The following is a 227,186-nucleotide window of genomic DNA, read 5'->3' on the forward strand; positions in this document are numbered from 1 at the left end:
TCGGCCGGCCATCGACCACCCACCGGCCGGTCCCGAACCGGGCACGGACCGCCCGGCCCGGGCGTTACCGTGGTGAACCGGACGCAGTGTCGACCGCGACGCAGGAGGGGGCTTTCCGATGGGGCGTGCACGGCGCGCGCGCAAGATCGCGCAGGCGGCCGCCTACGGCGGCGGCGTGGGTGTCGCCGGTCTGGGGGCCCTCGGCGCCCTCGGCTACGGCGTGCTGCGGGTCGAGGCCAGGATGGCGCGGCGGATCGTCGGCCAGCCCTTCGAGGGCGCCCCCGCCGACAGCGGCACCTACGGCTCCGGGTCCGGCGCCCCCCTGCGGTTCGTCGTGCTCGGCGACTCGACCGGCGTCGGGATGGGCGCGGACCATGCGCACCAGACGATCGGGGCGACCATCGCGAACGGCATCGCCGCCTTCAGCGGGCGGCCGGTCGAGCTGACCAACGTCGCCGTGATCGGGGCCGAGTCGCCCGGCCTCGACGAGCAGGTCGAGCGCGCCCTGTCCGCGGTGCCCGAGCCCGACGTCGCCGTCGTCATGATCGGCGCCAACGACGTCACCCACCGCATCAACACGACCGTGGCCGTGCGGCACCTGGAGATGACGGTCCGCTCCCTGCGCGAGGCCGGCGCCGAGGTCGTCGTGGGCACCTGTCCCGACCTCGGGGCGATCGAGCCGGTCCCCCAGCCCCTGCGGCTGCTCGCGCGCCGCTGGTCGCGCGACCTCGCCGCCGCCCAGACCGTGGCCGTCGTCGAGGCCGGCGGGCGCGCCGTGTCGATCGGCGACCTGCTGAGCGAGGCCTTCTCGGCGGAGCCGCACGTGATGTTCAGCCAGGACCGCTTCCACCCCAGCCCCGCCGGCTACGCCCGGGTCGCCGCGGCCCTGCTGCCCACCGTCAGTGCCGCCCTCGACCTCTTCGGCGAGCGCAGCACCCCGGCCGAGCCCAACCTGGGGCGCGGGGAGAGCGTCGGCCCGCTCGCCGTCGCCGCGACCAGGGCCGTCACCCAGCCGGGCACCGAGGTCGCCCCGGCGGAGGTCGGCGGCCAGGCCCGCGGCGCCCACGGCCGCTGGGCCGTGCTGCTCCACCGCATCCGCCCGACCGTGCCGGTCGCCGCCTCCCCGGCCGTCGCGACACCGGCGGCAGGTCCGACGGACCTCTCCACAGACGCTGTGGGCACCGGCCCGAGCACCGACCCGGCGCACCTCGGGACGGAGGGGACGGCATACGCCCCCGTCGACGAGCGGCAGCCGCAGGACCCCGCCGAGGACGCCGTCCTGCGCTGACGCCGCACCCGTTCCCGCGACGGCCACGGCACGGCCACGGCCACGGCCACGGCCACGGCCACGGCCACGGCACGACGAAGGGCCGCCCGCACGTGCGGGCGGCCCTTCGGAAGTGACGGAGGTCAGCCGATCTTCATGATCTGGCCGGCGTCAGGGGCCTTGATGCCGAGGTCCTCGTTCCACTTGGAGAAGTCGAGCTGGCCGGGGCTGTCGGACGAGCCGGTGAAGCGCACGACCTCGGACTTGTCCTTGGAGACGTACAGCGCCCCCTCCTTCTTGCCCTTCTTGTCGGTCAGCACCCAGCAGTCGACGCCGTTGACGTTCTCGGTGGCGACGTCGGACGACAGCTGCTGCGGGGTGACCGCACCGAAGGCCTTCTCGAGGAAGCTCTTCAGGCTGAGGCTCTCGGTCATCGACGAGGCCGAGGCCGGGGCCTTGATGAACTTGTCGCCGGCCTTCTGCACCGAGGCGGGAGCGCCCTGCTTCTTCCAGAAGGTCGCGTCGCCCTGGATGAAGACGCCGTCGGCGACCGAGATGACGCGAGCCTTGCCGTCGCCCTCCATCTCGATGGCGATGTCGGCGGTCTTGCCGTCGCTCGTGCCCTTGAAGTCGATCTTGATGGCCTTGCCGTTCTGCTCGACCTGCCCGACGAAGGCACCCGAGGTCGCGGCGAGGGCGTTCGACTTGGCCTTGTCGAGGATGTCGGCCGCCTGCGACGAGCCGCTCGTCGCAGCCGTCGTCGAGCTCGTCGTGGCAGCCGGCGTCGACGTGGCCGCGGCGGAGCTGGTGGCGGCGGCAGGCGTCTCGGACTTCGAGCACGCGGCTGCGCCGAGGCTGATCGCGATCGCGCCGGACACGGCGACGACGCGAGTCGTGAAGGTCTTCATGGTGGGCAAGCCCCCTGGTCGTCGGAGGGTCCGGAGTGAGTGCCCGGACCGGGTCGGTGCCATCGGCGCCGACGATCCACCCTAGCCGTCGCGCCGGCCGCCCTTCCGGTCGTACCCGGTCCGCGGGCGACCCCCTCGGTCGCGGGCGATCCGCCACGTTCCGCCGCGCACCGAGACGCACGTCATGGCCGACCGCCCTGTCCAACGGGTGCGAGGACGTCCTACCATCGTGGGAACTGAGCAAGCGCTTAGTCGCCCGTCGCACCGCAGCGCGGGCCGTCGATGCTGCACCAGGAGATCCCCCGTGACCGAAGCCGTCATCGTCTCGACCGCCCGCTCGCCGTTCGGCCGCGCCTTCAAGGGCTCGCTCAAGGAGGTCCGTCCCGACGACCTCGCCGCCACGGTCATCCAGGCCGCGCTCGACAAGGTGCCCGCCCTCGACAAGCGCCTCGTCGAGGACCTCTACCTCGGCTGCGCCGAGCCCTCCGGCCGCCACGGCTCCAACATGGCCAAGGTCGTCGCCACGCTCCTCGACATCGACGCGACCCCTGCCGCGACGATCAACCGCTTCTGCGCCTCCTCGGCCCAGACGACGCGCATGGCCTTCCACGCGATCAAGGCCGGCGAGGGCGACATCTTCATCTCCGCCGGCGTCGAGTGCGTCTCGCAGTACACCGACTGGGCCGGTGCCGGTGGCGCCAAGGAGGACCAGCAGAACGGCCGCTTCGCCGACGCCCAGGCCCGCACCAAGCGCATCGCCGAGTCCAACGAGACGTGGACCGACCCGCGCCAGGACGGCCTGCTCCCCGACATCTACATCTCGATGGGCCAGACGGCCGAGAACGTCGCGACGGCCTACGGCATCTCCCGCGAGCGCCAGGACGAGTGGGGCGTCACGAGCCAGAACCGCGCCGAGGCCGCCCTCGGCCGGGGCTTCTTCGACTGGGAGATCACGCCGGTCACGACCCCCGACGGCACCGTGGTGAGCAAGGACGACGGTCCCCGCGCCGGCGTCACGCTCGAGGCCGTCCAGGGCCTGAACCCGGTCTTCCGCGAGCAGGGCACGGTCACCGCCGGCAACTGCTGCCCGCTCAACGACGGCGCCGCGGCCCTCGTCATCATGAGCGACACCAAGGCCAAGGAGCTCGGCCTCGAGCCCCTCGCCCGCGTCGTCTCGACCGCCGCGACCGGCCTCTCGCCCGAGATCATGGGCCTCGGCCCGGTCGAGGCGACCAACCTCGCGCTCAAGCGCGCCGGCCTGTCGATCGGCGACATCGACCTCTACGAGATCAACGAGGCCTTCGCCGCCCAGGTGATCGGCTCGGCCGACCAGATCGGCATGGACTACGACAAGCTCAACGTCAACGGCGGCGCCATCGCCATCGGGCACCCCTTCGGTGCCACCGGCGCCCGCATCACCGGCACGCTGATCAACGCGCTGCGTGAGCGCGACCAGCAGTTCGGCCTCGAGACGATGTGCGTCGGCGGCGGCCAGGGCATGGCCGTCATCTTCGAGCGCCTCAGCTGAACGATCGGACCCGCTCCGACCACGGCGAGTGGGCACCTTCCCCCCGGGCAGGTGCCCACTCGGCGTTCCGGCAGAAGGTGCGGGTCAGAGCAGCCTGCGTATGCCGGCCAGTGCCTCCGCGACCACCCCGGGGTCGGCGTCCGGCTCGGTCACGAACAGGTCGTGCACCATCACCGCCAGCTGGTCCATGACGACGGCCGGGCCGAGGTCGGGCACCTGCCGGGACTCGAGCCCCCGCGCCCCGGCCACGCGGTCGGCGAGCGACTGCACGAGGACCCGGACGGACGGCATACGAGAAAGCGCGTGGTCGAGCGGCAGCTGGTGCCACCGCTCGACCACGCGCCGGAGCTCGTCTGACACCTCGTGCGGGGTCGGCGAACCCGCGCGCGAAGGCGTCACGAGGGCGTCAGTCGCGCAGACGCGCGAAGAGACGGACGAACTCGATGTAGAGCCAGACGATCGAGACGATCAGGCCGTGCGCGAGCAGCCACGAGTACTTCTTCGGCGCACCCACCCGGACCGCGTTGTCGATCGTGTCGAAGTCGATGGCCAGGGAGTACGACGCGAGGCCGACACCGAGGACCGACAGGATGATGCCGAGGCCGCCGCTGCCGCCGAAGCCCCAGCCGCTGATGACGCCCGTCATGAGCAGGACGACCTGCAGCAGCGAGAAGAGGCCGTAGCCGACGATGGCGAAGAAGAACATGCGGCGGGTCTTGTCGTTGACCTTGACGAAGCCGGTCGCGTAGCCGACGTACATCGCCACGAAGACGCAGAGGGTGGCGAGGACCGCCATCTGCACGACCCCGTCGTACTTCGGGATCGAGGCGATGAACTGGCTGAAGGCGCCGAGGAAGGCGCCCTGCAGCACGGCGTAGACCATGAGCAGCGGCACCGAGACCTTCTTCATGAAGGCGATGACGAAGCCGAGGATCAGCGTGCCGAACATGCCACCGAGCCAGAACGGCAGCGTCATGTCGGTGTTGGCGGCCGTCCAGAACCACGAGACGCCGGCGACGGCGACCGTGACGACGAACAGCGTGAGGCTCTTGATGACGACGTCGTCGACCGTGACGCGGCCGGTGTCGACCGGGCCGGCGCTCTCGCGCGCGTACATCTCATTGAGCTGCTGTGCCGTCATCGCGTCCCGGGTCGCGTAGCCGGACGTGGCAGCCTGCGTGCCCTGCTGCGCCGGCTGCTGCGGACTGCCCTGGGGCGAGCCGAAGCCGGCGTAGCGCTCCTTCTCGATCTGCTTGTTGAGCCGGTCGAAGACCGGGTTTCCACCTGCCATGTGAGTGCGCTCCTAAAAGCACTGGGTGCCACGACCCGCGAATGGGCGTGACGACTGTCCCCAAGAGTAAGCGAACGCACCCCACCGAAAGGTTCCCTCACGCAGGATCGACACGCGTCCGACCGGCCGGCACACGCTCGGCCGGGCGCGGCGGGATCGACCCGGCGTGACGGCATACTGGGGACCCCGCCCCCGTGGCCCAATCGGCAGAGGCAGGCGACTTAAAATCGCCAACGGTGAGGGTTCGAGTCCCTCCGGGGGTACGTCACAGGCGCCAGCAGTACGGGCACGGTTCGGTAACGCCCTGCTCACGCCTTGGCGCGGCGAGGCAGGCACTCCCGCGCTCCGCCTAGAATGGCGGACGAGATCGTGGTCCAGGGGCTGCCTACGCGCTCCCTCCTGGACCTGCGCGCCATCTGGCGCCGACCCCTCACCAGATGAAGGAGCAGCGGGTGCTGGAGCATCGTGTCGCCGACGCGACGACGGCGACCGCGCGCACGCCCCTCCTCGCCTCCTGGACGCTCGACACCCGCCTCGCGGCCTTCGGTGAGCGCCTGGCCGACGCCCTGCAGCGCACGTGGGCCGACCCCATGGTCCGCCGCGGCACCCTGGGCACGACCCTCGTCGCCGCCGGCTCGATCAGCCCGGCATTCCTGCCCGCCGACACCTTCGAGCTGCCGGCCTCGCCCCTCATCGAGCGCTTCGGACTCGAGTGGCTCGGTTCGGGCGCCGGACGGGTCCTCACGACGATCCTGCTCGCCGTCGGCATGGCCCTGCTCGTCGACGCCTGGCTGCGCATGCGCCCGGTGCACGGCCGCAAGGCGCCGTCCCTCGCGTGGCTGCTGTGGAGCCTGCCGATCATGCTCGCGCCGCCGCTCTTCAGCCGCGACGCCTACAGCTACGCCGCGCAGGGCCAGATCGTGCTGCGCAACATGGACCCGTATGCCGTCGGCCCCTTCTGGGTGCCCGGACCGTTCGCCGACCAGGTCGACCCCATGTGGATCGACACGCCGGCGCCCTACGGTCCGCTCGCGCTGCAGGTCCAGCACCTCGTCGTCAGCGTCTTCCCCGAGAACGCCTACCTCTCGGCCCTCGCCATGCGCGTGCCGGCGCTCCTCGCGGTCGGTCTGCTCGCCTACGCCCTCCCCCGTCTCGCCGAGCGCTACGGCGTCAGCGGACGGCACGCGCTCTGGCTCGGCGTCCTCAACCCGCTCGTCATCATGCACTTCGTCGGTGGGGCCCACGGCGACGCCGTCATGGTCGCCCTCGTGGCCTTCGCGCTGCTTCTGGCCAGCCGCGGGCAGCTCGTCACCGCGGCGATGACCATCGCTGCCGCCGCGGCCTACAAGCAGACTGCCGTGCTGGCGCTCATCGGCGTCGTCGGCATGGCGTTGCAGGCGCAGTCCGACCTCGCACCCGGGGCTCCGGCCCGGCTGCGCGCGATGGTCCGCCACGGCCTCGTCTACGGCGGCGTCACCGCCGCGACGTTCACCGCCATCACGGCCGTGTCGGGGCTCGGCTGGGGCTGGATCCCGAACCTCTCCGTGCCCGTCTCGCTGCGCTCGATGCTCTCGCCGCCCACCTTCGTCGGCAGCGTCGTCGAGTGGCTGCTGAGACTCGCCGGCATGCCCGAGAGCGTCACGTCGGCTCCCGTCCCGATCGCCCAGAGCATCGGCCTGCTCGCCGGTCTCGCCGCCATCGCCTGGATCACCTGGCGCGTGGCGCCGCGCAACCCCGTGCTCGCCACCGCGGGCGCGCTGCTCGCGCTGTGCGCCTCGGGCCCCGTCATCCACCCGTGGTACCTCCTGTGGGGCGGGCTGCTCCTCGCCGCGGTGCGCCTGTCGGCCAAGCACGTGCGCGCCGTCGTCTTCGTGACGCTCTTCTTCGTCACCTACGGCGTCGTCGACGCGACGGTCTCCAACGGCACCTGGGCGCTCGGCGTCTCGGCCGCCCTGTGGATGGTCGCCCGGTGGCGCGCCAACCGTCGACGCGCGCACGAGCAGTCCGACGAGCCCGTGCTCGCCGCTGCTCTCCCCCAGCGCTGACCCCTCCCCGGACCCCTTCGATGGGCTCCGTCAGCTGCGGCGTGCGGCGCTGAGCGCGATCCCGTCGAGGATGTCGTGCTCGGAGGTGATGACCTCGGTGACGCCCGCACGGTCCACGACCCGCTCGACGACCCGACGCCACACGAGTGCGCCCGCACCGATGACGTCGACGCGCCCCGGGTGCATGTAGGGAAGCTCGGCGCGCTGCACCCGTGGCATCGCGAGCAGCTCGTCGCAGGCGACGACCATGTCGGCGGGGGCCGAGCGGGCCAGGTGCACGCGATCAGGGTCGTATGCCGGCAGGCGCAGCAGGTGCGCCGTGATCGTCGTGACGCTGCCGGCCAGTCCGACGAGCGTCGCGACGCCCTCGAGGGGCACGACGGACTCGGCGACGTCCAGCGCCGCGTCGATGTCGCGGGTCGCCGCCCCGATCTCGTCGTCGGTCGCCGGGTCGCTGACGAGGTGCCGCTCGGTCATGCGCACGCAGCCGATGTCGACCGACCGGGCGGCCTCGACGTGGTCGGTGCCACGCACGAGCTCGGTCGAGCCGCCGCCGAGGTCGACGACGAGGAAGGGACCGGAGACTCCCTGCGCCGCAAGGCCGCCCGTCGCCCCGGCGAACGACAGTGCCGCCTCCTCGTCACCGGAGACGACCTCGGGCGAGACCTCGGAGCCGAAGTGCTCGGCGAAGGCCGCCCGCACACCCTCGATGAAGTCGGCGGCGTTGCGCGCGTCGCGCGAGGCGGACGTGGCGACGAAACGCACGCGGGAGGCGCCCAGCTCACGGCACGCGGCGGCATACTCCCGCGTGACGGCCAGGGTGCGCTCCATCGACTCGGGCGCGATGACGCCCGTGCGGTCGACGCCGTGGCCCAGCCGGACGATCTCCATGCGGCGCAGGACGTCGGTGAGAGCCCCGGTGCCGGGGTCGACGTCGGCGACGAGGAGGCGGATCGAGTTGGTGCCGCAGTCGACCGCGCCGACGCGCAGGGTCTGCCCCCCGCTGCCGGTGGTGTCGCTCGTCGTGTTGCTCAGCGTGTCGCTCATCGCTCGTCTCCGTCCTCGGCGCCCCCGGCTGCCACATCCTCGGCGGCGTCCTCCGCGGCGTGGAGGGCCGCGCACGACGTGGGCTGCCACCAGTCGCCCAGCATCGCCAGGGCCTCGTCGCCGAGCGGGTTGACCCCCGGCCCGGCAGCGAGCGAGTGCCCGACGAGGACGTGCAGGCACTTGACGCGCGTCGGCATGCCGCCCGCCGAGACCCCCTCGATCTCGGGGACCTCGCCCAGCTCGGCGCGCTGCGCGAGGTAGTGCTCGTGCGCCTTCGCGTAGGCGGCGGCGAGCTGCTCGTCGCGACCGAGCCGCTCGGTCATCTCCTTCATGACGCCGGCCGTCTCGAGAGTGCTCACGGCGCCGGTGAGGCGCGGGCACGTGGCGTAGTAGGTCGTCGGGAAGGGCGTGCCGTCCGGCAGGCGGGGCTCGGTGCGCAGCACGTCGGGCTCGCCGCACGGGCACCGGTGCGCCACGGCGGCCACGCCACGCGGACGTCGGCCGAGCTGGCGCTCGACGGCGTCGAGGTCGGCCGGGTCGACGGGCGGCTGGGACGGGCGGTCGGGGTTGCTCACGCGGTGCTCACTTCTCGGTCTGGCGGGACGGACCGTGGTCACTTGGTGCGCGTGACCCCGGCCGTGGGTCGGTCGGCGATCTGGACCGACTGCCACACCTTGCCGTACCAGGGCGACGCGGCGTTGGCCAGGGGTGCGGCCACGACGGGGCGCGGCGTCGCCGGGGTGCTCGCGCGGTCGGCGGCGGGGTCGATGACGGTGTAGGCACGGTCGCCGACGCGGACGAACTTCAGCCGCTCGCGGGCCTGGACCTCGATGTAGGCGGGGTCCTTCCACAGGGCGGCCTGCCGCTCGAGCTGCTGCACGCTCTGCTGCTGGTCGGCGACCTTCTCCTGCATGGCTGCCGTGTCGCCGCGCTGCTGCACGAGCGAGCGCAGCGTCGGCACGATGGTGACGGCGAGCATGACGATGATGCCGAGCAGGATCGCGCCGCGGACCCATGCCGTCGAGGCCGACGGCGGCGCGGCCTGGGGCGTGCGCGGCCGGGCTGCGAGGGCAGGGCGCTCCTTGCCGGCCCCGGGACGGCTCGTGCGGGCGGCGCCGGGGCGAGACTGCCCCGGACGGGTCGCCGACGAGCGGCCTGCTCCGGCACGGCCGCTCGTCCGGGCCGACGACGGACGCCCGGCGGAGACCGAGGAGGCCGCGGCCGGGCCGCTCGACGCGGAACCGGCCCGCGGCGCCGGCTTGCTGCCCGGCTTGGCTCCGGGCTTGGGACCGGGCTTGGAACCCGTCTTCGGGCTCGGCCGCGAGACCGGCTTGGCGCCCGACGAGGACCCCGACGCCGACGTGGATCCCGAACCCGACCCGGACGCCGGGCGCGGGGTCTGGCGGCCGGCACCCGGCCGCGCGCCGCCACCCGGGCGGCCCGTCGAGGACGGGCGGCCCGGGCGGGACGGCGTGCGGTCGGCCACGAGGTCAGCCCTCGGCGCCGAAGCGGCTCGCGTCGAAGCGCGGGAAGGCGCCGGAGCCGGCGTAGACGGCGGCGTCGTCGAGCTCCTCCTCGATGCGCAGCAGCTGGTTGTACTTCGCGACGCGCTCGGACCGCGCCGGGGCGCCGGTCTTGATCTGGCCGCAGTTGGTGGCGACGGCGAGGTCGGCGATCGTGACGTCCTCGGTCTCGCCGGAGCGGTGGCTCATCATGCAGCGGTAGCCGTTGGTCTGCGCCAGGGTGACCGCGTCGAGCGTCTCGGTGAGCGTGCCGATCTGGTTGACCTTGACGAGCAGCGCGTTGGCGGTGCCGGTGGAGATGCCGCGGCCGAGGCGCTCGGGGTTGGTGACGAAGAGGTCGTCACCGACGATCTGCACCTTGTCGCCGAGCAGCTCGGTCATGGACTTCCAGCCGTCCCAGTCCTCCTCGTTGAGGGGGTCCTCGATGGAGACGAGCGGGTAGGCCTCGACGAGCTCGGCGTAGTAGGCGACCATCTCGTCGGCCGACTTGCTTGCGCCCTCGAAGGCGTAGGAGCCGTCCTCGAAGAACTCGGACGCCGCGACGTCGAGCGCGAGGGCGATGTCGCGGCCGGGCTCGTAGTCGGCGGCCTTGATCGCCTCGAGGATGAGGTCGAGGGCGGCGCGGTTGGACTCGAGGTTCGGGGCGAAGCCGCCCTCGTCGCCGAGGCCGGTGGCCAGGCCGCGCTCGCTCAGGACCTTCTTGAGGGCGTGGTAGACCTCGGCACCCCAGCGCACGGCCTCGCGGAAGGTCGGCGCGCCCACGGGGGCGATCATGAACTCCTGGATGTCGACGTTGGAGTCGGCGTGCGACCCACCGTTGAGGATGTTCATCATCGGGACCGGGAGCACGTGGGCGTTGGGTCCGCCGACGTAGCGGAAGAGCGGGAGCCCGGCCGACTCGGCCGCGGCGTGCGCGACGGCGAGCGAGACGCCGAGGATGGCGTTGGCGCCGAGGTTCTCCTTGTTGGCCGAGCCGTCGAGCGCCATCATCTCGGCGTCGATGAGCCGCTGCTCGCTCGCGTCGAAGCCGACGAGGCGCGGGTTGATCTCCTCGATGACCGCGTCGACGGCCTGCTCGACACCCTTGCCGAGGTAACGCCCCTTGTCGCCGTCCCGACGCTCGGAGGCCTCGAAGGCTCCGGTCGAGGCGCCGGACGGGACGGCCGCCCGGGCGAACGTGCCGTCGTCGAGGCGGATCTCGACCTCGACGGTGGGGTTGCCGCGCGAGTCCAGGATCTCGCGGGCGCCAATCTCCTCAATGCTGGCCACTTGGCTCTCCTGTGCTGGTGCTGCTCATGGTGTGAACGGGTCCGTGGGACGCGCTCGTGGATGCTCCCGTGACTGCTCCGTGCACGCTCGGGGCGGTCGATCCGCGTTGATGCCGACCCGCGAGCACACCGAGCACAGGTGCTGGGAACGAGCGTAGCCGGTGGGCCGCGCACCCCGGCGGAGCGACCCGGCATACGGGCACGTGGAAAGCCAACTGGCACAGACCGGTACGTACCGGACAGCGGGACAAAAGGCCCCCATCCGGTCCAAAGTTTTTTACTCCTTCCTTACCAAAGCCTGACCGGTTCCGGGCATACTCACAACTAGCCATCCGGGGGGGGTGGAGCTGGTCGTAATAGGGCACCAGTGGGTGCCGGGGGTGGGGTATCAACATGGGTCAACCCATGCGTGAGTCGGGGGTTGTTCTTCTGGATGTGAGCGCGCGTCCCGTGACGCAGCCGCTCAGCGAGAGGGGTCGGGGGCAGCGGCTGCTGCAGCTGGGCATCGCAGGTGGGGACCTCGTGCTCATCACTGCAGCGACCGCCCTGGCGGCCGTGGGACGCACGAGTCTCGACGTGTTCGACGTCGCCAACGACGTCAACCAGGTCGCCCAGTCCGTGGGGCTGTGGATCGTGGCTGCGTGGATGGTCGCCAACCTGGCGCTCGGCACGTACACGAGCAGCCACCTGGGCGCGGGCACCATCGAGTACGCCCGTGTGCTCAGCGCCGCCGGCCTGACGGCCGGCGCCATCGGCATCCTCAGCTACCTGACGAAGTTCAACCTCTCGCGAGGGTTCTTCGTGCTGATCTTCGCCATCGGCGTGCCGATCGTGCTGCTGTGGCGCTGGTACGCCCGGCGGCTCGTGCACCGGGCGCACGCCCACGGGCACTTGCTGACCCGGGTGCTCATCTCCGGCTCGGCGTCCCACGTCGACGACGTGGCCGCGGTGCTCGAGCGCGAGTCGTGGCTCGGCTACCGCATCGTCGGCGCGCTGACGCCGTCGTCGCAGCCGACCCCGTCGACCCTGCGCGGCGTGCCGGTCGTCGGCACCACCTCGCAGACCGCCGAGTCCGTCCTCGCCGAGAAGGCCGACATGGTCGTCTTCACCGAGGGGGCCTTCCCCTCGGCGGTCGACTTCCGGCGCATCGCGTGGGACCTCGAGGGCCACCACGTGCAGATGGCCGTCGTGCCGAGCCTCAGCGACATCAGCTCGGGCCGGATGGCGATGCGGCCGGTCGGTGGCCTGCCGCTCGTGCACGTCGAACAGCCCCAGAGCCTCGGCGCCTCGCGCGGCCTCAAGCGGGCCTTCGACTTCATCGGGGCCACGCTCCTGCTGCTGCTCGCCACCCCCGTCATGCTCGTCTTCGCGATCGCCACGAAGCTGCAGGACGGCGGCCCGGTCCTCTTCCGCCAGACCCGCGTGGGCCGCGACGGCGAGCTCTTCGAGTGCCTCAAGTTCCGCAGCATGGTCGTCGACGCCGAGGCGAGGCTCTCGGGCATCACGCACCTGAACCAGAACGCCGACGGGGTGCTCTTCAAGGCGCAGAAGGACCCTCGCATCACGGCGGTCGGCGGCTTCATGCGCCGCTTCTCCATCGACGAGCTGCCCCAGCTGATCAACGTCGTCAACGGCGACATGAGCCTCGTGGGTCCGCGTCCGGCGCTGCCCGCGGAGGTGCGCCGCTACGTGCCCGACGTCCAGCGCCGCCTGCACGTGCGTCCCGGCATGACCGGCCTGTGGCAGGTCTCCGGCCGCAGCGACCTCTCCTGGGAGGACACGGTCCGGCTCGACCTCTACTACGTCGACAACTGGTCGATCGTGCAGGACCTGTCGATCATGGCCAAGACGATCCACGCGGTCTTCCGCTCGCGCGGGGCCTACTGACCCGGTCCCCCTGGGGCGCCGGGCGCCCCGATGGCGTATGCCGTCCGGCGCGCTCAGTCGCCGGAGCGCGCTCCCCCGCTCGCCTCGCTGGCGGCCTCGAGTCGGCGCAGGGTGTCACGGAGGGCCGCTTCGGCGTCGACGCCGTCGGCGCGCGCGCGGCGCACGAGGTCGAGCAGCTGCGCGCCGAGGTCACCGGCGGCGACGGCCTCGTCGACGAGGTCGTCGCGGCCCGAGCGGTGCAGGCGCGAGACGTACTTCTCGGCGCGGGCCAGACCCGGGAGGGAGACCGGCACGCCTTCGAGCGGGTGGGTCCGGTGCTGCTTCTCCGTGGCCTTGATCGACTCCCAGTTGGCCTCGACGGCGTCGGCGGTATCTGCCTCGACGTCGGAGAAGACGTGGGGGTGGCGACGGACGAGCTTGTCGACGAGGCCGCCGGCGACGTCGTCGATGCCGAACGGCTCGGTGGGGTGCTCCTGCGCGACGCGGGACTGGAAGGCGATCTGGAGCAGCAGGTCGCCCAGCTCCTCCTGCATGTGCGCCGGGTCGCCGCTCTCGATGGCCTCGATGGCCTCGTGGGCCTCCTCGAGCAGGTAGGGCACGAGGGAGGCGTGCGTCTGCTCGGCGTCCCACGGGCAGCCGCCGGGCGAGCGGAGCCGGTCCATGACGGCGACGACGTCGAGCAGCCGGGCGCCCGGCACGTCGTAGGAGCCGATGAGCAGCTCCACGTCGGGTGGCTCGGGCAGGCGGCTGACCTCGACCGCGACCGCGTCGCTGAGCCCGGGGTCGCCGTCGGAGGAGCCGACCCACACGATGTCGCCCACGGCCGACGCGGTGACGAGGTCACGCGCGAGATCCGCGGGGTGGCCGTCCTCGCGGGGCAGCACCTCGATGCCGGCCTCCACCAGGGCGGCGACCTGCGGCTCGTCGGGTCGGCCCCACACGGCATGCGCCCCCTCGAGGCTGCTCCACGCCTCGCGGGTCAGCAGGCCGGGGGCGATGCGGGGGGTCGTGACGAGCAGGACGACGCGGGCGGTCACGACGGCGACGGCGGCAGGACTACTGCGCGGGCGTCGGCGTGGCGGCCGGCGCAGGGTTGGCCCCCGGCTTGACCCAGTTGGGGGTCTGCTGGCCGAGCGTGAAGTAGACCGGGCCCTGGTCGGACGGCACGACCGAGCCGTACTTCGGGTTGACGGAGATGTCGGCCTTCTTGAGGTCGGCGCGGTAGGCGGCGACGTCGGCGGGCGTCATCTTCTGGGACTGGATGAGGGCGACCGCCTCGACGAACTCCTTCGTCGTGTCGGTGGCGCCGGGGATGGAGGAGATGACCGAGGCGTAGGTCTCGTCGGGCTTCCAGCTGCCGGAGGAGGCCACGGCGTCCTTGAGCAGCGGCGCCGCGACGAGCGCCGTGACGACGATGTTCTCGGCGAAGTCGAGCTTGGCGGCCTTGAGCTGGTCGAACGTCTCACGGACGTCGGACTCGTGGATGACCTTGCCGTTGACGACGGCGGCAGCCTGCTGGCGCGTCTCGAAACCGCACCCGCCCAGCAGCGACACGGCACCGAGCGCGACGACGCCGACGACGGCCGCGCGCTTCGCGGGATGAGCAGACCAAGCCTTCACGAAATTCCTCCTCTGGCGGATGCGTCTGACATCCTACGGTGCTCCCGCCGCAGACCTGGCCGCGCCCGACGATGCGGACGCCGAGGCCGACGCAGAGACCGCCGCGGCGGCGATGTCGTCGAGCAGGACGGCCTGGATCAGCTGCCTCGCCCACGTGAGCACCTCGACGTCGCGCAGCGGCTTGCCACCGACCCGCGCCGTCATCGGGACGGGAACGAGGATCGTGCCGAGCGCCTCCTTGACGAGCGTGCCCGGGTAGAGGCGCATGAGGCGCAGCTGCTGGCTCTCACGCAGCTCCTTGACCGGGCCGAACCGCACGACCTTGCCCTGGACGCCGATGTCGCCGATGCGGGCGGCGCGGGCGACGACGCGCAGGCGGGCGACCTCGAGGAGGTTCTCGACCGGCTTGGGCGGGGCGCCGTAGCGGTCGCGCAGCTCGGCCTCGATCTCGTCGACGGCCTCGAAGGTCTCGACGGTCGCGAGCTTCTTGTAGGCCTCGAGGCGCAGCCGCTCCCCCGGCACGTAGTCGTGCGGCAGGTGGGCGTCGACGGGCAGCTCGATCTTGATCTCGGCCGGCAGGTCGACGGCGTCGCCGCGGAAGTCGGCCACGGCCTCGCCGATGAGCCGGACGTAGAGGTCGAAGCCGACGCCCTGGATGTGGCCGGACTGCTCGCCGCCGAGCAGGTTGCCGGCGCCGCGGATCTCGAGGTCCTTCATGGCGACGGCCATGCCCGACCCGAGGTCGGTGTTGCTCGCGATGGTGCGCAGGCGGTCGTGCGCCGTCTCGGTCATCGGCTTCTCCGGCGGGTAGAGGAAGTAGGCGTAGGCCCGCTCGCGCCCGCGGCCCACTCGTCCGCGCAGCTGGTGCAGCTGGCTGAGGCCGAGCACGTCGGAGCGCTCGACGATGAGGGTGTTGGCGTTGGAGATGTCGAGGCCGGTCTCGACGATGGTCGTGCAGACGAGCACGTCGAAGCGCTTCTCCCAGAAGTCCTCGACGACCTGCTCGAGCTTGTGCTCGCCCATCTGGCCGTGGGCCGTGGCGATGCGCGCCTCGGGCACGAGCTCGCGCAGGCGGGCCGCGGCCTTCTCGATGCTGCTCACCTTGTTGTGCACGAAGAAGACCTGGCCCTCGCGCAGCAGCTCGCGCCGCACGGCGGCCGTGATCTGCTTCTCGTCGTAGGCGCCGACGAAGGTGAGGACCGGGTGACGCTCCTCGGGCGGCGTTGCGAGAGTGGACATCTCGCGGATGCCGGTGACGGCCATCTCGAGCGTGCGCGGGATCGGCGTGGCCGACATCGACAGCACGTCGACGGCGGTGCGCATCGTCTTGAGCAGCTCCTTGTGCTCGACGCCGAAGCGCTGCTCCTCGTCGATGATGACGAGGCCGAGGTCCTTGAACTTCACGTCCTTGGCGAGCAGGCGGTGCGTGCCGATGACGAGGTCGATGGTGCCGTCGGCCATGCCGGCCATGACCTCCTTGGCGTCCTTGTCGCTCTGGAAGCGCGACAGCGACGCCACCCTGACCGGGAACTGGGCGTAGCGGTCGGAGAAGGTCTGCTGGTGCTGGCTCACGAGCAGCGTCGTCGGGACGAGGACGGCCACCTGCTTGCCGTCCTGGATGGCCTTGAAGGCCGCCCGCACCGCGATCTCGGTCTTGCCGTAGCCGACGTCACCGCAGATGAGGCGGTCCATCGGGACCTGCTTCTCCATGTCGGCCTTGACCTCGTCGATGCTGACGAGCTGGTCGGGGGTCTCGACGAAGGAGAAGGCGTCCTCGAGCTCGCGCTGCCACGGGGTGTCGGGGGCGAAGGCGTGGCCCTTGGTCGCCTGCCGGGCGCTGTAGAGCCGGATGAGGTCGGCCGCGATCTGCTTGACGTAGCGCTTGGCCCGTGACTTGGTCTTGGTCCAGTCGGAGCCGCCCATCTTGTTGAGGGTGGGCTCCTCGCCGCCGACGTACTTGGTGACCTGGTCGAGCTGGTCGGTGGGGACGAAGAGGCGGTCACCCGGCTGGCCGCGCTTGCTCGGGGCGTACTCGATGACGAGGTACTCGCGCGTCGCGCCGGCCACGGTGCGCTGCATCATCTCGACGAAGCGGCCCACGCCGTGCTGCTCGTGGACGACGTGGTCGCCGGGGCGCAGCTGGAGTGGGTCGACCTGGTTGCGGCGGCGTGACGGCATACGACGCATGTCCTTGGTGGACGTGCCGCTCCCGGGCTGGCCGGTGAGGTCGGTCTCGGTCAGCACCTCGACGCGCGAGCCCTCGTGGACGAAGCCGCGCCCGAGCGGGGCGGTCGTGACGTGGACGGCGCCGGGCTCGAGCGAGTCGTCACGAGAGGTGTCGAGCGGGCGCACGGCGACCTCGTGCTCGCCGAGCACCTCGGAGACGCGCTTGGCGAGGCCCGGACCCTCGGTGACGACGGCGACGGCCCAGCCGTCGCGGACCCGGTCGCGCAGGTGCTCGACGGCGCGGGCGGTGTCGCCGCGGAAGGCCTCGGGGTCGGTGGTGCGCACCGCGATGCGCTGGTCGACGTCGTCGTCCTCGATGACGAGGTCCGCGTCGGCCACGAAGGGCGTGAGCGTCCACCAGGGGCGCCCGCTGCTCTCGGCGAGGGCGCGCACGTCGGCGAGGGACCAGTAGGACGCGCTGCCGAGCAGGGACTGCAGGTCGACGGGCACGTGGTTGCCGGCGGCGGCGTTGGCCCAGCTGGCCTCGAGGAACTCCTCGCTGGTCGCGACGAGGTCGTGGGCGCGGCGGCGGACCCGCTCGGGGTCGGCGAGCAGCACGATCGAGCGCTGCGGCAGCACGTCGAGGACCGACTCCATGCCGTCGACGAGCGCCGGGGCGAGGGACTCCATGCCCTCGACCGCGATCCCCTCGGCCACCTTGGAGAGCATCTCGGACACGCCGGGGAGCTGGTCGGCCAGCGCCCGGGCCCGGGCGCGCACGTCGTCGGTGAGCAGCAGCTCGCGGCACGGCGGTGCCCACAGGCCGTGCTCGGCGATCTCGAGGGAGCGCTGGTCGGCCACCTTGAACCAGCGCACCTCCTCGACGGTGTCGCCCCAGAACTCGATGCGGACCGGGTGCTCCTCGGTCGGCGGGAAGACGTCGAGGATGCCGCCGCGCACGGCGAACTCGCCGCGGCGCTCGACGAGGTCGGTGCGGGTGTAGGCGGCGGCGACGAGCGCGTCGACGACGTCCTCGAGGGGCCGCTCGTCGCCGGCACGCAGCGCGACGGGCACGAGCTCGCCGAGGCCCTTGGTCAGCGGCTGCAGGATGGCGCGCACGGGTGCCACGACCACCGAGAGGGGGCCGTATGCCGGGTCGCCCGGGTCGGGGTGCGCCACCCGTCGCAGCACGGCGAGTCGACGACCGACCGTGTCGCTGCGGGGCGAGAGCCGCTCGTGCGGCAGCGTCTCCCACGACGGGAAGACCGCGATGCGCTCCGCGGGCAGGAACAGCGCGAGCGCGCCGGCGAGGTCCTCGGCCTCACGCGTCGTCGCGGTGACGACGACGAGGGGGGCGGGGTCGGACGCGGCGGCGGAGGCCTCGGCCTGCTGGGCGAGGGCGGCCACGAGGAACGGGCGGGTGCCGTCGCTGGCGGAGACGTCGACGAGGCGGGCTCGTCCGACCTGGTCGAGGACGTGACGGACATCGGGCAGCGCCCGGAAGGCAGACAGGAGTGGGTGCGGCATCAGTCGACCAGTCTAGGTCGGAGGGAGGACAGCCCGGGACGCGGAGTCCCCGGGCGCCGACGGGGCGTCAACGGGGCGTCTGCAGGGCGTCAGCGTGGCGCGTGGAAGCGCTGCTGGGCGTCGAGAAGTCCGACCTCGATGAGTGCCTCCACGGCGTCGGCGCCCTCGTCGAGGAGGAACGGCAGCACGTCGGTGCGCTCGGCCTTGGAGAAGTCCCTGAGCACGAAGTCGGCCGGGTCCTGGCGGCCGGGCGGGCGCCCGATGCCGAGGCGGACGCGGAGGTAGTCACGGGTTCCGATGGAGCGCGAGACGGAGCGCAGCCCGTTGTGGCCACCCTCGCCGCCGCCCTGCTTGAGCCGGACGAGGCCGGCATCGATGTCGAGCTCGTCGTGGAGCACGACGACCCGCTCGGGCGGCACGTCGTAGTACTTGGCGAGCCCGGCGACGGCCGAGCCCGACTCGTTCATGAAGAGCGACGGCACGGCAAGCACGACCTGGGGGCCGCCGACGCGCAGGCGGACCTCGGCCGCCCTGGCGCGAGCAGCCTTGTGCGCCTTGAGCGTCGCGCGTCCGCCGACGGCGCGACCGGCGAGCTCCTCGACGGTCATCGCCCCGACGTTGTGCCGGTTGCCGGCATAGCCGGGTCCGGGGTTGCCGAGCCCGACGACGAGCCAGGTGTCCATTCGGGTCCCTCGATCGGTGGTCGGTGGCCGTGGTCAGGCCGTGGTCGGGCCGTGGTCAGGCCGTGGTGCGGGCACGGGCCCCGCCGAGCCGGAGCTCGGACGGGACCCGTGGACGCTGGTCGTGCAGGTCGCGGCGCGTCGAGCGTCGCGAGGTGGGCGGGAGGCTCAGGCCTCGTCGCCCTCGGCCTTGGCCTCGTCGCCCTCGGCGCTCTCGCCCTCGGCGGCCTCGGCGGCCTCGTCGTCGGACTCCTCGCGCTCGATGCCGGCCTCGGCCTCGGCCTCGGCGAGCTCGGCCTCGAGGGCCTCGGCGGAGATGGCCTGCGTCACGTTGACGACGAGCGCCTCCGCGTCGGTGACGAGCGTCGCGCCCTCGGGCAGCTCGACGGCGCCGGCGAGGATCTGCGTGCCGGCCTCGAGGCCCTCGACGGAGACGACGACGTTCTCGGGGATGCTCGTGGCCGGCGCCTCGACCTGCAGCGAGTTGTGGTCGAGCGTGACGACGGTCTCGGGAGCGGCCTCGCCCTCGAGGTGCACGGCGACGTCGACAGTGACCTTCTCGCCCTTGCGGACGACGACGAGGTCGACGTGGTCGATGACCGGCTTGATGGCGTCGCGCTGGACGTCCTTGGCGAGGGCGAGCTGCTCCTTGCCGTCGATGACGATGGTGAGCAGGGCGTTGGCCTGCTTGAGGGCCATCATCGTGTCGTGGCCGGGGAGCGAGATGTGCACGGGGTCGGTGCCGTGGCCGTACATGACGGCGGGGATGTTGCCGGCGCGGCGGATCTTGCGGGCAGCGCCCTTGCCGAAGTCGGTGCGCTTCTCGGCGACGAGCTTGGTGTTGTCGGACACGGGAGTCTCCTGGGTATCTGGGATGAGGCGGTCTCAAGGTGGTCGGCCTCGACGCGGGACGACGCGCGGTGATCGGCAGTGACGGAGCAGGTCGGTCATGTGGTCCGCACGCAGAGGCGAACCCGACCATGGAGCTCCACGTCAGGCCACCGCGTCGATCACGGACCTCGTCACGCCCTGCCGTGGCAGCCGTGCACCGTCCCTCGCCGAGGCAACTGCTCGATCTTACGCGACGCCGGCCCCGGGCACGAAATCCCGTCCGGGAGCGGCCGCCGGCCGGGACCGCCGACCTCGAGCGGTCAGCCCGGTGACGCGCCTCGCGTCAGCACGAAGGCGTCGGCGGCCGAGCCGTCGGCGCTGCGGACGAGCGAGACGTGCAGGTCGTGGGTGGTCGCGCGCAGGTCGAGGTAGCCGTAGGCGGCCGGCTCGGTGCCGGAGCCGGCGGTGGACGCGAAGTAGCCGGCCTCGGGGTCCGTCGTCGAGATCGGCCGCAGGACTGCGCCTCCCGTGCCGGCGGTGACGAAGACGGTGCCGGCGCCCGCCGCCGGCGAGTCGCTCCGGTCGACCACGCAGCCGGCTCGGAAGGACCCGGTCGCGACGCGGGTGCACTGCGCCCCCTCCCCCAGCTGGGCGGTGCGCTGGTAGAGGTGCTCGTGCCCCGACAGCACGAGGTCGACCCGTTTCGAGACGAGCAGGTGGAGCAGGTCGGGTCCGATGTCGCACGCGTACTGGCCGAGCGAGAGGCACGGCTTGTGCATGCCGACGACGACCCAGGGGATCTTGGCGGCCCGGGCGCCGTCGATGGCGCGCTCGGTCCAGGCGTAGTGCTCGGACCCCGCGGCGTAGTCCCAGACACCGTCGGGGAAGGTCAGGGCCGGGGAGATCATGAGGACGCGCACCACCGGAGCCCGCTGCGGCAGGTCGACGTAGTACTCGCGCCCGTAGGTCCCGACGAGACCGGGCAGCCGGTTGGGCAGGCAGGAGGCGAACGCGTCGATCGAGCCGTTCTCGCCGTCGCTCTCGTGGTTGCCCGACACGAGCTCGAACGGCAGGCCGGGGCGCACGCGCGCCGCGACGAAGTCGCACCAGGCCCGCTCGCCTCCCGCTGCGCCGTAGGAGAGGTCACCGAGGGCGAGGTGAGCGTCCTGGCCGGCGCGTCCCAGCGCACTGAGGACGCCCGCGGCCCTGACGGGGTCCGCGCCGTAGTCGCCGGCGGCTGTCAGGTGGACCGAGCCCGGAGCCTTCGTGGGCAGCGTCAGCGACGGGGTCGACGACCCGGGGGGCGAGGTCGAACCGGACGACGAGGTGGGCCCGGACGAAGAGGTCGACGACGCGGGCGACGGCCCTGTGCCGACGCCGGGCGCGACGCAACCGGCCAGGAGGAGGGCGGCCAGGGCCGGGGCCACGCCGATGCGCCGGCTCATGGTGGCAGCCTAGGCGCGACTCAGGGGAGGGCGCAGGGCTGCGTGAGCGGCGGGTCCTCCCCGGAGGCACTCGCACCGCGCGCCTCGTCGGCGCGCACGGCCACCAGGCCGGCGACGATGAGCAGCCCGCCGAGCAGCTGCACGGTCGTTGGGAGCTCCGCGAGCACGAGCCAGGCGAAGAGCACGGCGAAGAGCACCTCGGTCAGCGCGACGAACGAGGCCACCTTGGCCCCGAGCATGCGCACGGCGGCGATCCCGGTGACATAGGCGAAGGCGGCGGCCACCAGGGCGATCACGAGCACCGGCACCCACCAGTCGACGACGACGCCCCCGAGCGGCACCCGCGCCGCACCCCGGCTCATGTCGAGCAGCCCGACGAGGCCCGCGAGCCCGAGCGACAGGGCACCGACGGCGAGACCTCCGCCGGCGAGGGCGAGCGGCGGCACGTCGTCGTCGACGTGGTCGGCGAGCAGGAAGTAGAGCACGAGGCAGACAGCGGCGCCGAGCCCCCAGAGGACACCGACGGGGCTGACGCTCGCGCCACCACCGAGCACGTCGAGGACGAGCAGCAGGCCCGCCACGGCCAGCGTCACCCCGGCGACGGTGAGGCGGCGAGGCGTCTGCCGGTGGCGCAGCCAGAGCCAGCCGACGATGAGCACCGGCGCGAGGTACTCGAGCAGCAGGGCCACCCCGACCGACAGGTGGGTGACGGCGTTGAAGTAGGCGAGCTGGCAGCCCGCGACCCCGGTCAGGCCGTAGCCGACGACCACCCAGGCGTTGCGGCGCAGAGCCGCCCAGCGCCCGCGCAGCGACCACAGGGCCGGGACGAGGAGGACGACGGCGGCGAGGGTGATGCGCATCGTCACGACGGCTCCGGGTGACCAGCCGCCGACGAGCAGGGACTTGCCGAAGGCCCCCGACGTGGCGAAGGCGGCGGCCGAGACGAGGGCCACTCCGAGCCCGACGAGCGGGTGGCGGACCGGCCGCGCTGCCTGCGAGGGACCGGGGACCCCCGCAAGTGCTGCGACCCCGTCGGCTACGGCTGCCGCGGGCGTCCCGACCTGCATCTGCTCCGCCATGTCCGCCCTCGCTGCCCGACGCCGGCTGCCTCGGGACCGAGAGCCGGATGTCATTACCGAAATTGATTACACTCATGACAGTAGCGACCGCCAACGTCAGGAGTCAACATGCTTTTCACCCATGACACGGACCTGGCACTGGCCGCTGCCGCCGCGCTCGTCAACACGATGCCCGGCTCGGTGCCCGGCGACGACGCGCCCGACCGCCTGACGACCGTCGGCGAGCTGGACGCCCTCTACCGGGAGCAGGGGTGGACCGGCCGCTTCGACGGCGACGACGCCGAGCTCGAGGCCGTGCGCGCCCTCCGCCCCCGGCTGCGGGACTTCTGGGAGCACGACGAGGCGGGTGTGGTGGCGCTCGTCAACGAGCTGCTGGCCGAGGCCCGCGCCGTCCCCCAGCTCGTCGACCACGACGACGTCGGCTGGCACGTCCACGCCACCCCCGCCGACGCCCCGCTCGCGCGGCGGATGGCCGTCGAGGCGGCCATCGCCGTCATCGACGTCGTGCGTGCCGGTGAGCTCGCCCGGCTGCGCGTGTGCGAGGCGGCCGACTGCGACGACGTCGTCGTCGACCTCTCGCGCAACCGCTCGCGCCGGTTCTGCGAGGGCGGCTGCGCCGCGCGCGCCCACACCGCCGCCTACCGCGCCCGCCGCTCCGAGCGCGTCTGAGCCCCCCACCACGCACCGAGGGCGTATGCCGTCAGGAAGGGTCCTGACGGCATACGCCCTCGTTCGTGTGGTGGCCGTTCAGGCCTTGCCGTCGAAGAGGCTCGTCACGGAGCCGTCCTCGAAGACCTCGCGGATCGCCATCGAGACGAGCGGCGCGATCGAGAGGACCTCGAGCTTGTCGAAGCGGCGGTCGTCGGGGATCGGGAGGGTGTTGGTGACGATGACCTCCTCGACCTTGCAGGCCTTGAGGCGGTCGACGGCCGGCCCGGAGAGGATCGCGTGCGTGGCGGCGATGATGACGCCGGCGGCGCCCTGGTCCATGAGGGCGTCGGCGGCCTTGGTGATGGTGCCCGCCGTGTCGATCATGTCGTCGACGAGCACGCAGGTGCGGCCCTTGATCTCGCCGACCACGCGGTTGGCGACGACCTCGTTGGGCCGGTTGATGTCACGGGTCTTGTGGATGAAGGCCAGCGGGGCGCCGCCCAGGCGAGAGCTCCAGTCCTCGGCGACCTTGATGCGGCCCGCGTCGGGCGAGACGACGGCGAGGTCGAGGTGGCCGTACTTCCTGCCGACGTAGTCGGCGAGGATCGGCATCGCCATGAGGTGGTCGACGGGGCCGTCGAAGAAGCCCTGGATCTGCGCGGTGTGCAGGTCGATCGCCATGAGCCGGTTGGCGCCGGCCGTCTTGAACAGGTCGGCCATGAGGCGGGCCGAGATCGGCTCGCGGCCGCGGTGCTTCTTGTCCTGGCGGGCGTAGCCGTAGAAGGGCAGCACGACGGTGATGCGCTTGGCCGAGGCGCGCTTCAGCGCGTCGATCATGATGAGCTGCTCCATGATCCACTCGTTGATCGGAGCGGTGTGGCTCTGGATGACGAAGGCGTCCGAGCCGCGCACCGACTCCTCGTAGCGCACGTAGATCTCGCCGTTGGCGAAGTCGTAGGCCGACGTCGGCACGAGCTCGGTGCCCAGCGCCGCCGCGACCTCCTGGGCGAGCTGCGGGTGCGCCCGGCCCGAGAAGACCATGAGGTGCTTCTCGGTCGTCTTGTTGATGCCGCTCATCGTCGGGCGTCCTTCGTCTCGGTGGTCGGCTGGCCCTGCGTGGTGTCGTTCGCCGTGGTGCCGCTGGCGGCCTGCGCGGCGCGAGCCGCGTCGTCGGTCCGCGTGCCCGCTCGGCGACGGGCGACCCAGCCGTCGACGTTGCGCTGCTGGGCGCGCGTCACGGCGAGCTGCCCGGGGCCGACGTCGCTGACGACCGCCGAGCCCGCGGCGACGTAGGCGCCGTCGGCGATGGTGCGCGGGGCGACGATGACCGAGTTGCTGCCGACGAAGCTGTGCGCCCCGACGTTGGTGCGGCCCTTGGTGACGCCGTCGTAGTTGGCGAAGATCGTGCCGGCGCCGATGTTGGCGCCCTCGCCGATGGTCGCGTCGCCGCAGTAGGTCAGGTGCGGCACCTTGGCGCCCGCACCGATGTCGGCGTTCTTCGTCTCGACGAAGCCGCCGATCTTGCCCTCGGCCCCGAGCCGCGTGCCGGGACGCAGGTAGGAGAACGGCCCGACGGAGGCGCCGGGTCCGATCTCGGCCAGCTCAGCCTGGGTGCGCACGACGCTGGCGCCGTCGCCGACCTCGACGTCGGTCAGGGTCGTGTCGGGGCCGATGACGCAGTCGCGGCCGATGGTGCTCGCCCCGAGGATCTGCGTGCCCGGGCGCACGACGGTGTCCGGGCCGATGGTCACGTCGGCGTCGAGCCACGTCGTGGCCGGGTCGATGACGATCGCGCCGTCGCGCATGGCCTGCTCGACGGTGCGGCGGTTGAGCTCGGCCCCGAGCCGGGCCAGCTGCACCTTGTCGTTGACGCCCTCGGTCTGCCACAGGTCGGCGACGAGGTGGGCGCGCACGACCAGTCCGCGGTCACGGGCGATCGCGATGACGTCGGTGAGGTACTTCTCGCCCTGGGCGTTGTCGGTGCCCACCTCGGCGAGCGCCTCGCGCAGGACCGCCGCGTCGAACGCGTACAGGCCGCTGTTGACCTCGCGGATGGCGCGCTGCTGCTCGTCGGCGTCCTTCTGCTCCACGATGGCCACGACGGAGCCCTCGGCGTCGCGCAGCACGCGGCCGTAGCCGGTGGGGTCCTCGAGCGTGGCCGTGATGACGGTGACGGCGCTGCCCGACGCGTGGTGCGCCGCGACGAGGCCCTCGAGCGTCTCGCTCGTCAGCAGCGGCACGTCGCCGTAGGTGACCACGACGGTCCCCGACAGGTCGCCCGGGAGGGCCTCGAGGGCGCACTCGACCGCCCGGCCGGTGCCCTTGACGTCGTCCTGGTCGGCGACGACCACGTCGGGGTCGACCTGGTGCACGTGCTCGGCGACGCGGTCGCGCTCGTGGCGCACGACGACGGCGAGGTGCTGCGGGCTCGTGCCCCGGGCCGCCCGGATCGCGTGGGCCACGAGACTGCGGCCCCCGATCGTGTGGAGGACCTTGGGGGTCGTGGACTTCATGCGTGTGCCCTCACCGGCGGCGAGGACGATCACGGCGGTCGGCCGTAGATCGCTCACAGGGCGCAGCTCCTTTGTGGACGGGGTGCACTCGGGCGCGGACGACCCCGGCCCGCGTGGGCACCGGGGCGTGCCTCGGCCATGCTACTCGCGGGGCGGGTGACCACCACGCCGGCCACGGGCCCGCCGTGACCCCACTCACACCCGTCCTCGTCACCCGGTGCCGCCACCGACTGCGTATGCCGTGGGGCGGGGACCACCCGGCCCTGCACTAACCTGTGGTCGTCCCGGCCCGCCGGGACCTTCCCCGGTTGGTCTGTCGGCAGGGCCCGCCTGACTTTGAATCAGGACAAGCGACGCAGGTTCGACTCCTGCCCGGGGAGCCGTCGCAGCAGGGCTGCCCCCGGCGCCGCGGGACGGTGCGGCGGCCGACCGCGCGGGCATGGACCAGACTGTGCAGGTGACCGCCGACCGAGCCGACCGAGCCGACCGTTCCCGCCCGCGCGCCCGGATGACGGGCCCGGAGCGCCGCGAACAGCTCATCGCCGTCGGCCGCAAGCTCTTCGCCGACAAGGGGTTCGAGGCCACGACGGTCGAGGAGGTGGCCGCCAAGGCCAACGTCTCCAAGCCCGTCGTCTACGAGCACTTCGGCGGCAAGGAGGGCCTCTACGCCGTCGTCGTCGACCGCGAGATCCAAGCCCTCATGGGTGGCATCAGCGCAGCCCTGGAGGAGCCGGAGGGCGCCCGCGTCCTGCTCGAGCGGGCCACGCTCGCGCTGCTCGACTACATCGAGAACGACCCGTCGGGCTTCCGCATCCTCGTGCGCGACTCCCCGCCCGGGCAGTCGACGGGGTCGTTCGCCAGCGTGCTCGGCGACGTCGCCGTCCAGGTCGAGCACCTGCTCGCGGCCGAGTTCAAGCAGCGCGGCCTCGACCCGAAGTCCGCGCCGATCCACGCGCAGATGCTCGTCGGGATGGTGGCGCTGACCGGGCAGTGGTGGCTCGACCGGCGCAAGTTCAAGAAGGACCAGGTGGCGGCGCACCTGGTCAACCTGGCGTGGAACGGCCTGTCGGGCCTCGATCGCGCCCCGCGGCTCGTCACCCTCCCCCACCGCTGACCCGACGTCGAGCGAGCGCCCCACCCCACGGCATACCTCGAGCGGCCCCGCAGTCACACCGGCCCCGACCGCTCACGTGACGGGTGGGACGAAGCGGCCACTCGAGTGGTCAGGTGGGAAGGGTGGTCAGGTGGGGCGGATGGTCTCGGTCCAGCTGTGGCCGGAGGCGTCGGTGAGGCGCACGACCAGTGACAGGACGCCGCCCGTCCCGGACTGGTCGAGCAGCACCTGACCGCGAGTGCCTGAGCAGCGCACCGCCCAGGCCCCCGCCTGCGCGCACGACCAGCTGGAGTTGCGCACGGTCAGCGCTCCCGATCCCGACGCGTTGCTCACGCGCAGCGTCAACGACCCGGCCGACTGGCTGCGGACGGTCAGGGAGATCCGTGCCGGGTCCCCCTTGGACACGAGTCGCGCCGAGACGGTCGGCGCGGTCCCACCCGGCTGCGGTGGCGCCGGGGTCGGCGTCGGAGCCGGGGGCGTCGTGGGGGTGGGGGTCGCCGAGGTCGGTGGCGTGGACGGGACACCCCCGGCCGGTACCGGCGCCGGGTGTGAGCCGGTGGGCGGCGTGGGGCTCGAAGAGCCGCCGCCGGCAGTGACGCCGCTCGGCGTCGTGTCGCGGGCGGGCGCCGACCCGGTCACCGCGGGGGCCGACCCGGTGACCGCGGGAGCCGGACCCGCCGTCGGCGTCCCGGTGAGCGCGGCCGCCGACGGCACGGCCGAGGCGCTGACCGTCGAGCCGGGGCTCGCGGTGGGGACCGGCGTCGAGGCCCGGCCCGTGGACCCGTTCGTCTGGTTCGCGTTCGACCGGTTCGCGCCCGACGCCCCGGGCGAGGTCACGGATGCCGACGGCACCGGCGCGGCCGAGGGCGCGGCGAGCGAGGAGGTCGGCAGCGCCAGTGCACCGGCCACCCCGGCCGTCACCGCGAGACCCGCGACCAGGGCGGTTACCTGGCTCGCGACCTGCGCCACCGCGCCGGCACCGGAGGCACCCGACGCCGGTGCGCCCGACGCACCCGACGCACCAGAGGCCGTCGACGGCGGGCTCGAGGTCGCCGCTGCTCCCCCCGACAGTCCGAAGAGCGCCACCACGCTGACGAAGCCGGACGTGCCGAGCCCCGCGGCGAGCACGAGGGGCACGAGCATCGCCGGGAACCCGTCGTGGAGCAGGCGCAGGTCGTCGGCGATGGCCGCCGCGTGCGCGCAGCCGGCCACGTGCGCCTCGGCCCGCTCGGTCTGTCGCTTGGGCAGCCGGCCGCGCACGAGGGCGCCGAGGTGGCTGACCGTCCAGCGGCACTCGTCGCTGTCGGCTCCGACGAGGCCGCGCTCGGCCCGCGCGTCGAGGTAGAGCGCACGGAGCGACTCCCGGGCGCGCATGGCCCGGACGCTGACCGCGTTGGCGGTCATCCCGAGGGCCGGGGCGACGGCCCGCGGCGCGGCGCCCTCGACCGTCGTGTGCCACAGCACGCGCTGGTCCCGTTCCGAAAGGCCCGCGAAGGCCCGGCGCACGAGCGCGACCCCCTCCTCGTCGGCGGCGATGAACGCGAGGTGGTCCTCGTGCGGCTCGGCGAGCTCCTCGAGGTCGTCGGCCTCGGCCGGCACGACGCGGAGGTCGCGGCGCCCCTGGTCGATGGCGACGGTGCGCACGGCCGAGAGGAAGTAGGCGCGGAAGTTCTCGTCGGGCCCGCGACCGTCACGGATCAGGCCGAGCACGCGGGAGGCGGCCTCCGCGACGATGTCCTCGGGTGCCGAGCGGCCCCGGTGACGTCCGGCGACGGCATACGCAGCAGGCAGGTGGCGACGCCACAGCTCGCCGAACGCCTCGGCGGACCCCTCCCGCGTGCGCAGGAGCAGGTACGAGTCAGGGGCCGAGGCCCATGCCTCGCTCGACCACAAGGTGGCGTCTGCCGACAACCCTTCGCCCTTCCACTGACCCCGGTGCGGGCCAGTCTGCCAAGCGGCGGGGCGGGCGTCGAGTCGGAGCGCCGGACGACCACGATCAGGACGCACCGGACGCGGCACGGTCGGTCCCGGAGGGGGTGGGCAGGTTTCGTCCTTCCGAATGATCCCCTCCACGAAACCACGCGGAAGGACGAAACCTGACGGCACCACCGAAGACAGACCCCGAAGGGGTCACTCCCTCCCCTGACCAAGCGGGAGACCCCTGCGGTGCCGTCATCTGTATGACGTGCCTGGACCCATTTCATGACACGGTTTTCGGAAATGGGGCGAAATGCCGGAAATTGACGGAGATTTTTTCCTGACCGGACCCTGCTGGCGTCAACCAGACCCGGCCCTTACCGCGCCCTGACGCGCTCCTGACCGGCCTGTCGGTGGCGTCGGCCATGATGTGGCCATGATGTGGGCATGACGAGGCGCTGGCTGTTCGCCGACCAGCTCGGCCCGCACTTCGACGTGGGCCGCGACGGCGTGCTGCTCGTCGAGAGCCGCCGCGCCCTCACGCGTCGCCCCTTCCACCGCCAGAAGCTGCACCTCGTCCTGTCGGCGCTGCGCCACCGCGCCGCCGAGCTCGGCGACTCGGCCGTGCTCCTGCGCACCGACACCTACACCGGGGCGTTGCACGAGCTGGGCGAGCCCGTGCGGGTGCACGAGCCGACGTCGTATGCCGCCGACCGCCTCGTGCGCCGGCTGCACGCAACCGGGATGGTCGAGTCCGTCGACCCGACACCGGGCTACAGCCTGGCCCGCAGCGAGTTCGCCGCCTGGGCGGGCAACCGGCGCCAGCTCCGCATGGAGGACTTCTACCGGTTCCAGCGCCAGCGGCTCGACCTGCTCGTCGAGGGCGAGCGGCCCGTCGGCGGTCGCTGGTCCTTCGACGAGGACAACCGCGAGCCCCCACCCAAGGGCGTCGAGCGCCTCGACGTGCCGCCGCCCTACCGTCCGCGCGAGGACGACATCGACGCCGAGGTGCGCGACGACCTCGACCGGTGGACCCGCGAGGGCCTGGTCTCCCCCGTCGGCGCCGACGGACCGCGAGTCTTCGCCGTGACGCGCCGCGAGGCGCTGGCCGCGCTGGAGCGGTTCGTGACGCACCGGCTCGGCGTCTTCGGTCCGCACGAGGACGCGATGCTGCGGGGCGACTGGACGATGGCGCACAGCCTGCTGTCGGTGCCGCTCAACCTCGGGCTGCTCGACCCCGTCGAGGTCGTCGACCGGGCCGCGCAGGCCTACCGCGACGGCGACGCGCCGCTCGCCTCGGTCGAGGGCTTCGTGCGCCAGGTCATCGGCTGGCGAGAGTACGTCTGGCACCTCTACTGGCACTTCGGACCCACCTACCGGCGGCGCAACTCCCTGCAGGCCCGCACGCCGCTGCCGCCGTGGTTCGACCGGCTCGACGCCGACGAGGTCGACGCCGCCTGCCTGCAGGACGCGCTGGCCGGCGTGCGCGACCGGGGCTGGGTGCACCACATCCCGCGCCTCATGGTGCTCGGCAACTGGGCCGCGCAGCGCGGCTACGACCCGGATGACCTGACCGAGTGGTTCCAGACCAGATTCGTCGACGGCTACGACTGGGTCATGCCGGCCAACGTCGTCGGGATGAGCCAGCACGCCGACGGCGGGGCGATGGCGACCAAGCCCTACGTCTCGGGCGGCGCCTACATCAACCGGATGAGCGACTACTGCGGGGGCTGTCGCTACGACCCGAAGAAGCGCGTCGGTGACGACGCGTGCCCGTTCACCGCCGGCTACTGGGCCTTCCTCGACCGCAACGCCGAACGCCTCGAGGGCAACCACCGGATGGCCCGGCCGTTGCAGCAGCGCCACCGGCTCGCCGACCTCGAGCAGGTCGTCGCCCAGGAGCGCCACCGCGGCGACAGCCCGCCCTGAGGCGACTCGTCACCGAGGGGTGCGCGCGACGGCGAAGGTGCGCGTGAAGGGGAAGAGCACGCCGAACGACCTGCGGGGGTATGCCGTGTCGAGCTCGCGCTCGTAGTCGGCGACGAAGCCCTCCCGCTCGTGGGGGTCGAGCACGCCGAGCACCGGGCGCAGACCCGTGCCGCGGACCCACTCGAGCACCGGGTGCGGGCCGTCCGCCGGGGCGGCGAGCACGTGCTGGTAGGTCGTCTGCCACACGTCGACCTCGGGCGTGAGGTCGAGCAGGAGCGCGGCATACGTCTCCGGACGGGCGACGGCGCGGGCCCGGTCGAGGCCCGGTTGCAGGTCGGCCGCGCGCGGGTGCCGGGCCGCGACCTCGCGCATCAGTCGGTGGGAGGGGGCGTCGAAGTTCGAGGGGACCTGCATGGCGAACGTGCCACCGGGCGCGAGGCTCTCGACCCAGGAGGGGATGAGTCGCAGGTGCCCGGGCACCCACTGGAGGGTGGCGTTCGTGACGAGCACGTCGATCGAGGAGCCGCACTCGGTGGGGTCCCAGTCCTCCGCGCTCGCCTCGACCCACTCGACCCGGCCGGCGGGGTCCTGCGCTCGGGCCCGCTCGAGCATCTCGGGCGAGCTGTCGACACCGATGACCCGCGCCCCGGGCCAGCGCTCGGCGAGACCGAGGGTCAGCTCACCGGGCCCGCAGCCCAGGTCGACGACGAGCCGGGGGTCTGTCGCGTCGATGCGGGCCACGAGGTCGGCGAAGGGACGGCCGCGGTGCCCGGAGAAGACGGCATACTGCCGCGGGTCCCACGCCGCATCGCTGGCACGGGCTCCGGCGCCGGGGCTCGCAGCGGGACCGGCGGAGGCGGCCGCCTCGTCAGCCTCGTCGGCAGCGGGCAGCTCGGGCGTGCGTGTCATGGCGTCCTCGGTTTCTTTCGATGTCAAGACTCTTGATGGCCACTACAGTTGGGTCATGAGCGCCGACCACAGGCCCGCCGACGACGTCGACGAGATCGTCGCGGCCTGGCGCCGGGAGCGCCCCGACCTCGACGTCTCGCCGCTGGAGGTGCTCTCGCGGGTCTCGCGGCTGGCACGCCGGCTCGACCTGGCGCGCGGCTCGGCCTTCTCCGAGCACCTGCTCGACGGCTGGGCCTTCGACGTCCTGTCGGCTCTGCGCCGGGCGGGCGAGCCGTACGAGCTCTCGCCGGGCCAGCTCGTGCAGCAGACGCTCGTCACGTCGGGCACGATGACCAACCGCGTCGACCGCCTCGAGCGGAGCGGCTTCGTCGGGCGGCGCCCCGACCCGGGCGACCGGCGGGGCGTGCTCGTGCGCCTCACCCCGGCCGGGCGTGACGTCGTCGACTCGGCGATGGCCGACCTCATCGAGCAGGAGAAGTCGCTCCTGTCGGAGCTGTCCGCCGCCGACCGCGCCCAGCTCGCCGGCCTGCTGCGCCGGATGCTCGCCCCGCTCGAGACGCGCGAGACCCGCGAGACCCCGCGCGGCGGCGCCCCAGCCTGACGTGCGACCACGCTCACCGTTGCGCCTGCTTGAACTCCAACCGGTTGCCGACGGGGTCGGCGGTGTGGAAGCGGCGCAGTCCCGGGATGTTGTCGTCCCACGTGACGGGCGAGCCGGCCGCCAAGAGCACCTGCGCCAGCGACTCGACGTCAGCGACGGCGATCCCGGGGTGGGCCTTGCGGGCCGGGACGAAGCCGTCCTCGATGCCGACGTGGACCTCGGCCGAGCCGGCCCGGAACCAGGCACCGCCGCGGGCCCGCAGCCGCTCCGGCTTGGTCACCTCGGTCATGCCGAGCACACCGACGTAGAAGCCGCGCATGGCGTCCTCACAGCCGGAGGGGCCGGACACCTGGACGTGGTGCAGGAACATCTCCATGCCCCGAAAGTATCTTGATATCAAGATACTTTCAAGACCTCCCGGCCTCGGGCGGTCCGGCGTCAGCCGACGATCTCGGCCGCCTCGAGCCACTCGAGCTCGAGCTCCTCGCGCTCGGTGACGACGGCCTGCAGCTTCGCGTTGAGGTCGGCGAGCGCCGCGGGGTCGGTGGCCTTCTCGGCCATGTCGCCGTGCAGGCGCTCCTCACGGTCCTGCAGGCGCGAGAGCTGCTTCTCGACGCGGGCCATCACCTTGCGCGCCTCGCGCACCTCCGCCGGGCTCGCCGCCGTCGCCCCACCCGCAGGCATGCCGTCCGGCCGGGTCGACGTGGCCGCCGAACCGGCAGCCTGCCCCGGTCCCGAGGAGGCCCGGGCAGCCTGGCCCGCGATGTCGGCGGCGCGCAGCCGGAGGTACTCCTCCACGCCGCCCGGCAGCTCGCGCACCTTGCCGTCACCGAGCAGGGCGAGCTGCTTGTCGGCCACGCGTTCGAGCAGGTAGCGGTCGTGGGAGACGACGACGAGCGTGCCGGCCCAGCCGTCGAGGACGTCCTCGAGCGAGGTCAGGGTCTCGATGTCGAGGTCGTTGGTCGGCTCGTCGAGGATGAGGACGTTGGGCTCGGTGAGCAGCAGGCGGGTGAGCTGGAGCCGTCGTCGCTCGCCACCGCTGAGGTCACCGACGCGCGACTGCTGCCGACCGCCCGGGAAGCCGAGGCGCGTGGCAAGCTGGCTCGCGCTGATCTCCTTGTCGCCGAGCATCGTCCACTGCTTGACGTCCTCGATGGCCTCGATCACGCGCCACTGCTCGAAGCGCTCGAGCTCGCGCACCTCCTGGGTCAGGTGGGCGATGGCGACCGTCTTGCCGATCTTGCGCCGGCCTCCGTCGAGCGGGATCTCCCCGGTCAGGGCACGCACGAGGGTCGACTTGCCGGCGCCGTTGACGCCGACGATGCCGACGCGCTCGCCCGGGGCGAGGCGCCAGGTCACGTGGTCGAGCAGGCGGCGCTCGTGCGGCGGCTCGCCCACGGACACGGTGGCGTCCTCGAGGTCCAGCACGTCCTTGCCGAGGCGTCGGCTTGCGAACGACGCGAGCTCCACGCTGTTGCGCGGTGCCGGCTCGTCGGCGATGAGGGCGTTGGCCGCGTCGATGCGGAACTTCGGCTTGCTCGTGCGGGCGGGCGCGCCGCGCCGCAGCCAGGCGAGCTCCTTGCGCATGAGGTTGGAGCGGCGGTCGGCGACGACCCCGGCGAGGCGGTCGCGCTCGGCCTTCGCGAGGACGTAGGCGGCATACCCTCCCTCGAAGGCGCTGACCTTGCCGCTCTCGACCTCCCAGGTGTTCGTCGCGTAGGCGTCGAGGAACCAGCGGTCGTGGGTGATGGCGACGGTGGCGTTGCCGGGGCGCGGGCGCTTCGTGGCGAGGTGGTCGGCGAGCCAGGCGACGCCCTCGACGTCGAGGTGGTTGGTGGGCTCGTCGAGCAGCAGCAGCTCGGGGTCCGAGACGAGCAGGCGCGCGAGGGCGAGCCGACGTCGCTCCCCACCGGACTTGGGCCCGACGCGGCTGTCGAGACCGCCGACGTTCTCGGCGCCGATGCCGCCGAGCAGCCCGGTCAGGACGTCGCGGATGCGCGGGTCGCCGGCCCAGACGTGCTCGGCCAGGTCACCGAGCACGGCCTCGCGGATCGTCCACTCGGGGTCGAGCGCGTCCTCCTGGCTCAGCATGCCGATGCGGATGCCGTCGGCGCCGCCCTGCTTGGTGATCCGGCCGGAGTCGGGCTCCTGCAGGCCCGCCATGACGCGCAGCAGGGTCGACTTGCCGCCGCCGTTGACACCGACGACGCCGATGCGGTCACCGGTGAGGACACCGAGGCTGACGTCGTCGAGGACGTGGGAGGTGCCGAAGACGAGCGAGACGCGCTCGAGGGAGATCAGGTTTGCCATCGGTGTCTGACCCTATGCGCTCCGGCGCCCCACACCGAACGCGGCGTTCGCTCCGGCGCCACACACCGAACGCGGCGTTCGGTGTCGAACTCCGTGCTCCAGCGCAGCGTTCGCGATCGAACGCGGCGTTCAGTGGGAGAAGTGGTCAGTCGCCGCGGGGGGAGGTGACGACGTGCGCGCCGTGGACCGGGCCCTTGGCGCGGCGCAGGTCACGGCACAGGTCGGAGGCCGCGAGCGAGACCGACAGGTCGAGGCTGGCCTCGTGGCTCTCGGTGAGGAAGGCGACCGTGGGTCCCGACCCCGACACGATGCCGCCGAGCGCCCCGAACTCGACGCCCGCGTCGCGCAGCTCGCGCAGCTGCGGCCGCAGCGAGAAGGCGGCCGACTCGAGGTCGTTGTGCAACGCCGCACCGAGCGCCACCGGGTCGCCCGAACGCAGCGCCGCCATGAGCTCGGGGCTGACCTGGGGCTCAGGCACGTCGACCCCGTCACGCTCGCGCAGGCGGTCGCACTCGGCATACACGGCAGGAGTCGACAGGCCGGTGTCGCTGATGGCGAAGACCCAGTGGAAGGTGCCGCGGGCGAGGACCGGGGCGAGCTGCTCGCCGCGGCCCGAGCCCATCGCGTTGCCGCCGGCGAGGATGAAGGGGACGTCGCTGCCCAGGGTGGCGGCGAGCTCCGCGAGCTCGTCGCGGTCGAGGCCCAGACCCCACAGCTGGTCGCACGCCACGAGCGCCGCAGCGGCATCGGCGGACCCGCCGGCCATGCCGCCGGCGACGGGGATGTCCTTGTCGATACGGATCGACAGGCGCTCGTCGACGGACCACCGGTCGGCGACGAGCCGCGCGGCGCGGACGGCGAGGTTGTCGCCGTCGGTCGGGATGCGGTCGGCGTACGCGCCTGCCGCGACGACCTGCCAGTCGTCCCAGCGCGCGACCGACACCTCGTCGTGCAGCGACACCGCCTGGTAGACGGTCGCGAGCGCGTGGAAGCCGTCAGGCCGGCGAGGCCCGACGCGTAGGTCGAGATTGACCTTGGCCGGGACCCGCACGGTCACCGCGCCGGGCAGAGTCGGAGCGACAGTCATGCGCCCACCCTAGGCGCCGGTCGCTCCGTGTCAGGACGTATGGCCCCGACGGCGCGCGCGGGGCTGCGGCGCACCGACGCCCTCGGGGCGCGCCTCGGCGATCCGGGCGAAGGTCGTGATGTCGAGCTGCTCGCCACGGGTGCGCGGGTCGACCCCCGCGGCGACGAGCGCCTGCTCGGCGGCGTCGGCGGACCCGGCCCACGAGGCGAGCGCGCCGCGCAGCGCCTTGCGGCGCTGGAGGAACGCCGCGTCGATGCAGCGGAACACCTCCTCGCGGCTCGCCGTGGTGGTGGGGGGCTTGCGCCGTCGGAAGGACACGAGGCCCGAGTCGACGTTGGGCGCCGGCCAGAAGACGTTGCGACCGACGCGGCCGGCGAGCTCGACGTCGGCGTACCACGCCGCCTTGAGGCTGGGCACGCCGTAGATCTTGCTGCCCGGCTTGGCGGCGAGGCGTTCGGCGACCTCGAGCTGCACCATGACGAGCACCCGCTCGAGGGTCGGGAAGTGCTGGAGGAAGGAGAGCACCACGGGCACCGAGATGTTGTACGGCAGGTTGGCGACGAGCGCCGTGGGGTCCGGGCCCGGCAGCTTGGTGACGGTGAGGGCGTCGGCCGCCACGAGGCGCAGCTTGTCGACGTTCTCCGGCTGGAGGGAGCGGACGGTCTCCTCGAGCGCCCCCGCGAGCCGCGGGTCCACCTCGACGGCCGTGACGTGCTTGACGACCGGGAGCAGCGCGAGCGTCAGGGAGCCGAGTCCGGGACCGACCTCGACGACGACGTCGTCGGGACCGACCCCGGCGACGCGGACGATCTTGCGCACCGTGTTGGCGTCGACGACGAAGTTCTGGCCCCACTGCTTCGTCGGTCGCACCTCGAGCCGCTCGGCGAGCTCGCGCACCTGCGTCGCCCCGAGGAGCGCGGCGTCCGCGACGTGCGGGGCGGCGTCCTTCTTCGTCATGCGCCCACCCTATGGCGCCGTGGACGAGGGCGTATGCCGCCCGGCCGGCCCGCGCGCCCACCATCCCGTCTCCCAACTCGAGTGGCCCCGCCGTCCCATCCTCCGAACTCGAGTGGACCGCCGCCCCACATCTTGCGGCGGCCTGCACCAGCCAGCCGTGGGACGACGGGGCCACTCGACGCAGGTGGGGCCACGGCATACGCGGAGATGCAGACGGCGAGAGGCCCCCGACCGGATCGGTCGGAGGCCTCTCGCGCTCACCTGCGCCTGGGGTCAGGTCAGGCCTTGCACTGCCACTGCGACGTGCCGTTGTCGGCGTAGACGCGGTTGGCGACGGTGATCTGCTGCTCGCGCGAGGCGAGGTCGGCACGCGACGCGAAGTCGCCGCCACCGTAGGCGAGCCACGTGGAGGTCAGGAACTGCAGACCGCCGTAGTAGCCGTTGCCGGTGTTGATGTGCCAGTTGCCGGTCGACTCGCACTGGGCGATGGAGTCCCACATGGCGGCGCGGGCCAGGTTGAGGCCGGCACCGGACGTCGAGCGCGTCGAGGTCGTGCTCGAGGTGCTCGGCGCGGCGGCCGCGGGGCGCGCCTTGGTGCCGACGAGCAGGACCCGGTTGACGGGGGCCTTGGTGACCGTGGAGGAGATCTCCTTGGTGGAGACGACCTTGCCGTCGACGACCATGGTGCGGACCGTCACGGTGCGCTCGCCGGCGACACCGGCTCGCGAGACCTTGGTCTGGTCGGAGTAGAGCGAGCCCGTCTTCTGCTGGGTCGTGCCGAAGGCGATCGCCTGCGTGACGGTCTTGTCCTTGCTCTGCACGCGCTGGACGGCGACCTTGAGGCCGGACGTCAGGGGCGTCGTGACCGGCGGGTTGACCTTGTCGTCCTTGCCGACGCGGACGCCGAGCTGGGTCAGCGCCTCGCCGACGCTCGCGGCGGCGATGGTCTTCGTCGTCGTCTTGCCGTCGACGGTGACCGTCACGGCCTTGGGGGTGACGATGGTCAGGGCGAGGCCCTGGCGACCGATCGTCTGCGAACGGGAGACGGACAGGCGGGCGCCGTCGCCGCGGAGGCCGAGGGCGAGCAGCGCCCCGTCGACCGTGGTCTCGGTGGTGCGCAGCTGGCGCGTCTTGCCGTCGACCGTGAGGGTGAGCATCCGGGCGTACTTGACGATGATCGTCTGCCCGTCGCTGATCGAGGAGTCCGCGGCCGGCACGACCACGTCACCGGGCTTGACGGTGATGCCCTGGCTGTCGAGGACGTCGGCGACGGTGCTGCCGAAGACGTGCGCGGTGCTCGCCGTGCCGTCGACCGAGAGGTTGACGGACTTGTCGAGCTGGGCTGCGCCGACTGCGCCACCGGTGAGGACGACGGCCGCACCAGCGGCGGCCAGGATCTTGGCGTTGCGAGAAATCAAAACACTCCGAACGTCGAACTATCCGGATGCGACGCGCTCTCGATCCATCCTCCTCACGGCGTCGGGAGGAGGTCGATGCGGGGTGGCAACCGGCCAACAGTCGTCCACAGTGACCGATCGACGACGGCAAGGTCAAATTTCGGTAACGGGGCGACGTCCCGCTGGACGCCGCATTCGAGGTGCGCTAGGCGGTTTGTCCGACGCGCTCGGACCCCCACGGGCCGTAGACGCGCTCGCTGTTCTCCGACACGGCCCGGCACAGGGTCGGCACGTCGAGGTTGAGCACGGCGGCCATGGCCCGGACCGTCACCGGGACGAGGAACGAGGCGTTGGTGGCGCCCCGGTGCGGGACCGGCGCGAGGTAGGGCGCGTCGGTCTCGACGAGGATGCGGTCGAGCGGGATCGCGGTCAGCGCGTCGCGCAGGTCGCGGGCGTTCTTGAAGGTCACGGTGCCGGCGAAGCTGAGGTAGTAGCCGCGCTCGGCGCACTCCCTCGCCATCGCCAGGTCGCCCGAGAAGCAGTGCAGGACGGTGTGCTCCGGCGCTCCCTCCTCCTCGAGGATGCGCAGCACGTCGGCGTGGGCGTCGCGGTCGTGGATCTGGAGGGCCTTGCCGAGCCGCTTGGCGAGGTCGATGTGCCAGCGGAAGCCGTCCTGCTGGACCGGGACGCCCTCGGGACCGGTGCGGAAGTAGTCGAGGCCCGTCTCGCCGATGACGCGGATGCGCTCGTGGGTCGCGCAGCGCTCGACCTCGGCGTATGCCGTGTCCAGCTGGCCCGCGGCCGCGAGCCGTGGAACCTCGTTGGGGTGCAAGGCGATTCCCCCGACGAGCTCGTCGTGGGCCTCGATGGCCTCCATCGTGAACCGGATGCCGTCGAGGTCGCAGCCCACCTGCACGAGCCGCGTCACCCCGACGGCGCGCGCCGCCTTGATCGCGTCGGCGACGTCGAACGGCTCGTCGCCCTCACGGGTGATGTCGAGGTGGACGTGGTTGTCGACGACGTCGATGGGCAGGGGGTCCGGCCGGTGCTCCGGCAGTCCCCGCTGACCCGACGCGTGGGGGCTCATGCGGTCGGCGCCTCGTCGCGGCCTGCGGGGTCGACGCCGGCCACGTCGCCGGCCTCGGGGGCGCGCTTCGGCTTGGCCATCTTCGGCGCGGCGAGCGGGTCGGTGTGGTGCCTCGTGCCGCCCGGGACCGAGTCGCCGAGACGGGACCGCTCGTCCTCGATGACCTGCTCGGGATCGAGCTTGACGAAGACCCCGGACGGCTTGGCGATCGGGGTGCCCACGACGACGGGGCGCGACTCCCACCGCGGCGTCGCGGAGTACTCCCCGGTGATCACCGGGTAGCTGCGGGTGTCGTCGTCGAGGTCGCGCACGACCTCGAGGCGGGGCATCGGCATGAACTCTCCGACCCCCCCGAGGACGGCGTGGACGCGGTTCGCCGCGTGCGGCAGGAACGGCGAGATGAGCGTATTGATATCTGAGACGGCCTGGGCAAGCGTGTGCAGCACGGTGGAGAGCCGCTCGCGCTGGTCGTCACCCTTGAGCTTGAAGGGTTCCGTCCTCGACACGTAGGCGTTGGCCTCGCCCACGACGCGCATCACCTCGGCGAGTGCCGCCTTCTGGCGGTGTCGCTCCAACGACGCGCCGACGGTCGCGAACGCACCCCGCACGGTGGCCAGCAGCTCCTCGTCGACGGGCTCGACGGCATACGGCTGCGGGATCTCGCCGAAGCTCTTGGCGATCATCGCGGCGGTGCGGTTGACGAGGTTGCCCCAGCCGGCGACGAGCTCGCTGTTGTTGCGCTGGACGAACTCGGCCCAGCTGAAGTCAGCGTCCTGGTTCTCAGGTCCGGCCGCGCAGATGAAGTAGCGGATCGGGTCGGGGCCGTAGCGCGCGACGATGTCCTGGACGTAGATGACGTGCTTGCGGCTCGTCGAGAACTGCTTGCCCTCGAGCGTCATGAACTCGCTCGCGACGACCTCGGTGGGCAGGTTGAGGGTGCCGTACTCCCCCGGCTCACCGCCCTTGTCACCCTTGCCGGCGTAGCCCAGCAGCTCCGCCGGCCAGATCTGGCTGTGGAAGGTGATGTTGTCCTTCCCCTGGAAGTAGTAGGACACGGCCGACGGGTCGTTCCACCACTCGCGCCACCGCTCGGGCTCCCCGACGCGTCGCGCCCACTCGATCGAGGCCGAGAGGTAGCCGATGACGGCGTCGAACCAGACGTAGAGGCGCTTGCTCGGGTTGTCCTCCCAGCCCTCGAGAGGGATCGGGATGCCCCAGTCGATGTCGCGCGTCATGGCTCGCGGGCGCACGTCCTTGAGGAGGTTCTTGGAGAACTTGATGACGTTGGGGCGCCACGTGCCCGAGGCCTCGCGCCCGTCGAGCCACTCGCCGAGAGCCCCCGCGAGCGCCGGCAGGTCGAGGAAGAAGTGCTGGGTCTCGATGAACTCGGGCGTCTCGCCGTTGATCTTGCTACGCGGGTTGATCAGCTCGTCGGCGTCGAGCTGGTTGCCGCAGTTGTCGCACTGGTCGCCGCGCGCCTCGGGGAAGGCGCAGATGGGGCACGTGCCCTCGATGTAGCGGTCCGGCAGCGTGCGACCGGTGGAGGGGCTGATCGCGCCGCGCGTCGTCTGCTCGACCATGTAGCCGTTGGCGTGGACCTGGCGGAACATCTCCTGCACGACGGCGTAGTGGTTGCGCGTCGTCGTGCGGGTGAAGAGGTCGTAGGACAGGCCGAGGTCGGTGAGGTCCTGGGCGATGACCGCGTTGTACTTGTCGACGAGCTGCTGCGGCGTCAGGCCCTCCTCCTCGGCGAGGACGAGGATCGGCGTGCCGTGCTCGTCGGTGCCGGAGACCATGAGCACGTCGTGCCCCGCCATCCGCATGTACCTGCTGAAGACGTCGGAGGGCACGCCGAACCCGGCCACGTGGCCGATGTGGCGCGGGCCGTTGGTGTACGGCCAGGCGACGGCAGACAGGACATTGCTCATGGCGTGAATCCTAGGCGGGCGGCGACGGCCGCCGCGCACGCGTTCCCGTCCCCCGGCACGCGCTCGCGCCCACGGCCGTCACGAACGGGTGGCACGGCATACGCCCGCTGGAGGCCCCGAGGGGAGTAGGACAGGGGGATGACAGGTCATGTTGCACACGCGCAGGTCACGGTCGACGCCACGCCGCAGCAGGCGTGGCACGCCCTCACCGACCCGGACGCCGTCCGGCAGTGGATGGCGGGCACGAACGTCAGCACCGACTGGGAGGTCGGCAGCCCGATCACGTGGGAGGGCGAGATGAACGGCAAGCCCTACCAGGACAAGGGAGAGGTGCTCGAGGCCGACGCTCCCCGTCGCCTCTCGGTCACGCACTACAGCCCCCTCATGGGTCAGGAGGACCGGCCCGAGAACTACCACACCGTCACCTACACGCTCGGCGCCGACGGTGACTCGGGACCCACGACCGTGACCCTCGAGCAGGACGGCAACGACTCGCAGGAGCAGGCCGACCAGTTCGGCACGAGCTGGCAGTCGATGCTCGACGCCTTCAAGACGACGGTCGAGTCGAGCTGACCGACGACACGGGATCCGTTGCACCACAACATGATCGGCGCCGACCCCGACAGGGTCGACGCCGATCGCGACCTGGTGGACGCCCTCAGCCCAGGCGTGCCTCGAGCGTGATCGGGACGGCCTTGAGGGCCTGGCTCACGGGGCAGTTCTCCTTGGCGTCCTCGGCAGCGGCCTGGAAGTCCTCGGCCGACATGCCCGGGACCTCACCGACGACGCTGAGCGCGATCGCCGTGATGCCGGTGCCCGGGACGAAGGTGACGTTCGCCGTCGTGTCGAGCGTCGTGGGGGGCGTGCCGGCCTGGGCGAGGCCGTTGGACAGCGCCATCGAGTAGCACGAGGAGTGCGCCGCGGCGATGAGCTCCTCGGGGCTGGTCTTGCCGTTCGAGGACTCCGCGCGCGAGGGCCAGTTGACGTCGTAGGTGCCGATGCCCGAGCTCTCCAGGCTGACCTGTCCGGAGCCCTCGAAGAGCGAGCCCTCCCAGTGCGTGCTGGCGGTGCGGGTGGTTGCCATGCCGTGCTCCTTCGCTGTGCTGTCGACGCGGCCGGACGGGTCGCCGGCCTTCGGGAAGAGAACTGTGCAAGCCTCGCCTGCTGTTCCCCTCACGGCAAGCGGCTCGCCTGTCGAGACGGTCGCGCGGCCCGGCTCACCGCGCGGCGAGCGCGGCGTCGTAGAGCGCCTTCTTCGACAGGCCGGTCCGCGACGCGACGTCGGCGGCGACGTCCTTGAGCCGCTCCCCCGTGTCGACCCGCTGACGTATGCCGGCAACGGCCTCCTCGAGGGACGGCACCACCCGCTCGGCACCGGCCACGACGACCGTGATCTCGCCCTTGACGCCGTCGGCGGCCCACAGGGCGAGCTCGGCCAGCGTGCCGCGGCGGACCTCCTCGTAGGTCTTGGTCAGCTCTCGGCAGACGGCGGCCCGGCGGTCGGGGCCGAAGGCGTCGCGCATCGCGGCGAGCGTCTCGGCCAGCCGGTGCGGTGCCTCGAAGAAGACGATGGTCCGGCGCTCGTCGGCGACCTCGGCCAGCACCTTGGCCCGCTCCCCCGGCTTGCGCGGGAGGAAGCCGTCGAAGCAGAACCGGTCGACGGGCAGGCCCGAGACGGCGAGCGCCATGAGGACCGCGCTCGGCCCGGGGACGCACGTCACGCGTACGCCCGCCTCGACAGCGGCCGCGACCAGGCGGTAGCCCGGGTCGGAGACGGACGGCATACCGGCATCGGTGACGACGACGACGCGCTCGCCGGCGACGAGGCGGGCGACGAGGTCCGGGGTGCGGGACGCCTCGTTGTGCTCGTGGTAGCTGACGACCGACCCGGCCGGCGTGACGGCGAGCTCGCCGAGCAGGCGCCGCAGCCGCCGCGTGTCCTCTGCCGCGACGACGTCGGCGGTCGCGAGCTCCTGTGCGAGCCGCGGGGCCGCGTCGCGGGGGTCGCCGATCGGGGTGGCCGCGAGGACGAGGGTTCCGGTGCTCATGACGTCATCCTCGCAGCGGGCGGCGCTCCCCGCGTCACGCGACCTCGGCGCAGTCACCCCGGCCGGGTGAGGTGCCGCCCCAGCCGGTCGACGCACCCTGAGGACATCGAGACGACCCCGGGAGTGCCTGTGACCGAGCAGCCGGAAGCCGACCACCCGACGCCGGGACCTGGCGCGGCCGCCACCGCCGACGGGGCCGCCCGGGCACCCGCGCACGGCGGGTGGCTGCCGGACGGGATGACCGTCGGCCCCGCGGTCGCGGCGCTCGTCGCGGCCGCGGTGCTCGGGGGCGGCGCGGGAGCGCTCGTGACCGCGCGGATCGCCCACGTCGGGTCCGACCGTGCCTGCCCGGCCATCGACGTCGCGGCCGGCACCCTGCCGAGCGTCGTCACGGTCCTGACCGCCTCGCCCGCGGGGACGGGCAACGGCACCGGCGAGCTGATCCGCGACGGCGGCTACATCCTCACCAACGACCACGTCATCTCCTCCGCCGTCACCTCGCCCGGCGGGTCGGTGGCCGTGCGCTACGGCGACGGGGAGACCTCGACGGCGACCGTCGTGGGGCGCGACCCCAGCACCGACCTCGCCGTCCTCAGGGCGGCGGACGAGGCCAAGGGGCGCCCCCTCATCCGCATCGGCGACTCGTACGCGTTGCGCGTCGGGCAGCCCGTCGTCGCCCTCGGCGCACCGCTCGGGCTCTCGAGCACGGTCACCGAGGGCATCGTCAGCGCTCTCGGCCGCTACGTCCCGCTGCCCAAGGACTCGGGCGTCACGGCGCACCTCATCGACGCGGTCCAGACCGATGCCTCCATCAACCCGGGCAACAGCGGCGGCCCGCTCGTCAACTGCTCGGGCTCGATGGTCGGGGTCAACACCGCCATAGCGACCGCCCCGAACAGCGAGGGCGTCAGCGGCGGGGGCAGCGTCGGGGTGGGCTTCGCCATCCCGATGACCGTGGCCGTCCGGGTGTCCGACTCGCTCATCGAGACCGGACGCGCCGGGCATCCCGACCTCGGCCTGAGCGCCCAGGCGACCATCGTGCCCAGTCCCGGGGACACGCCCCGCGGCCTCTACGTCACGGCCGTCTCGGCCGGCGGGCCCGCCGCGAAGGCGGGCATCTCGCCCGGCGACATCGTCGTCGAGGTCGACGGCGAAGCCGCCACCTCGGTCGAGCAGCTCGTGCTCGCGACGCTGACGCGCAAGGCCGGCGACACGGTGCCCTTCGTGCTCTGGCGCGCCGGGTCCCGGGTCGAGGTGACCGTGACGCTCGGCGCCGCACCCTGACCCCGGCGGGACGGGCGGACGACCTGCCCGTGGCCGGGCGGCGGTTCGGTGGACGGCGCGGTGAGCAACGGCGTCGGGCGGGCGCCGTGAGGGATCCGTGAGCGCGCCCACGGGCGTCCTTGGCGTGACCGGGGCCGTCCCCATGCTGGGACACGTCACACGTCGGAAACCTCGACGCGGTACGACTGGACCATGACCGACCACGGCCACACCACGACCGAGCAGCTCCTCGAGGCCGACCGGCGCGAGCCGGACGCCGCGACGTTCGCCTCCGGTGTCTCCTCGGCGCAGCAGCACGCCGCGCTCCGGGCCTCCGTGCGACAGCTGGGCACCCTGCTCGGCGAGGCCCTGACGCGGCACGAGGGACCCGAGCTGCTCGCGCTCGTCGAGCAGGTGCGCGCGCTGGCCCGCGAGCCCGAGGACGACGACCTTCGGGCCCTGCTGGGAGGCGTCGACGCGCCGACCGCGGTGGTGCTGGCCCGGGCCTTCACCGCCTACTTCCAGCTCGTCAACGTCACCGAGCAGCTGCACCGCTGGCAGGAGCTCGCGGCCGTCGACGAGGCCCCGCTCGCGGGCACCGTGCGACGCATCGGCGAGGCGCTGGACGCCGGCACCCTCGAGCGCGACGAGCTGGACGACGTCCTCGCCCGGCTCGAGTACCGCCCGGTCTTCACCGCCCACCCGACCGAGGCGACGCGGCGCACGGTCCTCAACCTGCTCCGGCGCATCGCCGTCACCGTGACCGAGCTCGAGGACCCCCGTCGCCCCGCCTCGGAGGGCCCGCGCGCCGAGCGGCGGCTCGCGGAGCTCGTCGACATGATGTGGCAGACCGACGAGCTGCGGATCGTCCGCCCCGAGCCCACCGACGAGGCGCGGACCGCCATGCACACGCTGCGCTTCCTCGCCGACCAGGTGGTGCCCGACCTGCTGGCCGAGCTCGACCGCACCCTCGACGGCATCGGCGTCCAGCTCCCGCCGTCGGCCCGTCCGCTGCGCTTCGGCGCGTGGGCCGGTGGCGACCGCGACGGCAACCCCAACGTCACACCCGAGGTCACCCTCGAGGTCATCGGCCTGCAGCACGACGCCGGCCTCGGTGAGCTCGTCGAGAAGCTCGACCACATGCTGCACGAGCTGTCGTCCTCGACGCGGTTCGTCGAGGTGACGGACGCGCTGAGGGAGAGCCTCGAGCAGGACGCCGCCGCGCTGCCGGTGACCTACGACGCCGTGCGCCGGCTCAACGCCGAGGAGCCCTACCGGCTCAAGCTCAGCTTCGTCCGGGTCCGGCTGCTGCGCACCCGCGACCGTCTCGCGCACGGCACGGCGCACGAGCCGGGCCGCGACTACGCGAGCTTCGAGGAGCTGCTCGAGGACCTCGTGCTCATCCGCGAGTCGATGCTCGCCGGCGGGGACACCCTGACCGGAGACGGCGCCATCCTGCGCCTCATCCGTGCCGTGGTCGCCACGGGCACCGGCCTGGCCACGCTCGACATCCGTGAGCACAGCGCCAAGCACCACGCCGCGCTGGCCGACCTCTACGACCGCATCGGCGAGCTCGACACGCCCTACGCCGACCTCGACCACGCAGGACGGATCGAGCTGCTGTCGAACGAGATGACCTCGCGACGCCCGCTCACCGGGGTCGGCCTCGGCGACGCGGGTGAGGCCGCGACCGCCTCGCTGTCGCTCATGACCGCGATCCGCCGGGCCCTCGACACCTACGGTCCAGAGGCGATCGAGACCTACATCGTCTCGATGACGCACGACGTCGACGACCTCTTCGCCGTCGTCGTCCTCGCCCGCGAGGCCGGGCTCGTCGACCTCGGCACCGACACGACGCCGGCCAGCGCCCGCATCGGCTTCGCACCGCTCTTCGAGACCGTCGCCGAGCTCGAGGCCGCCGGACCGCTGCTCGAGGCCCTCCTGTCCGACCCGTCCTACCGCCGCGTCGTCGCGGCCCGCGGTGACGTGCAGGAGATCATGCTCGGCTACTCGGACTCCTCCAAGGACGCGGGAATCGCCGCGTCGCAGTGGCAGATCCACCGCGCCCAGCGGGCACTGCGAGACGTCGCGCGACAGCACGGCGTCGTGCTGCGGCTCTTCCACGGCCGCGGCGGGTCGGTCGGTCGCGGAGGCGGCCCCACGGGCGAGGCGATCCTGTCGCAGCCCTACGGCAGCCTCGACGGCCCGATCAAGATCACCGAGCAGGGCGAGGTCATCAGCGACAAGTACACGCTGCCCGGCCTCGCCAGGTTCAACCTCGAGACGGCCCTCGCGGCGGTCCTCGAGGCGTCCGTGCTGCACCGGAGGTCGCTCCTGCCGCGCGACGTCCTCGACGGCTGGAACGGGACGATGGACCTCGTCGCCGGCCGCGGCCAGCAGGCCTACCGGGGGCTGGTGGGCGACTCGCGCCTCGTGCCCTTCTTCGTCTCGGCGACGCCGGTCGACGAGCTGGGCAAGATGAACATCGGCTCCCGCCCGGCCAAGCGCCCGGGAGGCGAGGGCGGCCTCGAGGACCTGCGCGCGATCCCCTGGGTCTTCGGCTGGACCCAGTCGCGGATCATCCTGCCGGGATGGTTCGGCGTCGGTTCCGGCCTCGCCGCCGCCCGCGAGGACGGCCGGGACAGGACCCTGCGCGAGATGTACGGCTCGTGGGCCTTCTTCCGCACCTTCCTGTCCAACGTGCAGATGACGCTCTCCAAGAGCGACCTCGACATCGCGGCCGGCTACGTGCGCGCCCTCGTGCCCGACGACGTCGCCGGCATCTTCGACACGATCCGCGAGGAGCACGCGCGCACCGTCGAGGAGGTGCTGCGCGTCACCGGCCAGAAGGAGCTGCTCGAGTCGGCACCGGTCCTGCGGCGCACGCTCGACCTGCGCGACAGCTACCTCGCCCCGCTCCACGCGCTGCAGACCTCGCTGCTCGCGCGGTCGCGGGCCGTGCCAGACGACGTCGAGCCCGACGCCGACGTGCAGCGGGCCCTGCTCCTGACGATCAACGGCATCGCCGCCGGCCTGCGCAACACCGGCTGACCCCGTCCGACGCGTGACGACGTGGCCACTCGACTCTCGAGTGGCCACTCAGCCCCGACCGCCCGTGTGACGAGGGGGCCACTCGGCTCAGGCGCGGTGGGGCGCGGCGCGCTCACTCGACGGCGTGGTCCAGGACTCGCTGAGCGGTGCGGAGCATGCGGGCGGCCTGCTCGCGCATGACCTCGCGCAGCTCCGGCGGGTCGAGCACCTTCATCTCCCACGGCAGCACGCCCAGGTGCATGGCCATCCAGCCGAGGTGGTTGCCGCCGGCCTCGAAGATGCAGTGCGAGGGCCCGTCCGCGGTGACCGTGCCGACGGACACGGGGATCCTCTTGTCCACCAAGGCCTTCGGGGCCTCGATGCGGACCCGGCACACGTGGTCGTAGGCACCGTGCGAGATCGAGCGGCGCACGTGCTCGGCCGCGTCGGGGGCGTCGGCGCGCGGCCGGAACCGCCAGCCGCGGGCCTCCGCGCCGGTGATGCGGTCGAGCCGGAAGGTGCGCCAGTCCTCCCGGTCGAGGTCGTAGGCGAGCAGGTACCACCGGCGTCCGGTCGCGACGAGGCGGTACGGCTCGACCCGGCGTTCGCCGGAACCGCGCGGGCCGGCATACGAGAAGGTGACGCGCTCGGTCTCGCGGCACGCGCGGGCCAGCAGGAGCAGGACGGCGGCGTCGACGCGCGCGGTGTCGCTGTCGAGGGTCACGGTGGCCTCGTGGATCGCCTCGACCTGGGACCGCAGGCGGGCGGGGAGCACCTGGTCGAGCTTGGCGAGCGTGCGCACGGCGGCCTCGCCGAGCCCCTCGACGGTCCCGCCTGCGGCGAGGCGCAGGCACACCGCGATCGCGACGGCCTCGTCGTCGTCGAGCAGGAGCGGCGGCAGTCGCCGCCCCGCTCCGAGCTGGTAGCCGCCGCCGGCCCCGTGGGCGGCGTTGACGGGGTAGCCGAGGTCACGCAGCCGGTCGACGTCGCGCCGCACGCTGCGCGTCGTGACGCCGAGCCGCTCGGCGAGCTCGGTGCCGCTCCACACCGGACGGCTCTGGAGCAGGTCGAGCAGGCGGAGCACGCGGGCCGTCGTGCCGGTGCCGTCGCTGCTCGTGGACATGACCCGAGCATGACATGCACTGCGGACAGGACCTGTCCTATATGGCTGGGACGCTCGGTCCATGACATCGACACGCACCTCCATCGACTGGACCGCCGTCCTCGTCGACCAGGCCGCCCGGCACTGGACCAACCAGCTGCGCCCCCGCCTCGAGGGCCTGACCGATGAGGAGTACCTCTGGGAGCCGACACCGGGCGCCTGGAACGTCCACCCCCGTGGACAGGGAGCCACGGACATCCAGGGTGGCAGCGGCGAGCTGACGATCGACTGGGCCTACCCCGAGCCCGTGCCCGCGCCGGTGACGACGATCGCCTGGCGGCTCGCACACGTCATCGTCGGGGTGCTGGGCACCCGCGTGCACAGCCACTTCGACGGTCCTGAGGCCGACTACCTCTCGTTCGACTACGCCGGCACCGCCGACGGGGCGCTCCAGCAGCTCGACGCAGCCTTCGCCGCGTGGACCGCGGGGGCGCGCGGTTGGGACGCCGCGGCTCTCGCCGAGCCGTGCGGGCCCAGCGAGGGCCCGCGGGCGGAGCACCCGCGGGTCGAGCTCGTCCTGCACATCAACCGCGAGGTCATCCACCACGGGGCCGAGATCGCCCTGCTCCGTGACCTGTACGCCCACCGCAACGACTGAGAGAGCGAGACACCATGGCAGCCCACGTCCCACCCGTCGCCGACGAGCGCGAGAGCCTCATCGCCTACCTCGACCAGCAGCGCGACGCGTTCGTCTCCGTGGCGCACGGACTGACCGAGGAGCAGATCCGGCTCACGCCGACCGCCGGCACCCTCAGCATCGGCGGTCTCGTCAAGCACGTCACGACGTGCGAGCGGGGCTGGACAGAGCGGATGGCGGCCGCTCCCGACGCACCGGGGCCACCCGACCGGTCGCTCGAGGAGCAGGCCACGGCCTGGGGCGACGACTTCCGCGTCACCGACGGCGACACCCTGGAGACCCTGCTGGCCGGCCTCGCTGCGCAGGGAGACGTGACCCGCGAGGTCCTGCGCACGGCCGACCTGGGCGCACCGGTGCCGGTGCCGCGCGACGCACCGTGGTTCCCCCACGACGTCGACGCGTGGTCGGTGCGCTGGGTCGCCATGCACCTCGTCGAGGAGCTCGCGCGGCACGCGGGCCACGCCGACATCGTCCGCGAGTCGATCGACGGCGCGACGATGTACGAGCTCGTCGCAGCGCGTGAGGGCTGGCCGGAGACCCCCTGGCTCAAGCCGTGGCGTCGGGCCGAAGCCTCGACCGCCTGACCGAACCAGCAGTCTGCCGGCAATCGCCAAAACCGTTGCAGCAAGACGAAGGGCCCTTGGGAGTATGAGTCTCAAGGGCCCTTCTGGTGTGATCGGTCGATGTGACGCTCCCGATCCACGTCTCGTCGTCTCCGGTCCCGGCTGCCGCGTCACCCGGCTGCCGCGGTGGGTTGCCCCACCGTGCGGACCCTCGTCTCCGAGTCGTCCCGCTCTCCCCGAAGGAAGGGCGTGAGAGATTTCTATCCCTGCCGCCGACGGTCCGCAAGGGCTTCGGCAAAACTCGTCGACGGTCCACAGGACCACGGCGTGTCGTCCACAGCCAGCAGGCTCTTCTCCACACGCCGGGAGCGTCGGTGCACAGCTTGTGCACCGGTCCTGTGGACGACGCGGATCAGCCCTCGGCGCCGTCGACCTCGGCGAGCACGGACCGCAGGAACGCGGCCCCGGCGGCCGCGGACCGAGCCCGCTCGCCGTCCCCGGCTGCGGCATACGCCGTCTCCGCCTCGACGAGCGAGGACACCTCGGCGGCGACCACGGAGCGCTCGGTGCCGTGGTCGAGGCGGCGTCGCTCGGCCTCGGTGACCCCGAGCCCGACCGCGGCGCCCGCCACCTCCGCAGACGTCGTCACTGAACGGCCCTCGGTCGGGACGGCCTCGGCATTCTCGATGGCGGCCACCGCGTTGCGCAGCGCGCTGACGGCCGCGCGGTCGCGCTCACGCATCGCCGTCGTCAGGCGGGATCGCAGGGCCGAGCGGAGCATCGAGGTCATCCCGAGACCGTATGCCGTGGGCTGCCCCGGGTGCCAAGGGGTTTCGCGCGTGACCCTCAGGCAGCCGGCAGCAGGCGTGCCCGCAGGAAGGCCACGACGGCGTCCACCGCGTCGGGGTGCCGCTCCGCGGTCAGGGTCGCGTGCCCCGAGCCTTCGAGCTCGACCCGGAGGAAGCCCTCTCCCAGAGCCTCGGTGAGGGTCTCGAAACGCGTGCCGGTCGCCCAGTCGTCCCGATAGCGGACGCCGAGGACGTGACAGCCTTGACGCACCCGATCCCGCACTGTCGCAAGGTCGCCCGCGTCGAGGCCCACATCGGCCGCCCGGCGCGGCCCGAGCGGCACGGGCACGGCAGGCTGGGCCACGACCGGTGCCACGACGGAGGGGTCGACCATCATCGCGAGCGCGAAGCCGCCGGTGAGGCACATCCCGACGGCCCCGACGCCGACACCTCCGGCCTCGGCATGGAGGTGCCGGGAGAGGCTGCGGAGCCAACCCGCCACCGGGGTCGTGCGGCCGGTCGCGACCATGGTGAAGTCGCGGCTCACGCAGATCCTCGGGATGACCCTCGCGGCCTCCATCCGTCGCGGCGCCTCGTGCGCGCTGCCGAAGAAGTGCGGCATGACGACGGTGAAGCCCTCGTCGACGAGCTCCCGCCCGAACCGCACCACCTCGGGGGTCAGGCCCGGGCTCTCGTGCATGACGACGACGCCCGGACCGGCGCCGTCGCGGTAGGTCGGGAACTCGAAGCCGTCGGCCGCGTGCGACCCACGGCGCCAGCCGGAGAGCAGCGACATGACCGCGACGCTACGCCCGCGCCCTGTGCGGTCGATGCCGTCCGGCCCCCTGGACGATCCGGTGTGCCGGGATGCACGCGAAGTTACGCTCACACCATGTCGACCCCAGCGACCGCGGAGCGCGGACGGTTTGCCGGACTCCTCGCACCCTCCGACCGCGACCCTGCTCCGGTCACCGAGCCGGCCGTGCAGCGCGGGCTCCGCCGCGAGACGGTGCTCGTCCTCGGGGTGAGCCTGGGCTCGTCCGCCGTCTACGCCGTGCTCAGCATCATCGAGAAGCTGACGCGCCCCGTCCCGCTGTCGCAGCAGACGACGGCGATGAACCAGTCCGCGACCCCGGGACGGCCCTGGCTCGACCTCGCCTACCAGCTCGCCGGCGTCGTCCTGCCGCTCGTCGCGGTGGCCCTCGCGCTCTACCTGCTCAACCACATCCACCGGCCGGCCGGCGACGTCCGGGCCGGCCACTTCGTGGGCTTCGACCGGCGCGAGCCGGCGCGCGACCTCCTCCGCGGGCTCGGCCTCGCCGCGATCATCGGGATCCCGGGCCTCGGCTTCTACTTCGTCGCCAAGGCCATCGGCATCAACACGCAGGTGTCCGCCGCCAACCTCCAGGCCGTGTGGTGGTCGGCGCCCGTGCTCGTGCTGGCCGCCATCGAGAACGCCGTGCTCGAGGAGGTCATCATGGTGGGCTACCTCTTCACGCGGTGGCGCCAGACCGGCTGGTCGTGGCCGCTCGTCATCGGCCTGTCCGCCCTCATCCGGGGCAGCTACCACCTCTACCAGGGCTTCGGCGGCTTCGCCGGCAACATCGTCATGGGGCTCGTGCTCGGGCTCGTCTTCGTGCGCACCCGCCGCGTCATGCCCCTCGTCGTCTGCCACGCCATCCTCGACACGGTGGCGTTCGTCGGCTACTCCATCCTGCAGTCCCGGGGCATCTCGCTCTGACCCACGCCGCGGGCGCTCCCGGCGCCTGCGCGACCCACCCAGCCACACTGCATACGATGGCGCCCATGAACTCGGCCACGCAGGTGCGCACCCGCCTGCTCGGGGACCCGGCCGACGACTTCCGCCTGAGCCGGCGCACCGCCGGTCGCATCGCCTGGCTCGGATGGGCCGGCCCGCTCTTCTTCACGCTCGTCGGCGGCTTCATGCGCTTCTGGCACGTCGGGGCGCCACACCAGCTGGTCTTCGACGAGACGTACTACGTCAAGCAGGGCTGGTCGATGGTCCTGTACTGGTTCGAGATGAAGAACGACCCGGTGCTGCAGCAGGCCAACCAGGTCGACCAGCACTTCACCGCGAACGACCCGATGGTCTACGGCACGGAGGGCGACTTCGTCGTCCACCCGCCCGTCGGCAAGTGGCTCATCGGGTGGGGTGAGGCGCCCTTCGGCATCCTCAACTCCTTCGGCTGGCGTTTCGCCGTCGCCCTCGCCGGCACGATCTCGATCTTCATGCTCGGGCGCATCGCGCGGCGCCTGTTCCGCTCCGACCTGCTCGGCACCGTCGCGGCCGCCCTCCTCGCCTTCGAAGGCCACCACTTCGTCCACTCGCGCACCGGCCTGCTCGACATCTTCGTCATGTTCTTCGGTCTCGCGGCGTTCGGGTCGCTGCTCATCGACCGCGACAAGGCGCGAGAGGTCCTCGCGCGCAAGGTCGGCGACCGCGCCCGCTCGGCCACGTCATGGCTCGGGCCGTGGCTCGGCTGGCGGCCGTGGCGGTGGGTCGCGGGCATCATGCTCGGGCTCTGCGCCGGGGTGAAGTGGTCGGGCCTCTACTTCGTCGTCTTCTTCGGCGTGCTCACCGTCCTCTGGGACCTCGGGGCGCGTCGAGCCGCCGGGGTGCGCGGCTGGTCGGTCGGCGGCGTCGTCAAGGACGGGCCGTATGCCTTCGTGCAGCTCGTGCTCACAGCGCTCGTGACGTACGTGGCGACGTGGACGGGCTGGATCCTCACCAAGGGCGGGTCGTTCCGCACGTGGGCGCAGAACAACCCCGCCACCGACCACACGTGGCTGCCGGACTGGTGGCGCTCGCTCTGGGCCTACCACCAGCAGATGTACGCCTCGACGCAGGCGATCACGAGCTCGCACCCGTACCAGACGAACCCGTGGTCCTGGCTCATCCAGGGACGCCCGACGTCGTTCTTCTACGAGGGCCCGAAGAAGGGCGCCGACGGCTGCCTCGTCGACCAGTGCAGCAAGGCGATCACCTCGCTCGGCACCCTGTCGATCTGGTGGGGCGGCACCCTCGCGATCTTCGTGCTGCTCTTCATGTGGGCGCTGCGCCGTGACTGGCGCGCCGGGGCGATCCTCTGCGCCCTGTTCGCCGGCTACGTGCCGTGGTTCTTCCTCGGTGACCGCACGATCTACTCGTTCTACGAGGTGGCGTTCGTGCCCTACGTCGTGCTCGCCTGCGTCTACGTGCTCGGTCTCGTCATCGGCGGCCGCAGCGCGTCGCGGACGCGTCGCAGGGTCGGCTACGGCGTGATGGGGGCCTTCGTCCTGCTCACGATGGGGCTGTTCGCGTTCTTCCTGCCGATCTACGTCGCGGACGTCATCCCCCTGTCGGAGTGGCAGGCGCGGATGTGGTTCCCGAGCTGGGTCTGACGGCCGGATCCGCCCTCCGGGCCGATTGGGTATGCCGGTCGGCGTGGTGTTATCGTTCCTTCGCACCCAGGGGCTGTGGCGCAGTTGGTAGCGCGTCTCGTTCGCAATGAGAAGGTCAGGGGTTCGAATCCCCTCAGCTCCACCGATGAGAAACCCCGTCCCACCTGCGGTAACACGCAGGCGGGGGCGGGGTTCTCTCTTTGTCATCCGCCCGTCTCCCGTCGATGTGTCCCCCGGTGTCCCCCGGGGTCACATTGAGCCTCGCCAGACCGGCCAGATCGGCCCCGGTTCCGAGGTGGTGCAGGTAGCGGTTCGTGGTGCCGATGGAGTCTTGAACCGGGCTTGCGGAACCCGAGTGAGAGCCCCGATCCTTCAACCACTCTCAGCTGCGAGACCGACTGCTGCGGTGCGTCTGAGTGCCGTGGCCGGGCAGCCTTGCCCACGTGCTGATTTCCACCAGACCCTCAACGCTTGTCGATGACGGCGCGCTCAGGGAGGTCCGGTGCAGTCAACAGGGGTCGGCCGTACGTAAGTGACGTTCCGCGAAACGTCGACCCAGAAATGCGGGCAGTGCCACCATGAGTCGTGGGCCCGCTTGACTCCCAGAACGGCAGCGGCCGAGGGCTCCGATCGCTCTGGCGCCGGCTGGACTGGCATGCCCGCCTTCTGCTTGTGGCAGTCGTGGTTGACTCGCTGGGCACCGGGGCCGTTCTTCCCTTCTACGTCGTCTACTACCGCGATGTCGCGCACGTCCCCGTACCTCATATCGGCGTCCTCATCGCGCTTCCCCTTGTTCTCGGGGCGTTGACTGCCGCACCTGCCGGCTACGCCACCGACCGTGTTGGGGTCGGGCCTGTGCTCGCTCTCGGCTCCGTGCTGGCCTCGAGCGCCCAACTCGTGACCGCCTCGGCAAACAGCGAGATCGGCTTTGGCATCGGCCTGGCGCTGCTGGGGCTGGGCATGGTCGGGGTCAACGTCGCAACGGCCACGCTCATCGGACGGACCATTCCACGACCGCTTCGCCAGCCCTTCTTCGGCATCCGGTTCATGGCCATGAACATGTGTTTCGCTGCGAGCGGGGCACTAGTGGCGTTCTACGTGACGTTGGACCACCCCGGACGATTTCGCCAGGCATTCCTCGCCGACGCCGTTTCGTGGCTTCTTGCGTTGACGCTCTTCATGATCGTGCTGCACTCACTCACCCAGCCCCCGACACTCCTTGGGACCGTCCGGGCGCGCGGTTCGGAACTGGGGGCTGCTGCTCCCTCTCGGGGATACCTGCAGCTCCTGCGCGTGTCATCGACGTTGCCACTGGTGACCCTCGCCTTCCTGCTTGGTCTCGTCGGCTATCCGCAACTGAACGTGGCCCTGCCCGCGCTGGCTCGGTACGAGGGTGCTTCGTCGACCTCGATCGGGGTCGCCTTCGCTGTGAATGGGCTGGTCATCGTTGCCGGGCAGCTCTACGTCGTGGTGCGGCTGCAGGTCGTTCGCCGCACGCGCGCACTCGCGACCACGGCGCTCCTGTGGGGCAGTGTCTGGGCCTTGGCCGGTCTATTGGGTGTCGTACACGGTGCGGTGATGGTGACGCTGGTCCTTGCTCTGTGTACCAGCGTGTTCGCCGTCGGAGAGACGCTCCTACAGCCAACCCTGCCGGCCATCACCAACGATGTCGCCGACGACAGTGACCGTGGCCGCTTCAACGCCCTCACGAATGGTGCCGAGACAAGTAGCTTCGTCGTCGGATCCCTGGCCGCGGGGTTGCTCATCGGGGCCGGCCTGATCCCTTGGCTGCTCATCAGCCTCATCGTTCTGTGTGCTGCTGCCGTCATCGTGGCCGTCCGCGTGCTCGAGCCACGCCTGCCACACGGCAGCAACGGCGTGGTGGCAGCTCCCACGTCATCAGCGTCGGTCGACCTCGTCTGATCCTGTCGGTGTCTAGTACGACGTCACCAGCGAACGGTGCTTACCGCCCCTCGGCAGTCGATCAGGCGATCCGTTGTGGATGTCGGGCGACTAGCCGCCACGACTCGGACTCAAGAGTCCATACGTCAACCACCACGCCCTCGGCCGTGACCGGTCCGGTTGCTCCCTCACCGGCAGACGGTTCCCGTGCCTGTCGGATGATGGACTCCACCACCATGACGCCCCCGAGGTCGAGCTCGCGGCAAACGGTGACGTGGAACCAGTGCCAGGTAACAGCGCAGCTGGCGTCGATCCACTCTCGCTTGCCCCCAGGGTTGTCGAGCCGCGCCATCGTCCAGATCATGCGGTCACTGACCATCGCGTCGAGGCGCTGCATGTCACCACACCGCACGGCCGCCTGAAGATCTTCCGTGACGTGCTGACTGTCGAACATGCAGCCATGCTGCCCTCGTTGGTGCTGCGTGTCACCCCTGCACCGCGCCCGCTGGCATCGTGCGCTCCCAACCAGAGCTGGCGCGCCCGAAACCTTGATCAGGGCGCATGCCCCGTGCCGACCGAGAAGCGACTTCTGCGGGTATCCATCCCCGGCCGACGGGCGATGCCGGGGTTTGCGAACGAGTTCGCCGAGGGCTCACGGCGCATCGTACGCAGTGGTCCGGGCTTGCCCCGGGCCCAGGCGTCCTGCAGGTCCGTCATCAGCTCGTCCGTGGGAACCGCCGGATGCGTGGCGACGAAGCGTCGGCCCTGCTGGAGCAGGACGGCTCCGACGACGACGGCGGCGAGCCGGCCCAGCAACACCCAGACGCCGAGCGCGACCCAGAGCCACGCGAAGTACTCGCCCAAGCGAAACAGCTTCTCGTCGGAGGGGAGCAGGACACGTGCCGATCCGAGGTCACTCCCGCGGACGCACACCTCGACCGGCCGGCCCTTCATGCTGCACTGGTCGGTGGCGTTCGATCTGCGCTGCCGCGTCGTGCCGCCCGAGGAGCTGCAGACCGGCCGCATCGGCCGTAGGCCAGTTCGGGCGTCGAGGCCCGAGCTGGTCTGTCAGGACCCGACTGTTCGGCCACCGTGATGCGGCTTGCCGATGGAGGCACGAAGTCTCCACCCATCAGCGGGCGTCGCTGCTCGAACTCCCACCGGACCAAATCTCCCTTGCTGGAAGGTCCGGTCGGCACCGCCAACGCCAGCAGACCTTCGCCCGCACGCGCCAAGGTCCACGGAGCGGCGCCGCGTGCCACCACCGGAGCCAAGCCTCAAGATTGACGTGCACCCGTCATCAGGCCGGCCCGGCACTGAGGTCCGATTGTTGATCACCGGCTGTGGCCACGCTGGGACGCCGGACGAGGCAACAGTGACCTTCAACAATGACGCCTTGAATATGTCGGCGAGGAACGACCCGAACGCGGTGCGGAACTTAGGTGTCCACCGCGGGATCAGCATGACGTTGTCGTACAAGATTGCGCCTGGGGACCGGACGGGCGGCCAGGGTCAGTTCTTCGTCCAATGCGGCCAGACAGTCAGAGAATCCCCGTTCAAGGTAACCGGGTGACGCCGGGTTATTCACCGCAAGGCTCATCCAGGACTAGCCGGCGAACCCTCGCTCCGGATGTACCTGGGTTGCCGATCCAGGGCCGCCGACTCAGTTGCGTCGGCAGTCGGGGGTGAAGGTGCGCGTCTGTCCCGCCATACCTCCGGGATGTCGGCGGACGGAGGTGAGCCTCCCGCGCGTCGGCCCCCTCCACAGGGCTCCCGCACGGGAGGCAGTCACACGTTCCGTCGCCTCTTCATCACCGCAAAACTCAAGAGTCGCGAGCCATGGTCAGCGGGACCGCAGAGAATCGCGGATCTCGGTGAGCAGCAGGACCTCCTCGGACGGGGCCTCAGGCTCCGGCTCGACGCCGGCAGCCCGGCGAGCAGCCAGGTGGTTCATCGGCGCCACCACCATGAAGTACACGGCCGCAGCCACGATGAGGAAGCTGATCGTCACCGTGATGAACGTACCGAGATGGACCCCACCCGGGGCCCAGGCCGAGAAGTTCGGGGTCCCGCCGAGCTTGCCGATCACGTCCATGATGACGGTGACGAACGCCTCGATGACCTTGCCGAACGCACCAGCGATGATGACCGCGACCGCGAGGTCGACGACATTGCCCCGCATGATGAAGTCCTTGAAACCTTTGAGCATCGGATCTCCCTTGTCAGTGGTCGACGTGGTCGACGTATTCGACGTGGTCTTCGGGGTGTTCGGGTCGAGGCGTGCCTCGGCCGGGGTGTCCGACCGCCGGCTCCACCGTGACGGTGAGCCGGACGGCCGGTGGGTCCCCTGGTACATCAGCCGAAGCTGGGGGCTACTCGGCCAGCTTGGCGATGGCCTGGGCCCACAGGAAGTACTTGTTCGTGCCGAGGTCACGCACCGTCTTGATGTTGAACGCGGCCTTGAGGTGCTCGGCGTCGGCGGCGCTGACCCCCTGCAGGGCGTCCACCGGCGCATCGGCCAGCTCACTCACCGAAGAAGCCTCGAACGCCTTGTCGACCTTGCTGGCGATGTCGCCCATGATCACTCCTGAGAGTTGGTGCTCGCCGAGATGGCGGGCAATGGTGCAGACCTACCACCGTCAGCCCGTCCCCGCACGCCCAACACCCCAGCGGTCAGTGAACCCATAGCGACATTGCGCGCTCCGCCCAGTCAAAAACTGCGTCGAGGACGCCCACTGGGCGTGCCGCCCCGACGTTCCTGTTGGATCTGACCCGGACCTGCTCAAGCCGAAATCCAGTGAGTCGGAATGTTTCTTTCACAAGCGCGTCCGAGAGTCACTCGGCGTCGGATTTCTACGTACGTCTCGTCGACGAGTCCGAGCAGCAGTCCGCCGACTCGGCTCCCAGACCAGCTCGGACGTCATCCCAGACCAGCTCGGACGTCAGCGCCCGAGCTGGTCTGTCAGGGCCGAACTAGCCTTGCTGGTCCTCTTGGCTGCCTGCGTCGACGCCCTCACCGCTCGCCGACTCCTGACTCGAGGTGTCGCCGTTGTTCCCGAACCGCTCGTCCGCCATGGCTCGACCCTGTTGGATCTGCTCGTCGAAGCGACCTCCAGTCGCCGAGCCTGCAGCCTCGGAAGCGCGGTCGAGCCCGGAGTCACTGATCTCCTCGACCTGGTCACCGTGCTCTTCCATCGCCTTCTGGGCCTGATTCTTGGCGTCATCGAACATGCTCATGGCACAACTCCTTCGCCGGTACAGCTCACGCCGCCGGAAACCCGACGACCTTCCCATAGTGGACCCTCCGACGGCGATCGGCGATGGGGAGCCCTTCGAGATCAACGAGAACGCCCATCCAGTGACGACTCGCAGTCGAAGTGACAAGCCGGCACCCAATGCCGAGCGTGCACATCAGCTGCTCGGTCCGCGCGGCGTGCAGGGTCGTCGACACCGACGGTAGAGCGCTACCCCTCGCGGGCGACTCGCTCGAGCTGGTGACGGCGCGCCACCCCGCGGCTGCACGTCGAGAGGCTGTGCCGGATGGAGTTCCACGACGTCGGCGCCGTCGTGTGGACGCTCCGGAAGCGAGTCTGGTGGGGCCCTGCTCCTCGGTCGCGGCCGACGAGGAACCGCTGCGCAGCTCGACGAGCGATCGCCCGGCGAGGGCTCCGAGGGGAGGCACGTGCTCCCCTCGGAGCCGACGGACGTGGCTACCCGCGGCGCTTCGCCAGACGCATCCACGTCTCCACGACGGTGTCCGGGTTGAGCGACATCGACTCGATGCCCTGGTCGAGCAGCCACTCGGCGAGGTCCGGGTGGTCCGACGGGCCCTGACCGCAGATGCCGACGTACTTGCCGCGGTCACGGCACGCCGTGATCGCCATGGCGAGCAGCTTCTTCACCGCGGGGTCGCGCTCGTCGAACGAGCCGGCCACGAGCGAGGAGTCACGGTCGACGCCCAGGGTCAGCTGGGTCAGGTCGTTGGAGCCGATGGAGAAGCCGTCGAAGTGGTCGAGGAACGCGTCGGCGTTGAGTGCGTTGCTGGGGATCTCGCACATCATGACGACCTGCAGGTCGTTCTCGCCGCGGACGAGGCCGTGCTGCGCGAGCAGGTCGATGACGCCCTCGGCCTCGGCGACGGTGCGCACGAACGGGATCATCACCTTGACGTTGGTCAGGCCCATGTCGTCGCGGACGTGCTTGAGCGCCTCGCACTCCATCGCGAAGCACTCGGCGAAGTCGGCCGACAGGTAGCGGGCGGCGCCGCGGTAGCCGAGCATCGGGTTCTCCTCGTGGGGCTCGTAGCGCTCCCCACCCAGCAGGCCGGCATACTCGTTGCTCTTGAAGTCCGACATGCGCACGATGACCGGCTCGGGGGCGAAGGCGGCGGCCAGCATCGAGATGCCCTCGGCCACGCGCTTGACGAAGAAGTCGCGGGGGCTGTCGTAGGCGGCGATGAGCGCCTGGATCTCCTCCTTGAGCGCGGGCTCCTGGTCGTCGAGCTCGAGCAGCGCCCTGGGGTGGATGCCGATCTGCCGGTTGATGACGAACTCGAGCCGCGCGAGGCCGACGCCCTTGTTGGGCAGGCGCGAGAACTCGAACGCCTGCTCGGGCGTGCCGACGTTCATCATCAGCTTGACGGGCAGCTCGGGCATGTCGTCGAGCTCGGTCTCGGTGACGGAGAAGTCCCGCTCGCCGTCGTAGACGAAGCCGGTGTCTCCCTCTGCGCACGACACGGTGACCTGCTGGCCCTCGGCGAGGTCGCGGGTGGCGCTGCCGGTGCCGACGACGGCGGGGATGCCGAGCTCGCGGGCGATGATGGCGGCGTGGCAGGTGCGCCCGCCCCGGTTGGTGACGATGGCGCTGGCGCGCTTCATGACCGGCTCCCAGTCGGGGTCGGTCATGTCGGCGACGAGCACCTCGCCGGCCCGGAACTCGTGCATCGACTCCGCCGTCGTGAGCACGCGCACGGCTCCGGCGCCGATCTTCTGGCCGATGGCGCGGCCCTCGACGACGACGGGTCCGCGCTCGTCCATGCGGTACCGGCGCAGCGTGTTGCCGGCCTGGCGTGACTTGACGGTCTCGGGGCGGGCCTGCAGCACGTAGAGGAGCCCGTCGACGCCGTCCTTGCCCCACTCGATGTCCATGGGGCGGCCGTAGTGCGCCTCGATGCGCAGCGCGTGCTGGGCGAGCTCGGTCACCTCGTCGTCGGTGAGGCTGAGGCGCGCCCGGTCGGCGGGGTCGACGTCGACGAAGTCGATCGACCGGCCCACCTCGACGTCGTCGGTGTAGACCATCTTCGTCGCCTTGCCGCCGACGCCGCGCTTGAGGATCGCGGGGCGTCCCTCGCGCAGCGCAGGCTTGTAGACGTAGAACTCGTCGGGATTGACGGCCCCCTGCACGACGGCCTCGCCGAGCCCGTAGCTGCTCGTGACGAACACCGCGTCGGAGAAGCCCGACTCGGTGTCGATGGTGAACATCACGCCGGAGGCCCCGACGTCGGAGCGCACCATGCGCTGCACGCCCGCGGACAGGGCGACGACCTCGTGGTCGAAGTTGCTGTGCACGCGGTAGGCGATGGCCCGGTCGTTGTAGAGCGAGGCGTAGACGCGCTTGATGGCGAGCAGGATGTTGTCGATGCCGCGGACGTTGAGGAAGGTCTCCTGCTGCCCGGCGAAGCTCGCGTCGGGCAGGTCCTCGGCGGTGGCGCTCGAGCGCACGGCCCAGCTGACGTCGTCGCCGCTGTCGCGGACGAGCTGGTCGTATGCCGTGTGGATGTCGTTCTCGAGGTCGGCCGGGAACGGCTGCTCCTCGACGGCGGCCCGGATCTCGGCGCCGGCGGCCGCGAGGGCCCGCGTGTCCTCGACGTCGAGCGCACCCAGGGTGGCGTTGATCCGGTCGGCGAGGCCCTGGTGGGCGAGGAAGCGCCGGTAGGCGTCGGCGGTGGTCGCGAAGCCGTCCGGCACGCGCACGCCCGCCTGGGACAGGTGCTGCACCATCTCGCCGAGCGAGGCGTTCTTGCCGCCCACGCGCTCGACGTCGTGCAGGCCGAGGTCGGCGAACCAGACGATGTTGGCGTGCTGGTCGCCGGCGTCGTTGCCGGTCTGGGTGCCGTTCACGGCGGTCCTTTCGTCGTCTCGGCGCTCAGCCGAGGTTGGGCAGGCGGCTGCTCTGCATGATGACGGCGGCCATCTCCTCGACGGACATGGACGCCGAGTTGATCGAGGGGATGCGGTGCGCCCGGTAGAGCGCTTCGGCGCGCCGCAGCTCGAAGCTGCACTGGGCAAGGCTGGCATATCTCGACCCGGGCCTGCGCTCACCCCTCACCTGGCTGAGACGGGCCGCGGTCGAGAGCAGGCCGAAGCACTTGTCGCCCAGGTTGCGCAGCGGCCGGGGGAGGTCGCCGGTGTCGAAGTCCTCCTCGACGAGGGGGTAGTTGGCGACCTTGAGTCCGTGCTGGAGGGCGAGGTACATCGAGGTCGGCGTCTTGCCGCAGCGCGACGGCGCGACGAGCACGAGGTCGGCCTGCTCGAGGTTGCGCAGGCTCGCCCCGTCGTCGTGCTCCATCGCGAACTCGATGGCCTTCATGCGGGCGTCGTAGCGTCCGGCGTCGCCGACGCCGTGCAGGGCCGCCGCGTTGTGCGTCGCGTTGACGTGCAGCACCCGCTCGACGGTGTCGAGGTGGGAGCCGAAGAGGTCGATGAACGCACACCGGGTGCGCTGCAGCTCCTGGCGGATCGTCTCGTCGGAGACGGTCGAGAAGACGAGGGCCGTCACCGAGTCGGTCATCGCCGCGTCGAGCTGGCTGACGACGTCGCGGGCCTGCTCGACCGTGGTGATGAAGGGGATCTTGCGTCGGCGGAACTGCACGCTCGGGAACTGCGCGAGCATGAGGTTGCCGAGGGTCTCGGCCGAGATGCCCGTGCCTCCGGCGAGGAAGAAGACCGGAGTCACGCTGCGCGGCTCGCGGGCCTCGCCGTCGGCACGCTCGTCAGGACTCATGCGGGGCCTCCTCGTCGGCGACGAGGACGACGACGAGGGTGCGGGGGCCGTGGACGCCCTCGACCCGCTGCAGCTCGATGTCGCTCGTCGCGCTGGGTCCGCTGATCCAGGTGAGCGGGAGCGGACCCGCACCGAGTTCGGGGCGCAGCCTGGCGACGGCATCCGGCACGTCGGGCACGACCTGGCTCGCGCGCACGACGCAGACGTGGGTGTCGGGCACGAGGGTGAGCTCACGGCGACCCTGTCCGGCCGTGTGGTCGAGCACGATGGTGCCGGTCGTCGCGATCCCGACCGCTGCCGACGTGACGACCGCGTCGATGCCGTCGAGCTCGACGTGGGTCGCGGCGTCCGCCTCGGCCACGACCGTGACGGCGCCCGATAGCGTTTGCTGCCAGTCGGATTCGAGCCCCGTCGGCAGCACGACGCTGCGACTCCCGACGGTCCGCAGCGCATCGACGACGACGGCGCCGACCGTGCCGGGCACGGCCTGCACGACGGTGGCCCGGTAGTCGGCGACGTTCTCGGCGAAGAGCGCGAGCCACTTCGCCCGGTCGGCCGCAGACTCCGGAGCGGGGCACCCCGAAGTGTCGGACGCCGGGCCGGTCGGCGACGCGGACGACGGGCCCGCCCCGTCGTCGACGTGAGCCGGCGCGCTCGTGACGTCGGCGACGGCGGCCCGGACCCGGGCCAGGATCTCCTCGCGGGCACTCATGGCCGCTCCCCCTCGGTCGGGTCGGTCGAGTCTGTTCGGGCGTTCCGGGCGGTGGCGTCGTCGTGCTCGGGCCGACGTCTCGAGCCGATCGGGTCGGCGCCACGCTCGCGGACCCACCACTGGCGGAAGGCCTCGGTCGGCAGGTTCGGCAGGTCGCGGGCGTTGGTCCACGCTCCGAGCCCCGGCACGGAGCGCACCGTGCGGCCGCCGAGCAGGCGCCCGGCCGTGGTCGCAGCCCGTTGGGCGCCGGCGAGCCGCCTGGGGTCCGACAGCACCCACGCCGCCGCCTTCATCGCGGCCGACTCGGGGGTGGTCCCGGCCTCCTCGACCACCTTGCCGCGCAGCTCGACGAGCAGCTCGGGGATGTTGATGCGCACCGGGCACGCGTCGAAGCACGCCCCGCAGAGGCTCGAGGCGTAGGGCAGCGACTTGTCGACCTCGCTCGCGGTGCCCCGCAGCTGCGGGTTGAGCACCGCGCCGATCGGGCCGGGATAGACCGAGCCGTAGGCGTGCCCGCCCGTGCGCTCGTAGACGGGGCACACGTTGAGGCAGGCCGAGCAGCGGATGCACCGCAGCGCCTGGCGCCCGACCCGGTCGGCGAGCACGTGGCTGCGCCCGTTGTCGACGAGCACGACGTGCACCTCCTGGGGCCCGTCGCCGGGGTGCACTCCCGACCACATCGTCGTGTAGGGGTTCATCCGCTCCCCCGTGCTCGAGCGGGGCAGCAGCTGCAGCATCGGGCCGAGGTCGGCCCACGTGGGCAGCACCTTCTCGATCCCGACGACCGAGATGAGCGTCTCGGGCAGGGTCAGGCACATCCGGCCGTTGCCCTCGGACTCGACGACGACGAGCGTGCCGGTCTCGGCGACGGCGAAGTTGGCGCCCGAGATGCCGACCTTGGCGCGGAGGAACTTCTCGCGCAGGTGCAGGCGCGCCGCCTCGGCGAGCCGGGCGGGCTCGTCGGTGAGGTCGTCGGGGGCGGGTCTGCCCACCGCACCCATCTCGCGGGCGAAGATCTCGCGGATCTCGCTGCGGTTGCGATGGATCGCCGGCACGAGGATGTGGCTCGGGCGGTCGTGGCCGAGCTGGACGATGAGCTCGGCGAGGTCGGTCTCCCAGGCGTGGATGCCGGCTGCCTCGAGGGCCTCGTTGAGCTCGATCTCCTGGGTCATCATCGACTTGACCTTGACGACCTCGTCGACCTCCTTGGCCCGGACGAGGTCGACGACGATCCGGTTGGCCTCCTCGGCGTCACGCGCCCAGTGCACGGTCGCGCCGGCCCGCGTGAGGCTCTCCTCGAGCTGCTCGAGGTAGTGGTCGAGGTGGGTCAGGGCCTCGTCCTTGGCGTCGGCACCGGCGACCCGCAGCGCCTCCCACTCGGGCACCTCGGCGACGACGCCGGCGCGCTTGGCGCGGATCGTGTGGGTGGCGTGGTGCAGGTTGCGGCGCTGCTGGGTGTTGCCGAGCGCGGCCCTGGCCGCGGTGGGGAACTTCGGCATGCCGACGAACGTGGCGGAGGTCCGCTGGAGGGGTGGGGTCACGCCGGTGCGGGCCCTCGGGGTCGTCGCGCTCATGCCGGGTCCTTCTCGGTCGAGGAGAGGATCTCGGCGAGGTGCAGCTGGCGCACGCCGGAGCGCTGCCGGCCGAGGATCCCGCCGATGTGGGCCAGGCACGAGTTGTCGCCGGCGACGAGCACCTCGGCGCCGGTCTCGACGACGTGACGGGCCTTGTCGGAGCCCATCGCGATGGAGACGTCGGCGTTCTTGACGGCGAAGGTGCCGCCGAAGCCGCAGCACTCGTCGGCGTCGGGGAGCTCGACGAGGTCGATGCCGCGCACGGCCCGGAGCAGCTGCAGCGGGCGGTCGCCCACCCGGAGCATCCGCAGGGAGTGGCACGTCGGGTGGTAGGTGACCCGGTGCGGGAAGTAGGCGCCGACGTCGGTGACGCCGAGCACGTCGACGAGGAACTCGGACAGCTCGTGCACCCGTGGCCGCAGCGCGTCGACGCGGCCGACGAGCTGCTCGTCGCCCGTCGGTGCGGCGATCATCGGGTGCTGCTCGCGGACCGACCCGACGCACGACCCCGAGGGGGCGACGACGGCGTCGTAGTCCTCGAAGACGTCGACGAAGCGGCGCACGAGCGGGACCGCCTCACCGGCATACCCCGTGTTGGTGAGCATCTGCCCGCAGCACGTCTGGGCCAGCGGGAACTCGACGCGCACGCCGAGCCGCTCGAGCAGGCGCACGGTCGCCTTGGGTGTGCCCGGCCACATCGTGTCGTTGAAGCAGGTGGCGAAGAGTGCCACGCGGAGGTCGGCCACTGGGCGTGACGGCGTCGTCATGGCCCCATCCAACCAAGAACCGGGTGGAGCAGGTGCGTGGGCACAGCGGTCATCGTGGCCTCCCGGGCCGGTCGGGACGGGGACGGCCGCGGTCCGGCCGTGCGCATCAATGGTCAGACCATTTCGTATGCCGTGACGCTAGGCCGCGACGCCCCGTCCGGTCAAGAGGTCTGACCATTCGCCCGCCGACGGCCTCCCGGCCGCGCGTCGGCGACATGGTTCGGTCGGGCCCGATGGCATGCTTCAGTCGTGTCCACCACCCCTCCCCCTCCGCCCGGCCCGGGCAGGAGAGCCTTCGAGGTCGTCCTCGACTGGGTCGAGTCGCGCATCCTCGCCGGCGACCTCTCGGTCGGCGACGTTCTGCCGGCCGAGCGCGAGCTGGCCCAGACGCTCGAGGTCAGCCGTGCCGCCGTGCGCGAGGCGGTGCGCGCCCTGCAGGCGATGGGCGTGGTGCGGTCGGCCGTGGGCGCGGGCGGGGCCGGAGGCACGACGATCACGGCAGTGCCCTCTCGGGCCCTGACCGAGCTGCTGCAGCTGCACGTCGCCCTCGCGAACTTCCCGCTGCCGGACGTCATTGAGGTGCGAATCGCCTTGGAGCGCCTCAGTGTCCGGCTCGTCGCCGGTCTCGACCCCGACGAGCACCTGTCCGACGTCAGAGCGGCTCTGGACGTCATGGCCGAGCCCACCCTCGACCGCCAGGGCTTCAACGACGCCGACACGGCCTTCCACGTCGCGCTCGCCACGGCGGGCGGCAACCGCCTCGCGGCCGACCTGACGACGGCCATCCGGGAGTCGCTGCGCCTGCCCATCCTCGACCGCTTCCGCAGCCTCGAGGAGTGGGACGAGGTGGTGCACCGCCTCCGCGCCGACCACGAGGCGATCTACGCGGCCGTCGCACGGCACGACATCGAGGAGGCCGAACGGCTGATGGAGCAGCACATCCGGTCGGCCTGGTCGCGCCTGGACCGCTAGCCGGGACCCGCTCCGCCGGCGGCCGGGTGGCGTCGCGGACGGTTGCCCGCGGCCGCACCGAGGACGGCCCGGCGCGTCAGCCCGCGGAGACGGCGAGGGCGGGCGCACCCACCGGTCGCACGGTGACCCGGTCACCGGGCGAGAAGTCGGCCACGGCGGCGCTCGGCACCTGGACGAGCACCTGGTGCAATTCCTCGCCGGGGCTGACGACGACGCGCCCCTGCGCCCCGAGGAAGCTCGAGCTGATGACGACGGCCGCCCCGGCGGCGTCCTGGGCCACGGTCAGGTGCTCCGGTCGGATGAGCACCGTCACGGGCCCCTCGCTCGCCGAGCCGGGCAGGAGCGGGACGTCGGCGCCGAGCACCTGGGCTGTCGTCCCGTGCGACGTGCCGCCGACCCGGTTCGTCAGTCCCACGAAGTCCGCGACGAAGTCGTCCGCCGGTCGCGAGTAGAGCTCCTGCGGCGCCGCCAGCTGCAGGAGCCGGCCGCTGCGCATGACCCCGACCCGGTCGGCGATCGCCAGCGCCTCCTCCTGGTCGTGGGTGACGAAGAGGGTCGTCGTCCCGACCTCGAGCTGGATGCGGCGGATCTCGTCTCGCAGCTGGGTGCGCACCTTGGCATCGAGCGCGGACAGCGGCTCGTCGAGGAGGAGCACCTTCGGCTCGATCGCGAGCGCCCGCGCCAGCGCGACGCGCTGCTGCTGGCCGCCCGACATCTGGTGGGCGTACTTGTCGACGTGGGCCGACAGCCCGACGAGCTCGAGCATCTCGGTCGAGCGCCGGCGCCGCTGCTCGCTGCCCTGCTTGCGCAGCTGGAGGCCGAACTCGACGTTCTGCCGCGCGGTCAGGTGCGGGAAGAGGCTGTAGGCCTGGAAGACCATCCCCATGTCGCGCTTGTTGGTCGGGACCCTCGTCAGGTCCTTGCCGCCCACCTCGACCCGACCCGAGTCCGGGTCCTCGAGACCGGCGAGGCAACGCAGCGCCGTCGTCTTGCCGCAGCCGGAGGGCCCGAGCAGGGCCACCAGCTCTCCGGGCTCGAGGTGCAGGGTGAGGCCGTCGAGGGCGTTCACCCCCGAGTAGGTGCGGCGCAGGTCGGTCAGCTGGACGGCGACGCCACGGCTCATGAGGGCTCCTTGCGGGAGGGACTCCGACCGCCGACGAACGACAGGGCGAAGAGGACGAGGAAGGCGAAGACGAGCGACGCCAGGCCGACCGCGACGCTGATCTGCGCGTCGGACTTGCCGAGGAGGAACATCGCGACCTGCAGGTTGGTGCGGCTGAACAGGTTGGCGATGGTGAACTCGCCGAGGGTGAGGGCCACGGCGAGGAACGCCGCCGAGAGCACCGCGGTGCGCAGGTTGGGCAGCACGACGCGCGCCATCACCGTGCCCCAGCCGGCGCCGAGCGAGCGCGCGGCCTCCGACAGGGTCTTGACGTCGATGGCCCGCAGGCCGACGTCGAGAGAGCGGTAGGCGTAGGGCAGCACGAGGATGACGTAGGCGAAGCCCAGCCAGATCGTCGACTCGCCGAGGAAGTAGGTCACCCACGAGTAGACGGGGGTGAGCCCCACGACGAGGACGATCGCCGGCACCGTGAGCGGCAGCAGGCAGAGGAACTCGACGGTGCGCGACAGGCCGGGCAGCCGCAGCCGAACCCACGTCATCGTCGGGACGAGCAGGACGAGCATGACGACGACAGTCACCACCGCCAGCCCCACCGACGCGGTGAATCCCGCCGCGAGGTCGGGGTAGTCCCGGGAGATCCCCTGCACGTCGACGAGCTTGGCCCACGTCGCACCGGTCCGGTTGCCCTGGGCGTCCTTGGTCGTGAAGTCGAGCATGCCCGCGAGCGGCGCCGCGAAGAACACCATGCACAGCGTCACCACGACCCAGCGCAGCACCGACTGGCGACGACGACGGGTCGCCCTGATCCCGCTCATCGCGCGAGCCACCGTGAGGCGCGGCGGTCGATGGCGGCATACAACGTCATGACGGCGGCGACGACGACGACCATGAGCAGCGCCATGGCCTTGCCGACGTTCTCCTGACCGAGGATCACCTCGGAGTTCAGGGTGCCACCGATGGCGAGCGGCAGCAGCGGGGACCCTTGCGAGACAAGGGCGGCCGCCGTGGCGTAGGCGCTGAACGCATTGGTGAACAGCAGCAGCAGCGCGCCGACGAACGACGGGAACAGGATGGGCGCCGCGACCTTGCGCCAGTAGAGCCACGTGCTGCCGCCCAGGGTCTCGGCGGCCTCGCGCCACTGGGGGCGAAGGCCCTCGACCGCGGGGAGGAAGACGATGAGCATGAGCGGGATCTGGAAGTAGAGGTAGACCAGCATGAGGCCCTTGTTCCACTCGTACAGCCACAGGCCGCCCGTGTCGTCGAGCCCCGTCGAGGCCAGCAGCTTCGTGAGGTAGCCCGTCGCGCCGAACGTCGCGAGGAACGCGAAGGCCAGGGCCACGCCGCCGAACTGGGCCAGCACCCCGCACAGGGAGGTCGTGAAACGGCGGAGCACGCCGTCCGCCCTCGCCGTCGACACGGCATACGCGAGGAAGGCGCCGATGACGGCGCCGGCCACGGCGGTGACGGCCGAGAGGATCAGCGAGTGCCAGAGGGCCGAGGTCACGGCCGGCTCCGCCAGCGCCCGCACGTTCGCGAGGCTCAGGCCGCCCTGACCGCCAGGCCCCGTCGCGATGAACGCGCCGACGACCACGACCAGGGTCGGCACGAGGAGGAAGACCGTGACGTAGACGAAGAAGGGCACGACGCCGAGGAGGGCGCTCGACGGCCGGCGGCCGGCGAGCGCCCCTCGACGAACAGTGTCAGCCAACCGCGTTCGCCCACGCCGTGGCGAGGTAGGCCTTGCCGGACGTCGCGTCGGCCTGCGAGGGCACGACCGGGGTCCCGCTCACCTTCGGCAGCGCGGCTGCCGCGGCGGCATCGAGCGAGCCGGCCTTCTGCATGGCGTCGAAGCGGACCGGACGCGCACCGCCCTTGAGCCAGAGGTTCTGCCCCTCGTCGGAGTAGAGGAACTCCTGCCAGAGGCGTGCGGCCGCGGGGTGCGGAGCGTCCTTGTTGATCGCCTGGTAGTAGTAGCCGGCGATGACTGCGCCGTCGGGCACGACGACCTTCCAGGTCGGCAGCTTCGCGGTCGCAGCGGCGTTGAGGTAGTCCCAGTCGATGACGATCGGGGTCTGCCCCGACTGGATCGTGGCCGGCGTCGGGTCGACCGGGATGAAGTTGCCGGCGGCCTTGAGCTGCTTGAAGAAGTCGACGCCCTTGGTGAGGTCGCCGGCGGTGCCGCCCTGGGCGACGGAGACCATCTGGACGCCGGCGAAGGCGGCTCCGGCCTTCGTCGGGTCACCGTTCAGGGCGACCTTGCCCTTGTAGGCGGGCTTGAGCAGGTCGGCGACGCTCGTGATGGCGGGGACCTTGGAGGAGTCGTAGCCGATCGACATGTAGCCGCCGTAGTCGTTGACCCAGGCGCCGTTGGCGTCCTTGAACGAGTCGGGCACGTCGGCGAAGGTCGCGACCTTGTACGGCGCGTACTTGGCCGTGTTGGCCAGGGCCACTGCGGCCCCGAGGTCGAAGACGTCCGGGGCGCTCGACTGGCCCTTGAGACGGTCCGCCGCCGTGATCTCGTCGGCGCTGCTCGCGTCGGGCTGCGCACTCGAGACCTTGATGCCGTACTTGTCGCCGAACGCCTTGATGATGGCGCCGTAGTTGGCCCAGTCCGGCGGGAGCGCGATGACGTTGAGGGCGCCCTCCTTCTTGGCCGCGGTGACGAGCGCGTCCATCCCGCCGAGATCCGCGGCCGACGTGGCGGTGGCGGCGCTCTTGCCACCGGCGCCCGTGCTGGTGTCGGTGCTCTTCGTCGGCGCCGAGCACGCGCTCACGACGAGCGCAGAGGTGGCGACGAGCGCGAGCAGCCCCGTGGATCGGCGCAACAGGCCAGAGTGCATGCGAGTCCTCCTGGTGTTCGTGTGCCCTGGACGGGCTGTTTCGAACACTAGGGGCAACCGGGGCCTCCTGCCCACGACTTTGGTCCCGTCTTCGACCCCGTTCACCTGCTGCCCTTGAACATTTCATTACCCACGGTGCGGCCGTGTCCGAGACGTGACTCCGGAGCCGGGTGGCGAGCGCCACAGGTGTGGCGTTCCCGCAACTCGGAAATGGCAGGCAACTGGCAGGAAGAACTCATCCACTTCACAGACTCCCGTCGAGACGATGTGCCCACCCGGTCCCCTCAACCAAGGAGTCACCCCGGCCCACCAGAGAGGAACTCCATGGGCACTCGACGTTCACGGCGCATGGCCACCGCCACCGCCTCAGCCGCCGCGCTCCTGACCGTGGCGACCGCGTTCGCCGCCTCCGCAGCCTCCCCGACGACGGCCGCGGCCGCTCCGTCCACGACGGGCGGCGGCGTGACGAACCCGTACTCCCCCGCCTTCGGCCACCCGTACCGCCACGGGGCCGTGCCGACGCGCGAGCTCAACACGCAGATGCACCGCTGGGCCGCTCAGCAGAGGAACGGGGCCACCTCGGCCAAGACGCTCTCCTACGGCGGCGGCGTCGACGGCATCGGCGTGACCGACGGCGCACCGAAGGTCTACCTCGTCTTCTACGGCAGCCAGTGGGGTACGCCGGGCACCGACGCGAGGAGCAACCTCACCTTCAGCGGCGACCCCAAGTCCGGGGCGCCGGTCGTCCAGAACCTGATGAAGGGCCTCGGCACCGGCAGCGAGGCGTGGTCCGGTGTCATGACGCAGTACTGCGACGGCACCGGCATGGCACGCGGCGCGACGAAGTGCGCGATCGGTGCCACGCACGTCGGCTACCCGAGCGGCGGCGCATACGCCGGAGTCTGGTACGACAGCTCGCTGGCCTCCCCCTCCAACGCCACCGCCAAGCAGCTCGGCGACGAGGCCGTCAAGGCTGCCGGCCACTTCGGCAACATCACCCCGGCGAGCAACCGCGCCGCGCAGTACGTCATCCTCTCGCCCACCGGCACCCACCCCGACGGCTTCAACACCGCGAGCGGCAACTTCTGCGCCTGGCACGACTACAACGGTGACCCCTACGTCGGGTCGACCAGCACCTACGGCGACATCGCGTTCACGAACATGCCCTACGTCATGGACATGGGCACGAGCTGCGGCCAGAACTTCGTCAACGCCGGCTCCGCCGGCACCGACGACGGCTACACGATCGTCGAGGGCCACGAGTACGCCGAGACGATCACCGACCAGAACCCGGCCGGTGGCTGGACCAACCTGACCTCCCACACCAACTCGGGCCAGGAGAACGGCGACGAGTGCGCCTGGATCTCGCCCAGCAGCTCGGGCGGCGCGGGCAACGTGGCCATGGGCAACGGGAGCTACCCGATGCAGTCGACGTGGTCGAACGACACGAACCGCTGCGACCTGAGCCACGTCACCGTGAGCTGAGCCACGCCACACCACCCGGCCACACGGCATACGCCGTCGGTCGGCACGAAGGCCCCCGAGCAGTGCTCGGGGGCCTTCGCGTACACCCACCTCCCCTGCGGGTGCGGTCAGTGGCTGTCGCGCCGCTGAAGCTGCTCACGCAGCCGCGTAGCCACGAGCTCGGTGGGCGCATCCGCCGCGAGCGCGTCCGTGACGAGATCGGCCTGCGTGCGCGGGGACATGCCGTCGACGGGCTGGTCTCTGTCGAGGTTCGTCGGGAAGGCGTAGCCCTCGGCGCTCGCCGCGACGACGTTGGCGACCTCACGATCCGGCATGCCGGCGGCCCGTGCCGAGAGCAGTGCCGGGTAGACCGCCTCCACGACGCGGGCGCGGTCGACGGTCTCCATGGCCCGACCGAACGCCGAGCTGACCTGCAGGAGGTTGGCCATCCGTCGCACGTCGCTCGTGTGGTTGGTGCCGGCCGCGTGCAGGAGGGCCGGGTTGAAGAAGACCGCGTCCCCGGCGGACAGCGGGAGCTGCACGTGATGGGCGACGAAGTAGTCCTGGAACTCGGGCTGCTGGTAGGCGACGTAGCCGTGCGAGTACTTCTGGCTGTGCGGCAGGTAGAGCGTCGGCCCGGACTCCACCGGCATGTCCACGTGCGCCACAGCGCCCTGCAGCGTCAGCACCTGAGAGAGGGCGTGGACGTGCCCGGGGTAGGCGGCGCACGTCTCGGCTGACTGGAAGCCGAGGTGGTAGTCGCGGTGCACCGTCTGGCCGGCGCCCCCGGGGTTGACGACGTTGAGTTGCGAGGTGACCTGGTAGCCGGGTCCGAGCCAGGCCTGCGCCGCGAGCGCGACGGCGTCGTTGGCGTAGTAGTCGACGAAGGCGCCGGGGTCGGCGACGGCCAGCTTCTCGAGGGCGTTCCAGATCCGGTCGTTGGCGCCGGGCTTGGCGAAGTGGTCGCCCGCAGCGGCACCGCTGGCACGCTGCTCGGTGATCATCCGCTCGAAGGCCGCCGTCGCCCGATCGAGGGGCTCGGCGTCGAACGCACCCGCCAGCACGACGATCCCGGGACCGTCCGAGAGCGCCCGGGCGAGCTCCGCCTGCACGTCTCGACGGGAGGGGGCGTCTGCCGCCGTGTGCCGCAGCGTGGCCCAGTCGTAGACGAGCACCTGCTGCTCGACGCGGGTCGCATGGGGGTAGTCGGCGAGGTCGGTCTGCTCGCCGAGCACCTCGAGCAGGTCGGACAGGCGGGCGTCCTCGGGACGGATCCAGCGCGTCTGCGAGCTGGTCGACGTGACGGTCATGGTGCCCTCCTCGGGCGGAACGGGCGCTCACCGGCTGACAGCGCGCACAGCGGCGGGTGGTGGCGTGATCCTTCAAGCATGCGGTCGCGATCGCCGCGACCGGGCCCGTGGAGACCTCAGAAAGACCTCAGGAGCGGCCCCCGGCAGTAGGCTCCCGGCCATGACCCTCCGGCGACCGACGTCGCACCGCGTGCGCGACATCGCCGAGCAGTCGGGCCTGTCGGAGGCGACGATCGACCGGGTGCTCCACGGACGCCCGGGCGCGAGCGCCCGAGCGGTCCAGGCCGTCGAGCGCGCCGTGCTCGACCTCGACCGCCAGCAGACCCAGCTGCGCCTCGCCGCCCGCACCATCCTGCTCGACGTCGTCGTACAGGCACCCTCCCGCTTCAGCTCCGCCGTGCGGTCTGCCCTCGAGGACGAGCTGCCGGCGCTGCGCCCGGCCGCGGTGCGGGCCCGGTTCCACCTGCAGGAGAACGCCGACGTGGGCGCCGCGGTCGAGATCCTCGACGGTCTGGGTCGTCAGGGCCGGGTCTGCCACGGGGTGGTCCTCAAGGCACCCGACGACCCCTCGGTGGCGGCAGCCGTCGGACGGCTCACCGACCGCGGCATTCCCGTCGTCACGCTCGTCACCGACGTCCGCGACAGCACGAGGGTGGCCTACGTCGGGCTCGACAACGCAGCAGCCGGCGCCACGGCGGCCTACCTCGTGACGCAGGTGCTCGGGGACCGACCCGGTGACGTCCTCCTCACCCTGAGCCGGTCGTCGTTCTTCGGCGAGCGGGAGCGGGCCGACGCCTTCGGGGCAGCCCTCGCCCGCCTCTCTCCCGGTCGGCGCGTGCACACCATCACCGACAGCGACGGGCTCGATGACACCATGGGCGCCCTCGTGTCGGATCTGCTTGCGGCACAACCGAACCTGCACGCCGTCTACTCCATCGGGGGCGGCAACCGCGCCATCGCGGACGCCTTCCGGTCGGCCGGTCGCACCTCGACGGTCTTCGTCGCTCACGACCTCGACGAGGACAACGTCGAGCTGCTGCGCTCAGGGGTGCTCACGGTGGTCCTGCACCACGACCTCCACGCCGACATGCGCAACGGCGTGCGGCAGGTGATGCGAGCGCACCGCCTGCTGCGCGGCGCCCCCACCTCGGTCGCGGCCAACGTCGAGATCGTCACGGCATACAACATCCCGCCCCGCATCCAGGCGCACTGATCGTGCCAGCAGGGCGACGCTCGTCGGCCGGGCTCAGGCCACCGGCTGCGCGGGGATGTTGTATGCCGTCACGACGTTGATCTGGGACGCGACGGACTCGATGGGCCCGTCGATGGCGCCGTTCGCCTGCATGATCACCTGGCAGGCACGACGCATGTCGTGACGCAGGTCATGGTGCAGGACGGCGGTGATCCTGCGGTCCTGGATGAGGGCGAGGTTGTCGCGGTCGAGGTCGTGGGCCACGAACGCCCGACACTCCCGGCCGACGACGTCGAAGGCCTCGAGGATGGCCCGGTTGCCTCCACCGATGGAGTAGACGGCGGTGACCGTCGGGTGCGCCCTGAGCAGGGAGATCGTCTGGTCGCGGACCGCCTCGTCGAGCCCGTCGGTGTCGGTGGCCTCGACGAGCATCCTTCGTCCGCCCCGCTCCCGCATCGTCGTCCGAAAGCCCATCTCGCGCTCTTCCTCGCCGCGAAAGGCACTGCGGCTCAATGCCATCAAGATCGCATCGGCGTCATCGGTGAGCCACCGGTCGATGAGGAACGCTGCCGTCGCCCCGGCGGCTCGGTTGTCGATCCCCACATAGGCGACGCGCTGGCTCAGGGGGAGGTCGGTGACGAGGGTGACCACGGGGATGCCGGCGTCGTGGAGTCGCGCGACCGCCTCGACGATCTCGGGGTCGTCCGGTGCCTTGAGGATCACTCCCTTGGACCCGCGGCGGCGGATGTCGTCGAGGGCCTGGACGAGCTCTCCCGGACGCGCCCGCTCCCTGAAGTCGAACCGCGACCGGACGACCGCCGGCCGCAGCATGGGCAGCTCGAGCTCGAGGGCGGCCTGGACGGCGGTGGAGAACCGGTCCGGCGTCTGCATGACGAGGTCGACGATGAAGGTGCGGCCCGTGAGGCGCAGCTGGCTGCTCTGGCGGTCGAGGTCCGCGATCGCCTGGGCGACGGTGGCAGCCGTGCTGGGGCGCACTCCCGGCCGGTGGTTCAGCACCCGGTCGACCGTCGCCTCGCTGAGGCCGGACTGCCGGGCGATCTCGCGGATCGGATAGGGATGCGGCATGGGCCCATCATGATGGATGGCTGATGGGTTGAGAAGCAGGCTCCTGACGGCACACGTGTCTCGTCCTGCCTGCATGCCCTCGATCCCTGAGGGGTTTTTGATGGTTTGGAATCGCTTGACCCTCCCCCCTGCCGGGGTCACGCTGGACCCACTCGACCGGCGCCACCCATGTGAGATCCCCGCGCTGGTCTGCCCCTCGATGACGACGGACGGAGTCCAGCGTGAAGCTGTTGATCGGTGGCCTCTGGGCCGATGCCGCATCAGGACGTGAGGAGGACGTGACCTCGCCGTTCGACGGGTCCGTCGTCGGGTCGGTCGCCCTCGCAGGCCGCGAGGACGTCGACCGCGCGCTCGACGCCGCGACCGAGGGTGCCAGGGCCTGGCGGCGGACTCCCGCCCACCAGCGCATGCAGGTGCTCCTCCGCGCAGCCGCCCTCGCCGACGAGCGTGCCGAGGCCATCGCGCAGACGATCAGCGCCGAGGCCGGCAAGGCCATCGGTGAGGCCCGCGGCGAGGCATCACGATCCGGCGAGCTCATCCGCCTCGCGGCGTTCGAGGGCACGCAGCTCTACGGCGACTCCCTCCCCCTGGACGCCAACCCGGGCACCGGCTTCGACAAGGTGGGATTCACCGTCCGTCAGCCGGTCGGGGTCGTCGTGGCGATCACGCCCTTCAACTACCCGTCCCTGCTCGTGCTGCACAAAGTCGCACCCGCGCTGGCTGCTGGAAATGCCGTGGTGCTCAAACCTGCCCGGACGACGCCGTTGACCGCCCTCGCCCTCGCCGCGTGTTTCGTGGACGCGGGTCTCCCTGAGGGGGTGCTGTCGGTGCTGACCGGCGCCGGCGGTGAGCTCGGGGACGCTCTCGTCAGTGACCCACGGGTCAACAAGATCTCGTTCACCGGATCGACCCCCGTCGGCACCCGCATCACCCAGCTCGCCGGCGTGAAGAAGCTCTCCCTCGAGCTCGGCGCCTCCTGCCCCGTCATCGTCCTGCCCGATGCAGACATCGACGCCGCCGCGGCGGCCGTCGCCCTCGGTGGTTTCGTCAACGCCGGGCAGGTCTGCATCTCGGTGCAGCGCGTCATCACCCACCCCACGATCGCCGGGGACTTCCTCGACGCCCTGGTGCCTCGGGTCGAGCGCATCACCACCGGCGACCCCAGGTCGACGGACACCGCCATGGGCACTCTCATCACCGAGCAGGAGGCCGAGCGCGTGGAGCGATCGATCCGGGCCGCCGTCCGGGACGGCGCGACGGTGCTGACGGGCGGCGAGCGCGACGGCGCGGTCATCTCGCCGGCCGTGGTCAGCGGGGTCGACCCCGCCTCCCCGTTCAGCCAGGACGAGCTGTTCGGTCCGGCGGTCGCCGTCTCGACCGCGGCGGACTGGCAGTCCGCGATCGCCCAGGCCAACGGCACGGCATACGGCCTCGGCGCGGGGATCTTCACCTCGGACGTCTCAGGGGCCGTCCGCGCCGTCCGGGAGCTCGACACCGGCACGATCCACATCAACTGGACGCCGTTGTGGCGCGCGGACCTCATGCCGTACGGCGGCCTCAAGGGCAGCGGCATCGGCAAGGAAGGACCGCGCTCCGCGGTCGCCGAGATGACGGACGTCAAGACCGTCATCCTGCACGGTCGTCCCTGGTGACCCATCCCATCTGCCCAGCACCTCTCCCCCACACCCGCAGCACCGACGAGAAAGAGCCCGGACGATGCCTCGTACTGCCACCATCCGACTGACCGCGGCGCAAGCCGTGGTGACCTACCTGTCACGGCAGTACTCCGTCGCCGACGGGGAACGCCGCCGGCTGGTCCCCGCCACCCTCGGGATCTTCGGCCACGGCAACGTGGCGGGCCTGGGCCAGGCGCTCGACCAGCTGAGCGAGACGATGCCTTTCGTCCAGGGTCGCAACGAGCAGGCCCTGGTGCACGCGGCCGTCGGCTTCGCCAAGCACTCCCGGCGGCGCGCCACCCTGGCCGTCACTGCCTCGATCGGCCCGGGCGCGATGAACATGGTCACGGGCGCGGCGCTGGCGACCATCAACCGGCTGCCCGTGCTGCTCCTGCCGGGTGACACCTACGCCACGCGCCACCAGGGACCCGTGCTGCAGCAGCTGCAGCACCCCACCGATGCCGACCTGACCGTCAACGACGCCTTCCGTCCGGTCAGCCGGTTCTTCGACCGGATCACCCGGCCCGAGCAGCTGCTGACCGCCCTTCCTGCCGCCATGCGCACCCTCGTCGACCCTGTCGAGACCGGTGCCGTCGTACTGTCCCTCCCCCAGGACGTGCAGTCGCACGCCTACGACTTCCCCGCCGAGCTCTTCGCCGAGCGCGACTGGGTGATCCGTCGCCCGGCCCCGGACGCCGACGAGATCGACGCTGTCGCAGCACTTCTCGCCGACGCGAAGAAGCCGATGATCATCGCCGGCGGTGGCGTCGTCTACTCGGACGCCAGCGAAGAGCTCCACGCCCTGTCCGCTGTCGTGGGAGCGCCGGTGGCGGAGACCTTCGGCGGCAAGGGAGCCGTGCAGACCCGCGCCTGGTGGCAGGTGGGCGGCATCGGGCTCGAAGGAACCCCGGCTACCAACACCCTGGCCAACGAGGCCGACGTCGTCCTGACGGTGGGCTCCCGGCTGACCGACTTCGCGACCGGCTCGCACTCGATCTTCGCCAACCCGGACGTGCGGTTCGCCAGCATCAACGTCAACGTGCACGATGCAGACCGGCTCGGCGCCGTCGGAGTCATCGGCGACGCCAGGCGCAGCCTCGCGGCCCTGACGCAGGCGCTCATGGCGCGTGACGTGCACGCGAACCCGTCGTGGAGGAACCGCGTCGAGGAGCTCGCCGACGCCTGGGCGATCGAGCGCGCGGAGGCCCTGGACCCCGACCAGCTGTTCGACAAGTCCGCAGTGGCGGCTGACTCCGATGTCGTCACCACCACCGACGCGGTCCTGACCCAGGGCCAGGTCATCGGCGTGCTGCAGGAGCACGCCCGGGCCGGCGACGTCGTCGTCGCCGCGGCCGGAGGCCCTCCGGGCGACCTGCAGAAGGTGTGGGACGCCACTGACGGACGGACCTGCCACCTCGAGTTCGGCTTCTCCTGCATGGGATTCGAGATCCCGGCGGCGATGGGCATCCGGATGGCGCACCCCGACGCGAGTGCCAGGATCACGGCGTTCCTCGGTGACGGGACCTTCCTCATGGCACCCACCGAGCTTGTCACGGCCGCGCAGGAGGGCCTGCCCATCACCGTGGTGATCCCCGAGAACCACGGCTACCAAGTCATCCACCGCCTTCAGATGTTCCGCAGCGGTCGGGAGTTCGGCAACGAGTTCCGTTACCGCACAGAGCCGCTCGCGCTCGCCGACGCTACGGAGGTGGACAGTGCGGCACGCCTCAGCGGGGACTACCTCTCCGTCGACCTGGTGAAGGTGGCAGCCGGCCTCGGGGCCATGGCAGTCCGCGCCGGCACCGCCGACGAGCTGCGCGCCGCGCTGGACGACACCCGGGGACACGAGGGCACCGTCGTCATCGTGGTGCCGGTCATCCCCCACGCCGACCTGCCGCCGGCGGGCGTGTGGTGGGACGTGGCACCGGCCGAGGTCTCGGAGGTCACCACGGTGCCGGCCCTGCGCGCCGAGTACGAGCACGACCGCGCGAGCCAGCGGTGGTTCGGGTGACCGCCACACGCCCCGGCCCGCTCGACCACGGCGCCCTGTCGCGGGCCGTTCGCCGCGGTGCCACGTCGATCGGCACCTTCCTCGGGACCGCCTCCGCAGTCACAGCCGAGGTGTGCGCCGCCTCCGGCTTCGACTGGTTGCTGCTCGACCTCGAGCACGGCTCGGGCGGCGAGGAGCAGGTGCGCGACGTCGTGCCGGTCGCCGGCGCCTACGGCGTACCGACCGTGGTGCGCGTCGAGACCGATGCGAGGATCCGGATGGGCCGGGTGCTCGACAACGGCGCCGCCGGGATCATGCTGCCCCGGATGGACAGTGCCAGCCAGGTGCGAGAGGCGTTGCGACACCTCCGGTTCCCTCCACACGGCGACCGCGGCGTGGCGACCTACAACCGGGCCTGCAGGTTCGGGCTCGACCCCGGAGCCCTCGACCGCGCCGACGAGGAGATCCTCGTCGTCGTCCAGATCGAGTCGGCGGCAGCGGTCGCAGCGGCCGACGAGATCGCGGCCCTCGACGGCGTCGACGTGCTCTTCATCGGGCCGAGGGACCTCAGCCACGATCTGGGGGTGCCGGGCGACACCACGGCGCCCGCCTTCGTCGAGGCGCTCGAGACCGTGCTCGCGGCCGGCAAGAGGCACGGTCGGGCCTGCGGGCTGCTCGTCAACGACGGGGCGGCCGCTGCGGAACGCCTCGCCCAGGGCTGGACCTTCGTGGCGATCGGCTCCGACGCCACCCTGCTCGCGGCGGCGTCCCGCTCGGCGTTGGGCCGCGCGCGCCAGGACGGCGCCGCCTGACGCGACCCGAGGCGCCCGAGGTCCCTCGGCGCCCCTCACCTCCCTCATGACCTCTTCGGAAAGCGACATCGACATGGTTGGACACATCAACGACACGGGCGTCACCGAGCTGGGAGTCGGCCTGATCAGCGTCGGCTGGATGGGCAAGCTCCACAGCCGGGCCTACCAGGCCATCCCGCTCGTCTATCCCGAGCTCGGCATCCGGCCCCGCCTGGTGCACGCCGCCGACACGGCCCAGGACCGGGTCGACTACGCCCGTGAGGTGCTCGGCTACTCCCGTGGCAGCACCGACTACCGCGACGTGCTCGCCGACCCCGACGTCGACGTCGTCTCGATCTGCGCCCCGAACCTGCTCCACCGCGAGATCGGCGTCGCCGCCGCGAAGGCCGGGAAGCCGTTCTGGATCGAGAAGCCCGTCGGGCGTGACGCCGTCGACACGGCCGCCGTCGCCGCGGCCGCCCAGGCGGCCGGCGTCACCACCTCGATCGGCTACAACTACCGGCACGCCCCCGCGGTCGAGCGGATCCGCGAGCTCATCGCGAACGGCGACCTCGGTCGCATCACGAACGTCAGGGCGGTCTTCTTCAACGGGTACGCGTCCGAGCCCAACGGCGCGCTGTCCTGGCGGTTCAAGCGGGACCTGGCCGGCAGCGGCGCGCTCGGTGACCTGCTCAGCCACGTCGTCGACCTCGTGCAGTACGTCGTCGGTCCGATCAACGACGTGAGCGGGATGCTCTCGACGGTGCACCGGCAACGGCCGGTCCTGCCGATGGGACAGGCCACCCACTTCGCGGTGATCGAGGACGGTGAGCTCGGCGACGTCGAGAACGACGACTACGCAGCAGCGCTCGTCAGGTTCGCCGCCGACTCTCCAGGGGCCGGGGCGCTCGGCACCCTGGAGGCCTCCCGCGTCATCGTCGGGCCCCAGTGCGGGCTGGCGTTCGAGGTCTACGGCACCGAGGGTTCCGCCTCCTGGAACTTCGAGCAGATGAACGAGCTGCGGCTGGCACTGGGTCGCACCGGTCCCAACCAAGGCTACACGACCATTCTGGGCAACGCGTCACAGGGCGAGTACGCAGCGTTCCAGCCCGGACCGGGCAACAGCCTGGGCTACGACGACCTCAAGGTCGTCGAGGCCAAGAAGTTCCTCGTCGCCGCCACCGGCGGTGAGCAGCGCAACTCCACCATCCAGGAAGCCCTCGCCGACGCCGAGGTCATCGCCGCGGTCGCGGCCTCGGCCGCCGACGGGCAGTGGCACACCGTGCCGCACGTCCCGGGCGCCACCTTCGGACACGACCGGCAGTCGGCGGTGAGCAATGCCTGAGGTCGCCGGGCTGCCTGTGGTCGTGGGGCTGGGCCCCGTCGACCCCGCGCTCGTCGGACCGGTCCTCGACGGGCGCTGCCGGTTCGTCGCCGAGCCCACCGATGCCGACCTCTCCCGCGCGCAGGGAGCCATCGCCCGGGCGGACGCCGAGGTCGACCGGGACTTCCTCGAACGCACCCCGCTGCTGCGCGTCGTCGCGCGCACCGGCGTGGGCGTCGAGCGGGTCGACCTCGACGCGGCCACCGCGAGGGGCATCGCCGTGGTCGTCACGCCGGGAGCCGGCACCGCCGCCGTCGCCGAGGGTGCCATCGCCATGGCCCTGCACCTCGTCAAGCGCTTCGGCCGGCTCACCACCCTCGTCCGGACGGGAGCCTGGGCCGATCGCGGAGACATCCCGGTCGGCGACCTCCGTGGGTCGGTGCTCGGAGTCGTGGGCTACGGCCGCATCGGACAGCGGGCCGCCGTGCTCGGCGCTGCGCTCGGAATGACCGTCCTGGCCCACGACCCGGTCAGCGAGCCCCCCGCCGACATCCGCTGCACGGATCTGCGCGACCTCGTCGCCCGCAGCGACGTCATCACCCTGCACCTGCCGCTGCTCGCGTCCACCCGGCACCTGGTCGACGAGGCGCTGCTGCGGCACGTGAAGCCGGGGACCATCCTCGTCAACTGCGGTCGCGGCGCGCTCGTCGACCTCGACGCGGTGGGCACGGCTCTGCAGGAGGGGCGGCTCGGGGGCGTGGGCCTCGACGTCTTCGATCCCGAGCCGCCCGCGCACCACCCGCTCTTCGACCATCCCGACGTGGTGCTCACCCCGCACCTCATGGGGCTCAGCCGGCAGGCGACCGCTGCGACGTTCGTCGACGCCGCGCAGGGAGTGATCGACGTGCTCGACGGCCGCCCACCTGCCGCGGTGGCCAACCCGGGCTGGGAGCAGGCGACAACCCGCACGACCCGAACCCTGGAGGCGACATGAAGGACCTGCTCACCGGCAAGGTCGTGCTGGTCAGCGGCGGCACGCAGGGCCTGGGCGCCGGCATCGCCCGCGCCGCCGCCCGAGAAGGGGCCACCGTGGTGCTGACCGGCCGCGCCACCGACCGCGGCGAGGTCGTCGCCGCCGAGCTCCGGGACCTCGGCACCGACGCCGTCTTCGTCCGCGCGGACCTGAGCGACGTCGCGCAGGCGCAGTCCGCCGTCGCCGCGACCCTCGAGCGGCACGGCCGCATCGACTGCCTCGTCAACGCGGCCGGCCTGACCACCCGGGGCACGGTGCTCGACACCACGCCAGAGCTCTTCGACCAGCACATCGCCGTCAACCTGCGAGCGCCGTTCTTCCTCATGCAGGCGGCGATCGCCGACATGGTGCAGCGCGGCGCGCCCGGCACCATCGTCAACGTCATCTCCATCGACTCCCACGGGGGCCAGTCCTTCCTCGCGCCCTACGTCGCTGCGAAGGCCGGACTCGCCGGGCTGACGAAGAACGCCGCCCACGCCCACCGCTGGGACCGCATCCGGATCAACGGTCTCAACATGGGCTGGTCCGCCACGGACGGCGAGGACGTCACCCAACGGCATACGAACGACGCCGGTGCGGACTGGCAGCAGGAGGCCGGAGCCCGGCTGCCCATGGGCAAGCTCGGACAGGTCGACGAGATCGCCGACTTCGTGGTCTTCCTGCTCTCCGAACGCAGCGGTGTGGTCACCGGCTCGGTCATCGACTGGGACCAGAACGTCATCGGCGGCCTCGGCTGAGCGCCGCGGCCGCCCACCAACCAACCCAACTCGTATCGAGGAGAGAACCATGCGCCTTGGCCTGATCGGTCTCGGCAGAATCGGCTCGTTCCACGCCGACACCCTGTCCCGGCTTCCCGTCGTCGAATCCCTGGTCGTGACGGACGCGGTCCCCGCGGTCACCACCTCCGTCGCCGAGCGGGTCGGCGCGGAGCCGGCCGACTCCCCGGAGTCGCTCATCGCCGCCGGGGTCGACGCCATCGTCATCGCGGCCGCCACGAACGCCCACACCCAGCTCATCAGGGCCGGCATCGACGCCGGCATCCCGGTGTTCTGCGAGAAGCCGCTCTCCGCCGACCTCGCGGAGGCGACCGCCATCGCCCGTGACGTCAACGACAGCGGCATCGCGGTCCAGGTCGGCTACCCGCGGCGCTTCGACCCGGCCTTCAGCGCTGCCCGGGCCGCCGTCGAGTCCGGCGAGCTCGGCTGGGTCCACACGGTCCGTTCGACCACGATGGACCCGGCTCCGGCCCCTCGCGGGTACATCGAGACGTCCGGAGGGATCTTCCGGGACTGCAGCGTCCACGACTTCGACACGGTCCGGTGGGTCACCGGACGCGAGGTCGTCGAGGTCTACGCCACCGGCAGCGACAAGGGCGCCGACTTCTTCGCGGAGTTCGGCGACGTCGCCACCGCCACGACCCTGCTGACCTTCGACGACGGCGCCACCGCGGTCGTCTCCAACACGCGCTACAACCCGCGCGGCTACGACGTCCGCCTCGAGCTGCACGGCACCGGCGACAGCGTCGCGGCCGGCTGGAGCGACACCACTCCCCTGCGCAACCTCGAGCCCGGCATCAGCTGGCCGTCGGGTCCGCCGGCCACCTTCTTCATGGACCGGCTCACCGACGCCTTCCAGGCCGAGCTCCAGGCATTCACGGAAGTCGTTGCCGGACAACGCACCTCGCCGTGCACCGTCGACGACGCCCTGGCCGTCGCCTTCATGGCGGAGGCCGCCACCCTGTCCCTGCAAGAGCACCGTCCGGTGCGGATCGACGAGGTTCGACAGTCATGACCCACAACGCCCTTCACAGCCATGCTGCCTCCGCGACGTCCGCGACGTCTGCGCAGCACCGGATCGCCGGCGCACCCATCTCCTGGGGAGTCTGCGAGGTCCCGAACTGGGGCTACCAGCTCACCCCCGAGCGGGTGCTCGCCGAGATGCAGGACGTCGGTCTCTCTGCGACCGAGCTCGGTCCGGACGGCTTCCTCCCGGCTGACCCCGGTGAGATGGCTGCGGTGCTCCAGCGCCACCACCTGACGGCGGTCGGCGGTTTCACCCCCGTGCTCATGCACCAGGCGGCGCACGACCCCCTCCCGGAGATCAGCCGGATCCTCATGGGCTACGACGCCACCCACGCGGAGGTGCTCGTGCTCTCGGCCGTCTCCGGGCTCGACGGCTACGACACGAGGCCGACGCTCGACGAGGACGGCTGGAAGAGACTGCTCGACAACCTCGACCGGATCGCGCACCTGGCCTCCGAGCACGGGGTGCAGGCCGTGCTCCACCCACACGTCGGCACGATGGTCGAGTCCGGTCCGGACGTCGAGCGGGTCCTCGAGGGGTCCTCCATCGCCCTGTGCCTCGACACCGGACACCTGCTCATCGGCGGCACCGACCCCGCCGAGCTGACCCGCCAGTCGCCCGATCGCATCGCGCACACCCACCTCAAGGACGTGGACAGCACCGTCGCGGACAAGGTGCGCGCCGGACGTCTCACCTACACCGAGGCCGTCGTCGAGGGGATGTACCGCCCCCTCGGCACCGGGGACGTCGACATCGCAGCGATCGTGCGCACGCTCCAGGGCGCCGGCTACACCGGCTGGTACACCCTCGAGCAGGACACCATCCTCACGGAGGAGCCCCGCGGCGAGGGCCCGGTGCACGACGTGCGGATCAGCGCCGACCACGTGCGCGACCTGCTCTCCGTCCCGTCGTCGCAGACGTCCGCGTGACCGGCCAGGAGCCGCTGCGGCTCGGTCTGCTCGGAGCGGCCCGCATCACCGACCTGGCCGTCATCAAGCCGGCCCGGGTCACGGGGACCCGCCTCGTCGCCGTCGCGGCCCGGGACCCCTCCCGGGCCGCGGCGTTCGCCGACGCCCACGGCGTCGAGAAGGTCCACGAGTCCTACCTCGACGTCATCAACGACCCGGATGTGGAGGCGGTCTACAACCCGTTGGCCAACAGCATCCACGCGCCGTGGAACAAGGCCGCCCTCGACGCCGGCAAGCACGTCTTCACGGAGAAGCCCTCGGCGAGCAACGCGGCCGAAGCCGAGGACGTCGCCGCCCTGGCGCGCACGACCGACCGACAGTTCTTCGAGGGCTTCCACTACCTCTGGCACCCGTTGGTCGCTCGGCTGCACGAGATCCTCGCCGGCGGAGAGCTCGGCGAGCTGCGCCACATCGAGACGGTCATGGACATGCCCGCACCCGCTGCCACGGACCCGCGGTGGTCGCTCGACCTCAGCGGGGGCGCTCTCATGGACCTCGGCTGCTACAGCCTCCACTCCCTGCGCCTGCTCGCTCCGACGCTCGGCGGCGAGCCCACTCTCGTCAGCGCGACGGGCGGCGAACGGCCCGGTCACCCCGGCATCGACGAGTGGCTCACGGCCGAGCTCGAGTTCCCGAACGGCGTCACCGGGACGGCCGGCTGCAACATGGCCAGCGACCACCACCAGATGAGCCACCGACTGATCGGCACCAAGGGCGAGGCCACGATCGTCGACTTCGTCAACCCCCACGACGACGACCGACTCGTCGTCACGACGGCCGCCGGCCGCCGCACCGAGCACCTCGGGCGCCGATCGTCCTACACCTACCAGCTCGAGGCGTTCACCTCGGCGGTCCGCACCGGCGTGCCCGCCCGCACGGACGCGGACGACGCCGTCCTGACGATGCGCCTCATCGACCAGTGCTACGAGGCGGTGGGCCTGGCGCCCCGCCCGTCCCGCTCCAGCCCGTCCGATCCCCACACCCACTCCGACACACGATCCTGGAGCGACCCCCGATGACGATGCCCACCGACGACCTGATGGCCACGTGCTGGACGAGCGCGGGCGATGCCGCCTCCGACCGCCCGGACCTGCGCAGCCCGCTCAGCCTGCGCGAGCGCGTCGAAGCAGCGTCAGCAGCCGGCTACCGGGGCTTCGGGCTTCTCTCCGACGACCTCCCCGCAGCCGTTGACACCTACGGGCTCAAGGGGATCCGTGCCCTGCTGGCAGACAACGGGATCGTCCACCTCGAGCTCGAGGGGATCCCCTGGTGGTGGGACGAGGGGCCTCATCGAGCGGAGTCGGACCGCGTCCGCCACCTCCTCCTCGACGCGGCCGAGGTGCTCGAGCCCCGCCACCTCAAGGTGACCCCCGACGGTGACGACGGGCCGTGGGACCGCGAGGTCTGGGCGTCGCGCTTCGCCGGGCTCGCCGACCAGTGCGCGGCCGTGGGTGCACGCCTGGGCATCGAGTTCTTCCCGTGGTCCAACGTCAAGACCCTGCACGACGGCCTGCAGCTCGTCGCCGACGCGGGGCACGAGGCAGGCGGGGTCATCATCGACACGTGGCACGTCGCCCGTGCCCACACGCCGGTGTCCGACCTCGCAGCCGTGCCGCTGGACCGGATCATCGGGGTCGAGCTGAACGACGCCGACGCCGACGTGGTCGGGACGCTGTTCGAGGACACCGTCCACCGCCGCCGGTACTGCGGCGAGGGCAGCTTCGACCTGACCGGCATGATCACGGCCCTGCGCGCAGCCGGGTGGACGGGACCCTGGGGTGTCGAGATCCTCTCCGAGGAGCACCGCGCCTTGCCCGTCGGCGAGGCGCTCGACCGTGCCGCCACCAGCGCGCGAGACGTGCTCGCCGCCGCGTCGACGCACGCCGCCGCCCACCTCCCCACCCAGGAAGCCGGCCACCACTGAGAGCCGGCGGGACCGGTCCGTTCAGGCAGACGGCATACGCCCCCTCCCGAGCCCCTGGGTAAGGGTGGGGCATGCCTCACGCACGGATCGGCGTCTCCGGCTGGCGCTACCCCTCGTGGCGCGGCGACTTCTACCCCAAGGGTCTGCCCCAACGCCTCGAGCTGACCTACGCCGCCGAGCGGATGACCTCCGTCGAGGTCAACGGCTCGTTCTACTCCCTCCAGCGGCCGAGCTCGTATGCCGCGTGGCGAGCCGCCGTCCCCACCGACGTCGTGCTCGCGGTCAAGGGCGGCCGCTTCATCACCCACATGAAGGCGCTGCGCGACGTGGAGACGCCGCTGGCCAACTTCTTCGCCAGCGGCGTGCTCGCGCTGGGGCCGCAGCTCGGGCCGGTGCTGTGGCAGCTGCCGGAGCGGGTCACCTTCGACGCCGAGCGACTCCGACTCTTCTTCGAGCTGCTCCCGCGCTCGACGGCCGAGGCGGCCCGGCTGGCGGGGAAGCACGACGACAAGCTCGGCGAGGAACGCGTCCTCACGACCTGCGAGGTCGACGTGCCGGTGCGCCACGCCCTCGAGCCCCGGCACGAGAGCTTCGACTCCGAGGAGGCTCGGGCCCTGTGCCACGAGCACGGTGTCGCCATGGTCATCGCCGACAGCGCGGGCCGCTGGCCGGTCATGGACGACGCGACGAGCGACTTCCGCTACGTGCGGCTGCACGGCGAGACCGAGCTCTACGCCAGCGGCTACACCGACGCCTCTCTCGACCGGTGGGCGCGCACGTGCGAGGCCTGGCTGGAGCGGGGCCACGACGTGCACGTCTACTTCGACAACGACACGTTGGGCCACGCCCCGCACGACGCGGTGCGCCTCGTCCGCAGGCTCGGGCTGCACACGACCTCGTGAGCCGGAGGGCCCGGGGTCCGGCACGGGCCCACACGACGCGGGCACCCGGCATACGGTGTCGGTGACAGGACCCTGACGACGGGAGCCAGCCATGCCCCACCAGCACCTGAGCGACGCGGGATGAACCGGGACGAGCTGCGCGCGGCGCAGGACCCCCTCAAGGCGCGCTACCGCGAGGACCCGGAGGCGGCGATGCACCCGGTCTCGGCGAGCGCGGTCTTCGGTGAGCCGGTCACCGTCGAGGTCCCCACGACGGCGGGTGTCGTGCGGGCCGGACTCCATCCGGCGGCGGGCGGCGACGGCTCGGACGCATGCTCCGGCGACATGCTGATGGAGGCCCTGGTGGCCTGCGCAGGCGTGACGCTGCACGCCGTCTCGGTCGCGTTCGGCGTCGAGCTCCACGACGTGCAGCTGCGCGCCGACGCACAGTTCGACGCCCGCGGCACCCTCGGTGTCGACCGCAACGCACCGGTCGGCGTCCTGCTGCCGCGGGTCGTCGCCGAGGTCTCGACCGAGGCCGACGACGCGACGCTGGCACGGCTCGCGACGGCGACCGAGCGCTACTGCGTCGTCGGCCAGTCCCTGCGGCACCCGCCGACCATCGAGGTGCGCCGACGCGGCGACTCTGGCGACCGGTAGGTTCGTGCCGTGAGCCGAAGCGTCTACGTCGCCTCGCCGGAGGGGCTGACGGGCAAGTCAGCCGTGGCCCTCGGCCTGCTCGACGCCCTGCTGCGCGAGGTCGGGTCGGTCGGGGTCTACCGCCCCCTGACGACGTTGGGCGGCACCGGCCCCGACGACGAGGTCGACCACATCGTCGAGATGCTCGTCAGCCAGCCCGGCGTGGACCAGACCTACGACGAGGCCCTCGGGGTCACCTACGCCCAGGCCCACGACGACCCGGACGAGGCGCTGCACCTCATCGTCGAGCGCTTCGGCGCCCTGAGCGCGCGGTTCGAGGTCGTCCTCGTGCTCGGCTCGGACTACACCGACGTCTCGACCGGCACCGAGCTGTCCTTCAACGCGCGCGTCGCCGCCAACCTCGGCTCGGCCGTCGTGCTCGTCGTCCACGGCCGTGACCGCACGCCCGAGCAGATCCGTGTCGCCGCCGACAGCGCCATCGCCGAGCTGCGCGCCAACCACGCCCAGACCGTCGCGGTCGTCGCCAACCGGGTCGAGCCGGACGACCTCGAGGAGGTGCGGGCTTCTCTGGAGTCGCTGCCCTTCCCCGTCACGGCCGCGATGCCGGAGAACGCGCTGCTCTCGGCGCCGAGCTTCCGGGCCCTCGCCGACGCCATCGGGGCGCAGCTCGTGCTCGGCAGCGAGTCGTGGATGGACCGCGACAGCCTCGGGCTCGTCGCGGCGATGAGCCTGCCCAACGTGCTCGCCCGTCTCGGCCCGGACGTCACGGTCATCGCGCCGAGCGACCGCACCGACCTCATCCCGGGGCTGCTGCTCGCCCACCAGTCGGGCACCTTCCCGACGCTCGCCGGGATCATCCTCACCGGCGGCTACCCGATACCCGAGACGATCTCGCGCCTGTCGGCGGGTGTGCAGCAGGACCTGCCCATCGCGCTCACCGACGACGGCACCTTCCGCACGGCCGAGCGCCTCATGCAGGTGCGCGGCCCGATGACGAAGGGCTCGCGCAACAAGATCGAGACGGCCCGCCGCCTCTTCTCCGAGAGCGTCGACCAGGCGGCCCTGCTCGCGGCCGTCGACGTGTCGGCGTCCGAGGTGCGCACGCCGCTGATGTTCGAGTTCCAGCTCATGGAGCGGGCCCGCTCGGACCGCAAGCACATCGTGCTCCCCGAGAGCCAGGACGACCGCATCCTCGAGGCGGCCGACATCCTGCTGCGCCGGGGCGTCGCCGACCTGACGCTGCTCGGCGACGAGACGAAGGTGCGCGCGCGTGGCTCGGCGCTCGGCCTCGACCTCGACGCCGCCGCGGTCGTCTCCCCGACCGACCCGGACCTCGTCGAGCGCTTCGCGCAGGAGTATGCCGTCGTGCGCGGTCACAAGGGCATGACGGTCGAGCGCGCCCGTGAGGTCGTCACGGACATCTCCTACTTCGGCACGATGATGGTCCACCTCGGTCTCGCCGACGGGATGGTCTCCGGCGCCGTCAACACGACGGCGCACACCATCCGGCCGGCGCTCGAGTTCGTCAAGACGGCCGAGGGCGTCAAGACGGTCTCGAGCGTCTTCCTCATGTGCCTGGCGGACCGGGTGCTCGTCTACGGCGACTGCGCCGTCATCCCCGACCCCACCGCAGAGCAGCTCGCCGACATCGCCGTCTCCTCGGCGCAGACCGCCCAGCAGTTCGGCATCGAGCCGCGGGTCGCGATGCTGTCCTACTCGACCGGGTCGAGCGGGTCGGGCGCCGAGGTCGAGAAGGTCCGCGCCGCAACGGCGCTCGTCGCCGAGCGCGCCCCGGAGCTCGCGCTCGCCGGCCCGATCCAGTACGACGCGGCCATCGACCCGACCGTCGGCCGGGCCAAGATGCCGGACTCGGACGTCGCGGGTCACGCGACCGTCTTCGTCTTCCCCGATCTCAACACCGGCAACAACACCTACAAGGCCGTCCAGCGAAGCGCGCACGCCGTCGCGGTGGGGCCGGTGCTCCAGGGCCTGCGCAAGCCGGTCAACGACCTGTCCCGCGGTGCGCTCGTCGACGACATCGTCAACACCGTGGCCATCACCGCCGTTCAGGCGCAGGGCGTCTCGGCCGAGCAGCAGGGAAGCACCCCGTGACGCAGTCCCCCACCGACCGCCCCGTCCTCGTGCTCAACGCCGGGTCGTCGTCGCTCAAGTACCAGCTCGTCGTGCCCGAGTCCGGCGAGGTGCGCGCCTCCGGGATCGTCGAGCGCATCGGCGAGTCCGGCAGCGACGTCGCCGACCACTCCGCGGCCCTGGAGGCCATGCGGGCACAGCTGAAGGACGCCGGCGTCCACCTCGACGAGGTGCCGCTGCGTGCCGTCGGTCACCGGGTCGTCCACGGCGGTCCCGACTTCTCCGAGCCTGTCGTCATCGACGACAGCGTGCTCGACCGCATCACGTCGCTGAGCGCCCTTGCGCCCCTGCACAACCCGGCTGCGGTCATCGGCATCAAGGCGGCCCGGGCGCGCTACGACGTGCCACACGTCGCGGTCTTCGACACGGCCTTCTTCGCCTCCCTGCCCGCCGAGGCGTCGACGTACGCCGTGCCTCGCGACCTCGCCGCGAAGCACTCGATCCGCCGCTACGGCTTCCACGGCACGTCGCACCAGTTCGTGGCCGGGGCGACGGCAGAGCTGCTCGGCCGGCCCGTCGAGGACCTCCGTCAGGTGATCCTCCACCTCGGCAACGGGTGCTCCGCGTCCGCGGTGCGCGGCGGCCGGGCCGTCGAGACGTCGATGGGCCTGACACCACTGCAGGGACTGGTCATGGGCACGCGCTCCGGTGACGTCGACCCCGGACTGCACGCCTACCTCGCCCGCGAGGCGGGGATGTCGCTCGACGAGATCGACACGCTGCTCAACAAGAAGTCCGGAGTCCTCGGGCTCAGCGGCGTCAACGACTTCCGGGAGCTCGTGCAGCGGGTCGAGGGCGGTGACGAGGACGCGCGCCTCGCCTTCGACGTCTTCGTCCACCGGCTCAAGCACTACGTCGGCGCCTACCTCGCGATCCTCGGCGGCGCCGACGTGCTCGTCTTCACGGCCGGCATCGGCCAGCACTCGGCCCCGGTGCGGGCAGCCGTCGCCGACGGTCTCGGTGAGCTGGGCATCGTCGTCGATGCGGCCCTCAACGAGGGCGCCTCGACCGAGGCGCGGGTCATCTCGGCCCAGGGGTCGCGGGTCGTCGTCGCCGTGGTGCCGACCGACGAGGAGCTCGCCATCGCCCGGCAGACCGCCGCCCTCGTCGAGTGAGCACGCGCCCCCACGACGTGACGTCCGACGCCGCTCGCTGAACGCCCACCGCCCCGGTCGAGGTACTCCCGGCCCTCACGCGGGTGGCGCGATCACCTCGACCCGGCCGACTCGAGGTACTCCCGCAAGGACATCGGACGGCGACCCGTCAGTCGCTCCACGTCGTCGCTGACCCCGTCGAGCTCTCCGGCCGCAACGGCGGTGTAGGTCGACACCCAGGCATCCACCTGCCAGTCGGGTGCCCCGTAGACCGCGCGAGACGCATACGCCTCCTCGAGGGTCTCGTCGTGGAAGCGCACCTTTCGCCCGGTGACGTCCGTGATGGTGCGGGCCATCTCCGCGAAGGTCAGCGCCTCCGGCCCGGTCAGGTCGTAGGTCGCCCCGGCATGCGCGGACGGGTCGAGCAGCACGGTCACCGCGACGCGCGCGATGTCCTCGTGCGAGACGACGGCAGCCCGGCCATCACCGGCGGGACCCCGGATGACCCCGTCGTCACCCACCATGTGGTCCATGAACTCGAGGTAGAGGTTGTCGCGCAGGAAGGTCCACGCCATGCCGGACGCGCGGAGGTGCTCCTCGGTGGCGGCGTGGTCGCGGGCGAGGGTGAACGTGGCGTCGGGCGAGGCCCCGAAGAAGGACACGTAGACCACGTGGTCCACGCCGGCGGCCGCCGCTGCGTCGACGAAGGCGCGGTGCTCCGCCAACCGGTCCTCGTTCTCGGCCGCCGACACCATGAAGAGCGTCTCGACACCTTCCAGCGCCGCGCGGGCCGCGTCGACGTCCCGGTAGCTGCACTGCGCGGCAACGGAGCCCGGCAGGTCGGGGGCTCGCGACACGTCACGCACGAGCATCCGCTGCGCCACTCCCCGAGCGGCGAGGTCCCGGGCGACGAGACCGCCGAGCCAGCCGGTCGACCCGGTGACGGCGAGGGACGGGGACCCAGTCTCGGCTGCGCTCATCTCCCGAGCGTACGCACGGCGCAGGTCAGGTGCGACGGACCATGCGTCCGAGGTCGACGCACGTGAAGCCCGCCTTCCTCGTCCAGCACTACGCCGGCGACCGGGCGCGACCAGCGAGCGCGACGACGGACGGGCGCCGGAGGAGGCGCCTTCTCCCAGAACGTCGTCATGCCGAGAGTGTCGTCTCCTGCATCCCGCCCGGGACTTTGATCCACCACGCCGATGCCCGATCGTGACGCCTCGGGCCCGTCGTGCTGGAGACCCCGCGGCGGGTGATCCACCGGAAGGCCCCCACGCGGCATACGGTGTGCTCGTGACCGACAACCACGCCGCCCCCTCCGGCGCGCCCCACGACGCGACCCTGGCCGTCCCCCCTCATGCCCGCGACGACGCACAGCCGCTCTCTGACCGCGCGCCGGGCACGAACCGCGAGACGACCCGCGAGATGACCGGGGTGCAGGCCGCCGCGGTGCCGCAGAGCATCCGCGTGACGAGCGAGTGGGCCTGGCGGCTGCTGCTCATCGGCGCTGCCATCTACCTGCTGTCCATGGCGGTGCGCACCGTCTCGGAGATCATCGTCCCCGTCGCGATCGCCATCCTGCTGACGGCGCTGCTGCGTCCGGTCGCGACCTGGCTGCACAAGGTGATGAAGCCGGGCGCCGCCGCGGGCCTGACCGTTCTCGGCACCATCGTGATCGTCAGCGCCCTCTTCACGCTCGTCGGCACCCAGTTCAGCAGCGGCTTCTCCGACCTGACGAACCAGGTCGCCACGGGTCTCGAACGCATCCGGGACTGGGTGCGCACCTCGTTCCACATCACCGATGCCCAGTTCGACCAGTACTTCAACACCGTTCGGGACAAGGTCAGCCAGTCGGGCAACCTCGGCGACACGGCCGCGTCGGTCGGGCTCACTGCGACCCACTTCATCGCGGGCCTGTTCATCGCACTCTTCTCGCTCTTCTTCTTCCTCTACGAGGGCCCGCGCATCTGGGGCTGGGTCGTGCGGCTCTTCCCGCGCGCCACGCGCGGCCACGTCGACTCCTCCGGGCTCATCGCCTGGCAGCAGCTCTCGGCGTTCGTGCGCGCGACGATGATCGTGGCCTTCGTCGACGCCGTCGGCATCTCGGTCGGCGCCGCGATCCTCAAGGTCCCCTTCGCCTTTGCGATCGGCATCCTCGTCTTCATCCTGGCGTTCATCCCGATCGTGGGTGCGCTGCTCTCCGGCGCCGTCGCGGTCCTGCTCGCCCTCGTCGCTCATGGCCCCGGCGTCGCCCTCATCATGCTCGCGGTCGTCATCGGCGTGCAGCAGCTCGAGTCGCACGTGCTCCAGCCGTTCCTGCTGGGCAAGGCGGTCAGCGTGCACCCGCTCGCGGTCATCCTCGCCATCGCGACCGGCTCGATCATCGCCGGCATCGTCGGGGCCCTGGTGGCAGTGCCGTTCGCAGCCGTTCTCAACGCGGTCGGCAAGCACCTCTTCAGCGACGAGTCCGAGGGTGAGCTCGACCGCGAGCTCGAAGCCTCCGCCGACGAGGGAAGCGCCCCAGCTAACGCCTGAGCCGCCGGAGCCGACCACGCGCCAACTCAGCCAGGGCGAGACTCGCGATCAGGAACCGGAGCCGACCACGCGCGAATTCAGCCAGGGCGGGACTGGCGGCCCGCAACCGCACCAGACCACGCGCGAACTCAGCCAGGGCGGGACTGGCGGCCCGCAACCGCACCAGACCACGCGCGAACTCAGCCAGGGCGAGACTGGCGGCCCGCAACCGCACCACGGGCCGCGCCAACTCAGCCGGGGCGAAGTTCGCGGTCTGGGACCGGACCGGACCGGGCGCGCGAACTCAGCCCGGGCGAAGTTCGCGGTCTGGGACCGGACCAGACCGCGCGCCAACTCAGCCGGGCCGTGACTCGCGATCTGGTAACCGGACCAGACCACCCGCCAACTCAGCCCGGGCGAGACTGGCGAGCCAGACCAGCACCAGGCTGCGCGCGAACTCAGCCGCGGCGAGGCTTGCGGGCTAGGGCGTCACTGGGAGACGGCGCGGCGGGCGAAGAGGGCTCGGTCGTCGAGCTCCTCCGCCTCCTCGGCGAACTCCGGCGTGTCGAAGACGTCCGCCGGGATGCCCGAGTCGGTGTAGCGCGGCTCGGCCTTGGCCTTGAGCGAGTACGTCGGCCGCGGCACCGGCACCGGACTCCAGCTGCCCTCGGCGGCCGGAGCGGCCTCGACGGCGGCGACGGGCACCTCGCCGGTGACCGGGGCCTGGACGTCGAAGACGCCGCCCTCGACGCGCTGGGCGACCTCCGGAGCAACCGGCACGACCGGCGTCTCGGCGACGACCGGAGCCGGAGCGCTGCGGATGACCTGGGTGTCGTCGCTGGAGAGCATCGGCACGGGGTGCACGAACGACCGTGAGCGGCCTCGGCCGCGCGACTCCTGGCGCCCACCGTCGACGACGTCGTCGGCGCTTGACGCCGTGCGGAGCCGGTCGGCCTGCGCCTCGGCCCGCAGCCAGACGAGCACGGCGCCGACGGTCAGGACGGCGAACGGGATCGAGATCCACATCAGCACACCGGTGACCGTGAGCACGATCGAGACCGGCAGCCAGAGGAGCGCAGCGAGCAGGAGCACGGCACGAATCCGACGCTGCGCCAACGACACCCGCGCCGGCGCCGGCGCTTCGGCACGACGTGGCCGGCCCTGGGCTCCGTGGCTCGACTGGCGCGCTGAATCGGGCATGCGGTCCACCTCGGCGGCGTAGGGGGCGATGTCGTGGTCGGTGTGGGGCAGGTTCGAGGCACCCGAGGGGAGGGTGGCGGTGAGGACGCGCTCGTCGCCGCGTCGGGCGACGAGCGGCGAGTGGCGGCGGGAGGTGCCGGCGGGGACGGCTCGCTTGACGTCCACGGTGGGACGGCCGGAGCTCGCGGGCTTGACGGCATACGAGTGGGGCCGCGGCGTGCTCAGCTCGGTGGCCGGCAGGGCAGGGCGCTTCTCGAGCACACGCATGGCCTGGGTGAAGCCGTCGACGGACCGCGTGGCGGCGGCGTCCTCGCGGCGACGGGCCCAGTGCTGCACGAGATAGGCAGCCCAGATCGCCACGATGACGACGAAGATCAGGCTGCTGACGGGCACGTGACCCACGGTAGGACGCGGTTCGGTAACGACCCCGCACATTCGAGGCGTGTCGCGCAAGAGGCTGGTGTTACACCTGTGACAGACGGGTCATGAGGGTCGAACCGGTGAGGTCTTCGGTCGTCACGGCGAAGGACCGGTGGTCACGCCAGGCGCCGTCGATGTGCAGGAACCGCCGGCGGACTCCCTCGTCGCGCAGGCCGAGTCGCTCGACGACCCGCAACGAGGGCACGTTGTCGAGCCGGATGTTGACCTCCACGCGGTGCAGGCCGCCCTCACCGAGGGCGTGGTCGAAGGCCAGCGCGAGCGCGCGCGTCGCGATGCCGCGTCCGGTGACCGCCTCGTCGAGCCAGTAGCCCGCCGCGGCCGACTGCTGGGCGGCGCGCACGATGCCGAAGAGGTGGACCTGGCCGACGATGCGGCCGCCGACCTCGATGCACCACGGCATCGCCCGGTCGGCGCTCGCCTCCGCGTCGAGGTCGCGGACGAACTGGCGGAACGACACCGGGGTGCGCGCGGGCGAGCCCGGCGGGAGAGTCGGTTCCCACGGCTGGACGTATGCCGCGTTGTCACGTCGCACGCGCTGCCAGTCCCGCTCGTCGCCGACCCGCAGCGGACGCAGCACGATGGCCGGCTCGACCGAGGCGTCGCGCAGGACGACGGGCCACCGGGCGCGACCGTCACGGTGCGGCCGCCACGGCATCCTCATGCGGCACCGAGACGGTCAGTCGCATCTGGGGTGGCCGGGAGCGGCGGCAGGGCGGCCCTCACCTCAGTGGTCACTGCCGGGGATCTGGTCGAGGGCATGCCCGAGCACCGGCTCGAGCACGTCGAGCGCATCGCTCACCCCGCCGCGCGAGCCGGGCAGGTTGGCCACGAACGTGCGCCCCGCGAGGCCGACGAGCCCGCGCGAGAGCATGGCGGTCGGCACCCCCTTGGACACCCCCGCCGCACGGATGGCCTCGGCCACGCCGGGGACGAGGCGGTCGAGGAGCGGCGCGGTCTGCTCGGGCGTCGCGTCGGTGGGCGTCAGGCCCGTGCCGCCGGTGGTGAGCACGAGGTCGGGCTCGCTGGCGAGGACCTCGCGCAGGGCCATGCCGTAGTCGTCGCCATCGGCCACGACGACGGGCTCCCCCACCTCGAAGTCCCAGCCGCGCAGGCGCTCGACGATGACGGGTCCCGAACGGTCGGCGTAGACGCCAGCCGCGGCCCGGGTCGAGACCGTGACCACGACGGCGCGGCGGCCGGCGCCCAGTCCCTCACTCATGCCAGTCCCCCGAGCGGCCACCGGACTTGGCGGTGACGCGCACGTCGGTGATCCGGCCGTGCTTGTCGACCGCCTTGACCATGTCGATGAGCGCGAGTGCGGCGACCGACACCGCGGTGAGCGCCTCCATCTCGATGCCGGTGCGGTCGGCGGTGCGCACCGTCGCCGTGATGTCGGCGCCGTCGTCGGCGACCGTGACGTCGACCTCGACGCCGTGCACCGCGATGGGGTGGGCGAGCGGGATGAGCTCGGGTGTGCGCTTGACCGCCTGGATGCCGGCGATCCGCGCCACCGCGAGGGCGTCGCCCTTGGGGACGCGGCCCGACCGCAGCGCGGCCACCGCGTCGGCGCTGAGCAGCACCCTGCCGGCAGCGCTCGCCTCGCGGGCGGTCACGGCCTTGGCCGACACGTCCACCATGTGCGCGCTGCCGTCGGCGCGCACGTGGGTCAGCGCCGGCGCAACCGGCGACGAGGCAGCCGGCGACGAGGCGCCCGACGACGGAGCAGGCTCGTGGTCGGTCATCATGCCTCCTTGTCGAGCAGAAGCACGTCGACGACCTCGCCAGCGACGAGCTCGGTGACGTCCTCGGGCACGACGAAAAGCGCGTTGGCCCGCGACAGGTCGGCGACGAAGTGCGATCCCTGGCCCGCCACCGGGACGGCGACGAGCGTGCCCTCTGCGGAACGTGAGACCACGGCACGGCCGAACTGCCTTCGGCCGCCGAAGGACTCGACGCCCGAGATGAGGGTGGCCGGGCGCAGACGGCGCTTCTCCGGCGTCAGCCGCATGAGCCGGCGCAGCGCCGGCCGGACGAAGATCTCGAACGACACGAAGGACGACACCGGGTTGCCGGGCAGCGCGAAGAGCGGGACCTGCTTGCCGCCGGGACCGTTCAGCAGCCCGAAGCCCTGCGGCTTGCCGGGCTGCATGGCCACCTTGACGAAGTCGATGCCCTTGTCACGCAGGGAGCTCTTGACGATGTCGTAGGCGCCCATGGACACGCCGCCGCTGGTGATGACGACGTCGGCGTGGGTGACGATGTCGTCGAGGGCGGCCAGCAGCTCCGCCTCGGAGTCCCCGACCGCACCCCGCACCTCGGCGGACGCTCCGGCTCCGACGGCCGCCGCCCAGAGCATCGAGGAGTTGGAGTCGTGGATCTGCCCGGGCCCCAGTGGCTTTCCCGGCTCGACGAGCTCGGTGCCGGTGGAGAGCACGACGACGTGCGGGCGGCGGTGCACCTCGACGACGGCGTGACCGCAGGCAGCGAGCAGCGCGATCGTGCGAGAACCGACGACCTCACCCGCGGGCACGATGACCGCGCCGGAGGCGACGTCCTCGCCGCGCGGCCTGACGTAGCGGCCCCGGGGCACCGACGCGCGGCACTCGACCTCTCCCGTCGCAGCCGCGTCGGTGTCCTCGACGGCGATGACCGCGTCGGCGCCGTCGGGCATGGGGGCGCCCGTCATGATCCTGGCCGCCTCGCCCGGTCCCACCGTGAACGAGGGGTCGTCGCCCGCGGCGACCTCACCGACGATGCGCAACCGAACCGACCCGTCCCGGGCGGCCGACAGCGACTCGGAGCGGACGGCATACCCATCCATCGAGGAGTTGTCGAAGCTCGGAAGGTCGACCTTGGAGCGGACGTCACGCGCCACGACGAGCCCGAGGGCCTCGGTGAGCGGCGTCCACTCGGTCGGCGAGGGCTCGAGCGTCGAGAGGATGGCCTTGAGGTGCTCGTCGACCGTGCGCAGGTCGCCGGCCCTGGCGGCGGGCGCGGTTGCGGGCACGGGGAGCTCGCCCAGCACCGCGTCGTCCAGGACCCGGCGGTAGCCGTCGATGAGCACGTCGCCGACGCACCGGACGTTGCGGCCGAAGACGGGGTCGCCGATGACGCGCAGGCTCGTGCAGTCGCGCATCGAGGGCACGCCCTTGGGGAAGCGCTTCTCGAAGCCGGACACGAAGCGGTAGGCCGAGTCGAGGTCGACGTAGGGCTCGGGCCCGTCGACGGCGGCGACGACGTGGTAGCCGTCGTCGAGCGAGAAGAAGTCGGAGCGGATGACGAGCAGGTCGTTCGTCGTCTTGACCGGCCGGAAGCGCGTGCGCGGCACGAGGATGGCCTCGGACCCCTCGAACACCTCGATCGCGGTGCCCATCGCCGACTCCATCTGGATGACCTCGGGCGAGCTCGGGTCGGCGGGGTCGACGTTCTTGCGGTTGACGATGATCGGCAGGCCGAGGACCCCGTGCTTGGCGGTCATCCGCTCGCGCAGGACCTCGAGGTCGATCCACACGTTGTTGGCGTTGAAGGTGTTGTGTCGCTTGATGTCGCGGAAGAAGCGCTCCTCCCCCTCGGCGACCATGGCCGTGTCGCGCAGCACGATGCGGCCGTCCGACTTGCGCACCGCGAGGTGGCCGCCCTTGCGGTCGCTCTTGGTGCGCTGGCACACCTCCGCGACGTAGGGCAGGCCCTGCTCGACCATCCAGGCCGCGACGTCGGGGTCGCAGGTCGCGCCGAGGTTGTCGGAGTTGGAGAGGAACGCGTAGCGGATCCCCTTCTCCAGCAGCGCGTCGAGCACCCCGGAGGTGACGAGCGAGACGTAGATGTCGCCGTGCCCGGGCGGGCACCACTCGAGCTCGGGGTCGTCGGGCCACTTCACCGGCATGAGGTCGTCGGGCCGCAGCTTGGGCTCGGCGTTCTGGATGAAGTCGAGCGGGAGGCCCTCGACCGGCAGGTCGGGGTACTTCGCCAGGATCTTGAGCGACTCCTCCGACGTGCGGAAGGAGTTCATCAGCACGAGCGGCAGCTCGACGTCCCAGCGCTCGCGGAGCGCCAGCACCTGCAGGGCGATGATGTCGAGGAAGGTCAGGCCGTCCTTGACCTCGAGCGCCGACTTTGCCCCCGTCATGCCCATCCCGGTGCCGAGGCCACCGTTGAGCTTGATGACGGCGGTCTTGGACAGCGCCTCCCGGGCCTCCTCGTCGGAGACCCGGACCTCACGGAGCGTCTGGATGTCGCCGAGGGGTTCGATGGAGTCCTCGGGGATGGTGCCCTGCGCGCCCGCCTGCAGCTGTTCGAAGTAGTGCTCGAAGACGCTGATGGCCTCCGGTCCCAGGCCTCGGTGACGCATCAGGTCGACGGAAGCGCGCAAGCCCTGGTCACTCATGGGCATCACCTTACGATGGGGCCATGCGCGCCCGGACCGTCTCGCGAACCCCGACGCGATGACCGCCTCCACCAAGCGTGACCTGCGTCACGCCGCCCGCTCCCGGCGCCGCGAGATCGCGGGTCGCACAGACGCCCTGGCCCGCGAGGCTGCGGGCGCCGCGATCGCCGAGGCGGTCCTGCGGTTCGTGCCGGAGCCGTGCCGCGTCGCCGTCTACGAGTCGCTCCCCGACGAGCCGCCGACCGGCCCGCTCGTCGAGGCGCTCCTCGCCGCCGGTCACGAGGTAGTCGTGCCCGTCGTGCTCGACGACTTCTCGCTCGAGTGGAGGTATGCCGTCCGCGGCACCTCGGGCGACGACGCCACCGTGCGCCGCCCGAGCCACGGAGGGCACACCCCCGACCCGGAGGAGCGTCGGGGCTGGCTCGGCACCGACACCCTCGCGACGTGCGACCTCGTCGTGACCCCGGGCCTGTCGGTCGATTCTCACGGCACGCGGCTGGGGCAGGGCGGCGGCTGCTACGACCGCGCCCTCGTGCACCGTGACCCGTCCGCCCCGGTCATCGCCCTCCTGCACGAGGGCGAGCAGAGCGAGGTCGACCTGCCGGCGGACCCGCACGACGTGCCGGTCGACGGCTACGTGACGACCACCGGCCGCGTCGTGCGGCTGCGCTGACGAGGGCAGCACCCGGCATACGCCCTCGTCGTGATGGCCGTCCGGCCCACCTCAGGGACGTCTAGAGGACGGCTCAGGGGGCGGAGGCAGGCGGCACGAGCGTCAGCTCGTCGTCCGTCGCGTCCCGGACGGCGGTCTGGGTGAACGGCCACGCGAACGTCTCGTTGGCCGCCCACGCATCGACCTGGTCGGAGTAGTGGTCGTCGTAGGCGTGCCCCGACTGGCCCGTCGAGTTGACCCAGCGGGAGGCGTCGAGGTTGCCCAGGTCGACGATCATCCGCATGGACGGGCCGCTCGTCACGTCGTAGCCGGGGGCCGAGGCGTTCCACGAGTACGCGTTGACGATGGCGTTGCCGCCGCCGAGCTCGATGTCGTTGCGGTCGAAGAGGTTCTGGATGATCCCCGGCACGCCGTCCGCGCCCATGACCGGGTGCTTGAGGTCGACCTGGTGCAGGCGTCCCCAGCGCCACGTCGCCGGCACCTTGCCGAGCTCGCGCGCGAGGTCGAGACGCGCCTCGACGAGCGCGCGCTTGAGGATCTCGTCGCGGCCCTCGGTCAGGCCGGGGGTCGTCTTGTCGTCCCACCAGTCGTTCTTCGGGTCCTTCATGAGCTGCTCCATGACGACCATCCAGCGGCTGCCGCCGTCGGGCGCGATGTCCGGGGGCAGCTCGTCGAAGGTGTACTGCAGGAGGTACTTCCACACGGCGTTGTAGTAGGCGGCCGAGGCTGCGTCACGCGACTTGTCGTTGGGCTGGCTGCCGTCCCAGTCACGCAGCAGGCGCTGGGCCTGGGCGGTGAAGTCGTCGACCTGCACCGACAACAGCCGCTCGACGAGGGCCGGCGCGTACGTGTTGCGGGTGTCGCCCTGGATCTGCGACATCGTCTCGCGCGAGACCTTCGGCGTCGCCGCAAGCAGCGTCCGGATGCGCTGGGCGCGGAAGCCGTAGTCCCACTCCGAGGTCAGGAACGGCGTCGGGCTCGCCGTCACCGCTTGGTTGGCCGTGACGATGAAGCCCTCGGCGGGGTCGAAGGAGTTCGGCAGCTGGTTGAACGGGACGTAGCCCTTCCAGTCCCACTGCGAGTCCCAGCCCGGCGACGGCCAGAAGCCGGGAGGCGCCCCCGGCGTCGCGGAGCGGCGGATCGGGATCTGCCCCGGCGCCTGGTAGCCGATGTGACCGGCGGTGTCGGCGTAGACGAGGTTCTGCGACGGCACCGAGAAGAGCGAGGCGGCCTTGCGGAAGTCGGACCAGTTGGTCGCGCGGTTGAGGGCGAAGATCGCGTCGGCCGTCGTGCCCGGGGTCAGGGCAGTCCAGGCGAGCGACACGGCATACCGGTTGGTCTGCGGTGCACCGCGCACGACGCTGCGGTCACCGGCCGCGTCGATCGCCGGGACCACGTCGGAGAGGATCGGGCCGTGCAGGGTCGAGCGCACCGTCAGGGGCACGTCGGCGCCGCCCGCGACCTTGATGGTCTCCTGGCGCGTCTCGAGGGGGATGTTGCGGCCGTCGCGGAGGTACTTCGTGCCCGAGACCTGCTCGAGGTAGAAGTCGGTGACGTCGGGGCCGAGGTTCGTCATGCCCCAGGCGACCTTGTCGTTGTGGCCGATGACGACGCCCGGCAGGCCCGAGAAGGTGAACCCCGACACCCGGAAGGGGCAGGCGGCGCTCAGCGTGCGGCACTGGAGGTTGACCTGGCCCCAGATCCCGGGGATCGCCAGCGACAGGTGCGGGTCGTTGGCGAGCAGCGGCTTGCCCGTGGTCGTGCGCGAGCCGGAGACGACCCACGAGTTCGACCCGATGCCGTCGCCACGACCGAGGCTGACCGGCACGGCATCGACGGAGGCGATGGCCGACTCGACGGCGGACCCGCCCTCGGCGGAGCGCATCGCCTGCAGGGCGGCGGGCGCCGGGCTGGCCGCCTGGTCGCTGCTGGCCGAGGACGGCTGCCAGTCCTGCTCCGAGAGGATCGGCTGGTTCCGGTCGACGGGGTAGGGCGGGTAGAGCAGGTTGATCTGCTTGATGGAGCGCGTCGTGCGGGACATGCGGGCCCGCGCGAGCTCGTCCTTGTAGTCGCCGCGGAGGTCCCACGCCATCGCCTTGAGCCACGCGAGCGAGTCGACCGGCGTCCACGGCTCGACGCGGTAGCCGGGGTTGCGGCGCGCGAGCACGGTGTACTCGAGCGACATCTTCTCGGGCGACTCGGTCTTCTTGATGTAGGCGTTGACGCCGTCGGCGTACGCCTGGAGGTACTGCCGCGTCTCGGGCGCGAGCTTGGGCAGCTCCTGCTCGGCGACGCGCCGCCACCCCATCGTGCGGATCACCTTGTCGCTCTCGAGGCCCGCGCTGCCGACGAGCTCGGAGAGGCGCCCGGCGGTCACGTGCCGGCGCAGGTCCATCTCGAAGAAGCGGTCCTGGGCGCTGACGAAGCCCTGGGCCCGGAAGAGGTCGCTGGCGTTGTCGGCGTAGATCGTCGGGATGCCCTGGGCGTCCCGGTGGACCGAGACCGAGCTCGTGAGGCCCTCGATCGAGAGCTGTCCCGTGGTGTCGGGGAAGGACTGGCGCACGACGCCGATCGCCAGGATGCCGACGGCGACCACCGCCATGACGACGAGGACGGCGACGAGCAGGACGATCCGACGGGCGCGCTTCAACCGTGACACGCGACGAGCCTAGGCCACGGCCGAGAGCCCGGCTCGCAGCCCGGCGGCCGCCCGCCCACATCGTTGCCGAACCGACGACAAACCTCCGACGGCCCCGCCTGCGGACCTCGCCGGCGGCCCATCGGCGGCCCGGTCTGCCGTCCGGCGGGACGTCGCACGGACGTCGCGCGGATGTCGCGCGGATGTCGCACGGATGTCGCGCGGACCGCTCCGCGGCGACGCGGCCCGGGATGGTTGGATTGCCACCACACCTTCAGGAGCTGCCCTTGACCGCACTCGCCGCCATCACGTCGTCGACCATGGACCTCGACGACCTGACGCGTGTGCTCCTCGTGGGTTCGCTCGTGCTCCTCGTGGCGGTCGCGGCCGTGCGCCTCTCGGTCCGCTCGGGCCTGCCGTCGCTGCTCATCTACCTCGGGATCGGGCTCCTCCTCGGCAACGCCGGCGCAGGCATCCAGTTCGACGACGCGTCGATCACGCGGGTGCTCGGCTACGCCGCGCTCGTGCTCATCCTGGCCGAGGGCGGCCTGACGACGTCGTGGTCCAACATCAAGGACTCCGTCGCCCCCGCGGCCGTGCTCTCGACCGTCGGCGTCGTCGTCTCCGTGCTCGTCGTGGCCGTCGCGGCGCACACGCTGCTGCCGCTGTCGTGGACGATCTCGCTGCTCATGGGCGCCATCGTGACCTCGACCGACGCCGCGGCCGTCTTCGCGGTGCTGCGCAACGTGCCGCTGCCCAAGCGCCTGTCGGGGATGCTCGAGGCCGAGTCGGGCTTCAACGACGCGCCGGTCGTCATCCTCGTCGTGGCGTTCGCTGCCCAGGGCGTGCCCGGCGGGACGGCCGACCCGTGGTGGGTGCTCGTGCTGCACGCCGCCGCCGAGCTCGCCGGCGGGGTGCTCGTCGGGGGCGCCGTGGGCTGGCTGGGCGGCCAGATCCTGCACCGGGTCGCGGGGGCGTCGTCCGCCCTCTTCTCGATCGGCGTCGTCGCCCTCACCGTGCTCGCGTATGCCGTGGGGTCGGCCGTGCACGTCTCCGGCTTCCTCGCCACGTACCTCTCGGCGCTCGTCCTCGGCAACATGGGCCTGCCCAACCGCGTCGCGTTCCAGAGCTTCGCCAACGCGCTGGGCTGGATCGCCCAGATCGGCCTCTTCGTCCTCCTCGGCCTGCTCGCCGACCCGACGCGCCTCGGCGAACAGCTCGTGCCGGCCATCGTCATCGGTCTCGTCCTGCTGCTCGTGGCCCGACCGCTGTCGGTGGTCGCGTCGGTGTCGTGGTTCAAGGTGCCCTGGCGCGACCAGCTATTCCTCTCGTGGGCCGGTCTGCGCGGAGCCGTCCCGGTCGTGCTCGCGACCGTGCCGCTCGTCGTCGGCACGCCGGACACCGAGTGGATCTTCGACCTCGTCTTCATGCTCGTCGTCGTCTTCACCATCGTGCAGGCGCCGTCCCTGCCGTGGGTGGCGCGGCGGCTCGGGCTCACCGAGCAGGTGCACTCGGTCGACGTCGACCTCGAGTCGACCTCCCTGATGGAGATCAGCGCCGACGTCATCCAGGTCACCGTGGGACCCGAGTCGCGGCTGCACGGCGTCGCCGTCTTCGAGCTGCGCCTGCCCAAGGGCGCCAACGTGACCCTCATCGTGCGTGGCGGGGAGGGCTTCGTGCCCGAGCGGCTCACGACGATCCGCCACGGCGACCAGCTGCTCGTCGTCACGACCTCGAGGGTCAAGCAGCGCACCGAGCAGCGCATCCGTGAGATCAGCCGCGGCGGGCGTCTCGCCGGCTGGCCGTAGACTGACCCTCGGTCCATTTCTCCCTTCCGACGCCGAGGTTCACCTGTGCCCACCTACTCCTACGCGTGCCAAGAGTGCGGTCACGCCTTCGACATCCGCCAGTCGTTCACCGACGACTCCCTGACGGTGTGCCCGGAGTGCGGCGAGCCGCGGCTGCGCAAGGTGATCCACCCGGTCGGCATCGCCTTCAAGGGCTCGGGCTTCTACAAGACCGACTCGCGTGCGGGTGCCAAGAGCGCCGCGACGCCGGCGGCCGGCGGCTCGGACGAGAAGAAGAAGGACGCCGCGACGTCCTCCTCCGACTCGACCCCGTCGAGCGCGTCCACGACGTCCGGCTCCTCCAGCTCGTCGAGCGCGTCGTCGACGGGATCGTCGGGCTCGGGCTCCAGCACGTCGTCCACAGCCTCCTGAGCCACGGGGACGTTGTCCCCAACCGATGGCGTATGCCGTCCGGCCGGCCGGGCGGCCACCCTAGGCTCCTGCCATGACGACTGAGCAGACGACCGTGCCCGCCCCCGCCGCCTCGGGTGCGCCCGCTCCGGGCGCCCGTGCCGAGATCGGCGTCATCGGCGGGTCTGGCCTCTACGAGTTCCTCGACGACTACGAGACCGTCGACGTCGACACGCCCTTCGGCCGTCCGAGCGACCCGCTCGTCATCGGTGAGGTGGAGGGCCGGTCCGTCGCCTTCGTCGCCCGCCACGGCAAGGGCCACCGCTTCGCACCGCACCGCGTCAACTACCGCGCCAACCTCTGGGCGCTGCGGGCCGTGGGCGTCCGGCAGATCCTCTCCCCCTGTGCCGTGGGCTCGCTCAAGCCGGAGCACGGGCCGGGCACCATCGTCGTCCCCGACCAGGTCGTCGACCGCACGTGGGGCAGGGCCCACACCATCTACGAGGCCGAGGGTCCGGTCGTGCACGTCGGCTTCGCCGACCCGTACTGCCCCAACGGGCGTCGGGTCGCCGTCGACGCGGCCCGGCTCTCGGAGCTGCAGGTCGTGGCCGACGGCACGCTCGTCGTCATCAACGGGCCGCGGTTCTCCTCGCGCGCCGAGTCGCTCATGCACCAGGCCGCCGGTTTCTGCATCGTCGGCATGACGACCATGCCGGAGGCGGCACTGGCCCGCGAGCTCGCCATGTGCTTCACGACGATCGCCATGGTCACCGACCACGACGCGGGCGTCGAGGGCGGCGACGCCGTGACCCACGACGAGGTGCTGCGCGTCTTCGCCACGAACGTCGAGCACCTCACGGGCATCCTGCGCGATGCCATCGGGCAGATGCCGGCGGCCGAGCCGGACGAGACGGCCACCTGCCCGTGCCGTCGCAGCCTCGACGGTCTCGAGCTGCCCTTCCCCCTCCCCTGATGGCCGCGGCGGACGCGGGTTCGCGCTGGCGCCGGTCCCGCGGCCCGGGCGCCTGGCCGGACGGGCCCCGGCGCCGTCGGGCCCGACGGACCCGGTGGCGCCGGTGGGCCGCGGCCGGTCTCGCGGCCCTCGCGGTCCTCGTCACGCTGGGCGCGCTGCGCCCGGTCCCGGCCGGTGGGGCGGGCGTGCCGACCGTGGTCATGCTCCGTGACGTCGCGGCCGGCCAGAGGATCGGCCCCGACGACGTCGCGGTCGCGACGCGGCCAGGCGGTCAGCGGCCCGAGTCGGCGCTCACCCGGTCCGACGCAGCGGTGGGCCGCATCGTCGCCGCGCCGCTCGCCGTGCATGACGTCGTGACGCCGGAGCGCCTTCTCGGCCCCGACCTGCTCGCGGGTCAGCCCGCCGACCGCGTCGCCATCAGCGTCCCCGTCCTCGACGCTGCCTCGGTGGGCGCGCGCCCCGGCGACCACATCGACCTCTACGCCACCGGCACAGGCACGAGGACCGCCAGTGACGTGGTCGTCCTCGCGGTGCACGACGCCGAGGAGTCGACCGGTCTGGGCATCGGAGCTCCAGCACGCGTCACCTTGTCACTCGACCCGAGCCAGGCCGCCGAGGTTGCGCGGGGCCTCAGCGCGCTCGCGGCAGGTCAAAGTCTCGTCATCGCCATCCGGCATTGAGCACGAGCCCCGCAGTAGGCTCGAAACGCCCGGGTCGCTCGTCACACGAGCCACTCTCGTCGCAACGCCGCACGCGGGCCGCATGCTCAGCACGGCCAGGCAGGACCCTCGGGGACGAGTCGACACCCACCGCATCCCCCTCGAGGCACCGAGATGCCCCCTTCCAGGGGCACAGAAAGGGACGCTCATGATCAAGGGTTTCAAGGATTTCCTGATGCGGGGCAACGTCGTTGACCTCGCTGTCGCAGTCGTCATCGGCACGGCGTTCGCCAAGGTCGTCGACGCCTTCGTCGCCGTCATCATGGACCTCATCGGCAAGGTCGGCGGCACGCCCGACTTCTCCAACTGGACGCCGGGCGGCGTGAAGTTCGGCGCCTTCCTGACAGCGTTGATCAGCTTCGTCATCGTCGCGGCCGCGGTCTACTTCATGGTCGTCGTGCCGATGAACCACCTTGCGGCCCTGCGCAAGAGGGGCGTCGAGCCTGAGCCGGAGGCGCCGTCCGAGGAGATCATCCTGCTCACCGAGATCCGCGACAGCCTCCGAGTCCGCTGACCTCACCCCACGCACGACGGTGCCCACTCGACCCCAGGTCGAGTGGGCACTGCCCATTCCCCCACCAAGAACGTCGAGTGGCCCCCGTCGTCACGCAGGAGACGCCTCCAACGTCGAGTGGCCCCACCGTCACAGCTGTGACGACGGGGCCACTCGAGCGTGGCGGTGGGCGGGTCAGGCTGGGTCGGTCGCCGGGGTGGCGGCGCTGCCGTAGGCCTGCGGGCGCTCGTAGTCGCCGAGCACCTCGGCCAGCGCCAGCGGACGGGCGGCCTCGGCGTGACGACCAGCGCGCTGCAGCGTCCGACCGAGGAGCAGGTGCGCATAGGAGTCGGTCGGCGACTGCTCGATGACCTGGTTCAGCGTCGCCTCGGCGCGCCCGAGCTGGGCGGACTGGAAGTAGGCGCGCGCCAGCATCAGGCGCAGGTCGGTGACCGAGTGCAGCACGGCGTCGGACTCGGTCGAGCCTTCGCGGGACGACTCGACCTCGTCGACGAGCTCGGCCAGTGCGGTGGCCGCGGCCGCGTGATCACCTCGCTCGAAGAGACCCTCGGCCCAGGAGAGGCGCAGCGAGAACGGAGTCGTGGTGTTCATGAGCCACTCAACGCGGCGCGGCGTCGCGGCATTCCGCCGGCATCCCGAGCAGTCGTGCAGCCCGAGCCCGCCGGCGGATGGCGTCGGTCACTCGTAGTGCGGTGGTCGCTGCTCCTGCAGCCAGCGGTCGCCGAGGCCGGAGCCGGACGGCCGCTCGCCCCACCCGAGGTCGAGCTCGTCGCTGCTGCGACCGAGCGCCGCACCCGGCTCGCTGGCATCGCTCTCGGGCGTCGTCTCGGCTGCCGTGCCCTTCCGGAAGACGCGTCGACGCTTGCGCTTCGGAGCCGGGGTCTCGACCGGCTCCGGAGCCTCGGCTGCGACCGTCTCGCCCGAGTTCGCGCCGTCGGTCGGCGCGCCATGGTCGCCCTCGGAGGCGTCCACGACGACCTCATCGGGTGCACCGTCCGATGACGACTCGGTGGACTGGTCCGCGACCGGAGGCGAGGCCGTGCGAGCCAGGTTGACGATGCGGGCGATCTCTCTGGCGGGGTCGCGGAACACGTCGGTGCTCCACACCCGCTCGTGCACCCAGCCGAGACGTGCGAGCTGCTCCGGGCGCAGGCGGTCACGGTCGCGCGTGCTGCGCAGGGCGGCATACCGCTCCCCGTCGGTCTCGACGGCGATGAGCGCGCGCCCGCGGTGGTAGGGGTCCTCGACGGCGATGTCGATGCGGTGGCTCGCCGTGCCGTAGTCCTCGTGGACGGTGAGGCCGTGGCGGCGCAGGCGCTCTGCGAGATCGTGGCGCAACGGGTCGGTGCTGACGGTCGCCGTCGCGAAGAGCGTGTCCTCGTCGCCGGCTCCCCCGCCGGTCTCGGCGTAGGCGAGGAAGTCGCGCAGCATCAGGGCGCCGCGGGCCTTGAGGCGACCCGGGTCGAGGTCGATCGCCCGCAGCGCCGACACGACCGTCATGCGTGACCGGGCGCGGGTGATGGCGACGTTGAGGCGCCGCTCGCCGCCCTCGTTGTTGAGCGGGCCGAAGCGGTGCAGCACGCGCCCGTGCGGGGTCTTGCCGTAGCCGATCGACAGGATGATGGCGTCGCGCTCGTCGCCCTGGACGCGCTCGAGGTTCTTGACGAAGAAGCGCTCGGCCCGCGCGTCGTCGAAGAAGGCGGCGACGTCGGGCGCGGTGCGCAGGGCCTCGGTGATCGCTTCCTCGAGCCGGTCGGCGTGCTTGATGCCGAGCGCGATGACGCCCAGCGACTCGCCGGGCCTGGTGCGCGCGTGCTCGAGGACGAGCTCGACGACACGGGCGACCTCACCGTCGGTCGTCTCGATGGTGTCGACGCCGGGCTGGACGACGGCCTGCCCGTCGACCGGCTCGAAGGTGACCGCAGAGTCGAGGGAGGTGCCGGGGAAGGTCGTGAGGCGACCGTCGTACATCGCCTCGTTGGCGAAGGAGATGAGCCGCTCGTCGCGGCTGCGGTAGTGCCACGTGAGGTTGCGGGTCGGCAGCGCGGCCGCCAGCACGTCGAGCACCGACTCGAAACCCTCGGTCAGGGTCTCGTCGGCCGGGGCCGCCTCGGACTCGTCGTCGGACACGACGGTGAAGAAGTTGGTCGGCGGCAGCTGCCGCTCGTCACCGGCGACGACGACCTGACGGGCGCGCGAGATGGCCGAGATCGCCTGGGCCGGCTGCACCTGCGACGCCTCGTCGAAGATGACGACGTCGAACCAGCGCCCCGGGGGCAGGGTGGAGGCGACGACGAGGGGGCTCATCGCCCAGCACGGCTTGATCGCGGTGAGGGTCGAGGAGGCCACGTTCATGAGGTCGCGCAGGGGCCGGTGGCGGCGAGCCTTGCCGGCCTCGGCCCGGACGAGCGCCTCGTGGGCCGGGTGGTCGGCCAGGATCTCGCGGACGTTGCGCGCGACGGCGGCGCGCACGCGCTCGACGGTGGCCGCCTGGTGGGCACGGTCGGCGTCGGCGAACTCCGCGACGTCGCGACGCAGCCCGGCACCGTCGTGGGCGCCGTATGCCGGGTCGCGCACCGTGATCTCCTGGGCGAGCGAGGCCCACCACACGTGCTCGACCTCGGCCGTGACCTGGTCGGTGGGGATCCCGCGGGCGGCGAGGTCGTCGACGACGACGCCGAGCCCGGCGGCCCGCAGCTCGTCGAGGGCGGCCGTCACCTGCGGCAGCACGGCGATGCGGTCGGGTCGGCCGGCCAGGGCGGCCAGCCGCTCGCGCAGGTCGCTCAGCGGAAGGGAGGTCAGCGTCTGCCCGTCGGGACCGGGCTGGAGCCGCTCGTCGAGCCACTCGAGGTCGGCGGTGAGCCCGGCGAAGAGTGCGAGCCCCTCGTCGAGGCGCGGCGAGATCTCGGGCCGGCCGCCTCCGCCGACGAGCTCGAACCAGTGCTCACGCTGCTCGCTCGCCGACACGAGCTCCTCGTGCAGGTTGGCCGGCGGGCGCCCGGGCCGGAGCAGGCGCTTGGTCTGCTGCCGGATGCGCACCCGGTCGAGCCAGCCCATCTCGACGTCGCGAGCCTCGCGCCAGTCGCGGGTGGCCGTGGCGGCGATGTGCTCCTTGAGCGGGATGTCGAAGACCTCGGGACGGAACACCTCGAGCGTCTCTCGGACGCTGGCCATCGTCGCGAACGCCGACTTCCAGTCCGCTAGCGAGTTCGCTTCTGGCACATGGGATTCCGACAGGATGCGGTTGAGCTGGCGAGCGGCGTCGTCGAGCCCGCTCGTGCTGTGCTTGGTCGTGATGTCGAGGGCCCGCGAGGCGTCGTCGGCGCTGAGGATGCGGGCGCCGAACCACGGGTCGTCGCCGTCGCGCGTCCAGGCTCCGAGCCCGGCGGCGTCACGCAGGCGCCGGCCCAGCTCGACCGCGCGGGTGCGGCTGAGGCCGGCGAGCTCGCGGCTGGCGAGGCGCACGTGACAGGTCGGCGGGGGCGTGCGCGTGCCGAGCTCGACGAGAGCCTCCTGCGCCTCGTGCGCCGAGACGCCCCACGGGTCGCGCACGGCGTGCAGGGCCTCGACGTGTCGCTGCAGCCGGGAGCGACGCTCCCGCAGGGTCGAGGTCGTGCGGTCGCTGTCCGGCGCGTCGTTCTCGATGGCCGCCTCGAGGCTCCTCGCGAACTGCTGGGCCGTGGCGCGCTTGTTGGTGGGGCCGTCGTAGGCGTCGAGCACGAGGTCGCCGAGGCCGAGGCGGTCGAGGCGACTCAGCACGGCGTCGATGGCGGCGCGCTTCTCGGCCACGAAGAGGGTGGACTTGCCCTCCGCCGCGAGCGAGGCGATGAGGTTGACGATGGTCTGTGACTTGCCCGTGCCGGGAGGTCCCTTGACGACGAGGTGGGCGCCGGCGCGTACGGCGTCGATGGCCGCGTGCTGGGAGGAGTCGGCGTCGAGCACGAGGTACTCGTGCTCCGGGTCGGGGTCGGGCTCGCTGTCTGGCACGCGGAGCCGCACGGCGGCGAGCGCCGACTCGTCGCCGGCGAGGGCCGCGACGACGTCGTGGTCGGCGAGGGCCGCGCCCTGCAGGGCGAGGTCGGCGACCATCGGCAGCTTGGCGTAGGAGAAGGTGCCGAGCACGAGCCGTGGAGTGATCTCGAAGTCGGGGACGCGCTCGCAGAGGTGGCCGAGGGCGGCATACACGGGGTAGGGGTCGAAGCCGTTGCCGGCGCTGGCGAGGTCGGCGAGCGCGTCGGCGTCGATCTCGATGCCCTGCTCGGAGCGGAGGTACTCGCGCAGCACGGGGTTGAACTCCGCCTCGGGCCCGAGGTCGAGCTCGAAGTCCTCCTGGGCGGCGCCGGTCGGGCGCAGCACGCACGAGCGCAGCAGCACCGGGGAGGCCGGCGGCCGCGCGGCACGCGGGACGGACCAGGTCGCCATCCCGATGGCGATGAAGCCGGCGGCGATGCCGCGCTCCTCGCGCAGCTCGAGGGCCTTCGACCGGATGGCGCGTGCGCGGCGCCTCGCCTCCTCGAAGGCGGCGGGCTCCCGCACGAGGTCGGAGAGGCGGGTGCGACGCCCGGCGAGCAGCATCGAGACCCCGCCCGGATGCGCGGTGGTCAGGTCGAGCGTGCCCGAGGGGAGGTCGCGGTACCACAGCAGCGTGTTGCGTCCGCCGAGGTCGACGAGCGTGCGCTGCCACGTCTTGACGGCCGCCGCGACCCGGTCGGCGCGCGGGTCGCCCGAGGGCGACTCCGCCGGGAGGGCAGGGTCGGTCCTGAGGGCGTCGGTCATTCCAGCAGGCTAACCAACGAACCCCGGTAGTCCCGCCAGCGACAGACCACGCAGCGGAGGAATCGCGGGCAGGTCGGGGAGAGTGGGCTGCGCTTCCCGGCATACGGGATCCAGCGGTGGCCTCTCCAGGCACGCACGGAACGGGCTAGACGGCCTCGGCGTCCTCGGCCAGGCCCAGCGACTCAGCGGGCAGCAGCGACACGTCCCCGGTCTCGACGATCTCGTCGGCCACGAGGCGCAGCTTGCGGTTCGTGTTCTGGCTCGCCGTGCGCAGGAGGCCGAAGGCGGCCTCCTCGCCCACCTTGCGCGCCAGCATGACGATGCCGATGGCCGCCCCGATGCGGCGCGACGTGCGCAGGGCGAGCTGGAGCTGCGTGGTCAGCTCGTCGCGGACGAGACCGGCGGCCTGGAGCTCGAGGAGCAGCTCGTGGTCGACGACAGCGGCCTCCTCGAGACCGTCGATCCTGCGGCGGTCCTCGTCGACACGTCCCTCGAGCCCGTCCACGCGCTCCGACGACTCCACCGAGCCGTCGATGAGCTGGTCGATGTCCGATCTGTTGACGGTGATCTGGGCCCGCAGCTCGTCCACCTCGCTCTGGAGCTCGGACGAGACCTCGGACTGGACTTCAGGCTTGACCTCGGACTGCACCTCGGGCTCCTGCAGGGACTGAGCACGTTCACCCATGCCGTCATTATGGCCGATGGCGCCCTTCCCACGGCGCGCTAGGCCGCTGCCCTCCTCACCCCGGCTAACCGCAGCTGCGCGACCTCAAGGGCGGGGCAGAGCGGGATTCGGCGGCGCGGGTCAGGCGCGGTCGTGAAGGGTCACCTGGTAGCCGTCGGGGTCGGCGAAGGTGAAGGTGCGGCCGAAGGGGCCGTCGACCGGCGCGGTGACGATGGTGTGGCCGTCGGCGACCAGGGTGTCGTGGATGGCCTGGACGTCGGTGGCGTGCAGCCAGATCGCGGCTCCGATGCCCGGCTGGGCGACAGACGCCAGGTCGGTGCCCGGCACGACGTCGCGCAGCGCGAAGGCGATCGGCTTCGTCTCGAAGACGACGGCGTGCGGAGGTCCGGCCGGGGATCGGACCAGACCGAGGTACTGCTCGTAGAACGCCTGCGAGGCGGCGAGATCGCGCGCCTGGAAGGAGATGAAGTCCGGACCGGTGACAGGCATGATGGTTTCTTTCTCGTCGTGTCAGTTATCTGACACAGACGAAGGTATGTCAGACTCCTGACATGAGTCAAGAGCGCGACGACGAAGGCGTCGACCTGGAGACGTCCCTGGGCTACCTGCTCAAGGAGGCGTCGAGCGCCCTCCGAGCAGCCATGGAGGAGGTGCTGCGCCCACTGGGGATGACGGTGACGCACTACTCGTGCCTCGAGCTGCTGGCGCAGCGACCGGGCCTGTCGAACTCCGAGCTCGCCCGCGGCGCGTTCGTGACTCGTCAGTCGATGAATGTGCTGCTCCATACCCTCGAGCGCGACGGTTACGTGACCAGGCCCGCCGAGGCGCCCATCGGCAAGGCCCTCCCCACGCGGCTCACGCCTCGCGGCCGACGGAGCCTTGCCAAAGCGACTGCAGCCGTCCGGTCCGTCGAGGTCAGGATGCTGAGCGGCCTGACCGACACCGAGAGGGCCGACGCGCTCCGGATCCTGCGGAGCATGGTCCGGTCCCTGCGCGAGGGGGGGAACGGGTCTTAAGTCGCGTTCCGCCGCATGGCTGCATGGTGCGCACCACGTTGGCCGCCCCCAAGGCCGGGCTTGCAGCGAGAGTTACAGCGCTCGGTGCAGCACGGGTTACGGCGGGAGTTCCGGCCATGCCCCGCCTCGTGGCGTATGTCTGGAACGGCTCGACCTGGTCTGACGCCGCCATGCCGTAGGGGTGTCGCCGGACGTCTGGGTCGCCCCCAGTGCGCTCAGGGAACGCGGAAGCACTCTTGCTGTCATGGCGATGAGCGGGCGCCTGGCTAGCAGCAGGCGCTGGCCGTGGGAGCCGCCTGCGCCGCGGCCTCGCTGACGCCGCAGCAGGACTCCGTGGCGGGCCCAGGCCCGCTGAAGGTGAGGCTGTCCGCCAGCACGGTGTACACCTCCCAGCGCTCACCATTCGGGGCGCCCTCGACCCAGAACTTGTCCTGCTTGGCGTAGCAGCATGTGGTGCCCCGCTCGTCGATGGTGGCCAGCCCATGCCCGGCGAGTCGGGCCTGCTCGGCGTCGACGGCATCGACGTCCGCGACCTCGACGCCGAGGTGATTGAGGCTGCCGCCCTGTCCGGGGTTCTCGATGAGTACGAGCTTGAGCGGCGGCTGCGCGATGGCGAAGTTGGCGTAGCCGGGACGGACCTTGGCCGGCTCGGCGTCGAACAGGGTCGAGTAGAAGGCGATCGAGGACTGAAGGTCCTCGACGTTGATGGCGAGCTGGACGCGGCTCATGGTGGGCGACTCCTTCGAAGATAGACGACTGTCGATGTCTTGTGGTTCGAAATTGCCCTCAGGAATCGACATCTGTCAATATTTGCGGGTGTCGAACTCTCGGATGTTGACTCTCACGCCGGTCGAGGCCGTCGCTTGTTGCTCCCCGCTCAGCCGTGAGCCGCTGAGCCAGGAGGCCGCGGAGCGCGTCGCCCCGATGCTCAAGGCGCTGGCCGACCCGGTGCGCCTGCGCCTGCTCTCGCTCGTGGCCTCGCATGAGGGCGGTGAGGCATGCGTGTGCGACCTCAACGACGCGTTCGAGCTGTCGCAGCCGACCATCAGCCACCACCTCAAGGTCCTGCACGAAGCCGGCCTCCTCGACCGGGAGAAGCGCGGCGTCTGGGTGTACTACCGGTCCAGCCCGACGGCCCTGTCGGCTCTGGGAACGCTCATCGCCGGCGACCGCTCGTGAGGCTGCGCCAGCAGGTCGAGGCCGAGTTCCTCGGCAGCGCGTTCCTCCCGGCCATAGCCAGGCGCGGGCTTGCCGCCAGGGTCCAGTAGCCTGTCCACGTTGGCCGGCCCGTGGTCGTGGTTACAGCGAGGGTTACAGCGTTCGTTGCAGCACGGCTTCCATCGAGGGTTCAGCCATGCCCCGCCCTCGTAGCTCAGGGGATAGAGCACCGCTCTCCTAAAGCGGGTGTCGCAGGTTCGAATCCTGCCGGGGGCACCACACGTTTTCGCAGGTCAGAGGCGGTGTCACTCATCCACCTCTCCCCCCTCGATCAGCCCGACCGGCCCGTTGCGGCACATCTGTGGCACATGGATGTCCAGCGAGAGGGCCACAGCGTCGAGGTCGTCGGGGAACAGACCCGCGTAGATGTCGAGCGTCATCGCGGCCGACGCGTGGCCGAGCATCTGCTGGATCGCCTTGACGTTGGCGCCGCCGCGGACTGCGAGCGAAGCAGCCGTGTGGCGCAGGTCGTGCGGCGTCACCCCGACGAGGCCAGCAGCCGCGCAGGCCGGGTCGAACACTCGACGGCGCCAGTTGTTGAGGATGATCGGGCCACCCATCGCGGCCGGGAACAGCAGGTCGTCGCGCTCCTTGCCCTGGCACAGGCCGACCAGCGCAGGCATGAGGGCGGGCGGCACCGGGACCGACCGGGTGCGATGGGTCTTCGGCGTCGAGAAGACCATGGTCGAGCCGACGCGGGTCACGCTCTCGGAGACGGTGAGGCGGCGCCGCTCGACGTCGAGCCGGGACACCTTCAGGGCGGCGAACTCCCCGAACCGCAGGCCGGTCAGGCCGAGCACGGCGATCGCCAGGCCATGCGCCCCAGCGGCGTCGACGAGCCGGGCGAGCTCCTCCGGGGTCAGGAACCGAGGCTCGCGCCGGACCTGCCTCGGTAGCCGGACGCCCTTGGCCGGGTTCCTTGCGATCCGCCCGTCCTGCACCGCCCCGTCCAGCACGAGCGACGCCACGAGGTAGATCTTGCGGACCGACCCCGCCGACAGGCCCGACGACGCCAGGTCACCGACCCACCCCGCGACGTCGGAGTGGGCGATCCGCCCGATCGGCCACCCACCCCACTGCGGCAGCACGTGCGTCCGGAGCGTGTCGCGGTACCGGTCGGCCGTCGAGGGCTTGAGGTGCGCCAGTCCCCTGCCCCACGTCTCGGCGTACGCCGCGAACAGCAGCTTGCCGGCCGCAGGGTCGATGTACGTGCCGCGATAAAGGTCGGCCATCAGCGCCGCCAGGAACCGGTCGGCATCGACCCTGCGACCGAAGGACTTCTTGCGCTGCCGCCCAGACGGGTCGCGCCAGCGAGCGAGCCACCGCCCGTTGCGACTGTCCTTGACGACGTGGGCCACCTCAGGCCACCTGGTCGCCGAACCACGCCCGGACCCGGTCCGGGTCGAAGCGCAGGTGCTTGCCCAGGCGAACGGCCGGCGGACCCTCACCACGGGTGCGCCACTGGTACAGCGTGTTCCTCGACACCCCGAGAAAGGCCGACACGTCGTCGACGGTCCATAGCTTCTCGCACGTCGGGGCAGGGTTCTTGGGTGCACTCGGCACGGGGGGCGTTCTCATTTCCGATCTCCTTGTCTCTCAGTTGGTTTGCGTACGTGACTGGGCGGCTCGCCATTGCGCGTGTTCGCGGGCGCGGGCTGCGGCGGCGCGAGCGAGTTCGGCGTCGCCGTCGGTCTCCCAGCCGGATCCGGCATAGGTCCACTGCCCGACGACGAGGGTGGTCTCGGTGTCGTCGTCAGCCAGGAGCTCGTCGAGGTCGCGGGTGTCGAGGGTGCGTCCCTCGCGGCTGGCGGTGGCGAGGCGGCGTTGGAACCGGGCGCGGGCGCGGCGCAGCCGACCGAGGGTGACGCTGTAGCGGCGTGACTTGGAGGAGAAGTGGCCGCGGAAGCCGAGCATGTGGGCCCACTTGCCCAGCAGCGCGTAGGGGTACTGGGCCATCGGTGCATCGGTGGCGGCCGCTTCGAAGCGCTGCCGGTCGACGGTCTGGGCGATGGTCGAACGAAGCCGGTGCAGGTGCGGGCTCGTCGCGTCGGTCGAGTCGGTCGCGGACTTCGTCGCGTACTTGGCGAGGTAACCGGCGACCTGTTCGGCTTCGAGTTGCTTCTCGGGGTCGTCGGTCCGGTGGGCGTCGCGGACCGGTCGGGCGTCGACCTGGCGGCCGAACCGGAGCCGTCGGACGAGGTCACCGCCGAGCAGGGGCGGGGCGTCGAACCACACCGACGCTGCTGCGGACTCGATCGCAGTCGAGAGCAGGGCTGCGGTGATCCCGACCGGGGCCGGCGCGTGCGAATCGCCGTCGGTTGTCTTCCCGTCGACGCGGACGAGGGCGTGGAAGTGGACGAGGCCGCGCAGCTGGTACTCGGCGACCTTGGCGAACTGGACGGTGGCGATCTTCGCGAGCCGGTTCGCGCTGATTCCCAGGACGCGGGCGAGGACGCGACGCAGCGCGATGGTGAACCGGCGCCACAGCTCGGGAGCCCACCACTGCCACACGATGTGCGATGGGTAGTCGTAGCAGTCGCCGCACAGCGGCTGCCCGAGCATCGGGTCACCGTCGGTGTGGGTGGCGTGGCAGACCGTCGACCGGTCGTGCGGGCACCGGTCTGCTTCGTCCTTGGCTCGATAGGGGCGGCAGCGTCGTCCGTTGCGGGTGCCGTGCACCGAGCCGAACGAGGGCGCGGTGAGGGTCGCGAACACGAGCGGGTTCTCCGACACCGTGTCGGGGACGCCCTTGCCGCCGACGACTCCTGCACGGATCAGGTGGAACGTGTCCGCGGCGTAGACGCGCGAGCAGGAGGGGCAGTCGGCGGCTCGGCGGTTGCCGCAGCGGACATGCAGGACGCCGAGGGGTTCCTCGTCTGAGGAGTACGACCCGAGGACCTCGCCCGTGCTCGCGTCGATGGTCTGGGCGTGACCGCGCAGGCGGATCGGCTTGGTGCAGTGGCCGACCCGGGCGGCGGTGGTGGCCCAGGCGTCGAAGTCGCGGGAAACGATCCGGTCGGTGATCTCTTGCTCGAGGCGGGGTGAGAGGTCGGGCAGGTCCAGCCCGGCGTCCGCGCTGTAGCCGGGGAACGATCCCGTGTCGGCGTGGCGGGACGTCGGGCTGAACTGCTGCACCGTCATGGGTCACGCAGCCTCCGGGTTCGACGGGGCGGCGATCGGCCAGCCCAGTACGTCGGCAAGCACGGCGAGAAGGGTCTCCCCGGTGGTCAGCCGTCGCTTGAGCGTGTGGCGTTCGGTCGCGTCGAGGCCACCCCACACCCCGTACTCCTCGTCGAAGACCAGCGCCCAGGCGAGGCACGGGCGGCGAACCGGGCACGAGGCGCAGATGGATGCGGCGCGGGCCTTGGTGCGCTGGCTGGTGTCGGCGAACCAGAGCTCGGGGTCGGTCTGGCGGCAGGTGCCGCGTTCCTTCCAGCCACCGCGTGCGAGAGCACGGAGCATCGGGCCGTGCCCGGCCTGCAGGGTGCGGTGGGGAGTCTGCGCGCTCATCAAGCCGCCTCCGGTCCGACGTCCGAACTCGACACCGAGCCCGCCTCTGATGGGGACTGCGGAGCAGTGACCCGGGGCCGTCGAGGAGTCCGCGGCTGACGCGGGGCCCGGGCCTTGCGCGACCGCACGGATGAGACCCCGCCTGGCGCGACGTCCACGGCCGATCCGCGGTCGACCTCCGCGTCCTCAACAGACTCGACCTGCTCGATGGGTTTGGAGGTGTCGGGGACGTAGGGCGCTGGGTTATGTGTGGCGACGTGGCGGACGAGGTCGTCGGGCCAGAAGTCGGCACGAACCCGGTCGGCGGACCCGTCTTCCTCGATGACCCACGCGGTGCCAGGCGTCGAGGGCGAGATGCGGTGTGCGGGTGCGAGGGCCGCGGCGCCGTCGCCGAGGACCATCCGAGTCTCGTCGGCCGACCGAAGCCGCAGCGCGAGGGTCTGGGTAAACAGGCCGCGCAGGCCGATGACCTCCTTGCGGGGATCCTGCACGCACGCCAGGACGATGACGCCGAGGGCGCGGCCTTGGGTCAGGACCTCGGCCAGCAACCGCGATGCCTCCTTGCGAACCTCGGGGTCGGCGTAGGCGGTCAGCACGGCGAGCTCGTCGATCGCGAGAACGTGCAGCGGATCCGAACTCGTGGGCTCGTGCAGCCGGGTGACGCCGGCCATCCGGTTCCCGCGCTCGTCGACGACCCGCAGCAGCCGGTTCAGGACATCGAGGGCCTGAGCGGGAGTGGTGGCGACGTCGGAGAACAGGTGCCTGCCCATCCCGACCTCGATGCCGCGTTTGAGATCGACACCCCACAGCCGGACCAACCCGGCGCGGACGGCGGGGGCGAGGCCGCCACAGACGCCCCAGAAGATCGACCCCTTCCCGGAGCCGGAGCAGCCGACGACGAGGGTGTGGCGCCCGGTCAGCGGAAGCAGCCACCGGGTGCCGTCCTGACGTCGACCAACCGGGACCGCGTCCACGAGGACATCGACGGGGGCCGAAGCTGCACGGACGGGCCCGAGGCGGTCGGCCATCACCAGGACGTACTCAACGGTCGATGGCGAGAGAGCGCGACAACGGAACGAGCGCGCCGACGCGGCAGCAGCCAGTGCCGGTGCAGCATTCTCCAGGTCTTCGACCGTCTGGCCGGTCCGGGCCCGAACGGTGACCGTCAGGGTGACGCCACGGGCGGTGACCGAGCAGAGCCGCGGATGCACCCACACCGTCGAGCGAGCAGAAGGCCGGCCCGGTGCGACTGCACGCAGGGCGGAGGTGGACCAGCTGGCGCGCTGGTCACGCTGCACCGACAAGCCGCACTCCCGAGCCAGGACCGGCCAGCGCCGACGGGCCCACCTGCGCCACGAGGCCCGCTTAAGAGGACCGGCTGCCCACCGCTCGTACGAGGCCGGCCACCAGCGAGCCCACACCACCGCCACCACAGCCGGGACGCCCCAGCCGAGGATGAGCACCCGGATCCCGGACGGCTGGCCATTCGGGAGAAGCCGCACGGCGAAGGCGAGGCTCGCGACAGAGACGACCCAGCGCAGGTGCCGGTACGTCCATCCCACGACTGCCCAGGCGAGGACCCCTCCGATACGCAGGGTCGAACCGACGTGCCCGGCAACGCGCGTCGCACTCGGGACGCCGCGCGAGTGTGTCAGGCCGGCCGAAACGGGGGCGCCCATTACGCCGCCCCCTTGGCCTGGCCGGACGAGGCGCCGGACTGGCTCGACTGGCCGGGAGCGATCATCGACTCGGCCCGGAAGGACCACGAGATCCGACCGCGACCCATCGCCGTCTCCTCGATCCACGGCAGCGCCGTGAGGCCGGTGAACTCGACCGGCGTCCACGGGAACGGCGTCTTGTTCTCCGGAGGCACCGGCTGCACCTTCGCGAAGAACTTCACCGTCACGGCGGTCTCCCGCTTGCTCGCCTCCTCGTCGGCGTCAAGCACCGTGACCGACCACACAAGCAGGCCCGTCTCCGGGTCGACCTGCTGAGGACGCGACCCGTCTGCGCGCTTCTCCGCGTTGAAGTCCAGGACGGGCTCAACCGAGCCCTTGAGGAACGCCCCGTTCGGGAAGACGTCGCCGAACCCAACCTTGAACCGCTTCTGCATTGCCATGTTTGCTCCTCATCCAGTCGTCTAGAGCAGTTGCTCCGTGACACTAGTAGAGCACTCATCTAGACAAGCAGCAAGAGATGGCGTCAGTTGGCCGGGAACCGGTACTCGAGGACGTAGCTCGGGGCGGCCTTCACAGTGTCCGTGAGTTCCACGGGTAAACCGTTGATGTCAAAGGCGATTCGTCGGACAGTGAGGACCGGTGTCCCGGCCGGTAGACGCAGCCGGCGTCGTTCCTCCGGCGAGGGCATTCGAGCGGCAACCTCCTCGGAGAACTCAGCCAGCGCGTGGCCAGCCTCCTCGATTCGCGCGTAGATGCCGCCGGGGCCGGTGTCTGCCTTCTCGATCGCGGTTCCCTTCGCGATCGACAGCGGCACATAGGAAGAAGCCAGCTCTACGGGCTGGCCATCCATCAGGTAGCGACGTCGACGCGCGACCACCCTCGACCGGGCCGGAAGGGACAGGAAATCGCGCACATCGCCAGACGCCACCTCGCTGCCGACCTCGATCTCGTCGACGGAGGGGACACCGACGCCCTCGGCCTCAGCGATGAAGGCAGCCTGTCCAGCCTCGCGATGCCGCCGAGCGAATCGGTCGGAGGCGACGCGCCGCACCACCGGACGCTCGCGGACGAACACACCGCGCCCATGCTCGGCGACCAGCAGCCCCTCCGCACTCAACTCACCCAGCGCCTGGCGCACGGTCATGCGCGCAACGCCGAAGTGCTCCCTCAACTGCGTCTCGGAGGGCACCTTGTCACCGGGAGCAATCCGACCCGATCGGATGGCCGCGCGCAGTGCTGTCGCGATCTGCTTGAAGGCAGGGGTGTCCGAGGCCTTGTCCACCTGGCCCAACTCCAGCATGGTCACTCCTCCAGACGTCTGTAGTACCTACACTTTGGCAGATGAGCACCCACGACGTCATCGAGACTCCACGGCACTCGGTCAGCGTGGCCGCCGCGATCTTCGACGACAGCGGCGAGAACGTCCTACTCATCAAGCGCCGCGACAATGGGGAGTGGGAACCACCAGGGGGAGTCCTCGAGCTCGACGAGACGATCGAAGAGGGGTTGCGGCGCGAGGTCCGGGAAGAATCGGGCGTGGAAGTCGAGGTGGGACCTCTCACTGGCGTCTACAAGAACATGAAACGAGGCATCGTTGCCTTAGTCTTTCGTTGCGACGCAATGAGCCCACCAGTGCTGGCAACGGACGAATCACTCGCGGTTCAATGGAAACCAGTTCAGGACGTCGACAACCTCCTGTCCCAATCGTTCGCTCAGCGCGTCCGCGACGCCCATCACAACGCGCAAGTCGCTATACGGGCTCATGACGGCTCCTAGCCCCTCGGCCACGCCAGGTCCCATCAGTGAAGCGATGGCACAATCACCTCGTGGCGCGCATCCCGAACCAGTCCGGGGACTCAGGTCCCGTTGAGGTCACTGCAGAGCATCGGGACGCATCGTCCGCCGTGCTCAGCCAACTGTGCGAGGAGGTGAGTTCTCCTGCACCTGCCTCAAAACCTCTGTGGGTGGAAGTCGGCCACTACGAACAGAACGGCTTCCTCAACCCAAGCCTGTATGGCTTCTGGGTCTTATCTCTGCTAGATACAGTCCCTCCAGAACCACAAATCCCGGGACTCCAAGAACTCGGCAGCGAATGGGTAGCCGAGCGAGTCTCAGAGTGGGCCTCTGCAGACGAAGTAGACGCGATCCTGAATGGGGAGCGTCGCAGTCTGCAGTCTCCCAATTCTAGTTCTGAAGAATTCCCGACAGTGTGGGCGTGCGTACTGGACACATCTATAGAAACTCAGATTGAGTCGACACTAACTTCTTTGGCCATGCTCCTCGCACGCCAAGAACTCGTCGCTCAGACCCCGGCGGAAGACGTAGAGACACTTTCGTCAGAGGCAGCACGTGTTGACGAAGAAACGACCAACATAGTCGGTGAAGAGATACGGGTGAACGGCTGGCGAAACGCGGCGAGGATCATTCAGGCGAGAGCTCGGGCGTCAGGTTTTTCGCTCCACGTCAGTTACCGAGCGACGATCATGTCAAACGAAACTGTGCGCTCGCGAATGCCTCTAATGCGGCACATCTATAACACCCTACCCTCCGCAAGGGGCGCTATCGATGGCATCGTTGGCATGATGACGCAGCCATGGCGGATCGCGGGGTCGTCGCCCATCCAGGCGTTGCAAGCCGCGCGAGACGCGATGGACGCAATCGGTGTATCCACACTGACAGCCCACTGTGCGCGTGATGCTTTTGTCTGCGGCGTGGGAGCGATCTCACTTGAGTCCGCACCGCTAGGCAATCCGTGGGTGATCCGACCCGAGAACATACTCGAAATCGGAAAAGATAGTGCCGTCATCAGAACGGAGTCCGGATCTGAGACTGTCAGACCAGCACTATGCATGAAGGGCGCTGAAGCGCCTCAGTCCAATTACGGTCTGAGTCTTTTGGAACCGTTGATCGTGAACTCTTCAAATAGAGATACGTTCCTCAAAACATTGATTACCTCGAAGGTTTTCCAGGGCGTAACCACACACGTCCCCCAGGAGGCCCTCGACTGGGCGCGGACCATGGAGCCGTTCGCTGCTCGCCAGTTGGAGCTGATCGATAATCGCGTCTCCGAGGTCTTCAATCCTGCGGCATTGAGGCTCTCCGAGCCAGCGAAGACAGACATCTATTCCCAAGGCTTTGCGCGGATGGAGCCAGCATTCGGAAGCATTTTCGTGGGCTCTAGAGAAACAGGGGAATAGATTGTCTGAGAATCGCCACAATCAACTTGTAGAAAGTGCCCTGCGGCTGCCAACTGAGACACTCAGGGCTCGATATCTACGTACCTTCAAGCGCAATCGAGCACGAACTGTAGGTTGGCTAGCTACTCGCCTACTCGTGCTCCTACGTCGTGCTCCTGATGCCTGGCTTACAAATCATTCAGCCGCACGGGTCATAGCGAAAATGGCCGTTCAAGCCGACATTATCGATCAGGAAGATGAGAAGGAAGCTGCGGATTGGCTGTCCGAAAACCCATTTGCATATAGCGTGATTACGGGGCGAGCCGCAAGCGCAGGCGAATCACGGGAGGCGCTTGCAGCCATCGCGAAGCTGCCTAAAGCACTTCGTGCCCAAGGAGCCATTTGGTTCGCACGACAAAGCCATCTCGACACTGAACTTCCCGATGTCATTTACAGCGCAATTGCGCTCGACGGTCCGGCGGCAACCGGGAGTCGGCTTCTCGACCTGACCCTACTTCAGGTTCCCAGAGTCGCTTCACGGCTCAGCGATGCGCAAGCACGTCACGTTCTTCGCGTCCTATGGCAACTGGCGTCCGCGCCCGTGGACCCCTACGACTCGAAGTCCAAGCGCACTAACGCAGGAACCGCCCTGGTTCGGCTTCTTGAGATGCGACCGGAGCTCGAGCCGACATTCGCCGGCTTCATACGTGATGACTCAAAAGGGACACGACGGGGAGGCCTCGACTTCGTTGCGAGAGCCGTGCGAGCCACGTCTACGAGTCCTTCCGCGAGGATGATCAACGCTGCCAAGGAGTTCAAGCTCTCCAACTCTGAATGGCTCAGATTCTGTGACGTAGCGGAACTAAATCAAAGAACGTTTCAGGAGCCAATCAGGCGCACGCCCACGATCTCGATTAGCCGACGGGCGCGAGTCCAACGCGCAATGGCTGGAGCCATCATTGCCTTTTCACCCATTGCTGTTGTTGCGCTTGCGCAATGGCTTTCTTGGTCGCAACCCAAACTGTTCGAGAACCTCGACGTGTCGGGTGTCCCTCTAGACGGCGCTATCGCCCTGGCGGCGCTGATAGCCACCATCAACGTGTTCACTGTCCAGCTCTCGACAACCCGCCTCCCCAGCACGGTGGCGCGAGTGGCGGGCCAACCGCGCGCACTTCTTGGTTCGTACGCCTCCGCATTGACTCTCCTCGGCGTCACCGCCTATCAGCCCAAGCCCCGTCCGACGATATGGACCGTGGCTGAACTGCTTCTTACAGGGGCTTCGTTAGCCTGGCTGGCCGTAGCTTTGGTGTGGATCTTCCGCCGAACGGACCCCGCAGAGGCATGCAAGGTCTACGTGGAACGAAATCTGCACAAGTGGGCACGCGCGGGGAGGGAATGGGGGGCGATTCAATGGCGGGCTATCCAGCTGGAACGTGGCCTGGCCGCCCTGCCGTTCGTCGAGACTGGCGCGAGTGAACTGATTGGACATGACGTGGCGCGCTTCGTTGCGCCGACGCGAGGGGTCCTTCTACCGAGTAGAAGACTGACGAAAGCCGTCCTTCGGGATGCGACATTCGCAGAGGGCTCGCGGCTGCACATCACAAGTGCGATGGGAATAGTCGTCGCCTCCGGCGTTCCGCTCGCGTTCCTCCGCCCTGCAGGCAACCGCGCGCTTCCTCGCGGTATCCAGAAGAAGGTAAGAGCGCTGCTGGCACCATTGCCCGCGGAACCCTACGAAGACGTGAGCACCCAGACAATATCCCTCGCCGCCCTTGCTCTTCGCAGCGCAGCCGATGGCGATACCCGACTGGGAGAAGCCATCGCTGAGCAGTCGGGACGGGTTTTGGCGATCTTCCTTGCTGGCGCTCAAGGCCAGCGGGACCGATATCGTCATCGCTTCTCAAGTTCGAACCCCGACCGTGCCAGTAGAGGCGGCGACGTCTTCCCAGTTGCCCCCGCTCTGCGCGATCTCTTCACACTTCTCTCAACGACTCACACCGCCGCTCCTGGCGCTAGTGGAGTGGCTGACGTTCTACTCAAGTTGTCCCTCAATGCATCTGCTGCAGAAGATCAAGCGCCCACCATTCTGCTGGGAGTGCTCGCCGAGGTCGATCGAGACGCGGCCGCCGCCGACAGGCTATGCGATTGGTATCGGCTTGCCGGAATTTGTGCGCTGGAACAGCGAAACGCCATGACTTTTCAACTCATTTTGGACAAGCTCGAAAGACTTACCAATGAGGCCAGAGTGCGTCTTGCCGCGGTGCGAGCGCTGGTGGCGCTGGCGGCAGCGTCAGTTCGACTCGATCCCGAGCAGGTAGAGAAGGTTTGGGGGGTCATCCGGCAGATTGCAGACCAGGATCCCAAGGCGTTCGCCCGTGAAGTGTTGCAAGTTGGTGCCGTGTCTTTGGACGGGGGCGCTTTTCCAACCAGCCTGTCCTGCGCGCAGTGGTTCCACGCCAGAACATTGGTGGCCACCCTGGAGGAACGCACAGGGCTCGACAACGTCTTCGCCGAATCGGCGTTCGCGAAATTGAACTCAGTGCGGTTGGGTGACTCTCCCACGGGTGCTCTGGAGGCGTTCCGAGATTTCACCCGCGTCGTATGCATCTGAGGTGGCGCCTCAGGGGATCGTGTCCCGAATCGAGTCCCGTCTCACGTTGCGGGTGACATGTGCCAGAGACTCGTGCCAGTGACTTGGGCTAGAGGTCGTGAAGAGTTTCTGTACTGGCTCAAGCGCGCCTCCGGCGCGAAGAAGCGCGGGACCCCGCGATGGGGACCCCGCGCTCCGGCGCTGGCGCGCCTGCGCGCACCCCACCGCACCCCGCGCCCACTACATGACGAGCGGCTTCCCGAGCGTGCCAGCAACCTCACGCATCCCCCGCTCAAAGCCCTTCCGCGCCCCGGGCACAAAGAGGTACTCGGTCAGGACCTTCAGTTCACGCACAGACCCGTCCGCCATGTGCAGCTGCGGGACAAGGCTCGGTGTCGGCGGAAGGGTCCCGACCTGCCGCTGCGCCACGCTCACGCTCTGAACCTGTTCGGCTGGGATGCGCTTGCGACCAAGAACGCCGGGTATGGACAAGCCGTCAGGCCCGAATCCAACCCACAAACGCGACGCCACGATCAGGGCGACCGGGACTCCAACAAACAAGACCACCTTGCCGATGGGCGGCCCTGGGAAGTCCCAAGTAACAACTCCGATGAGAACCATGCCAAGCGCCATGGTTACGAGAACGGTGGCCCAGAACGACCAGGCTCTTCGCCCGACAATGAAAGTCACGCGCGGAGTCTCGCACACCGATCCCTCGCGTTGACTCCGTCTTCGGAGCGACGCGTGACGCACCCTGAGTTGGCTACCGCCAAAACCGGGACCGGCTGCCACCTTGGTCTCTCGCTGAGGCGCAGGCGCTTGGGACGAGGGAGGCCCCAGCCGGCGTGTGCGGGGCTGGCTTCCAAGAAGGACCACTGCCCACCTCGAGCGCGTGGCGGTGTCAACGACCCGCGCGGCTGGCATCCAAGAGCGCCTTCTGCGCGGCACCGCCCAGCCCAGATCGTCTCGGTCACTGCGCAGACCCGCGTGGCGCATTTGTGGCACATGGCGTCCGAGCAGGTCGCCCGCGAGGCCCCGACAACGACAGGCGATCACGCACGCCAGTAGCCAACCCAAACCCCCTGAAAACAGGGCATATTCGGCTCCTAAAGCGGGTGTCGCAGGTTCGAATCCTGCCGGGGGCACCAGACGTCTACGACTCCGCCCGATGCATGACGAGCCCGACTGTGCCTGGGCCGTCCCCACGGCCACCAGCCAACAGCGCTCGGGTCCACCGCCATCACGCCGCCCCGCCGTGAACCATCGCCGATGCCCCGATGTCATGAAAGGACCAGCGGGCTGTGATCGGACGGCCAAGCTGCATGGCTACCGTCCGCCCCATGAGTCTGGCTGTGCGCCGCCCTGCCCGGGAGGTCTTCGTCGTGGCGAGCGCCTCGGCTCGCGAGCGGTGGGTCGCGTTGGCGTGCTCGTTCGCGATCGCGGCGACCTACGTGCTGATCGCCGGACTCGACGGCGCGCTCGGAGTCCCCCGCAACGACGACTGGGGCTACTACCGGACCGCCTTCGACGCGCTCCACCAGGGCTGGTTCGCCCCCGACCCGTTCACCCGGACGATGCTGGTGGGGCAGATCCTCCTGGCCCAGCCGGTCATCGCGGTCTTCGGCGCCTCGATCGTCCCGCTGCAGCTCTTCGGGGCCGTGTTCTCCGCGATCGGCCTCTGGGCCTGCTACCTCGTGGTCCGGCATTTCCTCGAGGTCCGCTGGGCCGTCTTCAGCGTCGCGTGCCTCGCTCTGGGCCCGATCTACGGGTCGCTCGGGCCGACGTTCATGTCGGACGGGCCGAGCTTCGCCCTGCAGGCCCTGACCCTGCTGGCCGGGCTGAGAGCCCTGACCGCACGACGACGGCCGTTGGCGTGGCTCGCGGCGTCGCTCACCCTGGCGCTCGCCGCCTTCTCGGTGAGGGAGTATGCCGTCGCATCGGCGATCGCCGTGCTCGCCTGCTTCCTGCTCTCCCGCAGGCTCCTGCAGCGCAACCCCACCCCGGGGCCGGAGGCCGTGCGGGTGCGTCGGGAGCGAATCGGCGCCGTCGGGATGGGTCTGGTCTGGCTCTTGTGCGCCGGCGCCCTCTACGTGTGGCGGGCGCAGCTCAGCGGCCCCGGCGCCGCCCCCGACCTGCACTGGACCGCCCCGGCCCACAACACCGTTCGCGTCGTCTTCACCTGCGCCCTGCTGGTCGCACCGGCCGTGATGCTCTTCTGGCGATGGCCCCACACGCCGTGGACGTGGCGCCGGTGGGTGGCACTGGCGGTGGCGCTGGTGCTCGTCGTGCCCCGCGCCGTCTTCAGCCCCAACCCGATCCTGACCGGCAACTACGTCAGCGCGAGCGGCGCCTACCCCCAGACGCTCTACGGCGGCCAGCCCGCGCTCATCGCGCGTCCCGTCTGGGTCGCGATCCTGGTGCTGACGAGCGCGGCCACCCTCACCGTCGTCGCCGGGATCCTCGAGGCGGTGCTCGCCTGGGTGGTCCGCCGCACCCAGGGCCGAACGAACCGACCGGGCCGCCCAGCCCCGACCGCCCCGGCCATTCCAACCACCACCCCGACCACCCCTACCGCGAGCGTCGACCCCGAGGCGAAGCAGCCGGCATACGCCCTCTGGGTGCGCGAGCCCGCGCTCGTCCTTGCCCTGGCCTACAGCGCGGCCACGCTCGTGACCGTGCTGGGCGTCAGCCTGCTCGTCCCGTGGGTCGGCGACCGGTACCTGTTCCCCGTGGTGCCCTACCTCGCGGCTGCCGTGGTCTGGCTGGCCCGACGGACCATGCCGACGAGGATGCCCCGGTCCTCGCACGTCGTCGGTGCTCTCGGGCTCGTGGGCCTCGCCGTGCTCGGCGCCTTCCAGGTCGACGCGGCCGCGACCTTCGACGGGGCCAAGTGGCAGATGGGACAGGCCCTGACCCGGGCCGGGCACCAGCCCCAGACCGTCGACGCCGGGCTCGAGTGGTTCGGCTACCACCAGCCGACCGCGATCCTCAACCACTTCGCCCCCTACCGCGGGCACGCGTTCTGGGTGGGGCTCTTCGACAACGCTCGCGTCTGCGTGCAGGTCACCCGCGCCGCCCCGTCACGCACGAGGGCGACCGCTCCCCTGCCGTTGATGTCGCTGCGCGCCGAGGGCCTGCTCGGCTCGCGGTTCCTGCTCGACGCCAGGCCCGCCCACCTGCGCTGCTGACGCGAGGGGTGCGGCCGACCTCGCGCGAAGCGCCGACGTCACCCATTCGCCATGGACGAAAGGCTCGTCAGGGCACACTCCGTGCTCCTAGAGTCGGTGCCATGGTGGGGCGTGGGCGGCTGGGCTGCTCCCGACGATGACGGCCAGCGTGGGGGCGGCGGACACCTCGGGCCGTGCCGCCCTGCCCGTCAGCACCACCCACGCGGCGCCCGAACCACCCGAAGGCCGCGAAACGCCCAGGCCCGACAGAGCCTCCTCACCAACCACCATCGCCGGTCGCGTCACGATCGCTCGCAGACTGGGCCGCCTCGTCGTCATCGCCGTCGCCTACTACGTCGGTGCACGCCTCGGCCTCAAGCTGTCGCTCGTTGGCAACGACGTCACGCCGCTCTGGCCGCCGACCGGGGTCGCGGTCGCTGCGCTCGTCGTCGTCGGCCGGTCCTACTGGCCGGCCATCGCCGTCGCCGCCCTCGCCGTCAACCTCCCCCTCAGCGCCACCCCGCTGGCCGCCGGAGTCACCGCGATCGGCAACACCCTCGCCCCCGTCGTGGCCGTCACCCTCCTGCAACGGGTCGGCTTCCGGCGCGAGCTCGACCGGCAGCGCGACGCCATGGCGATCGTCTTCCTCGGCGCGCTGGCGAGCATGCTCGTCAGCGCCACCGTCGGCGCGGTCACCCTCCTCGCCTCCGGCTCGATCACGTCGGCGCAGCTGCCCGCGGCCTGGGCCGTGTGGTGGACCGGCGACGCCATGGGGGTGCTGACCGTCGCCCCGTTCCTCCTGTGCCTCCCCCTCTTCTGGGAGCAGCGCCGCTGGCCCCTGCGCCAGTGGCTCGAGGCGACCATGGTGCTCGTCGCCGCGACGGCGGTGATCGCGGCCGCCTCGCTGACCCAGCTGCCCGTCCTCTTCCTCGCCCTGCCGGTCCTCGGCTGGGCGGCCTGGCGGCTGCAGCTGCGAGGCGCCGCGCCCGCCGCCCTCATCGCCGCGGTCCTCGCGACGTGGTCGGCCGCCCAGATGATCGGGCCCTTCCGCGGGATGACGCTGCTCGAGCAGATGGTGACGCTGCAGTCCTTCAACGCGTGCGTCGCCCTCACGTCGTTCTTCCTGGCGGCGCTCGTCAGCGAGCGCATGCAGACCGCGGCCGAGCTCGGCGCCGCCACCTCGGAGCTCGAGCGTCGCGTCGAGCGCCGCACGGCGCAGCTGTCGGCCGCCAACACCCGGCTCGTCCAGGAGATCCAGGAGCGGGCCGAGGCGCAGGAGCTGCTGAGCCACGAGGAGGCCCGGGCCCAGCGCGAGCACCAGATCGCCGAGACGCTCCAGCGCAGCCTCCTGCCCGACCGCCTGCCCGACGTGCCCGCGATGGCGCTCGCCGCGCGCTACGTCCCCGCGACGGCCGACGTGCAGGTCGGGGGCGACTGGTACGACGTCGTCCAGCTCCCCGGCGGACTGCTCGGCCTCGCGATCGGCGACGTCGCCGGCCACGGCCTGCACGCCGCCGCGACGATGGTGCAGGTGCGCATGGCGCTACGCGCCTACGCCCTGCAGGACCCGTCGCCGCCCTCGGTCATGCGCGGCGTGCACCAGCTCGTCTCCCAGCTCCCGGTCCCCGAGATGGTGACGCTCACCTACCTCGTCTTCGACCCCGCCACCCGGCGGCTGCGCTGGAGCAACGCCGGCCACCCTCCCGCCCTCGTGGTCCTGGACGGCGCCGGAACGTTCCTCAGCGGCGCGCTGTCGCCCCCCGTCGGGGTCACCGCCGACGGTTCGTTCACCGAGGCCAGCGCGGACCTGGCCCCCGGGGCCACGCTGCTGCTCTACACCGACGGGCTCATCGAGCGCCGCGGCGTCTCCCTCACCGACGGGCTCGACCGCCTCGCGCACGAGGCTTCGGCAGCCACACCGGACGACGGCCTCGAGGCCCTCTGCGACCGGCTGCTCGAGACCTTCCTCGACGAGCAGCACATCGAGGACGACGTGGCCATCCTCGCGATGCGCCCGGCTCCGTCGGTCGACGGGGAGCTCGACGTCCGGCTGCCGGCGGAGGCCCGCAACCTCGTCCAGGTCCGCAGCGCCCTGCGCCGTTGGCTGCGTGAGTCCGGCGTCTCCGAGGACGACACCAACGAGGTCCTCGTGGCCTGCGGTGAGGCCTGCGCCAACGTCGTCCAGCACGCCTACAGCGAGGACACCGTGAGCGGCGAGCTCGTCCTCGAGGCCCGGCTCGACGGCGACCGCCTCGAGGTGCGCGTCCGTGACCGCGGGCACTGGCGCCCGGCCGCCGAGCGCGGAGGCGGGTGGGGCCTGCAGCTCATGGGCGCCCTCATGGACGACGTCGCGGTCGAGCACGCCCCAGGCGGCACCGTGATCCGCCTCCGACGACGGGTCCGTCTCGAGGAGCGCGCGTGAGCGACCTCGCCCGCGTCCACACGACCCGCACCGGCACCACCGAGCTCGCCGCGGTCACGGGCGAGCTCGACCTCTCCAACGCCCACGCCATCATCGACGCCCTGGCCCACGCCGTCCCCGACGACGTCACGCTCGTGGTCCTCGACCTCACCGGCACCACCTACGTCGACAGCGCCGCGATCGCCGCCCTCTTCCGCCTCTCCCAGCGCCTGCGCGACCGACGCCAGGACCTCCGCCTCGTCGTGCCGGACGCCTCGCCGATCCGGGTCGTGGTCGAGCTGACCCGGCTGAGCCAGGTGGTCCCCGTCGACGAGAGCGCCCCCGAGCTCTCCGAGGACCCGATGACGTATGCCGTCCTCCCGCACCCGGGCGACCCCGCTCCGTCGGCGCCCGCTCCATCCCAGACACCGACGCCCACACCCGCGCCCACGACGTCCACGCATACGGACGCGACGACGCACACCGACTCGACGACGACCGGCCGCGACCCGTCAGCCCCGGCGCACCCGTCGACGGGTGCGGCTGACGACACCGGTCAACGCAGCGGGTAGTCCCCCGAGCCCGGGAGCGTGGCCCCGGACCGGTCGGTGAAGAGCGCCGTCAGCACGCCGGTCACGTCGGGGCTGACCCGCGTCACCTCGATGACGAGGTCACCTCCGAGGAGCCGACCGTCGTACACGGCCGTCGGAGAGCTCAGCCGTTCCCGCGGGCGGCCACCGCGGACGTCCTGCACCGACGTGATGAGCCAGCCGGCGGGCACCTGGAGATGGGCGAGGTAGCCGCGGTCGCTGGGGGCCAGGCGCCGGCTCGTGACCGCGCCGACCGGGCCAGGCCGGGTCGTCGAGGGCCCCGGTGTGGTCGGCGGCGACGGGGTCGAGGGCGATGTCGGCACCGTCGTCGAGCCGGCGGCCCGACCGGACGCGCCACCCGCACTCGTCGTCGAGCGGGCTTGTCGCACCAGGCTTCCCGGCCCTGTGGCAACTGCCGAGCCACCACCGGACTGGTAGCGCAGGACGCTCTCAGCCGTCGCGACCCCGATGACCGGCCTCGGCGCGACGGCCGCGGTGGTGCCCTCGCTGGGGTAGGTCGACTCCGTCTCGTCAGCAGACCTGGTCGACGTCCCACCGCCCGCGGGCCCGTTCGCGGTGGCGGGGAGCGTCGGCCCGAGCTGGAAGACGTAGAGGGCGACCGCGGCGACGAGCGCCGCAGCCGCCAGCACCAGGGCGACCCACCGCCCGGGCACCGACAGCACCCGCTCGGCCGTGTCCCACCCCGGCGCCGCGTCCGGGTCGCCGACGGCGGCTCCCGGCGATGCACCGTCCTCGCCTGCACCCGGCACCGAGGCGACACCGACGGCGAGCGGCGCCGAGGCCTCCTGCACCACCTGGCGGACGCCCACGTCGGCACCCTCACCGATGTCGTCACGTACGTCGGGCGGCGCGAACGCGCCGGGCAACAAGGCCGGCGCGACGCGCAGCCGGATCGCGGCATCGACGTCGACGACATCGGCCACGCCGGCTCGGCAGGCGGCGCAGCCGTCGAGATGGTCCTCGACGCTCTGGCGGGCGCCGTGCGGGAGCGAGTCGCGCACGTAACCACCGAGCTGCCGCCGCGCCTCGCGGCAGTCCGGATCGGTGGCGTGGGCGACGAGCTCGGACAGCAGCGCCAGGCGGAACCGCATACGGGCCTGCCGGCCCTGGGTCGCCACGCCGCTCGAGGTGGTGCCGAGCGCCGGCGCGATCTGGCGCGGCTTCTCCTCGTGGATGACGAGCCGCCACAGCAGGGAGCGCGACTCGTCGCTCAGCGACCGCCACGCGGCCCAGACCGCCTGCCGCTCCCCCGCCTCGACCGCCTCGACCGCCTCGAGCGCCTCGGTCACCTCGGGGACGGACTCGACCGCCTCCGGCGCAGGCTCGACGACACCGTCCACGGCACCGTCGCTCGGGGCACCCGACAGCTCCACGGCGCCCTCGTGCCCGGCGTCGCGCTCGTCGTCCGACCGCCCCACTCTCACCCACCCCGGTCTGCCGACCTCGTCGGCTGCTCGACCTCGCTGCCCAGGTGCGTCACCGGCGCCGGGTCCCCCGACCCGTCTCGCGCGACCAGCACGCACCTTCGGACATCCTTCCCCGAGAGGCAGGCCCCAGGGGCGAATCCCGCCGCGACATGCCCACAACTGTGACCTCCGCCCCGCACCATGAGCGTTTCGCCCCTTTTGACCATCTCGCTGGCGACGCTCCCCGCCTCGGATCCCTCGGTGCGCGTGGAGCCTTCGTGCGACCATAAATGAGGCGGTCCGACATCCGAGGGAGTCACCATGGAGCCCACGAACCCGAGCCACGGCTTCCTCGAGGAGCCCCCGATCTCGCCCGAGATCCAGGCCCTCTTCGACGCCGACGTCGCCGACCACGGCTACGTCATGAACCTCACCCGGGTGTGGGCGCAGGCTCCGGCCGCCAAGGTCGCCCTCTTCGGGCTGCTCGCCGACATGGCGCAGCTGGCGGGCCTGACCTTCCGGCAGCGCGGCATCCTCATCTCGGCGACGGCCTCGACCGTGGGCGACGCCTACTGCTCGCTGGCCTGGGGCGCGCGCCTCGCGACGGCGGCCGGTGACCACGTGGCCGACGCCGTTCTGCGCGGTGACGACGAGCCGCTCGAGGCGGCCGACCTGGCCCTCGCCCGGTGGGCGCGGGCCGTCGCCGCCGACCCCAACGCGACCACCCCTGCCGACCTCGAGCCGCTCCGGGCTGTCGGTTTCGACGACCGCCAGATCTTCGCGGTCACGGTGTTCGTCGCGCTGCGTCGCGCGTTCTCCACCGTCAACGACGCGCTCGGGCCGGCACCGGACCGCCAGCTGCGCGATGACGCGCCGGGAGCCGTCGACACCGCGGTCTCCTACGGCCGCACCGCCGCGGAGCTGCCCTCCTGACCGAGGCTCGTATGCCGTCCGCGACTTCCCTGTCGTCCGCCCACTCGCGCTCGGGGCCCTTGACGCGTGAGGCGCTACAGGCCCCGGGTCAGACGGTCTGCGTGGCGACGCCGCGCAGGAGGGCGAGGTAGTCCTCGACGGGCCGCGCACCCGACACGGCGGCATACCCGTTGGCGAGGACGAACGGCGTCGAGGTGACGCCCATCGACCGGGCCTGCGCCTCGTCGGCGCGCACCTGGTCGGCGTAGGCGTCGGATGCCAGGACCGCGGACACGCGGCGCTCGTCGAGGCCGCACTCGGCGCTGAGCCGCTGCAGCACCTCGTGGTCGTCGATGGCCAGGCCCTCACCGAAGTGGGCGGAGTGGAAGCGCTCGACGGCGGCCGACCTCAGCGCGGGACCGCCCATCTCGCCGGCCAGGGCACACAGCCGGTGGGCGTCGAAGGTGTTGGCGCGCACGGCGCGGTCCCAGTCGAAGACGAGGTCGTCGGCCTCGGCGACCTCGCTGGCCCTGGCGTTCATCAGGCGTCCGGCGCCAGCGTCTCCGCCGTGCCTGATCGACAGGTGCTCGCTGACGGGCACCGCGCCACCGACCGGGACGTCCGGGTCCAGCTGGAAGGACCGCAGGCGCACCGTGACGTCGTGCGGACGCTCGAACGCGGCGACGGCGGCCTCGACGCGCCGCTTGGCGACCCACGAGTAGGGGCAGACCAGGTCGCTCCAGAGGTCGAGCTCGATGAGGGTCGTGGACTCGGCGGCAGTCTGGTCGGTCATCGGTTCAGTCAACCACGGACGAACCGGTCACCGGGAAGAGCGCTGCGCCCCCACCGGAACCGGTGGGGGCGCAGCCTGACGTGCGTGTGAGCGAGGCTCAGAAGCGGCCGTAGCCCGACGGGGTCGTCCAGATCGAGTGGTTGCCGACCGTCGTGCCGGGGCGCTGGGCGTCGATCATCCGGCCGGGGCTGACGTAGATGCCCACGTGGTAGGCCGGCGTGCCGAAGAAGACGAGGTCTCCGGGGCTCGGGTTGCTGACGCTCGTGGCCGCGGACTGCTGCGCCGACGCCGTGCGCGGGATCGAGATCCCGGCCTGGCGGTAGACGTAGGAGGTGAAGCCGGAGCAGTCGAAGCCCGACGGCGACGAGCCGCCGTAGACGTACGGGACGCCGAAGAAGGACTGCGCGATGCCGACGATGCCGCTGGCGCTCGGCGCCGGCGCGACGTTGAGGGCGACGCGGGTGGCCGAGGTGGAGCGCGAGGCGCGCTGCGAGGCGGCCTGGCGGTCAGCGGCGGCCTGGGCGGCAGCAGCCTTGTCGGCCGCGGCCTTCTCGGCGCGGGCCGTCTTGACCGTGATGTCCTCGATGACGACCGGCTTGGCCGACTGCTTGAGCGTCGGGGCAGCGAAGCCGATGGCGGAGAGGGCGTTGCCGGCCTTGAGCGTGCCGACGGCGGGGCCGACGGCAGCGGGGGCGGCGACGGCGCTGCTCGAACCGTCGGCAGCGTTCGCCGTGCCGGCGAACGAGGCGACGAGGCCACCCGAGGCAGCCACGATCGCGGCACCCTTCACGGCGGGCTGAGCAGACTCCTTGGCGATCGTCTTGAGCTCGGCGATCGCGTTGAATCGACCGGGGGCGCGGTGGCGCCCGGAAACGTTCTGAGCCACAGGTTGACCTCTCGACGCCTACGAGGTGAGCTGTCGGGTTCGGGCTGGAGGTACTGCCCGGCCTTCGCTCGGACCGAGTTCGGTCCACGGAGGGCTTCACCCCGAGGACGTCTCACGACGTCCGGAGAGAGTGGTTCCCCCGCTCCTGCCATGCGGTTCGTGCTGAGCCTCAGGTCGATGGCAGGACTAGGCGGTTCGACCCGGGGCACTCACTCGACGGGGAGAGCAAGTTCGCCAACCGTACCCAAGTCGACCTGCCTTGTCACCTCCGAGTTCCCGGAATCAAGAGAATTTTCCGAGGGCGTCACGAACCCTGTCGAAGCATGACAAGACGGCCCCGCGAACCGGGGCAGACCCTGACGAATACCGAGTGTTCAGGCGGCCTGGCAGAAGACGTGGACGGCCACGTCGTCCGGCAGCGAGACGCCGGTGGAGGGCTCGGACCCCTCGCGGACGGCGACGACACGGCCCCCGTCACGCACGACCTCGACCCGCGCTCCGGGGACGACACCGGCGCTCGTCAGCAGGGCCAGGGCCTCGGGGTCGACCTGCACCGGCTCGCCGATCCGCCGGATCGTCACGACCGCCGGGGCGTCGCCGACTGCGGCCGTCAGGGTGCTGAGGCCGGTGAGGAAGTCGGCGTCCTGGCGCACCCCGAGCTCGTCGAGGCCGGGGATGGGGTTGCCGTAGGGCGACTCGAGGCCCTCGCCGATGAGGCCGAGGATCTTGCGCTCGACCTTCTCGGACATCACGTGCTCCCAGCGGCACGCCTCGTCGTGGGCGTACTCCCACTCGAGACCGATGACGTCGACGAGCAGGCGCTCCGCGAGCCGGTGCTTGCGCATGACGCGGGTGGCGAGCAGCCGGCCGTGGTCGGACAGCTCGAGGTGGCGGTCGCCCGAGACGGCGACGAGACCGTCGCGCTCCATGCGGGCCACCGTCTGCGACACCGTGGGGCCGGAGTGACCGAGACGCTCCGCGATGCGCGCGCGCAGGGGGACGATGCCCTCCTCCTCGAGCTCGAAGATGGTGCGCAGGTACATCTCGGTGGTGTCGATCAGGTCCGTCACGGTCATACCTTCTCAGAGTCGGAGAGCGCTCAGGGACCGCTCGTCGCCGGGCCACGGTCGCCGACCCGGGTCGGGTCGTGCCGGGGCACCCAGATGCGCAGCCAGCCGGCCCCGACGACGGCGCCCACGCCGAGCACGACGGCGGAGGCGCCGAGGGACATGATGGCGCTCAGCCCTGACAACGCCAGCGGCCCCGCCGCCCTTCCCAGGTCGGCGCAGAGACGCCAGCCGCCGAGGAACTGCGACCGTCCGTCCGCGGGCGACGCGTCCGCACCGAGGGTCATGATGAGGCCCGCGCCGAGACCGTTGCCGACCCCGAGCACCGTCGCCGCGGCCGTCACCGCGACGAGGCTCGTCGCGAGCGGCATCAGCGCCATCCCGAGGCCGAGCACGAGCATGCTCGGGACGGCGGCCGCCACCCGGCCGTAGCGGTCCATCAGCCACCCCGAGGGGTAGAAGAGCAGCATGTCGATGGCGCCGGCCACGCCGAAGACGAGCGAGGTCTGCGCCGGCGAGAAGCCCACCGACTCCGCCCACAGCGGAACGAGCGCCTCGCGGATGGCACGCGCCCCGGCCACGCACATCGCGCCGGTGCCCAGCGTCAGCAGCACGTGCCGGTGCTGCAGCAGCACGGACGCGACGCTGCGCGGCGGCCCGGCACCCGCCACGCGGTGCCCCGACCCGGTGATGTCGGGTGCGAGGAGGACGAGGACGAACGCCGCGACGCTCGCGACGCCGCCCACGGCATACGCGGACTCCGTGCCCCATGACGCGATGACGAGCGAGCCGATGAACGGGCCGATGAAGTAGCCGATCCGGTGGACCCCGCCCAGGGTCGACAGCGCCCGCGCCCGCATCGCGACCGGCACGGCCTCGGTGAGGTACGCCTGACGGGCCAGCCCGAAGAGGGAGCCGGCGAGTCCGATGACCAGGACGCCGACGAAGAGCATGACGAGGCCGCCCGCGAGCGCCGAGACGAGCATGCCGACGGCCTCGACGACGGCCGCCACGAGCAGGGCGCGCCGCTCACCGATGCGGGCCGCGAGCGCCCCCGACGGCAGGTCGCCGAGCAGCTGGCCGACCCCCATCATCGCGACGAGCAGGGCCGCGACCCCCACCGACGCCCCGAGCTCGCGGGCCGACACGGCCACGATCGGCGACACGGCGCCCGCGCCCGTCGAGCCGAGCAACGTCGGCCCGTAGGCGGACAGCGCGATCGCGCGCAGGCTGCCGCCCCGCCCGTCCACGCCGTCCTGCCGAGTCTCGGTCACGCCACAGGACCCTAACGATCGGGTTACTCAGGTGGCCGGGTCGTCCGACCGACGAAAGCATTGGCGCGTGACCGGACCAGAGGCGTCGAGCGGGGTGAACGCGGTGTCGCGCTCGCGCGCCCTGACGCTCTGCGTGGCCGGGGCCGCGGCCGCGGCGCTCGCGCTCGCCCTGAGGTCGCCGGTCGCGACGACCGTCATCGGCGTCATCCTCTTCGGGGTCCTGCACAACCTGCTCGAGGTCCGCTACGTGCTCGGTCGGTTCTCATCGGTGCTCGGCCGTCCGTTCCTCGACCTGCTCGTCGCGCTCATCACCGGCATCGTCATCTGCCGCCTCCTGGTCGGCACCATCGGCCGGCCGGCGGAGCTCGCGGAGATCGCGCTCGGCTACGCCGTCCTGCTGGCCGCGGCGCACCACGTGCTCGAGGGACGTCGACGGGTCGCGGCCTGGACGCTCATCGGGGTCGCCGCCGCGGTCTCGATGGCCTTCCCGGGCTACCACGTCGTCGTGCTCGCCCACCTGCACCACGTCGTGCCGCTCTTCTTCCTGTGGGAGTGGTCGCGGCGGATCACCTCGGTCCGCGGTCGCCGGGCCTTCCGGGCCGTGCAGCTGCTCTGGGTCGTCGCCGTGCCCGCGGTCGTGCTCTCCGGGCTGCTCGACGGGTCACTCACCGCCGACCCGGGGATGGTGCGCAGCGTCGTCGGCGACGGTCACACCGTGCTCACCTCAGCCGCGCTGCCCGGGACCGCGGCGACCGTCGTCGGCCTGCGGCTGCTCACGGTCCTCGCCTTCCTCCAGACGATGCACTACGTCGTGTGGGTGGCTCTCATGCCGCGCATCGCCCCCGACGCCTCGGCGGCGTTCGAGGCGCGCGTCCCCTGGGTCACCGGTCCGCGGCTGTGGGCCGTCGGCTTCGTGGTCGCCGCGCTCTTCGCCGTGCTCTTCGGGCTCGACTTCGCCCGCGGCACGACGGTGTATGCCGCCCTCTCCAGCTACACGGCATACGTCGAGCTCCCGGTGCTGCTGGCGATGATCGTCGGTGCGGGACGGGTGTCCGCGTCGTCCCCCGCGAGCGGGAGCGGCGACGAGTCCCCCGGGGCGGGGACCGTGCCGTCACCGTCCGCGCCGTCGTGGTCGCTCGCTCCGCCGCCTCCACTGCCGACGGTGAGTGGAGGGTCCTACCCGATCGGCCTGCGCCCCGACATCACCGCGGCCGTGGCGCCCGACCCCGAGCTGGGCCACTGACCGGGGCGGCCCTGAAACGCCCGATAAAGGTCTTGCCGCCTCCGCGCGCCCGACGTACCGTCGAGACACCGAAACCGAAGGGAGGTGATCCGAGAAGTGATTTCTTCTTCCGGAGCGTGTGAGGTGGCCACGCGATAGCCGCGTCCCCATCCACACCCATGGATGAAGCAGGGCAGTCCGACTCGTCGGGCTGCCCTGTTCCCATGTCCGCCCTGTCCCTCCCCGCTTCCTCGACCGAACGCAGCGTTCGATGTCGAACTCACTGTCAGAACAGTGAGTTCGCCACCGAACGCTGCGTTCGGTGCGGTCAGTAGGGGGGCCGGTGGGGCAGTGGGGGTCGGTGGGGTCAGGGCTGCAGGCGCAGCCTCGTCCACGAGGCGGCGTCGCCGAGGTCGCCCTCGCCGCTGCGGCGGAAGACGATGCGGTCGTGCAGCCGGTTGCGCCGGCCGGCCCAGAACTCGACCTCGTCGCAGACGATGCGCCACCCGCCCCAGAAGTCCGGCACCGGCACGTCGTGGTCGCCGCCGGTGTCGGGGAAGCGCTCGAGGACCTCCTGCCACTTGCGCTCGAGCTCGTGCCGGTCGGCGGCCGGACGCGACTGGTCCGACGCCCACGCCGAGAGCCTCGAGCCGTAGGGGCGCGAGTCGAAGTAGGCCTCGACCTCGTCCCGTCCGACGAGCTCGGCCGTGCCGCGGAAGCGGATGGCGCGATAGAGCGACGGCCACGTCAGCGCTGCCGCGGCGCGCGGGTTTGCCTGCAGGTGCTCGCTCTTGGCCGAGCCGAGGTTGGTGACGAAGCCGGGTCCGCGCTCGTCGAGGAAGCGCATGAGGACGGTGCGCACGTCCGGCGTGCCGCTGCCGTCGACGGTGGCGACCGAGAGGGCGGTGGGCTCGGGCACGTCGTCGCGCTCCTCCGCCGCGGCCACGGCCTGGTCGACCCAGTCCCGGGCCTGCAGGTAGGGCGAGGCCGCGACGTCGGACTCCACGAGCCCGTCGCCGGAGTAGTCGACACGTCGCACCGAGGCCAGGCCAGCGGTGCCGGAGTCACGAGAAGAGCTGTCCATGAGCCCAGACTAGGGTTGAGCCGAGAAGGTCCGCGCGAGCGTCAGGCCACGGCGCGCGCGGTCCCGGCGACAGCCCCGGCGAGTCCGGGGCGCTGTGAGGAGTCACGACCATGGCAGGCAAGGGCAAGCTCGTCACCCAGACCGTCAAGCTCGGCATCAAGTACGGCCCCCAGATCTGGGTGGCCACCCAGGCGCTGCGCGAGCCCGCCAAGGAGGCCGCCAACAAGGCGATCTCGAGCGAGCGCGCCCGCCGCCAGGCGATGGCCCACGCGCGGTCGCTCGCCGACGGCAGCATCCTCAAGGTCTACAAGGGCGACGTCGCCCACTGGGTCGTCTTCAGCGGCGACGAGGCGGTCGGCGTGCACCCGCACACCGACATGCTGCTCCCGACCCTCGTCGAGCGCGCCGACCTGACCAAGCGGATCCGGCCCGACGACAAGGTCAAGGCCACCGACCGCGCCAAGGACGCTGCCACGGCGGCGCTCCGCCGCGCCAAGCCCAACCAGATCAACTGACCATCCCCCGCAACACACCGGGCAGTCGCGAACCTCTGCGGTTGCAGCCGCCGTACCTGGCAGCTGCTCGGTGTGTTGCGCCGTGCCTGCGGTCAGTCGGCGACGAGGATCCCGAGCTCGGCGGCAAGGGCGTCGGCGAGGTCGATGACCTGCGTCCGGCTCAGCGTCGCGCCCTTGAGCCCGGCCAGCCCGACCGGCGAGCGCAGCGTCGCCCCCGAGAGGTCCAACGCGGCATACGTCCCCCGGCCGAAGGTCGGCGAGACCAGCGTGCAGCCCTCGAAGCTCAGCCCGTCGACCGTGGCCTCCTGCAGGTCCAGCTCGACGACGACGCAGTCGACGAACGCGACGTCCTTGAGGCGCGCCCCGCGCAGGTTGAGGAAGTCGACCTTGCCGCCGCGCACCGTGACGTCCCGCCAGGTCGAGCCCCACGCCGACACGGCCGCGAGACGACAGCCCTCGACCGTCGTCTCGACGAGGGTCGCCTCGGCCAGGGACAGCCCGACGCCGCCGACGCGCTCCCACTCGCACTCCGACCACCGCGAGCCCTCGAGGTGCGCCTCGTCCAGGGTGGCGCCCAGCAGCGAGCACTCGAGGAAGGAGTGGCCCTCCGCGTGGGCGCCCGTGAAGTCGGTGCCCTCGAAGCGGACGGCGTCGTGATGCTGGTCTCGGGTGGTGAACACGGCGTCACGAAAGACGGTCTGGTCGGCGGCTGACGGCATACGGTGAGTCTGGCAGTCGCGACCGACGCTCACCCGTCGACGGCTGCCGGCCTCCACACCGCGGTGGTACCGCCTGCACAGCAAGGATCGACATGGCAGACAGCACGCCCGACCCTGACTTCAAGCCCGGCCTCGAGGGCGTCATCGCCTTCGAGTCGACCATCGCAGAGCCGGACAAGGAGGGCGGGGCGCTGCGCTATCGCGGCGTCGACATCAACGACCTCGTCGGGCACGTCGACTTCGCCCACGTCTGGGGCCTGCTCGTCGACAACGAGTTCGACCCCGGCCTCCCGCCCGCCGAGCCCTACCCGCTGCCCGTGCACACCGGGGACGTACGCGTCGACGTCCAGTCCGCCCTCGCCATGCTCGCGCCGGTGTGGGGTTTCAAGCCGACGCTCGACATCGACGCCGCCGAGGTGCGCGACAACCTCGCGCGCGCCGCCGTCATGGCGCTGTCGTTCGTCGGGCAGTCCGCCCGCGGCCTCGACAAGCCGATGGTCCCGCAGAGCGAGGTCGACAAGGCCCGCACCATCACCGAGCGCTTCATGATCCGCTGGCGCGGCGAGCCCGACCCCAAGCACGTCGAGGCCGTCGACGCCTACTGGGTCTCCGCCGCCGAGCACGGCATGAACGCCTCGACCTTCACGGCACGCGTCATCACGTCGACCGGCGCCGACGTCGCGGCAGCCCTCTCAGGGGCCGTCGGCGCGATGTCCGGACCGCTCCACGGCGGCGCGCCCTCCCGTGTGCTCCACATGCTCGACGGCGTCGAGCAGCAGGGCGACGCGACGGCCTACGTCAAGGGGGTGCTCGACAAGGGCGAGCGCCTCATGGGCTTCGGCCACCGCGTCTACCGCGCCGAGGACCCCCGCGCCCGCGTGCTCCGCTCGGCCTGCGAGCGCCTCGGCGCGCCGCGCTACGAGGCCGCCGCGGCCCTCGAGAAGGCCGCGCTGGAGGAGCTCCACGCCCGCCGTCCCGACCGCGTGCTCGCGACCAACGTCGAGTTCTGGGCCGCCGTCATCCTCGACTTCGCGCAGGTGCCGCCGTCGATGTTCACGCCGATGTTCACGTGTGCGCGCACCGCGGGCTGGTCGGCGCACATCCTCGAGCAGAAGGAGACCGGGCGGCTCATCCGTCCGTCGTCCCGCTACATCGGCGAGGGTCCTCGCAAGCCCGAGGACGTCGCCGGCTGGACGCCGGACATCTCGCACTGACCGTCGCCGCGTCAGGCGTGGCGGTGCTGGTGGGCGTGCCGCCACGCCGACGAGTCCGCCAGGCCGGCGAGAGCCACCGCGACCGCGACGACGAGCAGGACCACGACGACCATCCAGTCCAGCGAGTCCTGCGCGGGCGGCAGCGGCGGCCCTGCCACCGGCGCGGCGACCGAGCCGCCCCGCTCACCGCGTGGCCTGATGGCGTGCGCGCCGGACGCGCTGACGACGACGGTGAACGCCGCGACCACCAACGTCGTGACGGCGGCTCCCAGCCGGACTCTCGTGCTCCTGAACATGATTCGATCCCCCTCGCGGGCTGAGGTCCCGTCGGACCTCGCTGCCCTCTCCAGCCTGCGCACCCGCGGCAGCACGCGGAATACGCGCTTCCGCGTACGGCGAACCGGGGACCTGGCGCGCGGGGCACGAGTACCGTGGAGGGTTGGGAAACCGTCCAGCCGCCGAACGGGACGAGGTCATGAATGAGCCCTCCACGCACCCGCGGGACGTGCAGCGCCTCGTGCAGGCCCTGCGTGACTCCGGCTCCCCCGACGACCCGGCCCACGACCTCGGCGACCACGCGCACGGCCCCGACGAGGACGGTCGGCGACCCGAGCTGACGCCCCGGCAGTGGGAGATCCTGCGAGAGGTCGCCGCCGGCGCGACGAACCAGCAGGTCGGCCACCGGCTCGGGGTGTCCGAGGCGACCGTCCGCAAGCACCTCGAGCACGTCTTCGAGCGCCTCCAGGTCGCCAGCCGCACCGAGGCGGTCATGGCGGTCTCCCGGTACCTCGACCCACCCGGTGGGTCGGCGGGCCCCGTCGAAGTGGCGCCCGAGGCGCCCGAGGCACCGCAGGCGCCCGGTGTCCGATCTCCGCGGTGACCCGACGCGTCCGCGCATCGAGCACCGGTGTCCAAGGGGTGGGCACCTGGGGTTGAATGGCGGCGGTGACGACGGCGTCATCCGTCGTCAACACGTCCGCCACGGCCTCGTCGCGTGGCCCGCACCCGCGAGGTGGAAACCGTGCCCGAAGCACCAGCCGTGACCCCGCCCATCACCATCCCGGCCGAGCTCCTGCCCGCCGACGGTCGGTTCGGCTCCGGGCCCTCGAAGGTCCGGCCCGAGCAGCTGGACTACCTCGCCTCACTCGGGCGCACCGTGCTCGGCACGTCGCACCGCCAGGCACCGGTCAAGAACCTCGTCGGCGAGGTCCGCGCGGGGCTGCGCGACCTCTTCTCCCTCCCCGAGGGCTACGAGATCATCCTCGGCAACGGCGGCTCGACGGCCTTCTGGGACATCGCCGCCTTCGGCCTCGTGCGCGAGCGCTCCCAGCACCTCGCCTTCGGTGAGTTCTCGAGCAAGTTCGCCGGCGTCACGCAGGCCGCGCCGTTCCTCGGCGACCCCACCGTCATCCGGGCCGAGCCGGGCACGCTCGCGAGCCCGCGCGCCGAGGCCGGCGTCGACGCCTATGCCTGGCCGCACAACGAGACCTCCACGGGCGTCATGGCCCCGGTCACGCGGGTCGAGGGCGCCGACGACGACGCCCTCGTGCTCGTCGACGCCACCTCGGGCGCCGGCGGCCTCCCCGTCGACATCACGCAGACCGACGTCTACTACTTCGCACCGCAGAAGTGCTTCGCCTCCGACGGCGGCCTGTGGCTGGCGGCCTTCTCCCCCGCAGCGCTCGAGCGCGTCGAGCAGGTCGCGGCGACGGGTCGCTGGGTGCCCGACTTCTTCAGCCTGCCGACGGCGATCGAGAACTCCCTGAAGAACCAGACCTACAACACCCCGTCGCTCAGCACGCTCGCCCTGCTCAACGCCCAGCTCCGCTGGATGAACGGCAACGGCGGCCTCGACTGGGCCACCGCGCGCACCGGCGACTCCTCGAGCCGCCTGTACGACTGGGCGGAGCGGACGAGCTGGACCACCCCCTACGTGTCCGACCCGGCCGCCCGGTCGCTCGTCGTCGGCACGATCGACCTCGACGACTCGATCGACGCCGCGGCGGTCGCGAGCACGCTGCGCGCCAACGGCGTCGTCGACGTCGAGCCCTACCGCAAGCTCGGCCGCAACCAGCTGCGCGTGGCGATGTTCCCCGCCGTCGACCCCGAGGACGTCACGAAGCTGACGCAGGCCATCGACCACGTCGTCGCCGCGCTGGGCTGAGCCGCGCCGCCCCCACCGGGCGCCGTCGAGAAGAGGGCCAGCTCCCGTATGCCGGGTGCTGGCCCTCTCGCACGACCGAGGGGTCACACGGGCGTGACCTTCGGGTAGGTGGCTCGTTGAACCGACAGACCGCCAATGAAGGCGGCTGACGCATCCGAGGAGTCACCATGGTCCGCATCGTCCGTGCAGGCGCCACCACGCGCCGGATCGCTGCAGCCGTGCCGGTCATCGCCCTGGCCACCGCCGGCATCGCTTTCGCCGCGACGCGCGGCACCGACACCGTCACGCCGACGGCCGCGATCACCGTGCCCGACCAGGCCATCACGGGCGGCAGCCCGCTCTACCCGCAGGCCGGCCCCGCGCCCGCGCCGATGCAGCTGCCCCCGATCTACCAGACGTTCACCGGCGACTACGCCAGCGTCGACGTCCCGTCCGAGGCCCGGGGTGCGATCTCGGCGATCGACTCCCTCGCCCCGGTCCGGCTGGACGCGAACGGCATACCGGCAGCGGCCGTGGCCGCCTACCAGCGCGCCGCCGGTGTCCTCGACGGCAACAAGCCCGGCTGTGGCATCGACTGGGCCCTGCTCGGCGCGATCGGTCGCGTCGAGAGCAACCACGCCCGCTTCGGCGGCAACGTGCTCGACGCGAAGGGCATCGCCCGCCCTGGCATCATCGGCATCCCGCTCGACGGCTCGCACGGCACCGCGCGCATCAGCGACACCGACGGCGGCACCCTCGACCACGACCCCGTCTTCGACCGCGCCGTCGGTCCGATGCAGTTCATCCCCAGCTCGTGGAAGATCGCCGGCCGCGACGGCGACGGCGACGGCGTCGCCAACCCGCAGAGCCTGACCGACGCCGTGACCGGGGCCGGCGTGCTGCTGTGCTCCGGCGGCACCGACCTGCGCCAGCCCGGCGCCGCCTACCAGGCCGTGCTGCGCTACAACCACTCCGACGCCTACGTCCGCACGGTCCTGTCGATCGCCGACGCCTACCGCCGCGGCGTGACCGTGGTCCCGATGAGCGCGCTGCCCGCCGCACGCCCCGCTGCCGGGACCGGCACGGGCACCCCCGACGGGTCGGGCTTCGCGTATGCCGGCTCGCCGGCACCCCAGTCGACGGCTTCGCCGAGCGCACGCCCCACACCGAGCTCCTCGGCGAAGCCGTCATCCTCTGCGTCCGGGACGGCGAAGCCCTCCTCGTCGCCCAAGCCGTCCGGGCCTGCCAACCCGGCGCCGAAGCCGACGAAGGGCTCGTCCGGTCTGCCGCTGCCGCTGCCCTCGGTGCCGGGCCTGCCGCTGCCGTCGGTCACCGTGCCCCTGCCGTCGGTGACGAAGGTGCCCGTGCCGACGCTGCCGCCCGAGATCGTGCGCCTGCTCGCGCTGCCGCACCTGCCGCTGCTGACGGGCGACCCGAAGGACCTGGTGCGCGTGCTCGACCCGCTCAAGGGCCAGGTCGTCTGCGTCCTCGTCGACAAGGTCGTCACCTGCCCCACCGGCGGACTGCTCGGCTGACCGAGCGGCGCGGCTCGACGCGGCCAGGGCCGGCAGCGGCCCCGACTTGGTCCCGCCCTCGTCGACCCAGCGGTCGACGGGGGCGGACCAGCGCACCGACCGAGGGCGCGACCCCACGTTCGACGAGGGCGACCCGGCTGTCGCCGAGAACGACCTAGCGGTTGACGAGGGCCGCGACGACGGCGATCACGATGAAGAGCAGCAGGGCCGCGACCGTGATCCGGTGGCGGAACCTGAAGTTCACTTCGTGACCTCGGGGGCCGTCGGCACCTGCGAGGCGAGCTGGATGCGAAGGCGCGGGCGCCGCTGCGTCTGAATGGTCACCGCGACATTCTGCCGACGCGACACCCAGAGGGCCACTGCCACGAGGCTGAGGCCCACGGCGATGGTGCCGATGGCGATGGTCCAGCGGGGACCCCACACGTCACCGATCCAGCCGATGACCGGCGCCCCGACCGGGGTGCCGCCCATGAAGATGGCCATGTAGAGCGCCATGACCCGGCCGCGCATGACGGGGTCGACGCTGACCTGGACCATGGCGTTGGCCGTGGTCAGCGCGGTCAGGGCGGCCAGCCCGGTCGGCACGAGGTAGACGGCGAACATGACGTAGTTCGGCGCGGTCGACAGCAGCGCCGTCGACACGGTGAACCCGGCGAGCGCGACGAGCAGCACCCGCATGCGCGGCCGTGCCCGACGGGCAGAGAGCAGGGCGGCGGTGAGGGAGCCGACGGCCATGATCGAGCCGAGCAGGCCGTACTCCCCCGGGCCCTTGTCGAAGACCTTGGTCGCCATGAGCGCCATCGTGAGCTGGAAGTTCATGCCGAACGTCCCGAGCACGAAGACGAGGGCCATGATGAGCACGAGGTCCGGTCGGCCCCTGACGTAGCGCAGGCCCTCACGGATCTGGCCCTTGCCGCGGGCGCGTGGCGAGGGGGTGAGCAGGTTGGTGTTCATCCGCAGCAGCGCCACGAGGACGAAGAGGAACGTGGCCGCGTTGACGTAGAGCGCGGGCGCGATGCCGAACCAGGCGATGACGAGGCCGGCGACGGCCGGGCCGACCAGGCGGCCCAGGTTGAACGAGGCGCTGTTGAGCGCCACGGCGTTGGGCAGGTGCTCGGTGTCGACCATCTCCGAGACGAAGGTCTGGCGGGCCGGGTTGTCGACGGCCGTCGCGACACCCTGCAGGAACGCGAGGGCGTAGACGTGCCAGAGCTCGACGACCCCGGCGGCGGTGAGCACCGCGAGCAGCAGGGCCGTCACGAGCAGCGCGGTCTGGGTGAGGAAGAGGATGCGGCGCTTGGGGAAGCGGTCGACGAGCATCCCGGCGAACGGCGCGAGGATGAGGAAGGGCAGGAACTGCAGTCCCGTGACGATGCCGAGCGCCGTGGACGAGTGGTCGGTCAGGACGGTGAGCACGAGCCAGTCCTGGGCGACGCGCCCCATCCAGGTGCCGACGTTGGAGACGATCGCGCCCGAGGCGTAGATTCGGTAGTTGGGGATGGACAGCGAGTGGAAGGTGGGGCTCATTCGCTGGCCACCTTGGCGAGCACGGCGGCGGCGCGCTGGAGCAGCTCGCGCTCGTCGTCGGTCAGCTGCTCGAACCGCGAGAGCATCCACTCGTCGCGGTGCTTGCGGATGCGCTTCAGCGCCCGTCGGCCCTCGGCCGTCAGCGCCAGGATGACCTGCCGGCCGTCGGTGGGGTCGTCGGCGCGGGAGACGTAGCCGCGCTCGACGAGCATGTTGGTCGTGCGCTTCATGCTCGGGGCGGAGACGCGCTCGATGTCGGCCAGCTCGCTGTTGGTGCGGGCCGTGGCCTCGAGCCGGCACAGCACCGAGAACTGGTGCGGCGGCAGCTCACGGTCGGACTCGAAACGGACCCGCCGCGAGATGCGCATGCAGGCCAGTCGGATGTCGTTGGAGAGGGAGACGAGCTCGGCGCGGGAGAGCGCGGCGATGGGGTTCTTGGCAGTCAAGGGCGGATCCTCGGAAGTACAGTCGGGAGATGCTTAGCCTAACTCATTACCTCGGCTAATCATTCCCGGACCTTGGACAGACCGGTCCTCGCCTGCGACACGGCCCCATGCGTGAAGGCCCCCTCCCGAGCGGGAGGGGGCCTTCACGGCATACGTGGTCGGGCGACGTGACGCCCGCAGTCGTCCTGCGGGAGAGGGTCGCTCAGGTGAACAGCGACTGCAGCGGTGCCTTGACGAAGTAGATGACGAAGAAGGCGGCGACGATCCACAGCAGCGGGTGGATCTCCCGCTGGCGACCGCGCGCGATCTTGATGAGGACCCACGCGATGAAGCCCGCGCCGATGCCGACGGTGATGTTGTAGGTGAAGGGCATGAGCACGATCGTGAGGAACGCCGGCAGGGCGATCTCCATGTCGTCCCACTCGATGTTCTTGACCTGGGTCATCATCAGGAAGCCGACGATGACGAGCGCCGGGGCCGCGGCCTCGGACGGCACGACCGCGAAGAGCGGCGCGAGGAACGTCGCGAGCAGGAAGAGCACACCCGTCACGACGGAGGCGAGGCCCGTGCGCGCGCCCTCCTCGACACCGGACGCCGACTCGATGAACGACGTGTTGCTGCTGACGCCACCGGCGCCACCGGCGATGGCCGCCACCGAGTCGACGACGAGGATGCGGTCGGTGTGGGGCGGGTTGCCGTCCTCGTCGAGGAGCTTGGCCTCGGTGCCGATCGCGACGACGGTGCCCATCGTGTCGAAGAAGTCGGCGAGCAGCAGCGAGAAGACGAACATGATCGAGGTGACGACGCCGATCTTGCCGAACGAGCCGAGCAGGCTGAACTGGCCGAGGATGCCCAGGTCGGGCGTGTTGGTGATCGTGTCGGGCAGCTTGGGCACCGTGAGGGCCCACGCCGACGGGTTGGTCAGGGCGCCCGTCTTGTCGAAGACGCGCGGCCCGATGTGGAAGATCGCCTCGAGCACCATCGCCAGCGCGGTCGCCGCGACGATGCCGATGAGGATCGCGCCCTTGACCTTGCGGATGAGCAGGATCGCGATGAGGAAGACGCCGACGACGAAGACGAGGGTCGGCCACCCGTCGAGGCTGCCGCCGATGCCGAGCTCGCTCGGGACCGAGCCGGGGGTCGTGGGACGCCGCGCGAAGCCGGCGTCGATGACGCCGATGTAGGCGATGAACAGGCCGATGCCGACCGAGATCGCGACCTTGAGGGGCCCGGGGATCGCCTTGAAGACGGCCTTGCGGAAGCCGGTCAGCACGAGCACGAGGATGATGACGCCCTCGATGACCACGAGTCCCATGAGGTCGGCGAAGGTGATCTTCTCGCTCGCGTGGGTCAGCACCATGCCGGTGATGAGCCCGTTGATGCCCAGGCCCGCGGCGAGCGCGATCGGGAAGTTCGCGACGAGCCCCATGAGGATCGACATGACGCCCGCGACGACGGCCGTTCCGACCGCGACGAGCAGCTTGCTCCGCACCAGGTCGTTGGTGCCGCCGATCATGGAGCCCGAGCCGTCGACGACGCCCGAGAGGATGATGGGGTTGAGGACCACGATGTAGACCATCGTGAAGAAGGTGACGATGCCGCCTCGGACCTCACGGGCGACGGTGGACCCGCGCTCGGTGATCTTGAAGAAGCCGTCGAGCCCAGACCGGGTCGGTGTGGGAGTGGTGCGCGTATCCGTCGACATGGCGCACACCTTAGTGGCGGCGCGTTTCGGGCGCGTGACGAGACCCTAGGCTGTCTGCGTGACCGACGAGACCAGCCCCGACGTGGCCTCGGGCTCCCAGGACCCGACGACCCCCGAGATCGCGCCGCTGCACGTGCCGATGCTGCGGATCATCGAGGTCGGCCTGGGCGCGTGGCTGCTCGCGCTCGTCGTCACCCTCGTCGTGCCGGCCCTGCACCAGGGCGACCGGGACTGGTGGCCGTGGACGTGCGTGGCCGGTCTGGTCCTGGGCGGCATCGGGTGGACCTACGTCCGCCGTGGGCGGGGCAACGCCCACGACGCCGCCTGAGCGGCCCCTCCCCTCAACGCACGAACCACCCGGGTATGCCGGGTGGTTCGTCGCGTGGTCGGGCGCGGGTCAGTCGGTGACGGGGTCGTCCGAGCCGTGCTGCTCCTCGGTCGGGACCTCCGTCGGGGCCGCGGCCGCGTGCTCCGGCTCGCTCTCGGACTCGTCCCGGGCCTCGCTCTCGGGCTCGTTCGCAGACACGCGCTCGTCCTCGGCCTCGTCCTGGGCCTCGTCGGCCTCGGGCGCGGCCGCGGTTGAGGTCGCGGTCGAGGTCGCGGTCGAGGTCGCGGTCGAGGTCGCGGTCGAGGTCGCGGTCGAGGTCGCGGACTCGGCTGAGCGCTCGGCGGGCTCGAGGTCGACGGCGAACTCGTCGACGATCGGCTCGCCGACCGACAGCGGCTCGGGGTGGTCCATGTCGGTCTCGGAATGGGCACCGCAGCCGTGGTCGAGGGTGACGACGCGGCCGTCGGAGGGGCTCCACTCGTTGGCGCAGACGCCGAACGTCACGCGCAGCGCACCAGCCATCGGCAGGAAGTAGCCGCAGGTCGTGCAGTGCTCGGTGGCCTTGGCGGCGACCTCGGACGTCGGGCCGTTGTCGCCGGAGTACCACCGGCTCGCGGCGTTCTCGCGGCCCTCGGCCGACAGCACGCGCGGACGGCCGAGACCGAGCTCGAAGAACGCCATCTGGTCGACGTCCTCCTCGCCCGTGGCCTCGAAGCCGGCCTCGAGGTTGGGGTCGTCGGGGCGGAAGGGCAGCACGTCACCGGCGCCGAGGTCGCCGGGAGCCAGCCGGTCGGCATACGGAAGCCACTCGGGAGCCAGCACGGCCTCGGCGCCCGGGAGCAGGTTGGTCTCGCAGACCGTGGCCACCTTGGCGCGCGGCACGCGGGCGACGCTGACGCCCCACCGCCAGCCGCGGTAGCCCGGCGAGGTGCACTCGAACCAGTGCATGCCGAGGCGCTCCTCGAGCAGGTCCATGCCGAGGTGCGCCCCGACGGTGCCGGGCTCGGCGACCTCCTCGAGGACCCTGCGGGCGAGGTCGGACGCGGCCGCCAGCACGGCGTCGGTCCTGGGGGCGGTGGTGACGGTCATCGGCTCACTTCTCCAGCTCGTCCGCGAGGCCGCGCAGGGCGCGTGCGACGTTGGAGGCGAGCTTGCGGTCGGGGCGGCGTCCGGCGCGGTAGCCCTCACCGACGCCGTCGAGCAGCTGCACGACGTCCTCGAGGATGACGACGAGCTCCTCCGGGGTCTTGCGCTCGCGGGCGGACATGTTGGCGGCGACCGACTGGACCGGGTCGAGCAGCTTCACCGACAGCGCCTGGGCGCCCTTGCGGCCCTCGACGATGCCGAACTCGACGCGCACGCCCTTCTTCAGGGTCGTGACGCCCTCGGGGAGCGCGTTCGCGTGCAGGAAGACGTCCGCGCCGGAGTCCTCGGAGATGAATCCGAAGCCCTTGTCCGCGTCGTAGAACCTGACCTTGCCAGTCGGCACAGTCCACCTCGTTCAGTACTCGGTCGGTGCCTCACGGCACGACTCGATGGCGCTCCTTGCGCTCTTGCTCCAGCCTAACGGCTCGGCGCAAGCCGGATTCCTCGCCGCGCAGGGCGCAGGGCGCCGGTCGCCCTACGCTGGGGCATGGCCTCGCCCCTGCACCTGCACGCCTCCCGCGCCGTCCCCGTCGAGGTCGAGGCGGCGTACGACCGCCTGCTGACCCTCCCGCTCACCGAGCTGATGTCCCGGCGCTACGGGCTGTTGCCGCCGGTCCGCTCCGTGCGCGAGCAGTCCGGCCCGTGGGGCACCGTGGGACAGACGCGCACGCTCGTGCTCGCCGACGGCGGCACGATGCGCGAGCGACTCACCGAGGTCGTGCGGCCCGAGCGCTTCGACTACGTCCTGACCGACTTCACCGGTGCCTTCCGGCCCCTCGTCTCGCACGTCGACGGGAGCTGGGCCTTCGCGCCCGAGGGCACCGGGGTGCTCATCACGTGGAGCTGGACCCTGCACCCGACGAGCACGTATGCCGCGGGCGTCCTGCCGGTCGTCGGGCGCATGTGGCGGGGTTACGCACGCCAGGCGCTCGAGCAGGCCTCGGACGTCCTGCTCGGTCGCTGAGCCGCGGCGCGGCGCGGGCTCGGCGCGCTCACGGACCAAGCAGCGGCTCAGGCCGGGCTGATGCCCCAGGTGCCCGACCACTCCTCGCCCGGCGCCAGCACGACGAGCGCGTCACCGGAGTTGAAGGCGTCGGCGGGGCAGCTCATCGGCTCGACGGCGATGCCGACCTCGCCCTTGCGGTCCTCGGCGATGGCGGTGAAGACCTGCAGCCACGGGAAGGAGGCGTCGGCCCACAGGGTCGTCGTGCGGTCGGCCGCCGACACGGTGCAGCGCCACATGCCGTCGTCGTCGCGCAGGACGTCGGTGTAGGCCGTGTCGAGACGCGCGTCGCCGACCGCACGAGCCTTGCGGAAGTCGTAGGGGCCGCCGTCGACCGCATGCGTCGCAGCCGGCAGCAGCCGCTCGTCGACCTCGACCCACGTCGCGGCCGGGATGCGCAGCTCGACGTCGGGCAGCAGGGTGTCGCCGATGGCGAGGTAGGGGTGGGCGCCGTAGCCGAACGGCGCGGCGGACGGTCCGACGTTGCGGGCCGCGGTCGTCACGACGAGCCCCGAGTCGTCGAGCAGGTAGGTCGTGCGCAGGTCGAGGAAGTGGTCCCAGCCGGGCTGCGGGTGCAGGCGGTAGCCGACCGTCACGCGGTCGTCCTCGAGGTCGACGAGCTCCCACAGGGCCCAGCGGACGAGGCCGTGGCTGGCGTTGCCGCGCGGCACCTCGGTCACCGACAGCTGGTGCTCGGCGCCGCCGAAGGAGTAGCGACCGTCGCGGATCCGGTTGGGCCAGGGCATGAGCTGCTGCCCCCGGCCGGACGCGCAGGCCTCGTCGGCGCCATAGCCGGCGACGAGGTCGACGCCGTCGCGGGTCAGGGTCCGCAGGCCGCCGCCCACCTCGACGACGGTGGCCGTGAAGGGGCCGTGCCCGATGGTCCACTGCTCCCCCGTCGGGTGCGCCGGCGCGGGCTCGGCGGGTGACACGGGTGAGAGCGTGGTCATGGGGCAACGCTAGCGGGCAGGGCGGGAGCGCGAGGCCACCCCACGGCATACGGACGCGGAACGCCGGGCGGCGGGCAGTAGGTTGGGAGGATGGCCACCCCGAGCCGGAGCCTCGCCGACGACATCCGCGGTCGCAGCGACGCAGAGCTCATCGACCTCGTGCTCGCGCGCCCGGATCTCGCGCGCCCGGCGCCGGCCGACCTGACGAGCCTCGCCGCTCGCGCCGGCACGCGGGCCAGCGTGCAGCGGGCCGTCGAGGCGCTCGACCGGGGCCACCTCCAGGTGCTCGAGGCCGTCGTCGTCGCGGGCGACGGCGCCGACCGCGACGACCTGCTGCGCCTCGTCGGCAGCGACGACCGTGCGACCGTCGACGCCATCGTCACCGACCTGTGGCGCTCCGCCCTCGTGTGGCGCGGCGCCGACGGGCACCACGTCGTGCGCACGGTGCCCGAGGTGCTGGGCACGTCGGTCGCCGGTCTCGGCGCCCCGATGCGAGAGCTGCGGCCCTCGTCCCAGCCCGAGCACGCCGACCCCGACCGCATCCGGGCCGTCCTCGCCGAGGCACCCGACGACTCGCGGACGATGCTCGAGCGGATGACGTGGGGGCCGGCGTTCGGAGTGCTGCCCGCCGCCCAGCCGGGGCGCACGACGGTCCGCTGGCTGCTCGAGAACCACCTGCTCGTGCCGGTCTCGACCGACCGGGTCGCGCTGCCGCGCGAGGTCGGGCTCGTCCTGCGCGAGGGTCGGCTGCACCGGTCGGTCGAGCTGACGCCGCCCGCCATCGAGGCTCGCGCCGTCTCACTCGTCGACGCCGCGGCCGGCGGCGCCGCGAGCGAGTGCCTCACCCACGTCGACGAGCTCGCCGCCGCCTGGGGCGCCGACCCGCCGCGCGTCCTTCGCGCCGGCGGCCTGTCGGTGCGAGACCTGCGCGTCACGCAGCTGTCGCTCGACCTCGACCCCGAGCACACGGCGTTCGTCGTCGAGCTGGCGTATGCCGCCGGCCTCGTCGCCGACGACGGCGAGGTCGTGCCCGTGTGGGCTCCCACGTCGGAGATCGATGAGTGGAGCTCCAGCGAGGCCGGGCACCGGTGGGCCACGCTCGCCCTCGCCTGGCTCGGCTCGACCCGCGCGCCGCACCTCGTCGGTCGACGCAGCACGGGGACCGGACCGGCCAACGCCCTCGGCCCCGACGTGCAGTGGCCGGCCATCCGGGCGATCCGGCGCGAGGTGCTGCGCGAGCTCGCCTCGCTCGAGCCGGGATCGGCCCCCGACCATGCGTCCCTTCGCGAGCGCCTCGCGTGGCGCCGGCCCAACCGTTCGGCGGCCGTGCTCGACGAGGCCGTCGAGGCGGTGCTGCGCGAGGCGGAGTGGCTCGGCGTCACCGGACGCGGCGCCCTGTCCGACGCCGGTCGCGCGTTGGTCGCCCCCTTCGTCCCTCCGGTTCCCGGCGCCGGCGCCGGCGCCGGCGTCGGCGGCAAGGCGGGTGGTGCGAGCACCTCGACCGGCAAGCGCACCGGACGCGCCCGAAGCGACCGCGGCGCCGACATCACCTCGGACGAGCAGGACACCCCGACGGCCGAGGCGGTGGCCGAGAGTGTGGCGGCGGCCATGTCGGCCCACCTGCCTGCGCCCGTCGACCACATCCTCGTCCAGGCCGACCTGACGGCGGTCGCCCCCGGGCCCCTCGTCGGCGCCCTCGGGTCGTTCATGCGCCTGGCGGCCGACGTCGAGTCGCGCGGCGGTGCGACCGTCTACCGGTTCACGCCCGAGTCCGTGCGCCGCGCCCTCGACGCGGGCTGGACGGCGGCCGACTTCACCGAGACGGTGCGCCGGTCGAGCCGCACCCCCGTGCCGCAGCCCCTCGAGTACCTCGTGTCCGACGTCGCGCGCAAGCACGGCCAGACCCGGATCGGCGGCGCAGCCGCCTACATCCGCTCCGACGACGAGGCGGTGCTCGACACGATGCTCGCCTCGCGCGACCTCGCTCCCCTGCGCCTGCGGCGGCTGGCCCCGACCGTGCTCGTGTCGTCAGCCGACCCTCGCGTGCTCGTGGACCTGTTGCGCGACAACGGTTTTGCGCCCGTGCACGAGGGGCAGGACGGCACGGTCGTGCACGCCGAGACGCCCCGCCGCCGGGCCGGGACGCGACGCAGGGGGCCGGGCCCGATGGTCTCCCCCGTCGACCGGCCCTACACGCAGTCGCTCGTCGACGGCCTGCGCGCCGCCGAGGCCACCGCCGACCAACGGCGCGCGGAGGACGAGAGCAAGGCCGGGCCGCGCATCCAGGCGATGGACCCCGTCGTCACGCTGTCGCTGCTGCGCGACGCGGTGGCCGACCGGCACGGCGTCTGGATCGGCTACTCCGACGGCCACGGCGCGACGAGCCGGCACCTCATCCACCCGCAGAAGGTCGAGGGTGGCCGCGTCCGAGCGACGGACGAGTCCGGTCACGAGAAGTCCTTCTCGGTGCACCGCATCACCGGCGCCACGACCGAGAGCTGAGCGGCCTTGTCGGGCAACGGGACTCGCGAAGGGCACCGGCCGGCATATGTGCTCCACGACCACCGCAAGCCGCGGCCGCACTTCGACCTGCGGCTCGAGGAGGGCGGCGTGCTGCGGTCCTGGGCGGTGCCCAAGGGGCTGCCGACGTCGAGCCGGCACGACCGGCTGGCCGTGGCGGTCGACGACCACGCGATGGACCACCTCGCCTACACCGACGAGCACAAGTCGGTCGCCGACACCGGCTGGTGGGAGGAGGAGTCACGCGACGACCACCGGATCGTCTTCGTGCTCCACGGCCAGGGCGAGCCGCGGCGCTACGCGCTGATCCGGACCGACCGCGACTGGCTGCTCCACCTCACCAAGGACCAGCCTCCCGCCTGACTCCCCCCACGGTCGAGGGGCCACGACCCGGGTCCCGGTTCGTGGCCTCTCGACGGTGGTCAGGCGCCGGCGAGGGCGCGCACGACGTTGCTCGGCGAGGGCCGGCCCAGCTGACCCGCCATCCACACCGACGTCTCCACGAGCGCGTCGAGGTCGACCCCGGTCTCGACGCCGGCGCCGTGCAGCGCCCAGACGAGATCCTCCGTCGCGAGGTTGCCGGTGGCCGACTTCGCGTAGGGGCAGCCGCCGAGACCACCGGCAGCCGCGTCGACGACGGAGACGCCGTCGCGCAGGGCGGCCATCGTGTTGGCGAGCGCCTGGCCGTAGGTGTCGTGGAAGTGCACAGCGACGCGATCGGTGCCGATGCCGCGCGCGTCGAGCGCCTCGAGGAGGCGGTGCACGTGGCCCGTCGTGCCGACGCCGATCGTGTCGCCGAGGCTGAGCTCGTGGCAACCAAGGTCCATGAGCCGCTCGGCCGTGTCGACGACCTGCTGGACCGGCACCGGCCCCTCCCACGGGTCGCCGAAGCACATGGAGACGTAGGCGCGCACCCACATGTCGTCGGCCAGCGCACGCTTCACGACCGGCTCGAACATGGCGTACTGCTCGCTGACCGACCGGTTGAGGTTCTTCTGCGCGAAGGTCTCGGTGGCCGAGCCGAAGATGGCGATCGCGGTCAGGCCGAGCTCCTCGGCGCGGTCGAGGCCGCGCTCGTTGGGCACGAGGGCTGGGCGCCGGCGCCCGAGCCCGTCGGCACCGAGGGCCGCGAGCACCTCCTCGGCGTCGCCCATCTGCGGCACCCACCTCGCCGGCACGAACGACGTCGTCTCGATGGTGCCGAGCCCGGCCGCCTCGAGCCGGCGGATGAACTCGACCTTCGTCGAGGCCGGCACGACGGTCTTCTCGTTCTGCAGCCCGTCGCGGGGGCCGACCTCGTAGATCGTCACCTTGGGGGGCAGCCCCGTCGCCGCCTCGACCTGTGGGGATCGCATGCGCCCATACTGTCAGGCGTGACCTCGCGCCCCGGGAACACCCGCACGCCACGATTGGTTGGACGAGTCGATGAATGACGGACCGCTGATCGTGCAGAGCGACAAGACCCTCCTCCTCGAGGTCGACCACCCGAACGCCGAGTCGGCGCGGCGCGCCATCGCGCCCTTCGCCGAGCTCGAGCGCGCACCCGAGCACGTGCACACCTACCGGATCACCCCGCTCGGGCTGTGGAACGCCCGCGCCGCCGGGCACGACGCCGAGCAGGTCGTCGACGCCCTCATGACGCACAGCCGGTATGCCGTCCCGAACGCGCTGCTCGTCGACGTGGCCGACACGATGGACCGCTACGGGCGCCTCACCCTCGAGAAGGAGGGGCTCGCCGACTCCGAGGAGGGCACCCGGCTCGTGCTGCGCACGACGGACCGCCCGGTGCTCGAGGAGGTGCTGCGGCACAAGAAGATCAAGCCGCTGACCGGCGAGCGTCTCGACGACCTGGCCGTCGTCGTGCACCCGAGCGAGCGCGGCACCCTCAAGCAGGAGCTGCTCAAGATCGGCTGGCCCGCCGAGGACCTCGCCGGCTACGTCGACGGCGAGGCGCACCCCATCGACCTGCAGGAGGACGGCTGGCACCTGCGCCCCTACCAGCAGCACGCCGTCGACGGCTTCTGGCACGGCGGCTCCGGCGTCGTCGTGCTCCCCTGCGGCGCGGGCAAGACGCTCGTCGGCGCGGGCGCCATGGCGGCCGCCAAGGCGACGACGCTCATCCTCGTGACCAACACCGTCAGCGCGCGGCAGTGGAAGGACGAGCTGATCAAGCGCACGACGCTGACCGAGGACGAGATCGGCGAGTACTCCGGCGCCCGCAAGGAGATCCGACCCGTCACCATCGCGACCTACCAGGTGCTGACGACGAAGCGGAAGGGCGCCTACGCGCACCTCGACCTGCTCGACGCCCGCGACTGGGGCCTCGTGGTCTACGACGAGGTGCACCTGCTGCCGGCGCCGATCTTCCGCATGACGGCCGACCTGCAGGCGCGCCGCCGCCTCGGCCTGACGGCGACCCTCGTGCGCGAGGACGGCCGGGAGGCCGACGTCTTCAGCCTCATCGGCCCGAAGCGCTTCGACGCGCCGTGGAAGGACATCGAGGCCCAGGGCTACATTGCTCCCGCGGACTGCGTCGAGGTGCGGGTCAGCCTCCCCGACGGCCAGCGGATGGCGTATGCCGTCAGCGAGCCCGAGGAGCGCTACCGCCTCGCGTCGTGCTCCGACGCCAAGCTGCCCGTCGTCGAGAAGCTCGCGAAGCAGCACGCCGGCGAGCCGACGCTCGTCATCGGGCAGTACCTCGACCAGCTGCACGAGGTCGCCGAGCGCCTTGGGGCCGAGGTGATCACCGGCGAGACGACGGTCAAGGAGCGCCAGCGCCTCTACGACGCGTTCCGCTCCGGCGAGATCACGACCCTCGTCGTCAGCAAGGTCGCGAACTTCTCCATCGACCTGCCCGAGGCCAGCGTCGCGATCCAGATCAGCGGAACCTTCGGCTCGCGCCAGGAGGAGGCCCAGCGCCTCGGCCGGGTCCTGCGCCCCAAGGGTGACGGCCGTACCGCGCACTTCTACACGATCGTGTCGCGGGACACCGTGGACGCGGACTTCGCCGCGCACCGCCAGCGCTTCCTCGCCGAGCAGGGCTACGCCTACCGGATCGTCGACGCCGACGACCTCTGAGCGGTCCCGGAGGCTCTCCGGACCCGAACGACCACCCGGGTCTCGCTCGCCGCGGTCCGTCGCGGTAGCGGTTCGTCGAGGCCGCGGTCCGTCGCGGCAGCGGTTCGTCGACGCCGCGGCCTGTCGACGCCCGTCGTCGACGCGACAACGGGCGGGCAAGCGGCCTCCCCTGGAGCCCGCATCGGCCGTGTCTCTCAGGCCGGCCCGAGGGTGGATCCGACCAATTCCCAGCGAACTCCCAGCAAACGTGCCGACACTGTTCCTGTGGACACCCAGACAGCGCCGGCCGCAGAGGCCCGCCTGCTCGTCGTCGAGGACGAGCCGAACATCCGTGAGCTGCTCGCGACCTCGCTCCGGTTCGCCGGCTTCGAGGTCGAGACGGCCGGCGACGGCACGACCGCCCTCGCCATGGCCGCCGAGTCAGAGCCCGATCTCGTCGTGCTCGACGTCATGCTCCCCGACGTCGACGGCTTCGAGGTCACGCGCCGGCTGCGTGACCGCGGTCGCCAGCAGCCCATCGTCTTCGTCACCGCGCGCGATGCGACGGGCGACAAGATCCAGGGCCTGACCGTGGGCGGCGACGACTACGTCACCAAGCCGTTCAGCCTCGAGGAGGTCATCGCGCGCATCCGCGCCGTGCTGCGCCGCACGCGCGGCCAGGCCGACGACGGCGCGACCCTGCGATTCCACGATCTCGAACTCAACGAGGACTCCCACGAGGTGCGTCGTGGCGGCCGGGTCATCGACCTGTCCCCCACCGAGTTCAAGCTCCTGCGCTACCTGCTGCTCAACCCCAACCGGGTGCTGTCGAAGCTGCAGATCCTCGACCACGTCTGGGACTACGACTTCCGCGGCGAGTCCGGCATCGTCGAGTCCTACATCTCCTACCTGCGCCGCAAGATCGACGCCGACGGGCCCTCCCTCATCCACACCAAGCGCGGTGTGGGTTACGTTCTGCGGGTGCCCCCCGAGCTGACCACCCCCTGACCGGATGGTCGTCGTGACCGCCCGGCCGGCCGTCCCACGGGGCGGCCGGAACGGCCCGCTGCCCCGCCTGCAGGCCATGCCCCTGCGGTGGCGCCTGCTCGCCGTCACGCTCGGCCTCATCGCCGTGGCGCTCGCCATCACCTCGATCGTCGTCGGCGCCCTGCTGCGCGTCTACCTCCTCAACCAGACCGAGCAGGAGCTCAAGGTCTACGCCGCGAGCCTGAGCTCGATCGACCCGGCCGAGCTGCCAGAGGCCAAGACCCAGCTGCCCACCGGTTTCACGACCCGGGTGATCGACCTGCGCACGGGCAAGTCCAACTCCCTGGCCGAGGCGGTCACCGAGTCGGACCAGGCCGAGATCCCGAACCTGCGCGCCACCGACCCCCAGGTGACGGAGCGAACCCCATTCCGCATCGGGTCCTCCGACGGTGACGCCGAGTGGCTGGCCCTCGCGCAGCTCAACGCGTCGCGCAACGAGATCTACGTGCTGGCGCTGCCGCTCAACCCCCTCGACCGCACCGTCAACCAGTTCCAGCTCTACGCGGCCGGCATCGGCGCCATCACCCTCATCGTCACGGCCACCCTCGGCTGGTACCTCATCCGGCGCACGTTCCGTCCGCTGACCCGGATCGAGGACACCGCCGCCCAGATCGCGGTGGGCGACCTGACCCAGCGCATCGACGTGCCCGACACCGACGACGAGGTGGCCTCGCTGTCGCGCTCGCTCAACGTCATGCTCGCCCGCATCGAGCAGAGCTTCGCCGTGCGCGAGGCCAACGAGGCAAAGATGCGTCGTTTCATCGCCGACGCCTCGCACGAGCTGCGCACCCCCCTGGCCGCCGTCGGCGGCTACGCCGAGCTCTACCGCCAGGGCGCCCTGCCGACCAGCGACGCCGTGACCGGCGCGATGGGCCGAATCGAGTCCGAGGCGCACCGCATGAGCGGCCTCGTCGAGGACCTGCTCACCCTGGCCCGCCTCGACGGCGAGCGCCCGCTCGAGCTGCAGACCGTCGACCTCGCCGTGCTCGCCGCCGACGCGGCCCAGGACGCGCGGACCATCGCTCCCGACCGGCACATCGTCGCCACCGGTATCAACGGGCCCATCGAGCCGACGGAGCTGCGGGCCGACGAGCAGCAGCTGCGGCAGGTCGTCACCAACCTCGTGACCAACGCAAGGGTGCACACCCCCGCCGGCACGCCCATCGAGATCCTCGTCGGGCGCGTCGACGCCCAGCGGGTCGCCCTCCACGTGCGCGACCACGGACACGGCATACCCAAGGCCGAGCGGGCGGACGTCTTCGAGCGCTTCTACCGCGCCGACCGCTCGCGCAGCCGCGGCAAGGGTGGCGGCAACGGGCTCGGCCTCGCCATCGTGCACGCCATCGTCGACGCCCACGGCGGCTCGGTCCGCGTGCAGGAGACCCCCGGCGGCGGTGCGACGTTCGTCGTCGAGCTGCCCGCCCGTGGCCGGCCGGGCGAGAGCGAGCAGCTCGTCACCGCTGCGGCCCAAGGCACAGCCGATTCCTAGGATTGGCACAACCGGGTCCAAAGCTGGGTAGGTCTGATGGAGGCAACAGACCAGAGCGAGGAGGAGCCATGACCTTGGCACCTGAGGACCACACCCAGCAGATCCCGCAGGGCGGCTACTACAGCCAGTCCGCACCGCCCGCGCCGCCGGCCCCGCCGACGCCGCCGCTGGGTGAGGGCAGCCGCCCCGCGCCGAAGCGCGAGAACCGCTTCGGCCAGACCGTGGGTGTCGCCCTGCTCGCTGCCGTCCTCGCCAGCGGTGGCACGTATGCCGCCACGCAGCTCGGCGGCCAGTCCACCGCCACCGGGACGACGTCCGCCGCCACGGCGACGACGAACCCGAACCAGAACAGCTCGCCCACGGTCGTGCAGGGCAACGCCTCGGCACCCGACTGGACGGCGGTCGCCGCCGCGGTCTCGCCGAGCGTCGTCAGCATCGACGTCACGACCCAGCAGGGCGCCGGCGCCGGCTCGGGCGTCGTCTTCGACAACCAGGGCCACATCCTCACCAACAACCACGTCGTCGAGGGCGCCTCGGGCAACGGCTCGATCACCGTGACCCTGAGCGACGGGCGCACCTACGCCGCCACGGTCGTCGGCACGGACCCCTCCACCGACCTCGCCGTCATCAAGCTGACCAACGGCCCCAAGGACCTGACGCCGATCACCCTCGGCAACTCCGAGTCGCTCAAGGTCGGCGACCCGGCCATGGCCGTCGGCAACCCGCTCGGCCTGTCCGGCACCGTCACGACGGGCATCATCTCGGCCCTCAACCGTCCCGTCAGCACCGGCACGTCGAGCCAGTCGCCCTTCGGGCAACAGGCCTCCGGTGACGAGGTCGTCACCAACGCCATCCAGACGTCGGCCGCGATCAACCCCGGCAACTCCGGCGGGGCGCTCGTCAACGGCAAGGGCGAGCTCATCGGCATCAACAGCTCGATCGCCTCGCTCGGCCAGAGCTCGAGCGGCAGCCAGAGCGGCAACATCGGCATCGGCTTTGCCATCCCCGTCAAGGAGGCCCGGTCGATCGCCGACCAGCTCATCAAGAACGGCAAGGCCGAGCACTCCTTCCTCGGCGTCAGCACCCGCGACACGGTCGTCTCCGACGGAACCGCCAAGCGCGCCGGCGCCCAGGTCGTCTCGGTCAGCCCCAACACCCCCGCCGCGAGCGCAGGCCTGAAGAACGGCGACGTCATCATCGCCGTCGACGGCCAGCGCATCGACTCCGCCACCGCACTCGTCGCGCAGATCCGCGAGATGACCGTCGGCGACAAGGCCACCCTGACCGTCATCCGCGGCGGTGCCCGCCAGGACGTCCCCGTGACGCTCGCCGCCAAGCCGGCCAGCTGAGGCCGGTCCCCCACACTTCGCGCCGGGACGCGGACAGGGTCCTCGCCCTGGACGTGACCCGGGCGAAGCCAGCTCCCCGAGGACGTATGCCGTCCGGCTCGCACCCGTTCCCCGCCACCACGCTCCCGGTGGTGGGGAGCAGGCGCCGGCCGGACGGCATACGTCATCTCCCCCGCTCCGGCGGATTGGGGAGCGGGGCGACCGCCCGCGTACCCTTGCGCGGTGAGTGACACCGAGACCCCGCTGGACCCTGCCGCCGTCGTGCGCCTCGACCCCGAGGACGTCGCGACCGCCGTGCGGGTGCTCGCGCTGGCTCCCTCGCTCGAGATCGACGACCCGGACTTCGAGACCCTGAAGCGCGCGGCGTCGCTGATGTACAAGCGGCTCAAGAAGGACCGTCGCAACGCCAAGACGTGGGCCGAGCGCAAGGCCGACCGGCAGGTCATCGAGTCGACGGCCACCGGATCACCCATGCGGATCGACGACGAGACCAAGGGAATCCCGTTGGTCTCCAACGCGACCGGGGCCTTCGCCGGCGAGCTGGTCAACCCTCGCGGCTGCTACATCTGCAAGCGCGACTACACGCTCGTCGACGCGTTCTACCACTGGCTGTGCCCCGAGTGCTCGGCCCGCTCGCACGCCAAGCGCGACCAGCGCACCGACCTCACCGGCAAGCGCGCGCTGCTCACCGGGGGCCGCGCCAAGATCGGCATGTACATCGCCCTGCGACTGCTCCGCGACGGCGCCCACACGACGATCACGACGCGCTTCCCCAAGGACGCGATGCGCCGCTTCTCCGCGATGGAGGACTCGGCCGACTGGATCCACCGGCTCAAGATCGTCGGCATCGACCTGCGCGACCCGACCCAGGTCGTCGCCCTCGCCGAGGAGGTCAGCGCCGCCGGACCGCTCGACATCCTCGTCAACAACGCCGCGCAGACCGTGCGCCGCTCCCCCGGCGCCTACAGCAACCTCGTCGAGCTCGAGTCGGCGCCGCTGCCCGACGGCGTGGCGCTGCCCGAGATGGTGACCTTCGACCGGATCAGCGAGGCGCACCCTGCCTCGATCGCCGGCGCCCTCGGCAACCACGCCGTCGCCCACCACGACGGCGAGTCGGTCGAGCACGCCGTCGCCGCCCAGACGGCCGCCTCGATGACGGCACTCGCGCTGTCGGCCGGCCACGCGAGCCTCGAGGCGCACCGGGCCGGCACCGCCGTCGACGCCGGTGGCCTGCTGCCCGACCTCCAACACAACAACTCGTGGACCCAGAAGGTCGAGGAGGTCGACCCGCTCGAGCTGCTCGAGGTGCAGCTGTGCAACTCGACCGCACCGTTCATCCTCGTCTCGCGGCTGCGCCCGGCCATGCGTGCGGCGGTCGCCGGCGGTGCCCGACGCGCCTACGTCGTCAACGTCTCGGCGATGGAGGGCCAGTTCTCCCGCCGCTACAAGGGGCCGGGCCACCCGCACACCAACATGGCCAAGGCCGCGCTCAACATGATGACCCGCACGAGCGCCGGCGAGATGTTCGAGGCCGACCGCATCCTCATGACCGCCGTCGACACCGGCTGGATCACCGACGAGCGGCCCCACGACGAGAAGCTGCGCATCGCGGCCGAGGGGTGGCACGCGCCGCTCGACCTCGTCGACGGCGCCGCCCGCGTCTACGACCCGATCGTGCGGGGCGAGGCCGGCGAGGACCTCTACGGCTGCTTCGTCAAGGACTACGAGCCCAGCCCCTGGTGACGCGACGGGCTGTCAGGGCCCGATCGTGGTGCTTTACCCCATACGGGTGGCGGCGCCGCTCAGGTGAGGGGCTTGGCGTACCAGACCTCGGCGTAGAAGGCGTCGGAGAAGGCCGGCACCTCGACCCAGCCGTGCCGCACGTAGAGCGCCCGGGCCTCCTCGAGGTCCAGGCGGGTGTCGAGGCGCATCGCGGACACTCCCCAGACCCGGGCGATCTCCTCGGCGCAGGCCAGCAGCGCCCCACCCAGCCCGGCTCGGCGGTGCTCGGGTCGCACGTAGAAGCGGCGCAGCTCCGCCACCCGGCTGCCGGTCTCGTCGCGCAGCAGCCGCAGCCCCACGCACCCAGCGAGCACGCTGGCGTCGTCGGCCCGACGCGCCACGACGAACTCGCCCGTCGGAGTGGCCAGGTCGTCGCTGCGCATCTGCGGGAAGCCGGTCTCGATCTCCTCCGGTGTGGAGTCGCGACCCTGCCGGTGCTGGTACCACCGGTCGCTGACGTCGACGTAGTAGTCGTGCAGCAAGGCCTCGCAGACCGGGTCGCGCACGTCGGCCAGCTCGATGACCCAGGGGCCGTGCCCGTCGACCGTCACGTCGGAGGTCACGTCGCCGGTTCCGGGGTGGCGGTCCGCGGTGCGTCGGTCTGCGGCGGGGCGGTCTGCGGCGGGGCGGTCTGCGGCGGGGCGGTCTGCGGCGGGGCGGTCTGCGGCGGGGCGGTCCGCGAGACGCCGTCGGCGATGACCTCGGTCATCAGCGCGACGAGGTCACGGCGACGACGGTCGGGCTCGGCGGCATACGTCGACGGGTCGTCGGGGCGCTCGCGCACGCGCAGTCCCTCCTCGATGATCTCGCGGTGCTGCGGGTAGGCCGCCAGCGCCCACCGTCCCGCCCCCGACTTGGACGTCGGACGACCGGTGACGAGCAGGTGCACGAGACGGGACGCCCCCAGGGCTCCCCACTCGGCCGCCTGCGGCAGCGACGCCTCACGCGGGTGGTGCTCCATCGCCTCGAGCTGCGATCGCCAGTAGGTGTCGAGGTTCTCGAGCGTCGAGGCGTGCAGCGCGTCATCGTCGCTCCAGATGGTCAGGTCGCGAAGGTCCTTGCCCCACAAGGTGACTCCGTGGTCGCGCAGCTCGCGCCAGGTGATGTGCTTGACGTCGGCGTGGGTGCCGACGTCGAACCACTGGTGCAGCACCCCGGGCACGTCGGGCACGACGTCGGGCGAGCCGGAGAGGTCGTCCGCAGTGACGTAGAAGCCGTCGTATGCCGGCGCGGGCCACCGCTTGTCGAGCTCGGCGTGCACCTGCCGCAGCACCTCGGTGTCGGCCGGTGTGGCTCGCCGGCTCGTGACGGCGACGAAGTCGATGTCGCTGCCGCCGTGGAACTCGCCGTCGAAGCCGAGCGAGCCGTGGAGGTGGAGCCCCTCGAGCAGCCCGGGCGCCTGCTCGTCGAGCAGCGCGAGGTGCGCGTCGCTCACGGCACGGACGACGCCGGGCAGCTCGTCGCGGGTGGGGGTGCCACGCGGTCAGACGGTCGCGCCGGACGCCGCCCCGGATGCCGCACCGAACGTCGCACGCGACGCGAGCGCCTCACGCAGCTCGGCGTCGGCGTCGACGAGGGAGCGGTGCACGGCCGGCGTCAGGTCGTCGCGGGCGATCGCCGCGGCGCTGAGCCGCGCCGTCTCGTCGGTGAAGACGCGCGGGAAGGCGACGAGCACGACCCGGGACAGGGCGTCCTCCCCCACCCAGCCCGACATGGCCGGGACGTCGCTGAAGTAGCGCGGGACGTAGTCCTCCACGAGCGAGTCGTCGGGCGCCACCCAGAAGCCGCGGGCCAGGTGGACCATCTCGTAGTTGGAGCGCCCCTGGCGGGTCGTCAGCTGCTCCCAAGCCCACGCCTTGGCGTCGGCGTCCGGCAGGCTGGCCCGGCACATCAGCGCGTTGAGCCCACCCTGGAGCGTGTCGTCCTTGGCGCGGAAGCCGTCGACGTCGGCGACCCCGATGAGGCCGCGCGAGGCGAGGTTGCGCACGACGATCCAGCGGAAGTCGCCGTCGTCCTCGAGCCCGGCGGGCAGCCCCTTGCCGTCGGCCCAGGCGCGCAGCAGGGCCTCGTCGTCGCTGGTGCCGGCGACGAGACGGGCCGCCGCGAGGGACTCGGTCGTGCCCGCGTCGGCGCGCTCGAGCAGCCCCACGCCGGCGCGGTTGAGGCGGGCGAGGGCGGCGTCCTGCCGGTCGCGCGGGACGAAGTACGGCACGACGCGGTGCTCGGCGTAGGCCGCGACGCGCGTCAGGATCGAGGAGTTCGTCTCGTGGGGCCATGCGGCGTCGAAGACGTCGAGGAACGCCTCGGGCGAGGCCGTGGCGCCGTGCACCCCGTCGATGAGCGAGGACCACACGACGGCGCGAGCCTGCTCGTCGGGGATCTGTCCGAGCTGGGCCGGGAGCGCCGCGATGGTGCTGTCCGACAGGCGAACCCGCGCCCAGGTCAGGTCCGAGGCGTTCGGGACGAGGACCGCGGGCTCGGGCGTGCCCTCGAGCTCGGCGAGGGTCGTCTCGGGCCCGGTGATCGTCGCCCGGACCCGGCCGAGCTCGCGCCCGTCGGTCCAGCCGGCGAAGTCGAACGCGTGGGGCCGGTCGGCCGGTCGGTCGGCCGGCGTCTCGCGACGGACGACGGCCGAGTCGATGACGCCGCCCTGCTCCTCGAGCCCGACCGAGATGGTGTCGCGGTCGGCGGTGAGCAGCCAGGCGCGGGACCACGCCTCGAGGTCCTTGCCGCTGGCCGTCTCGATGGCGCCGAGGAAGTCGGCGAGCGTGCCGTTGCCGTAGGACTTGTCGGTCAGGTAGGCACGGACCCCGGCGATGAACTGGTCGTCACCGACGTAGGCGATCAGCTGGCGCAGCGTGGCCGCGCCCTTGGCATACGAGATGCCGTCGAAGTTCTGCAGGGCGCTCTGCGCGTCGAGCGCCTCGACGCCGGCGACGGGGTGCGTCGAGGGCGAGCGCTCGGCGCCGTAGCCCCACACCTTGCGCACGATCGAGGAGTCGACCCAGGCGTCGGTGTAGTCGGTCGCGTCGACGAGGCACCGGTGGCTCATGTACTCGGCGAAGCTCTCGTTGAGCCAGAGGTCGTCCCACCACTTCATCGTCACGATGTCGCCGAACCACATGTGCGACATCTCGTGGCTGACGGTGTTGGCGCGGGTCAGCAGCTCGTCGCGCGTCGCGGCACCGCGGTAGAGGTACTGGTCGCGGAAGGTGACGCAGCCGGGGTTCTCCATGGCACCGGCGTTGAACTCGGGCACGAAGACCTGGTGGTACTCGCCGAACGGGTAGCGGATGCCGAAGAGGCCGTGGAAGTAGTCGAACGACCGCTTCGTGACGTCGAAGAGCTCGGCCGCGTGGCGCTCGAGCGGCTCGCGCAGCGACGCGCGGGCGTGCACCCCGAGAGGTATGCCGTCGTGCTCGTCGCGCACGGAGACGTAGGGTCCCGCGCACACCGTCATGAAGTACGTCGCGAGCGGCTTCGTCGTGGCGAGGGTCCACGTGCCGGCGCCGGCCTGCGTGGCCGCGCCGTTGCCGATGACCGTCCAGTCGAGCGGCGCGTGGACGGTGACGTCGTAGGGCGCCTTGAGGTCGGGCTGGTCGAAGCAGGCGTAGACGCTGGGGGCGGCGTCGAGGAACAGGTGGCCGTAGACGTAGTCGAGGTCGTCGGCGGGGTCGGTGGCGCGGTGCAGGCCCTGCCCGTCGTGGCTGTAGGCCATCGTCGCGGCGACGACGAGCTCGTTGTCGGCAGCGAGGCCCGACAGGGTCAGGCGACCGTCGACGACGGCATCGGGGTCGAGCGACTCGCCGTTGAGCGAGACCGTCTCGACCGAGCGGGCCTTGAGGTCCACCCAGGAGTCGGCACCCGGCTCGGCGCACGTGAAGCGGACGACGGTGCGCGAGCCGAAGACCTCCGCGCCCTGGTCGAGGTCGAGCTCGACGGCATACGACGTGACGGTGATCAGCGAGGATCGCTCGCGGGCTTCGGCCAGGGTGAGACTGCGCATAGGGGCGAGCCTGCCAGATCGGCGGGCCGGTCGTCGCCCGGGTTGCCGGACGGCTGCGCCGCGCGTCGGGATCAGCGGTGCAGCGGGCCGCCGGCCATGCTCTCCAGGCGTGCGATGCGCTGGTCCATCGGCGGGTGGGTCGAGAGGAACCGGGTCACGTCCTGCGCCCGGAACGGGCTGGCGATCATCATGTGGCTGGCGTTGACGATGTCCTGGGACGGGGCGAGCGGTGCACGGGCCACACCCGACTCGAGCTTGCGCAGCGCCGAGGCGAGGGCGAGGGGGTCGCCGGTGAGCTTGGCGCCGTCCTCGTCGGCGTCGTACTCGCGGGTGCGGCTGATCGCCATCTGGATCATCATCGCGGCGAGTGGTGCGAGCAGGCTCATCGCCAGAAGGGCGAAGGGGTTGGGGCGGTCCTCGTCGGAGCTGCCGCCACCGAACATGCTCGTGAACATCAGCATCTGCCCGACGGAGGTGATGACGCCGGCGATCGCGGCCGCGACCGAGCTGGTCAGGATGTCGCGGTTGTAGACGTGCATGAGCTCGTGGCCGAGGACGCCGCGCAGCTCGCGCTCGTCGAGCAGGCCGAGGATGCCCTCGGTGCAGCAGACGGCGGCGTTCTGCGGGTTGCGGCCCGTCGCGAAGGCGTTCGGGGCCTCGGTGGGGCTGATGTAGAGCCGCGGCATCGGCTTGCCGGCGGCCGTCGACAGCTCGCGGACGATGCGGTACATCGCCGGCGCCTGCGCCTCGGAGACGGGGTAGGCGTGCATGGCGCGGATGGCGAGCTTGTCGCTGTTCCAGTAGCCGTAGAAGGTCGTCGCGACGCCGATGAGCGCGAAGACCCAGATGAAGCGCCCGCCACCGACGAGGGCGCCGATGCCGAGCAGGAGGGCCCAGATGCCGCCGAAGAGGGCGGCCGTCTTGAGCCCGTTGAAGTGGTTGTGCATGTCGGGTGAACGACCGGCTCCGGGGTGGTGTTCCCGCTGGGAGTCCTCTGAGAGGGCGCTGGACGCGGCAGCCCGACTCCCCTGTGTGACACACGCCTCAAAGCGGACTCGTTGAAACGGCAACTCATCTACTACGTGCGGTAGTAGTTTGGCCGTGTTGGGGAAACCGACACCCTTCCGATGAAAGAAGCGAACGATGCGCAAGACACTCGACAAGCTGATCTCGTGGACCGGCCTCATCATGGCCGCCGTGCTCGTGGTCGCCGGCGGACTGCTGATGTACGCGAGCAGCTTCGTCGCGAACAACGTGCACGAGCAGCTGAGCCAGCAGAACATCACGATGCCGGCCGCCGCAGCCCTCGAGACCCAGGCCCAGAAGGACGCGCTCCTGCAGTACGCCGGCCAGCAGATGACGACCGGCGACCAGGCCAAGGCCTTCGCCGACCACTACATCCTCGTCCACATGAACGCCGCGTCGAACAACCGCACGTACGAGGAGGTCTCGGGCGAGTTCCTCAAGATGTCGAAGGACCCGAACGCCGACCAGGCCAAGGTCGCCGAGCTGGGCCAGCTGCGCCAGACGCTCTTCATGGGCAACACCCTCCGGGGCCTGCTCCTCAACGCCTACGCCTTCGGCACGATGGGCACCATCGCCCTCTACGCAGCCATCGGCGCCTTCGTGGGAGCCGCCCTCCTGCTGGCCCTCGGCCTGCTGGGCCTGCGCCACGCGAAGACCGCGGAGGACGCCGCTACGCTCCAGACCGGCCAGCCGCGGGTGGTCCCGCAGACAGCCTGACCACCGGGCCCCGGTCGGCGCCCCCGCCACACGGCGCACGACCGGACGGAACGGCCCCGGGACCTCGGTCCCGGGGCCGTTCGGCGTCGGACTACGGCAGCTGGTCTCGGCGGGGGCGGGACGAGTCAGCCGGTGTCGGACGAGGTCAGCCGAGCAGCCGCAGCAGCAGGTCGGGCTGAACGCTGACGACGACGAGGACGGCCGAGGCGAGCATGAGCCCGGCGACGACGAGCGGTCGGCGCTGCGACATGGCGAGCGGCGCGCCCTCGCCGCCCGACGCTGCCGTGGCACCCGCGGGCTCGAGCGGCGCCTCGGGTGCCGGCGCGGCCACCGGCTCGGGCGAGGTCTCGGTGATGACGGCCCGTAGCCAGCGGAGGTAGACGGCGACACCGATGACCGCGTTGACCGCCGCGATGGCGGCCAGCCAGATCCAGCCCTCGGCGACGACCGGTCGCAGCGCCGTGATCTTGCCGACGAGGCCGATGACGCCGGGAGGCAGACCGGCGAGGGAGGTCAGCGCCAGCACGAGCGCCCCGGCACGCCACGGGCTGCGCCGCCAGAGCCCGTCGTAGTCGCCGATCGACCGTCCCCTGCCGCCCTGGTCGCGCAGCGTGACGGCCACGACGGAGAACGCGACGAGGGTCGCGACGACGTAGGTGAGCAGGTAGGTGGCGCTCGCACCGACACCGAGCGCGGAGATGCTGACGAGCGGGAGCACGACCCACCCGGCCTGCGCGACCGTCGACCAGGCCAGCAGCCGCACGACGTCGTCCTGGCGCAGGGCCATGACGTTGCCGAGCGTCATGCTGAGCGACGCGAGCACGGCGATGGCGAGCACGGCCGGGGTGCCGAGCACCGCGACGCTGCGCAGCACGACGAGCAGGGCCGCGAGCGCGGCCACCTTGGAGACCGTCGCGAGGAAGGTCGCGACCGGCACCGACGAGCCGGCGTATGCCGTGGGCGTCCACGCGTGGAAGGGCACGAGGGAGAGCTTGAAGCCGACGCCGGCCACGATGAGCACCGTCGCGAGCGCCACGACGCCGCCCGACACGGAGGAGTAGACGACGGGCGAGGCGGCTTGGGTCACGGTCACGGACCCCGTGCCCGGGACGCCGGCGGCGAAGGCACCACCGGACGAGAGCGCGGCGTCGGGGGTCAGGAACGGGCTGCCCGTCGCGGCGAACCACAGGGCGACGCCGAGCGCGAGCAGCGCGAAGGAGACGAGCGAGGTGACGAGCAGCTGCGTGGCGCCGGCGACGGCCGACCGCCGGCCGGAGAGGGCCACGAGCGCGATGACCGGGAGGGTCGCGAGCTCGAGGGCGACGAGCCACGTGCCGACGTCGCGGCTCGCGGCGACGACGATCGTGCCTGCGAGCGCGGCGAGGAGCAGCACGGCCTCGACCGGCTCGCGGGTGCTGTCGGACGGACGGGTGCGGCGTGTGCGCGGCCACGCCAGCGCGATGCAGACGGCCGCCGCGAGGGCCGCGGCGAGCTGGAGCGTGCTGGCCAGGGCGTCGGCCTGCCAGAGGCACACCTGCGGCAGCCCGTCGACGCTCGGCAGCGAGCCGGCAGCCCCGGCGGCAACGGGTCCTCGACCGGTCAGGCAGAAGGTCTCGCGCGTCGTGCCGCCGCCGAGGGCGAGCCCCGGGACGGTCGCTGCGGCCGCACCGAGGGCGGCGAGCCCGGCGACGGCGTAGGGCACCCGCCGCAGTCGCGGGTCGACGAGGTCGAGCACGAGCACGAGGACGAGGCCGGCGACCGGCACGAGGGCCGGCAGCAGCACGGAGTAGTCGATGGCGAGGCCCTTCACGGCGCGACCCCCAGGCCCGACAGCAGTCCGCTGGTCGCGGTGTGCGACAGCCCGAGCAGCAGGTGCGGCAGCACCCCGAGCGCGACGATGACGACGAGGAGGGTCAGCACGACACCCCACCGGGCACCGTAGACGTCGGCGACCGGCTCGGCCGCGGCCCCGTGCGCGGCATCGCTGCCCTCACCGGCCCAGACGATGCGTGCGACGCGCAGGGAGTAGGCGGCAGCGAGCGCGAGGCCCACGGCGCCGAGCCCGACGCAGACGCGCAGGAGCGCGACGGGACGGTCGGGTGCGGGCGACCACGCGGCATACAACGCGAGGAACTCTCCCCAGAAGCTGACGAGACCCGGCAGGCCGAGGGCGGCGGCGAGCCCGATGACGAGCGCGAGCCCGAAGCGAGGTGCCTTGTCGCGCAGGGCGGCCCGCGCCACGTGGAGGTCGGTGGACCCCCACTGCTCCTTGAGGTCGCCGACGACGAAGAAGAGCAGGGCCGCGACGACGCCGTGCGCGATGTTGCCGTAGAGCGCGGCCTGCAGCCCGGTCTCGCTGCCGGAGGCGATCGCGAGGGCGACGAAGCCCATGTGCGCGACCGAGCTGTAGGCGATGAGGCGCTTGAGGTCACGCTCGACGAGGCAGGCGAGACCTCCCCAGAGGATGCCGACGACACCGAGCAGGGCGAGGACCGGGCTCAGCTCGGCCACGCCCCTGGGCACCGTGGCGACGGCGAGACGGACGATGCCGTAGGTGCCCATCTTGAGCAGCACCGCGGCGAGCAGCACCGAGCCGGCCGTCGGCGCGACGGTGTGCGCCGAGGGCAGCCACGTGTGCAGCGGCCACAGCGGCACCTTGATGCCGAGCCCGAGCAGCAGCAGCGCGGCGATGGAGACCTGCAGCGAGCGGGACAGCCCGGCGCCGTGGCGCTCGGCGAGGACGGTGAGGTCGCTCGTGCCCTGGTGGTGCACGAGGAAGAGGATCGCGACGAGCATCAGGGTCGAGCCGAGCACCGTGAAGAGCACGAAGCGCCCGGCGGCGTCGGCGCGGGTCTCGTCGGGCACGTGGTCGTCGCCGAAGCGGCGCACGAGCACCCACATCGGCACGAGGACGACCTCGAAGGCGATGAAGAAGAGGATGGCGTCGCGGGCCATGAAGGTCGCGAGCGCGCCGGTCTCGACGAGCAGGATGCAGCCGAGGAAGGTCGAGCCGGTGCCGCCCTTCGGGATCGGGCCCGACAGCGCGTGGGCGACGACCGCGACGGTGAGCAGCGCCGTGAGCAGCACGAGCGCCGCCGAGACGCCGTCGACGCCGAAGTGCCAGCGGACGCCGAGCGAGCGGATCCACGGCACATCCACCTCGTGACGTCCCCACACGACGACGATCGCGAGCACCGCTGTCACGACGGTCGATCCGAGCGCGATGACGCGCTCGACCCTCGACTCGCCGGGGATGGCGATGCAGGCGATCGCTCCGAGCAGCGGCAGGAGCAGCATCAGGGTCAGCGCCATGCGGTCACCCCCAGGACCGCGACGAGCACGACCCCGACGAGCAGGCTGAGCAGCGACAGCGAGGGCACGCCGCGGTGGCTCCGCTCCCCCGCACGACCGGCCGCCTTGGCCACGACGGCCGTCGCACGTGGGTAGGCGTCGACGACGTCGCGGTCGAGGGCGACGACCGCCCGCGCGACCGCGGTGACCGCACGCCCGATGCCGACGTATGCCGTGTCGACGCCGAAGCCGCGCACCGCCGGCTCCCTGACACGGTCGGGCAGGAGGTCGGCGACGTCGACCCGGCCGCGGTCGCTGAGGGACCACACGGCATACGCCCCGCCGGCGACGAGCAGGAGCGAGAGCAGGGCGCTGAGGATGCCGACGTGCACGCCGCCGCGCAGGCTCGTCAGGAAGAGGGTGCCGACGACGGTGAGCGCCGCGAGGACCGACACGACGAGCGCGGCGGACAGGGTGATCTCGGCGTGGCCGTGGGCGTGGACGCGCTCGACCTCCGCGTCGTCCGCGCTGTCGGCCACGGTGACGACGGCGACCTCCTCGACGGGGACGACCGCGGGCTCGGTGCCGGGGCGGTCATCAGGTTCGGTGCCGGACAACGGGCCCGTGGCGGCCACTGGCGTGTCGAGGAGCAGCCAGGCCCGCGCGCAGTAGGCGGCCGTCAGCACGACGGTGACGAAGAGCGCCAGCACGACGACCCAGGCGCGGAACCCGCCGCCCCCCGTGGCGCCCTCGAGCGCGGCGTCGATGACGGTGTCCTTGGTGAAGAAGCCGACGAGGGGCGGCACGCCGGCGAGCGCGGCCAGGCCGACGCCCATCGACCAGCGGAGCGCGCCTGTGGGGCGGACCCGCCCGCGCAGGGCCGCGATCGCCGTGCCGCCGGCGAGCACCGACAGCCAGCCCGCGCCGAGGAAGAGCAGCGCCTTGAAGAACGCGTGCCCGAGCAGGTGCGAGATGCCGGCGCCGGGACCGAGGTCGGCAGGGGCCGCGGCGAGCGCCGAGAGCATGATGGCGACCTGGCTGAGCGTCGAGTAGGCGAGCATCCGCTTGAGGTCGGTCTGCGCGAGTGCGAGGAGGGCGGCATAGACCATCGTCACGGCCGCGAGGACCGCGAGCAGGGTTCGGGCCGTGTCGTTCTCGGCGTAGAGGGTGAAGAGGCGGGCGATGACGTAGGTGCCGGCGGCGACCATCGTCGCGGCGTGGATGAGGGCCGACGCGGGCGTCGGGCCCTCCATGGCGTCGGGGAGCCAGTCGTGGAACGGGACGAGACCGGACTTGCCCGCGACGCCGATGACGACGCCGACGAGACCGACCGTCAGCAGCGTGCCGTTGCCGGTCGCGGTGAGCACCGCCATGAGGTCGGTCGAGCGGGCCCGCACCGAGAGCGCGACGATGCCGACGACCATGCCGATGTCGGCGACGCGGGTGACGAGGAAGGCCTTGTAGGCCGCGCGCCGGGCCGCCGGGCGCTCGCTGTCGTGGCCGATGAGCAGCCACGAGCACCAGCCCATGATCTCCCAGCCGACGAGCACCAGCACGAGGTCGCTCGCCTGGACGACCAGCAGCATGCCGGCGGCGAAGAGCGAGACGGTGGCGGCGAACTGGCCGTAGCGCCTGTCGTCGCGGAGGTACCACGCGGTGAAGACCTGGATGCCGACCACGACGAGGGCGACGACGAACGACACGAGGCCCGAGACCCGGTCGGACAGCAGGTGCAGGGGCGCCGAGAGATCGCCGAGCGGGAGGCCGCCGATCGTGTCGATGTCGGCCGAGCGTGAGGGCGCCACCCACTGGATGAGCGCCAGCACCGCGACGTAGGCCGACACCGAGATGGCGACGGCGGCGGAGAGGACCCGGTGGCGCCGGGAGAGCAGGCCGACGAGGGCCGCGAGGGCCGGGAGCACGACGATCAGTCGGACGATCCAGCTCACGGGGTGCCCTCCCCCGCCGGCTCGCGCTCGTCGGAGAGGTCGGGGACGGCGGTGAGGTCGATGTGCCCGGCGCGGCGGAACATCACCAGGATGATGGCGAGCGCCACGGTGATCTCGGCCGCCGCGATGGTGATGACGAAGAGGGTCAGCACCGGACCGGCCGCGAGCTGCACCCCGGGACGGCTGCCCGCCGTGACGAGCAGCAGGTTCGCGGCGTTGAGGATGAGCTCGACGCCGATGAGCACGAGCACGGCGTTGCGACGGGCCAGCACGCCGTAGACCCCGATGCCGGCGAGCAGCGCCGCGAGCGCGGCGGGGAGCGAGAGGTGGATCATCCGCGGTCCCCGGCGGCCGCTGTGGCGGGGACGGTCGGGCGGGCTTCCGCCGGGTCGCGGTGCAGCACCAGGCGCGAGACCGCGAAGGCCCCGATGAGCGCGACGAGCAGCAGGACCGAGAGCAGCTCGAACGGCCACACCCACGTGCCGAAGATCGCCTGCGCCACCTGGGGCGTGGTCGTCGTCGGGGTGTCGAGGTCGGCCGAGACCCCGGCGAAGAGCGGCAGCAGCAATGACGCGAGCAGCACTGTCGTGGCGCCACCGAGCACCGCGCCGGCAGCCCGCTGCCACCACGGGGTGTCGATCTCCGCGTGCGGGCCGATGGGTGCCCGGGTCAGCATCAGGGCGAAGAGGACGAGCACGACGATCGCCCCGACGTAGACGAGCAGCTGGACGAGCCCGACGAGCTCCTGACCCAGCACGAGGTAGGCCCCGGCCAGAGAGCCGAGCGAGACGAGCAGCCAGAGGGCGGCGTGCACGACGTGCTTCGTCGTCACCGACAGCAGGGCCGAGAGGGCGGTGACGACGCCGACGGCGGTGAAGACGATGTCGCGGGTCGTCACTCGCGGCCCTCCTCGTCGGTGGACACCGTCGGCAGGACCTGGGTCGAGTCCCCTTGGGCCGCAGCCTGTTCGGCCGCCTGCTCGGCCTCGGCGCCGTCGGCGGGCGGGGCGACGGCAGGCTGCTCGACCACGGGCAGGGCCGCGGTGCGCTCGACGGCCGGCATGACCCGGGTCTGCTCGGCGGCGGGCGTCTCCGGGCGAGGCGTCGCGGACGGCGCCGGCGCGGTCGCCGGCTCGGTTACCGGCTCGGTTACCGGCTCGGTTACCGGCTCGGTGGCCGGTTCGGTGGCGGTGGCCGGTGCAGGGGCGGTGCCCGGTGCCGTGGCGGCGGTCGCGCCGCCCGGAGCCGGGCTGGACTCCTTGCGCACCCGGGTCGGGCGCGCCGGGGCGCCGGCCCCACGCGCACCACCGGGCGCGGCTGCGCTCCGAGGAGGCTTCGCGGCCGCCACGACCTCCGCGGGGTCGGCACTGCCCGGGTCGAGGGCGGGCGGGGCGGGGACGGTGGCCATCCAGGCGCCGAGCCGGTCCTTCTCGTGGAGCAGGTCGCGGATGTCGACCTCGGCGTACTCGAACTCGGGGCTCCAGTGCAGCGCGTCGAACGGGCACACCTCGATGCAGATGCCGCAGTACATGCAGAGCGAGAAGTCGATGGCGAAGCGGTCGAGCACGTTGCGCTGGCGGGCGCGGCCACCCGGCGTCGTCGGCGGCAGCTCCTCCTTGTGCGAGTCGATGTAGATGCACCAGTCGGGGCACTCGCGCGCGCAGAGCATGCACGAGGTGCAGTTCTCCTCGGTGAGCGCGATGACGCCGCGCGACCGGGGCGGGAGCGCCGGCGAGACGTCGGGGTACTCGGCCGTGTGCGTGTGCCGCGTCAGCGACCTCGCCGTCGTCGCGAGCCCCTTGACGAGCCCGGGAAGGATGCCGTCACCCACGTCCGTTCACCTGCCTTCCACCGTCGAGAGGCCACGACTGGCCCGGTCCGCACCGTCGAGTGGCCACGAATGGTCGTACCGAGCGGTCGTATGCCGTGAGCCGAGCTCGGGGCCGTCCGTGGCCTCTCGACCGCCGGAGGTGGGCCACACGTGGCCTCTCGACGGTTGAGCGTGGGCCACATGTGGCCTCTCGACGGTGGGCGCGGTGGGGGTCATGAGGTCATCACCACCACGACGGCGGTCAGGGCCAGCTGGAAGAGGGCGAGGGGCACGAGCCAGACCCAGGCGAGGCGCTGGAGCTGGTCCTCGCGCATGCGCGGCCACGAGACCCGCAGCCAGATGACGACGACCGCGACGAGGAAGCCCTTGAGCACCGTCCACAGCCAGCCGAGCCAGTGCTCGAACGGGCCGGCCCAGCCGCCGAGGTAGAGCACCGCGAAGAGCAGTGACATGACGACGATGCCGGCGTACTCGGCCAGCAGGAAGAAGGCGAAGCGCAGCCCGGTGTACTCGGTGAACGCGCCGAAGACGATCTCGGAGTCGGCGAGCGGCATGTCGAAGGGCGGACGCTGCAGCTCGGCCAGCGCCGCGACGAGGAAGACGACGGCGCCCGGCGCCTGCCAGAGCAGCCACCACGGGTGCCACGCCTCCGCGATACCCACGAGCGAGAGCGTGCCCGCCGCGAGGGCGACGGACGCGACGGAGAGCACCATCGGCAGCTCGTAGGAGACGAGCTGCGCGGCGGCGCGCATCGCACCGAGCAGGGAGTACTTGTTGGCCGACGCCCAGCCGGCCATCAGGGTGCCGATGATGCCGACCCCGATGACGGCGAGCACGAGCAGGACGCTCGCGTCGACGTCGGCACCGACGACCGATGGCGAGAGCGGGATGACGGCGAGCGCCACGAGGTAGGGGATCAGCGCGACGAACGGCGCGAGCCGGAACGCCCAGCGGTCGGCCAGGGCCGGGGTGATGTCCTCCTTCTGGACGAACTTCACCCCGTCGGCGACGAGCTGGGCCCACCCGTGGAAGCCCCCGGCATACATCGGCCCGAGGCGGCCCTGCATGTGGGCCATGACCTTGTGCTCGGTCTGGCCGACGAGGAGCGGCAGCACGAGGAAGGCCACGAGCACCGCGGCGGCGCGCAGCACGACCTCGAGCCAGGGCGCGAGGTCGCTCATCGCGGACCCCACTCGGGGCCGGGCACGCCCGGCGCCTGCACGCGACGGCGACCGGGAGCACGGGCCGAGTCGTGACCCTCCCCCGGCTCCTTGGCACCGGGCCACGCCTTGGAGGCGCGGGCGGCCAGGACGAACGACTTGCGCAGCGGCGTGCCCTCGAAACCCTCGGGCAGCAGGAGCGGTCGCAGGCCGAGGCCGCTGCCGTCGTCGAAGCCCTCGAAGTCGATGCCGAACATCTCGTGGGTCTCGCGCTCGTGCCAGGCCGCACCCCGGAAGGTGCCGGTCAGCGACGGCACCGGCGCACCCTCGGGCGCGCGAGTACGCAGCAGCACCGAGCGGAGCGCCCCCGGCTCCCGGGTGTCGAGCAGGTGGCAGACGACGTCGAAGCCGGCGGTGTCACGGTCGCCGCCCTCACCGGGGACGGCGTCGGTCTCGTCGACGGCCGTCAGCCAGTCGAAGTACGCGTAGCCCTCCTCACGGAGCGAGAGCACCGTCGCGGCCCACTCCCCGAAGGGGACGTCGCGCACGTCGGTGACCCTCACGACCCGGCCTCCGTGGGCGTCGTGCCACGACTCAGGAGGGGGCGACGGACGTCGCCGGCGCTCCCGACCCGCGTGCCGGCATACCGTCCCTTGAGCTTCTGGGCGCTGAGGCGCTCGCTCGCGATCTGCTCCTGCAGGCGGATGATGCCGTGCAGCAGCGCCTCGGGGCGCGGCGGGCAGCCGGGGACGTAGACGTCGACGGGGATGATCTGGTCGACACCCTTGGTCACCGAGTAGGAGTCCCAGTAGGGCCCGCCGGAGTTGGAGCAGGCGCCGAAGGAGATGACGTACTTCGGCTCGGGCATCTGGTCGTAGAGGCGGCGGATCGCGGGCGCCATCTTGTCGGTGACGGTGCCCGAGACGACCATGAGGTCGGCCTGCCGCGGACCCGGCGCGAAGGGGATGACGCCCAGCCGGATGAAGTCGTGGCGGCCCATCGACGCGGCGATGAACTCGATGGCGCAGCAGGCGAGCCCGAAGTTGAAGACCCACAGCGAGTAGCGCCGGCCCCAGTTGAGCACGACCTTGATCGGCTTGGGCGCGTGGCCACCGAGGACCCCCATGGAGGCCGGCCCGACCGTCGGCATCGGCAGGCTGACCGGACGGGGCTGCTGGACGGGCTCGCTCATCACACCCACCTCAGCAGACCGCGGCGCCCGGCGTGCGCCAGGCCCAGCACGATGACGCCGATGAAGACGCCCATCTCGACCAGGCTCGCCCGGCCGAGGCCGGCGTCGCGGATGACGGTCGCCCACGGGAAGAGGTAGATCGCGTCGACGGCGAAGACGACGTAGAGGAAGGAGAAGACGAAGTAGCGCACCTTCGTCTGGGCCCAGCCCTCCCCGACCGGGTCGACGCCGGACTCGTAGGTCGCCAGCTTGGCGGCGTGCGGGGCGCGGGGCGCCAGCAGGCGCCGCACCACCATCGCCGCCGTGACGAGCAGCACGCCCGCCCCCAGCACCGCTGCGACGGCCACGTACCCGGACATGACGGCCAGCCTAGTCATGCCGGTACGCGCGTGGCACGGTGCGGTCGGCCCATCCGGGCCACCCTGCGGCCCATGGTCACAGGGGAGAGAAGGACCAGGCCGACGTCGGGCCGGCTCCGGACGCCGCCGAAATCGCGTCGTCCACGTTGTGGCAGGTGCACGAAGTGCGAGGGTGTGCGACATAGCATGGAAGTTGTCCGCCGCACAGTGCTCCGGGCCGTGAATCGCATGGAAGTTCGAGGACGTCGCAGAGCATGAGCGCCAAACTGGTCCAGAAGCTCGATCGCGTGGTCATCCGATTCGCCGGGGACTCCGGCGACGGCATGCAGCTCACCGGTGACAGGTTCACCTCGCAGACTGCGCTGCTCGGCAACGACCTGTCGACGCTGCCCAACTTCCCCGCGGAGATCCGGGCGCCCCAGGGCACGCTGCCGGGTGTCTCGAGCTTCCAGCTGCACTTCGCCGACCACAACGTGCTGACGCCGGGCGACGCACCGGACGTGCTCGTGGCGATGAACCCCGCAGCGCTCAAGGCGAACCTGCGTGACCTGCCGCGCGGCGCGGCGATCATCGTCAACACCGACGAGTTCACCAAGCGCAACCTCTCCAAGGTCGGCTACGCCGAGAGCCCGCTCGACGACGGGTCGCTGACAAGCTACGACGTGCACCCGGTCGCGCTCACCTCGATCGCCGTCGAGGCCCTGGCGTCGTTCACCGACCTGACCCGCAAGGAGAAGGAGCGCGCGAAGAACATGTTCGCGCTCGGCCTGCTCTCGTGGCTCTACACGCGGCCGATGGACGGCACCGAGGCGTTCCTCAAGGCGAAGTTCGCCGACAAGCCCGAGATCCTCGAGGCCAACCTCGCGGCCCTGCGCGCCGGCTTCAACTACGGCGAGACCACGGAGGACTTCGCCGTCGCCTACGAGGTCGCGCCGGCCACGATGCCGGCCGGCACCTACCGCAACGTCACCGGCAACGTCGCGCTGTCGCTCGGCCTCGTCGCCGCCGCCCACCGCGCGCACCTGCCGCTCTTCCTCGGCAGCTACCCCATCACGCCCGCCTCCGACATCCTGCACACGCTCGCCGGGCTCAAGCGCTACGGCGTCGCGACGATGCAGGCCGAGGACGAGATCGCCGGGGTCGGCGCCGCGCTCGGCGCGAGCTTCGGCGGGGCGCTCGGCGTCACGACGACCTCCGGTCCGGGCCTCGCGCTCAAGGCCGAGACCATCGGCCTGGCGGTCTCGCTCGAGCTCCCGCTCGTCGTCTGCGACATCCAGCGCGGTGGCCCCTCGACCGGGCTGCCGACCAAGACCGAGCAGGCCGACCTGCTCCAGGCGCTCTTCGGCCGCAACGGCGAGTCGCCGGTGGCCGTCGTGGCGCCTGCGACGCCGGCCGACTGCTTCGACATCGCCGTCGAGGCGGTGCGCATCGCCACGACCTACCGCACGCCGGTCATCGTCCTGTCCGACGGCTACCTCGCCAACGGCTCAGAACCGTGGCGCCTGCCGCGCACGGCCGAGCTGCCTGACATCGCAGTCGAGTTCGCGACCGAGCCCAACGCCGTCGACGACAAGGGCGCCCCGACCTTCCACCCCTACCTCCGCGACCCCGAGACCCTCGCGCGTCCGTGGGCGATCCCCGGCACGCCCGGTCTCGAGCACCGCGTCGGCGGCATCGAGAAGGCCGACGTCACCGGCAACATCTCCTACGACCCCGACAACCACGACCACATGACGCGGCTGCGCCAGGCCAAGATCGACGGGATCGCCGACACCATCGGCGCGCTCGAGGTCGACGACCCGACCGGCGACGCCGACGTGCTCGTGCTCGGCTGGGGCTCGACCTACGGACCCATCGCGGCCGGCGTCCGCCTCGCGCGCGCCACCGGCGCCCGGGTCGCCCAGGCGCACCTGCGCCACCTCAACCCGTTCCCCGCCAACACCGGCGAGGTGCTCCGCTCCTACCAGCGGGTCATCGTGCCGGAGATGAACCTCGGCCAGCTCGCGATGCTGCTGCGCGCCAAGTACCTCGTCGACATCGAGTCGCACACCTCGGTGCGCGGCCTGCCGTTCCAGGCGGGCGAGCTCGCCGACGCCATCGCCGCCGCCGTGGCGTCCGTCTCGGACGTGCCCCTGAAGGAGGCCGCCAAGTGACCACCGACCTGCCCGTCCAGCTCGGTATGCCGTCCGCCGGGCCGGGTGCCACCGGCACCGCCGCCGTCCCGCGCCTCGCCGACGGCACGAGCCTGACGAAGAAGGACTTCACCTCCGACCAGGAGGTGCGCTGGTGCCCCGGCTGCGGCGACTACGCGATCCTCGCCGCCGTGCAGGGCTTCCTGCCCGAGCTCGGCCTCAAGCGCGAGAACATCGTCTTCGTCTCCGGCATCGGCTGCAGCTCGCGCTTCCCGTACTACCTCGACACCTACGGCATGCACTCGATCCACGGGCGGGCGCCCGCCATCGCGACCGGGCTCGCCGCGACGCGCGAGGACCTGTCGGTGTGGGTCGTCACCGGTGACGGCGACGCCCTCTCGATCGGTGGCAACCACCTCATCCACGCCCTGCGCCGCAACGTCAACCTCAAGATCCTGCTCTTCAACAACGAGATCTACGGCCTGACGAAGGGGCAGTACTCCCCCACCTCGCACGTCGGCCAGGTGACGAAGTCGACGCCGCTCGGCTCGCTCGACACCCCGTTCAACCCGGTGTCGCTCGCGCTCGGCGCCGAGGCGAGCTTCGTGGCCCGCACCATGGACTCCGACCGCCAGCACCTGACGTCGGTGCTGCGCGCCGCCGCAGAGCACCGCGGCTCGGCGCTCGTCGAGATCTACCAGAACTGCCCGATCTTCAACGACGGCGTCTTCGACGTGCTCAAGGACCGCACCGAGGCCGCCGCCCGCATCCTGCACCTCACCGACGGCGAGGAGGTCGCGGCCGGCGAGAACGTCGTCGTCCGCGACGACCGCGGGTCGCTCGCCGTCGTGCCCCGCGCCGAGGCCGACCCGGCACGCATCGTGCGCCACGACGTGACCGCGGCCGACCCGTCGGCGGCGTTCGCGCTCTCGCGCCTCGACAGCCCGGACCTCGGCCACGTGCCGATGGGCATCTTCCGCAACGTGCAGCGACCGACCTACGACGACTCGCTGCGCGAGCAGGTCGCCTCGGCCCGCACCGGCGAGGTCACCGACGCCGACATCGACGCCCTGCTCGCCGGCCGGGACACCTGGACCGTGGGGGCGTGACCGCCCGCGACACCGTCGACGCGGCCCCGTCGTCCACAGGGTCGACCGCACCCCACGGGGAGGTCGGGCGGGGCACCCTGCTCGGCTTCGCGGCATACGGCCTCTGGGGGCTCTTCCCGCTCTACTTCGACGCGCTCAAGCCCGCCGGGCCGTGGGAGATCCTCGCCCACCGCATCCTGTGGACGCTGCTCCTCTGCGTCGTCGTGCTGCTCGTCGTGCGCGACTTCGGCTGGGTCCGGCCGCTGCTGCGGCGGCGCCGGCTGCTCGCCGGCACCGCGGTCGCGGCCGTGCTCATCGCCGTCAACTGGGTCGTCTACGTCGCGGCCGTGACCTCTGGCAACACCTCCGAGGCGGCCCTGGGCTACTTCCTCAACCCGCTCGTCACCGTGGCGCTCGGCGTCGTCGTGCTCGGTGAGCGGCTGCGCCTGCTGCAGTGGGTCGCCGTCGGCATCGGCGTCGCCGCCGGCATCTACCTCGGGGTGTCCGGGGGCCGGGTGCCTTGGGTGGCGCTGACGCTCGCGGTGTCGTTCGCGCTCTACGGCCTGACGAAGAAGAAGGTCGGCGTCAGTCTCGACGCGATCCACGGGCTCACCGTCGAGACCGTCGTGCTCGCTCCGGTCGCCGTCGTCCTGCTCCTCGTCGTCGGCGCCCAGGGCGGTCTCGAGTTCGGCCGGCACGGCGCCGTGCACACCTCGCTGCTCGTCCTGTCGGGCCTCGTCACGGCCGTCCCGCTGCTCTGCTTCGCGGCCGCCGCCCGGCGCATCCCGCTCGTGTCGATCGGCCTCATCCAGTTCATCACCCCCGTCATGCAGCTGCTGTGTGCCGTGCTGCTGCTCCACGAGCACATGCCGCGCGAGCGGTGGATCGGCTTCGGCATCGTCTGGGTCGCCCTCGTCGTGCTCACCGTCGACTCGCTCGTCAGCCTGCGCGGCGCTCGCGCCGCTCGTCGCACGGAGGCCGCGTCGCTGCCCGTCGACGACTGCCCGCGCTGAGGGCGCCACCCGCCGAGGCGGGTGACTGCGGAGGAGCCCCACGCTCGGAGACCCCTGGCGACGCCCGGCGGTGACAGACTGCCGAGGTGAGCGACATCGCCCTCGGCTCCCGCACCGGACGGTTCGTCATCGCGGCCGCCGTGCTCGGGTCGGGCATGGCGCTGCTCGACGGGACGGTCGTCAACGTCGCGCTCGTGCGCATCGGCAAGGACCTCGGGGCGAGCCTGGCCGACCTGCAGTGGATCACCAACGGCTACCTGCTCGCGCTGGCCTCGCTCATCCTGCTCGGCGGGTCGCTCGGTGACCGCTTCGGCCGGCGGCGGGTCTTCGCCATCGGCGTCGTCTGGTTCACCATCGCCTCCGCCGCCTGCGGCCTCGCGCAGTCACCCGGTCAGCTCATCGTGGCACGGGTGCTCCAGGGCGTCGGCGGAGCGCTGCTGACGCCCGGCAGCCTGTCGATGATCCAGGCCTCCTTCCGCCCGGACGACCGCGGCAAGGCCATCGGCACGTGGTCCGGGCTCGGCGGGATCGCCTCTGCCATCGGGCCTTTCGCCGGTGGGTGGCTCGTGCAGTACGCCAGCTGGCGGTGGGCGTTCCTCGTCAACGTGCCGCTCGGGGTCGCGACGGTGTGGATCGCCCAGCTGCACGTTCCCGAGACCCGGGACGAGCAGGCCGACCACCGGTTCGACGTGGCCGGCGCCGCCCTCGCGACCCTCGCCCTCGGCATCACGACCTTCGCCCTCATCCAGCACGAGGCGCTCGGCGTCGGACCCGCCGTCGCCGTCGGCGCCCTCGGGCTCGCCGTCGGCGCTGCCTTCGTCGTCGTCGAGCGGCGCACCTCCCACCCGATGGTGCAGCCCTCCCTCTTCTCCTCCCGGCAGTTCAGCGCCGCCAACGCCATGACGCTGCTGGTGTATGCCGCCCTGGGCGCGGTCTTCTTCTTCCTCACCCTCCAGGTGCAGACCGTGCTCGGCTACGGCCCCCTCGTCGCCGGCATGGCGTCCCTGCCCGTGACGGTCCTCATGCTGCTCCTCGCCGCCCGCGGCGGGGAGCTCGCGTCCCGCATCGGACCACGGCTGCCGATGACCGTCGGTCCGGTGGTGTGCGGCCTCGGCACCCTCCTGCTCTCGGGGGTCGGCGCAGGCTCGACCTACTGGACCGGCGTCCTGCCCGGCATCTCGGTCTTCGGCCTCGGGCTCACCCTGCTCGTCGCACCCCTCACCGCCACGGTCCTGGCCGCCGCACCGGACCGCTACGCCGGCGTCGCGAGCGGGGTGAACAACGCCGTGGCGCGTGCCGGCAGCCTCCTCGCGGTCGCGGCCCTGCCCGCCGTCGTGGGACTCAGCGGCTCGGACTACGCCGTGCCGGAAGCGTTCTCGTCGGCCTACCGGACCGCGATGCTCATCTGTGCCGTCCTGCTCGTCGCCGGGGGCGCCGTGTCGTGGCTGCTCATCCGCAACCCGGACCGCACCGTCGGGGCCGCGCCCCAGCGGGAGGGCGCGGGCGTCGGGGAGCCGGCCGCACGGCATACGCGGTCGGTCCCGGCCGGGTGGTCGTGCGCAGGCTCCGAGGGGTGCCCGGGCACGAGCCACACCGGCGGCGACGACCTGCCGGCCGGCGAGGTGCCCGCCGGGCGCTGAAGCGCGTCAGCGCCCGGCCGGGACGATCGGTCACGGCGTCGGGTCGGCCCACCTGCCACCCCGGATGTCGCTGTTGCCGAACGCCGCGGGGCACGATCCCAGCACGTCGGGCGGGCTGCCCGGCGTGGCCGTGTACAGCGAGGCCCGGTAGGAGTCGATCGCCGGGCAGTCGGACGCGTTCGACGCGTCGTTCCAGACGCCCACGACGTGGTCGCGGGACGCGGCGGCGTAGACGTAGTCGCCGAGGAACTCGGCCGTCAGGCCGTTCTGGCTCGTCCCACGCGGGTCACCCTCGGTGCTGCGGTCCAGCGAGGACCACCCGGTCGGGAGACCGGCGACCACGTCCGCGTGCCACACCTGGCCGACGAGGCCCCGGGGATCCGTCGTGTTGTCCCGGTAGGGCGTCGTGAAGGCGTTGTCGACGACGTAGAGGTCGGTGCCGTCGGGCGAGAGCGCCGGTGCCGTGTAGACCGGACGGTCCCCCTGCGGGAGCGGTACTGCGGCCGGGGGGGTCCACGCGGCTCCGCCGTTCGTCGAGGTCGTCCACAGCAGCTTCTCGGAGTTCAGGCCTGCGGCGCCGTCGGCCCACGTCATGACGATCTGGTCGGTGGCGTCGGTGCCGGTCGGGGCGCCGTTGGCGATGTCGACGCTGGGGCCGTCAGCCAGGTCGACCCGTGCGCCCGCGATGCCGTCCATGGTCGGGCGGCCGAGCACGGGATCCAAGACGCCGGGTGCGCTGACCCTGGCGACCAGGGCCGGGCCGGTCCAGTGGGCGCCGCCGTCGGTCGAGCGGTACATCATCTGGAACTGCTGCCGGTTGCGGGTGCCGATGCCGAAGACGTAGACGTTGCCGTGGCTGTCGGTGCGGACGGTGCACCCGTCCGGCTGGGAGCTGATCCCGTTGTCGGTGGCCGGCCCGACCTGCTTGCTGGTCCACGTCGCCCCACCGTCGGTCGACCGAGCGACGTTGAGCGGGGTGGGAAAGGCCTGGCCGCGGCTGTTGCTGCGGAAGGACGCCCAGCAGATGTAGACGTTGCCGAAGAAGCGGCTCGACGCCGCGTTGTCGGCCCAGACCTGCTCCTTGTCGGAGAACGTCGTCGACGACTGCTTGGAGACCAGGACGGGGCTCTGCCACGCGGTGGCGTCACCCGCAGCAGCGGCCCGAGGGTTGTCGGTCCTCGACACCGCGATCGCCTCGAAGCCCTTGAAGGCCGCGGACTCCTTGTCCGCCGAGACGTTGGAGGTGAGGTTGGCGTAGTAGAGACGCGAGCCGTTGGCCCAGGAGAAGGACCCGTCGGAGCCCGGACGCGGACCGAAGGCGAGCGCCGGGTCACCGTCGGAGACGAGCCCCATCTCGGCGTAGCCCGGCAGCGTGCCGATCAAGCCGGTGTGGGCGGTGCACGGCGCCGGTCCGGTACAGTCACGAGCCGTCAGGCCGGTGTAGGTCGGCTGCGTCCACCCACCGCCGTCGAAGGAGAAGTACACCCCTGAGACGCCGACGCCGTCCGTGAACGGGCACGTCGTCGGGTCGCCTGCGGCGCAAGACTCCTCGTCGATCTCGTCGTTGGCGCCGGCCACGACGACGCCGGGGTCGTGGGCATCGATCGCGACGGCCGGCTCGTTCTGCTTGTTCTGCGAGAACGGCGTCGGCGGGCTGCCCACCGACACGAGCGTGTCCGGCGGAGGCGCCGCGACCGCTACCGCGGCTCCGGCGAAGGCGGTCGCGATGGACGCGAGGACGGCAGTGACGACGTGACGATGAGCCATGACCTCTCCTTCAGTGCTCGACAGAGGATGCGTCGGCGCCCGCACCGTCCAGCGTCCTCCCTGCACACGGCATACGACAAGGGTTTCGGTGCAACGGCAGTCCCAGTGGGGATGATGGGGGCATGAGCAGCGACGCAGCGCAGGGTTTCCGGACCGAGCACGACTCGATGGGCGAGGTGCAGGTGCCCGCCGGCGCGCTGTGGGGGGCGCAGACGGCGCGCGCCGTCGAGAACTTCCCGATCAGCGGGCGACCGGTGCCACCCGGCGTCATCCACGCGCTGGCCCGCCTCAAGGCCGCGGCAGCCGACGTCAACGCCGAGCTCGGCGTGCTCGACGCCGAGCGCGCCACGGCCGTCGCCGAGGCGGCCGGCGCGGTCGCGGACGGCGAGCACGACGACGAGTTCCCGATCGACGTCTTCCAGACCGGGTCCGGCACGTCGACCAACATGAACGTCAACGAGGTCGTGGCCCGTCTCGCGCACCTCGCGACCGGCCTCGACGTGCACCCCAACGACCATGTCAACGCGGGCCAGTCGAGCAACGACACGTTCCCCAGCGCGCTCCGCATCGCGGCCACCTCCGCCGCCGTGCTCGAGCTCGTCCCGGCCCTCGAGCACCTGGCGCTGGCGCTGGCCCACAAGGAGACCGAGTTCGCCGACGTCGTCAAGGCCGGCCGCACCCACCTCATGGACGCCGTGCCAGTGACGCTCGGCCAGGAGTTCGGCGGCTATCGGCGGCAGGTCGAGCTCGGCGCGAGCCGGGTGCGCACCGCGGCCGAGGCGACGAGCGAGCTGCCCCTCGGCGGCACCGCCGCGGGCACGGGCCTCAATGCGGCACCGGGCTTCGCGCGCAAGGTGATCGAGCGGGTCGCGGGTGTCACCGGCCTCCCGTTCCGGGAGGCCGCGAACCACTTCGAGGCACAGTCCGCGCAGGACGCCGTCGTCGAGCTGTCGGGTGCGCTCAAGGTCGTGGCGGTGAGCCTGACGAAGATTTGCAACGACCTGCGCTGGATGAGCTCCGGGCCGCGCACCGGGCTCGGCGAGATCCACCTGCCCGACCTGCAGCCCGGCTCGAGCATCATGCCGGGCAAGGTCAACCCGGTGGTGCCCGAGGCGACGCTGATGGCGTGCGCCCAGGTCATCGGCAACGACGTCGCCATCACGACCGCGGGTGCCGCCGGCAACTTCGAGCTCAACGTCATGCTGCCCGTTCTCGCCAAGAACGTGCTCGAGTCGATCGGACTGCTCGCCGCCACGAGCCGCCTGCTCGCCGACCGCTGCATCGACGGCATCACGGCCGAGGTCGAGCACGCGCGCGCGCTCGCCGAGGGCTCACCGTCGATCGTCACGCCGCTCAACCGCTACCTCGGCTACGAGATGGCCGCCGGCGTCGTCAAGCAGGCGGTTCGGGAGCGTCGGAGCATCCGTGAGGTCGTCATCGACCAGGGCCACGTCGCCGACGGTCGGCTCACCGAGGCCCAGCTCGACGAGGCGCTCGACGTCCTGTCGATGACCCGGCGCCCGGCCGAGTCCTGACGGCAGCGTCGGTCAGCCCAGGAACTGGCTGGCGGTGAAGACAGCGCCCTGCGGGTCGCGGACCACGACGGTGCGGGTCCAGTCGCTGTCACCCGTGCGCATGACGGAGCCGCCGAGACGCACGGCCCGGTCGGCGGCCTCGTCGCGGTCGACCACCGTGAAGGTGACGTGCCACCCCGGCTCGTCACCGGGAGCGACCGGCACGACCCAGCCGATGGCATCGGCGAAGCCGGGCGGAGCGCCGGCGGCCGCCTGCAGTTCCCGGATGTCCGGGTCCAGCGTCGCAGCCAGGTGGTCGCCGTAGCCCGGCACCCGGATCATCGTGGCGAAGCCGACGTCGGCGAACACCCAGCCGAACGCCTTCTCGTAGAAGCGTTGCGCGACCTCGGGCTCGTCGGTGTGCAGGTCGCTGAAGTTCCATGCGCCGGGAACGTTGGCCACCTGCGCGCCGAGGCGACGGCGCGCCTCCCACAGCCGCAGCTCGAGCCCCTGCGGGTCGCGCACGACGACGGATCGCCCGCCCTCCCCCGCCGTGGTGGGCAGCTGCACCACCTCTCCACCGAGCTGCTCGACGCGCTCGGCCATGGCGTCGGCGTCGTCGACCGCGAGGTAGGTGTGCCACCGAGCCGGGGCCCCGGCAGCGACACCGACCGGCGCCGTCGCAGGGCAGCCGAGACCGCCGACGTCCGACCCGTCCAGCTGGGCGATGACGTAGCGGAACGGCACCCCGGGCGGGGTCGCCTCGACGAACGTCCAGCCGAAGAGGCCTCGGTAGAAGTCCAGCGCCGCGTCGAAGTCGCCCTGCTCGGTGTCGACCCACGAGGTGACGCCCTCGGGATAGGTCCTCGGCTCTGCCACGGCGGCCTCCTGGGTCTTGCGTCGCCCTCCCACCGTAGGCCGATCCACCGCGGAGCACGCGGCATACGTCCGCGCGGTGCCGGACCCCTACGGCCCAGGGGGTCAGGCGCCGAGGACCCGGTCGAGGTAGGGGTTGGCGAAGCGGCGCTCAGGGTCGACGCGGTCACGCACGGCGACGAAGTCGTCGAACCGCGGGTAGACCCCACGCAGGTAGTCAGCGTCGCGGGTGTGGATCTTGCCCCAGTGGGGCCGGCCGCCGTGGTTGACCGCGATCGACTCGAAGGCGTCGAAGTAGGCGCCCCGCTGCTGGCGGTGGTACTTGTGGATCGCGATGTAGCAGCTCTGGCGCTCGTAGGCCGTCGAGAGCCACACGTCGTCGGCGGCGGCCACGCGGCACTCGATGGGGAACGAGATGCGCTCGTCGTGGGTGTCGACCCACTGACGCAGCTCGAGGAGCACGTCGGAGAGGCTGGCGCGCGGGAACGCCCACTCGGACTCCATGAAGCGCACCTCGCGAGCCGTGACGAAGACCTTGTGCGAGCTGTCGGTGAACTGCCGCTCGCTGAGGGCCCGGGAGGCGACGGCGTTGATCGCCCCGGTCGTCCGCGGCAGGCGGGTCGCGACGCGGTTGGTCAGCTCGAAGAAACGGTTGCTCAGCAGGTCGTCGTCGAGCTTCTCGCGCCACGCCGGCAGCGGCCGGCTCGCCGTGCCCTCCGGGACGCGGTTGTTGCGCTTGGTCAGCACCCGGCCGGTGTGCGGGAACCAGTAGAACTCGAAGTGGTCGTTGGCCTCGGCCGAGACGTCGGCGTGCGCGAGCACGTCGCCCAGCGACTCGGGCCGCTCGACGGCGTGCAGCAGAAAGGCGGGCACGACCGCGACGGTGATCTCGGTGACGACGCCGAGGGCGCCGAGCCCGAGCCGCGCAGCCTGGAAGAGGTCAGGCTCGTGCCTCGGCGAGCACTCGACGACCGATCCGTCGGCGAGCACGATGCGCAGCGCGCGGACCCCGGCGGACAGACCCGTGAGGCGCAGGCCGGTGCCGTGCGTGCCGGTGCCGATCGCGCCGGCGAGGCTCTGCCGGTCGATGTCGCCGAGGTTGGGCAGGGCGCAGCCGAAGGCCGCCAGCTCCTCGTTCAGGACGTGGAGCGGCGTGCCGGCCCGCACGGTGGCCTCGCCGCGCGTCGAGTCGATCGACATGACACCGGTGAGGGCACCCAACCGCAGCTGCACGCCGTCAGTGACGGCCACCCCGGTGAACGAGTGGCCGGCGCCGATCGCCTTGACCCGCAAGCCTCGAGCGGCCGCGCGCCTGATCTCGTCGACGACCTCCGCCTCGTTGCGCGGCGTCGCCACCCGGGCGAGCTTCGCGGACTCGGTGCCGCCCCAGTTGGACCACTCCACGCTGCGTACGACGCGGCCCGTGACGCCGCCCACGCTGTCAGCCAAAACACTGCCCTTCCCCACGATAGGTCGCGGCCCGCCCGACGACCCGGTCGCCTCCGTCACTGCTGACGAGCGCGAACTCCGTGAAGCGCTCGGCCAGCTCCCCCGCCTTGGCGTGCCGGAACCATATCCGATCTCCCAGTGAGAGCCGGTCGGCGCCGGAGCCCTCCAGGGGCGTCTGCACCTCGCCGGCGCCCTCGCGCCGGACGAGCGAGAGGTCCTGCTCGGAGAGCGGTCTGGGCACCCGGGACCAGCCGGGCGGACCGGACGCGACGTAGCCCCCGCCGTATGCCGTCACCATCCCCTCGCCGGGACGGCGCACGACCGGCGCGGCGAAGTAGGCGGCCGGGCGCAGCGACAGCGCGTCGTAGCCGTCGAAGAGGGTGGGGGCGAACAGGCCCGACCCGGCGGCCAGCTCGGAGAGGGACGGGTCGAGGTGGGTGACGTGCAGGCTGCCCGTGCCGCCACCGTTGACCACCTCGAGGTCGGCGAGCGCTCGTGCGGCCGCGACCACCTCGGCCCGCCGGGTGCGCAGCTCGGCGTCGGAGATCTTCTTCATCCGTCGCACGGCCGGCCCCGAGTCGGGCAGCCCGGCGATCTGGGCGTCGTAGAACATCAGACCGGCCACGACGAGGCCTCGCTCCTGGGCGCGACGGATGACGGCCTCGACGTCGGCCGGGGTGCGGGTCGGCGAGCGGCGCACCCCCATGTGGGCGGGACCGACACGCAGAGAGGCGTCGACGTCGATCGCCACGCGCAGGCCCCGGTGGCCCGCGACCTCCCGCGCGATGAAGTCGACGTGCTCGACGCTGTCGATCATGACGATGACGGCTCGCGTCAGGGCGGGGTCCGCTGCGAGCTCGGTCAGCGCCGGCACGTCGACGCTCGGGTAGGCGACGAGGAGGTTGTCGTGGCCGTCTCGGGCCCACCACAGGGCCTCGCGCACGGCGTAGCACATGAGACCTTCGAAGCCGTCCCGTGCCAGAGCCCGCTCGATGAGGGGGCGGCTGCGCAGCGACTTGGTTGCGATGCGGATCGGCATCCCGGCCGCGAGCTCGACGAGGGTGGCGGCGTTGGCGTCGAACGCGTCGAGGTCGACGACGGCGAGCGGACCCGGCAGGTCGGCGGTCGCCGCCGAGAGGCGCGCCGCGACGGGCGGCGACAGGCGGCGATGCATGCACTGCACCCTACCGAGCGCCACCCCCGAGGCAACCGTCCGCGCTCCCCCGTCCCACCAGCCGTGCCGGGCGCGACATCGGAAGGCCCGCCCGCCCGTTCGAGGCCCCCCCACTCGAGTGGCCCCGTCGTCACGGGCCAACCCGTGTGACCACGCGGCCACTCGACGGGCTGGGTCAGCCGACGCGGTCGACGACGCTCATCGCCAGGGCCTGCAGGGCGGCCTTGGCGTCGCTGTCGGGCAGCGGGTCGAGGAGGGCCTGCGCCTCGCGGGCGACGGCATACGTCTCCTCGCGGGCCTGCGACAGCGCCGCGTGCCCGCGCAGCAGGCCGAGGGCCTCCTCCAGGGCGGCGTCGTCGGTGAGGTCGCCGTCGACGAGCTCGAGCAGGCGGGCGTCCGACGCATCGGACGGGTCGGCCATGGCACGGAAGCGCAGCACGGCGAGCGTGTCGACGCCCTCACGCAGGTCGGTGCCGGGGATCTTGCCGCTGTCGTCGGCGTCGGAGGCGATGTCGATGAGGTCGTCGGCGAGCTGGAAGGCGATGCCGACCTTCTCGCCGTAGGACCGCATGATCTCGACCGTCTCGGGCGATCCACCGCTGAACATGACGCCGTAGCGTCCGGCCGTCGCGATGAGCACACCCGTCTTGTCGGCGAGGACGCCGAGGTAGTAGTCGACGGGGTCGACGTCGTCGGGGCACGCGCGGTCGTCGCGGATCTGCCCGGAGCACAGCCGCACGAAGGTCTGCGCCTGGATGAGCACCGCCTCGGCGCCGAGGCCCGCGACGAGCTCGGACGCCTTGCCGAAGAGCAGGTCGCCGACGAGGATCGCCGTCGAGTTGTCGTATGCCGCGTTGACCGAGGGCACGCCGCGACGCACGGTCGCCTCGTCCATGACGTCGTCGTGGTACAGCGAGGCGAGGTGCGTCAGCTCGACGCCGGCGGCGGCCGCGACGACGTCGTCGTTGATGCCCTCACCGAGCTCGGCGGCCAGAAGCGTCAGCAGGGGCCGGAAGCGCTTGCCGCCGGCCTCGACGAGGTGCCCCGAGGCGCGCGCGATGAACGGGTCGCCGTGGTCGACGACCTGCGTCAGCAGGGCGTCGACCCGGGAGAGCCCGTCACGCAGGCGTGCGGACAGGTCCGCGGTGGCCCCGGGGATCCCGAGGACCGGCGGGGTGGCGTGCGTCGTCATCGAGTCCCGTGACCGTGCTGCCGCGTGCGAGCCGTCATCGGACGAACTGCGACGCGCGGTCGGCGAGGTCGAGCAGGGCCGACGGCAGGACGCCGAGGGCCAGCGTGACGAGGGTGCCGATGGCGATCGAGAAGGTCGTGGACACCGACGGCGTCACGACCTCGACGGCGTCGTCGGGCGCCTCGCTGAAGAACATCAGGACGATGACGCGGGCGTAGACGAAGACCGTGATCGCGCTGCAGACGACCCCGACGACGGCAAGGACCGTGCCCGTCGCGCCGCCCGTACCGATGGCCGCCGAGAACACGCCGAACTTCGAGACGAAGCCCGAGGTCAGCGGGATGCCGGCGAAGGCGAGCATGAGGAACGCGAACGCCGCGGCGACGACCGGGTAGCGCTTGCCGAGACCGGCCCACTGCGACAGGTGCGTCGCCTCGGCGCCGTTCTGGCGCACGAGCGAGACGATGGCGAAGGCGGCGATCGTCGAGAAACCGTAGGCCACGAGGTAGAAGAGCACCGCGCCGACGGCCTTGCGGTCGAAGGCGAGCACGCCGACGAGGATGAACCCGGCGTGCGCGATCGAGGAGTAGGCGAGCAGCCGCTTCATGTCGGTCTGCGTGACCGACAGGACGGCGCCGACGACCATCGTCAGCAGGGCGACGAGCACGAGCGCGTTGGTCCACTCCCAGCGGCCGGTGTCGAGGCCGACGTAGGCCAGGCGCAGGATCGCGCCGAACGCGGCGGCCTTGGTGCACGCCGCCATGAAGCCGGTGACCGGCGTCGGCGCGCCCTGGTAGACGTCGGGCGTCCACGCGTGGAACGGCACCGCACCGACCTTGAAGAGCAGGCCGACGAAGACGAGGAACGCACCGGGCAGGAGCAGGCCGTTCATGGCCAGCGGGCCGGCGGCGATCGCCTTGGACAGGTCACCGAAGTAGACCGAGCCGGCGTAGCCGTAGAGCAGCGCCGTGCCGAAGAGGAAGAACGCCGAGCTGAACGCGCCGAGGAGGAAGTACTTGAGCGACGCCTCCTGCGAGAGCAGGCGGCGACGACGCGCGAGGCCCGAGAGGATGTAGAGCGGCAGCGAGAGCACCTCGAGCGCCACGAACATCCCGATGAGGTCGTTCGTCGTCGGGAAGAGCATCATGCCGAAGATCGCGAACATCGTCAGCGGGAAGACCTCGGAGGTCAGCGCACCGGCACGGGCGGCCGCGGTCTCGACGGCCGACCCCGGCGTGGAGGCCCCGCTCGGGGTGAACGCGTCGGGACCGACGCCGCCGAAGCGCTCGGCCATCGTCAGCACGCCGAGCACACCCATGAGCAGGATCGTGCCCTGCATGAACAGGGCCGGCCCGTCGATGGCGAGGGCGAAGAGCTGCTTGTTGGTGGAGCCGTCGGTCAGGCCCATCGTCAGGCCCTGGTGCTTGGCCGCGACGTAGATCGAGGCGGCGGCCGCGAGCAGGCCGACGACCGCGAGGGTCACCTGGATCGAGTGGCGGCGCTCACGCGAGGCGAAGGCCTCGACGAGGACGCCGACGAGAGCCGTACCGAAGACGATGAGCAACGGCAGGATCGCGAGGTAGTCGACGTTCGACTGCTGGAACGCTGCGGGAAGCGTGGGCAGCGCCAGCGGAGCGACGGCGGTCACTTCGAGCTCCCTTCGGCCACGGTGCCGGCCGGGTTGAGGTTCGGAATGGCTTTCTGGACGTGCGACAGCGTCTGGGAGACGGCCGGGTTGATCACGTTGAGCGCGATGTTCGGCAGGAAGCCGAGCACGACGAAGGCGGCGATCAGGGGCGCGGCGACGAGCTTCTCCCGCGTCGTCAGGTCACGCACGGCGGTGAGGCCGCGGCGGCCCGGCTCGTCGAGCAGGGCGTGCTCGCGCTCGCTCACGAGGCCCTCGGGCTTCGGGCCGGTCATGACCTTCTTGTACATGAGCAGGATGTAGAGCGCGGCGAGGATGATGCCGGCCGTCGCGATGACGGCGGCCACCGGCTGCGTCGGGAAGCTGCCCACGAGCACGGTGAACTCCGAGACGAAGCTCGCCAGGCCCGGCAGGCCGAGGCCCGAGAGGCCCGCGATGAGGAAGATGCCGGCCAGCGCCGGCGTGATGCGCTGCCAGCCGCCGAAGTCGGGGATGCGCTTGCTCCCCCGACGGCGCACGAGCATCGCGGCGAAGAGGAAGAGCGCGGCCGTCGAGAAGCCGTGGTTGACCATGTAGAGCGTGGAGCCCGCGTGGCCGACGTTGGTGAAGGCGAAGATGCCCAGCACGATGAAGCCGAAGTGGCTCACCGAGGTGTAGGACACCAGGCGCATCATGTCGGTCTGGCCGATGGCGAGCAGCGCGCCGTAGATGACCGAGAGCACCGCGAGGGCCACGACGACCGGGGTCGCCCACTGGCTGGCCTCCGGGAAGAGCTGGAGGCAGAAGCGGATCATCCCGAACGTGCCGACCTTGTCGAGCACCCCGACGAGCAGGGTCGCCGTCGCCGGCGAGGACTCGGTGGCGGCGTCGGGCAGCCAGGTGTGGAACGGCACCATCGGGGCCTTGACGGCGAACGCGAAGAAGAAGCCGACGAAGAGCAGGCGCTCGGTGGTCGGGTCCATCTGCAGGCCGGTGAGGCGCTCGATGAGGAAGCCGTCGGTGCCGCCGGGGCCCTGAAGGTAGAGGGCGATGACGGCGACGAGCATGATGAGCCCGCCGGCCAGCGAGAAGAGCAGGAACTTCATCGCGGCGTACTGCCTGCGCGGACCGCCGAAGCGACCGATGAGGAAGTAGACCGGGATGAGCATGGCCTCGAAGAAGACGTAGAAGAGGAACACGTCGGTGGCGGCGAACACCCCGACCATGAACGTCTCGAGCACGAGGATGAGCGCGAAGTAGGTCTTGACGCGCTGGCCGCCCCGGGGGCCGGCCTCCTCGGGCACGTCGTGCCAGGCGGCGAGCAGGCAGATCGGGGTCAGCACGAGCGCCATGAGGATGAGCACGAGCGCGATGCCGTCGACGCCGAGGGCGTAGGAGACACCGAACTGCGGGATCCACGAGTGCTGCTCACCGAGCTGGAACTGCTTGCTCGAGGCACGGTCGAACTGCGTCGCGGCGATGATGCCGACGACGAGCGTGACGAGCGAGAAGCCGATCGCCATCCGCTTGGCGTTCTCGGCGCTCCCCGGCACGAAGGCGACGACGAGCGCCCCGACGAGCGGGATGAGGCCGAGGATCGTCAGCCAGGGGACGGTGGACATTGCGGTCATCAGGACATCACCCAAAGAGCACCGAGGATGGCGACGACACCAGCGAGCATCGTCAGGGCATAGGAGCGCGCGAAGCCGTTCTGCAGCTTGCGCAGGCGGGAGCTCGTCCCGCCGACGAGGGCGGCGAGGCCACCGGCCGCACCGTCCACGCCCTTGCTGTCGGCGAAGACGAGCGAGCGCGTGAGGTGGATGCCGGGTCGCATGAGGATCGCCTCGTTGACCTGGTCCTGGTAGAGGTCCTTGCGGGCCGCCTGCGTCAGCAGCGAGCCGGCCGGAGCCGTCGCGGGGACCTCGTCACGCCAGTAGCGCAGCCACGCGAGCGCGATGCCGCCGGCGACGAGGAGCAGGGTCAGGGCCATGAGGACCGGCACCGGGATGACCGGGTGGGCACCCTTGGGCTCGGCGCCGGTCACCGGCTCGAGCCAGGAGGTGAACAGCCCCGTCGGGCCGATGATGAGGCCGAGGAAGGCGGAGCCGACCGCGAGCACGATCATCGGGACGGTCATCAGCTTGGGCGACTCGTGCGGGTGCACGTCGTCGGTCCAGCGCTTCTTGCCGTGGAAGGTCATGAAGAACAGGCGCGACATGTAGAAGGCCGTGATGCCGGCGCCGATGAGCGCGGTCAGGCCGAAGACCCACGGACGCCAGCCCTCGCCGACGAACGCGGCCTCGATGATCTTGTCCTTGGACCAGAAGCCCGAGAACGGCGGCACACCGAGGATCGCGAGCCAGCCGAGGGCGAAGGTCGCCCACGTGATCTTCATGGCGCCCGACAGGCCGCCGAAGCGGCGCATGTCGACCTGGTCGTTCATGCCGTGCATGACCGAGCCGGCCCCGAGGAACATCCCGGCCTTGAAGAAGCCGTGCGTCAGCAGGTGGAAGATCGCGAAGGCGTAGCCGACCGGGCCGAGACCCGCGGCCAGCATCATGTAGCCGATCTGGCTCATCGTCGAGGCCGCGAGGGCCTTCTTGATGTCGTCCTTGGCGCAGCCGACGATCGCACCGAAGAGCAGCGTGATGCCACCGACGATGACGACGACGAGCTGGGCGGTCGGGGCGGCCTCGAAGATCGCCGACGAGCGCACGACGAGGTAGACACCGGCCGTGACCATGGTCGCGGCGTGGATGAGCGCCGACACCGGCGTCGGGCCGGCCATCGCGTCGCCGAGCCAGCTCTGGAGCGGGAACTGCGCGGACTTGCCGCAGGCACCGAGCAGGAGCATGAGGCCGATGGCCGTCATGAAGCCCTGGTTGGCGTTGTTGCCGGCCGCGCCGAGCACCGTCTGGAAGTCGACGGCGCCGAAGTGGAAGAACATCACCATGATCGCGATGGACAGGCCGAAGTCACCGACGCGGTTGGCGACGAACGCCTTGTTGGCCGCGGTCGCGTAGGCCGGGTTGTAGTTCCAGAAGCCGATGAGCAGGTAGCTCGCGAGACCGACGCCCTCCCAGCCGACGTAGAGCAGCAGGTAGGAGTTGGCCAGGACGAGCAGCAGCATCGCCGCGACGAAGAGGTTGAGGTAGGCGAAGAAGCGTCGACGGTCGGGGTCGTGCTCCATGTAGCCGAGCGAGTAGACGTGGATCAGCGAGCCGACGAAGGTGATGAGCAGCACGAAGACCATCGACAGCTGGTCGACGAGCAGCCCCGCACTCACCTTGAACGCGCCGGCGGCGACCCAGTCGAAGAGGTTCACGCCGACGGCGCGGTTCTCGGCGCCACGGCCGAGCATCGCGAAGAAGACGATCGCGCCGACGACGAAGGCACCCCACGAGAGGGCGGTCGCGAGCAGGGGCCCGAACTTGTCGGTGCGTCGGCCGCCGAGGAGCAGGACGGCGGCGCCGAGGAGCGGCAGCGCGACGAGGAGCCACGCGTATGCCGTCACCCCGCTGGCGGCGTGCGCCTCACCTTCGTGCGTGGCGAGGCCCACGGCATACGTGCTCAGCGTGCTCGGCGAGCTCGCGAGCGTCTGGACGAGAGTTCCCATTCTGGCCGGCGCTCCTTACAGCTTCAGCAGGTTGGCGTCGTCGACCGAGGCCGAGCGGCGGGCGCGGAAGATCGCCATGATGATGGCGAGCCCGACGACGACCTCCGCGGCGGCGACGACCATGACGAACAGGGCCATGACCTGCCCGTCGAGGGCGCCGTGCATCCGGGAGAAGGTGACGAGGGCGAGGTTGGTCGCGTTGAGCATGAGCTCGACACCCATGAAGACGATGATCGCGTTGCGTCGCGTCAGCACGGCGGCCGCGCCGATCGCGAAGAGCAGCACCGCGAGGTAGACGTAGTGCATCGGGCTCACTTGGACCGACCCTCCTCGATCTCGCGCTCCATGTGGCGCTCGACGTCCTTGAAGCCGTCGGCGGTCGCGACCTGGTCACGCGCCACGAGGACGCGCGAGACCGACAGGTCGCTCGGCGTGCCGTCGGGCAGCAGCGCCGGGGTGTCGACCGCGTTGTGGCGGGCGTAGACACCCGGCGCGGGCAGGCCCGCGACGTTCTTGTTGTCGCGCACGCGCTTGGCGGCCCACTCGGCCTGCGTGATGCGCGGCGTCAGGCGCTCGCGGTGCGCGAGCACCATGGCGCCGAGGGCGGCCGTGATGAGCAGCGCGGAGGTGACCTCGAAGATCCAGACGTACTGGCCGAAGATCAGCTCGGCGAGGCCGGTGACGTTGCCGGTCTCGGCGTTGGTCGAGACGACCTTGTCCATGCCGGTCTGCACGCTCTGCTGGTCGATGACGACGCGGCCGAGGGAGAAGACGAGCACGCCGGCGAGGCCGACGACGAGGAGCAGGGACGCCCAGCGCTGGCCCTTGATCGTCTCGACGACCGAGTCGGACGAGTCGACGCCGACGAGCATGAGGACGAAGAGGAAGAGCATCATCACGGCGCCGGTGTAGACGAACACCTGCACGATCCCGAGGAAGTCGGCCTTCTGCATGATGTAGAAGATCCCGAGGATCACCATGACGAGCGCCATGCCGAGGGCGGCGTGGACGGCCTTCTTGGCGAAGAGCAGGCCCAGCGCGGCGACGACCGCGATCGGGGCGAGCAGCCAGAAGCCGACGGCTTCGGCGGTGGAGGTCACGGGTTGGCCCCTTCCCTGGTCTCTGCTGCGGTCGGGTGGGACGAGTGGACGAGGTCGTGGACCCCGGGCACCGAGGCGCCGACGTTGCCGGGCCGGTCGGCGTAGGCGTCGTCGTCCTCGTCGCCGTCACGGGCGTCGCGGGCGTCGACGTAGGCGCGCTGCGCGTCGGTCGGCTCGCTGACCTTGCCCTGGTAGTAGTCGCGCTCCTCGAGCCCGTCGGACATCGGGAACGGCGGCGGGAGCATGCCGCCCTGGAGCGGCGCGAGCAGCTGGTCCTTGGTGAAGATCAGCTTGCCGCGGTCGTTGTCGGCGAGCTCGTAGAAGTTCGTCATCGTCAGGGCGCGCGTCGGGCAGGCCTCGATGCACAGTCCGCAGAAGATGCAGCGGAGGTAGTTGATCTGGTAGACGCGGCCGTAGCGCTCACCGGGGCTGAACCGGCCCTTGCCGCCCTGGTCGAGCGGGGTGTCGTCGTTGTCCGCGCCCTCGACGAGGATCGCGTCGGCCGGGCAGGCCCAGGCGCACAGCTCGCAGCCGATGCACTTCTCGAGCCCGTCGGGGTAGCGGTTGAGCTGGTGGCGCCCGTGGAAGCGCGGCGCCGTGGGGCGCGGCTTCTCGGGGTACTCCTCGGTGGCGACCTTGCGGAACATCGTCGAGAACGACACCCCGAAGCCGGCCACGGGCGCGAAGAGCTCGGACAGGAAGCCCTTCTCGCGCTCGTCGCTGCCGGAACGCTGGTCACGCGGGGCGCCGACCTCCGAGCCCTTCCTGGTGGCGGGGCTCTGGGGCGACACGTCCTTGCCGACGGTGTCGTCAGCCATGGTCCTCCTCCTTGACGGCGGTCGAGGTGCTCGGGCTGGCAGTGCTGGACACGCTGGACGCGCTCGCGGTCGTGAGCACGGGCTCGCGCGACGAGGTGAGGCGCGGCGTGGGCTCGACGAGACGCTGTCCCGGCAGGGGCGGCACGGGGTAGCCGTCCTCGAAGGGGTCGATCTCCTCGGGCGGCGTCTCGTCCTCGGCGGCCGCGCGGGCGGCACGCTTGTCGTCCCAGATCCAGGCGGCAGCGAGCGCGATGACGGCGACGATGCTGACGATGACGACCGTCGCGACGGACAGCTCGCGGCCGGCGAAGGTCAGCTTGCTGTCACCGAGGAAGCCGAGCTGCGCACCGCGGATGAACGCGACGGCGACGACCCAGGCGAGCGTGATCGGGATGAGGAACTTCCAGCCGAAGCGCATGAACTGGTCGTAGCGCACACGCGGCAGCGAGCCACGCAGCCAGACGAAGACGAACATGAACATCCACAGCTTGGCGGTGAACCACAGCAGGCCCCACCAGCCGCCACCGAGCATGTTGTCGTTGATCGCCGAGATGATCGGCGGGGCCTGCCAGCCACCGAGGAACAGCGTGGTGGCGAGGGCCGCGACGGTGAACATGTTGATGTACTCGCCGAGGAAGAACATCGCGAAGCGCATCGAGGAGTACTCGGTGTGGAAGCCACCGGTCAGCTCGCCCTCGCCCTCGGCGAGGTCGAAGGGCAGGCGGTTGGTCTCGCCGACCATGGTGATGACGTAGACGGCGAAGCTGAAGAAGGCCGGGAGGATGTACCAGAGCGAGCTCTGCGCCGACACGATGGCCGAGGTCGACATCGACCCGCTGTAGAGGAAGATCGCGACGAGCGAGAGGCCCATGGCGATCTCGTAGCTGATGACCTGGGCCGTCGAGCGCAGTCCACCGAGCAGCGGGTAGGTCGAGCCGGAGCTCCAGCCCGCGAGGATGATGCCGTAGACGCCGACGGAGGCGACGGCGAGCACCAGGAGCACGGCGACGGGGACGTCGGTCAGCTGCAGCGGCGTCGTGTGGCCGAACATCCGCACGGTGCCACCGAGCGGGATGATCGCGAACGACACGAAGGCCATCGTCGCGGCGATGAGCGGCGCGAGGGTGTAGATGACCTTTTCGGCGCGGGCCGGCGTGATGTCTTCCTTGAGCATCGACTTCATGCCGTCGGCCAGGGTCTGCAGCAGGCCGAACGGGCCGTTGCGGTTGGGGCCCGGGCGCTGCTGCATGCGACCGATGACGCGGCGCTCGAACCAGATGACGAGCAGCGTCGAGATCAGCAGGTAGACGAAGATGACGACGGCCTTGATGAGCGAGAGCCACCAGGGGGTGTCGCTGAAGTCGGCCGTGGGGTTCTCGGTCATGGGCAGCGTCGCCGCGACCCCGTATGCGGTCAGGCCGAGGCTCATGCCGCACCACCCTTCGTGACGTGGACGCGGCCACCGGCTTCGGTGCCGAGGCCGGCTCGGACGGAGCAGTCCTTCGAGTTGGTCGGGAGCCAGACGACGCCGTCGACCATGTCCTCGGTGACGACCGCCGGCAGCATGACGCTGCCCGTCGGGCCGGTGACGGTGACGTGGTCGCCCTCGGCGAGGCCGAGGGAGGCGGCCGAGGCGACGGAGATCCGGGCGACGGCGAGCGGCGCGGTGCCGGCGAGGAACGGCTCGCCGTCCTGCATGCGACCGGCGTCGAGGAGCGTGGCCCAGCTCGACAGGACGAAGTCGCCACTGCCGTCGGGCAGTGCGGCGGCCCGCTGACCGGCGGGAGCGCTCGTGGCACGCGCGCCGCCCCACGGCCCGAGGGCCTCGAACTGGGCGTGGATCTCGCGCTGCGTGCGGGTCTCGAGGAAGAAGCCCATCTCGCTCGCGAGCATGTCGAGCGCACGGTGGTCGCTGACGGCGTTGCTCTCGAGCGCCTCCTCGAAGGCGCGGACGCGGCCCTCCCAGTTGACGTAGGTGCCGGTCTTCTCGGCCTGCGGTGCGACGGGGAGCACGACGTCGGCGACGGCGGTGACCGGCGACTCGCGCAGCTCGAGCGAGACGACGAACGCCTTCTCGAGGGCTGCGACCGCGGCGGGGTCACCGAGGTCGGACGGGTCGACGCCACCGACGAGCAGGGCCTCGATGTCGCCGGCGGCAGCCGCCGCGACGATCCCGGCCGTGTCGCGGGCCGGGGTGGCCGGCACGTGGTCGACGTCCCAGGCGCGCGCCACCTCGGCGCGAGCCGCTGCGTCGGCGACGGGACGGCCACCGGGCAGGAGCGCACCGAGCGCACCGGCCTCGAGCGCACCGCGCTCCCCCGCCCGACGCGGCACCCACGCGAGGCGGGCACCCGTGGCGGCAGCGAGGTCGGCCGCGGCGGCGAGGGCACCGGGCGAGGTGGCGAGGCGCTCACCGACGAGGACGACGCCACCGGCGAGGGCCTCGCGCACGGGGGCCCCCAGGCCGGACAGGGCCGCGGCCTCGTGGCCGGGGACGGTCGGCAGCAGGGTGCCACCCAGCTTGGTGAGGCCGCGCGTCACGTGGGAGCTCACGGCATACACCCGCGTCTTGTGCTTGCGGAAGGCCTTGCGCAGGCGCAGGAAGACGATGGGGCTCTCGTCCTCGGGCTCGAAGCCGACGAGCAGGACGGCCGGGGCCGTCTCGAGGTCGGCGTAGGTCACCGAGCCGGCCTCGGGGCCGGTCGCGACGACGTGCTCCGCGAGGAAGGCGACCTCCTCGGCCGAGTGCGGACGCGAGCGGAAGTCGACGTCGTTGGTGCCGAGCACGACGCGCGCGAACTTGCCGTAGGCGTAGGCGTCCTCGGCCGACACGCGACCGCCGACGAGCACACCGGAGGCGGAGGCGCGGGACAGACCTGCGGCAGCGGCCGCGAGAGCCTCGGGCCAGCCGACGACCTTGAGCTCGCCGTCGGCGTCACGCACCATCGGCAGCTCGACGCGGTCGGGCAGCGTGGCATAGGTGAAGGCCCAGCGACCCTTGTCGCAGTTCCACTCCTCGTTGACCGCCTGGTCCTCGGCGGCCATGCGGCGCAGCACGACACCGCGGCGGTGGTCGGTGCGGATGGCGCACCCGCTCGCGCAGTGCTCGCACACCGACGGCGTCGACACGAGGTCGAAGGGGCGGCTGCGGAAACGGTAGGCCGCGCCGGTCAGCGCGCCGACCGGGCAGATCTGGACGGTGTTGCCGGAGAAGTAGCTCTCGAAGGGCTTGTCCTCGTAGATGCCGATCTGCTGCAGCGCACCGCGCTCGACGAGCGCGATGAACGGGTCGCCGGCGACCTGGTCGGAGAAGCGGGTGCAGCGGGCGCAGAGCACGCAGCGCTCACGGTCGAGCAGCACCTGCGAGGAGATGTTGACCGGCTTGGGGTAGGTGCGCTTGACGTCCTCGAAGCGCGACACCGGACGGCCGGCGCTCATCGCCTGGTTCTGCAGGGGGCACTCGCCGCCCTTGTCGCAGACCGGGCAGTCGAGCGGGTGGTTGATGAGGAGCAGCTCCATGACGCCCTGCTGCGCCTTGTCGGCGACCTTCGACGTGTGCTGCGTGTTGACGACCATGCCCTCGGACACCGTCATCGTGCAGGACGCCTGCGGCTTGGGCATGGGGCGGACGTTGCCCTCGCGGTCGGGCATCGCGACGTCGACGAGGCACTGGCGGCAGGCGCCGACCGGGTCGAGCAGCGGGTGGTCGCAGAAGCGCGGGATCTCGATGCCCACGGTCTCGGCGGCGCGGATGACGAGCGTGCCCTTGGGCACGCTGACGGGCACGCCGTCGATCGTCAGGCCGACGTGGTCGGGGTTCTTCGGCACCTGCGCGTTGCCGCCCTTGTCGACGGCGTTGCCGCCTGCGGACGGGGAGGTCGTGACGGTCATGCGGACACCATCCCGCTGGACTCCTTGGTCTGGACCGGGGTCTGGACAGGGAAGAGGACCGACTTCTCCGGCGGGAACAGCTCGTGCGCCGGCGTGTGCATGCCGGCCTCGAACTCCTCGCGGAAGTACTGGACGGCCGAGGTGATCGGGCTCGTGGCCGCGTCACCGAGGGCACAGAAGCTGCGGCCGAGGATGTTGTCGCAGATGTCGACGAGCTTGTCGATGTCGTCCTGCGTCCCCTGGCCCGCCTCGATGCGGTTCATGATCTGGCGGAGCCACCACGTGCCCTCGCGGCAGGGCGTGCACTTGCCGCAGGACTCGTGGGCGTAGAAGTCGGTCCACCGGGCGACGGCGCGAACGACCGAGACGGTCTCGTCGAAGACCTGGAGCGCGCGCGTGCCGAGCATCGAGCCGGCCGCGGCGACCGAGTCGAAGTCGAGCGGCACGTCGAGGTGCTCGTCGGTGAAGATCGGCGTCGAGCTGCCACCTGGCGTCCAGAACTTCAGCTTGCGGCCGCCGCGCATGCCACCGGCGAGCTCGATGAGCTCGCGCATCGTGATACCGAGGGGCGCCTCGAACTGGCCGGGGTTGGTGACGTGGCCCGAGAGGCTGAAGATGCCGAAGCCTGTGGACTTCTCGGTGCCCATGCCCTTGAACCAGTCGGAGCCCTCGAGGATGATCCCGGGCACCGAGGCGATGGACTCGACGTTGTTGACCGACGTCGGGCGGGCGTAGAGGCCGGCCGCACCGGGGAACGGCGGCTTGAGGCGCGGCTGGCCGCGGCGACCCTCGAGCGAGTCGAGCAGCGCTGTCTCCTCGCCGCAGATGTAGGCGCCGGCACCGGCGTGGACGGTGATGTCGACCGTGACGCCCTTGCCGCCGACGTTCGTGCCGAGGTGGCCCGCGGCGCGGGCCTCCTCGACGGCGCGCAGCAGGCGGCGGTAGACGTGGACGACCTCACCGCGGAGGTAGATGAACGCGTGCTCGCAGCCGATGGCGTACGAGGCGATGATGACGCCCTCGATGAGCGCGTGCGGGTTGGCCATCATGAGCGGCACGTCCTTGCACGTGCCCGGCTCGGACTCGTCGGCGTTGACCACGAGGTAGCGCGGACCGCCGTCGGGCGGGCTCATGAACGACCACTTCATGCCGGTCGGGAAGCCGGCGCCTCCACGGCCACGGATGCTGGAGTCCTTGACGGCGTCGATGATCGCCTGCGGCTCCATGTCGAGCGCCTTGGTGAGGGCCTTGTAGCCGTCGTGGCGCTCGTAGGTCGCGAGGGTCCAGGACTGCGGGTCGTCCCAGAACTTCGTGAGGATCGGGGTCAGGGTGTCGGTCACTTCGATCCGTCCTTCCCGTCGGTGCTGCCGGAGCCGGGGGCGACCCAGCCGCGCTCGTTGGCGATCCTGAGGCCGAGCAGCGACGCCGGTCCGGCGCCCACGCCCTCGTCGGCGCGGCCGTCCTCGAAGCCGGCGAGCACGCGCGAGACCTCCTTGAAGGTGCAGACCTTGGCGGCGCCCCGCGTCGGCGCGACGTCCTTGCCTGCACGGAGGTCCTCGACGAGGCCGATGGTGCTCTCGGGCGTCTGGTTGTCGAAGAACTCCCAGTTGGCCATGACGACCGGCGCGTAGTCGCACGCGGCGTTGCACTCGAGGCGCTCGAGGGTGATCTTGCCGTCCTCGGTCGTCTCGTCGTGGCCGATGCCGAGGTGCTCGGAGACCCGGTCGAAGATCAGGTCGCCGCCCATGACGGCGCAGAGCGTGTTGGTGCAGACGCCGACGGTGTAGTCACCGTTGGGGTGGCGCTTGTACTGCGTGTAGAAGGTGGCGACCCCGCTCACCTCGGCCTCGGTGAGGTCGAGCACCTCAGCGCAGAAGCTGACGCCGCGGCCCGTGACGTAGCCGTCGACGGACTGCACGAGGTGCAGCAGCGGCAGCAGCGCGGAGCGCTTCTGCGGGTAGCGCGAGATGACCTCGGCGGCGTCGACGTGCAGCTTGTCCAGGACGTCGGCGGCATACGGCGCCTTCGACTCGGGGCTGACGTGCAGGTGGCCTGAAGCGTCGTGGCCGCTCAACGGTCCACACCTCCCATGACGGGGTCGATCGAGGCCACGGCGACGATGACGTCGGCGATCTGGCTGCCTTCGCACATCGCGGCCACGGCCTGCAGGTTGTTGAAGCTCGGGTCGCGGAAGTGCGCGCGGTAGGGACGCGTGCCGCCGTCGGAGACGACGTGGCAGCCCAGCTCGCCCTTGGGCGACTCGATGCCGACGTAGGCCTGCCCCGCCGGCACCCGGAAGCCCTCGGTGACGAGCTTGAAGTGGTGGATCAGGGACTCCATCGAGGTGCCCATGATCTCGCGGATGTGGTCGAGGCTGTTGCCGAGGCCGTCGCTGCCCAGCGCGAGCTGAGCCGGCCAGGCGATCTTCTTGTCGGCGACCATGACCGGGCCCTCGTTCGCCTGGAGGCGGTCGGTGGCCTGCTCGATGATCTTCAGCGACTCGTACATCTCGTCGATGCGGATGCGGAGGCGGCCGTAGGCGTCCTGGCTCGTGCGGGTCTTGACCTCGAAGTCGTAGGTCTCGTAGCCGCAGTACGGGTCGAGCTTGCGCAGGTCGTGCGGCAGGCCGGTCGAGCGGAGCACCGGGCCGGTGATGCCGAGCGCCATGCAGCCGGCGAGGTTGAGCACGCCGACGTCGACGGTGCGGCCCTTGAGGATGGGGTTCTCGTTGAGCAGCGCCTCGAGCTCGCCGAGGCCGCGGCGGACCTCGGGGACCATCTCGCGCAGCGCGTCGATGCAGCCGGGCGGCAGGTCCTGGGCCACGCCGCCGGGGCGGATGTAGGCGTTGTTCATGCGCAGGCCGGTCACCATCTCGATGACGCGCAGCAGTCGCTCGCGCTCACGGAAGGCGACGGTCATGACGGTCGTCGCGCCCATCTCCATGCCACCGGTGCCGAGGCAGATGAGGTGGCTGCTGATGCGCGTCATCTCCATCATGAGCACGCGGATGACGTTGGCGCGCTCGGGGATGTCGTCGGTGATGCCGAGCAGCTTCTCGATGGCGAGGCAGTACGCGGTCTCCTGGAACATGGGCGTGAGGTAGTCCATGCGCGTGCAGAACGTGACGCCCTGCACCCAGGTGCGGTACTCCATGTTCTTCTCGATGCCGGTGTGGAGGTAGCCGATGCCCGCGCGGGCCTCGGTCACCGTCTCGCCGTCGATCTCGAGGATGAGGCGGAGCACGCCGTGCGTCGACGGGTGCTGCGGCCCCATGTTGACGACGATGCGCTCCTCGCCGAGCGAGGTGGCCTCGTCGACGAGGTCGTTCCAGTCGCCGCCGGCGGCGTTGAAGACGTGGGCGCCCTCGCTGGCCTGCTCGTCGGCCACGGACGTGGCGTAGACGTCGTTGGCGCCGGCGTCCGGCACCTCGGTCTGGGTGAACTCGGTGTGCGTGCTCATCAGTTGTACGACCTCCGCTGGTCCGGCGGCGGGACGGTGGCGCCCTTGTACTCGACGGGGATGCCGCCGAGAGGGTAGTCCTTCCGCTGCGGGTGGCCCGGCCAGTCGTCGGGCATGAGGATTCGGGTGAGGGCCGGGTGGCCGTCGAACTCGATGCCGAACATGTCCCACGTCTCGCGCTCGTGCCAGTCGTTGGCCGGGTAGATCGAGACGATCGACGGGATGTGACGGTCGTCGTCGGGGCAGCTGACCTCGACGCGGACCCGCCGTCCGCCGTGGGTGATCGACAGGAAGTGGTAGACCGCGTGCAGCTCCTCACCGGCGCGGTTCGGGTAGTGCACGCCCGAGACGCCGGTGACGATCTCGAAGCGCAGCGAGGCGTCGTCGCGCAGCACGCGGGCCACGGCCACGAGGTGCTCACGGCGCACGTGGATCGTCATCTCGCCGCGGTCGACGACGACGCGGTCGACGGCCTCGGCGTAGGAGGCGCTGCCCCCGACGAGGCCGCGCTCGAGGTTGTCGGCGATCTCGTCGAAGTAGCCGCCGTAGGGGCGCTCGGAGGCGCCCGCGACGAGGATCGGGCGGACGAGGCCGCCGTAGCCGGTGGTGTCGGCACCGGCGGTGGCGCCGAACATGCCGTGGCGGACGCCGACGACCTCGGGCTCGGCCGGGGTGCGCTCCTGGGCGAGCTCCACCTCGTGCGGGGTCAGGCCCGAGGACTGGTCCTTGGTCGTGTCGGCGACGACGTCGCCCTTCTTGTCGCCGTCGCTCATGCGAGCAGGCCCTTCATCTGGTGCGTCGGCGTCGCGGAGAGCGCCGCGGCCTCGGCGGCCTTGGCGGCGGCCTCACGGTTGACGCCGAGCGGCGAGGTCTCGATCTGGTGGTGCAGCTCGATGATCGCGTTGAGCAGCATCTGCGGCCGCGGCGGACAGCCGGGCAGGTAGATGTCGACCGGGATGATGTGGTCGACGCCCTGGACGATGGCGTAGTTGTTGAACATGCCGCCCGAGCTGGCGCAGACACCCATCGAGATGACCCACTTGGGGTTGGGCATCTGGTCGTAGACCTGGCGCACGACGGGGGCCATCTTCTGGCTCACGCGGCCGGCGACGATCATCAGGTCGGCCTGGCGCGGGGTCGCCGAGAAGCGCTCCATGCCGAAGCGGGCGATGTCGTAGTCCGGCGTGCCGACGGCCATCATCTCGATGGCGCAGCAGGCGAGGCCGAACGTGGCCGGCCAGATCGAGGCCTTGCGCATGTAGCCGGCGAGGCCCTCGACGGTCGAGAGCAGGAACCCGGCTGGGAGCTTCTCTTCGAGACCCATTGCTTACTCCTTAACCTTCCTGATGAAACCCGGTGGACGCGTGCCCCTGGTGGGGGTGGCCGCCGGGGTCAGTCCCACTCGAGCCCGCCGCGGCGCCACACGTAGGCGTACGCGATGAACACCGTGAGGATGAACAGGACCATCTCGACCAGCGCGAAGAGGCCCAGCTTGTTGAAGGCCACCGCGAACGGATAGAGGAAGACGGACTCGATGTCGAAGATGATGAAGAGCATCGCCGTCAGGTAGTACTTGATCGGCACCCGACCACCGCCGGCCGCCTGGGGCGTCGGCTGGATGCCGCACTCGTAGGCCTCGAGCTTGGCGCGGTTGTAGCGCTTGGGCCCGACGACGAGCGAGGTGAAGACCGACAGCGCGGCGAACGCGAAGCCGAGCCCCAGCATGAACAGGATCGGGACGTAGGAGTTCATCCGAGGTCACGTGCCTTCCGGTCGTGCGTGTCGTGCATGGTGAGAGCTGGGGCGCAGGTGCGCGGCGCACCCATCCTAGGGGCGTCGGTGACGATTGTGCTCGGCGTCACAAACGCGCCGGCGCGGTGGTGGCTCATGCGCTCGGGGCCAGCCGCGAGAGGGTCGTGATGAGGCGGTCGCTCGCGCCCTTGCTCGTGGGGTCGGCGAGGTTGGCCATGATCTTGAGCAGGAAGGGCATGAGCTTGGTGCGGGGCAGGCCGTACTTCGTCGCGAGCCGCATCACCTCGGGGTTGCCGATGGCGTGGGCGAACCAGCGTCCGAGCGTGAAGTAGCCGCCGAGCTCGTCCTTCATGACCTTGGGGTATGCCGCGAGCACCCTCTCGCGCTCGGCGTCGCTCGGGCGGGCCATCGCCTGGGCGACGAGCTCGGCACCGAGGCGCGCGGCCTCGAGGGCATAGTCGATGCCCTCGCCGTTGAAGGGGTTGACCATGCCGCCCGAGTCACCGACGAGGAGCAGGCCGTCGGCGTAGAGCGGGGTGCGGTTGAAGCCCATGGGCAGTGCGGCGCCGCGGATCGGGCCGGCGGACTCGTCGTGCTCGAGCTGCCACTCCGGGTTGATGTCCTCGACCCAGCGACGCATGACGTCCTTGTAGTCGGTCTTCTGGAAGGCCGAGGTGGTGTCGAGCGTGCCGAGGCCGACGTTGGTGCGGCCGTCCTCGAGCGGGAAGAGCCAGCCGTAGCCCGGCATGAGGATGCGGTTGCCGGCGTCGTCGCGGCTCCACAGCTCGAGGTGGCTCTCGAGGTAGTCGTCGCGCTTCGGGGTCGTGTAGTAGGCCCGCACGGCGACGCCCATGACGCGGTCCTCGCGCTTGGTCCGGCCGACGGCGGTCGCGAGGCGGGAGGACACGCCGTCGCTCGCCACGACGACGGGCGCGCGGTAGGTGACGGTCTCGCCCGTGGCGCGACCGGCGTCGTCGAGGCGCTTGGCGGTGACGCCGGTGACGCGACCGGAGTCGTCGCGCAGCGGCGTGGAGACGCTCGTGCGCTCGTGGAGCCGGGCACCCTTCTTCTCCGCGTGGCGGGCGAGGGCCTCGTCGAGCTGGGCGCGGGTGCGGACCATGCCGTAGCCGGGGAAGGCGTCGGACTCGGGCCAGTCGAGCTGCAGGGTGTGGCCCCCGCCCTTGATCCGCAGACCCTTGGTGCGCTGCCAGCCTGTGGTGTCGACACCGAGGGAGATGAGCTCCTTGGTGGCGCGGGGGGTCAGGCCGTCGCCGCAGATCTTGTCGCGGGGGAAGGCCGACTTCTCGAGGAGGACGACGTCGAGTCCGTGGTCCGCGAGGTACGCGGCGGTCGCGCTGCCACCGGGGCCGGCGCCGACGACGATGACGTCGGCCCGCTCGACGGGGGCACCGCCAGACCCCGAGGGGCTGGGCGCGACGCTCGAACTGGTCATGTCTCCCTGCACGCTTCCGGACCGCTTGTGAAGATCTTCACGAACTAACTTCGGGAGTCTATTCCCGGGATTTCGCGCTTGTCAGATAAGGCATGCCTAACTCTCGACAACGCCACCGCCGAGAGGCCACGTCCGGCCACTCGTGCCACGTCGAGTGGCCAGGCGTGGCCCCTGCCGGGCACACGGCATACGCACGCGGGCGTGTGCCGTCAGCGCTTGGTGCCGTGGTGGAGCGCGACGATGCCGCCCGTGAGGTTGGTCCAGCCGACCTGCTGCCAGCCGGCGGCCTCGACGACCCGCGCAAGCTCACCCTGCGGCGGCCACGCGCGGATCGACTCGGCGAGGTAGACGTAGGAGTCGGGGTTGCTCGACGTGCGGCGGGCGACGGGCGGCAGCGCCCGCATCAGGTAGTTGCTGTAGACGGTCCGGAAGACCTTGTTGACCGGCTGGCTGAACTCGCACACGAGCAGGCGGCCACCGGGCTTGGTGACGCGGAGGAACTCGCGCAGCGCCGTCTCGGCGTCGGCGACGTTGCGCAGCCCGAAGCTCATCGTGACGACGTCGAAGCTCTCGTCGGCGAAGGGCAGGCTCATCGCGTCGGCGGCCGTGAAGGCCATGTCGGGACGGCGGCGACGACCGACGCGGAGCATGCCGAGCGAGAAGTCGGCCGGGACGACCTCGATCTCCTGGTCGGCCCACGGCTCGCTCGAGGTGCCCGTCCCGGCGGCGATGTCGAGGATGCGCTCCCCCGGCTTGGCGTCGACGGCCTTGACGACGGCGCGACGCCAAAGGCGGTCCTGGCCCAGCGAGAGCACGTCGTTGGTCACGTCGTACTTCTCGGCGACGGTGTCGAACATCGACGCGACGTCGACCGGCTTCTTGTCCAACTGCGCACGGGTCATGCGCTCATCCTCGCACCCGCGCGGTTGTGGGTTGGGTCGCACCGGCGGTCGCGCGGCGGGGGTCGGGGGCGTTCGGTCGTAGAGTTGCGATCGATGTCCACGCTTCCCGCTCCTGGAGCGCCGTCCCCCGCCGCGGGACCGACGGTCGTCGTCCGCACGGTGCCCCTCGGGTCCGAGGACCCGCTGCTCGCCTACCTCCCGTCCGGTCGACCGCACGACGAGCTGCTCTCGTGGGTGCGCCGGGGCGAGGGCCTCGTCGGCTGGGGCACGGCCCTGACCTTCGAGTCGCGCGGCCAGGACCGCTTCGCCGAGGCCGAGGCGTGGTGGCGCGAGGTCAGCCACCGGGCCGTCGTGCGCGACGACGTGCAGCGGCCGGGCACGGGCCTCGTCTGCTTCGGCTCCTTCCCCTTCGCCTCGGACTCCGCCGAGTCGGCCCGGCTCGTCGTGCCGTCGACGATCGTCGGGCGCCGCGACGGACAGGGGTGGCTGACCACCATCTCCCTCGACCCGCAGCTGACGTTGCTCGAGAACCCTTCGGTGGCAAGCGATCCCGAGCCTCCCCGCGACGTCGCCTTCGCCGACGGCGACGTCTCCCCCGCCGACTACGCCCATGCGGTCGCCGAGGCCGTGAAGCGCATCGGCGCAGGTGAGGTCGACAAGGTCGTCCTGGCCCGCGACCTCGTGGCGACCGCGTCGGCCCCCATCGACCCTCGCTGGCTGTTGCGCCGCCTGGCCGACCGCTACGAGAACACCTGGGTCTTCTCCGTCGCCGGCCTGGTGGGTGCGACGCCCGAGCTGCTCGTGCGTCGGGACCAGGGCCTCATCACCTCCCGGGTGCTCGCCGGCACGATCCGCCGCACGGGCGACGACGCCAAGGACCTCGCCCTCGCCGCCTCGCTCGCCCGGTCGTCCAAGGACCTCGAGGAGCACGAGTATGCCGTCCGCTCCGTCGCGGAGGCCCTCGCACCGCACTGCTCGTCGATGAACGTCCCTGAGGCCCCCTTCGTGCTGCACCTGCCCAACGTCATGCACCTCGCAACCGACGTCGCCGCCGTCAGCGTCGACGACGCGTCGTCGCTGACCCTCGCCGCATCGCTCCACCCGTCGGCCGCCGTGGGCGGCACCCCGACCGCACGCGCGGTCGAGCTCATCGGCGAGCTGGAGCACATGGACCGTGGCCGCTACGCCGGCCCCGTCGGCTGGATGGACGCCCACGGTGACGGCGCCTGGGGCATCGCCCTGCGCAGCGGCGCCCTCGATGCCGAGGACCCTTCGCAGATCACGTTGTACGCCGGGTGCGGCATCGTCGCGGGGTCCGACCCCGAGTCCGAGGTCGCCGAGTCCGACGCCAAGCTCATCCCCATGCGCGACGCGCTCGCCAGCGACTGAGCGGTGGCGAGGGTGACGGGTGACGGGAGCGCGCCGGAGCTCGCGCTGCGCGTGCTTCAGCAGCTGTGGCTCGCCGGGGTCCGCGACGTCGTGCTGGCGCCGGGGTCGCGGTCGGCGCCCTTCGCGCTGGCGCTCGACGCGGCGGACCGGGTCGGCGACCTGCGCCTGCACGTCCGCGTCGACGAGCGGTCGGCGGCGTTCCTCGCGCTCGGCCTGACCACCGGGTCGCGACGTCCGGTCGCCGTCGTCACGACGTCGGGCACGGCCGTGGGCAACCTGCTCCCCGCCGTCATGGAGGCCCACCACACGGGGCGCCGGGTCGTCGTCGTCAGCGCAGACCGACCGGACCGCCTGCGCGGCACGGGCGCCAACCAGACCACCGAGCAGGCCGGCATCTTCGGGACCTTCGCCCCGTGCCACGACATCACGGCCGGCGTCTCCTCGTCCGAGCTGGGCGCGATTGTCTCGCAAGCCTGCTCGCGCCGGGGACCGACCCAGCTCAACGTGCAGCTCGACGGTGACCTGCTGCCGGCGGACGCCGACCCCGCCACCTGGTGGCGCCGCCCCGACACCCCCGAGACCCTCCCCGACCCAGCCGACCACGCCAACTCGGCCCCGGCGCAGTTCGCGGGCGGAACCGGACCCGGATCCCACGCCAACTCCGCCACGGTGCAGTCCGCGGGCGGAACCGGACCCGGATCCCACGCCAACTCGGCCCCGGCGCAGTCCGCGGGCGGAACCGGACCCGGATCCCACGCCAACTCCGCCACGGTGCAGTCCGCGGCCGGAACCGGACCCGGATCCCACGCCAACTCCGCCACGGTGCAGTCCGCGGGCGGAACCGGACCCGGATCCCACGCCAACTCGGCCCCGGCGCAGTCCGCGGCCGGCGCCGGACCCGGATCCCACGCCAACTCCGCCCCGGCGCAGTCCGCGGCCGGCGCCGGCTCCGGATCCCACGCCAACTCAGCCCCGGCGCAGTTGGCGGGCTCCGGAGCCGGGAACGTCGAGCCGTCGGTGTCGGTCCGGACCGACGGCGAGGTGCTGCCGCTCGGGCCGCGCACGGTCGTGGTCGCCGGTGACGATGCAGGCCCGGCTGCACGCCTGCTCGCCCAGGCCGCCGACTGGCCCCTCGTCGCCGAGCCGACGTCGGGCGCCAGGGTCGGACGCCAGGCGTTGCGCACCGGCCGGCTGCTGCTGACCACCGACCTGCGCGCCGAGGTCGAGCGCGTCGTCGTCGTCGGGCACCCGACCCTGTCGAGGCCGGTCACGAGCCTCATCAGCGACCCTGCGGTCGAGGTCCTGGCCGTCCGGGGCCGCGACGGGGTGGCCACCGACCCCGGCAGGGTCGCCCGCGTGCTCGACGTCGTGCCACGCGTCGACGGTGCTGACGACCCGGCCTGGTTCGAGCTCTGGCGCGACGCCGACGCTCGCCTCTGCGGACTCATCGACGCGGGACTCGCTGCACCACAAGGAGATCCGGCCCGGGCTCCGGGCGGCGATGGGCTCGCCCCGCTCGCCGTCGCCGCGACCGTGGCGGCTGCCGTCGCCGCCGACACGACGCTCGTCGTCGGCTCGTCCAACCCAGTGCGCGACCTCGACGTCATGGCTACGCCCTGGCCACCGCACGAGCACCGCTTCGTCGTCGGCAACCGCGGCCTCGCCGGCATCGACGGCATGGTCTCGACGGCCGTCGGAGTCGCTCTCGGGCGACCCCGCGCGGCGCGCAGCATCGCCTACCTCGGAGACCTGACCTTCCTCCACGACACGAACGGCCTGCTCATGGGTCCCGGCGAGCCTCGTGCGGACCTGACGTTCGTCGTGCTGAGCGACGACGGCGGCGCGATCTTCAGCACCCTGGAGCAGGGTGACCGCCGCTACGCCAGCGCCTTCGAGCGGGTCTTCTCCACTCCGCACGGCACCGACCTCGCGGCGCTGTGCGCGGCGCACCACACGGCATACGAACGCGTGGACGATCTCGACCGGCTCACCGCAGCTATCGCCGAAAGCCCCTCAGGCACCAGGGTGCTCGAGGTTCCCGTGTCACGCGCCGACCGCCGGGCGGAGGCGGCGTGGCTGCGCGATCTCGCCCAGCAGGTCCGGCCCCCGCACGCCTCACGGCACTGAGCGACGACGGCGCTTCAGGCGCTGGAGCCGGGCCAGCTCGCCAGTTCCCCGCCGGGCATGCAGACGATGCGCTCGCCGGCCGGTCCGGTGATCTGCCAGGCCTCGTAGTCGGCAGAGGCGCGGACGCTCAGCTGGGCGTCGGCGAAGTTGACCGCAAGATGCCCCGCCTTGGCGACGAGGACCTCGCGGATCTCGGCGCCGACGAGCGCGGCCAGCTCCGGAGGGAGCTGCTCCTGCGGCGTGCCCGTGTCGATCGCCTGCATGCCGTCGGGTCGCAGGAGGTAGGTCTCGCCACCGAGGTCGATCTCCCAGTTGTCGGTCGTCCAGATCATGAGCGAGTAGTCGAGCCGGACCGAGTGCACGACCTTGCCTGCGAAGCTGGGGATCACGGGTTCCATCCTGCGGGAATGTCGTAGGTGCCGTCGGGACGCACGGGCATGTGCGTGTCGGGGCTGTTGTTGGCACCGGGCTTGCCGTCGAGCTTCACCGGCTGGCCGTGCTCGTTGTAGAAGCGCACGTAGCCGTCGGGGTAGCGGTCGGTCCCGTCCATGATGCGCACCGAGTTGGCGTTCTTCGGGGTGCCCGCGGGCGCGTTGACGTTCTCGGGCTTCTGCCAGACCTCACCCTTGCCGTTCTCGGCGACGCGTCCCTCCCAGGAGCTGCCGGCCGTGCTGGGCCGCTGGTCGTCGGGCATCCGGTCGCCGGGCTGCGGCTTGCTCTCGCCCGGCCCCTTGGCCTCGTCGAGCACGTGGTTGTCGTTCTTGCTCGCGTTGCTGACCAGGTCTCCGGCCCCGGCCGCCATGGCCGCGGCCCCGGTGGCGATGAGTCCGGCCGAGGCGACGTTGATGGGCACACCCGCCACGGCGCCCACGCCCGTGGCGTCCAGGGCCACGCCTCCGACCTCGCCGCCCGACCCCAGCACGATGCCGCCCGCGCCGAGAGCCATGGACAGCAGGTCCTCCGGGTGCTCGACCATGGCCTGGCCCACGTCGGCGAGCCCGTTGACGGCCGGCACGACCGTGTGGTTGTAGATGCCGGCGCCGACGTCACCCAAGGTGTCGCCGACCTTGTCCCACCAGTGCTCCTGCGGCCGGGGCCGCGTGTGCCCGACCGTCGGCGAGGAGGGAGGGGGTCCGGCCGGGCTCCCGCCGGGGCCTGAGGTGGGCAGCACGCCGGCGCTCGGGGCGCTCGCGCCCCGCTGCTGCCGGGCGTTGCCCGAGAGCCGACGGCTGAGGTCGCCCAGGTGCGTGCCGAGCTGGGCGAGCTGCGCATCGGCTGCCGGCCAGCGTCCCTTGAGCGCCTGCAGGTCCGCACCACCCCACTGGGCGTCGAGCGCCCGGACCGCCCCCGCGGCGTCGGTGCGGGCGCGCTCGCACTCGCGGGAGCACTCGAGGAGCACTCGGCTGCTGCGCTCGAGCGCCTCCGGGTCCGACCCCTTGGCGAAGATGACCATCCGTGACCCCTGACGTGATCGCTGGTGACGCCCTCCCACCCTGCCCCGGCCACGTGGCTCGCGCCATGGGGAGCACTCCCCGGTCAGCCGGACGCGTCGCCGACCGGCCGCGGTGACGGTGCGTGCGGTTCGGTCCGGACCGTTGCGGCGACGAGCTCCGCGCTGTCACGGGCCTCGCGCCCGTCCGGCAGGTGGCAGACGTCCTCCAGTCCGATGCGCAGGTCGTGGCCGGCTGCCTGGGCCCAGCGCAGCACCGTCCACGCCCACTGCTCCTCGCCGTGCACGAGCACCGGCGCCGTCGAGCGCCCGAGGGCGGCGAGAACGCGTTCGGCGGCCAGCGGCCCGTCGGAGCCGGGCGTGGCGCCCGGGATCACCTCGACGAGCACGCGCTCGACCTGGCCCGGCCAGCCAGTGCCGACGAAACGGGTGGCTGCCTCCGGCGTCCAGATACCGGCTTCGACGCCGATTCCCTTGTCGTGCAGAGCTGTTGCGATCTCAACCGCACCCTCCTCGTGCCAGTTGACGCTCGCGCAGTCGGGCCCGCCCAGCTGGGGAGAGGGCCAGTCGGAGACGTGGGAGAGCTTGTGACGCGCGGACGCGACGATGCCGTCGCGCGTGCTCACGCTGACGCGCAGCCCCGGTGTCGCCGCCTTGATAGCGCCGACCACCTCGACGACGTGCCGAGCCTCGAGGGTCTCGCTCCCCGAGTCGTCCCGCGGGTGGACGTGCACCATGGACGCGCCCGCAGCAACGGCGTCGGCAGCGGCCCGTGCGAGCTCGTCCGGTGTCTGCGGCACGTGCGGGTGCTGCCCGCGGGTGCGGTCACCGTTGAGGCAGGCCTTGATCACCGACCGCTCCCACCAGCCAGCACGGCGTGGCAGCGGACGAGTCGCTCGCGCCACCACTGCTGACGCTCGGGAGGGGCCGCCAGGTCTGCGAGCGCCCCCGCGTCGGGCACGGCGCGCCCGGTCCGCAGCAGGCCCGCTGCGGGGCGCCACGGCGTCGCCGACACGTCGCGCTCGAAGAGGCCGACGGTGCCCAGGCCGCAGGCGTGGTCGAGCGTCGGTAGCGCGGCCGCCAGCGCGACGCCTGCGGCGATGCCAATGCTCGTGTCGAGGGCGGAAGACACGACGGCCGGGAGCCCGCACGCCTCGACGACCTCGAGCGCGGAGCCCACTCCCCCGAGCGGCGCGACCTTGACGACGACGATGTCGGCCGCGCCGAGCCGCGCCACGCGGATCGGGTCGTCGGCCTTGCGGATCGACTCGTCCGCCGCGATGGGCACGTCGATCCCCTTGCGCGCCAGCGCGGTCCGCAGCTCGATGAGCTCCTCGACCGTGGCGCACGGCTGCTCGGCATACTCGAGGTCGTATGCCGTGAGCCTCCTCAGTGCCTCGGTGGCCGTGGCGACGTCCCAGCCACCGTTGGCGTCGATGCGCACGCGCGCCCCGGACCCCATCGCGGACCGGACGGCAGCCACGCGGTCGACGTCGTCGTCGAGCGACTGCCCCTTCTCGGCCACCTTGACCTTGGCGGTCGTGCACCCGTCGAACCGGGCGAGCACCTCCGCCACCCGGTCGGGCCCGACGGCGGAGACGGTCGCGTTGACGGACACGGCGGTGCGCACGGGGGCCGGCCACACGGCATACGCGGCCTCGATGGCGGCGGCGAGCCACCGCGCGGACTCGGCGTCGGAGTACTCCACGAAGGGACCGAACTCGCCCCAGCCCGAAGGGCCCTCGAGCAGCAGCGCCTCGCGCACGTCGACCCCGCGGAAGCGGACCCGCATCGGCAGCGAGACGACGTGGGCACCCGAGAGGAGGTCGTCGAGCGGCGGCAGCGTCGTCATGCCTCCCATCATCACTGACGCCGCTCAGGGCGCGAGTCAGCGGGCAGGTCAGCGGGCGGGGAAGGCCTCGTGCCGGTCACGCGTCGGGTCCGGCTGGGACGGGCCGGTCGGCTCGTCCCGCTGGCTGCCCCGCTGGTCACCCCGCAGGTCGTGACGTCGGTCGTGGTGTCGGCGAGTCCCACGCCCGCACGTGTGGCCGCGCCCGACGGCGCGCGGCAGGAACCAGAGGAAGCCCACGAGCCACCAGAGCCCGTGACCCGACGGGCCGAGCGAGATGGCGATGAGCACGACCCCGGCGATGATGAGGTTGCGTGGCGAGAGCACGTCGGTCTCCTCCGTCCCTGGGGCCGGTCGGCCCCGTCTCCCTCGACGCTAGGAGCGGGCGGCGCCGGCGACCCGGTCCCTCTGTCAGCGCCTCCCCCTGACAGATGTCATGCTCCGCGCGTCCCCGAGGCGACCGGGCCGAGGACGACGTCGGCGGGGTTGTCGACGGCGATCGCGATGCGGTCGCGGAAGACCTGGCGCATCTCGGGCAGCGCGTCGAGCGGGAACCAGCGTGCATCGGTCGACTCGTCGTCGCCGGGCCTCGGCTCGCCGGAGACCCAGCGGCAGCGGAAGGTGTGGTCGAGGTACTGCCCGAGGTCGCCGTTCAGGTGCGTCACGACGCCGCTCGCCGACACCCAGACGAGCCGCTCGACCTCGGCGACGACGCACGCCTCCTCCTCGACCTCGCGGGTCGCGGTGACGTGCGGCTCCTCACCGGGGTCGACGATGCCGGTGACCGGGGTCCACTCGCCGTTGTCGCTGCGCCGGACGAGCAGCACCTCGTCGGAGCCCTCGGAGCCCTCGCCGCCCCCGGCGACCTCGCGCAGCACGACAGCCGTGACCCCGGGCATCCACAGCAGCTCGGTGCCGACCATCGTGCGCAGGTGGGAGACGTAGGGAGGGATCGGCATACGGCCGACCCTAGCCCCGCCGATAGGGTCGGTCCGTGAGCAGCGAGCCGAGCCAGAGCGCCGTGTCCGAGATCTTCGACCCGAGCGAGTGGGCGCCCGTCGAGGGCTTCGACCTCACCGACATCACCTACCACCGCCGCCGTCCCGTGGAGGGCCGCCCGCACGCCGAGTCCGGTGTCGTGCGCATCGCGTTCGACCGGCCCGAGGTGCTCAACGCCTTCCGGCCGCACACGGTCGACGAGCTCTACCGCGTGCTCGACCACGCCCGGATGACGCCCGACGTCGGCGTCGTGCTCATCACCGGCAACGGCCCCAGCCCCAAGGACGGCAAGTGGGCGTTCTGCTCCGGCGGCGACCAGCGCATCCGCGGCCGCTCTGGCTACCAGTACGCCGAGGGCGACACGGCCGACACCGTCGACACGGCGCGCACCAGGGCGCAGGGCGGCCGCCTGCACATCCTCGAGGTGCAGCGCCTCATCCGCACCATGCCGAAGGTCGTCATCGCTGTCGTGCCGGGCTGGGCGGCCGGCGGCGGGCACTCCCTCCACGTCGTGTGCGACCTGACGATCGCCAGCCGCGAGCACGCCCGCTTCAAGCAGACCGACGCCGACGTGGGCAGCTTCGACGCCGGCTACGGCAGCGCCTACCTCGCCAAGATGGTCGGCCAGAAGTTCGCCCGCGAGATCTTCTTCCTCGGCCGCACCTACTCCGCCGAGGACATGCAGCGGATGGGCGCGGTCAACATCGTCGCCGACCACGCCGACCTCGAGCGCGAGGCCCTGCAGGTCGCGACCGAGATCATGGGCAAGAGCCCCCAGGCGCAGCGCATGCTGAAGTTCGCCTTCAACCTCACCGACGACGGCCTCATGGGCCAGCAGGTCTTCGCCGGCGAGGCGACCCGCCTGGCCTACATGACCGACGAGGCCGTCGAGGGGCGCGACCAGTTCCTCGAGAAGCGCGAGCCCGACTGGTCCCCGTTCCCCTGGTACTTCTGAGCGTCAGAGGCCGTCCATGAGGGCGACGGTGGCCGCGACGATCTGCTGCTGCGCCTGCTCCCGACCGACCGTCGGGGTGCCGTCACCCGGCTGGTCGCCGTAGTCGCCGAAGAAGGAGTGCACGGCCCCGTCCACGCGGGTGTATGCCGTGTCGCCGGGCAGCAGCGCCTTGCTCGCCTCGACGTCGGCGGGGGTCGTGAACCCGTCCCGGCTGCCACTCACCGAGGCCACGGCCAGGTCCGTGCGGTCGGCGAGCGAGCCCACCGGGTAGGACGCCCACAGCACCAAGCCCTTCACGACCCCGGGATGGTCGTGGGCGAAGGTCGACGCGACGACCCCGCCGAGGCTGTGGCCGGCGATGACCCACGACGTGACCTCGGGGTGCCCGTCGATGAACGCGTGTGGCGCGGTCATCGCGAGGAAGCCGATGTTGAAGGGCTGCTTGACCACGACGACGAGCACCCCCTGGCGGCTCACCTGGGACAGCATCGGCACGTAGGCGCGGGGGTCGACGCGGGCGCCGGGCTGGAAGATCAGGCCACGCGTGGGGGTGGCGCCCGTCGGGGTGATGATGATGTGGGCCGGGGCGTCGGTGATGCGCACCTCCGTGCTCCCGGACATGGCGGCCACCGCCGCGGGCGTCGCGGCGAAGGGGCGGAGCCACACGAGGGCGCCGAGCACGAGGAGCGTCACGACGACCCCGAGGGCGCGGCCGACGACCCTCAGCCAGGGCCGGGCGTGCGCCGAGCCCGGGTCGTCGGACCGGTCGCGGGCGAGGAGCACGACGCCGATCAGCCCGCACGCCGCGAGCGCGATGACCTGCGCGGGGTTGCCGGCGAGCAGGACCGGGCGGTCCAGCACGAAGAGGACGAGCGGCACGACGAGCCAGAGGATCCCGGTCACGACGGAGAACCGAGCGCGGCGACGGCGCGGCGTCGACTCGGGGTCGAGCACCTCCTCGCGCGGCATGCTCGTCACCTCTCGAGCGTAACCACGTCGGCAGGTCCGGCGGGCTCGGGGGCGGGGGTGAATCCGCACCGTGGACAGCACGTCCGCGGAGGCCGGCCCCGGTGCCGGTGTCGGTCGCACGAGGTCCTGCCGGACAGGGCAGGATGTTGGGGTGGACCCGAGCGACGACCGCCGCGCCAGCGCTGCCGACAGCGCTGGCACGAGCGGGCCCGACGTCCCGGAGGGCGGGCGACCGGCCGACTTCCGCCAGCCGCCGCGCACCACCGCGGCCAACGCGACCCGCGCCGTCGGCCGGGGACTCGGTCGCGCCGCCACGGGCACGGCCCGCCTGACCGCCCGCTCCGGTCGCTTCGCCGCCGCCAAGGCCCACGCCTACACCCACTCGGGGGGCGCGGGCGAGAGCGGGCTGGCGCGCGTCACCGAGCTGCACGCGAGCAACACCGCGGGCGACACGATCATGACCCTCGCCCTGGCCGGCACCCTCTTCTTCAACCCGCAGACCGCGCAGGCCCGCAGCGACGTCGCGACGTTCCTGCTGCTGACGATGGTCCCGTTCGTCCTCGTCGCGCCGCTCATCGGACCGCTGCTCGACCGCTTCTCGCACGGGCGGCGCTGGGCCATCGGCACGACACTGGCGCTGCGCGCCTTCCTCTGCTGGGTCCTCGGTGAAGCCATCACCAACGACAGCAGCTGGCTCTTCCCAGCCGCGCTCGGCTGCCTCGTCGCGTCCCGCGCCTACAACATCACCCGGGCCGCTGCGGTACCGCGCCTCCTGCCACCGGGCACCACGCTGGTCAGGGCCAACTCGCGCGTCTCCATGGCCGGCGTCGTCGGCGCCGTCGCCGGGGGCGCCCTGGGCGGCGCGGCGATGCTCGCCGGCCCGGCCTGGGCGCTGCGGCTGGCCTTCGTCGTCTTCGTCGTCGGCACCGTCCAGGCCATCCGTCTGCCCGCCCGTGTCGACTCCTCGCTCGGCGAGGTGTCGATCGAGGACACGACGCCCATCCCCGTGCGCGGCGCCGGCCCCGCAGTCCCCACCTCAGGCGCGACAGCGGGCGCCGCGAGCGCGACGCCGACCAGCTCGCTGCGCGGCACGCGGCGAGGCTGGTCCGACTCCCCCGCGAGACGGCATACGCCCTCGGGTGACGACGCGCTCACGGTCGACTCCCTCGGCCCGTTCGGACGTTTCCGGCGGCGCAAGCAGGCGATCCCCTGGCCCGTCATGCACGCCATGTGGTCGACCGGCGGCACCCGCGTGCTCACCGGCTTCCTCATCCTCTTCATGGCGTTCCTCGCCAAGGAACACCCCATCGACGGCATCCGCGGCGAGGTCGTGCTCGCGATCATCGCCCTCGCCATCGGGATCGGCAACGCCCTCGGCAGCGTCGTCGGCAACGTCGTGCGCGACCAGCGGCCCGAGCGCATCGCCATGCTGTCGGTGCTCGCCGCGACGGTCTGCTGCATCGCGACGGGCATCTGGTACGGCGTGTGGACACTTGCCCTGCTCGGCTTCGTCCAGGGTCTCTCGGCGCAGCTGTCCAAGCTGTGCTTCGACGCGCTCGTGCAGCGCGAGGTCCCCGAGAACGTCCGCACGTCGGTCTTCGCGTGGTCCGAGACGATGCTGCAGGTGCTGTGGGTCGTCGGCGGCGCCCTCGGCATCGTGCTCCCCCTCAACCCCTACATCGGCTTCCCCGTCTGCGCGGTCGTGCTCGTCTGGACCGTCGCCATGGCGGCCCGTCAGCGCCGACGCGCGACCACCACCGTCCGACCGAGAGCGAGACCCGCCTGATGGCCGCGCCGTCCCCCCGACCGCTGGCGATACCCGCCGGACCCGCCGTCCTCGACGTGCTGCCCGACCTCGAGGCCGCCCTCACCGGCCGGTCCCCCGTGCTGCCGTATGCCGCCGACTCCCCTGCGCCGTCGGTGCCGTCCCACGACCCCGCTGCCCTGCCCGACGGTCTTGCCGTTGCCATCGGCACGTCCGGGTCGACGGGCCGACCCAAGCGGGCGCTGCTGACGGCCGACGCGCTCGAGCGGTCGGCGTGGGCCACCCACCAGGTGCTCGGCGGCAGCGGCGCCTGGCTGCTCGCCATGCCCGCCCACCACATCGCCGGGCTGCAGGTGCTGCTCCGGTCGATCGCCTCGGGCGTCACCCCGGCGGTCCTGGACCTGCGCGACGGCTTCTCGGTCGAGCGGTTCACCGCCGCGGCGGCCGACGTGCGGCCCACGCCCTCGGCGGCCCGGCGCTACACCGCGCTCGTCCCGACGCAGCTCTCCCGGCTCGTCGACGACCCGGCGGGGGTGGCCGCCCTGCGCGGCTTCGACGGCGTGCTCGTCGGCGGCGCAGCGACCCCCAGGGCGCTCGTCGAGCGGGCCCGCGGCCTCGGCGTCGTCCTCAGCCTGACGTACGGCATGAGCGAGACGGCCGGCGGCTGCGTCTACGACGGCACCCCGCTGCCGGTCAGCCGGGTGCACGTCGACAACGACCGGCACGTCGTCCTCGGCGGCGACACCGTGGCCCACGGCTACCTCGGCGAGCCGACCCTGAGCCGCGACGCCTTCACCGTCGACCCCGACGGCGTCCGCTGGTTCCGCACCGACGACCTCGGCCACTTCGACGACGACGGGCTGCTCGTCATCGACGGACGCGCCGACGACGTCATCAACACCGGAGGCCTCAAGATCAACCCGGGCGTCGTCGAGGACGCCATCAGCCGACACCTGGCCGACGTGCTCGACGTCGTGGTCCTCGGCCTGCCCGACCCCGAGTGGGGCGAGTCCGTCTGTGCCGCAGTCACGCTCGCAGACCCGGCCGACCACCTCACCACGCGCGAGGTGCGCGAGCGGCTACGCGGCATACTCCCCGACGCCGCCCTGCCGCGTCGGGTCGTCGTGCTCCCCGCCATCCCCCAGCGCGGCCCCGGCAAGCCCGACCGCGCGGCGATCCGACGCACGGTGCAGGACCTCGCCTGAGCGGTGGCAAGATAAGAGTGTTCCCACCCTCGCCGAAGGAGGTCGTCGTGCTGCGAGTCGTGCTCGTCGCCCTCGTCGTCTTCGCGTCGATCTACGCGTTCGTCGACTGCGTGCAGACCGACCGCCGGGTGGTGCGCACGATGCCGAAGCCGGTCTGGCTCATCGGCGTGCTCGTGCCCGTGCTCGGCCCCGTCGGCTGGCTCCTGGCCGGTCGCGCCAGCTCACGCGGCGGCCCGGCGCCCCGCGGCCCGGCCCGCAAGCCACCCCGACCACGGGGCCCGCTCGGCCCCGACGACGACCCCGACTTCCTCCGCAAGCTGTAGAAGGACGCCCCCAGAACCTCATGGCCACCTTGTCCCAGTGGATCGAGGGCGCCCGCCCCCGCACCCTGCCCGCCGCCGTCTCACCCATCCTCGTCGGCACCGGTGCCGCCTACCAGACGGGTCACATCGTCTGGGCGTATGCCGTCCTCGCCCTCGTCGTCGCCCTGGCCCTTCAGGTCGGGGTCAACTTCGCGAACGACTACTCCGACGGCATCCGCGGCACCGACGAGGTGCGCGTCGGGCCGGTGCGCCTCGTGGGGCAGCAGCTCGCGGCACCGCGCTCGGTCAAGATCGCGGCCTTCGCGTGCTTCTTCTTCGC

At 71.7% G+C, this 227,186-nt stretch carries 200 protein-coding genes, 4 tRNA genes and 1 riboswitch (1 of these 205 only partly in view); of the genes, 81 read left to right on the plus strand and 123 right to left on the minus strand.

Annotated elements, in window-relative coordinates; translation table 11 throughout:
• Nucleotides 1–118: 118 nt before the first annotated feature.
• Nucleotides 119–1,288, plus strand: coding sequence for an SGNH/GDSL hydrolase family protein (locus tag ABD297_RS04020; RefSeq protein WP_344253216.1), 1,170 nt, complete (start codon nt 119–121; stop codon nt 1,286–1,288).
• Nucleotides 1,289–1,410: 122 nt separating this feature from the next.
• On the opposite strand, the gene ABD297_RS04025 is transcribed toward ABD297_RS04020, so the two are convergent.
• Nucleotides 1,411–2,175 (minus strand): hypothetical protein, encoded by a 765-nt coding sequence (locus ABD297_RS04025; protein WP_344253218.1) that lies wholly within the window; start codon nt 2,173–2,175, stop codon nt 1,411–1,413.
• 304 nt (nt 2,176–2,479) lie between these two features.
• Between ABD297_RS04025 and ABD297_RS04030 the strand changes: the two genes are divergently transcribed.
• Nucleotides 2,480–3,703, plus strand: a complete 1,224-nt coding sequence (locus ABD297_RS04030) for an acetyl-CoA C-acetyltransferase (RefSeq protein ID WP_344253220.1) — start codon at nt 2,480–2,482, stop codon at nt 3,701–3,703.
• Nucleotides 3,704–3,787: 84 nt separating this feature from the next.
• Here the strand turns inward: ABD297_RS04030 and ABD297_RS04035 are convergent, their stop codons facing one another.
• Both ABD297_RS04035 and ABD297_RS04040 read right to left on the minus strand, forming a co-directional pair.
• Nucleotides 3,788–4,063 (minus strand): hypothetical protein, encoded by a 276-nt coding sequence (locus ABD297_RS04035; protein ID WP_344253222.1) that lies wholly within the window; start codon nt 4,061–4,063, stop codon nt 3,788–3,790.
• A 46-nt stretch (nt 4,064–4,109) separates the two neighbouring features.
• Nucleotides 4,110–4,994, minus strand: a complete 885-nt coding sequence (locus ABD297_RS04040; RefSeq protein ID WP_344253224.1) for a Bax inhibitor-1/YccA family protein — start codon at nt 4,992–4,994, stop codon at nt 4,110–4,112.
• A 188-nt stretch (nt 4,995–5,182) separates the two neighbouring features.
• On the opposite strand from ABD297_RS04040, the gene ABD297_RS04045 reads away from it, so the two are divergent.
• Both ABD297_RS04045 and mptB read left to right on the plus strand, forming a co-directional pair.
• Nucleotides 5,183–5,257 (plus strand) — tRNA-Leu (locus tag ABD297_RS04045).
• Nucleotides 5,258–5,446: 189 nt separating this feature from the next.
• Nucleotides 5,447–7,039: a polyprenol phosphomannose-dependent alpha 1,6 mannosyltransferase MptB gene (mptB, locus tag ABD297_RS04050; RefSeq protein WP_344253226.1), complete on the plus strand. Its 1,593-nt coding sequence runs from the start codon at nt 5,447–5,449 to the stop codon at nt 7,037–7,039.
• Nucleotides 7,040–7,069: 30 nt separating this feature from the next.
• On the opposite strand, the gene ABD297_RS04055 is transcribed toward mptB, so the two are convergent.
• The 4 genes from ABD297_RS04055 to eno are packed head-to-tail and all read right to left on the minus strand — an operon-like array spanning nt 7,070 to nt 10,878.
• Nucleotides 7,070–8,086 (minus strand): Ppx/GppA phosphatase family protein, encoded by a 1,017-nt coding sequence (locus tag ABD297_RS04055; protein WP_344253229.1) that lies wholly within the window; start codon nt 8,084–8,086, stop codon nt 7,070–7,072.
• Nucleotides 8,083–8,661, minus strand: a complete 579-nt coding sequence (locus ABD297_RS04060; protein ID WP_344253231.1) for a DUF501 domain-containing protein — start codon at nt 8,659–8,661, stop codon at nt 8,083–8,085. Before ABD297_RS04060 ends, ABD297_RS04055 begins: the two co-directional genes overlap by 4 nt.
• A 38-nt stretch (nt 8,662–8,699) precedes the next feature.
• The gene (locus tag ABD297_RS04065) at nt 8,700–9,572 is read right to left on the minus strand and encodes an FtsB family cell division protein (protein WP_344253234.1); all 873 of its coding nucleotides are present in this window, start codon (nt 9,570–9,572) and stop codon (nt 8,700–8,702) included.
• Nucleotides 9,573–9,576: 4 nt separating this feature from the next.
• A complete protein-coding gene (gene eno, locus ABD297_RS04070) occupies nt 9,577–10,878 on the minus strand; it encodes a phosphopyruvate hydratase (protein ID WP_344253235.1) in 1,302 nt (433 codons plus the stop codon).
• 434 nt (nt 10,879–11,312) lie between these two features.
• Between eno and ABD297_RS04075 the strand changes: the two genes are divergently transcribed.
• Entirely contained in the window at nt 11,313–12,764 is a 1,452-nt protein-coding gene (locus ABD297_RS04075; RefSeq protein ID WP_344253237.1) for a sugar transferase, read from the plus strand.
• 53 nt (nt 12,765–12,817) lie between these two features.
• Here the strand turns inward: ABD297_RS04075 and ABD297_RS04080 are convergent, their stop codons facing one another.
• The 7 genes from ABD297_RS04080 to ABD297_RS04110 all read right to left on the minus strand — a co-directional run bounded on the left by ABD297_RS04080 (nt 12,818) and on the right by ABD297_RS04110 (nt 22,112).
• Nucleotides 12,818–13,801, minus strand: a complete 984-nt coding sequence (locus tag ABD297_RS04080; RefSeq protein WP_344253239.1) for a nucleoside triphosphate pyrophosphohydrolase — start codon at nt 13,799–13,801, stop codon at nt 12,818–12,820.
• Nucleotides 13,802–13,820: 19 nt separating this feature from the next.
• A complete protein-coding gene (locus tag ABD297_RS04085; RefSeq protein ID WP_344253241.1) occupies nt 13,821–14,384 on the minus strand; it encodes a hypothetical protein in 564 nt (187 codons plus the stop codon).
• A gap of 33 nt (nt 14,385–14,417) precedes the next feature.
• Nucleotides 14,418–18,077: a transcription-repair coupling factor gene (gene mfd, locus ABD297_RS04090; RefSeq protein ID WP_344253243.1), complete on the minus strand. Its 3,660-nt coding sequence runs from the start codon at nt 18,075–18,077 to the stop codon at nt 14,418–14,420.
• Nucleotides 18,078–18,166: 89 nt separating this feature from the next.
• A complete protein-coding gene (gene pth / locus ABD297_RS04095) occupies nt 18,167–18,760 on the minus strand; it encodes an aminoacyl-tRNA hydrolase (protein ID WP_344253245.1) in 594 nt (197 codons plus the stop codon).
• Nucleotides 18,761–18,925: 165 nt separating this feature from the next.
• Nucleotides 18,926–19,609: a 50S ribosomal protein L25/general stress protein Ctc gene (locus ABD297_RS04100; RefSeq protein ID WP_344253248.1), complete on the minus strand. Its 684-nt coding sequence runs from the start codon at nt 19,607–19,609 to the stop codon at nt 18,926–18,928.
• 299 nt (nt 19,610–19,908) lie between these two features.
• Nucleotides 19,909–21,033: a metallophosphoesterase gene (locus tag ABD297_RS04105; RefSeq protein ID WP_344253250.1), complete on the minus strand. Its 1,125-nt coding sequence runs from the start codon at nt 21,031–21,033 to the stop codon at nt 19,909–19,911.
• Nucleotides 21,034–21,053: 20 nt separating this feature from the next.
• A complete protein-coding gene (locus tag ABD297_RS04110; protein WP_344253253.1) occupies nt 21,054–22,112 on the minus strand; it encodes an EamA family transporter in 1,059 nt (352 codons plus the stop codon).
• Between the two features lie 108 nt (nt 22,113–22,220).
• On the opposite strand from ABD297_RS04110, the gene ABD297_RS04115 reads away from it, so the two are divergent.
• Entirely contained in the window at nt 22,221–22,781 is a 561-nt protein-coding gene (locus ABD297_RS04115) for a CGNR zinc finger domain-containing protein (protein ID WP_344253255.1), read from the plus strand.
• Nucleotides 22,782–22,859: 78 nt separating this feature from the next.
• Here ABD297_RS04115 and ABD297_RS04120 read toward each other — a convergent pair whose 3' ends face one another.
• Together ABD297_RS04120 and glmU are read right to left on the minus strand one after the other, a co-directional pair.
• Nucleotides 22,860–23,840: a ribose-phosphate diphosphokinase gene (locus tag ABD297_RS04120; protein ID WP_344253257.1), complete on the minus strand. Its 981-nt coding sequence runs from the start codon at nt 23,838–23,840 to the stop codon at nt 22,860–22,862.
• Nucleotides 23,837–25,333 carry a bifunctional UDP-N-acetylglucosamine diphosphorylase/glucosamine-1-phosphate N-acetyltransferase GlmU gene (glmU, locus tag ABD297_RS04125; RefSeq protein ID WP_344253259.1) on the minus strand — a complete coding sequence of 499 codons (1,497 nt, stop codon included), beginning with the start codon at nt 25,331–25,333 and terminating at the stop codon, nt 23,837–23,839. The genes ABD297_RS04120 and glmU overlap by 4 nt, the downstream gene beginning before the upstream one ends.
• Nucleotides 25,334–25,577: 244 nt before the next feature.
• On the opposite strand from glmU, the gene ABD297_RS04130 reads away from it, so the two are divergent.
• Nucleotides 25,578–25,656 (plus strand) — tRNA-Gln (locus ABD297_RS04130).
• Nucleotides 25,657–25,784: 128 nt separating this feature from the next.
• On the plus strand, nt 25,785–26,390 hold the full coding sequence (locus ABD297_RS04135) for a TetR/AcrR family transcriptional regulator (protein ID WP_344253623.1): 606 nt from the start codon (nt 25,785–25,787) through the stop codon (nt 26,388–26,390).
• A gap of 126 nt (nt 26,391–26,516) precedes the next feature.
• Here ABD297_RS04135 and ABD297_RS04140 read toward each other — a convergent pair whose 3' ends face one another.
• Complete coding sequence (locus ABD297_RS04140) at nt 26,517–28,301, minus strand: sigma-70 family RNA polymerase sigma factor (protein WP_344253261.1); 1,785 nt, start codon at nt 28,299–28,301, stop codon at nt 26,517–26,519.
• A gap of 453 nt (nt 28,302–28,754) precedes the next feature.
• Between ABD297_RS04140 and ABD297_RS04145 the strand changes: the two genes are divergently transcribed.
• Nucleotides 28,755–30,236, plus strand: coding sequence for a cryptochrome/photolyase family protein (locus ABD297_RS04145; RefSeq protein WP_344253263.1), 1,482 nt, complete (start codon nt 28,755–28,757; stop codon nt 30,234–30,236).
• Between the two features lie 9 nt (nt 30,237–30,245).
• On the opposite strand, the gene ABD297_RS04150 is transcribed toward ABD297_RS04145, so the two are convergent.
• On the minus strand, nt 30,246–31,145 hold the full coding sequence (locus ABD297_RS04150) for a methyltransferase domain-containing protein (RefSeq protein ID WP_344253265.1): 900 nt from the start codon (nt 31,143–31,145) through the stop codon (nt 30,246–30,248).
• A 55-nt stretch (nt 31,146–31,200) separates the two neighbouring features.
• On the opposite strand from ABD297_RS04150, the gene ABD297_RS04155 reads away from it, so the two are divergent.
• A complete protein-coding gene (locus ABD297_RS04155) occupies nt 31,201–31,746 on the plus strand; it encodes a MarR family winged helix-turn-helix transcriptional regulator (RefSeq protein WP_344253267.1) in 546 nt (181 codons plus the stop codon).
• Nucleotides 31,747–31,759: 13 nt separating this feature from the next.
• Here the strand turns inward: ABD297_RS04155 and ABD297_RS04160 are convergent, their stop codons facing one another.
• The 7 genes from ABD297_RS04160 to metG all read right to left on the minus strand — a co-directional run bounded on the left by ABD297_RS04160 (nt 31,760) and on the right by metG (nt 40,512).
• Nucleotides 31,760–32,122, minus strand: a complete 363-nt coding sequence (locus ABD297_RS04160) for a VOC family protein (RefSeq protein WP_344253269.1) — start codon at nt 32,120–32,122, stop codon at nt 31,760–31,762.
• 62 nt (nt 32,123–32,184) lie between these two features.
• Nucleotides 32,185–34,056: an ABC-F family ATP-binding cassette domain-containing protein gene (locus tag ABD297_RS04165; RefSeq protein ID WP_344253271.1), complete on the minus strand. Its 1,872-nt coding sequence runs from the start codon at nt 34,054–34,056 to the stop codon at nt 32,185–32,187.
• 145 nt (nt 34,057–34,201) lie between these two features.
• Nucleotides 34,202–35,143, minus strand: a complete 942-nt coding sequence (locus ABD297_RS04170) for a 4-(cytidine 5'-diphospho)-2-C-methyl-D-erythritol kinase (RefSeq protein WP_344253273.1) — start codon at nt 35,141–35,143, stop codon at nt 34,202–34,204.
• A 30-nt stretch (nt 35,144–35,173) separates the two neighbouring features.
• On the minus strand, nt 35,174–36,100 hold the full coding sequence (rsmA, locus tag ABD297_RS04175; RefSeq protein ID WP_344253275.1) for a 16S rRNA (adenine(1518)-N(6)/adenine(1519)-N(6))-dimethyltransferase RsmA: 927 nt from the start codon (nt 36,098–36,100) through the stop codon (nt 35,174–35,176).
• A gap of 278 nt (nt 36,101–36,378) precedes the next feature.
• A complete protein-coding gene (locus tag ABD297_RS04180; RefSeq protein WP_344253276.1) occupies nt 36,379–37,518 on the minus strand; it encodes a resuscitation-promoting factor in 1,140 nt (379 codons plus the stop codon).
• A gap of 184 nt (nt 37,519–37,702) precedes the next feature.
• Nucleotides 37,703–38,584 (minus strand): TatD family hydrolase, encoded by an 882-nt coding sequence (locus ABD297_RS04185; protein ID WP_344253278.1) that lies wholly within the window; start codon nt 38,582–38,584, stop codon nt 37,703–37,705.
• On the minus strand, nt 38,581–40,512 hold the full coding sequence (gene metG, locus ABD297_RS04190; protein ID WP_344253281.1) for a methionine--tRNA ligase: 1,932 nt from the start codon (nt 40,510–40,512) through the stop codon (nt 38,581–38,583). Before metG ends, ABD297_RS04185 begins: the two co-directional genes overlap by 4 nt.
• 138 nt (nt 40,513–40,650) lie before the next feature.
• Between metG and ABD297_RS04195 the strand changes: the two genes are divergently transcribed.
• Nucleotides 40,651–41,085: an SRPBCC domain-containing protein gene (locus tag ABD297_RS04195; protein ID WP_344253282.1), complete on the plus strand. Its 435-nt coding sequence runs from the start codon at nt 40,651–40,653 to the stop codon at nt 41,083–41,085.
• 85 nt (nt 41,086–41,170) lie between these two features.
• Here ABD297_RS04195 and ABD297_RS04200 read toward each other — a convergent pair whose 3' ends face one another.
• Together ABD297_RS04200 and rsmI are read right to left on the minus strand one after the other, a co-directional pair.
• On the minus strand, nt 41,171–41,596 hold the full coding sequence (locus ABD297_RS04200; RefSeq protein WP_344253284.1) for an OsmC family protein: 426 nt from the start codon (nt 41,594–41,596) through the stop codon (nt 41,171–41,173).
• 133 nt (nt 41,597–41,729) lie between these two features.
• Complete coding sequence (rsmI, locus tag ABD297_RS04205) at nt 41,730–42,560, minus strand: 16S rRNA (cytidine(1402)-2'-O)-methyltransferase (protein WP_344253285.1); 831 nt, start codon at nt 42,558–42,560, stop codon at nt 41,730–41,732.
• A gap of 129 nt (nt 42,561–42,689) precedes the next feature.
• Here rsmI and ABD297_RS04210 point away from each other — a divergent pair, with 129 nt between their 5' ends.
• Nucleotides 42,690–43,844 (plus strand): S1C family serine protease, encoded by a 1,155-nt coding sequence (locus ABD297_RS04210; RefSeq protein WP_344253287.1) that lies wholly within the window; start codon nt 42,690–42,692, stop codon nt 43,842–43,844.
• Between the two features lie 192 nt (nt 43,845–44,036).
• Nucleotides 44,037–46,874 carry a phosphoenolpyruvate carboxylase gene (gene ppc, locus ABD297_RS04215; protein ID WP_344253288.1) on the plus strand — a complete coding sequence of 946 codons (2,838 nt, stop codon included), beginning with the start codon at nt 44,037–44,039 and terminating at the stop codon, nt 46,872–46,874.
• 112 nt (nt 46,875–46,986) lie between these two features.
• On the opposite strand, the gene ABD297_RS04220 is transcribed toward ppc, so the two are convergent.
• Complete coding sequence (locus ABD297_RS04220; protein WP_344253289.1) at nt 46,987–47,976, minus strand: helix-turn-helix transcriptional regulator; 990 nt, start codon at nt 47,974–47,976, stop codon at nt 46,987–46,989.
• A gap of 61 nt (nt 47,977–48,037) precedes the next feature.
• Between ABD297_RS04220 and ABD297_RS04225 the strand changes: the two genes are divergently transcribed.
• Both ABD297_RS04225 and ABD297_RS04230 read left to right on the plus strand, forming a co-directional pair.
• A complete protein-coding gene (locus ABD297_RS04225; RefSeq protein WP_344253291.1) occupies nt 48,038–48,613 on the plus strand; it encodes a DinB family protein in 576 nt (191 codons plus the stop codon).
• 14 nt (nt 48,614–48,627) lie between these two features.
• On the plus strand, nt 48,628–49,236 hold the full coding sequence (locus ABD297_RS04230) for a DinB family protein (protein ID WP_344253292.1): 609 nt from the start codon (nt 48,628–48,630) through the stop codon (nt 49,234–49,236).
• Nucleotides 49,237–49,627: 391 nt separating this feature from the next.
• Here ABD297_RS04230 and ABD297_RS04235 read toward each other — a convergent pair whose 3' ends face one another.
• Together ABD297_RS04235 and ABD297_RS04240 are read right to left on the minus strand one after the other, a co-directional pair.
• Entirely contained in the window at nt 49,628–50,005 is a 378-nt protein-coding gene (locus ABD297_RS04235; RefSeq protein WP_344253294.1) for a GatB/YqeY domain-containing protein, read from the minus strand.
• Nucleotides 50,006–50,061: 56 nt separating this feature from the next.
• Nucleotides 50,062–50,799 carry a dienelactone hydrolase family protein gene (locus ABD297_RS04240; protein ID WP_344253296.1) on the minus strand — a complete coding sequence of 246 codons (738 nt, stop codon included), beginning with the start codon at nt 50,797–50,799 and terminating at the stop codon, nt 50,062–50,064.
• 96 nt (nt 50,800–50,895) lie between these two features.
• On the opposite strand from ABD297_RS04240, the gene ABD297_RS04245 reads away from it, so the two are divergent.
• The 4 genes from ABD297_RS04245 (at nt 50,896) to ABD297_RS04260 (ending at nt 55,328) form a co-directional block, all read left to right on the plus strand.
• Nucleotides 50,896–51,744 carry a CPBP family intramembrane glutamic endopeptidase gene (locus tag ABD297_RS04245; RefSeq protein WP_344253298.1) on the plus strand — a complete coding sequence of 283 codons (849 nt, stop codon included), beginning with the start codon at nt 50,896–50,898 and terminating at the stop codon, nt 51,742–51,744.
• A gap of 65 nt (nt 51,745–51,809) precedes the next feature.
• A complete protein-coding gene (locus ABD297_RS04250; RefSeq protein ID WP_344253299.1) occupies nt 51,810–53,405 on the plus strand; it encodes a dolichyl-phosphate-mannose--protein mannosyltransferase in 1,596 nt (531 codons plus the stop codon).
• Nucleotides 53,406–53,474: 69 nt separating this feature from the next.
• Nucleotides 53,475–53,547: transfer RNA gene (locus tag ABD297_RS04255), tRNA-Ala, on the plus strand.
• Nucleotides 53,548–54,077: 530 nt separating this feature from the next.
• Nucleotides 54,078–55,328, plus strand: coding sequence for an MFS transporter (locus tag ABD297_RS04260; RefSeq protein ID WP_344253301.1), 1,251 nt, complete (start codon nt 54,078–54,080; stop codon nt 55,326–55,328).
• A gap of 61 nt (nt 55,329–55,389) precedes the next feature.
• On the opposite strand, the gene ABD297_RS04265 is transcribed toward ABD297_RS04260, so the two are convergent.
• The 10 genes from ABD297_RS04265 to ABD297_RS04310 form a co-directional block, all read right to left on the minus strand.
• Nucleotides 55,390–55,761, minus strand: coding sequence for a hypothetical protein (locus tag ABD297_RS04265; RefSeq protein ID WP_344253303.1), 372 nt, complete (start codon nt 55,759–55,761; stop codon nt 55,390–55,392).
• Between the two features lie 98 nt (nt 55,762–55,859).
• The gene (locus ABD297_RS04270) at nt 55,860–56,261 is read right to left on the minus strand and encodes a hypothetical protein (RefSeq protein ID WP_344253304.1); all 402 of its coding nucleotides are present in this window, start codon (nt 56,259–56,261) and stop codon (nt 55,860–55,862) included.
• An 889-nt stretch (nt 56,262–57,150) separates the two neighbouring features.
• The gene (mscL, locus tag ABD297_RS04275; protein ID WP_147067549.1) at nt 57,151–57,516 is read right to left on the minus strand and encodes a large conductance mechanosensitive channel protein MscL; all 366 of its coding nucleotides are present in this window, start codon (nt 57,514–57,516) and stop codon (nt 57,151–57,153) included.
• 163 nt (nt 57,517–57,679) lie between these two features.
• Nucleotides 57,680–57,886 (minus strand): hypothetical protein, encoded by a 207-nt coding sequence (locus ABD297_RS04280; RefSeq protein WP_344253306.1) that lies wholly within the window; start codon nt 57,884–57,886, stop codon nt 57,680–57,682.
• Nucleotides 57,887–58,280: 394 nt separating this feature from the next.
• Entirely contained in the window at nt 58,281–58,544 is a 264-nt protein-coding gene (locus ABD297_RS04285) for an antitoxin (protein WP_344253307.1), read from the minus strand.
• Between the two features lie 473 nt (nt 58,545–59,017).
• The gene (gene ppsA, locus ABD297_RS04290) at nt 59,018–61,426 is read right to left on the minus strand and encodes a phosphoenolpyruvate synthase (RefSeq protein ID WP_344253309.1); all 2,409 of its coding nucleotides are present in this window, start codon (nt 61,424–61,426) and stop codon (nt 59,018–59,020) included.
• Nucleotides 61,427–61,451: 25 nt separating this feature from the next.
• Nucleotides 61,452–62,309 (minus strand): pyruvate, water dikinase regulatory protein, encoded by an 858-nt coding sequence (locus ABD297_RS04295; protein ID WP_344253310.1) that lies wholly within the window; start codon nt 62,307–62,309, stop codon nt 61,452–61,454.
• Complete coding sequence (locus ABD297_RS04300) at nt 62,299–63,021, minus strand: LutC/YkgG family protein (protein ID WP_344253312.1); 723 nt, start codon at nt 63,019–63,021, stop codon at nt 62,299–62,301. The genes ABD297_RS04295 and ABD297_RS04300 overlap by 11 nt, the downstream gene beginning before the upstream one ends.
• Nucleotides 63,018–64,595: a LutB/LldF family L-lactate oxidation iron-sulfur protein gene (locus ABD297_RS04305; protein ID WP_425581126.1), complete on the minus strand. Its 1,578-nt coding sequence runs from the start codon at nt 64,593–64,595 to the stop codon at nt 63,018–63,020. The genes ABD297_RS04300 and ABD297_RS04305 overlap by 4 nt, the downstream gene beginning before the upstream one ends.
• Nucleotides 64,592–65,362 carry a (Fe-S)-binding protein gene (locus tag ABD297_RS04310; RefSeq protein WP_344253313.1) on the minus strand — a complete coding sequence of 257 codons (771 nt, stop codon included), beginning with the start codon at nt 65,360–65,362 and terminating at the stop codon, nt 64,592–64,594. The genes ABD297_RS04305 and ABD297_RS04310 overlap by 4 nt, the downstream gene beginning before the upstream one ends.
• Before the next feature lie 249 nt (nt 65,363–65,611).
• Between ABD297_RS04310 and ABD297_RS04315 the strand changes: the two genes are divergently transcribed.
• The gene (locus ABD297_RS04315; RefSeq protein WP_344253315.1) at nt 65,612–66,334 is read left to right on the plus strand and encodes a FadR/GntR family transcriptional regulator; all 723 of its coding nucleotides are present in this window, start codon (nt 65,612–65,614) and stop codon (nt 66,332–66,334) included.
• 76 nt (nt 66,335–66,410) lie between these two features.
• Here the strand turns inward: ABD297_RS04315 and ABD297_RS04320 are convergent, their stop codons facing one another.
• Genes ABD297_RS04320 through ABD297_RS04335 form a run of 4 tightly spaced genes read right to left on the minus strand, consistent with a single transcriptional unit; the run spans nt 66,411 to nt 70,297 of the window.
• Nucleotides 66,411–67,457: an ABC transporter ATP-binding protein gene (locus ABD297_RS04320; RefSeq protein WP_344253317.1), complete on the minus strand. Its 1,047-nt coding sequence runs from the start codon at nt 67,455–67,457 to the stop codon at nt 66,411–66,413.
• Entirely contained in the window at nt 67,454–68,272 is an 819-nt protein-coding gene (locus ABD297_RS04325; RefSeq protein WP_344253319.1) for an ABC transporter permease, read from the minus strand. The genes ABD297_RS04320 and ABD297_RS04325 overlap by 4 nt, the downstream gene beginning before the upstream one ends.
• Nucleotides 68,269–69,165, minus strand: a complete 897-nt coding sequence (locus tag ABD297_RS04330; protein ID WP_344253321.1) for an ABC transporter permease — start codon at nt 69,163–69,165, stop codon at nt 68,269–68,271. Before ABD297_RS04330 ends, ABD297_RS04325 begins: the two co-directional genes overlap by 4 nt.
• Nucleotides 69,158–70,297, minus strand: coding sequence for an ABC transporter substrate-binding protein (locus ABD297_RS04335; RefSeq protein WP_344253322.1), 1,140 nt, complete (start codon nt 70,295–70,297; stop codon nt 69,158–69,160). The genes ABD297_RS04330 and ABD297_RS04335 overlap by 8 nt, the downstream gene beginning before the upstream one ends.
• A 348-nt stretch (nt 70,298–70,645) precedes the next feature.
• Between ABD297_RS04335 and ABD297_RS04340 the strand changes: the two genes are divergently transcribed.
• The gene (locus ABD297_RS04340; RefSeq protein ID WP_344253325.1) at nt 70,646–71,782 is read left to right on the plus strand and encodes a hypothetical protein; all 1,137 of its coding nucleotides are present in this window, start codon (nt 70,646–70,648) and stop codon (nt 71,780–71,782) included.
• Between the two features lie 107 nt (nt 71,783–71,889).
• On the opposite strand, the gene ABD297_RS04345 is transcribed toward ABD297_RS04340, so the two are convergent.
• Nucleotides 71,890–73,071 carry a phytanoyl-CoA dioxygenase family protein gene (locus ABD297_RS04345; RefSeq protein WP_344253327.1) on the minus strand — a complete coding sequence of 394 codons (1,182 nt, stop codon included), beginning with the start codon at nt 73,069–73,071 and terminating at the stop codon, nt 71,890–71,892.
• 160 nt (nt 73,072–73,231) lie between these two features.
• Between ABD297_RS04345 and ABD297_RS04350 the strand changes: the two genes are divergently transcribed.
• On the plus strand, nt 73,232–74,284 hold the full coding sequence (locus ABD297_RS04350; protein ID WP_344253329.1) for a LacI family DNA-binding transcriptional regulator: 1,053 nt from the start codon (nt 73,232–73,234) through the stop codon (nt 74,282–74,284).
• 33 nt (nt 74,285–74,317) lie between these two features.
• On the opposite strand, the gene ABD297_RS04355 is transcribed toward ABD297_RS04350, so the two are convergent.
• On the minus strand, nt 74,318–75,349 hold the full coding sequence (locus ABD297_RS04355; protein ID WP_344253331.1) for a LacI family DNA-binding transcriptional regulator: 1,032 nt from the start codon (nt 75,347–75,349) through the stop codon (nt 74,318–74,320).
• A 221-nt stretch (nt 75,350–75,570) separates the two neighbouring features.
• Between ABD297_RS04355 and ABD297_RS04360 the strand changes: the two genes are divergently transcribed.
• From ABD297_RS04360 to ABD297_RS04425, 14 genes are all read left to right on the plus strand, one after another.
• Complete coding sequence (locus ABD297_RS04360) at nt 75,571–77,001, plus strand: aldehyde dehydrogenase family protein (RefSeq protein ID WP_344253333.1); 1,431 nt, start codon at nt 75,571–75,573, stop codon at nt 76,999–77,001.
• Nucleotides 77,002–77,065: 64 nt separating this feature from the next.
• Complete coding sequence (gene iolD / locus ABD297_RS04365) at nt 77,066–79,036, plus strand: 3D-(3,5/4)-trihydroxycyclohexane-1,2-dione acylhydrolase (decyclizing) (RefSeq protein ID WP_344253334.1); 1,971 nt, start codon at nt 77,066–77,068, stop codon at nt 79,034–79,036.
• Nucleotides 79,033–79,827, plus strand: a complete 795-nt coding sequence (locus ABD297_RS04370; RefSeq protein ID WP_344253336.1) for an HpcH/HpaI aldolase family protein — start codon at nt 79,033–79,035, stop codon at nt 79,825–79,827. The genes iolD and ABD297_RS04370 overlap by 4 nt, the downstream gene beginning before the upstream one ends.
• Nucleotides 79,828–79,873: 46 nt before the next feature.
• A complete protein-coding gene (locus tag ABD297_RS04375) occupies nt 79,874–81,151 on the plus strand; it encodes a Gfo/Idh/MocA family protein (protein WP_344253338.1) in 1,278 nt (425 codons plus the stop codon).
• Nucleotides 81,144–82,124: an NAD(P)-dependent oxidoreductase gene (locus tag ABD297_RS04380; RefSeq protein ID WP_344253340.1), complete on the plus strand. Its 981-nt coding sequence runs from the start codon at nt 81,144–81,146 to the stop codon at nt 82,122–82,124. The genes ABD297_RS04375 and ABD297_RS04380 overlap by 8 nt, the downstream gene beginning before the upstream one ends.
• On the plus strand, nt 82,121–82,900 hold the full coding sequence (locus ABD297_RS04385) for an SDR family oxidoreductase (protein WP_344253341.1): 780 nt from the start codon (nt 82,121–82,123) through the stop codon (nt 82,898–82,900). The genes ABD297_RS04380 and ABD297_RS04385 overlap by 4 nt, the downstream gene beginning before the upstream one ends.
• Nucleotides 82,901–82,949: 49 nt before the next feature.
• Complete coding sequence (locus tag ABD297_RS04390) at nt 82,950–83,954, plus strand: Gfo/Idh/MocA family protein (RefSeq protein WP_344253342.1); 1,005 nt, start codon at nt 82,950–82,952, stop codon at nt 83,952–83,954.
• A complete protein-coding gene (locus ABD297_RS04395) occupies nt 83,951–84,895 on the plus strand; it encodes a sugar phosphate isomerase/epimerase family protein (RefSeq protein WP_344253344.1) in 945 nt (314 codons plus the stop codon). Before ABD297_RS04390 ends, ABD297_RS04395 begins: the two co-directional genes overlap by 4 nt.
• Entirely contained in the window at nt 84,892–85,953 is a 1,062-nt protein-coding gene (locus ABD297_RS04400; RefSeq protein WP_344253346.1) for a Gfo/Idh/MocA family protein, read from the plus strand. Before ABD297_RS04395 ends, ABD297_RS04400 begins: the two co-directional genes overlap by 4 nt.
• On the plus strand, nt 85,950–86,858 hold the full coding sequence (locus ABD297_RS04405) for a sugar phosphate isomerase/epimerase family protein (protein ID WP_344253347.1): 909 nt from the start codon (nt 85,950–85,952) through the stop codon (nt 86,856–86,858). Before ABD297_RS04400 ends, ABD297_RS04405 begins: the two co-directional genes overlap by 4 nt.
• Before the next feature lie 71 nt (nt 86,859–86,929).
• Nucleotides 86,930–87,760 (plus strand): DUF72 domain-containing protein, encoded by an 831-nt coding sequence (locus ABD297_RS04410; RefSeq protein ID WP_344253349.1) that lies wholly within the window; start codon nt 86,930–86,932, stop codon nt 87,758–87,760.
• A gap of 120 nt (nt 87,761–87,880) precedes the next feature.
• Entirely contained in the window at nt 87,881–88,399 is a 519-nt protein-coding gene (locus ABD297_RS04415; protein ID WP_344253350.1) for an OsmC family protein, read from the plus strand.
• Between the two features lie 9 nt (nt 88,400–88,408).
• Nucleotides 88,409–90,511, plus strand: coding sequence for a phosphate acetyltransferase (pta, locus tag ABD297_RS04420; protein WP_344253352.1), 2,103 nt, complete (start codon nt 88,409–88,411; stop codon nt 90,509–90,511).
• On the plus strand, nt 90,508–91,665 hold the full coding sequence (locus ABD297_RS04425; RefSeq protein WP_344253354.1) for an acetate/propionate family kinase: 1,158 nt from the start codon (nt 90,508–90,510) through the stop codon (nt 91,663–91,665). Before pta ends, ABD297_RS04425 begins: the two co-directional genes overlap by 4 nt.
• 92 nt (nt 91,666–91,757) lie before the next feature.
• Here the strand turns inward: ABD297_RS04425 and ABD297_RS04430 are convergent, their stop codons facing one another.
• On the minus strand, nt 91,758–92,624 hold the full coding sequence (locus ABD297_RS04430) for an SDR family oxidoreductase (protein WP_344253356.1): 867 nt from the start codon (nt 92,622–92,624) through the stop codon (nt 91,758–91,760).
• Between the two features lie 313 nt (nt 92,625–92,937).
• Here ABD297_RS04430 and ABD297_RS04435 point away from each other — a divergent pair, with 313 nt between their 5' ends.
• A complete protein-coding gene (locus ABD297_RS04435; RefSeq protein ID WP_344253357.1) occupies nt 92,938–94,179 on the plus strand; it encodes an AI-2E family transporter in 1,242 nt (413 codons plus the stop codon).
• A gap of 468 nt (nt 94,180–94,647) precedes the next feature.
• Here the strand turns inward: ABD297_RS04435 and ABD297_RS04440 are convergent, their stop codons facing one another.
• The 5 genes from ABD297_RS04440 to ABD297_RS04460 form a co-directional block, all read right to left on the minus strand.
• A complete protein-coding gene (locus tag ABD297_RS04440; RefSeq protein WP_344253359.1) occupies nt 94,648–95,751 on the minus strand; it encodes a hypothetical protein in 1,104 nt (367 codons plus the stop codon).
• Nucleotides 95,752–95,821: 70 nt separating this feature from the next.
• Nucleotides 95,822–96,460: a GNAT family N-acetyltransferase gene (locus tag ABD297_RS04445; RefSeq protein ID WP_344253360.1), complete on the minus strand. Its 639-nt coding sequence runs from the start codon at nt 96,458–96,460 to the stop codon at nt 95,822–95,824.
• A 63-nt stretch (nt 96,461–96,523) separates the two neighbouring features.
• Complete coding sequence (locus tag ABD297_RS04450) at nt 96,524–97,018, minus strand: MogA/MoaB family molybdenum cofactor biosynthesis protein (protein WP_344253362.1); 495 nt, start codon at nt 97,016–97,018, stop codon at nt 96,524–96,526.
• Nucleotides 97,011–97,436: a cyclic pyranopterin monophosphate synthase MoaC gene (gene moaC, locus ABD297_RS04455; protein WP_425581130.1), complete on the minus strand. Its 426-nt coding sequence runs from the start codon at nt 97,434–97,436 to the stop codon at nt 97,011–97,013. The genes ABD297_RS04450 and moaC overlap by 8 nt, the downstream gene beginning before the upstream one ends.
• 104 nt (nt 97,437–97,540) lie before the next feature.
• The gene (locus ABD297_RS04460; protein WP_344253365.1) at nt 97,541–100,183 is read right to left on the minus strand and encodes a UTP--glucose-1-phosphate uridylyltransferase; all 2,643 of its coding nucleotides are present in this window, start codon (nt 100,181–100,183) and stop codon (nt 97,541–97,543) included.
• Nucleotides 100,184–100,241: 58 nt separating this feature from the next.
• On the opposite strand from ABD297_RS04460, the gene ABD297_RS04465 reads away from it, so the two are divergent.
• Nucleotides 100,242–100,856, plus strand: coding sequence for a 5-formyltetrahydrofolate cyclo-ligase (locus ABD297_RS04465; protein ID WP_344253367.1), 615 nt, complete (start codon nt 100,242–100,244; stop codon nt 100,854–100,856).
• Between the two features lie 73 nt (nt 100,857–100,929).
• On the opposite strand, the gene ABD297_RS04470 is transcribed toward ABD297_RS04465, so the two are convergent.
• A complete protein-coding gene (locus ABD297_RS04470) occupies nt 100,930–103,458 on the minus strand; it encodes a penicillin acylase family protein (protein ID WP_344253626.1) in 2,529 nt (842 codons plus the stop codon).
• Nucleotides 103,459–103,781: 323 nt separating this feature from the next.
• Between ABD297_RS04470 and ABD297_RS04475 the strand changes: the two genes are divergently transcribed.
• The 5 genes from ABD297_RS04475 (at nt 103,782) to mscL (ABD297_RS04495) (ending at nt 107,898) form a co-directional block, all read left to right on the plus strand.
• Nucleotides 103,782–105,302 carry a potassium/proton antiporter gene (locus ABD297_RS04475; protein ID WP_344253368.1) on the plus strand — a complete coding sequence of 507 codons (1,521 nt, stop codon included), beginning with the start codon at nt 103,782–103,784 and terminating at the stop codon, nt 105,300–105,302.
• 45 nt (nt 105,303–105,347) lie between these two features.
• Nucleotides 105,348–105,713 (plus strand): FmdB family zinc ribbon protein, encoded by a 366-nt coding sequence (locus ABD297_RS04480; RefSeq protein WP_344253371.1) that lies wholly within the window; start codon nt 105,348–105,350, stop codon nt 105,711–105,713.
• Between the two features lie 73 nt (nt 105,714–105,786).
• On the plus strand, nt 105,787–106,665 hold the full coding sequence (locus ABD297_RS04485) for an S-methyl-5'-thioadenosine phosphorylase (RefSeq protein ID WP_344253372.1): 879 nt from the start codon (nt 105,787–105,789) through the stop codon (nt 106,663–106,665).
• Entirely contained in the window at nt 106,665–107,345 is a 681-nt protein-coding gene (locus ABD297_RS04490) for an SAF domain-containing protein (RefSeq protein WP_344253374.1), read from the plus strand. Before ABD297_RS04485 ends, ABD297_RS04490 begins: the two co-directional genes overlap by 1 nt.
• A 187-nt stretch (nt 107,346–107,532) precedes the next feature.
• The gene (gene mscL, locus ABD297_RS04495) at nt 107,533–107,898 is read left to right on the plus strand and encodes a large conductance mechanosensitive channel protein MscL (protein ID WP_344253375.1); all 366 of its coding nucleotides are present in this window, start codon (nt 107,533–107,535) and stop codon (nt 107,896–107,898) included.
• 174 nt (nt 107,899–108,072) lie between these two features.
• Here the strand turns inward: mscL (ABD297_RS04495) and ABD297_RS04500 are convergent, their stop codons facing one another.
• The 4 genes from ABD297_RS04500 to ABD297_RS04515 form a co-directional block, all read right to left on the minus strand.
• Nucleotides 108,073–108,489 carry a tetratricopeptide repeat protein gene (locus ABD297_RS04500; RefSeq protein ID WP_344253377.1) on the minus strand — a complete coding sequence of 139 codons (417 nt, stop codon included), beginning with the start codon at nt 108,487–108,489 and terminating at the stop codon, nt 108,073–108,075.
• Nucleotides 108,490–108,576: 87 nt separating this feature from the next.
• Nucleotides 108,577–112,674, minus strand: a complete 4,098-nt coding sequence (locus ABD297_RS04505) for an AAA domain-containing protein (protein ID WP_344253379.1) — start codon at nt 112,672–112,674, stop codon at nt 108,577–108,579.
• Nucleotides 112,675–112,819: 145 nt separating this feature from the next.
• The gene (locus tag ABD297_RS04510; RefSeq protein ID WP_344253381.1) at nt 112,820–113,359 is read right to left on the minus strand and encodes an ANTAR domain-containing protein; all 540 of its coding nucleotides are present in this window, start codon (nt 113,357–113,359) and stop codon (nt 112,820–112,822) included.
• A gap of 120 nt (nt 113,360–113,479) precedes the next feature.
• On the minus strand, nt 113,480–113,848 hold the full coding sequence (locus ABD297_RS04515) for a VOC family protein (RefSeq protein WP_344253383.1): 369 nt from the start codon (nt 113,846–113,848) through the stop codon (nt 113,480–113,482).
• 62 nt (nt 113,849–113,910) lie between these two features.
• Here ABD297_RS04515 and ABD297_RS04520 point away from each other — a divergent pair, with 62 nt between their 5' ends.
• Nucleotides 113,911–114,375 (plus strand): MarR family winged helix-turn-helix transcriptional regulator, encoded by a 465-nt coding sequence (locus tag ABD297_RS04520; RefSeq protein WP_344253385.1) that lies wholly within the window; start codon nt 113,911–113,913, stop codon nt 114,373–114,375.
• Nucleotides 114,376–114,641: 266 nt separating this feature from the next.
• Here ABD297_RS04520 and ABD297_RS04525 read toward each other — a convergent pair whose 3' ends face one another.
• Nucleotides 114,642–115,103, minus strand: coding sequence for an ArsI/CadI family heavy metal resistance metalloenzyme (locus ABD297_RS04525; RefSeq protein ID WP_344253387.1), 462 nt, complete (start codon nt 115,101–115,103; stop codon nt 114,642–114,644).
• 103 nt (nt 115,104–115,206) lie between these two features.
• Here ABD297_RS04525 and ABD297_RS04530 point away from each other — a divergent pair, with 103 nt between their 5' ends.
• Both ABD297_RS04530 and ABD297_RS04535 read left to right on the plus strand, forming a co-directional pair.
• Complete coding sequence (locus tag ABD297_RS04530) at nt 115,207–115,554, plus strand: metalloregulator ArsR/SmtB family transcription factor (protein ID WP_344253389.1); 348 nt, start codon at nt 115,207–115,209, stop codon at nt 115,552–115,554.
• A gap of 182 nt (nt 115,555–115,736) precedes the next feature.
• Nucleotides 115,737–115,812: transfer RNA gene (locus ABD297_RS04535), tRNA-Arg, on the plus strand.
• Nucleotides 115,813–115,838: 26 nt separating this feature from the next.
• Here the strand turns inward: ABD297_RS04535 and ABD297_RS04540 are convergent.
• The 7 genes from ABD297_RS04540 to ABD297_RS04570 form a co-directional block, all read right to left on the minus strand.
• Nucleotides 115,839–116,951 (minus strand): tyrosine-type recombinase/integrase, encoded by a 1,113-nt coding sequence (locus tag ABD297_RS04540; protein ID WP_344253391.1) that lies wholly within the window; start codon nt 116,949–116,951, stop codon nt 115,839–115,841.
• A 1-nt stretch (nt 116,952) separates the two neighbouring features.
• The gene (locus ABD297_RS04545) at nt 116,953–117,171 is read right to left on the minus strand and encodes a helix-turn-helix transcriptional regulator (protein ID WP_344253393.1); all 219 of its coding nucleotides are present in this window, start codon (nt 117,169–117,171) and stop codon (nt 116,953–116,955) included.
• Nucleotides 117,172–117,189: 18 nt separating this feature from the next.
• Nucleotides 117,190–118,734, minus strand: coding sequence for a replication initiator (locus tag ABD297_RS04550; RefSeq protein WP_344253395.1), 1,545 nt, complete (start codon nt 118,732–118,734; stop codon nt 117,190–117,192).
• 3 nt (nt 118,735–118,737) lie between these two features.
• Nucleotides 118,738–119,103, minus strand: coding sequence for a WhiB family transcriptional regulator (locus tag ABD297_RS04555; protein WP_344253397.1), 366 nt, complete (start codon nt 119,101–119,103; stop codon nt 118,738–118,740).
• Complete coding sequence (locus tag ABD297_RS04560; protein ID WP_344253399.1) at nt 119,103–120,131, minus strand: FtsK/SpoIIIE domain-containing protein; 1,029 nt, start codon at nt 120,129–120,131, stop codon at nt 119,103–119,105. The genes ABD297_RS04555 and ABD297_RS04560 overlap by 1 nt, the downstream gene beginning before the upstream one ends.
• 650 nt (nt 120,132–120,781) lie before the next feature.
• Complete coding sequence (locus ABD297_RS04565) at nt 120,782–121,222, minus strand: plasmid replication, integration and excision activator (protein ID WP_344253400.1); 441 nt, start codon at nt 121,220–121,222, stop codon at nt 120,782–120,784.
• Nucleotides 121,223–121,305: 83 nt separating this feature from the next.
• A complete protein-coding gene (locus ABD297_RS04570; RefSeq protein ID WP_344253402.1) occupies nt 121,306–122,082 on the minus strand; it encodes a GntR family transcriptional regulator in 777 nt (258 codons plus the stop codon).
• A 41-nt stretch (nt 122,083–122,123) separates the two neighbouring features.
• Between ABD297_RS04570 and ABD297_RS04575 the strand changes: the two genes are divergently transcribed.
• The 3 genes from ABD297_RS04575 to ABD297_RS04585 all read left to right on the plus strand — a co-directional run bounded on the left by ABD297_RS04575 (nt 122,124) and on the right by ABD297_RS04585 (nt 126,569).
• Complete coding sequence (locus ABD297_RS04575; protein ID WP_344253404.1) at nt 122,124–122,558, plus strand: NUDIX hydrolase; 435 nt, start codon at nt 122,124–122,126, stop codon at nt 122,556–122,558.
• Between the two features lie 50 nt (nt 122,559–122,608).
• Complete coding sequence (locus ABD297_RS04580; RefSeq protein ID WP_344253406.1) at nt 122,609–123,979, plus strand: hypothetical protein; 1,371 nt, start codon at nt 122,609–122,611, stop codon at nt 123,977–123,979.
• Nucleotides 123,980–124,181: 202 nt separating this feature from the next.
• Entirely contained in the window at nt 124,182–126,569 is a 2,388-nt protein-coding gene (locus ABD297_RS04585) for a hypothetical protein (protein ID WP_344253408.1), read from the plus strand.
• A gap of 219 nt (nt 126,570–126,788) precedes the next feature.
• On the opposite strand, the gene ABD297_RS04590 is transcribed toward ABD297_RS04585, so the two are convergent.
• A complete protein-coding gene (locus ABD297_RS04590; protein ID WP_344253410.1) occupies nt 126,789–127,238 on the minus strand; it encodes a hypothetical protein in 450 nt (149 codons plus the stop codon).
• Between the two features lie 650 nt (nt 127,239–127,888).
• Here ABD297_RS04590 and ABD297_RS04595 point away from each other — a divergent pair.
• The 3 genes from ABD297_RS04595 (at nt 127,889) to ABD297_RS04605 (ending at nt 132,688) form a co-directional block, all read left to right on the plus strand.
• Nucleotides 127,889–129,736 (plus strand): glycosyltransferase family 39 protein, encoded by a 1,848-nt coding sequence (locus tag ABD297_RS04595; RefSeq protein WP_344253412.1) that lies wholly within the window; start codon nt 127,889–127,891, stop codon nt 129,734–129,736.
• Nucleotides 129,737–129,872: 136 nt separating this feature from the next.
• Nucleotides 129,873–132,137, plus strand: a complete 2,265-nt coding sequence (locus ABD297_RS04600; protein WP_344253414.1) for a SpoIIE family protein phosphatase — start codon at nt 129,873–129,875, stop codon at nt 132,135–132,137.
• Nucleotides 132,134–132,688 carry an STAS domain-containing protein gene (locus ABD297_RS04605; protein WP_344253417.1) on the plus strand — a complete coding sequence of 185 codons (555 nt, stop codon included), beginning with the start codon at nt 132,134–132,136 and terminating at the stop codon, nt 132,686–132,688. Before ABD297_RS04600 ends, ABD297_RS04605 begins: the two co-directional genes overlap by 4 nt.
• On the opposite strand, the gene ABD297_RS04610 is transcribed toward ABD297_RS04605, so the two are convergent.
• Entirely contained in the window at nt 132,673–134,151 is a 1,479-nt protein-coding gene (locus ABD297_RS04610) for a zf-HC2 domain-containing protein (RefSeq protein ID WP_344253419.1), read from the minus strand. The genes ABD297_RS04605 and ABD297_RS04610 overlap by 16 nt on opposite strands.
• A gap of 303 nt (nt 134,152–134,454) precedes the next feature.
• Between ABD297_RS04610 and ABD297_RS04615 the strand changes: the two genes are divergently transcribed.
• Nucleotides 134,455–135,066: a carboxymuconolactone decarboxylase family protein gene (locus tag ABD297_RS04615; protein WP_344253421.1), complete on the plus strand. Its 612-nt coding sequence runs from the start codon at nt 134,455–134,457 to the stop codon at nt 135,064–135,066.
• Between the two features lie 88 nt (nt 135,067–135,154).
• Here the strand turns inward: ABD297_RS04615 and ABD297_RS04620 are convergent, their stop codons facing one another.
• The 4 genes from ABD297_RS04620 to ABD297_RS04635 all read right to left on the minus strand — a co-directional run bounded on the left by ABD297_RS04620 (nt 135,155) and on the right by ABD297_RS04635 (nt 139,065).
• A complete protein-coding gene (locus ABD297_RS04620; protein WP_344253423.1) occupies nt 135,155–135,838 on the minus strand; it encodes a DsbA family oxidoreductase in 684 nt (227 codons plus the stop codon).
• Between the two features lie 97 nt (nt 135,839–135,935).
• The gene (locus ABD297_RS04625) at nt 135,936–136,724 is read right to left on the minus strand and encodes a C40 family peptidase (RefSeq protein WP_344253426.1); all 789 of its coding nucleotides are present in this window, start codon (nt 136,722–136,724) and stop codon (nt 135,936–135,938) included.
• A gap of 3 nt (nt 136,725–136,727) precedes the next feature.
• A riboswitch (cyclic di-AMP (ydaO/yuaA leader) is annotated at nt 136,728–136,892 on the minus strand.
• A 206-nt stretch (nt 136,893–137,098) separates the two neighbouring features.
• Nucleotides 137,099–137,794: an iron-dependent transcriptional repressor DtxR gene (locus ABD297_RS04630; protein WP_147067588.1), complete on the minus strand. Its 696-nt coding sequence runs from the start codon at nt 137,792–137,794 to the stop codon at nt 137,099–137,101.
• 29 nt (nt 137,795–137,823) lie between these two features.
• Nucleotides 137,824–139,065, minus strand: a complete 1,242-nt coding sequence (locus ABD297_RS04635) for an MFS transporter (protein WP_344253429.1) — start codon at nt 139,063–139,065, stop codon at nt 137,824–137,826.
• A 67-nt stretch (nt 139,066–139,132) separates the two neighbouring features.
• Between ABD297_RS04635 and ABD297_RS04640 the strand changes: the two genes are divergently transcribed.
• Nucleotides 139,133–140,308 (plus strand): hypothetical protein, encoded by a 1,176-nt coding sequence (locus ABD297_RS04640; protein ID WP_344253431.1) that lies wholly within the window; start codon nt 139,133–139,135, stop codon nt 140,306–140,308.
• A 346-nt stretch (nt 140,309–140,654) separates the two neighbouring features.
• Here ABD297_RS04640 and pdxH read toward each other — a convergent pair whose 3' ends face one another.
• Nucleotides 140,655–141,371 (minus strand): pyridoxamine 5'-phosphate oxidase, encoded by a 717-nt coding sequence (gene pdxH / locus ABD297_RS04645; protein WP_344253433.1) that lies wholly within the window; start codon nt 141,369–141,371, stop codon nt 140,655–140,657.
• Nucleotides 141,372–141,481: 110 nt separating this feature from the next.
• On the opposite strand from pdxH, the gene ABD297_RS04650 reads away from it, so the two are divergent.
• Nucleotides 141,482–141,886, plus strand: coding sequence for a hypothetical protein (locus tag ABD297_RS04650; protein WP_344253435.1), 405 nt, complete (start codon nt 141,482–141,484; stop codon nt 141,884–141,886).
• Nucleotides 141,887–141,978: 92 nt separating this feature from the next.
• Here ABD297_RS04650 and ABD297_RS04655 read toward each other — a convergent pair whose 3' ends face one another.
• Nucleotides 141,979–142,605, minus strand: coding sequence for a pentapeptide repeat-containing protein (locus ABD297_RS04655; RefSeq protein ID WP_344253437.1), 627 nt, complete (start codon nt 142,603–142,605; stop codon nt 141,979–141,981).
• Nucleotides 142,606–142,697: 92 nt separating this feature from the next.
• Between ABD297_RS04655 and ABD297_RS04660 the strand changes: the two genes are divergently transcribed.
• Nucleotides 142,698–143,819, plus strand: coding sequence for a citrate synthase 2 (locus tag ABD297_RS04660; RefSeq protein WP_344253439.1), 1,122 nt, complete (start codon nt 142,698–142,700; stop codon nt 143,817–143,819).
• An 11-nt stretch (nt 143,820–143,830) separates the two neighbouring features.
• On the opposite strand, the gene ABD297_RS04665 is transcribed toward ABD297_RS04660, so the two are convergent.
• On the minus strand, nt 143,831–144,115 hold the full coding sequence (locus tag ABD297_RS04665; protein WP_344253442.1) for a hypothetical protein: 285 nt from the start codon (nt 144,113–144,115) through the stop codon (nt 143,831–143,833).
• Nucleotides 144,116–144,294: 179 nt separating this feature from the next.
• On the opposite strand from ABD297_RS04665, the gene ABD297_RS04670 reads away from it, so the two are divergent.
• The 3 genes from ABD297_RS04670 (at nt 144,295) to ABD297_RS04680 (ending at nt 147,497) form a co-directional block, all read left to right on the plus strand.
• Nucleotides 144,295–144,699 (plus strand): response regulator transcription factor, encoded by a 405-nt coding sequence (locus ABD297_RS04670; RefSeq protein ID WP_344253444.1) that lies wholly within the window; start codon nt 144,295–144,297, stop codon nt 144,697–144,699.
• Between the two features lie 159 nt (nt 144,700–144,858).
• Nucleotides 144,859–145,983 carry a phosphoserine transaminase gene (serC, locus tag ABD297_RS04675; RefSeq protein ID WP_344253628.1) on the plus strand — a complete coding sequence of 375 codons (1,125 nt, stop codon included), beginning with the start codon at nt 144,859–144,861 and terminating at the stop codon, nt 145,981–145,983.
• 167 nt (nt 145,984–146,150) lie between these two features.
• Entirely contained in the window at nt 146,151–147,497 is a 1,347-nt protein-coding gene (locus tag ABD297_RS04680; RefSeq protein WP_344253446.1) for a lytic transglycosylase domain-containing protein, read from the plus strand.
• 240 nt (nt 147,498–147,737) lie between these two features.
• Here ABD297_RS04680 and ABD297_RS04685 read toward each other — a convergent pair whose 3' ends face one another.
• The 3 genes from ABD297_RS04685 to ABD297_RS04695 all read right to left on the minus strand — a co-directional run bounded on the left by ABD297_RS04685 (nt 147,738) and on the right by ABD297_RS04695 (nt 151,175).
• Complete coding sequence (locus ABD297_RS04685) at nt 147,738–149,024, minus strand: MFS transporter (protein WP_344253448.1); 1,287 nt, start codon at nt 149,022–149,024, stop codon at nt 147,738–147,740.
• Complete coding sequence (locus tag ABD297_RS04690; protein WP_344253450.1) at nt 149,021–149,470, minus strand: MarR family winged helix-turn-helix transcriptional regulator; 450 nt, start codon at nt 149,468–149,470, stop codon at nt 149,021–149,023. Before ABD297_RS04690 ends, ABD297_RS04685 begins: the two co-directional genes overlap by 4 nt.
• Nucleotides 149,471–149,672: 202 nt before the next feature.
• Entirely contained in the window at nt 149,673–151,175 is a 1,503-nt protein-coding gene (locus ABD297_RS04695) for an NCS2 family permease (RefSeq protein ID WP_344253452.1), read from the minus strand.
• Nucleotides 151,176–151,233: 58 nt separating this feature from the next.
• Here ABD297_RS04695 and ABD297_RS04700 point away from each other — a divergent pair, with 58 nt between their 5' ends.
• Nucleotides 151,234–151,503: a DUF2530 domain-containing protein gene (locus ABD297_RS04700; protein WP_344253454.1), complete on the plus strand. Its 270-nt coding sequence runs from the start codon at nt 151,234–151,236 to the stop codon at nt 151,501–151,503.
• A gap of 69 nt (nt 151,504–151,572) precedes the next feature.
• On the opposite strand, the gene ABD297_RS04705 is transcribed toward ABD297_RS04700, so the two are convergent.
• On the minus strand, nt 151,573–152,592 hold the full coding sequence (locus ABD297_RS04705; protein WP_344253456.1) for a DUF3027 domain-containing protein: 1,020 nt from the start codon (nt 152,590–152,592) through the stop codon (nt 151,573–151,575).
• Nucleotides 152,593–152,596: 4 nt separating this feature from the next.
• A complete protein-coding gene (locus tag ABD297_RS04710) occupies nt 152,597–152,992 on the minus strand; it encodes a cold-shock protein (protein WP_344253457.1) in 396 nt (131 codons plus the stop codon).
• 144 nt (nt 152,993–153,136) lie between these two features.
• Between ABD297_RS04710 and ABD297_RS04715 the strand changes: the two genes are divergently transcribed.
• Nucleotides 153,137–153,613 (plus strand): SRPBCC family protein, encoded by a 477-nt coding sequence (locus ABD297_RS04715; protein ID WP_344253459.1) that lies wholly within the window; start codon nt 153,137–153,139, stop codon nt 153,611–153,613.
• Nucleotides 153,614–153,660: 47 nt separating this feature from the next.
• Here ABD297_RS04715 and ABD297_RS04720 read toward each other — a convergent pair whose 3' ends face one another.
• A complete protein-coding gene (locus ABD297_RS04720) occupies nt 153,661–154,602 on the minus strand; it encodes an aldose 1-epimerase family protein (protein ID WP_344253461.1) in 942 nt (313 codons plus the stop codon).
• Nucleotides 154,603–154,692: 90 nt separating this feature from the next.
• Here ABD297_RS04720 and ABD297_RS04725 point away from each other — a divergent pair, with 90 nt between their 5' ends.
• Both ABD297_RS04725 and ABD297_RS04730 read left to right on the plus strand, forming a co-directional pair.
• Nucleotides 154,693–157,104 carry a helicase-associated domain-containing protein gene (locus ABD297_RS04725; protein WP_344253463.1) on the plus strand — a complete coding sequence of 804 codons (2,412 nt, stop codon included), beginning with the start codon at nt 154,693–154,695 and terminating at the stop codon, nt 157,102–157,104.
• A 48-nt stretch (nt 157,105–157,152) separates the two neighbouring features.
• Entirely contained in the window at nt 157,153–157,485 is a 333-nt protein-coding gene (locus ABD297_RS04730; protein WP_344253465.1) for a DNA polymerase ligase N-terminal domain-containing protein, read from the plus strand.
• Nucleotides 157,486–157,544: 59 nt separating this feature from the next.
• Here ABD297_RS04730 and ABD297_RS04735 read toward each other — a convergent pair whose 3' ends face one another.
• Nucleotides 157,545–158,477 carry a hydroxymethylglutaryl-CoA lyase gene (locus ABD297_RS04735; protein ID WP_344253467.1) on the minus strand — a complete coding sequence of 311 codons (933 nt, stop codon included), beginning with the start codon at nt 158,475–158,477 and terminating at the stop codon, nt 157,545–157,547.
• Between the two features lie 70 nt (nt 158,478–158,547).
• Here ABD297_RS04735 and ABD297_RS04740 point away from each other — a divergent pair, with 70 nt between their 5' ends.
• From ABD297_RS04740 to ABD297_RS04760, 5 genes are all read left to right on the plus strand, one after another.
• A complete protein-coding gene (locus tag ABD297_RS04740; RefSeq protein ID WP_344253469.1) occupies nt 158,548–160,200 on the plus strand; it encodes a DNA repair helicase XPB in 1,653 nt (550 codons plus the stop codon).
• Between the two features lie 264 nt (nt 160,201–160,464).
• The gene (locus ABD297_RS04745; RefSeq protein WP_344253471.1) at nt 160,465–161,187 is read left to right on the plus strand and encodes a response regulator transcription factor; all 723 of its coding nucleotides are present in this window, start codon (nt 160,465–160,467) and stop codon (nt 161,185–161,187) included.
• A gap of 13 nt (nt 161,188–161,200) precedes the next feature.
• Nucleotides 161,201–162,715, plus strand: coding sequence for a sensor histidine kinase (locus tag ABD297_RS04750; protein ID WP_344253473.1), 1,515 nt, complete (start codon nt 161,201–161,203; stop codon nt 162,713–162,715).
• A gap of 68 nt (nt 162,716–162,783) precedes the next feature.
• Nucleotides 162,784–164,064, plus strand: coding sequence for a S1C family serine protease (locus tag ABD297_RS04755; RefSeq protein WP_344253474.1), 1,281 nt, complete (start codon nt 162,784–162,786; stop codon nt 164,062–164,064).
• A gap of 222 nt (nt 164,065–164,286) precedes the next feature.
• Nucleotides 164,287–165,807 (plus strand): SDR family NAD(P)-dependent oxidoreductase, encoded by a 1,521-nt coding sequence (locus tag ABD297_RS04760; protein ID WP_344253476.1) that lies wholly within the window; start codon nt 164,287–164,289, stop codon nt 165,805–165,807.
• 59 nt (nt 165,808–165,866) lie between these two features.
• Here the strand turns inward: ABD297_RS04760 and ABD297_RS04765 are convergent, their stop codons facing one another.
• The 4 genes from ABD297_RS04765 to htpX all read right to left on the minus strand — a co-directional run bounded on the left by ABD297_RS04765 (nt 165,867) and on the right by htpX (nt 170,799).
• A complete protein-coding gene (locus ABD297_RS04765; protein WP_344253478.1) occupies nt 165,867–166,409 on the minus strand; it encodes a GNAT family N-acetyltransferase in 543 nt (180 codons plus the stop codon).
• Entirely contained in the window at nt 166,406–167,281 is an 876-nt protein-coding gene (locus tag ABD297_RS04770) for a hypothetical protein (RefSeq protein ID WP_344253480.1), read from the minus strand. The genes ABD297_RS04765 and ABD297_RS04770 overlap by 4 nt, the downstream gene beginning before the upstream one ends.
• A 48-nt stretch (nt 167,282–167,329) precedes the next feature.
• Nucleotides 167,330–169,852, minus strand: coding sequence for an aminopeptidase N (pepN, locus tag ABD297_RS04775; protein WP_344253482.1), 2,523 nt, complete (start codon nt 169,850–169,852; stop codon nt 167,330–167,332).
• Nucleotides 169,853–169,923: 71 nt separating this feature from the next.
• Entirely contained in the window at nt 169,924–170,799 is an 876-nt protein-coding gene (gene htpX / locus ABD297_RS04780; protein ID WP_344253483.1) for a zinc metalloprotease HtpX, read from the minus strand.
• 196 nt (nt 170,800–170,995) lie between these two features.
• Between htpX and ABD297_RS04785 the strand changes: the two genes are divergently transcribed.
• Nucleotides 170,996–171,595 carry a hypothetical protein gene (locus ABD297_RS04785; protein ID WP_344253485.1) on the plus strand — a complete coding sequence of 200 codons (600 nt, stop codon included), beginning with the start codon at nt 170,996–170,998 and terminating at the stop codon, nt 171,593–171,595.
• 145 nt (nt 171,596–171,740) lie between these two features.
• Here ABD297_RS04785 and ABD297_RS04790 read toward each other — a convergent pair whose 3' ends face one another.
• The 10 genes from ABD297_RS04790 to ABD297_RS04835 form a co-directional block, all read right to left on the minus strand.
• Nucleotides 171,741–173,405 (minus strand): NADH-quinone oxidoreductase subunit N, encoded by a 1,665-nt coding sequence (locus ABD297_RS04790; protein WP_344253486.1) that lies wholly within the window; start codon nt 173,403–173,405, stop codon nt 171,741–171,743.
• Complete coding sequence (locus ABD297_RS04795) at nt 173,402–174,907, minus strand: complex I subunit 4 family protein (RefSeq protein WP_344253488.1); 1,506 nt, start codon at nt 174,905–174,907, stop codon at nt 173,402–173,404. The genes ABD297_RS04790 and ABD297_RS04795 overlap by 4 nt, the downstream gene beginning before the upstream one ends.
• The gene (locus ABD297_RS04800) at nt 174,898–176,835 is read right to left on the minus strand and encodes an NADH-quinone oxidoreductase subunit 5 family protein (protein WP_344253489.1); all 1,938 of its coding nucleotides are present in this window, start codon (nt 176,833–176,835) and stop codon (nt 174,898–174,900) included. Before ABD297_RS04800 ends, ABD297_RS04795 begins: the two co-directional genes overlap by 10 nt.
• Entirely contained in the window at nt 176,832–177,170 is a 339-nt protein-coding gene (gene nuoK, locus ABD297_RS04805; RefSeq protein WP_344253491.1) for an NADH-quinone oxidoreductase subunit NuoK, read from the minus strand. The genes ABD297_RS04800 and nuoK (ABD297_RS04805) overlap by 4 nt, the downstream gene beginning before the upstream one ends.
• Nucleotides 177,167–177,733 carry an NADH-quinone oxidoreductase subunit J family protein gene (locus ABD297_RS04810; RefSeq protein WP_344253493.1) on the minus strand — a complete coding sequence of 189 codons (567 nt, stop codon included), beginning with the start codon at nt 177,731–177,733 and terminating at the stop codon, nt 177,167–177,169. The genes nuoK (ABD297_RS04805) and ABD297_RS04810 overlap by 4 nt, the downstream gene beginning before the upstream one ends.
• Nucleotides 177,730–178,665, minus strand: a complete 936-nt coding sequence (locus tag ABD297_RS04815) for a NuoI/complex I 23 kDa subunit family protein (RefSeq protein WP_344253494.1) — start codon at nt 178,663–178,665, stop codon at nt 177,730–177,732. The genes ABD297_RS04810 and ABD297_RS04815 overlap by 4 nt, the downstream gene beginning before the upstream one ends.
• A gap of 212 nt (nt 178,666–178,877) precedes the next feature.
• Nucleotides 178,878–179,846 (minus strand): NADH-quinone oxidoreductase subunit NuoH, encoded by a 969-nt coding sequence (nuoH, locus tag ABD297_RS04820; RefSeq protein WP_344253497.1) that lies wholly within the window; start codon nt 179,844–179,846, stop codon nt 178,878–178,880.
• Nucleotides 179,843–180,388 (minus strand): NADH-quinone oxidoreductase subunit C, encoded by a 546-nt coding sequence (locus ABD297_RS04825; RefSeq protein WP_344253499.1) that lies wholly within the window; start codon nt 180,386–180,388, stop codon nt 179,843–179,845. The genes nuoH (ABD297_RS04820) and ABD297_RS04825 overlap by 4 nt, the downstream gene beginning before the upstream one ends.
• Entirely contained in the window at nt 180,385–181,017 is a 633-nt protein-coding gene (locus ABD297_RS04830; RefSeq protein WP_425581127.1) for an NADH-quinone oxidoreductase subunit B, read from the minus strand. The genes ABD297_RS04825 and ABD297_RS04830 overlap by 4 nt, the downstream gene beginning before the upstream one ends.
• Nucleotides 181,017–181,376 (minus strand): NADH-quinone oxidoreductase subunit A, encoded by a 360-nt coding sequence (locus ABD297_RS04835; protein ID WP_344253501.1) that lies wholly within the window; start codon nt 181,374–181,376, stop codon nt 181,017–181,019. The genes ABD297_RS04830 and ABD297_RS04835 overlap by 1 nt, the downstream gene beginning before the upstream one ends.
• A gap of 254 nt (nt 181,377–181,630) precedes the next feature.
• Here ABD297_RS04835 and ABD297_RS04840 point away from each other — a divergent pair, with 254 nt between their 5' ends.
• The 4 genes from ABD297_RS04840 to ABD297_RS04855 all read left to right on the plus strand — a co-directional run bounded on the left by ABD297_RS04840 (nt 181,631) and on the right by ABD297_RS04855 (nt 187,249).
• The gene (locus ABD297_RS04840; protein WP_344253503.1) at nt 181,631–183,529 is read left to right on the plus strand and encodes a 2-oxoacid:acceptor oxidoreductase subunit alpha; all 1,899 of its coding nucleotides are present in this window, start codon (nt 181,631–181,633) and stop codon (nt 183,527–183,529) included.
• 8 nt (nt 183,530–183,537) lie between these two features.
• Nucleotides 183,538–184,617: a 2-oxoacid:ferredoxin oxidoreductase subunit beta gene (locus ABD297_RS04845; protein ID WP_425581131.1), complete on the plus strand. Its 1,080-nt coding sequence runs from the start codon at nt 183,538–183,540 to the stop codon at nt 184,615–184,617.
• On the plus strand, nt 184,614–185,609 hold the full coding sequence (gene rarD, locus ABD297_RS04850) for an EamA family transporter RarD (RefSeq protein WP_344253507.1): 996 nt from the start codon (nt 184,614–184,616) through the stop codon (nt 185,607–185,609). The genes ABD297_RS04845 and rarD overlap by 4 nt, the downstream gene beginning before the upstream one ends.
• Before the next feature lie 86 nt (nt 185,610–185,695).
• The gene (locus tag ABD297_RS04855; RefSeq protein ID WP_344253508.1) at nt 185,696–187,249 is read left to right on the plus strand and encodes an MFS transporter; all 1,554 of its coding nucleotides are present in this window, start codon (nt 185,696–185,698) and stop codon (nt 187,247–187,249) included.
• Nucleotides 187,250–187,279: 30 nt separating this feature from the next.
• Here ABD297_RS04855 and ABD297_RS04860 read toward each other — a convergent pair whose 3' ends face one another.
• Nucleotides 187,280–189,016 (minus strand): sialidase family protein, encoded by a 1,737-nt coding sequence (locus ABD297_RS04860; protein WP_344253509.1) that lies wholly within the window; start codon nt 189,014–189,016, stop codon nt 187,280–187,282.
• 122 nt (nt 189,017–189,138) lie between these two features.
• Between ABD297_RS04860 and ABD297_RS04865 the strand changes: the two genes are divergently transcribed.
• Nucleotides 189,139–190,551 (plus strand): class II fumarate hydratase, encoded by a 1,413-nt coding sequence (locus ABD297_RS04865; RefSeq protein ID WP_344253511.1) that lies wholly within the window; start codon nt 189,139–189,141, stop codon nt 190,549–190,551.
• 12 nt (nt 190,552–190,563) lie between these two features.
• Here the strand turns inward: ABD297_RS04865 and ABD297_RS04870 are convergent, their stop codons facing one another.
• The 20 genes from ABD297_RS04870 to ABD297_RS04965 all read right to left on the minus strand — a co-directional run bounded on the left by ABD297_RS04870 (nt 190,564) and on the right by ABD297_RS04965 (nt 213,836).
• On the minus strand, nt 190,564–191,409 hold the full coding sequence (locus ABD297_RS04870) for a VOC family protein (RefSeq protein ID WP_344253514.1): 846 nt from the start codon (nt 191,407–191,409) through the stop codon (nt 190,564–190,566).
• 102 nt (nt 191,410–191,511) lie between these two features.
• A complete protein-coding gene (locus ABD297_RS04875; protein ID WP_344253516.1) occupies nt 191,512–192,855 on the minus strand; it encodes a D-arabinono-1,4-lactone oxidase in 1,344 nt (447 codons plus the stop codon).
• Nucleotides 192,848–194,029: an alanine racemase gene (locus ABD297_RS04880; protein ID WP_344253518.1), complete on the minus strand. Its 1,182-nt coding sequence runs from the start codon at nt 194,027–194,029 to the stop codon at nt 192,848–192,850. The genes ABD297_RS04875 and ABD297_RS04880 overlap by 8 nt, the downstream gene beginning before the upstream one ends.
• Nucleotides 194,030–194,204: 175 nt before the next feature.
• Nucleotides 194,205–195,221 carry a polyprenyl synthetase family protein gene (locus ABD297_RS04885; RefSeq protein WP_344253519.1) on the minus strand — a complete coding sequence of 339 codons (1,017 nt, stop codon included), beginning with the start codon at nt 195,219–195,221 and terminating at the stop codon, nt 194,205–194,207.
• A gap of 34 nt (nt 195,222–195,255) precedes the next feature.
• Nucleotides 195,256–196,869, minus strand: a complete 1,614-nt coding sequence (gene nuoN / locus ABD297_RS04890; RefSeq protein WP_344253521.1) for an NADH-quinone oxidoreductase subunit NuoN — start codon at nt 196,867–196,869, stop codon at nt 195,256–195,258.
• The gene (locus ABD297_RS04895; RefSeq protein WP_344253631.1) at nt 196,866–198,467 is read right to left on the minus strand and encodes an NADH-quinone oxidoreductase subunit M; all 1,602 of its coding nucleotides are present in this window, start codon (nt 198,465–198,467) and stop codon (nt 196,866–196,868) included. The genes nuoN and ABD297_RS04895 overlap by 4 nt, the downstream gene beginning before the upstream one ends.
• Nucleotides 198,468–198,475: 8 nt before the next feature.
• Complete coding sequence (nuoL, locus tag ABD297_RS04900) at nt 198,476–200,461, minus strand: NADH-quinone oxidoreductase subunit L (protein WP_344253523.1); 1,986 nt, start codon at nt 200,459–200,461, stop codon at nt 198,476–198,478.
• Between the two features lie 15 nt (nt 200,462–200,476).
• Nucleotides 200,477–200,767, minus strand: a complete 291-nt coding sequence (gene nuoK / locus ABD297_RS04905; RefSeq protein WP_371860843.1) for an NADH-quinone oxidoreductase subunit NuoK — start codon at nt 200,765–200,767, stop codon at nt 200,477–200,479.
• Between the two features lie 5 nt (nt 200,768–200,772).
• Nucleotides 200,773–201,561: an NADH-quinone oxidoreductase subunit J gene (locus ABD297_RS04910; RefSeq protein WP_344253524.1), complete on the minus strand. Its 789-nt coding sequence runs from the start codon at nt 201,559–201,561 to the stop codon at nt 200,773–200,775.
• Complete coding sequence (nuoI, locus tag ABD297_RS04915) at nt 201,558–202,379, minus strand: NADH-quinone oxidoreductase subunit NuoI (protein ID WP_344253526.1); 822 nt, start codon at nt 202,377–202,379, stop codon at nt 201,558–201,560. Before nuoI ends, ABD297_RS04910 begins: the two co-directional genes overlap by 4 nt.
• Entirely contained in the window at nt 202,372–203,808 is a 1,437-nt protein-coding gene (gene nuoH / locus ABD297_RS04920) for an NADH-quinone oxidoreductase subunit NuoH (RefSeq protein WP_344253528.1), read from the minus strand. Before nuoH (ABD297_RS04920) ends, nuoI begins: the two co-directional genes overlap by 8 nt.
• Entirely contained in the window at nt 203,805–206,270 is a 2,466-nt protein-coding gene (locus ABD297_RS04925; protein WP_344253530.1) for an NADH-quinone oxidoreductase subunit G, read from the minus strand. The genes nuoH (ABD297_RS04920) and ABD297_RS04925 overlap by 4 nt, the downstream gene beginning before the upstream one ends.
• Entirely contained in the window at nt 206,267–207,610 is a 1,344-nt protein-coding gene (gene nuoF, locus ABD297_RS04930) for an NADH-quinone oxidoreductase subunit NuoF (RefSeq protein WP_344253531.1), read from the minus strand. The genes ABD297_RS04925 and nuoF overlap by 4 nt, the downstream gene beginning before the upstream one ends.
• Nucleotides 207,607–208,344 carry an NADH-quinone oxidoreductase subunit NuoE gene (gene nuoE, locus ABD297_RS04935; protein WP_344253532.1) on the minus strand — a complete coding sequence of 246 codons (738 nt, stop codon included), beginning with the start codon at nt 208,342–208,344 and terminating at the stop codon, nt 207,607–207,609. The genes nuoF and nuoE overlap by 4 nt, the downstream gene beginning before the upstream one ends.
• A complete protein-coding gene (locus tag ABD297_RS04940; protein ID WP_344253534.1) occupies nt 208,341–209,729 on the minus strand; it encodes an NADH-quinone oxidoreductase subunit D in 1,389 nt (462 codons plus the stop codon). Before ABD297_RS04940 ends, nuoE begins: the two co-directional genes overlap by 4 nt.
• Nucleotides 209,729–210,502, minus strand: coding sequence for an NADH-quinone oxidoreductase subunit C (locus tag ABD297_RS04945; RefSeq protein ID WP_344253537.1), 774 nt, complete (start codon nt 210,500–210,502; stop codon nt 209,729–209,731). The genes ABD297_RS04940 and ABD297_RS04945 overlap by 1 nt, the downstream gene beginning before the upstream one ends.
• Entirely contained in the window at nt 210,499–211,053 is a 555-nt protein-coding gene (locus ABD297_RS04950; RefSeq protein WP_147067641.1) for a NuoB/complex I 20 kDa subunit family protein, read from the minus strand. The genes ABD297_RS04945 and ABD297_RS04950 overlap by 4 nt, the downstream gene beginning before the upstream one ends.
• 68 nt (nt 211,054–211,121) lie before the next feature.
• Nucleotides 211,122–211,481 (minus strand): NADH-quinone oxidoreductase subunit A, encoded by a 360-nt coding sequence (locus ABD297_RS04955; RefSeq protein ID WP_026864999.1) that lies wholly within the window; start codon nt 211,479–211,481, stop codon nt 211,122–211,124.
• A gap of 133 nt (nt 211,482–211,614) precedes the next feature.
• Nucleotides 211,615–212,934, minus strand: coding sequence for a geranylgeranyl reductase family protein (locus tag ABD297_RS04960; protein WP_344253538.1), 1,320 nt, complete (start codon nt 212,932–212,934; stop codon nt 211,615–211,617).
• Nucleotides 212,935–213,143: 209 nt separating this feature from the next.
• On the minus strand, nt 213,144–213,836 hold the full coding sequence (locus ABD297_RS04965; protein WP_020145020.1) for a demethylmenaquinone methyltransferase: 693 nt from the start codon (nt 213,834–213,836) through the stop codon (nt 213,144–213,146).
• A 93-nt stretch (nt 213,837–213,929) separates the two neighbouring features.
• Here ABD297_RS04965 and ABD297_RS04970 point away from each other — a divergent pair, with 93 nt between their 5' ends.
• Nucleotides 213,930–215,225, plus strand: coding sequence for an isochorismate synthase (locus tag ABD297_RS04970; RefSeq protein WP_344253541.1), 1,296 nt, complete (start codon nt 213,930–213,932; stop codon nt 215,223–215,225).
• 12 nt (nt 215,226–215,237) lie between these two features.
• Nucleotides 215,238–217,352, plus strand: coding sequence for a thiamine pyrophosphate-binding protein (locus tag ABD297_RS04975; protein WP_344253543.1), 2,115 nt, complete (start codon nt 215,238–215,240; stop codon nt 217,350–217,352).
• Nucleotides 217,353–217,366: 14 nt separating this feature from the next.
• Here ABD297_RS04975 and ABD297_RS04980 read toward each other — a convergent pair whose 3' ends face one another.
• The 6 genes from ABD297_RS04980 to ABD297_RS05005 all read right to left on the minus strand — a co-directional run bounded on the left by ABD297_RS04980 (nt 217,367) and on the right by ABD297_RS05005 (nt 221,610).
• A complete protein-coding gene (locus ABD297_RS04980; protein WP_344253545.1) occupies nt 217,367–217,741 on the minus strand; it encodes a DUF6188 family protein in 375 nt (124 codons plus the stop codon).
• A complete protein-coding gene (locus tag ABD297_RS04985) occupies nt 217,738–218,805 on the minus strand; it encodes a hypothetical protein (protein ID WP_344253547.1) in 1,068 nt (355 codons plus the stop codon). Before ABD297_RS04985 ends, ABD297_RS04980 begins: the two co-directional genes overlap by 4 nt.
• Before the next feature lie 83 nt (nt 218,806–218,888).
• Complete coding sequence (locus ABD297_RS04990) at nt 218,889–219,653, minus strand: 3-keto-5-aminohexanoate cleavage protein (protein WP_344253548.1); 765 nt, start codon at nt 219,651–219,653, stop codon at nt 218,889–218,891.
• A complete protein-coding gene (locus ABD297_RS04995) occupies nt 219,650–220,654 on the minus strand; it encodes an o-succinylbenzoate synthase (protein WP_344253550.1) in 1,005 nt (334 codons plus the stop codon). Before ABD297_RS04995 ends, ABD297_RS04990 begins: the two co-directional genes overlap by 4 nt.
• A gap of 48 nt (nt 220,655–220,702) precedes the next feature.
• A complete protein-coding gene (locus ABD297_RS05000) occupies nt 220,703–220,978 on the minus strand; it encodes a hypothetical protein (RefSeq protein WP_344253552.1) in 276 nt (91 codons plus the stop codon).
• Between the two features lie 107 nt (nt 220,979–221,085).
• Nucleotides 221,086–221,610, minus strand: a complete 525-nt coding sequence (locus tag ABD297_RS05005; RefSeq protein ID WP_344253554.1) for an NUDIX hydrolase — start codon at nt 221,608–221,610, stop codon at nt 221,086–221,088.
• Nucleotides 221,611–221,645: 35 nt separating this feature from the next.
• Here ABD297_RS05005 and ABD297_RS05010 point away from each other — a divergent pair, with 35 nt between their 5' ends.
• Nucleotides 221,646–222,605: a 1,4-dihydroxy-2-naphthoyl-CoA synthase gene (locus tag ABD297_RS05010; protein WP_344253555.1), complete on the plus strand. Its 960-nt coding sequence runs from the start codon at nt 221,646–221,648 to the stop codon at nt 222,603–222,605.
• 3 nt (nt 222,606–222,608) lie between these two features.
• On the opposite strand, the gene ABD297_RS05015 is transcribed toward ABD297_RS05010, so the two are convergent.
• Nucleotides 222,609–223,574 carry an alpha/beta hydrolase gene (locus tag ABD297_RS05015; protein WP_344253633.1) on the minus strand — a complete coding sequence of 322 codons (966 nt, stop codon included), beginning with the start codon at nt 223,572–223,574 and terminating at the stop codon, nt 222,609–222,611.
• Nucleotides 223,575–223,725: 151 nt separating this feature from the next.
• On the opposite strand from ABD297_RS05015, the gene ABD297_RS05020 reads away from it, so the two are divergent.
• The 4 genes in view from ABD297_RS05020 to ABD297_RS05035 are tightly spaced (at most 47 nt apart) and all read left to right on the plus strand, a layout consistent with a single transcriptional unit that may run on beyond the window.
• The gene (locus ABD297_RS05020) at nt 223,726–225,360 is read left to right on the plus strand and encodes an MFS transporter (RefSeq protein WP_344253557.1); all 1,635 of its coding nucleotides are present in this window, start codon (nt 223,726–223,728) and stop codon (nt 225,358–225,360) included.
• On the plus strand, nt 225,360–226,544 hold the full coding sequence (gene menE, locus ABD297_RS05025) for an o-succinylbenzoate--CoA ligase (protein ID WP_344253558.1): 1,185 nt from the start codon (nt 225,360–225,362) through the stop codon (nt 226,542–226,544). The genes ABD297_RS05020 and menE overlap by 1 nt, the downstream gene beginning before the upstream one ends.
• Nucleotides 226,545–226,591: 47 nt before the next feature.
• Nucleotides 226,592–226,867 carry a PLD nuclease N-terminal domain-containing protein gene (locus ABD297_RS05030; RefSeq protein ID WP_344253560.1) on the plus strand — a complete coding sequence of 92 codons (276 nt, stop codon included), beginning with the start codon at nt 226,592–226,594 and terminating at the stop codon, nt 226,865–226,867.
• Nucleotides 226,868–226,887: 20 nt separating this feature from the next.
• Nucleotides 226,888–227,186, plus strand: the start of a protein-coding gene (locus ABD297_RS05035; protein WP_344253561.1) for a 1,4-dihydroxy-2-naphthoate polyprenyltransferase. 577 nt of this gene lie beyond the right edge of the window; the window shows 299 of its 876 coding nt (coding positions 1–299); its start codon is at nt 226,888–226,890; its stop codon lies off the right edge, out of view.

It is taken from the genome of Terrabacter carboxydivorans (assembly GCF_039532035.1).
Lineage (GTDB): Bacteria > Actinomycetota > Actinomycetes > Actinomycetales > Dermatophilaceae > Terrabacter > Terrabacter carboxydivorans.

Excerpts from the sequence above, each read along its gene's own strand:
- ABD297_RS04020 (WP_344253216.1), top strand. The coding sequence starts at position 119 with ATGGGGCGTGCACGGCGCGCGCGCAAGATCGCGCAGGCGGCCGCCTAC.
- ABD297_RS04025 (WP_344253218.1), bottom strand. The coding sequence starts at position 2,175 with ATGAAGACCTTCACGACTCGCGTCGTCGCCGTGTCCGGCGCGATCGCG.
- ABD297_RS04040 (WP_344253224.1), bottom strand. The coding sequence starts at position 4,994 with ATGGCAGGTGGAAACCCGGTCTTCGACCGGCTCAACAAGCAGATCGAG.
- ABD297_RS04055 (WP_344253229.1), bottom strand. The coding sequence starts at position 8,086 with ATGAGCGACACGCTGAGCAACACGACGAGCGACACCACCGGCAGCGGG.
- mfd (WP_344253243.1), bottom strand. The coding sequence starts at position 18,077 with ATGCCGCACCCACTCCTGTCTGCCTTCCGGGCGCTGCCCGATGTCCGT.
- pth (WP_344253245.1), bottom strand. The coding sequence starts at position 18,760 with ATGGACACCTGGCTCGTCGTCGGGCTCGGCAACCCCGGACCCGGCTAT.
- ABD297_RS04105 (WP_344253250.1), bottom strand. The coding sequence starts at position 21,033 with ATGAGCCGGCGCATCGGCGTGGCCCCGGCCCTGGCCGCCCTCCTCCTG.
- ABD297_RS04110 (WP_344253253.1), bottom strand. The coding sequence starts at position 22,112 with ATGGCGGAGCAGATGCAGGTCGGGACGCCCGCGGCAGCCGTAGCCGAC.
- ABD297_RS04115 (WP_344253255.1), top strand. The coding sequence starts at position 22,221 with ATGCTTTTCACCCATGACACGGACCTGGCACTGGCCGCTGCCGCCGCG.
- ABD297_RS04120 (WP_344253257.1), bottom strand. The coding sequence starts at position 23,840 with ATGAGCGGCATCAACAAGACGACCGAGAAGCACCTCATGGTCTTCTCG.
- ABD297_RS04135 (WP_344253623.1), top strand. The coding sequence starts at position 25,785 with ATGACGGGCCCGGAGCGCCGCGAACAGCTCATCGCCGTCGGCCGCAAG.
- ABD297_RS04145 (WP_344253263.1), top strand. The coding sequence starts at position 28,755 with ATGACGAGGCGCTGGCTGTTCGCCGACCAGCTCGGCCCGCACTTCGAC.
- ABD297_RS04150 (WP_344253265.1), bottom strand. The coding sequence starts at position 31,145 with ATGACACGCACGCCCGAGCTGCCCGCTGCCGACGAGGCTGACGAGGCG.
- ABD297_RS04155 (WP_344253267.1), top strand. The coding sequence starts at position 31,201 with ATGAGCGCCGACCACAGGCCCGCCGACGACGTCGACGAGATCGTCGCG.
- ABD297_RS04160 (WP_344253269.1), bottom strand. The coding sequence starts at position 32,122 with ATGGAGATGTTCCTGCACCACGTCCAGGTGTCCGGCCCCTCCGGCTGT.
- ABD297_RS04165 (WP_344253271.1), bottom strand. The coding sequence starts at position 34,056 with ATGGCAAACCTGATCTCCCTCGAGCGCGTCTCGCTCGTCTTCGGCACC.
- ABD297_RS04170 (WP_344253273.1), bottom strand. The coding sequence starts at position 35,143 with ATGACTGTCGCTCCGACTCTGCCCGGCGCGGTGACCGTGCGGGTCCCG.
- rsmA (WP_344253275.1), bottom strand. The coding sequence starts at position 36,100 with ATGACGAAGAAGGACGCCGCCCCGCACGTCGCGGACGCCGCGCTCCTC.
- ABD297_RS04185 (WP_344253278.1), bottom strand. The coding sequence starts at position 38,584 with ATGAGCCCCCACGCGTCGGGTCAGCGGGGACTGCCGGAGCACCGGCCG.
- metG (WP_344253281.1), bottom strand. The coding sequence starts at position 40,512 with ATGAGCAATGTCCTGTCTGCCGTCGCCTGGCCGTACACCAACGGCCCG.
- ABD297_RS04195 (WP_344253282.1), top strand. The coding sequence starts at position 40,651 with ATGACAGGTCATGTTGCACACGCGCAGGTCACGGTCGACGCCACGCCG.
- ABD297_RS04200 (WP_344253284.1), bottom strand. The coding sequence starts at position 41,596 with ATGGCAACCACCCGCACCGCCAGCACGCACTGGGAGGGCTCGCTCTTC.
- rsmI (WP_344253285.1), bottom strand. The coding sequence starts at position 42,560 with ATGAGCACCGGAACCCTCGTCCTCGCGGCCACCCCGATCGGCGACCCC.
- ppc (WP_344253288.1), top strand. The coding sequence starts at position 44,037 with ATGACCGACCACGGCCACACCACGACCGAGCAGCTCCTCGAGGCCGAC.
- ABD297_RS04220 (WP_344253289.1), bottom strand. The coding sequence starts at position 47,976 with ATGTCCACGAGCAGCGACGGCACCGGCACGACGGCCCGCGTGCTCCGC.
- ABD297_RS04225 (WP_344253291.1), top strand. The coding sequence starts at position 48,038 with ATGACATCGACACGCACCTCCATCGACTGGACCGCCGTCCTCGTCGAC.
- ABD297_RS04230 (WP_344253292.1), top strand. The coding sequence starts at position 48,628 with ATGGCAGCCCACGTCCCACCCGTCGCCGACGAGCGCGAGAGCCTCATC.
- ABD297_RS04235 (WP_344253294.1), bottom strand. The coding sequence starts at position 50,005 with ATGACCTCGATGCTCCGCTCGGCCCTGCGATCCCGCCTGACGACGGCG.
- ABD297_RS04240 (WP_344253296.1), bottom strand. The coding sequence starts at position 50,799 with ATGTCGCTGCTCTCCGGCTGGCGCCGTGGGTCGCACGCGGCCGACGGC.
- ABD297_RS04245 (WP_344253298.1), top strand. The coding sequence starts at position 50,896 with ATGTCGACCCCAGCGACCGCGGAGCGCGGACGGTTTGCCGGACTCCTC.
- ABD297_RS04250 (WP_344253299.1), top strand. The coding sequence starts at position 51,810 with ATGAACTCGGCCACGCAGGTGCGCACCCGCCTGCTCGGGGACCCGGCC.
- ABD297_RS04265 (WP_344253303.1), bottom strand. The coding sequence starts at position 55,761 with ATGTTCGACAGTCAGCACGTCACGGAAGATCTTCAGGCGGCCGTGCGG.
- ABD297_RS04270 (WP_344253304.1), bottom strand. The coding sequence starts at position 56,261 with ATGAAGGGCCGGCCGGTCGAGGTGTGCGTCCGCGGGAGTGACCTCGGA.
- mscL (WP_147067549.1), bottom strand. The coding sequence starts at position 57,516 with ATGCTCAAAGGTTTCAAGGACTTCATCATGCGGGGCAATGTCGTCGAC.
- ABD297_RS04280 (WP_344253306.1), bottom strand. The coding sequence starts at position 57,886 with ATGGGCGACATCGCCAGCAAGGTCGACAAGGCGTTCGAGGCTTCTTCG.
- ABD297_RS04285 (WP_344253307.1), bottom strand. The coding sequence starts at position 58,544 with ATGAGCATGTTCGATGACGCCAAGAATCAGGCCCAGAAGGCGATGGAA.
- ABD297_RS04295 (WP_344253310.1), bottom strand. The coding sequence starts at position 62,309 with ATGAGTCCTGACGAGCGTGCCGACGGCGAGGCCCGCGAGCCGCGCAGC.
- ABD297_RS04300 (WP_344253312.1), bottom strand. The coding sequence starts at position 63,021 with ATGAGTGCCCGCGAGGAGATCCTGGCCCGGGTCCGGGCCGCCGTCGCC.
- ABD297_RS04305 (WP_425581126.1), bottom strand. The coding sequence starts at position 64,595 with ATGAGCGCGACGACCCCGAGGGCCCGCACCGGCGTGACCCCACCCCTC.
- ABD297_RS04310 (WP_344253313.1), bottom strand. The coding sequence starts at position 65,362 with ATGACGACGCCGTCACGCCCAGTGGCCGACCTCCGCGTGGCACTCTTC.
- ABD297_RS04320 (WP_344253317.1), bottom strand. The coding sequence starts at position 67,457 with ATGAGCCGTGGCGTCGCCGTCCAGCTGACCGACCTGCGCCGCACCTAC.
- ABD297_RS04325 (WP_344253319.1), bottom strand. The coding sequence starts at position 68,272 with ATGAGCGGGATCAGGGCGACCCGTCGTCGTCGCCAGTCGGTGCTGCGC.
- ABD297_RS04335 (WP_344253322.1), bottom strand. The coding sequence starts at position 70,297 with ATGCACTCTGGCCTGTTGCGCCGATCCACGGGGCTGCTCGCGCTCGTC.
- ABD297_RS04340 (WP_344253325.1), top strand. The coding sequence starts at position 70,646 with ATGGCCACCGCCACCGCCTCAGCCGCCGCGCTCCTGACCGTGGCGACC.
- ABD297_RS04345 (WP_344253327.1), bottom strand. The coding sequence starts at position 73,071 with ATGACCGTCACGTCGACCAGCTCGCAGACGCGCTGGATCCGTCCCGAG.
- ABD297_RS04350 (WP_344253329.1), top strand. The coding sequence starts at position 73,232 with ATGACCCTCCGGCGACCGACGTCGCACCGCGTGCGCGACATCGCCGAG.
- ABD297_RS04355 (WP_344253331.1), bottom strand. The coding sequence starts at position 75,349 with ATGCCGCATCCCTATCCGATCCGCGAGATCGCCCGGCAGTCCGGCCTC.
- iolD (WP_344253334.1), top strand. The coding sequence starts at position 77,066 with ATGCCTCGTACTGCCACCATCCGACTGACCGCGGCGCAAGCCGTGGTG.
- ABD297_RS04375 (WP_344253338.1), top strand. The coding sequence starts at position 79,874 with ATGACCTCTTCGGAAAGCGACATCGACATGGTTGGACACATCAACGAC.
- ABD297_RS04380 (WP_344253340.1), top strand. The coding sequence starts at position 81,144 with ATGCCTGAGGTCGCCGGGCTGCCTGTGGTCGTGGGGCTGGGCCCCGTC.
- ABD297_RS04385 (WP_344253341.1), top strand. The coding sequence starts at position 82,121 with ATGAAGGACCTGCTCACCGGCAAGGTCGTGCTGGTCAGCGGCGGCACG.
- ABD297_RS04390 (WP_344253342.1), top strand. The coding sequence starts at position 82,950 with ATGCGCCTTGGCCTGATCGGTCTCGGCAGAATCGGCTCGTTCCACGCC.
- ABD297_RS04395 (WP_344253344.1), top strand. The coding sequence starts at position 83,951 with ATGACCCACAACGCCCTTCACAGCCATGCTGCCTCCGCGACGTCCGCG.
- ABD297_RS04405 (WP_344253347.1), top strand. The coding sequence starts at position 85,950 with ATGACGATGCCCACCGACGACCTGATGGCCACGTGCTGGACGAGCGCG.
- ABD297_RS04410 (WP_344253349.1), top strand. The coding sequence starts at position 86,930 with ATGCCTCACGCACGGATCGGCGTCTCCGGCTGGCGCTACCCCTCGTGG.
- ABD297_RS04415 (WP_344253350.1), top strand. The coding sequence starts at position 87,881 with ATGAACCGGGACGAGCTGCGCGCGGCGCAGGACCCCCTCAAGGCGCGC.
- ABD297_RS04430 (WP_344253356.1), bottom strand. The coding sequence starts at position 92,624 with ATGAGCGCAGCCGAGACTGGGTCCCCGTCCCTCGCCGTCACCGGGTCG.
- ABD297_RS04445 (WP_344253360.1), bottom strand. The coding sequence starts at position 96,460 with ATGAGGATGCCGTGGCGGCCGCACCGTGACGGTCGCGCCCGGTGGCCC.
- ABD297_RS04450 (WP_344253362.1), bottom strand. The coding sequence starts at position 97,018 with ATGAGTGAGGGACTGGGCGCCGGCCGCCGCGCCGTCGTGGTCACGGTC.
- moaC (WP_425581130.1), bottom strand. The coding sequence starts at position 97,436 with ATGGTGGACGTGTCGGCCAAGGCCGTGACCGCCCGCGAGGCGAGCGCT.
- ABD297_RS04460 (WP_344253365.1), bottom strand. The coding sequence starts at position 100,183 with ATGAGTGACCAGGGCTTGCGCGCTTCCGTCGACCTGATGCGTCACCGA.
- ABD297_RS04465 (WP_344253367.1), top strand. The coding sequence starts at position 100,242 with ATGACCGCCTCCACCAAGCGTGACCTGCGTCACGCCGCCCGCTCCCGG.
- ABD297_RS04470 (WP_344253626.1), bottom strand. The coding sequence starts at position 103,458 with ATGGCGGTGGTCGCCGTCGGCATCCTGGCGATCGGCGTCGTGCGCCAG.
- ABD297_RS04485 (WP_344253372.1), top strand. The coding sequence starts at position 105,787 with ATGACGACTGAGCAGACGACCGTGCCCGCCCCCGCCGCCTCGGGTGCG.
- ABD297_RS04490 (WP_344253374.1), top strand. The coding sequence starts at position 106,665 with ATGGCCGCGGCGGACGCGGGTTCGCGCTGGCGCCGGTCCCGCGGCCCG.
- mscL (WP_344253375.1), top strand. The coding sequence starts at position 107,533 with ATGATCAAGGGTTTCAAGGATTTCCTGATGCGGGGCAACGTCGTTGAC.
- ABD297_RS04500 (WP_344253377.1), bottom strand. The coding sequence starts at position 108,489 with ATGAACACCACGACTCCGTTCTCGCTGCGCCTCTCCTGGGCCGAGGGT.
- ABD297_RS04505 (WP_344253379.1), bottom strand. The coding sequence starts at position 112,674 with ATGACCGACGCCCTCAGGACCGACCCTGCCCTCCCGGCGGAGTCGCCC.
- ABD297_RS04510 (WP_344253381.1), bottom strand. The coding sequence starts at position 113,359 with ATGGGTGAACGTGCTCAGTCCCTGCAGGAGCCCGAGGTGCAGTCCGAG.
- ABD297_RS04515 (WP_344253383.1), bottom strand. The coding sequence starts at position 113,848 with ATGCCTGTCACCGGTCCGGACTTCATCTCCTTCCAGGCGCGCGATCTC.
- ABD297_RS04520 (WP_344253385.1), top strand. The coding sequence starts at position 113,911 with ATGAGTCAAGAGCGCGACGACGAAGGCGTCGACCTGGAGACGTCCCTG.
- ABD297_RS04525 (WP_344253387.1), bottom strand. The coding sequence starts at position 115,103 with ATGAGCCGCGTCCAGCTCGCCATCAACGTCGAGGACCTTCAGTCCTCG.
- ABD297_RS04530 (WP_344253389.1), top strand. The coding sequence starts at position 115,207 with ATGTTGACTCTCACGCCGGTCGAGGCCGTCGCTTGTTGCTCCCCGCTC.
- ABD297_RS04545 (WP_344253393.1), bottom strand. The coding sequence starts at position 117,171 with ATGAGAACGCCCCCCGTGCCGAGTGCACCCAAGAACCCTGCCCCGACG.
- ABD297_RS04550 (WP_344253395.1), bottom strand. The coding sequence starts at position 118,734 with ATGACGGTGCAGCAGTTCAGCCCGACGTCCCGCCACGCCGACACGGGA.
- ABD297_RS04555 (WP_344253397.1), bottom strand. The coding sequence starts at position 119,103 with ATGAGCGCGCAGACTCCCCACCGCACCCTGCAGGCCGGGCACGGCCCG.
- ABD297_RS04560 (WP_344253399.1), bottom strand. The coding sequence starts at position 120,131 with ATGGCCGACCGCCTCGGGCCCGTCCGTGCAGCTTCGGCCCCCGTCGAT.
- ABD297_RS04565 (WP_344253400.1), bottom strand. The coding sequence starts at position 121,222 with ATGGCAATGCAGAAGCGGTTCAAGGTTGGGTTCGGCGACGTCTTCCCG.
- ABD297_RS04570 (WP_344253402.1), bottom strand. The coding sequence starts at position 122,082 with ATGCTGGAGTTGGGCCAGGTGGACAAGGCCTCGGACACCCCTGCCTTC.
- ABD297_RS04575 (WP_344253404.1), top strand. The coding sequence starts at position 122,124 with ATGAGCACCCACGACGTCATCGAGACTCCACGGCACTCGGTCAGCGTG.
- ABD297_RS04585 (WP_344253408.1), top strand. The coding sequence starts at position 124,182 with ATGGCCGTTCAAGCCGACATTATCGATCAGGAAGATGAGAAGGAAGCT.
- ABD297_RS04595 (WP_344253412.1), top strand. The coding sequence starts at position 127,889 with ATGAGTCTGGCTGTGCGCCGCCCTGCCCGGGAGGTCTTCGTCGTGGCG.
- ABD297_RS04600 (WP_344253414.1), top strand. The coding sequence starts at position 129,873 with ATGACGGCCAGCGTGGGGGCGGCGGACACCTCGGGCCGTGCCGCCCTG.
- ABD297_RS04615 (WP_344253421.1), top strand. The coding sequence starts at position 134,455 with ATGGAGCCCACGAACCCGAGCCACGGCTTCCTCGAGGAGCCCCCGATC.
- ABD297_RS04620 (WP_344253423.1), bottom strand. The coding sequence starts at position 135,838 with ATGACCGACCAGACTGCCGCCGAGTCCACGACCCTCATCGAGCTCGAC.
- pdxH (WP_344253433.1), bottom strand. The coding sequence starts at position 141,371 with ATGGACAGCTCTTCTCGTGACTCCGGCACCGCTGGCCTGGCCTCGGTG.
- ABD297_RS04650 (WP_344253435.1), top strand. The coding sequence starts at position 141,482 with ATGGCAGGCAAGGGCAAGCTCGTCACCCAGACCGTCAAGCTCGGCATC.
- ABD297_RS04655 (WP_344253437.1), bottom strand. The coding sequence starts at position 142,605 with ATGCCGTCAGCCGCCGACCAGACCGTCTTTCGTGACGCCGTGTTCACC.
- ABD297_RS04660 (WP_344253439.1), top strand. The coding sequence starts at position 142,698 with ATGGCAGACAGCACGCCCGACCCTGACTTCAAGCCCGGCCTCGAGGGC.
- ABD297_RS04665 (WP_344253442.1), bottom strand. The coding sequence starts at position 144,115 with ATGTTCAGGAGCACGAGAGTCCGGCTGGGAGCCGCCGTCACGACGTTG.
- ABD297_RS04670 (WP_344253444.1), top strand. The coding sequence starts at position 144,295 with ATGAATGAGCCCTCCACGCACCCGCGGGACGTGCAGCGCCTCGTGCAG.
- ABD297_RS04680 (WP_344253446.1), top strand. The coding sequence starts at position 146,151 with ATGGTCCGCATCGTCCGTGCAGGCGCCACCACGCGCCGGATCGCTGCA.
- ABD297_RS04685 (WP_344253448.1), bottom strand. The coding sequence starts at position 149,024 with ATGAGCCCCACCTTCCACTCGCTGTCCATCCCCAACTACCGAATCTAC.
- ABD297_RS04695 (WP_344253452.1), bottom strand. The coding sequence starts at position 151,175 with ATGTCGACGGATACGCGCACCACTCCCACACCGACCCGGTCTGGGCTC.
- ABD297_RS04705 (WP_344253456.1), bottom strand. The coding sequence starts at position 152,592 with ATGACCGTCACCACCGCCCCCAGGACCGACGCCGTGCTGGCGGCCGCG.
- ABD297_RS04715 (WP_344253459.1), top strand. The coding sequence starts at position 153,137 with ATGGCCTCGCCCCTGCACCTGCACGCCTCCCGCGCCGTCCCCGTCGAG.
- ABD297_RS04720 (WP_344253461.1), bottom strand. The coding sequence starts at position 154,602 with ATGACCACGCTCTCACCCGTGTCACCCGCCGAGCCCGCGCCGGCGCAC.
- ABD297_RS04725 (WP_344253463.1), top strand. The coding sequence starts at position 154,693 with ATGGCCACCCCGAGCCGGAGCCTCGCCGACGACATCCGCGGTCGCAGC.
- ABD297_RS04735 (WP_344253467.1), bottom strand. The coding sequence starts at position 158,477 with ATGCGATCCCCACAGGTCGAGGCGGCGACGGGGCTGCCCCCCAAGGTG.
- ABD297_RS04740 (WP_344253469.1), top strand. The coding sequence starts at position 158,548 with ATGAATGACGGACCGCTGATCGTGCAGAGCGACAAGACCCTCCTCCTC.
- ABD297_RS04755 (WP_344253474.1), top strand. The coding sequence starts at position 162,784 with ATGACCTTGGCACCTGAGGACCACACCCAGCAGATCCCGCAGGGCGGC.
- pepN (WP_344253482.1), bottom strand. The coding sequence starts at position 169,852 with ATGCGCAGTCTCACCCTGGCCGAAGCCCGCGAGCGATCCTCGCTGATC.
- htpX (WP_344253483.1), bottom strand. The coding sequence starts at position 170,799 with ATGCACAACCACTTCAACGGGCTCAAGACGGCCGCCCTCTTCGGCGGC.
- ABD297_RS04785 (WP_344253485.1), top strand. The coding sequence starts at position 170,996 with ATGCGCAAGACACTCGACAAGCTGATCTCGTGGACCGGCCTCATCATG.
- ABD297_RS04795 (WP_344253488.1), bottom strand. The coding sequence starts at position 174,907 with ATGGCGCTGACCCTGATGCTGCTCCTGCCGCTGCTCGGAGCGATCGCC.
- nuoK (WP_344253491.1), bottom strand. The coding sequence starts at position 177,170 with ATGATCCACCTCTCGCTCCCCGCCGCGCTCGCGGCGCTGCTCGCCGGC.
- nuoH (WP_344253497.1), bottom strand. The coding sequence starts at position 179,846 with ATGAGCGACCTCGCGCCCTGGCTCGAGGTCGTGCTGCGCGCCGCCGCG.
- ABD297_RS04830 (WP_425581127.1), bottom strand. The coding sequence starts at position 181,017 with ATGAGCGAGCCCGTCCAGCAGCCCCGTCCGGTCAGCCTGCCGATGCCG.
- ABD297_RS04835 (WP_344253501.1), bottom strand. The coding sequence starts at position 181,376 with ATGTCCGGGTACGTGGCCGTCGCAGCGGTGCTGGGGGCGGGCGTGCTG.
- ABD297_RS04840 (WP_344253503.1), top strand. The coding sequence starts at position 181,631 with ATGAGCGCCAAACTGGTCCAGAAGCTCGATCGCGTGGTCATCCGATTC.
- ABD297_RS04860 (WP_344253509.1), bottom strand. The coding sequence starts at position 189,016 with ATGGCTCATCGTCACGTCGTCACTGCCGTCCTCGCGTCCATCGCGACC.
- ABD297_RS04865 (WP_344253511.1), top strand. The coding sequence starts at position 189,139 with ATGAGCAGCGACGCAGCGCAGGGTTTCCGGACCGAGCACGACTCGATG.
- ABD297_RS04880 (WP_344253518.1), bottom strand. The coding sequence starts at position 194,029 with ATGCATCGCCGCCTGTCGCCGCCCGTCGCGGCGCGCCTCTCGGCGGCG.
- ABD297_RS04885 (WP_344253519.1), bottom strand. The coding sequence starts at position 195,221 with ATGACGACGCACGCCACCCCGCCGGTCCTCGGGATCCCCGGGGCCACC.
- ABD297_RS04895 (WP_344253631.1), bottom strand. The coding sequence starts at position 198,467 with ATGTCCACCGTCCCCTGGCTGACGATCCTCGGCCTCATCCCGCTCGTC.
- nuoL (WP_344253523.1), bottom strand. The coding sequence starts at position 200,461 with ATGGGAACTCTCGTCCAGACGCTCGCGAGCTCGCCGAGCACGCTGAGC.
- nuoK (WP_371860843.1), bottom strand. The coding sequence starts at position 200,767 with ATGCACTACGTCTACCTCGCGGTGCTGCTCTTCGCGATCGGCGCGGCC.
- nuoI (WP_344253526.1), bottom strand. The coding sequence starts at position 202,379 with ATGGCTGACGACACCGTCGGCAAGGACGTGTCGCCCCAGAGCCCCGCC.
- nuoH (WP_344253528.1), bottom strand. The coding sequence starts at position 203,808 with ATGAGCCTCGGCCTGACCGCATACGGGGTCGCGGCGACGCTGCCCATG.
- ABD297_RS04925 (WP_344253530.1), bottom strand. The coding sequence starts at position 206,270 with ATGACCGTCACGACCTCCCCGTCCGCAGGCGGCAACGCCGTCGACAAG.
- ABD297_RS04940 (WP_344253534.1), bottom strand. The coding sequence starts at position 209,729 with ATGAGCACGCACACCGAGTTCACCCAGACCGAGGTGCCGGACGCCGGC.
- ABD297_RS04945 (WP_344253537.1), bottom strand. The coding sequence starts at position 210,502 with ATGAGCGACGGCGACAAGAAGGGCGACGTCGTCGCCGACACGACCAAG.
- ABD297_RS04950 (WP_147067641.1), bottom strand. The coding sequence starts at position 211,053 with ATGGGTCTCGAAGAGAAGCTCCCAGCCGGGTTCCTGCTCTCGACCGTC.
- ABD297_RS04955 (WP_026864999.1), bottom strand. The coding sequence starts at position 211,481 with ATGAACTCCTACGTCCCGATCCTGTTCATGCTGGGGCTCGGCTTCGCG.
- ABD297_RS04960 (WP_344253538.1), bottom strand. The coding sequence starts at position 212,934 with ATGACCAGTTCGAGCGTCGCGCCCAGCCCCTCGGGGTCTGGCGGTGCC.
- ABD297_RS04965 (WP_020145020.1), bottom strand. The coding sequence starts at position 213,836 with ATGACCCGTGCGCAGTTGGACAAGAAGCCGGTCGACGTCGCGTCGATG.
- ABD297_RS04970 (WP_344253541.1), top strand. The coding sequence starts at position 213,930 with ATGTCCACGCTTCCCGCTCCTGGAGCGCCGTCCCCCGCCGCGGGACCG.
- ABD297_RS04985 (WP_344253547.1), bottom strand. The coding sequence starts at position 218,805 with ATGGTCATCTTCGCCAAGGGGTCGGACCCGGAGGCGCTCGAGCGCAGC.
- ABD297_RS04995 (WP_344253550.1), bottom strand. The coding sequence starts at position 220,654 with ATGACGACGCTGCCGCCGCTCGACGACCTCCTCTCGGGTGCCCACGTC.
- ABD297_RS05005 (WP_344253554.1), bottom strand. The coding sequence starts at position 221,610 with ATGCCGATCCCTCCCTACGTCTCCCACCTGCGCACGATGGTCGGCACC.
- ABD297_RS05015 (WP_344253633.1), bottom strand. The coding sequence starts at position 223,574 with ATGCCGCGCGAGGAGGTGCTCGACCCCGAGTCGACGCCGCGCCGTCGC.
- menE (WP_344253558.1), top strand. The coding sequence starts at position 225,360 with ATGGCCGCGCCGTCCCCCCGACCGCTGGCGATACCCGCCGGACCCGCC.